Source organism: Burkholderia sp. SRS-25 (assembly GCF_004343765.1).
Taxonomy (GTDB): Bacteria; Pseudomonadota; Gammaproteobacteria; order Burkholderiales; family Burkholderiaceae; genus Burkholderia; species Burkholderia contaminans.
In genome coordinates this window covers 115,343-342,783 of the sequence record NZ_PTXM01000007.1, presented here as the reverse complement: position 1 = coordinate 342,783, position 227,441 = coordinate 115,343, and the positions used below count along the sequence as shown (strand labels likewise).

Here is a 227,441-nt window from a genome sequence, read left to right as displayed (position 1 = left end):
AGGATTCGTAAAAATGACTTGCACCCTTGTCCATTTATTCAGGAATCACTGAAAAATATAATCGCATCCGACTCATCTATATCCGAAAGGGAGAAAATCGTGCAGTCTCCGGCGACAAAAGGGACGCTCGCACTGGCGGTTCTTGCAGTCTCATTAATAATGGCCGGATGCGCGAGCATGGGCGACAACAAGCCGCAGTCGGCCCGCATCGACGCGAACGCGCTCGACGCCGGCGCCGCGATCCGCGGGGCCGACCGTGACGCGGGCTGGCCGACGGCCGACTGGTGGCGCGCCTACCGCGATCCGCAGCTCGACGCCTGGATCGCCGACGCCCAGGCCGGCAACCCGACGCTCGCGGCCGCCGAGGCCCGCGTGCGCGAAGCGCAGGCAATGGCGCGCGTGGCCCGCTCCGCCGAGCTGCCGCAGATCAACGGCAACCTGTCGCTGATGCGCGAGCACTGGCCGGACAACGTGTATTACGGCCCCGGCCCGCTCGCGAACGCCGATACCTGGAACAACACCGGCACGCTCGGCCTCTCGTATCACCTCGACCTGTGGGGCAAGGACAAGAACGCGACCGAGCGCGCGCTCGACACCGCGCATGCGACCGCCGCCGACGCGCGTGCGGCCAAGCTCGAGCTCGAAGTCAACGTCGTGCGTGCGTACGTCGGCATGTCGATGAACTACGCGCTGCTCGACCTCGCGCACGAAACGTTCGAACGCCAGCGCTCGCTCGCCGATCTCGCGCGCAAGCGGCTGCAGGCCGGCCTCGGCACGCAGCTCGAAGTGAGCCAGGCGGAATCGACGCTGCCCGATTACGAGCGCCAGATCGACAGCTATGAGGAAGCGATCCAGCTCGCGCGGCATCAGCTCGCCGCGCTGGCCGGCAAGGGCCCCGGCGCGGGCGATGCGATCAAGCGGCCGCAGCTGTCGCTCGACGCCCCGGCCGGCCTGCCGTCGGCGATGCCGGCCGACCTGCTCGGCCGCCGCCCCGACGTCGTCGCGGCACGCTGGACGGTCGACGCGCAGGCGCGCGGCATCGATGTCGCGAAGGCGTCGTTCTACCCGAACATCGACCTGCTCGCGACGGTCGGCGGCTTCGGCGTGACCGCGCCGTTCACCGACTTCCTGCGCGCGATGAACGGCGGCTGGACAGCCGGCCCCGCGCTGTCGCTGCCGATCTTCGAAGGCGGCCGGCTGCGCGCGCAGCTCGGCGCGGCGAACGCCGGCTACGACCAGGCGGTCGAGCGCTACAACCAGACGATCGTCGGCGCGCTCAAGGACATCGCCGACCAGGTCGTGCGGATCCGTTCGCTCGATACGCAGAAAAAGGACGCCGCACGCTCGGTGGCCGCCAACGACCGCAGCTACCAGCTGTCGCGCGAAGGCTTCCGCCGCGGGCTGACCGACTACGTGAACGTGCTGGTTGCGCAGCAGCAGTTGCTGCGCGCGCAGGAGACGGCCGCCCGCATCGATGCGGAACGCCTCGCCGCGCACGCGCAGTTGATGGCCGCGCTCGGCGGTGGCGTCGAGACGGGTATCGACGTGCCACATGACGAATCCGCCGCCGGCGCAGCCGCGCCTGCCGCCGCGTCGGGCGCGAAGCCCGCGGCAGCCGTCGCCCGGCCCGCGCAAGTGGCCGCCGCCGGTGCGTCCGGCGTGCCGGCCGCACGGTAACGCGGAGCGACGCCATGTCAGCCTCCTCCCCCGCTTCCACACCCGCCGGCGGCCCGTTCGCGGCCTGGGCCGCCGCGTTCGGCGACTGGGCCCGCACCGACGGCGCCGCGTGGCTCTACCTGTTCAAGGCGCTGCTCGCGGCCTTCATCGCGCTCGGCGTGTCGATGCGGCTCGACCTGCCGGCACCGAAGACGGCGATGACGACCGTCTTCATCGTGATGCAGCCGCAAAGCGGCGCCGTGCTCGCGAAGAGCTTCTACCGGGTCGCCGGCACGATCTTCGGGCTCATCGCGACGCTCGCGTTCGTCGGGCTGTTCCCGCAGCAGCCGCAGCTGTTCCTGCTGGCGATCGCCATCTGGATCGCGCTGTGCACCGCGGGCGCCGCGCGCAATCGCAACTTCCGCAGCTACGGCTTCCTGCTCGCCGGCTATACGACCGCGCTGATCGGCCTGCCCGCGTCGCAGCACCCGGACGGGGCATTCATGAGCGCGATGACGCGCGTCTCGGAAGTCATCATCGGGATCGTGTCGGCCGGTGTCGTCAGCGCGCTCGTGTTTCCGCAGTACACGGGCGAGCAGATGCGCACGACGGTGCGCAAGCGCTTCGGCAGCTTCGTGGATTACGTCGCGTCGGCACTGTCGGGCCAGCTCGACCGCGCGCACATCGAGACCATCCACACGCGCTTCGTCGCCGACGTGGTCGGCTTCGAGGCCGCGCGCAGCATGGCCGTGTTCGAGAATCCGGACACGCGCATGCGCAGCGGCCGGCTCGCGCGGCTGAACAGCGAGTTCATGAGCGCGTCGAGCCGCTTTCACGCGCTGCACCAGTTGATGAACCGGCTGCACGCGGCCGGTGCGCAGGCCGCGATCGATGCGATCGAACCGTATTTCCGCGAAATCGCGCCGCTGCTCACGCGCCACGGCGAACCCGTGCGCACGTCGATCGACGCCGCGCACTCGGCCGAGCAACTGCTCGCGTGGCGCGATGCGCTGCCGCGCCGCATTCGCGCGACGCGCGCGGAACTCGAAACGCAGCCCGGCTTCCCGCTGCTCGACTTCGACACGGCCGCCGAGCTGCTGTACCGCTTCATCACCGACCTGCAGGAATACGCGGCGACCTATGCGTCGCTCGCGACCGCGACGCACGAGCGCGAACGCTGGATCGAGCGCTACGAGCCGCGCACCAACCGGACGGCCGCCATGATCGCGGGGATCCGCACCGCGACGGTGATTCTCGCGCTGGGCTGGTTCTGGATCGAGACCGCGTGGCCGAGCGGCGTGATGCTGGTGCTGAACGCCGCGGCGACCTGCGCACTCGCGTCGTCGGCGCCGCGCCCGACCGCGATGGCGGCACAGATGGGGATGGGCACGGCGCTGGCCGTTTGTACCGGCTTCCTGCTGACGTTCGGCATCTACCCGCGGATCGACGGCTTCTGGCTGCTGTGCGCGGCGCTCGCGCCGTTGCTCGCGATCGGCATCTACATGACGCTGAAGCCGAAGCTCGCAGGCTACGGGATGGGCTACCTGATCTTCTTCTGCTTCCTCGCCGGCCCGGACAGCATCACGCACTACGACCCGATGAGCTTCATGAACGACGCGCTCGCGCTGCTGCTGTCGATGCTGGTATCGGCGATCGCGTTCGCGGTGCTGTTCCCGCCGACCGCGCCATGGCTCAAGAAGCGCCTGTTCGCCGACCTGCGCCACCAGGCCGTCGCGGCCTGCCATGCACGGCTCGCCGGATTGCGCACGCGCTTCGAGAGCGGCGCGCGCGACCTGATGTACCAGGCGCACACGCTGTCGGCCGACCAGCCCGACGTGCAGCGCGATGCGCTGCGCTGGATGTTCGCGGTGCTCGAAACCGGCAACGCGGCCATCGACCTGCGCCACGAGCTGGCGTCGCTGCCGCCCGAGCCGCGCTACGCGCCGACGACGCCGTGGCGACGCGCGATCGAGACGATGCGCGCCGCGCTGTCGTCGCTGTTCACGCGGCCGGACGCCGAACGCTTCGACGCCACGCTCGCCGCGGTCAACGATGCGATCGACGCGACCCGGCAGACACTCGACGCGTTCACGCCGACGCGCGAGGAGCGCCACCGGCTGCAGCGGATCCTGAGCCACCTGCATTTCGTGCGCACGGCGCTGCTCGATCCCGAATCGCCGCTCGCCGCGCTCAACCGCAACCGCCCCGTGCGTCCCCAACCAGGAGCCTCGTCATGATGCCGCGTGAAATCGCCATTCTCGATGCCTACATGCCCACGGTGGTGCTGATGTTCGTCCTCGGCGCGCTCGCGACCTGGGCCGTCGACCGCCTGCTCGCCTACACGGGCCTCTACCGTCTCGTCTGGCACCCGTCGCTGTTCCGGGCCTGCCTTCTCGTCTGCATTTGCGGCGGACTGAGTCTCGCCGTTTATCGTTGATTCCGAACCATCATGATTCTCAGAAAACTCTTCGGCTTCGTCGCGACCGCCGTCATTCTTCTCGTCGCGATTCTGATCGGGCGCTCGCTGTGGGTGCACTACATGGACGATCCGTGGACGCGCGACGGGCGCGTGCGCGCCGAGATCGTCAACGTCGCGCCGGACGTATCGGGCGCGATCGTCGAGCTGCCCGTGCATGACAACCAGCTCGTCAAGAAAGGCGACCTGATCATGCAGATCGACCCGTCGCACTACCAGATCGCGGTCGAGCAGGCGCAGGCGGCCGTCGCCGCCCGCCGCGCGGAACTGCAGATGCGCCGCGACGACGCGGCCCGCCGCGCGGATCTCGATGCGCTCGTCGTGTCGAAGGAAAACCGCGAGAACGCCGCGCATAGTGCGTCGAGCGCCGATGCGCAGTACCAGCAGGCGATCGCCGCACTCGATGCCGCGAAGCTCAACCTCGAGCGCACGCGTGTCGTCGCGCCGGTCGACGGCTACATCACGAACCTGCAGACGTTCAAGGGCAACTATGCGGTGGCCGGCCAGGCGAAGCTCGCGATCGTCGACAGCCATTCGTTCTGGGTCTACGGCTACTTCGAGGAAACCAAGCTGCCGCGCGTGAAGATCGGCGCGCCGGCCGAGATGCGGCTGATGAGCGGCGGCGTGATGAAGGGCCACGTCGAAAGCATTTCGCGCGGCATCTACGATCGCGACAACCCGCAAAGCCGCGACCTCGTCGCGGACGTGAACCCGACCTTCAACTGGGTGCGCCTCGCGCAGCGCGTGCCGGTGCGCATCAAGATCGACAACGTGCCGGCCGACGTGGTGCTGTCGGCGGGCACGACCTGCACGGTCATCATCGATCCGGACAAGCAGAAGAAGTCGTAAACGCCGGATGGCCGGGCGCGGTTACGCGGCGATGCGGAAACGCCCGACCAGCGACTTCAGCGCCTGAGCCTGCTCGTCGAGCGCATTCGCGGCCGCGGCCGCCTGTTCGACGAGCGCCGCATTCTGCTGCGTGCCGGCGTCCATCTGCGTGACCGCACGGCCGATTTCGTCGATGCCGGCGCTCTGCTCGTCGGATGCCGCGGAAATCTCGCCGATGATGTCGGTCACGCGCTTCACTGCCCGCACGACGTCGCCCATGGTGCGGCCCGCGTCGTGCGCAAGCGTCGCACCGTTCGCGACGCGCTCGACCGACGCACCGATCAACTCGCGAATCTCCTTCGCCGCGGTCGCCGAGCGCTGCGCGAGCAGCCGCACCTCGCCCGCGACCACCGAGAAGCCACGCCCCTGTTCGCCGGCGCGCGCGGCCTCGACCGCCGCATTCAACGCAAGAATGTTGGTCTGGAACGCGATGCCCTCGATCGTGCCGATGATGTCGCGGATGTTCTTCGCGCTGTCGTCGATCTCGCTCATCGTCGCCACCACACGCCCGACGACCTCCCCGCCCGTCTCCGCGACGGCCGACGCATTGGCCGCGAGCGCACTCGCCTGCCGCGCGTTCTCGGCGTTCTGGCGTACCGTCGACGTGAGCTGCTCCATGCTGGCCGCGGTGCGCTCGAGCGCGACGGCCTGCTGCTCGGTGCGCTTCGACAGGTCGAGATTGCCGGTGGAGATCTCGCCCGACGCCGCCGCGATCGCCTCGGCGCTGACGGCGATCTCGCCGACGGTCGCCGCGAGCCCCGTCTGCATCTCGGCCAGTGCACGCACCATGCTGTCCCGGTCGTGCCGGCCCAGCGTGATCGGTCGCGTCAGGTCGCCGCGCGCGATGTCCGCGGCGATCGCCTTCGCGTGCGCGGGCTCGCCGCCGAGCTGCGACGCGAGACGGCGCACGACGCGCTCGGCGATCACGATCGCGAGCACGATCAGCGCAACCGTCATCGCCGCGATCATCGCGAACGACGACGAGAAAATGGTGGCGGACGCATCGAGCGTCGCCTTCGATTTCGCACCGCGCGTCTTCACGAGTTCGGCGACGAGTTTCTCGAGCTTGCCGGTTTCGACCAGCAGCGACACGTCCTGCGTGCCGACCTGCCAGTTCATCTGCGACAGGTCGAGCGGTTGCGCACGCACGAGTTCGACGAAATCGCGCAGATGCGCGCTCCACGTACCGACCGCCGTCGAGAAGGCGCGCAGCCGCGCCGAATCGTCGGCATCGGCCGGATCCGCGTAGCGCCGCAGCGTGCCGAGCGCCTGGCCGATCGACGCGAGCCCCGCGCCCACGTCGGCGCCCAGTTCGTCGCGCTCCTTCGCGGTGGTCGCAGTCAGCAGCATCTTCTGGGCACGGCTCGCGCGCAGCACTTCGGCCCGGACCTCCTCGGCCGCGCGGCTCGCGACGTGGCCCTGCTCGTAGACCGACGCGATCGACGCGTTCAGCCGGCTGATCTGCCAGAGCGAAAACACGCCGATCGCCAGCGTGCCGGCGAGCAGGATCGCGAATGCGGCGCGCAACGTCGCCTTGACGGTCCACGGCCGGCGCTCGCGACGTGCCGCGCGCGGGCGCCGTGCGGCGCGGCCGGCGGCAACGTCGGGTGCGGCGGCGGCCGCACCGGGCCGTGGATGCAAAGATGCTGCTTTCATCGAACTATCCCCGTATTGATCACGCGGCCGGAAAGGTCGGTCCCGGCATTCCCGCGATGGCTGGCCTTGCCGCGCGTCCTGCGCCCGCACTGGCGGATAGCCGGTGCCGGGCGCGGCGCGCCTGTTGTCTTGTCATTGGGTCGTTCTACGGCCGCCACCGCCGTTTCTTGAGTCCGGGAAACCACGCACCGGCCTCGGGCGCGCCCTCCCGTGACGGGCAGGTGCGCCGCCAGCGTTATACCCGGTCAAAAAAACGCGCACCTGGCGATCCATCAGATGAATGTCCGATTTGCGATAAAAGTTGTCCGGACATTCTCGATACGCCACATTACACTTCTTTGACGCATCAACGATTCAAGACGCGCCGATCCCCAGCAGAGCGCGCCCGCCACCTCAACTCGTTCAGCTCTCACATGGAAACCAGCCTCGACACCGGCTCCGCCGGCGCAGCCGCCGCCAAGCCATCCGCCCCGCCCGTCGCCCGCACCGTGTACCCGGTACTCGGTGCGATCAGCTTCTCGCACATGCTCAACGACATGATCCAGTCGTTGATCCTCGCGATCTATCCGATGCTCAAGAGCCAGTTCGCGCTGTCGTTCGCGCAGATCGGCCTGATCACGCTCACCTACCAGATCACCGCGTCGCTGCTGCAGCCGCTCATCGGCCTCTATACCGACAAGCGTCCGAAACCGTATTCGCTGCCGGTCGGCATGGGCTTCACGCTCGCGGGGCTGCTGCTGATGTCGGTCGCGCCGAATTTCCCGATGCTGCTGGTGGCTGCAGCGCTCGTCGGCTGCGGTTCGTCGGTATTCCACCCCGAATCGTCACGCGTCGCGCGGATGGCGTCGGGCGGCCAGCACGGGCTCGCGCAGTCGGTGTTCCAGGTCGGCGGCAATGCGGGTTCCGCGCTCGGGCCGCTGCTGGCCGCACTCGTGATCATTCCGCACGGCCAGCACAGCATCGCGTGGTTCTCGGCGGCCGCACTCGTCGCGATGATCGTGCTCACGCAGATCGGCCACTGGTACAAAAAGCATCCGTCGATGAAGAAGAAGGCCGCGGCGGCCGGCCACCCGACGCTGTCGCGCGGCCGTGTGATGGGCGCGATCGGCGTGCTGGTGCTGCTCGTGTTCTCGAAGTACTTCTACCTCGCGAGCATCAACAGCTATTTCACGTTCTACCTGATCGACAAGTTCCACCTGTCGGTGCAGGCCGCGCAGATCCACCTGTTCGTGTTCCTCGCGGCGGTGGCGGCCGGCACGCTGATCGGCGGGCCCGTGGGCGACCGGATCGGCCGCAAGTACGTGATCTGGGTGTCGATCCTCGGCGTCGCGCCGTTCACGATGCTGCTGCCGTACGCGAACCTGTTCTGGACCAGCGTGCTGACCGTGATCATCGGCGTCGTGCTGGCATCGGCGTTCGCCGCGATCCTCGTCTATGCGACGGAGCTGATGCCCGGCAAGGTCGGGATGGTCGCGGGCCTGTTCTTCGGCTTCGCGTTCGGCCTGGGCGGCGTCGGCGCGGCCGTGCTCGGCCAGCTCGCGGACGCGACGAGCATCCCGTTCGTCTACAAGGTGTGCTCGTTCCTGCCGCTGATCGGCGTGCTGACGGTGTTCCTGCCGAACCTCGAAAGCAGCCGGCGCAAGCAGGCGTGACGAACCGGCCGCGGCGTGCGCGCCGCGGCCGGTCAAACGGCTCGAATGAAGGAAATGAAGAAAACGACGGCGGCCTCAGGCCGCCGTCGTCGCATGCAGCGCCAGGAAACGCTTGAGGATGCCGGACGAATAGCTGCTCGCGATCGCCGACAGGAAGTGCGAGAACGACTGCGTCGCATGATCGTCGGCCGTATCGGAGATCGTGCGCACGAGCGCGAACGGCACGTCGTGCTCCGCGCACACCTGCGCGATCGCGGCGCCTTCCATCTCGACCGCAAGCGCATCCGGCAGCGCATCGCGCAACGCGACGACCTCGCGCTCGCTCGACACGAAGCGGTCGCCGCTGATGATGAGCCCCGCATGCAGCGTCGCACCGGCCAGGCCGAAACGCGCGGCAAACTGCGCGCCCTCTTCCTCGACGAACTGCGTGCACGCCATCCGCAAGCTCGCGGTAAGCGCCGCGCTGGTCGCGAAACGCGTGATGCCGAGCAGCGGCACCTCGTAGCGCGGAAAGAGCGGCGACGCATCGAGATCGTGCTGCAGCAGCGTATCGGCCACGACGACATCGCCAACCCGCACCGTGCGCGACACGCCGCCCGCCACGCCGGTGAACACGACGCCCGCCACGCCGAACACGTGAATCAGCGCGCTGACCGTCGCGGCGGCCGCAACCTTGCCGACCCGTGCGAGCGTCACGACGCAGGCCGCGCCGTGCACGGTACCGACGTGATAATCGCGACGACCGAGCGTGACCGTCTTCATCGCGCCGTCGGCGCGCATCGCGGCGATCAGGTCGCCGAGTTCCTCGGGCAGCGCGGCCAGAATGCCGAGCGGGCGGGCCGCAAGCGTCACATCCATGTCGATGCCCATCATTCCACCGCCTGCAGTTTCGCGACCGCGAGCGCGAGCCACTTCTCGCCGTGCCGCTTGAATTTCACCTGCGCCTTCGCATCGGTGCCGTTGCCTTCGAGCGCGGTGACCGTGCCTTCGCCGAACTTGGTGTGGAACACCTGCTGGCCGACCCGGAAACCGGCATCGGCCGCGCGCTGCTTGTTCGCGAACGCGGGCAGCGGCGCGGATACGGCCGGGTCGACGATCTGCTCGCGACTTCCGCCGCCCGGCCGCGCGAACCAGTCGCGACCGTAGCCGGCGTTGTCCGACCGGCCGCCCCAGCGCGACCCGGCCTCGACCTTCGGCGTCAGCCACTTCAACACGTGCTCGGGCAGTTCGTCGAAGAAGCGCGAACGCACGTTGTAGCGCGTCTGGCCGTGCAGCATCCGGCTCTGCGCGAACGACAGGTAGAGCCGCTCCTTCGCACGCGTGATCGCGACGTACATCAGCCGGCGCTCTTCCTCCAGGCCGTCCGATTCGAGCACGCTGTTCTCGTGCGGGAACAGCCCTTCCTCGAGGCCCGTGATGAACACGGCCGAGAATTCGAGCCCCTTCGCCGCGTGCACCGTCATCAGTTGCACGGCGTCCTGCCCGGCCTGCGCCTGGTTGTCGCCGGCCTCCAGCGACGCATGCGACAGGAAGCCGGCGAGCGGCGTCATCGTGTCGGGGTTCTGCGCCGGGTCGGCGGGCGATACCGGGTCGAGCACGTCGACCGCCGGATCGTCCGTCGCGGTGCCGAGCTCGGGCGCCGCGATCGCGCCCGCGCGCAGCGGGATCGAACGGGCCGGCGTGTCGAGCCCGTAGCCTTCCTCGGCGATGAACGCGGTGGCCGCGTTCACGAGTTCCTGCAAGTTCTCGAGACGGTCCTGGCCTTCGCGCTCGCCCTGGTAGAAATCGGCGAGGCCGCTGGCGCGCACGATGTGCTCGACGGTGTCGGGCAGATTCATGTGCTGCGTGTCGGCGCGCATCTTCGCGACCAGGTTCGCGAACCCGCCGAGGCTCGTGCCGGCCTTGCCCGTCACGTACGGAATCGCGGCGGCCATCGAGCAGCCGTACAGGCGCGCGGCGTCGGCCAGCTGCTCGATCGAGCGCGCGCCGATGCCGCGGGTCGGGAAGTTCACGACGCGCACGAACGCGGTGTCGTCGTTCGGGTTGTCGATCAGGCGCAGGTACGCGAGCGCATGCTTCACTTCCTGGCGCTCGAAGAATCGCAGGCCGCCGTACACGCGATACGGGATGCCCGACGACATCAGCGTGTGCTCGATCGAACGCGACTGCGCGTTGCTGCGGTACAGAACCGCCACTTCGCTGCGCGCCATCCCGGTGTTGATCAGCGAGCGGATCTCCTCGACGATCCAGCCGGCTTCCTGCGAGTCGGTGCTCGCTTCGTACACGCGCACGGGCTCGCCGTGGCCCGCATCGGTGCGCAGGTTCTTGCCGAGGCGGTGCGCGTTGTTCGAGATCAGCTGGTTCGCCGCGTCGAGGATGTTGCCGTGCGACCGGTAGTTCTGCTCGAGCTTGATCAGGTTGCGCACGCGGAATTCGTCTTCGAAGTCGCGCATGTTGCCGACGTTCGCGCCGCGGAACGCGTAGATCGACTGGTCGTCGTCGCCGACCGCGAAGATCGCGTTCTCGCCGCCCGCGAGCATCTTGAGCCACGCGTACTGCAGCTTGTTGGTGTCCTGGAACTCGTCGACGAGGATGTGCCGGAAGCGCGCCTGGTAGTGCGCGCGCAGCGGCGCGTTGTACGCGAGCAGCTCGTAGCAGCGCAGCAGCAGCTCGGGGAAATCGACGACGCCTTCGCGCTGGCACTGCTGGTCGTACGCCTGGTACAGCTCGACGAACTTGCGGTTGAAGTTGTCGGACGCGTCGACCTTGTCGGGACGCAGCCCCTGCTCCTTCGCGTTGTTGATGAAGTACTGGACGTTCTTCGGCGGGTACTTCTCGTCGTCGACGTTCGCCGCCTTCATCAGCCGCTTGATCGCGGACAGCTGGTCGGCCGTATCGAGGATCTGGAAGGTCTGCGGCAGGCCGGCGTCGCGCCAGTGCGTGCGCAGCATCCGGTTGCACAGGCCGTGGAACGTGCCGATCCACATCCCGCGCGTGTCGATCGGCATCATCGCCGACAGGCGCGCCATCATTTCGCGCGCGGCCTTGTTCGTGAAGGTCACGGCGAGCACGGTGGGCGGCGACGCATAACCCTGCTGGATCAGCCACGCGATGCGGGTGATCAGCACGCGGGTCTTGCCGCTGCCCGCCCCTGCGAGGATCAGCGCCGGTTCGTTCGGCAACGTGACGGCGGCGAGTTGTTCGGGGTTCAGATTGGCGAGCAGGTCGGGCATGGAGCGGCAGCGAACGGGCGAGAAAAATGCGGACCCGACATTATAAGTCGGCCGCGCGATGCCGTTCCCGATCCGTTCGACGGCCCGTCACGGGCGCGCCGCGGCGGCGTCGCGACGGGCCTGCGCCGGCAAGGCGATGGCTGGTGGATGTGCATCCATTTATAATTGTCAGATTCGGCATCCAATTCACGCATTTTTCGGCAGATTTCCAACATGAGCGACAACACGCTTGCGAAGAGCTTCGAGCCCCACACCATCGAGTCCCAATGGGGGCCGGAGTGGGAAAAGCGCGGCTACGCGGCCCCGGCCTTCGACCCGGCCCGTCCCGATTTCTCGATCCAGTTGCCGCCGCCGAACGTGACGGGCACGCTGCACATGGGCCACGCGTTCAACCAGACGATCATGGACGGCCTCACCCGCTACCACCGGATGCTCGGCGAGAACACGCTGTGGGTGCCCGGCACCGACCACGCGGGGATCGCGACCCAGATCGTCGTCGAGCGCCAGCTCGACGCGCAGGGCGTGTCGCGCCACGACCTCGGCCGCGAGAAGTTCGTCGAGCGCGTGTGGGAATGGAAGGAAAAATCGGGTTCGACGATCACCGGCCAGGTGCGCCGCCTCGGCGCATCGCCCGACTGGTCCCGCGAATACTTCACGATGGACGACAAGATGTCGGCCGCCGTGCGCGACGTGTTCGTCACGCTCTTTGAACAGGGCCTGATCTACCGCGGCAAGCGGCTCGTCAACTGGGATCCGGTGCTGCTGACCGCCGTATCGGACCTCGAAGTCGTGAGCGAAGAGGAAAACGGCCACCTGTGGCACATCCGCTACCCGCTCGTCGACGGCTCGGGTTCGCTGACCGTGGCCACGACGCGCCCGGAAACGATGCTCGGCGACGTCGCGCTGATGGTCCATCCGGAAGACGAGCGCTACGCGCACCTGATCGGCAAGCTCGTCACGCTGCCGCTGACGGGCCGCGAGATCCCGGTGATCGCCGACGACTACGTCGACCGCGAGTTCGGCACGGGCGTCGTGAAGGTCACGCCCGCGCACGACTTCAACGACTACCAGGTCGGCCAGCGCCACAAGCTCGCGCCGATCGAGATCCTGACGCTCGACGCGAAGATCAACGACAACGGCCCCGAGCAGTATCGCGGCCTCGACCGCTTCGACGCGCGCAAGGCGATCGTCGCCGACCTCGACGCGGAAGGTTTCCTCGACTCGGTGAAGCCGCACAAGCTGATGGTGCCGCGCGGCGACCGCACGGGCGTCGTGATCGAGCCGATGCTGACCGACCAGTGGTTCGTCGCGATGACGAAGCCGGCGCCGGAAGGCACGTTCAATCCGGGCAAGTCGATCACGGAAACGTCGCTCGACGTCGTGCGCAGCGGCCAGATCAAGTTCGTCCCGGAAAACTGGACGACCACCTACTACCAGTGGCTCGAGAACATCCAGGACTGGTGCATCTCGCGCCAGCTGTGGTGGGGCCACCAGATTCCCGCGTGGTATGGCGAGAACGGCGAGGTATTCGTCGCGCGCAACGAGGAAGAAGCGCGCGCGCAAGCTGCCGCGAAGGGCTACACGGGTGCGCTGAAGCGCGACGAAGACGTGCTCGACACCTGGTTCTCGTCGGCGCTCGTGCCGTTCTCGTCGCTCGGCTGGCCGAACGAAACGCCTGAACTGAAGCACTTCCTGCCGTCGTCGGTGCTCGTCACGGGCTTCGACATCATCTTCTTCTGGGTCGCCCGGATGGTGATGATGACCACGCACTTCACGGGCAAGGTGCCGTTCCACACCGTCTACGTGCACGGCCTCGTGCGCGACGCGGAAGGCCAGAAGATGTCGAAGAGCAAGGGCAACACGCTCGACCCGATCGACATCGTCGACGGCATCGACCTCGACACGCTGGTCGCGAAGCGCACGACGGGCCTGATGAACCCTAAGCAGGCCGCGACGATCGAGAAGAAGACGCGCAAGGAATTCCCGGACGGCATCGCCGCGTTCGGCACCGACGCGCTGCGCTTCACGATGGCGTCGATGGCAACGCTCGGCCGCAACGTGAACTTCGACCTCGCGCGCTGCGAAGGCTATCGCAACTTCTGCAACAAGCTGTGGAACGCCACGCGCTTCGTGCTGATGAACTGCGAAGGCCACGACTGCGGCAGCGACAAGCCGGAAGTCTGCGGCGCGGGCGATTGCGGCCCGGGCGGCTACCTCGACTTCTCGGCGGCCGACCGCTGGATCGTGTCGCTGCTGCAGCGCACCGAGGCCGACATCGCGAAGGGTTTCGCCGATTACCGCTTCGACAACATCGCCAGCAGCATCTACAAGTTCGTGTGGGACGAGTACTGCGACTGGTATCTCGAACTCGCGAAGGTGCAGATCCAGAACGGCACGCCGGAACAGCAGCGCGCGACGCGCCGCACGCTGCTGCGCGTGCTCGAGACGGTGCTGCGCCTCGCGCACCCGATCATCCCGTTCATCACCGAAGCGCTCTGGCAGAAGGTCGCGCCGCTCGCGGGCCGTTATCCGCAAGGCAAGGCCGAGGGCGAAGCGTCGCTGATGACGCAGGCGTACCCGATCGCGAACCTGCAGAAGATCGACGAGGTGTCCGAACAGTGGGCGGCCGACCTGAAGGCGATCGTCGACGCGTGCCGCAACCTGCGTGGCGAGATGAACCTGTCGCCGGCCACCAAGGTGCCGCTGCTCGCAGCCGGCGATGCCGAGCGCCTGCGCTCGTTCGCGCCGTACGTTCAGGCCCTCGCGCGCCTGTCGGAAGTGCAGATCCTCGCCGACGAAGCGACGCTCGACAAGGAAGCGCACGGCGCGCCGATCGCGATCGTCGGGCCGAACAAGCTGGTGCTGAAGGTCGAGATCGACGTCGCGGCCGAACGCGAGCGCCTGTCGAAGGAAATCACGCGCCTGACGAACGAAATCACGAAGTGCAATGCAAAGCTCGGCAACGAGGCTTTCGTCGCGAAAGCGCCGCCGGCCGTGGTCGAACAGGAGCAGAAGCGCGTCGCGGAATTCCAGAGCACGCTCGAAAAACTGCGTGCTCAGCTCGATCGGTTGCCTGCGTAACAAAGGGTAAGGCCATTTGCGTTCACTATAATGCGAACGCGAACATAGACCGTCTGACAAGTCGATTACAGGAATAAAGGTTCGATCATGTTGAAAGTCACCAAGGCGGTATTCCCCGTGGCCGGTCTCGGCACGCGGTTCCTGCCGGCAACGAAGGCGAGCCCGAAGGAAATGCTGCCGGTCGTCGACAAGCCGCTGATCCAGTACGCGGTCGAGGAAGCGATCGCCGCGGGCATCACCGAGATGATCTTCGTGACCGGGCGCAGCAAGCGCGCGATCGAGGACCACTTCGACAAGTCGTACGAAGTCGAGGCCGAACTCGAGGCGCGCGGCAAGGAAAAGCTCCTGGAACTCGTGCGCAGCATCAAGCCGAGCCACGTCGACTGCTTCTACGTGCGCCAGCCGGAAGCGCTCGGCCTCGGCCATGCGGTGCTGTGCGCTGAAAAGCTCGTGGCCGACAATCCGTTCGCGGTGATCCTCGCGGACGACCTGCTCGACGGCAACCCGCCCGTGATGAAGCAGATGGTCGACGTGTTCGACCACTATCACAGCTCGGTGATCGGCGTGGAAGAGATCCCGCCGTCGGAGACGAAGTCGTACGGGATCGTCGACGGGAAGGAGTGGGAAGAGTCGATCGTCAAGATGTCGGCGATCGTCGAGAAGCCGGCGCCGGAAGTCGCGCCGTCGAACCTCGGCGTGGTCGGCCGCTACATCCTGAAGCCGCGGATCTTCGAGCACCTGCGCGCGCTGAAGCCCGGCGCGGGCGGTGAGCTGCAGCTCACCGACGCGATCCAGGCGCTGCTCGCCGATGAGCAAGTGCTGGCCTACAAGTACCAGGGCACGCGCTACGACTGCGGCAGCAAGCTCGGCTACCTGAAGGCGACGGTCGAATTCGCGCTGCGCCATGCGGAAGTCGGCGCGGAATTCGACGCGTACCTGCGCGCGCGCGACGGCGCACATCCCGCTGCCTGAACGCGGCAAGGGCACGAGGGCTCGCTCCGGCGAGCCCGCCCTCACCTCACCGGCCGACGCTCAGCGCACTTCGGCCGGCTTCACAGAGACGACGCCCGGCATCCCGCCCGCGTCGTCTTCTTTCGTCTTGACGAGCCAGCCGCCGCCGTCGCCGAACGGCACCTTCGCGAGCGCGCTCTTCACGAGCGCCGGCGCGGCCTGCCGTGTGCCGGGATCGCGATCGCGCAGCGCGGCCGATACGCGGTAGACGTCCGCGCCCGATTTCGCGTCGACGAAACGCAGCGTCAGCACATGGCGATATACGCGGCCCATGAACGGCAGCGCGAACGGCGCCGGCCCGTCGACCGTCACGCATGCGCTGCTCGCGGCCCCGCACCCGTCGGCGCTCGCCGCGACCGTGGCCGGCTGCGTCGCATACGCGATCGACAGCCGGTAGCGCGCGGCCGCGAGCGGCTTCGCATCGAAGCCGCGGTGCGCGAGTTCGTCGCGCACGAGCGTCTCGATCTGCCGGTATTCGGCATCATCGGCCTGCGCGGCCGTCCGCACGAAATCGTAGCCGTGCGCGTCGGATGCGAATGCGTTCGGCTGCCCGAGCGCACTCACGCCGCTCGTCACGCCGGCGCAACCCGTCAACAGCGACGCCGCCAGTGCGGTCGCTGCCCATTCCTTTCTCATGGCTTTCCCCAAATGCCTGCCGTCGCGCCCGGCCCTGTCAGGCGGACGGCTCGTCGATCGCGGGCAGCGACACCGTCACCGCGGTGCCGACACCCACCTCGCTGTCGACCGACACGCTGCCCCCATGGCGCGTGACGACCGTCTTCACGAATGCCATGCCGAGCCCGGAACCCGAGATTTCGGGCCGCTCGCCGGCATGGAATCGCTTGAAACGCTCGAACAGATGCCGCTGATCTTCCGGCGCAATGCCGTATCCCTGATCACGAATCGTACAGAACATCCGTTTCGACGCGTGCTCGACCGCCAGCGTACACGTGATCACGGTATCGGACGGACTGTATTTGACTGCATTGTTCAGCAGGTTCACGAACGCGCGCGTGATCAGCGAGCGGTCCGCGCGCACCCAGCACATGTCGGCGCCGACGTCGGTGTCGACGCGAATGTGCTTCGCCTGCGCCTGCGGCCACACCTCGTCGCTCGCATCGATCAGCACGTCGACGAGGCTCGTCACCTCGAGCTGGTACACCTGCGACTCCGCGCGCGCCAGCTGCACGAACTCGTCGGCGAGCGACAGCGCACGGTGCGCATAGCGCTCGATCCGCGCAAGCAACCCGCGCATCGCGTCGCTCTCGACGCGGTCGCGCTCGATCTCGACCAGCGCGAGAATCGACGACTGCGGCGAGCGCATGTCGTGCGACAGCAGATGCAGCGCCTCCTCGCGCTGCCGCTCGGCCGCGTGCAGCTCGGTCACGTCGACGAGGCCGGCGATCCAGCCGGTCACGCGCCCTTGTGCGTTCGTACACGCCGCGTAGCGTAGCAGATGGTCGAGCCCGTCGCGATCGCGCACCTCGATGCCGCGCGCCATCGCGTCGTGCTCGGCCTCGAGCGTCGGGTCGAGCGCGGCCGGCCAGTGCTCTCGGATCGTCGCGTCGTGCTCGGCGTTGCCGTCGACGGTCTTCATGAACGTCAGCTCGCCGAGCGCGGTGCGCAGCGGCCGGCCCTCCGGCAGAGGCAGCGACAGTCGCGACCCGTAGCGCTTGGCCGCATGGTTCGCGATCAGCACGGTGCCGGCCAGGTCGGTCACGAAGATCGGCTCGGGCATGCTGTCGAGGCTGTCCCACACGAAGCGCTTCATGTCCTGCACGCGCTGCGCGGCTTGCGCCATCAGCGCCATCTGCCGCTCCAGCACGTCGCCGCCGACGCTGCGCGTGCGCGGCGCCTCGGGCAGCAGATGCGGCTCGTCGGCGAGCCGCTGCAGCTCGCGGCGCAGGTACGACATCGTCATTTCCAGGCGCCGCCAGTTCCAGATCGGGTAGACGGCGATCAGCCCGAAGATCGCAGGCGCCGGCGACAGCCAGATGCGCGCCTCGAACAGCAGCGCCATGCTCGCGACGACGGCAAGCGCGGCCAGGCTCAGCGTCAGCAGCAGCGCGCGCCACGGCGACAGCATCAGGAAGCCGCCCAGCAGCGCGGCGAGCGGCAGCAGCGACGCGACGAACAGCCCGGCGCGCGACGCCGGCGAGATCGCGCTGCCGGTCGTCAGCATGTCGAGCACGTTGGCATGGATATACACGCCGGCGAGCGGCCCGAACTCACCGGACACGGGCGTGGCGAAACGATCGTACAGCCCCGACGCCGTCACGCCGACGACGACGATCTTGCCGCGCAGCGCGTCGGGCTTCACGCGCCCTTCGAGGACGTCGTCGAACGACAGCGTCGGATAGGCAGGCGTGTTGCGGCTGAACGGGATCAGGTAGCGGCCCTCGCCGGTCGCGTCGCCCGACAGGTCGTGCGCATGCGCGCCGGGCGTACCGCCGACCGGATGCAACTGGCCGCCCTGGATCGCGCGATACACGGGCACCATCAGCTGCGGCCAGCGCACGCGGCCGTCGCTTTCGTACAGCGCCACGCTGCGTACGATGCCGTCGGGGTCGACTTCGAGGTTGATGTGACCGAGCCCGACCGCGCGCGCCGCGAGCGCGGCCACCGGCGGATCGACCGCGCGCGTGCCGTCCGCCTGCTCGGGGCTCAGCAGCACGGGCAGGAAGGTCGGCACGTGGGTCATTGCGTCCGCGAACGCGCGATCTTCCGGCGACGGTTCGGTAAACAGCACGTCATAGACGACGGCGGCCGGCTGCGCGCGCGCCAGCGTGTCGAGCAGCCGCGCATGCACGTCGCGCGACCACGGCCAGCGGCCGAGCGCGGACACGCTCTGGTTGTCGATGTCGACGACGACCACGTCGGGTGAAAGCGGCAGGCTGCGCAGCATCAGCAGCCGGTCGTAGATCAGGCCGTCGACGCTGGCCGACAGCCGGCCGAGCGCGCACGCGAGGATCACCGCGACCCCGAGGCAGCCGATCGCGATCCATTCGATCAGGAAGCGTCGGCCGAGGTGCCGCCGCGGAGAAACGGAATCGGGTTTCATGCGCCGCGGATCAGCGCGACAGCGTGAACGCGCTGACCGGACTGGTCTTCTCGTAGAACTTGCCGCCTTCGAACTCCTCGACGGTCACGGCCCAGAAATAGTCGCCCGGCGGCAGGTGCGCGACGGTGATCTGGCGCGCATGCAGGCCGACCTGGTCGACGACCGGCGCGCTCAGGTCCTTCGAGCGCGACAGCACGAACCGGTAGCGCGCACCCTTGCCCGAACCGTTCGGCGCCCAGCGGAACTCGTAGCCGCCCGCACCGGGCGACGCGCTCGCGTCGAGCCCCATGACGCGGCGTTCGAACGCGTACGTCCGCGGCCGGCCCTCGAGACCGTTCGCATCGATCGCGGCGACCCGCACGAAGTAGTTCCCGTTCGGGACGTCGCGGAAAACCGCGCGCGGCGAATCGGTGCGCGTTTCGCGGAACAGGTCGAGCAGCCCGGCGTCGTGCGCGAGTTGCACGCGGTACGCATGCGCGTCGGCGAGCGGCGCGACGTCGAAGGCGACCTCGGGCTCGTCCTGCACCTTGTCGGGATGCGCGAGCGCCGGCGCGGGCAGCAGCTCGACGGGCGCGCCGACTGCGCCGGACGATGTCGCGACGCTGCCGAAATTCGCATGCACGAGCGTCGGATCGGCCGACTTCCGGCCGCCCGCGACGCCGACGGTGCCGTCGAGCACTTCGACGCGCGTCGACGCATTGCCGGCCGCGTCGTAATTCACGCGAAAGCGCGTGCCGCGCACGCCGGCCACGACCGAAGGCGACCGGATCTGGAAGCGGTCGTCGCGTTTTTTCAGATGGGTGACCTCGCTGTCGACCGAGCCGCGCGTGAGTTCGAACTCACGATCGAGCGTGCCGGTCAGCACCGTGCGGCGCAGCGCCTTCAGGTCGAGCTGGCTGTCGGGCGGCAGGCTCATGTGCGTGCCGTCGGCGAGCTCGAGCGTCACGAAGCCGTTCGGGCCCGTGCGCACGCGATCGCCCTCGGCGAGCGTCGCGTCGTTCGCGAGCGGCGCAAAAGCATCGCCGGACGAGCGTTCGGCCGCGCCCTGCACCGCGATGACGCGGGCGGTCAGCTTTTCCTTGCGCAGGCGCGCCACCGGCAGCTTCAGCGCGATGCCGGGCTGCAGGTGCTTCGGCGCGGGCACGCCGTTGATCTGTTGAAGCAGTTGCCAGTCGTCCGCGCCCTGCAGGTAGCGCGCGGCGACGTCGTACAGCGTGTCGCCCGCCTGCGTGCGGTAGACGACCATCTTGCCCGCCGCCGCGGGCGGCTGGGCAGCCGCATGCTGCGCGGCGAACGCGAACGCGACCGCGCAGGCTGCGCGCAGCGCTACCGTGCGCAGGCCCGCCGTGCGCCGCGTGATTCCCGTGGTCACTCCGGTTCTCCCTGGCCGACCCGTTCGAGCCGGTAGCCGTAGCCGTAGATCGGCGCGAGGCGATAACCGTTTTCGGGCCGCAGGCCGAGCTTGGTGCGCAGCATTGAGATGTGCGTATCCATCGTGCGCGACGGGATGTCGGTCGCCTGCTTCCACACGAGATCGAGAATGTGCGCGCGCGACAGCGGCCGGTCGAGGTGCTGGAACAGCAGCAGCGCGAGTTCGAATTCCTTCTGCGTGAGGCTCACGGCCTTGTCGCCGACGTAGGCCTGCTTCAGGTTCACGTCGAAACGGAATTGATCGAATTCGCGAACGGTGGCCTCGGCGTTGACCGGATACGCGCGACGCAGCAGCGAGCCGATGCGCGCGCGCAGGATCGGGCCCGACACGGGCTTGACCACGTAGTCGTCGGCGCCGGCGTTGAGGATCTGCGTGATCCCCGCCTCGTCGTCGCGGCTCGTCATGAAGATGATCGGCAGGCTGTGCTCGGTCTGATTCGCACGCACCCACTTCAGCACTTCCTCGCCGGACATGTCGGGCACGTTCCAGTCGAGCACGAGCAGATCGAACGTCTCGCGCTGCAGGCGCTTCTTCAGGGCCTTGCCTTCCTTGAACGCGTAGCACGTATGGCCAACGGCCGTCAGCGTTTGACTGACGAAATCCGTCTGGGCCGGATCGTCATCCAGTACAGCAATTCTCATAGCACCCCGCAAATCGAAATCGATTCGTCCAGTTCAGCTCCCCGCCCTCATCCGGCCACGCGACACGCGCGCGGCTTCCGGATACCGGCCGGCGAGCCACCGTTCGCCGCTCGCGCCACCTGCGCAAACCAGCGACCCCGGCTAAATATCTCAAAAACGGGGCACGGACGAACCGGCGATTTCATCATAGTAGTATGAAATTCGCCAATAAATTGCGCGGACTACCGTCTTTTCTTCGAATAATCCCTCCTGCCGCGCAATCGAGCGCCTAATCGGCGCCCGCGATGCCCGCTACCGGCTCGGCCACATCGTCGGCCGGCATGCGATGCGACAGCGGCTCCGGACGCGCCGGCTCGGCAAGCATCCGCTGCAGCTGTCCGCGCACGCGCTCCCACGCGGTGGCCGCATAGTCCGGCTGGCTCGCTGCCCACGCCTGCGCCAGATCGAACACACGCTCGATCGTCGCACCGCAGTAGGTCAGGCCCGAGCCGTCGTCCTGCGCGGCATCGCGCAGCCGTTCGTCGAGCCACTCGGCCAGCCACGGCATCTCGGCCGCGGCGGAATCCGCGTAGGCCTCCAGCGCGGCACGCGCGTGGCGATCCTGTTGCGGGTCGAGCTCGATACGGCTCAGTCCCGATACGCTGCGTTCCGCTCCGGACGGACTTCGAATGGTCCCTGGTCTGAAGGACATGTCCTCTCCCCGTTGTACGACGGTAGCGCCAGGCATGGCCCCCGTGCCCGCCGTACGACGTACCGTGGCCGGCGCATCCGCTGGGAGCGGACGACCGGCCGGGTCAGTATACGCAGCCGATCACGAAGCGAGGTTTAAGAATTGTCAGAGAAGCGTGCACGGCGCGGGGCGGCCGCCACGCGCTCCCGGCAACGCGATGCAGGCGGTCAGCGGCGGCGCATCAGGAACACGAAGGTCTTGTCCTGTGTCGTCGATTCGACGATCTCGTTGCCCGTCTGCTTCGCGAACGCGGCGAAATCGCGCTGCGAGCCGGGATCGGTCGCGAGCACCTTGAGGATTTGCCCGCTTTCCATATCGGCGAGCGCTTTCTTGGCACGCAGGATCGGCAACGGGCAATTGAGCCCGCGGGCGTCCACTTCCTTGTGAATCTGCATCGGCTGTCGACCTTCGAATGACGCGCCATCCAAGGCGCGGAAAGAAGCCGCGATTTTACCGCAGCGCCGCCGTGCCTGCCCGGGCTGCCGGCAGGCCGACGCCCGCGGACACCGGGTTCAGGGGCCCGAAAAGCCGCCCTCGAGCCGCTCGCGCAGGTGCCGCACGAGCGCGCGCACCGCGCTCGGCACGACCGGACTGTACGGGCGGATCGCGAAGATGTGGTCGCCGAACGCGCCCGACGGCCGCCAGCCGTCGAGCAGCGCGACCAGCCGGCCGGCGTCGAGATCGCGCTGCGCGCTGAAATCCGGCAGCAGCGCGATGCCGAGCCCGCCGAGCGCGGCCTCGCGCATCGCCTCGCTGTTGTTCGCCGCGAAGCTGCCGCGCACCGGCACGCTCACGCGCTCGCGCCGCCGGCCGTGCGGCTCGAAGCTCCATGCGGCCGGCTCGTTGTCGCGCAGGTAGCACAGGCAGCTGTGCTCGACGAGCTCGCTCGGGTGCCGCGGCGCGCCGCGCGCGTCGAGGTAGTCGCGGCTCGCGACGAGCAGCGAGCGCGTGTCGCACAGCTTCCACGCGACGTGGGTCTGCGGCGCGGTGGTCGTATGGCGGATCGCGAGGTCGAAACCCTCCTGCGTCAGCGAATGCAGCCGGTCCGACAGGTCGAGCTCGATCTGCACGCCCGGGTGCTGGCGCAGGAAATCGGGCAGGTGCGGGACCACCTGCTGGCGCCCGAGCGCGACCGGCACCGTCACGCGCAGCAGGCCGCGCGGCTCGCCGGCCAGGTCCTTCACGCGCGCGAAGTGCTGCCCGATCGATTCGAACGCGTCGCGCGTGCTGTCGACGAGCGTCTGACCCGCGTCGGTGAGCCGCACGCTGCGTGTCGTGCGCCGCACGAGCGGCACGCCGGCCGCCTTTTCGAGATCGGCGATGCGCTGGCTCATCGCGGCCTTGCTGATGCCCAGCCGTTGCGCGGCAGCCGTGAAACTGCCAGCCGCGGCCAGCACCGTCAGCGAATGGATATGCGGCCAGAGCGCCTGGACATTTTGCTGATTCATCCGGTGATTATTCAGAATTATGAACAGTGAATCAAGCTGCGCGGCCTTCTCCCGCCCGGCCGGTTTACCTAGACTGGGCGCTGTCCACCCTCACCCGAGATCCTCCAGGAGACACGATGAATCCGGTTCCCGCGTACACCTCCGACGCCGACGTCGGCCACTACATCGACGGCGCGCCCGTCGCCGGCCGCAGCGGCCGCTTCCAGGACGTCCTCAACCCGGCGCTCGGCCGCGCGGTGCGCCGCGTCGCGCTCGCCGGCAACGACGAAGTCGAGCAGGCCGTCGCGTCCGCCCACGCCGCGTTTCCGGACTGGGCCGCGACGCCGCCGATCCGCCGCGCGCGCGTGCTGCACCGCTTCCTGCAACTGATGAACGAGCACCGCGACGCACTCGCGGCGATCATCACGGCCGAGCACGGCAAGGTGTTCTCGGACGCGCAGGGTGAAGTCGCGCGCGGCATCGACATCATCGAATTCGCATGCGGCGTGCCGCAGCTCCTGAAGGGCGACTTCACCGACCAGGTCAGCACCGGCATCGACAACTGGACGATGCGCCAGCCGCTCGGCGTCGTCGCGGGCATCACGCCGTTCAACTTCCCGTGCATGGTGCCGTGCTGGATGTTCCCGGTCGCGATCGCAACGGGCAACACGTTCGTGCTGAAGCCGAGCGAACGCGACCCGTCGGCCGCCCTGTTCATCGCCGACCTGCTCACGCAGGCCGGGCTGCCGGCCGGCGTGTTCAACGTCGTGCAGGGCGACAAGGGCGCGGTCGACGCATTGCTCGACCACCCGGACGTGCAGGCCGTCAGCTTCGTCGGCTCGACGCCGATCGCGGCCTACGTGCAGCAGCGTGCCGTGCAGTCGGGCAAGCGCGTGCAGGCGCTCGGCGGCGCGAAGAACCATCTCGTCGTGATGCCCGATGCCAACCTCGAGCAGGCCGTCGATGCGCTGATCGGCGCCGCGTACGGCTCGGCCGGCGAGCGCTGCATGGCGATCAGCGTCGCGGTGCTCGTGGGCGACATCGCGGACCAGATCGTGCCGCTGGTGGCCGAGCGCGCACGCAAGCTGGTGATCGGCGACGGCATGTCGCCGGAAGTCGAGATGGGCCCGATCGTCACCGGCGATGCGTTGAAGCGTATCGAAGGCTATATCGAGCAAGGCGTGAAGGAAGGCGCGCAACTGGTGGTCGACGGCCGCGGGCTGCGCGTGCCAGGCCGCGAGGCCGGCTTCTTCACCGGCGGCACGCTGTTCGATCACGTGACGCCCGACATGCGCATCTACAAGGAAGAAATCTTCGGGCCCGTGCTCGGCTGCGTGCGCGTGAAGGATTTCGGCGAGGCGGTCGACCTGATCAACGCGCACGAATTCGGCAACGGCGTGTCGTGCTTCACGAGCGACGGCGGCATCGCACGCGAGTTCGCGCGGCGCATCCAGGTCGGGATGGTCGGCATCAACGTGCCGATCCCGGTGCCGATGGCATGGCACGGCTTCGGCGGCTGGAAGAAGAGCCTGTTCGGCGACATGCACGCGTACGGCGAGGAAGGCGTGCGCTTCTATACGCGCCAGAAGTCGGTGATGCAGCGCTGGTCGTCGAGCATCGGCAAGGGCGCCGAATTCGCGATGCCGACCGCGAAGTAAGAGTAAGCGCCCGACCGCACGCCGCCCGCCGCGCTGTCACGCGGGCGGTGTGCCGGCAGGAGGCGTCAGCCGGCCTTCGCGCCGTGCGCGCCGTCGGCGGTCGGCAGGTACGACAGTTCGAGCCGGTACGCGAGCGCGACGAACAGGCTCTGCGCGAGGCCCATCGTGGCGGTCAGCGCGCGGAAGCCGAACGTCGCGCTGTCCTGCACCATCAGCGTCACCTCGGCCTCCCGCGCGAGCGGGCTCATCCGGCTGTCGGTGATCGCGATCAGCCGTGCGCCGCGCTGCACGGCCTGCTGCGCGACCTGCACGGTTTCCTCCGCATACGGCATGAACGAGATGACGATCATCACGTCGCCCTCGCGCACCGAACGGATCTGCCCGAGATGCATGCTGCCGAGCGCGCTGAACAGCCCGATGCGCTTGTCGGTGTGCTGCAGCGCATAGTCGAGGTACACGGCGATCGGAAACGCGCGCCGCGAGCCCGCGATCCAGATCGCCTGCGTGTCGGCGAGCAGGTCGACGGCCTGCGCGAGGGCCTGCGAATCGAGCGTCTGCCGCAGCTGCTGCATCCCGGCAATGCTGCCCTTGATGAATTCGTCGGCGATCTGCTCGGGCCGCAGGCTCGACGAGCCCGCTTCGATCACGTCGCGCAGCCGCAGGTTGTACGCGCGCCCCGGCGCGATCTGCTGCGCGAGCCCTTCTCGGAACAACTTCTGCATCTCGGAGAAGCCGGAAAAGCCGAAGTGCTTCGCGAAGCGCACGACGGCCGACGGCTGGACGCCGCACGCCTGCGCGAGCGTCTGGATGCCTTCCAGGCCAAGCTGGTCCCGATGCGTTTCCACGTGGCGCGCAATCACCTTCAGGCGATTGCTGAGGCCGTCGTACTCCTGCGTCAGGTGCTGCAGGAACTGCTCGACGGTGGCGGGAGGTTTCTCGGATGAACTCATCGGATAGCGCGAAGTTGACGGCCCCGATGTGCGCGCGGTACTGGCGGGCGCGGCCCGGGACTCGACTGGATACATGCATGAAGGGCGAATTTAATCACGTTTGCGACGCGGCCCGCGCCGCGTGCTCGCTCCCACGCGCTCGATCATCACTTGCCTACGCTCCACGGCGATACTGGAAGCGATTGTCCAACGCTCTCGCGGCGTCGTAAAGATTAGGGTGTGTACCGAGGCCGGCTGCCGCGGCGAAGCGTGGCGCAGCCGGCCCGCCTCCGTTCAACGATAGTCGACCCACACGCTGCCCGCGTCAGCCGAACGCACGCAATTCTCGACCCAGCGCACGCCCTCGACACCCGCGTGCACGTCCGGAATACGGATGGCCTTCACCGCCGCAACGTCGCCGCGATCGGCCGCGTCCATCGCAAGCGCGAAGCGCGCGTACAGGTTCGACCAGGCTTCGAACAGCCCTTCCGGATGCCCGGCGCCGATACGATCCTCGCGCAATGCGTGCGGATGCAGATAACCCATCCCGCGATCGAGCACCTGCGCGGGCTGCCCCTGGATTTCGTAGCGCAGCTGGTTCGGATGCTCATCCCACCATTCGATGCTCGCCTTCGATCCGATCACGCGCACCTTCTGCCCATGCATCGAGCCTGCGTTCACCGCGCTCGACCACACGTAGCCGATCGCGCCCGTGTCGTATTCCATGATCGTGAACGCGTTGTCCTCGAGCGGCGCACGGCTTTTCACGAAGCTCTGCCGCGAACACATCAGCCGCCGGATCTTCAGCTCCGGCGCCATCACCTCGGAGATGTACAGCGGATGCGTGCCGATGTCGCCGAGCACGTAGCTCGGGCCCGCGAACTTCGGATCGACGCGCCAGCGCGCGGCCGCGCTCGCGGCCTCGACGCCTTCGCTGTGGAAGCCGTGCGCGAACTGCATCTGCACGATGCGGATCTCGCCGAGGTCGCCGCGCGCGATCATCTCGCGCGCCTGCTCGATCATCTGGTGTCCAGAGTAACCGTATGCGACGCCGACGATCCGGTTCTTCTCGACCGACAGGCGCTGCAGCGCCTCGGCCTCCTCGGTCGTGAAGCACAGCGGTTTCTCGCAAACCACGTGCAGCCCCGCGTTCAGCGCGGCGCGGCAGATCTCGAAGTGCGTGTTGTTCGGCGTCGCGATCGACACCGCGCGGATGCCGTCCGGGCGCCGCGCCTCGGCGTCGAACATCGTCGCGTAGTCGGGATAGCAGCGCTCGGCCGCGACGCCGAGCTTCACGCCGAACTGGCGGCCGCGTTCGGGATCGATGTCGAATGCGCCGGCGACCAGTTCGAAGCTCCCGTCGCGCAGCGCGGCCGACCGGTGGCTGTAGCCGATCTGGCTGCCGAGGCCGCCGCCGACCATGCCCCAGCGAATCGAATGTCCAAGCAGAATCTGTCCGTCAATCATGATGGTGGTGTTCCTGGTGCGTGTTCAGGGGTCATGCAAAACCGGCCGACGCGAGAAACGCACGGCTCGCGGCGACGTCGCGCAGGCTCGTGCCGGCATCGCGCGGGTCGCGCTCCTGCTCGATCGTGATGGTGCCGGCATAGCCGATGTCGATGAGCGCGCGGCGGATCGCCGGATAGTCGAGCACGCCGGTGCCGATCGGACACATCACGCCCCGCGCGCAGGCCGCGAAAAACGCGATGTGCTCGCCCATCACCGCGTCGTACACGGCCGCGTCGATATCCTTGAAGTGCACGTAGTCGAGCCGCGCCGCATGGCGGCGCAGCCACGATTCCGGGTCCATGCCCGAGTAGTACAGGTGGCCGGTATCGAGACACAGGCCCGCCGTATCGGCCGGAACATCGGCGACGATCCGGTCGATCTCGTCCGCGAATTCGATATAGCCGCCCGCGTGCGGATGGATCACCGCGCGCACGCCGAACGCGTCGCGCGCGATCGTCGCGATCTGCCGGATATGGTCGACCATCCGCGCCCAGCGCTCGTCGGACAAACGCGGCGCGCGATCGCCGTGGCCGGCCGCGTAGTCACGTTCCTCGTGGCCCCAGTCCATCACGACCAGGTACGGCGCCGCGTAGCGCTGGCCCTGCTGCGTCGGCAGCTTCGGCAACTGCGTGATCAGCGCGCAGATGTCGCGCGTCTGGCGCAACAGGTTCGGCAGGTTCTCCGGCGACACGAGATCGTCGAAGATCGTGCCGGCCGTGATGCTCAGGCGCTGGCGGTCGAGCTCGGCGCTCACCACGTCGAGGTCGAGCGGGATGTAGCCGTATGGCCCGAGCTCGATGCCCGAGTAGCCGGCCTGCGCGGCCTCGGCGAGCACGTGCCGCCACGGCGGCAGATGCGGGTTCTTCACGTCGTCGACGCCCCAGCAGCACGGGGCGCAACCTATCTTCATCGTCATGTCGGTCGGTCCGGTAGGTCAGCGACGGGCGGCCGCGGGTCAGCCGCGATAGAACGCGGGACGCTCGGCCATCGCGATCGGCTCGACCGCGCCGCTCTGCTGGGCCCGCACGCACGCGTCGGCCGCGACTGCCGCCGCGTAGCCGTCCCACGCGGACGGCCCCGTCAGCGCGCCCTGCCGCACGCCGTCGATGAACGCCTGCAGCTCGACGTCGTACGACGCGATGAAGCGCTCCTTCCAGTCGGTCATGATTTCGACCGACTGCCGGGCCGCATGCTTGAGCCCGACGGCCGGCGGATCGGGCAGCTTCGCGATGCCCTGCTCGCCGACCACCTCGCACTGGATGTCGTAACCGTACTGGCAGTTCACGAAGATCTCGACGTCGATGCGCACGCCGCTCGCGGTTTCAAGCAGCACGATCTGCGGATCGGCGAGATGCGCGGATGCATGGCGCGTCTTCTTCGGATAGACGACCTGCGCGCTCGCGTAGTCCTCGCCGAGCAGCCAGCGCAGCACGTCGAGTTCGTGGATCAGCGTGTCGGTGATCGCCATGTCGGTCGTGTAGCGCTCGCCGACCGACTGGTTGCGGTGCGCGCAATGCAGCATCAGCGGCGCGCCGATCTCGCCGCTGTCGATCACGCGCTTCAACGCGCGATAGCCTTCGTCGTACGGCCGCATGAAGCCGACCTGCACGAGCCGCTTGCCGTGCGCGACTTCCGCTTCGACGATCCGCATGCAGCCGTCGGCCGTGACCGCCAGCGGCTTCTCGCAGAACACCGGCTTGCCGTGCGCGATCGCGTCGAGCACGAACGCTTCGTGGGTCGGCCCCCACGACGTGACGAGCACGGCCTGCACGTCGGCGGCGGCGACCACTTCGTGGCCGTCGCCGTAGATCTCGGCGTCGAGCCCGTATTTCGTCACCGCGTCGCGCGCCTGCTGCGGATCGATGTCGTTGACGGCCACGACGCGCGCGCCGGACAGCGTGCGGGTCAATCTGCGAATGTGGTCCTGGCCGATCGCGCCGCAGCCGATCACGCCGATTTGCAAGGTCATGCAGTTGTCTCCAGTCGTTCGTTCATCAGCGGCGCGGCCCGTGCCGCGCCGGTCGGCAATCGTCATCAGCCGGTCAGCGCGCGGTTCGATCGAAATGGCAATCGACGTAGCGCTGGATCGCGTCGCGCATGTAGCGCGACGAGGCTTCCGCGCGGTCTTCCCACGCGAACACGCACGACGACATCACGCCGTCGAAGCCGGCGGCGCCGAGCGCGCGAAAAAACACGTCCCAGTCGATCTCGCCCTGCCCGATGTCGAGATGCTGGTGCACGCGGATCTGGTTCGAGCCGGGCGGGTTCACGATGTAGCGCAGCTGGCTGCTCTTGCGGTGGTCGAACGTGTCGGCCACGCGCACGTGCGCGAGGATCGGCGCGGCCTGCGCGATCATCGCGGCCATGTCGTCGCCGTAGTAGAACGTGTGCGGCGCGATGTACGACAGCTTCAGCGACGGCGAGCCGAGGTTCGTGACGATGTCGATCGCCGGCTGCAGCTGCTCGATCCAGTCCTCCGGATGCGGCTCGACCGACAGCACGATGCGCTCGCGCTCGAGGATCGGCAGCAGCTCGTCCATCGAACGGAACCACGCGGCCTCGCACAGCTCCTTCGGGTTCGCGCCCGGCCGCTCGCCGACCGAGCGCTCCGGCGACGCGCCGCGCCCGAACTCGGACACCATCAGCGGGCACTCCATCTCGAGCGCGACCTCGATCGCCTTCTTCCAGCAGCGCACGGCCCATTGCCGCTCGTCGTCGAACGGGCTGGCCCAGCGGTAAATCGGCTGCAGCGACGCGAGACCGACGCCGCTCGCGTGCATCGCCTGGCGGAACGCGGCCATGCGCTCGCGCGTCGCGCGGGGCATCACCCACCAGTCGAGAAAATCGCTGCGCGGCGACAGCTCGATCTGGTCGTAGCCGAGCTCGGCCACCGCGTGCGGCAGCCGGTCGAGCGGCAGGTGGCGAATCATGTAGGGGTCCAATGCGATCTTCATCGGGCTTCCTTCGCGGACAGGGGTTCCGGGCTCATGCGTGCGCTCAACGGCGCTTCTTCTTGTTGCGGTACTGGTCGGCGATCACGGCCGCGACGATGATCGCGCCCTTCACCATCTCCTGGTAGTACGCGTCGATGCGGATGAACGTGAAGCCCGACGTCATCACGCCGAGGATCAGCACGCCGATCACGGTGCCCGTCACGCGGCCGAGGCCGCCCGACAGCGACGTGCCGCCGATCACGACCGCCGCGATCGCATCGAGCTCGTACATCACGCCCATGCCCGACTGGCCGGAGATCGCGCGCGCGGCCGTCACGGTGCCGGCGATGCCGCTCAGGAGGCCCGCGATCGCGTAGACGAAGATCAGGTGGCGCGTGACGTTGATGCCCGACACGACGGCCGCATGACGGTTCGCGCCGATCGCATACGTGTACTTGCCGAAGCGCGTGTAGCGCAGCACGACGTGGAAGATCGCGGCGATCACGAGAAAGATGATCACCGGGTTGGCACCCGCGCCGATGGCCGCGAACTGGTCGGTCAGCATCGACACCGGCATCCCGTTCGTGAACCACTTCGCGAAGCCGCGCGCGGCGACCATCGTGCCGAGCGTCGCGATGAACGGCGGGATACCCGTCATCGCGATCAGCGAGCCGTTCAGCAGGCCGACCAGCAGCCCGACGCACACGCCGGCGAGCACGGGCCAGATGATCGGCAGGTCGGTCAGGTGCGGAAACACCGCGCGCGGGAAGTCGGACACCTGCGCGAGACTCGCCGAGACGACCGCCGCGGCGGCCACGACCGAGCCCGACGACAGGTCGATCCCGCTGGTGATGATCACGAGGTTCACGCCGACGGCGATGATGCCGATCACGGCCATCTGCAGCACGATGATCTCGAGCCGCTCGGCGTTGAACAGGAAGCTCTGGCCGACGACGATCCAGCCCACGATCTCGAAGAACAGGCTGATGCCGACGAGCACGAGGAAAATGCTCAGCTCGGGCGGCCACTTCGTGTGCCGCGCCTTGAGGGTCATGGTCTGCGCATCCGCGACCGGGTTCAGGTTGCCCATTGCTTTGTCTCCAATCTTGTTTCGGCTCAGCGCGACGCGAGATCCATGATGCGGACCTGGTCGGCGTCCTTGCGATCGACGATGCCGGTCATGCGCCCTTCGTGCATCACCATCACGCGATCGCTCATTCCCAGCACTTCCGGCATCTCCGACGAGATCATCAGCACCGCGACGCCCTTGCCGGCGAGCGCGCTGACGAGCCGGTGGATCTCGGCCTTCGCGCCGACGTCGATGCCGCGCGTCGGTTCGTCGAGGATCAGGATGCGCGGCTGCGTGAGGAGCCACCGGCCGATCAGCACCTTCTGCTGGTTGCCGCCCGACAGGTTCTGGATTTCCTCGTGCAGCCCGGGCGACTTCACGCGCAGCATCCGGCTCATTTCCTCGCAGTCGCGCTTCAGTTGCGCCTGCCGCACGAAGTTGAACTTCACATAGCGGTTGCTGAGCACCGCGGCTTCCATGTTCGCGAGCAGGTCGAGATTCAGGAAGCAGCCGGTGTCCTTGCGGTCTTCGGTGAGGAATGCCATTCCGTGCTTCATCGCCTGCGCGGGTGTCGTGATGCGCACCGGCTTGCCGTCGATCCGGATCTCGCCCGACGTGGCCGGCACGACGCCGAACAGCGCCTCCGCGACGTTCGAGCGCCCCGAGCCGACGAGGCCGGCCACGCCGAGGATCTCGCCCGCGCGCAGCTCGAAGCTCACGTCGCGGAACACGCCGTCGACGCCGAGGTTCTTCACCGACAGCACGACCTCGCCGATCGGCACCTCTTCCTTCGGGAACATCTGCGTGATCTCGCGCCCGACCATCATGCGGATGATGTCGTCGCGCGTGACGTCGCTCGACGCATGCGTGCCGATGTACTTGCCGTCGCGGAACACCGAGAACTCGTCGGCGATCTCGAACAGCTCGTTCATCTTGTGCGTGATGTAGACGATGCCCTTGCCCTGCTCGCGCAGCTGGCGAATGATCCGGAACAGGTGCGTGACTTCCTTGTCGGTCAGCGCGGAGGTCGGCTCGTCCATGATCAGCACGTCCGAGTCGAACGACACGGCCTTCGCGATCTCGACCATCTGGCGGCTCGCGACCGTCAGCGTGCGCACGTCGGTTTCCGGATCGATGTCGATCGACAGCCGCTCGAACAGCTCGGCCGTCTGGCGGCGCAGCGCGGCATGATCGATCAGGCCGAAACGGTTCTTCGGTTCGCGGCGGATCCAGATGTTCTCCGCGACCGTCATGTACGGCATCAGGTTGAGTTCCTGGTGGATCATCGCGATGCCGCGGTCGAGCGCATCGAGCGGGCCGTTCAGCACGACCGGCTCGCCGTTGATCAGGATCTCGCCCTGGTCGGGCGTGTAGACGCCCGCGATGATCTTCATCAGCGTCGACTTGCCCGCGCCGTTCTCGCCCATCAACGCATGAACGGTGCCGCGACGCACGCGGAACTGCACGCCGTCGAGCGCGACGACGCCCGGAAAGGACTTGCCGACGCCGCGCACCTCGAGCACGCAGTCGGCCGCGGAAGAAGCCGGCGGGGCCGACACGCCGGTCGAGCCGGACGAAGCGGCCCGCGCATCGTCGCCGGCCATCGGGCGCGCGACTCTGGCTGTAAACATGGACGTTCCTCGACAAGTCGCGCGCGAACCCGGTCGTGCCGGGCTCGCGCAGTTCAACGGATCACCGGTCAGTGCTTCGCGTACTGGTTCATGTTCTCGGGCGTCACGAGCTCGAACGGCACGTTCACGTAGCGGTCGACCGGCTGCTTCTTCGCGAGCTTGAGCGCAGCCGCGACGGCCTGCTGCCCCTGGCCGGATGCGTTCTGGTATACGGACACCTTCAGCTCGCCGGCCTTCATCGCGGCCAGCCCGTCCGGCGTCGCGTCGATGCCGGCCACGACCGTCTTCGGCGTGAGCTTGCGCGCGGCCTTCAGCGCGTTGATCGCGCCGATCGCCATCTCGTCGTTGTTGGAGACGATCGCGTCGAACTTCGTGCCGGAGCTCAGCCAGTTCATCGTGATGTCCTGGCCCTGCGTGCGGCTCCACTTGCCTTCGCGCTTGTCGACGATCTTCATGCCCGAGCAATCCTTCGTCGCGATCACGTCCTCGATGTCCTTGGTGCGGGCGCGCGCCGATTCGTTGGACAGCTCGCCCATCAGCACGAGAAGGTCGCCCTTGCCGCCGAGCAGCTTGCACACCTGGCGCGCCTGCAGCGTGCCCGACTGCTTTTCGTCGGATGCGACGACCGCGACGCCGGCCGGCAGCTTGTCGAAATCGACCGGCTTGCGGTTCACGTAGATGAGCGGAATCTTCGCCGCGGTCACCATCTTCGTGATCTTCGGCGTCGCGTCGGTATCGACCGGATTCACGATGATCGCGTCGACCTTCTGCGCGATCATGTTCTGGACCTGGCTCAACTGCTTGCCGACGTCGTTGCCGCCGTCCTCGATCTGCACCGTCGCGCCGTCCTTCTTCGCCGAATCGGCGATGCTGTTGCGCAGGATGGTCAGGAACGTGTCGTCGAACGACGCCATCGTCACGCCGATCTTCTCGGCATGCGCGAGCGGCGCTGCCAGGATCGCGGCGGCCGCGACGGCCATCAGCTTGGTCTTCATGATCAATCTGTCTCCTCATCTCCGGGGGGCGGAAGACGGCGCGTTGCGCGCCGCCGGGCCGAGTCCGATCTGGTCCGATCGGGACTGAAGCATCCGGATGAAACTGTAGATCACTTCCTCGAAAATTTGGAAATTTATTTCTACGTGATTTCACCTAGGGAACTGGATTTCCAAAAAGTCTAGACTCCGTTCCGTAGCCCGATTCCTTGCGGCAGGCAGCCCCGCGTCGTGCAGCACACGGTGCGGATCGTCGCCAGAGGTTCGGTCCCCTAATCCGCCGGCATCGCCGAACGCCGGCCGCGAGCGTGACACGTGATATGAGCCTGCTGAACTTTCCGAGTGACCGCCCCATCGATCTCGCCTGCCTCGGCCGCGTGGCCGTGGATCTCTATGCGCAGCAGTACGGCAGCCGCCTGGAAGACGCGCGCAGTTTCCAGATGTATCTCGGCGGCTCGTCCGGCAACGTCGCGTTCGGCGTGGCCCGGCTCGGGCTGAAGACCGCGATGATCTCGCGCGTCGGCGACGAGCAGATGGGGCGCTTCCTGCGCGAGACGCTCGAGCGTGAAGGCTGCGACACGAGCCAGCTGCAGACCGACCGCGAGCGCCTCACCGCGCTGGTGCTGCTCGGGCTGAAGGATCGCGACACGTTCCCGCTGCTGTTCGTGCGCGAGAACTGCGCGGACATGGCCGTGCGCGCCGACGAAATCAGCGAGGACTTCATCGCCGGCTGCCGCGCGCTCGCGATCACCGGCACGCATTTGTCGACGCCGGGCACGCGCGAGGCGTCGCTGACCGCGCTCGGTTATGCGCGCCGCCATGGCGTCGTGCGGATCCTCGACATCGACTACCGGCCGGTGCTGTGGGGGCTGACCGCGCGCGGCGCGGGCGAAAACCGCTACGTGCCGGACGCGCAGGTGACGCGGCAATTGCAGCAGGCGCTCGGCGAATTCGACCTGCTGGTCGGCACCGAGGAGGAGTTCCTGATCGCGGGCGGCGTGCCGCACGACGTGATCGGCTCGTTGCAGGCGGTACGCGAGATCACGAAAGCGACGCTGGTCGTCAAGCGCGGCGCGCTCGGCTGCTGCGTGATCGAAGGCGACATTCCCGAGCGCATCGACGATGCGCCGACCTTCCTCGGCGAACGCGTCGAAGTGCTCAACGTGCTCGGCGCGGGCGACGCGTTCCTGTCTGGCCTGCTGTCCGGGCTGCTGCGCGGCCGCGACTGGGCCGAATCGACGCGCATCGCGAACGCGTGCGGCGCGATCGTCGTGTCGCGCCACGCGTGCTCGGCCGCGATGCCGACGCCGGCCGAGCTGGCACACTGGTTCGACGGCAGCCGCAACCCGGTGGTCGACGCCGACCACACGCTCGCGCACCTGCATCGCGTGACGGTGCCGCGCCGCGAATGGGACGACCTGTGCGTGATGGCGTTCGACCATCGCAGCCAGTTCTACGAACTCGCGGTGCAGGCCGGCGCGGACGAAGCACGGATCAAGACGTTGAAGCGCCTGCTCGTTCGCGCGGTCGAACAGGTCGAGCGCGATCGTCATATCGAGGGCCACGTCGGCGTGCTGATCGACGGCGGCGGCTACGGCAGCGACGCGCTTGCGTCGGCGACCGGACGCGGCTGGTGGGTCGGCCGCCCGGTCGAGCTGCCCGGCTCGCGGCCGCTGCGTTTCGACGAAACGCGCTCGGTCGGCTCGTCGCTCACGCACTGGCCGACCGAACAGGTCGTGAAGTGCCTCGTGCACTATCACCCGGACGACCCGGTCGACCTGCGCGTCGAACAGGAGCAGCGGGTGCTGGAACTGTGGGAAGCCACGCGCGCCAGCGGCAACGAACTGCTGCTGGAAATGATTCCGCCGCGCGCGGTCACGCCGGCCGGCACCGAGGACGACGCGGTGCTGCGCACGATCGCGCGCTTCTACAACCTCGGCGTGAAGCCCGAATGGTGGAAGCTCACGCCGCTCACCGCCGACGGCTGGACGCGGCTCGCCGCGCTGATCGCCGAGCGCGACCCGTATTGCCGCGGCGCGGTGATCCTCGGGCTGAACCAGCCGCTGCAATACCTCGTCGACAGCTTCCGCTCGGCGACCAACCCGATCGTCAAGGGCTTCATGGTCGGGCGCACGCTGTGGGCCGATGCGTCGCTGAACTGGTTCGCCGGCCGGATCGACGACCAGGCGCTGATCGACGAAGTCGCCGGCAACTTCGCGCAGCTGGTCGACGCATGGCTCGGCCGCCGTGCCGCGGCTGCCCGCGCCGCCGCGGCCTGACGTGATGCCTGCGATGCCCCCCTCCTCTTCACCGACCGACATGACCTCTACCGTGAGACTGACCGTCAGCCAGGCGCTCGTGCGCTATCTGGCCGCCCTGCGCGCCGAAGTCGTCCAGCCCGACGGCCGCACCGAGATCCTGCCGTACTGCGGCGGCGTGTTCGCGATCTTCGGCCACGGCAACGTAGCCGGGCTCGGCGAGGCGCTGCACGCTGAAAAAGACCGGCTGCCGACCTTTCGCGCCCACAACGAGCAAGGGATGGCCAATGCGGCCGTCGCGTTCGCGAAAGCGAATTTCCGCCAGCGGATGATGGCCGCGACGTCGAGCATCGGCCCCGGCGCGACCAACATGCTGACGTCGGCCGCGCTCGCGCACGTCGGCCGCCTCCCGCTGTTGCTGCTGCCCGGCGACGTGTTCGTGTCGCGCCTGCCCGACCCCGTGCTGCAGCAGGTCGAGGATTTCGAACAGGGCGACGTCAGCGCGAACGACTGCTTCCGGCCGGTGACACGCTACTTCGACCGGATCACGTCGCCCGAGCAGTTGCTCGTCGCGCTGCCGCGCGCGATCCAGGTGATGACCGATCCCGCGCAGTGCGGCCCCGTGTGCCTCGCATTGCCGCAGGACGTACAGACCTTCGCGTACGACTGGCCCGAGGATTTCTTCGCGCCGCCGGTGATCCGGATGCGCCGGCCGCCGGCCGACGCGCTCGAACTCGCCGATGCGCTCGACGCGCTGAAAGCCGCGAAGAAGCCGCTCATCGTCGCGGGCGGCGGCGTGCTGTACAGCCAGGCGTGGGATGCGCTGCGCGCGTTCGCCGATACGCACGGCGTGCCGGTCGCCGAATCGCAGGCCGGCAAGGGCAGCCTCGCGTGGGACCATCCGTTGAATCTCGGGTCGATCGGCGTGACGGGCTCGCCTGCCGCGAACCGCGCGGCCGCGCAGGCCGACGTGGTGTTCGCGGTCGGCACGCGGCTGCAGGACTTCACGACCGGCTCGCATGCGCTCTACGGCAACGCGACGCTGTTGAGCCTGAACGTGCAGCCGTTCGACGCGGGCAAGAAGCGCGGCCGCCAACTGGTGGCCGATGCGCGCACGGGCCTCGGCCAGCTGTCGGCCGCCCTGGCCGGCTGGCAAGCCGATCCGGCATGGACCGCAAGCAACCGCGACCAGGCCGCCGCATGGAACGCGCGCGTGACCGAACTCACGACGCGCGTGCCGAAAGACACGCTCCCGTACGACGCCGAAGTGATCGGCGCGGTGCGCGATTCCGCGGCCGACGCGGGCCGCGACAGCGCGCGCGACGACCTCGTCGTGTGCGCGGCCGGCACGCTGCCGGCCGAACTGCACAAACTGTGGCGCAGCGGCGTGGCGGGCAACTACCACATGGACTACGCGTACTCGTGCATGGGCTACGAGGTCGCGGGCGGCCTCGGCGCGAAACTCGCGCGGCCCGAACGCGAAGTGATCGTGATCGTCGGCGACGGCTCGTACATGATGCTCAACGCGGAACTCGCGACGTCCGTGATGCTCGGCCGCAAGATCATCGTCGTGATCCTCGACAACCGCGGCTACGGCTGCATCGAGCGGCTGCAACTGAATTGCGGCGGTGCGAGCTTCAACAACATGCTCGACGACTGCGTGCCGGAAGGCGGCGAGCGCTCGACGATCGATTTCGCGATGCATGCGCGCGCGATGGGCGCCGAAGCCGTGCACGTGCGCGACATCGGCGAGCTGCGCAGCGAGATGAAGCGCGCCCGCGCGGCGAAGAAGAGCCAGGTGCTCGTGATCGACACCACGCACCGGCGCACGACCGATGACGGCGGCGCATGGTGGGAAGTCGCGGTGCCGCAAGTATCCGAACGCGCCGGCGTCGATGCAGCGCACCGCGCGTATCTCGATGCGAAGACCCGGCAGCGGCGCTGATCCGCCCACCCTTTCCATCGGCCGCGCCGAAACAACAACATTCGAACCCAGGAAACACGTCATGAGCTGGAACGTCCGCATCGGTATCAATCCCCTGTCGTGGATGAACGACGACCTGCCGTCGCTCGGCGGCGAGACGCCGCTCGACACGGCGCTGAAGGAAGGCGCCGAAATCGGCTACGCGGGCTTCGAGCTCGGCAACAAGTTTCCGAAGACGGGCCCCGAGCTGAAGGCGAAGCTCGCCGAGTTCGGCCTTGTGTGCGTGTCCGGCTGGTATTCGGGATTCCTCGCAGAAGTCGAGCCGGGCATGAGCGACGCCGATGCGGTCGCCGCCGAGATCGAGCGCTGCCGCGCGCACATGACGAAGCTGCAGGTCAACGACGTGAAGGTGGTGGTCTACGGCGAATGCGCGGGCACGATCCAGGGCAACATCGACACGCCGGTCGCGAAGCGCCCGCGCTTCGTCGACGCCGAAGCCTGGCGGCGCTACGCGGCGCGCCTCGACGCGTTCGGCGCGCACCTGCTCGACACGTACGGGATCAAGCTTGCCTACCATCACCACATGGGCGCGTACGTCGAGTCTCCCGACGACGTCGACCGGCTCATGGCGCTGACCGACCCGGCGAAGGTGTTCCTGCTGTTCGACACCGGCCACGCGTATTTCGGCGGTGCGGCCGATCCGGTCGCGCTGCTGAAGAAGCATGTGTCGCGCGTGGTGCACGTGCATTGCAAGGACGTGCGGCCGCAGGTCGTCACGCAGGCGCGCAACGACGGCTGGAGCTTCCTGAACGGCGTGATCAACGGCACCTTCACGGTGCCGGGCGACGGCGCGCTCGACTACGAGGCGACGCTGCGCACGCTGAAGGACGCCGGCTACGAAGGCTGGCTCGTCGTCGAGGCCGAGCAGGATCCGGCCGTCGCGCCGAGCTACGCGTATGCGAAGAAGGGTTACGAATCGCTGCGCGCGATCGTCGACCGGTTGAGCGCGTAAGCGCGTGAACGCATGACCGCATGAACGCGTGAGCCCTACCCTGATACGGAGCCCCACCCCATGACGATTTCTCCCCTGCTGGTCAAGGCCTCTGCCGACCGCGAGATCTGCAACGTCACGCCCGAGTCGGCCGGCTGGAAGCACGTCGGTTTCCGCGCGCTGCGCCTGAAGGCCGGCGACACCGAAACGCTCGACACCGGCGCGCGCGAACTGTGCGTCGTCGTGCTCACCGGCACGGTACGCGCGGATGTCGACGGTAAAACCTACGATGCGCTCGGCAAGCGCGCCAGCGTGTTCGAGGACGTTTCGCCGGACGCGCTGTACGTGCCGGGCGGCAAGACGGTCACGCTGGTCGCGACGCGCGATGCGGAAGTCGCGCTGTGCACCGCGCCGTACGTGAGCGGCGACAAGCCCGTGCAACGCCTCGACGGCGAGCGGATGCGCCGCTCGGTACGCGGGCAAGGCACCAACACGCGCTACGTGTGCGACATCCTGATGGGCGACAACCCGGCGGCCGACCGGCTGCTCGTGGTCGAGGTCGTCACGCCGGCCAGCCATTCGAGCAGCTATCCGCCGCACAAGCACGACCGCGACGCGGCGCCTGACGAAACGTCGCTGGAGGAAACCTATTACCACCGGATCGATCCGCCGCAGGGTTTCGCGTTCCAGCGCGTGTACACGGACGACCGCAGCCTCGACGAAGCGTGCGCGGTCGAGGACCACGACGTCGTGATGGTGCCGCGCGGCTACCACCCGGTGGTCGCGCCGCACGGCTACAACCTGTACTACCTGAACGTGATGGCCGGGCCGAGCCGCGCGTGGGCGTTCAAGAACGATCCCGCGCACGAGTGGATGCTCGACGCACCGAAGCAGTGATGGAAAGACGGGCCCGCGCGCGGCCCGTGACGATGCGACGCCCGGCGCGCGCACCCAGCGCCGGCGACGCCACGGAGCCGCCATGGTGACGACCCTCTTTCGCCTCGAACCCTACCCCTTCGACGACGACGCGTCGAACCCGGCGCTGCCGCGCTTCGATGCGGCCGTGGCCCGCCGGATGGGTGAAATCGCCGTCAACCTTGCGTCGCGCCGCGGGCTGCCGATCGCGGTGAGCATCGTCGGCGAGCAGGCGCCGCTGTTCTACTGCGCGCTCGACGGCAGCGTCGCCGGCGACAGCGACGCGATCCGCCGGCGGCAGAACACGGTATTGCGCTTCGGCCTCAGTTCGCTCGCGGTCGGCGAGCGCTTTCGCCGCGCCGGCTGGTCGCTGCAGTCGCAGGGGCTGTCGGACGACGACTATGCGCTCGACGGCGGCGGCGTGCCGTTGCGGATCGCCGGCGCAGGCATCGTCGGTGCGATGACGATCGCGGGGCTCGACTCGGAACGGAATCACGCGCTCGTCGTCGAGAGCCTGCAGTGGCACGTCGGCCGTTATGCGCTCGCGATGCACGCGTAGCGTGACGGGCGGCACCATCGGCGCACGCGCGCCGCTGCACCGCCCTTGCCGGATCAGTTCAACCCGCCGCTCACGACGAGGTGCTCGCCGGTCATCCAGCGCGCATCGTCCGATGCGAGGAACACGGCCACCGACGCGATGTCGTCCGGCTCGCCGAGGCGGCCGAGCGGCGTCTGGCTGCGCACCTGCTTTTCGAGATCGGAGCCGATGATCCCCGCGCTGTGCGCGCCCTCGGTCACGATCATCCCCGGGTTGATCGCGTTCACGCGAATCTTGCGCGGGCCGAGTTCGAGCGCAAGCACGCCGGTGATCGCGTCGACCGCGCCCTTGGTGCCGCTGTACACGGCGCTGGCCGGCGGCGTGATGCTGGTCACCACCGAGCTGATGTTGATGATGCTCGCGCCTTCGCCGAGATGCTTGACCGCTGCCTGCGTGGTCAGCAGCACGCCGAACACGTTCGTGTCGAACTGCCGGCGGTAGTGCTCTTCGGTGATCGCTTCGATCGGTGCGAATTCATACACGCCGGAATTGTTGACGAGCACGTCGAGACGGCCATACGTGTCGATCGCGGTATCGACGATGCGTTGCGCGTCGGCTGCCTTCGACACGTCGCCACCGACCGCGACCGCGCGGCCGCCGGCTTCGACGATCGCGCTCACGACCGCATCGGCGCCCGCCTTGCTGCTCGCGTAGTTCACGACGACCGACGCGCCTTCCGCGGCCAGTGCCTTCGCGATCGCCGCGCCGATGCCCTTCGAGCCGCCCGTGACGATCGCGACCTTGTTTGCCAGCTTGCTCATGATTTCATTCCTCAGTCCAAGACTTTCGATGGAGGGTGCCGGCTGCCGGGTTGTTGCGTCGATGTGCAACCGGTATGACCGGCAATTTACGGTGCGGCATGGCGGCGATAAAGCGGCTCGCCACGAATTGACTGGCAGCGTTTCCCGAACAATCGCTCGCGCGCCGTCAGCCGGCGCTCAGCCATGCGTTCGCGACGTCGCCGCCCAGGCCGTCGAGCGCACCGTCGTAGACGATCCGCCCGCGCCCCATCACCGCGACGCGCCGCGCGAGCCGCGGCGCGAACTGCAGCCGCTGCTCGATCAGCACGATCGCGACACCGTCAGCCTGCAGCGCGGCGAGGCACGCGCCGACTTCGTCGACCGCGAGCGGCGCGAGCCCTTCCGCCGGTTCGTCGACGATCAGCACGCGCGGGCGGCCGGCCAGCGCCCGTACCAGCGCGAGCACCTGCTGCTCGCCGCCCGATAGCCGCCCCGCTTTCACGTCCGCGCGCGCGGCCAGCAACGGAAAACGGTCGAACAGCCGTTCGAGCGCCGTGCGTTCGGCCGCGCCGCTGACGCCGCGCAACCCGAGCCGCAGGTTGTCGCGCACCGTCAGCAGCGGGAACACGTCACGGCTTTCGGCAACGTAAGCGACGCCGCGCCGCGCGATCTCGAACGTGCGCGCCCCCACGCATTCGGCGCCGCCGATGCGCACCGAGCCGGCCGTGCGCACGAGCCCCATCACGGCCTTCGCGAGCGTCGAGCGCCCCGAGCCGTTGCGGCCGAGCAGCGCAAGCGTCTCGCCCGGCGCGAGCGCGAGATCGACGCCGTCGAGCACGGGTTGCAGCCCGTACCACGCGCGCAGCTCGCGAATGTCGAGCAACGCGCTCATGCGCCGCCCTCGCCCAGATACGCGGCCCGCACGACCGGATCGGCGCGGATCGCATCGGGTGCGCCGGTCGCGACCACCGTGCCGCGCACGAGCACCGTGATGCGTTCGGCGAAGCCGAACACCGCATCCATGTCGTGCTCGATCAACAGGACCGTGCGCCCCTGCGTCGTCGCACGAATCAGCGCGATCATCCGCGCCGCCTGCGCGCGGCTCATGCCGGCCGTCGGCTCGTCGAGCAGCAGCGTGCGCGCGCCGCTCGCGAGTGCGATCCCGAGATCGAGCGCGCGCTGTTCCGCATAGCTCAGTTCGCCGGCGAGCGTGTCGCGGTGCGCATCGAGGCCGATGTCGTGCAGCACGCGAGCGGCCGCGAGATCGACCGACGCCGATTCGCGCAGCCGGTTCCACCAGCGCCGCCGCTCGGCCGGCGCATGCAGCGCTGCGCAGCGCAGGTTGTCGAACACGGTCAGCCGCGCGAACGCGCTCGTCTGCTGGAAACTGCGGCCGATGCCGAGCCGGCTCGCGACGACCGGCCCGCGCCCGTGCAGTTCGACGCCGTGCAGCACGACGCGCCCGCGCGTCGGCCGCACCGCGCCGGCGATCACGCCGAACAGCGTCGACTTGCCCGCGCCGTTCGGCCCGATCAGCGCATGACGCTCGCCGGCCGCGATGCTCAGCTCGACGCCGTCGAGCACCGTCTGCGCGCCGAAGCGCTGCACCACGCCGTGCAGCGCGATCGCGTTGCCGTTCATCGCCCGTCCTCCCGCTTGCGGGCCTGCCCGCCCGGCACGAGCCGCGCGCGCCAGCCCCACAGCAGCGTACCGATGCCGAACGCGGAGCACGCGACGGCCCAGCCGGCCGGCGTATCGGCGTCGATGCTCCAGGCGCCGAACGCGAAGCCCGCGCCGTCGTCCTGCGCGAAGCGCCACGCATAGCCGAGCTCGGCCGCGCAGACGAGCGCGACGCCCCAGAACACACACGCACCGGCCGCGCACAGCATGCGCCACCGCTCGGCCGCCGGCGCGCCGCGCCGCAATGCATGCGCGAGCGCTTGCACGATCCCGGCGATTCCGCGCGGCGCGGCCACGACGATCACGACGAACAGCACGCCGAGATACAGCGCCCACGCACGCGACACGCCCGCGACGACGATGCTCAGCACCGTGAGGACGGCGGCCCCGGCCGCCGGCCCGAAGAACGCGCCGGTGCCGCCGATCACCGCGGCGATCAGCACGGTCGCCGAGCGCGCCATCGATACGCTGTCGGGCGTCGCGATTTCGACGTCGATCAGCGTCAGCGTGCCGGCGACGCCGGCGAAGAACGACGCGCAGGTGACCATCGCGAGCCGCACGCGGCGCGGATCGGACCCGAGCGCGGCGACGCGCACCGGGTTGTCGCGCACCGCATTCGCGAGCCGCGCGAGCGGCGTGCGTGTCAGTGCGTGCATCGCACACGCCGATGCGAGGCACCACGCGGCGATCACCGCATACGCCTGGACGGGTGCGCCGAAATGCCAAGCGCCCCACGGCGTGCCGCTCGCGCGGTCGATCGGCACGCCGCCGATCCCGCCGAACCAGGCCGGCACGCTCCACGCGGCGGCCGCGACGCATTCGCCGAGCCCGAGCGTGATCATCGCGAACGCGGTGCCCGAGCGGCGCGTCGCGAGCAGCCCGGCGGCGAAGCCGAAGCCGGCGCCGGCCACGCCGCCGACGAGCGGCAACAGCGGCAGCGGGCCGCCGAAGTGGTTGAACCAGTGAGCGGCCGCGAACGCGCCGAGGCCTGCGAACGCCGCGTGCCCGAACGACAGCAGCCCGGTCGTGCCGAGCTGCAGGTTGTACGACAGCGCGAGCACGACGAGCGCGGCCGTCTGCGCGAGATAGCCGAGCACCGCGCCGTGCGGCCACAGCCATGCGGGCAGCACGACGCATGCCGAGAACAGGGACCAGCGCACGACGCCGGCGAGCGTGCGGCTACGCATCGGCACGCTCGCCGAACAACCCGCGCGGCCGCACGACCAGCACCGCGATGAGCAGCAGATACGGCACCAGCGGCGCCAGCTGCGCGATCGACACCGCGGCCACGCTGTCGGGCAGCGCGATGCCGGCCCATTCCGTGAGGTCGCGCAGCGACGTGTCGCTCGCGGCCGCGAAGGTCTGCGCGAAGCCGACCGCGAGCGACGCCGCGAACGCGCCGCCGAGCGAGCCGAGCCCGCCGATCACGACGACCGCGAACACGACCGACCCGACGGTTTCGGCCAGCGCGGGCTCGATCACCGCGAGCGGCGCGCCGATCACGCCGGCCAGCGCCGCGAGCGCGGTGCCCGCGCCGAACAGCGCCGTCATCACGCGCGGCACGTCGTAGCCGAGCGCCTCGACGGCCGCGCGGTGCGTGAGCGCCGCGCGCACGACGAGCCCGATGCGCGACGCGCGCAGCAGCGCGCCGAGCGCGACCAGCATCGCCGTGGACATCCCCATCATGAACAGCCGGTAGCGCGGCAGCGCGAGGCCGAATATGGTCACGGGCGCGCCGTCGAACAGCGCCGGCACGGGCGCCGGCAGCGGCGCGAGGCCCCACACGAGTTTCGCGCCCTCGCCGATCAGGTACGCGAGGCCGAAGGTCAGCAGCAGTTCGCTCGTATGGCCGCGCGCCTGCACGCGGCGCAGCAGCGTGCGCTCGCAGCCGGCGCCGAGCAGCCCGACCGCGAGCGGCGCGAGCACCAGCGCGGGCCAGAAGCCCGCGCCGGCCGCGATGCTGTAGCCGACGTACGCGCCGAGCATGTAGAAGCTCGCATGCGCGAAATTGAGCACGCCCTGCACGCTGAAGATCAGCGTGAGTCCGGCCGACAGCATGAACAGCAGCAAGCCGTAGCTGAGGCCGTTGAAGGCCTGGAGCGCGAACGCGTGCACTGCGCAGTCAGGCCGCGAGCGGCTCGAGCGCGGCGCGCAGCGCGTCGGGCAGCGGCACCGGCCGGCGCGTGCCGCGATCGACGTACACGTGCACGAAATGCCCCTGTGCGGCGGGCGATGCATCGCCCTGCGCGAACAGCCCGACCTCGTAGCGCACGCTCGACGTGCCGAGCTTCACGACCCGCAACCCGGCGTCGACCGACTGCGGGAACACGAGCGGCGCGAAGTAGTTGCACTGCGTCTCGACGACGAGGCCGATCGTCTGCCCGTGCTCGACGTCGAGCACGCCCGCGCGGATCAGGTATTCGTTCACGACCGTGTCGAAGTAGCTGTAGTAGACGACGTTGTTCACGTGCCCGTAGACGTCGTTGTCCATCCAGCGGGTCGTGATCGTCAGGAAGTGGCGATAGGCGTCGCGCGGACGCGGTTGCGGCTTGTCGGACATGGCGATGGCGGTCAGGACGATGGAAGCGTGGTGGACGACGCGCGGCCGCCGCGGGACACGGCGCACCGGCAGGAAGCGGAACGCCGCGCCGCGATCGCTCGCGGCACGGCGGATGCAACGCGGCTCACGGGCCGGCCCGTCACTGCCCCGGCCGGTCGACGAACTCGAAATCGAGGCCGCGCGCACGCATCCAGTCGGCGAGCGCGACGCCCGTGCCGGCGCGCCACGGGCGCAGCAGCGGCGGATCGACGAGCTTGTATTCGAGCAGTTCCGGCGACAGCGCGACCGTGCCCGATGCGCGCACGTGGTACGCGATGATCAGCTCGTTCTTGCGGATGAATTCGTAGACGCCGACGAGCGACACGTGCTCGGCCTTCAGCGCCGTTTCCTCGAAGACCTCGCGCGCGATGCCGTCCTCGGGCGTCTCGCCGTTCTCGAGGAAGCCGGTGATCAGCGCGAACATGCCTTCGGGCCAGGCCGCGTTGCGCGCGAGCAGGATCTTGCCGTCGAGCTCGACGATCGCGGCGACGACGGGCAGCGGGTTGTTCCAGTGCACATAGCCGCAGGTGTCGTCGGGGCACGCCTGGCGAATGCGGCCGCCTTCATGGTCGGGATCGGCGCGCTCGGTGAGCGGGCTCGCGCAGCGCGGGCAAAAGCGGTAATCGGCGGTGGTCATCGATGGGGATCTGGCAGGCGCCGGACGGCCGCCTGCCGGCTGCCCGCGCACCCGCTCGGCGCGGGAAAGGCTTCATTCTAGCGAGTTTGCCCGTGCCGCAGACGATCCGGCCCCCTCGACATCAGGGTTGCCGGCGCCCTCGCGCGGCGGTCGCCGCGAAGCCGGCGGCGCCCAGCAGCAGCGCGGCTACCGCCACCCACAGCGCGGGGGAAAACGACCCGAAGCGCGCGGCCAGCGGCGCCGCGACGAGCGGACCGAGAATCTGCCCGACCCCGTACGACGCGGTCGCATAGCCCATCAGCCCGGCTGCCCGCTCGCCGTGCAAGCGCCGCGCCTCGCGCATCGCGAACAGCGTGATCGCGGTGAACGGCAAGCCGAGCAGCGCGCTGCCGACCGAGAAACCGGCCGCGTTCGGCCACACGATGCCGGCGGCGATGCCGAGCGCCTGCGTCGCGCAGCCGGCCGCCAGCAGCAGCCGGTTGTCCCAGTGCGCGGGCAGCCGCGCGGCGGTGATCGCGCCGACGATCAGCGCCGCGCCGAACATCGGCCAGAACAGGTCGGGCCATGGCGAGCCGGCCGGCAGCGCGGCGCGCGCGATCACGGGCAGGAACGTCGCGGTGATGATGTAGCCGAAGCCCGGCATGCCGTACAGCACGACGAGCCATGCGGCGTCCGCGCGATGGCGGCGTTCGTGCGCGTGGTTCGACGCGGTGGCGGCGGCCCCATGCGGCGCGGCACCGCCCGGCGGCGGCACGGCTTGCGCCGGGGCGGCCGCAAACGTGCGCCAGATCACGACCGACAGCACCGCAGACAGCGCGGCGAACCCGAGCCAGCCCGACGCCGCGCGCTGACCGGCCAGCGCGCTGCCGATCAGCCCCGTCACCACGATGCCGACGCCGGGCCCTGCGTAGATCACCCCGCTCCACTCCGGCGCATGCAGTTCGGCCAACCGCCGCAGCCCCCATTGCGACACGAACACGAACGTCCATGCGCTGACGATGCCCGCGACGAAGCGCACCGCGAGCCACACCGGCAGCAGGCGGCCCACACCCATCGCGGCGGTGAGCAGCACGGTGGCCACGAGCCCGACACGCACCATGCGCGCGGGCGCCATCCGCAGCGCAGCGCAACTGACCGCGCCGACGAAGTAGCCCGCGTAGTTCGCCGACGCGAGCCAGCCGCCGGCCTTCAGGCCGATCGAGCCGTCCGCGAGCATCAGCGGCAACAAGGGTGTGAACGCAAAGCGGCCGACGCCGAGCACGACCGCGAGGCCGATCATGCAGGCCAGCGCCGCCGTGCGGGCGCGGCGGTCGGCATCATCGACGGGAGGCGCGCCGGCGGCGGCGGTCGGGGCATCGGAGCGGGACATGGCGGCAAGGGCCGGCGTTCAACGCGCGGGCCGGATCGGAAATCGGAATGCTTCCATCCTAGCTTGACCAAACGTTCTCGAAAAATGAATAATTAAGAATCCAATCATCACTCGGAGAGAATCATGGACCTGGCGGCGCTGGCGATTTTCCGGGCCGTGGTGCGCGAGAACGGCGTGACGCGCGCGGCGGCCAAGCTCAATCGCGTGCAGTCGAACGTCACGACGCGCATCAAGCAGCTCGAGGAGGAACTCGGTGCGGCGCTGTTCGTGCGCGACGGCCGCCGCCTCGTGCTGACGCCGGCCGGGCACACGCTGCTGCCCTATGCGGAGCGCCTGCTCGCGCTCGCCGACGAGGCGCGCGATGCCATACGCGAGGACACGCCGCGCGGGCGGCTGCGGCTCGGCACGATGGAGAGCACGGCTGCGAGCCGCCTGCCGACCGTGCTCGCGCGCTATCACCACGCGTGGCCCGACGTGTCGCTCGAGCTGCTGACGGGCACGACGGGCTGGCTGATCGACCGCGTGCGCGATTTCGAAATCGACGCCGCGCTGTTCGCGCGCCCGCCCGCGCCGGAGACGCTCCCCGACACGTTCGAGACGGTGCCGGTCTTCCGCGAGGACCTGGTGCTGCTGACGCCGCGCGGCCACCCGCCGGTGCGCACGCCGCGCGACGTGATCCTGCCGACGCTGATCGCGTTCGAGCGCGGTTGCACGTATCGCAAGTACGTCGAGCAGTGGTACGCAGGGCACGGCGTCAAGCCGGCGCGCGTGCTCGAACTCGGGTCGTATCACGCGATCGTCGCGTGTGTCGCGGCGGGTGCCGGCATCGCGGTCGCGCCGCGTTCGGTGCTCGATTTGCAGCCCGAAACCGGCAACATCGCCGCGCACGTGATCCCCGAACTGGAAGGCATCGATACGCTGCTCGCGTGGCGGCAGGGTTATGCGTCGGCTGCCCTCGCCGCGCTGCGCGATGCACTCACGGAAGCCGGACGGCCGCCCGCCGATGCGACGAAGCCGACGGTGACCGTGACGGCCTGACCCGTGTTCGCGCGTCGCCGCCCGGATCGACGCGCACAAACAAAAAGACCCGACCGGCCCATGCCGATCGGGTCTTTCTTATTTCAAGCGATGCCGCAACGAGGCGGCATCACATCGGTCGGAACGATCAGAGCCGCTCTTCGACCCAGCCCTTCACGCCAGCCAGCGCGCCCGGCAGGTTCGCCGGCTCGGTGCCGCCTGCCTGCGCCATGTCCGGACGGCCGCCACCCTTGCCGCCGACCTGCTGCGCGACGAAGTTCACGAGTTCGCCGGCCTTGACCTTCTTGCTCGCGTCGGGCGTGACACCCGCGATCAGGCTGACCTTGCCGCCTTCGACGGCCGCCAGCACGATCGCCGCGCTCTTCAGCTTGTCCTTCAGCTTGTCGACCGTTTCGCGCAACGTCTTCGCGTCGGCGCCGTCGAGCGTCGCGGCCAGCACGAACACGCCGCCGATTTCGACCGCCTGCTGCGCGAGCTCGTCGCCCTGGCTCGACGCGAGCTTCGACTTCAGCGCGCCCAGTTCCTTCTCGAGCGACTTCACCTGGTCCTGCACCTGCGCGATACGCTGCGTGAGCTCCGACGGCTGCGCCTTCAGCGCGGCCGCGGCTTCGTTCACGCGCGCGTCGAGTTCCTGCACGTAGCGCACCGCGTTGTCGCCGGTGATCGCCTCGACGCGGCGGATGCCGGCCGCGACGCCGCCTTCGACGACGATCTTGAACAAGCCGATGTCGCCGGTGCGGTGCACGTGCGTGCCGCCGCACAGTTCGCGCGAGAAGCCGAGGTCGAGCACGCGCACTTCATCGCCGTACTTCTCGCCGAACAGCGCCATCGCGCCACCCTTCACCGCTTCGTCGTACGGCATCACGCGCACGATGCCCGGCGCGTTGGCCAGGATTTCGTCGTTGACGATCTGCTCGACGCGACGGATTTCGTCGTCGGTCATCGGCGCGTTGTGCGCGAAGTCGAAACGGGTCTTTTCCGCGTCGACCAGCGAACCCTTCTGCTGCACGTGCGCGCCGAGCACTTCGCGCAAGGCCTTGTGCATCAGGTGGGTGGCCGAGTGGTTGCGCTGCGTGCGGGCGCGGCGATGCGCGTCGATTTCCGCGCGCAGCACGTCGCCCACTTTCAGCGTGCCCTGCTCCAGCGTGCCGTGATGGCCGATCACGTCGGCCTGCACCTTCAGCGTATCGGCCACCGCGAAGCGCGTCGCGGCGTTCGCGAGCACGCCCTGGTCGCCGATCTGGCCGCCCGATTCCGCGTAGAACGGCGTGTGGTCGAGCACGACGACCGCGTCCTGGCCGGCCTTCACTTCGTTGACCGACGAACCGTCGACGTACAGCGCGACGACCTTCGCGTCGTCGAACGCGATTTCTTCATAGCCGTGGAACGTGGTCTTCGCGCCCGTGTATTCGAGGCCCTGCGCGGCCTTGAACTTGCCGGCCGCACGGGCCTGCTCGCGCTGGCGCGCCATCGCGTCGTCGAATGCCGGCTCGTCGACCGTCATCCCGCGCTCGCGGCACACGTCGGCCGTGAGGTCGAGCGGGAAGCCGTAGGTGTCGTGCAGCTTGAACGCGAGTTCGCCGTCGAGCACCTTGCCGCCCTTCGCCTCGACGTCGGCCAGCGCGGCTTCGAGGATCGACATGCCGTGCTCGATCGTCTCGAAGAAGCGCTCTTCTTCCTGGCGCAGCACGTCGGTCACGCGCTGTTCGGCTTCCTTCAGCTCCGGGTAGGCCGTGCCCATCTCGGCGACGAGGTCGGCCACCAGCTTGTGGAAGAACGCGCCCTTGCGGCCGAGCTTGTAGCCGTGGCGGATCGCGCGGCGCACGATCCGGCGCAGCACGTAGCCGCGGCCTTCGTTGCCGGGAATCACGCCGTCGACGATCAGGAACGAGCATGCGCGAATGTGATCGGCGATCACCTTCAGCGAGTTGTTCGTGAGGTCGCTGATTTCGGTCACGCGCGCGGCGGCCTTGATCAGGTTCTGGAACAGGTCGATCTCGTAGTTGCTGTGCACGTGCTGCAGCACCGCGGCGAGACGCTCGAGGCCCATGCCGGTGTCGACCGACTGCTTCGGCAGGCGCGTCATGTTGCCCTGCGCGTCGCGGTTGAACTGCATGAACACGAGATTCCAGATCTCGATGTAGCGGTCGCCGTCTTCCTCTGGCGACCCCGGCGGGCCGCCCCACACGTCCGGGCCGTGGTCGTAGAAGATTTCGGTACACGGGCCGCACGGGCCGGTGTCGCCCATCGTCCAGAAGTTGTCCGACGCGTAGCGCGCGCCCTTGTTGTCGCCGATGCGGATGATGCGCTCGGTCGGCACGCCGACTTCCTTCGCCCAGATGTCGTAGGCCTCGTCGTCTTCCTGGTAGACCGTGACCCACAGCTTGTCCTTCGGCAGCTGGTAGACCGTGGTCAGCAGCTCCCACGCGAACTTGATCGCGTCGTGCTTGAAGTAGTCGCCGAACGAGAAGTTGCCGAGCATCTCGAAGAACGTGTGGTGGCGCGCCGTGTAGCCGACGTTCTCGAGGTCGTTGTGCTTGCCGCCCGCGCGCACGCTGCGCTGCGCCGTCGTGGCGCGCGAGTACGGACGCGGATCCGTGCCGAGGAACACGTCCTTGAACTGGACCATGCCCGAGTTCGTGAACATCAGCGTGGGGTCGTTACCGGGCACGAGGCTCGACGAGCGGACGATCGTGTGGCCCTTCGATTCGAAGAATTTGAGGAATTTCTCGCGGATTTCGGCAGCTTTCATGGCGTGCGGGGACAGTCTGGCAAAGACGGCTTCAAACGCCGGCGCCCTTGTCGGGGCGCGCGGCGGCATGGATTCGGAAACGATCGATTATACGGGATCGGGGCCCGCTTCCGGGCAAAGCGCCGGAAAGCGGCTCGGCCATCCGGCCGGCCCCGGGCGGCGCCTGTTTCCGCCGATAACGGGCTCCAGGCCACCCGTGCGGCCGATTCGCCTTAAGATGCTCGGCATGCCAACCGGCCTTGCCCGACAAGGCGAGCCATGAAAGGAGACGATTCGACGATGGGTGCCCTGAGCCATATCCGCGTGCTGGACCTCACCCGCGTGCTCGCGGGCCCGTGGTGCGCGCAGACGCTTGCCGATTTCGGCGCGGACGTGATCAAGGTCGAGCGCCCGGGCGCCGGCGACGACACGCGCCACTGGGGGCCGCCGTACCTGAAGGACGCGGACGGCGCGGATACCGCCGAGGCCGCGTACTACCTCGCGGCGAACCGCAACAAGCGCTCGGTGACGGTCGACATCGCCACGCCCGAGGGCCAGCAGATCGTGCGCGAGCTCGCCGCGCAGAGCGACGTCGTGCTCGAGAACTACAAGGTCGGCCAGTTGAAGAAATACGGGCTCGATTACGACTCGCTGCGCGCGGTGAAGCCCGACCTCGTCTACTGCTCGGTCACCGGCTTCGGCCAGACCGGCCCGTACGCGCACCGCGCGGGCTACGACTTCATCATCCAGGGGATCGGCGGCTTCATGAGCATCACCGGCGAGCGCGACGGCGAGCCGGGCGGCGGCCCACAGAAGGCCGGCGTCGCGATCGCCGACCTCGCGACCGGCCTCTACTCGACGATCGCGGTGCTCGCCGCGCTCGCGCACCGCGACCGGACCGGCGAAGGCCAGTACATCGACATGGCGCTGCTCGACGTGCAGGTCGCGCTGCTCGCGAACATGAACACCAACTTCCTCGCGAGCGGCAAGCCGCCGGTGCGCTGGGGCAACGCGCATCCGAACATCGTGCCGTACCAGACGTTCCAGACGCGCGACGGATGGATCATCGTCGCGGTCGGCAACGACGGGCAGTTCCGCAAGTTCGTCGAGGCCGGCGGCCGGCCCGAACTGGCGGATGACGAGCGTTTCGCGACGAATCCGTCGCGCGTGCGCCACCGCGACACGCTGGTGCCGATCCTCGCGGAGATGGTGAAGGCGCGCGACAAGGCCGACTGGATCGGCGCGCTCGAAGCGGCCGGCGTGCCGTGCGGCCCGATCAACGATCTCGACGAGGTGTTCGACAACGAGCAGGTCGTCGCGCGCGGGATGCAGGTATCGCTGCCGCACCCATGCGGCGCGGACGCGAAGCTCGTGCGCAACCCGATCCGGATGAGCGCGACGCCGCCCGAAGCACGCACGGCCCCGCCGCTGCTCGGCGCGCAGACCGATGACGTGCTGCGCGACATGCTCGGCTACGACGACGCGAAAATCGCCACGCTGCGGGCGAAACAGGCGATCTGAACGCGGCGGGTGGTGCCGGTGCCGGACCGCGTGGCATCGGCCTCGACCGCTGCCCCGCCCCGCGCGGTCGATCGCGCTCTCGATCGAGCCGTCAATCGCGACGGGCGAGCGCGTCGAGCCAGCCGCGCGCATCGGGCCAGTCGCCGAGCCCGCTGTCCGCGTTGATGTGGCCGCGCGGGCCGATATCGTGGAAGGCGCTGCCCCATGCGTTCGCGCAGTTTCGCGCGAACGCGAGCGAGCCATACGGATCGTCGCTGCTGGCGACGACGCAGGTCGGAAACGGCAGCCGTTCGTACGGCACGGGCCCGAAACCGTACGCGTCAGCCGGAAACGCGGGGCCGTCGGGATCGGGCAACGCGACGAGCAGCGCGCCGCGCACTTTGGCGAGCGCCGCCGGGCGCGCGTAGCGCGTCGCCCACCATGCGGTGGTCAGCGTACCGAGGCTGTGGCCGGCAATCAGCACCGGCCCGCGCGCGGCTTCGACCGCGCGATCGAGCGCGAGACACCAGCCGTTGCGGAACGCGCGGTCCCAGTCGGGCATCGCGACGCGCGAGAAGCGTGCGTCGGCACGCTCCCAGCGGCTCTGCCAGTGAAGCGGGCCCGAATTGGCGTAGCCCGGCAGGACGAGAACGGGTAAACGGCTCATGAAAAGTGCGTCGACGAGTGACATCGTTGTGGTGCGTCGGCGCAGTGTCGCACACCCGTTCCTCCCTGATGCTGCCTGTCTGATATCGGAAGGATGTGCGTGGATCGGGACGCGCTGAGCGCAGCGTCGCGACCGGACGTCAAGCCGCCGTTTTGCAGGCGGCTCGCGTCATGTCTGTCGGTCAGCGCACGTTCGCGCCGACGATGCCGCCTGCCGCGGCGCCGGCGACCGTGCCGAGCGGGCCGCCCGTGACCAGGTAGCCGAGCGCGCCGCCCGCGGCCGCGCCGATACCGGCATTGCGCTGCGTATGCGTCATGGCGCATGCGCCGAGTTGCGACAGGGCCGCGACGATCACGGCGGTACGAACGATAAACGTGGTCTTTTTCATCATGGTTTTTAGTTTCCTCCCGCCGCGCGGCATCCCGAACGGCGGCATTGAATCGGTGAAGCCATCATAGGCAACGCCAAACGGGCCGGGCAATCCGATTTACGTCGTGTTACAGCCGACACAATATCGAGATAATCGGTCGAAACCCGCCCCCGGCATGCCGCAAGCCGCGCGGGACGGACCCCGGTCAGGTAGAATCACGGGATTAAACCGGCGCGACGCGCGCGCCGACACAACCTGACGCCATCCGCATGAGCACCGAACGTAACGACGCCCCCGCGGCTTCCAATTTCATCCGCAACATCATCGACGACGACAACCGCACCGGCAAATGGGGCGGACGTGTCGAGACGCGCTTTCCGCCCGAGCCGAACGGCTATCTGCACATCGGCCATGCGAAGAGCATCTGCCTGAACTTCAGCGTCGCGCGCGACTACGGTGGCGTGTGCCACCTGCGCTTCGACGATACGAACCCGGAAAAGGAAAGCGTCGAGTACGTCGATTCGATCGTCGACGCGGTGCGCTGGCTCGGCTTCGACTGGCGCAAGGACGCGGTCGATCACCAGTACTTCGCGAGCGACTACTACGACAAGCTGTACGAGTTCGCCGAGCTGCTGATCCAGCGCGGCAAGGCCTATGTCGACAGCCAGAGCGCCGATGAAATGCGCGCGAACCGCGGCTCGCTGACGGAAGGCGGCAAGCCGTCGCCGTTCCGCGATCGCACGCCGGAAGAAAACCTCGACCTGTTCCGCCGCATGAAGGCCGGCGAGTTCAAGGAAGGCGAGCACGTGCTGCGCGCGAAGATCGACATGGCTTCGCCGAACATGAACATGCGCGACCCGGTGATCTACCGGATCCGCTACGCGCACCACTACCGCACCGGCGACGCATGGTGCGTGTACCCGATGTACGACTACACGCACTGCATCTCGGATGCGCTCGAAGGCATCACGCATTCGCTGTGCACGCTCGAATTCGAGGATCACCGCCCGCTGTACGACTGGGTGCTGAACGAACTCGCGGAAGCCGGCAAGTTCACGCGCCCGCTGCCGCAACAGATCGAATTCTCGCGACTGAACCTCACGTACGCGATCACCAGCAAGCGCAAGCTGCTGCAGCTCGTGACCGAAGGTCACGTCGACGGCTGGGACGACCCGCGGATGCCGACGATCGTCGGCGTGCGCCGCCGCGGCTTCACGCCGGAGAGCATCCACCTGTTCTGCGAGCGGATCGGCGTGACGAAGATCGACTCGTGGATCGACATGAGCATCTTCGAAGGCGCGCTGCGCGACGACCTCGACGACAAGGCGGCACGTACCGTCGCCGTGCTCGATCCGCTGAAGCTCGTGATCGACAACTATCCGGAAGACCTCGAGGAAGCGTGCACGGCGCCCGTGCACCCGCACCACCCGGATCGCGGCGTGCGCACGTTCCCGATCTCGCGCGAGCTGTGGATCGAGCGCGAGGACTTCGTCGAGAATCCGCCGAAGGGCTATTTCCGCCTGTTCCCGGGCAACAAGGTGCGCCTGCGCTACGGCTACGTGATCGAGTGCACGGGCTTCGACAAGGACGCCGACGGCAACGTGACGGCCGTGCACTGCAACTACTTCCCGGACAGCAAGTCGGGCACCGAAGGCGCGAACACGTACAAGGTCAAGGGCAACATCCACTGGGTCAGCGCGAAGCATGCGCAGCCGGCCGAAGTGCGGATCTACGACCGCCTGTTCAAGGAGCCGCATCCGGACGCGGGCGGCGCGAATTTCCTCGAGGCGCTGAATCCCGACTCGAAGAAGATCGTGCAGGCATACATCGAACCGGGCAACGACGACATCGCACCGGAAACGCGCCTGCAGTTCGAGCGTCACGGCTACTTCGTCGCCGATCGGGTCGATTCGAAACCGGGCAAGCCGGTGTTCAACCGGATCGTCGGGCTGCGCGACAGCTGGGGCAAGCCGGCTTGACGGCATGCTTCGCACGCGGCATGCGGCATGCGGCACGCGGCTTCGCAAGCCGCCGTCGCGTGACCATAAAAAAACCGGCCCCTGGGCCGGTTTTTTGTTGCGCGCTTCGAAGCGAAGCCGGGGCATGGTGCAGCGGAAGCCGCCGCCCTCGTTCAACTACCCATCAACCGCCGATGCAACTCCACCAGCGACAGCTTCGTGCGAAACAGCCGCGCGAGGCTGCGGCTCGCATACGCGTCGATGTCGGCGGGCAGGGTCCAGCGATACGCATCCATCTCGGGAATCATCGAGCCGTCGCGACGGCTCGGAAACAGCGACGTGCACGTACAGTGCGCGAGATCGACTTCGTCGTCGGCCACGCGCACCGCGAACAGGTGCAGATCCTTGTCGTGCCGGTATGCGAAGCGGCCAAGATCCAGCAGCCGATCGGCGCCGAACACGATGCCGGTTTCCTCGAGCAGTTCACGCAGCGCCGCGTCGGCCGGCGTCTCGCCCGGCTCGCCCTGCCCTTTCGGGATGTCCCAGTGCGTGGTATCCGTCGCGTGCGCGAGGAACACGCGGCCGGCCGCATCGAGGATCACGACGCCGCACGACACCGTGCGCGGCGCGGCACCCCGCTTCATCACGCGCGTGCTCAGCGTTTCTTCAGTTGCCACTTGCCCGCGTCGGTCTTGCAATAGACGGGCTTGAGCGTCATCGTCTGGCCCTTCGCGGTGATCTCGGTGGCGACTTCACGACAGGTCTTGCCGTCCGTCTCGGTCGTGGTCGGCGTGAGCTTCGCATCGATCTGCGTGCCGCGGCCGCTGCTCTGCCACGTCGTGGTCTCACCGTCCTTGCCTTCGTCGCGCACCTGCACGACCGCCTTGGACAGCGACGCGCGGTCGGTCTTGCTGAAGTAGCTGAGCGGCGTGTCGTTCAGGAAGTTCAGGTTGTTCTGCGCATGGGCAGGCAGCATCGCGGCTGCGCACGCGGCGCCGGCCAGCACGCGCGTGACGACGGAAAGGGATGCACGCATCGACATGTTGTTCTCCTTGGATGTTCGATCGAACGGCGCGTGCATGCCAGCGAACCGGGGGCCGGCCATCCGGCACGCACACTGCGCCTGTCAGCGAGCGAGGATAGCATGCGTGCCGTCGACGCCGCCTGCTAGTGACCGGCCGGCGCGGCCGTTTGCTGATATCCGTCAGTCAGCGTACCGAGGAACGCGATCACGTCCTTGATCTCGGCCGCGTTCAGCGCCGGCTGCTCGCCGCGCTTGCGATCGAACGGCGGCTCGCGGTTGATGTTCGGCCAGTAGCGCTTCGGCAGGTCGTCGTAGATCTGCACCTTGCCGTTCACGACCGGATAGATCTTCTCCGGATGGATGTCGCGCTCGACGTAGAAGCGCATCACGTCCTCCAGCGTGTGATACACGCCGTTGTGGAAGAACGTCTTGCGCAGCGCGACGTTGCGCAGCGACGGTGTGCGGAACAGCCCGCAGAATTCGTCGCGGCCCTTCAGGTCGGTACGCTCGGGGCCGCACGCGCCGAGATCGTGGAAACGCGGGTCGTGATTGACGGGCAGCGCGCGGTTGCGCGGCACCGCGATCGCGATCAGCCCGAAATCGCTGAACTGCGGCGGGCCGCCTTCGAGCGTGCGCTGACTCACGTGGCAGCTCGCGCAGTTGCCCTTCTTCTCGTCGTTGAACAGCTGCAGCCCGTGCAACTCCGCGGGCGTGAGCTGCGCGTGGCCGGCAAGGTACGCGTCGTACTTGCTCGTGTACGGATCGAAGAGCGCCGGCTGTTGCTGGAAGGCGTCGAGCGCGCGCAGCACCGCGTCGAACGTCGCCTGGTCGTCGCCGAGCACCTGGTCGCCGAATGCCTTGCGGAACGCGTCCGCATAAGGTGCGGCGCGAACCGCGTTCGCGACCGTTGCCGGCGAGCTGCTCATCTCGAACGGCGACGTGAGCGGAATGCGCGCCTGCGCGTCGCGCGTGTCGACGCGACCGTCCCAGGTCAGCCCGCCGGTCGGACCCGCGTCGATGCTTTCGTCCCCTTCGTCCGGCGAATCGTGGAAGTGCTCGCTGAACGGAGGAATGCCGCGCAGGTACTTCAACGACGGCACGGCACGAAAGCCGGTGCGGTGCATGTCGTCGCCGCCGAGCTGCACCGACAGCGCGTTCGGCGGCCCGAACGCATGCTCGGCGCTGTGGCACGACGCGCATGCGAGCTTGCCGGAGCCCGACAGCGAAGGATCGAAGAACAGCCGCTTGCCGAGCGCCGTCATCTGCTTGACGCCCTCGAATACCTGCGCGCGCGTCTGCGGCTGGCCGGCCGGCGCGACCGCGGGAGCGGCCGGGGCCGCTTGCGCCGCCGGCACGACGGACGCGGCCGGCGCATTCGCGCCGGAACGTGCATCGCAACCGGCGAGCGCCGCGAGCCCGGCGGCCAGCGCCAGCGCGGCCGCGGCAGGGGTCAACGATCGCGCGAATGCGAGGGGTTTCAGAAGGCTGTGCATCGTCGTTCTTCTTGTAGCGGTGGGCAATCGGCCGGAGCTTATGTCAGTTCCATGACCGTTGCATGACGTTCAACCGACAGTTAATTGAAAGCGCCCCTACACCCGGCTGTCAAATCGGTTCCAGATAATGCGCGCAGCCGGTCGGTGCCTCGCAGTGGCTGCACCGGCCGTACGTCAACCCGGTTCCCACACGCGACAAACGACGAAAGAGAGAACATCGCATGAAGAAGCACGCCTGGATTCGCTATACGCCGATCGCCCTCGCGGCCGCGCTCAGCCTGACCGCCTGCGGCGGCGACGATGTCACGCAGCAAGGCCTGTCGGCCGTCAAGAACGTCGTCGTGATCTACGCGGAAAACCGCAGCTTCGACAACCTGTATGGCAACTTCCCCGGCGCGAACGGCCTGCAGAACGCAACGGCCGCGAACTCGGTGCAAAAGGATCGCGACGGCTCGACGATGGCGACGCTGCCGAAGATCTGGGGTGGCCTGACCGCGACCGGCATCACGCCGGCGGTGACCGAGGCGATGACGGCGAACCTGCCGAACACGCCGTTCGCGATCGACGATCCGAAAGGCTTCAACCAGTCGATGAGCATCGCGACGCGCGACATCGTGCACCGCTTCTACCAGGACCAGATGCAGATCAACGGCGGCAAGAACGACATGTATGCCGCGTGGACCGATGCGGGCGGCCTGACGATGGGCCACTACACCGCCGATCCGTCGAAGCTGCCGCTGTGGAAGATCGCGCAGCAGTACGTGCTGGCCGACAACTTCTTCATGGGTGCGTTCGGCGGCTCGTTCCTGAACCACCAGTACCTGATCTGCGCGTGCGCGCCGTTCTATGCGAACGCGGACAAGAGCCCTGCGGCCGGCAAGATCGCAGTCCTGAACGCCGACGGCAAGTCGCTGAAGGTCGCCGCGAACTCGCCGGCCTCGGCGCTGAGCGGCGCGCCGAAGTTCGTCAACGACGGCGCGCTGACGCCGGACTTCTACGGCGTCAACACGATGCAGCCGGCGTACCAGCCGAGCGGCAACAAGGCGGCCACGGGCGGCGATCCGCTGCTCGCCGACCCGGCCAATCCGTCGACGATGCCGCCGCAGACGGCGACCAACATCGGCGACCTGATGACCAGCGCGGGCGTGTCGTGGGCGTGGTACAGCGGCGCGTGGGGCCAGGCGCTGCAGGCGAGCCAGAACGGCACGTCGAACGTGATCTACGGTGCCGATCTGTCGACGCCGAACTTCCAGCCGCACCACCAGCCGTTCAACTACTTCGCGAACCAGGCGCCGGGCACCGCAAGCCGCGCGCAGCACCTGCTCGACGGCGGCGCGAACGGCGCCGAGTTCATCAAGGCGATCGACGCGGGCACGCTGCCGCAGGTCACGTTCTACAAGCCGCAGGGCAACCTGAACGAGCACCCGGGCTATACGGACGTCACCTCCGGCGACCAGCACATCGCCGACGTGATCGCGCACCTGCAGGCAAGCCCGCAGTGGAAGAACATGGTCGTGGTCGTCACGTACGACGAAAACGGCGGCTTCTGGGATCATGCCGCGCCGCCGACCGCCGACCGCTGGGGCCCCGGCACCCGCATTCCGGCGCTGATCGTGTCGCCGTACGCGAAGAAGGGCTTCGTCGACCACACGCTGTACGACACCGGGTCGATCCTGCGCTTCATCACGCGCCGCTTCTCGCTGCCGCGCCTCGCGGGCCTGCAACAGCGCGACGACGCGCTGAAGGCCAACGGCGCGCAGCCGATGGGCGACCTGACGAACGCACTGCAACTGTCGCCGAACCTGTAACGGCATCGCCATCACCGCGAGCGGGCTGGCCACGCCGCCGGCCCGGACGAACGAAGGGCCGCCCCGCGGGGCTGCCCTTTTTCATGCCGTGTGCGGGTTGCCGCGCGCCGCCGTCACCAGCCGTACTTCAGCTCGACGCCGACATAGTCGGCATTGTGCCCGCCCGCCTGGCGGATCGCATCGCCGACCTGGAAATGCACGGCCTCGATCGCACCGATCAGGTTCGCGGCGATCGTCCAGTCCGCGCGCAACTGCACGTACATCCCGGTCCACAGCCCGCCCTTGCCCGCCGTGCCCGGCACCGGGATGTTCGGCTGCTGATAGACGGCGTCGCCGGTCGTCTCGCGCCACTGGAAGCCGAGCGCACCGAGCAGCGACAGGTTCGCCGACGGCTTCAGCGTCACGGACGGCTTCACGTGAATCAGGTTCGCGTAACTCGTATAGCCGGCCAGCGTGAAGTAATAGCCGTTCGGAAACAGCGGGTTGAAGGTGCTCACGCGGCCGTCGTGCGGATGCCGGTCGCCCGACGCCGCGTCGACCTGCAGCGCGATGCGCGGCGACCACGGCGCATCGAGCTTGTAGCCGGCGATCGAACCGACGGCCCACGCCCCGATCGTCGCGTTGCCGACCGTGCCGGTCTGCAGCATCGTTTCGAGATCCCAGTCGAAGCGCCCCAGTGTGCCCGTGTAGCGCACGTCCCACACGTCGCGATGCTCGGGACCGCTCGCGTCGAGGAACCGCGCGTTGTTGCGGTTGTAGCGCGACCAATAGCCGGACAGGTCGCCCGGCCCGACCGACTGCCGCTCGAAGCGCACGCCGCTGAACGTGAGATCGCGATTCGACACGTCGTCGAAATCGGACGCATTGCGGTTCTGCACCGGCTGCGTCGCATAGCCGATGAAGCGCCACTTCTCGTACTCGTACACGGCCCAGACCGCATCGAACGCCTGCCGCACGTTCGGGCCGTCGCGCGTGGCGATGAAACGCTGCAAGTCGAACGCCATCTCCTGCCGGCCGACGCGGAACTTGAACGTGCCGCCGCCGAGCGCGCCCGTGTAGGTCGCGAACGCCTGCTCGAGATCGAGCGGGTTCTTGTCGACCGGCGACACCGTGTTCTTGCCGAACGCGCGGGCGTCCTGCAACTGCACGAAGAACTGCCAGTGCTGGCCGAGATGCGCATCGGCATGCACTTCGACGCGCTGGATCAGGTACGTATCCGATTGCGCGGAGCCGATCCCGAACAGCGGCGCGTCATTGGTCTCGAGACGCTCGCGCAGGTTCACGCCGAGCGACAGATAGGAGGCCGGATCGTTGCCGAGCGGAATGTACTTCAATCCGTCGAGCGGCGCGCGCGGCACGCACGGATTCGCGAGCACCGACCAGTCCTCCTGCCAGCGGTTGAACAGCACCACGGGGCGCTTGGCCGTGCAGGTCGATGCGGCAGCGGCGGTTGTGGTTGCCGATGTCGTTGGCGTTGCCGATGACGCGGCCGGCGCCGGCTCCTGCACCGGCGTGGAAGCCGGCGTCGATGCCGCCGCCGTTTGCGCGCATGCCGCGTCGGCGCCCGCGAGCAGCAGCCCCGCGACGATCGACATGCGCGCGGCCCGTGCGGCGTGCCGGCCGTGATGTCTCCTCCCGCCCCGCTCGATCATGCGCGCTCCTGTGTGGTGGTACCCGCCGTTGGTGCCGCGCACAGGGCAAGCGTCGCGAGCGCGCCGACCGGCGCGAGCAGCGCGAGGAACCCGACGAAGCGGAACCCGAGCGCGCCGCATGCGGCGCCGAGCGCGAACGCGACGATCGCCGGCAGCATCTTGCCGAAGCGCGCCCGCGCCGCCGCGCGCGCGGCGTCGGCGGTGCCGGCCGACAGCAGGTCGACCGCGTCGAGGATCGCCTGCGTCACGTTGCCGGTCATCACCGTGTTCGGCACGCCGCCGGCGCGCGCAATCACGCGCGGATGTGCGTTCTGCACGCCCATCGCGAACGTGCCGACGATGCCGGCCACGAGCGCCGAAAGGCTGTCGGGCTGCGTGACGGGCGTCGCCCACACGCCGGCCGCGCAGAAACCGAGCAGCAGCACGGCCTGCACCGCATGCAGCGTGCGCGTGCCCTGCCAGGCGGGCCGCCCGGACATCGCCCGCGCGATCAGGCTGCTCGCGATCACGCCGCACACGAACGCGGGAAACACACTGAGCTTCAACACGACACCCTGGCCGAAGCCCGCGATACCCGCGCCGATCAGCACGAAGTTGCCCGTCACGTGCGCCGTGAACAGCCCGAACAGCGCGACGAAGCTCAGCGTGTCGACGAAGCCGGCCACCGCGGCAAGGATCGTGTCCTCGTGCTTCATCGCGCCGCGCTCGCGTGGATTTCGGCGACGTAGCCGCCAGGGAACTGCACGAGCGCCGCGTCGCGGCCGTCCGACGTGAACGGCGGCACGAGCACGGTCACGCCGGCTGCCTTGGCCTTCTCCAGCGTCGCGCCGAGATCATGCACTTCGTAGCCGGTCATCTCGCGGCCGAACGGGTAAGGCAGGTGGCCGTCGGTCACGAGCACGGTCATCTTGCCGAAGCCCGATTCGATGCGGATGCGGCGGTACGTGTCGTTCGGCCGGCCGATCTCGATGCCCGGCGCCTTGAGGGTGTCGGACACCACCTTGCCGTTCGAGAATTTCACGAAATCGTGAACCAGCTTGTGCACGCTTTCCGGCGATACGTACACGCGGTTCTCGGGCACCGTCTCCAGCGCGTCGTAACGCGGCGCTTCGGTATGCCAATAGAGTTGCATGTTCAGGGTGCCGGCCCAGCGGATGATCGCGTCGCGCCCGATCGGATCGGGAAACGTGTCGACGATCACGTCCGCGCCGTGCGCGCGCGCCGTCTTCATCGCGACGTCCATGTCGGTGACGAGATAGCCGGTGCGCTCCGAGCAGAACGGATACGGGATCGGCGTCTTGAAGCCGAACACCGAGATCGTGCCGACCGGTGTGAGCACGAGCTGCGACATCGTCTGGCTCGGCGTGGGCGTGACCTGGAACACGCCCTGCTTCGACTTCCTGCCGCCGAACGTCGCGACGAAGCTGTCGGTGAAGCGGTCGAAGTCTTCCGGTGCCACGCACACGTGCGTCGTGTCGTATTGCGGGCCGACGGCCACCGTCGGCGTGGCCGCCGGCGGCACCGGCGGCTTCGCGAACGCCACCGGCGCGACGGCAAGACCGCCCGCGAGCAACGCGGCGAGCAGCACGGAACGAATGGATTTCATCACGGGATTTCCTGGTTGTTGCATTGTCATCGGATGGAGCGGCCGTCATCGGCCGGTTGCCGTGCATCGTCGAGCACGGTCGCAAGCACGAGGGCCGCGATCAGCCCAAGATGCTCGAAAAAGCTGTTGAGCGCCATGAAATGTTCGGCACCCGAATGGTTCCAGAAATCGTTCGCCACGACCATCGCGACCAGCGTCAGCATGCCGAGCGCGCCGGCGCCGAGCCACGTGAAGCGGCGAAACACCACGCACGACGAGCCGACGATCTCGACCACGATCGCCAGCGCCGCCCACAGCGCGGCCGGCTGCAGGCCGAAATGCGCCTGCTCGGCCACCGCGTCGCCGAAGTGCATCGCCTTGTTGACGCCGCCGATGAGGAACGCGGAAACGAGCGCCAGACGCGCGAGCGGCAGGACCCACGGCTGCGACAGCAGCGCGCGGATCCATGCAGGGTTGCCATGGGCTGTGCGCGCCGTCATGTCAGACCGCCCAGCACGAGCAGCCGAACGCGCCCCAGAAGCCCTTCGCGTCAGACGTCGGCAACGCGCGGCTCCACGCGCCGGCATGCGCATGGCCGTGCATGCCGCACGCGCTCGCGCAGCCGCACATCGCCGCGGCGGCCGCCGCGCGCTGCAGCGGTGCGCCATCGCGCTGCGTCGCGCCCCAGCCACCGTAGCCGCCGTAGGCGCGCACCGGCGACCAGTCCGGCATCGCCGGCGGAATCTGCGCGTCGTGCGACGCGAACGGCCCCGCCCCCCACACGATCCGGCCGCCCACCACCGTCAGCAGCGCCGTCGTATCGACGATATCGTCCTCCGCGCACGTGAAGAAATCGCGATCCGGGACCATCAGGTCGGCCAGTTGCCCGACCGCGATGCGCCCTTTCTTGCCCTCTTCGTTCGAGAACCACGTCACGTACTCGGTCCACATCCGCAGCGCGGTCTCGCGATCGAGCAGGTTGCGCTGCGGATACAGGCGCATCCCGCCGACCGTCTTGCCCGTCACCAGCCATGCGAGCGACACCCACGGGTTGTACGACGCCACGCGCGTCGCGTCGGTGCCGGCCGACACCTTGAGGCCTTTCGACAGCATCTTCGCGACCGGCGGCGTCGCTTCGGCCGCCTGCGCACCGTAGCGCTCGACGAAGTACTCGCCCTGGTACGCCATCCGGTGCTGCACCGCGATGCCGCCGCCCAGCGCCGCGATCCGGTCCATCGACTTCTCGGAGATCGTTTCCGCGTGATCGAAGAACCAGTTCAGCCCTTCGAGCGGGATGTCCTCGTTGACCTTCTCGAACACGTCGAGCGCGCGGCTGATCGTTTCGTCGTAGGTCGCATGCATGCGCCACGGCCAGCGGTTCTGCGCAAGCACACGCACGACGCCTTCGAGATCGTCTTCCATCTGCGCCGGCAGGTCCGGACGCGCGACGCGGAAATCCTCGAAGTCGGCTGCCGAGAACACCAGCATCTCGCCAGCGCCGTTGTGACGGAAGTAATCGGTGCCGTCGTGGTACTTGCTGCTCTTCGTCCAGTTGACGAAGTCTTCCTTCTCCGCGTTCGGCTTCTGCGTGAACAGGTTGTACGCGATGCGGATCGTCATCTCGCCCGCGTCATGCAGCTTGCGGATCACTTCGTAATCGTCGGGGTAATTCTGCGAGCCGCCGCCCGCATCGATCACGCCCGTCACGCCGAGCCGGTTCAGCTCGCGCATGAAGTGACGCGTCGAGTTGTACTGATATTCGAACGGCAGCTTCGGGCCTTTCGCGAGCGTCGCGTAGAGGATCGTCGCGTTCGGGTTCGCAAGCAGCAGGCCCGTCGGATTGCCCGCGGCGTCGCGCAGGATCGTGCCGCCCGGCGGCTCCGGCGTGTCCTTCGTATAACCCACGACACGCAGCGCGGCCGCGTTCAGCAGCGCACGGTCGTACAAATGCAGGATGAACACCGGCGTATCGGGCGCGACCGCGTTGAGCTCGTCGATCGTCGGCAGGCGCTTCTCGGCGAACTGGTGTTCGGTGAAGCCGCCGACCACGCGCACCCACTGCGGCGCCGGCGTGATCGCGACCTGCTGCTTGAGCATCTCCATCGCGACCGCGAGCGAACGTACGCCGTCCCAGCGCAGCTCCATGTTGTAGTTCAGGCCGCCACGGATCACGTGGCAATGGTTGTCGGTCAGGCCCGGCAGCGCCGGGCGGCAGCCGAGGTCGACCACCTTCGTCGCGCGGCCCGCGAGCGGCACGATCTCCGCGTCGCTGCCGACCGCGACGAAGCGGCCATCCTTGATCGCGACCGCGGTGGCGACGGGGTTCGCCCGGTCGAGCGTCGTGATGCGTCCGTTGTGCAGGATCAGATCCGGCTGATTATCAGTTGCACTCATTAAAATGTCCTCGATGCGGTCAGAAGCCGAGCCAGTGGCGGATGGAGCCGATGGCCTGCGAGCCGATCAGCATGCCGGCGAGGCCGATCAGCGCAATGAGCGGCGGCGCCGGCGAGCGCACCTTGATCACGCTGTACACGATGCCGATCAGCACACCGGCCGACAGCGACAATAGATAAGATTCCATAACGATTATTCTCCCCGGCCGGATTAGAATGAGCCGCATCGCGCCGGCCGCATGCTGCGCCGCCGCATCCACTTCGCTTCCCTGCCACTCTGTCCGACCATGCAACACCTTCCTGATCTCGAAGCCTGGGCCATCTTCGCGCGCGTCGCGGAGCTCGGTTCGTTCGCCAAAGCCGCTGAGCTCCTCGGCGTGTCGCAACCGACCGTCTCGAAGGCGATCGCGCGCCTCGAAAAGCGCCTCGGCGCGATGCTGCTGTACCGCACGTCGCGCAAGCTGTCGCTCACGCCGACCGGCGAACTGCTGCGCGACCGTGCGATCCGCCTGCTCGCCGATGCGGAACTGATCGAGAGCGAGGCGTCCGCGCAGGCGCTCGAACCGCACGGCCTCGTGCGCGTGAATGCGCCGATGTCGTTCGGGCTGCACCACCTGTCGCCGGTACTGCCCGCGTTTCTCGAACGCTATCCGCGCGTCGACATCGACCTCGTGCTCACCGACCACATCGTCGACATCGTGTCCGGCGGGTTCGACGTCGCGATCCGGATCGCCGAGCTGAGCGATTCGTCGCTGCGCTCGCGCCGCCTGTGCGCGGTGCGCCGTCCGCTCGTCGCGTCGCCGGCGTATCTGGCCCGGCATGGCCGGCCCACGCATCCGCGCGACATCGAGAAGCACGTGTGCCTCACCTACACCAACCTGCCGACGCCCGAGCACTGGCGCTTTCGCCATCCGGCCTCGGGCGACGAATTCGGCGTGAACGTGCACGGACGCATCCGCACCAACAACGCCGACGTGATCGTCCCCGCACTGATCGCCGGCCACGGCCTCGCGCTTCAGCCCGAGTTCCTGGTGTGGGACGAACTGCAGCGCGGCATACTCGAGGAAGTCATGCATGACTGGAGGATCGCCGACGTCAACGTCAACCTGATGACGCCGCCCGGCATGCTGCGTGCCGCGCGCGTGACGGTGCTGCTCGATTTCCTCGCCGAACATTTCTCGCACGCGCCGTGGGCGCTGCCCGCGGCCTGAGCGGGCGGCGGCCGGCGGATCGCCACGGGCCGCCGCTTGCATCGGACGCATTGCCCGCAGCCGGTCGCCCGCCGCCGGTCGCCCGCAGCCGGTCGCCCGTTACTTCGCCGGCACGGCCGGGATCGACTCGTGCGGCGTCGCGGTACGCTGCGCGGCCTTGTGAACCATCGTGTACGCGTAGTCGACGCCCATCCCGTACGCGCCCGAATGCTCCTTCACGACCGCCATCACCGCGTCGTACGTGTCGCGACGCGCCCAGTCGCGCTGCCACTCGAGAATGACCTGCTGCCAGGTCACGGGCACCGCGCCGGCCTGCACCATTCGCTGCATCGCGAAATCGTGCGCGGCCTGCGACGTGCCGCCCGATGCGTCGGCCACCATGTAGATCTCGTAACCGCCTTCGAGCATCGCGCACAGCGCGAACGTCGTATTGCAGACTTCGGTCCACAGACCCGACACGATCACCTTCTTGCGGCCGTTCGCGGCCAGTGCGTCGCGCACCTTCTGGTCGTCCCACGAGTTCATCGACGTGCGTTCGAGCGTCTTCTGGTTCGGGAAGACGTCGAGCAGTTCGGGATAGGTATGACCGGAGAACGCCTCGGTCTCGACCGTCGTGATCGTGGTCGGGATATTGAACGCCTTCGCGGCCTTCGCGAGGCCGACGACGTTGTTCTTCAGCGTCTGGCGATCGATCGACTGCACACCGAACGCCATCTGCGGCTGTTGGTCGATGAAGATCAGCTGGCTGTTCTGCGGAGTAAGTACTTCGAGCTTCGGGTTGCTCATGGCGTGATCATCCTTGGAGCGGAAAGGGGAATCTTGCCTCGCCGCGAACGCGGGAGGATTCGAGTTGGGTACGACGCTTGATCTGCTTCGTCCGTCTCGATTCATTAAAACCGCAATCCTCTGATACGAACATCCAAAAAATGGAATCACTCGGATTCCAGAATAGGTGGTCGCCCAAGGGCAATCCGCCCTTTTTTTCTGCACGTAAACCCGATACGCTTCGAGAGACCTCGACGATGCACTCGTCGCCACCCGTCGTTCGATCACGAGACCTCGAGACGCCCATCATGAAAGCCTATGTCCTGTCGCTGCTCGCCGGCGTCCTCGCCGGCGCCATCTACGGCGCGATCGGCGTGAATTCGCCGGCCCCGCCGATCATCGCGCTCACCGGCCTGCTCGGCATGCTCGCCGGCGAACAGATCCTGCCGGTCGCGCGACGCATGCTCGCGGGCCACCGGCTGAATACCGCATGGCGCGACGCGAAGTGCAGCCAGCACATGTTCGGCGCGCTGCCCGGCGGCACCACGAACGACCGCAAGCCGTCGTGATGCAATCGCTCATCACCTACCGCGCATGACCAACGTCGAGCTGTTCCATTACCTGCTGCTGTTGATCTGCGGTGCCGGCGCGCTCACGTGGCTCGCCGAACGGATTTCGATTCCGCCGGCCGTCGTGCTGCTGCTCGGCGGCTGCGTGGTCGCAGTGGCCGGCAAGCGCGTACCCGACATGGACCCGGCGCTGCTGCTCGCGGCCGTGCTGCCGCCGCTGCTGATGTCGAGCGGGTTCTACACCGCGTGGAAGGAATTCCGGCAGGAGCTTGCGTCGATCGCATCGCTCGCGCTCGGCGCGGTGGTGTTCACGACTGTCGCGGTCGCGTTCGCCGTGCATGCGGTGAACCCGGCGCTGCCATGGGCCGCCTGCTTCACGCTCGGTGCGATCGTGTCGCCGCCCGATGCAGTCGCCGCGAAGGCGATCCTGCAGCGCCACCCGCTGCCCGCGCGGCTCGTCGCGGTGCTCGAAGGCGAAAGCCTCGTCAACGATGCGTCGGGCCTGCTGCTGTACCAGATGGCCGTGTCGGCCGCGCTCGCCGTGTCGATCACGGCCGCGAGCGCCACCGGCCTGTTCTTCTCGCTCACGCTGATCGGCATCGCGGTCGGCCTCGCGTGCGGCCATGCGATGAGCTGGGTGCTGCCGCGCCTGCGCGATCCGATGCTCGGCATCGTCGTGACCTTCGCGATGGCGTGGGGCAGCTACGGGATCGCGGAAGCCGTCGACGGCTCGGGCGTGCTGTCGGTCGTTACCTGCGGCCTCGTGCTCGGCGTGCGCCAGCATCGCGTATTCGACGCCGACATGCGGATCAAGGCGAAGGCGACCTGGGAAGCGATCGTGTTCGTGCTCGACGCGCTCGTGTTCATCCTGATCGGCCTCGCGCTGCATGCGATCCTCGCGCGCGTGAACCACGAAGGCGCGGTGCTGATGGCCGGCCTGCGCGTCGCACTGCCCGCCACCGCCGCGGCGATCGCCGCGCGCATCGTGTGGGTGTTCGTCGCGATGTGGCTGCCGGGCCGCCTGCGCGCGCCGCGTGCCGGCCGCGCGCCGTGGTCGTGGCGCGAAGCCGTCGTGCTCGGCTGGTCGGGCATGCGCGGTGTCGTGAGCCTCGCGGCCGCGATCGCGCTGCCCGCCAATTTCCCCGGCCGCGACCTGATCCTGTTCAGCACGTTCCTGCTGATCATCGCCACGCTCGTCGTGCAGGGCGGCACGCTCGCGCCGCTGATCCGCGTGCTGAAGCTGCGCCCGGCCGCGCGGCATACGATGTCGGAGCATGCGGTGCGCGCGCATACGTTCGGCGCGGCGCTCGCCGAGCTCGACGCGCGCGAGCAGCGCGGCTCGACCCTCGAACGCGCGTCGCTCGACCGGCTGCTGACCGAATACCGCAGCCGCGTCGCGTTCAACGAACGCGCGCACCGCGACGGCGCGCAGCCTGCGGACGTGCGCGCGCGAATGCTGCGCGTCGAGCTCGAGCTGGTGGGCGTGTCGCGCGACGCGCTGCTCGACCTGCATCGCGACGGCCGGGTCGACGACGCAGTGCTGCACCGCATAGAATCCGAGCTGGATTTCGAGGAACTGCGGCTGCAGCGCCTGCTCGAACCCTGAGCGTGCGGCGATGCATGGCCGCACGCCAGCCGATCCCCCTTCCCCACATGGAATTGCAATGAGCGAACTGTCCGTCGAAGCGAGCATCGGCTCGGTCGATTACCTGGTCCATTTCACCGACGGCGTCCATCAGTGGCGTGCCGACGAACCCGCATCGCTCGGCGGCGGCGATACCGCGCCGACGCCCGTCGCGCTGCTGTTGTCGAGCCTCGGCGCATGCACCGCGATCACGCTGAAGATGTATGCGCAGCGCAAGGGCTGGCCGCTCACCGAAGTGCACGTGAAGCTCGCGCACGAATCGGGCAGCGCGGGCAGCACGATCGTGCGCCGCATCACGCTCGAAGGCGACCTGTCCGGCGAACAGCGCGAGCGCCTGCTGCAGATCGCGAACGCGTGCCCGGTGCACAAGATCCTCACGCATCCGATCACCATCGACACGGCGATCGCCTGACGCGCCTCGCCCCGACTACAAGATCCCCACCATGTCCGCCTCGATCAAGACCCTGCTCACGCCGCGCGAAAGCGACATCGGCAACCTCGTCGTGCGCCGCGTGCTGCCCGCGCGCGCCGCCCGCCTCGTCGGCCCGTTCATCTTCTTCGACGAGATGGGGCCGGCCGTGCTGCCGGCCGGCAGCGGCATCGATGTACTGCCGCATCCGCACATCGGCCTCGCGACCGTCACCTACCTGTTCGACGGTTCGCTGATGCACCACGACAGCCTCGGCTTCCGGCAGAAGATCGTGCCGGGCGACGTGAACTGGATGACCGCCGGCCGCGGCATCGTGCACTCGGAGCGCTCGCCCGACGAAGACCGGCCGCTCGATCAGCCGGTCCACGGGATCCAGACCTGGGTCGCGCTGCCGGTCGAGCATGAAGACACCGCGCCCGCGTTCGTCCATCATGCGGCCGACACGCTGCCGTCGTTCACGCGCGAGGGTGCGAGCGTGCGCGTGATAGCGGGCAGCGCGTTCGGGCTCACGTCGCCGGTCGCCGTGTTCTCGCCCACGCTTTATGCCTATGCGGAACTCGCTGCAGGCGGCACGCTGGCGCTCGATGCGGAACACGACGAACGCGGCGTGTATCTCGTCGACGGCGATCTCTCGATCGACGGTACGCCGCTCGCTGCCGCGACGATGGCCGTGCTGGAGCCGGGCGCGACCGTGGCGCTGGCGAGCATGAACGGCGCACGCGTGATGCTGCTCGGCGGCGCCCATCTGCCGGGCGAGCGGTTCATCGAATGGAATTTCGTGTCGAGCGCGCGCGCGAAGATCGATGCGGCTCGTGCGGCGTGGGCCGATCAGACCTTCGGCAAGGTGCCGGGCGAAGAAAACGAGTGGACGCGCCAGCCGGAACGCAAGGCGCAGTAAGGTAACGAGGCGCAGCAAGCAGGTTCGCCCGCAGGCAAGCAACGCAACGGCCGGCCCACATGCCGGCCGTTGTGCGTTTACCGCTTCAAACCCATCAGCTTCGCAAGCGTCGGCCAGCGGTCGAGCGATTCGATGAACGCGCGGCGCGCCTGCTCGTCGACGTAGCGCTCGGGATCGAGCGCAGGCAGATGCCGCGCGAGGCCGAGCACGTCGTTCGGTTGCGACAGGCGATCATCGTCGCTGTCGGCGGGGAGAATTACTGTTCGTCGATCCATACGCCATCCGGAGTTTTCACCGAGTAGCCCGCGGCCGTCTGCATCGTCACCGTGCCCTCGTTCTCGCCCACCATCCGCGTGCGCGGCAGGTCGGCCGCGTACTGCGCGAGCGTCGTGCCCGGCTTGAACGGGCTGTTCGACACGAGGTTCGACAGCAGTTGCGCGAGCGCGAGGAAGCTGGTCGGCTGATCGATCACGGTCGTCGCGCCGTGGTTGCCGGTAAAGCCGATGAGCCGCACGCCGACCGGCCCGTGCACGATGCGCGGCGTCGGAATCTCGCGCAGCCCCGCGACCTGGTTCTTGTCGCCGCGCAGCGCGGCGCCGTGCTCGGGCACGAACACGATCACCGCGCGGCGGCCCGATTGCGCGATCAGGTCGGCCAGGCGATCGAAGTCGTCCATCAGCTTCGTCACGCGCTGCGGATACGAGTCGATGCTCGTCAGCGCGCTGCCGACGACGCGGTTGCCGTCGTGCAGGCTGATCGTGTTGTAGTACAGCGCGACCGGGCCGGGCACCGACGCGCGCTGCGCGTACCAGTTCGCGAGCGTCGCGTAGTCGCTCTTGATCTCCGAGCCGTCGAACGCGTGCATCGCGACGGGCGCGGCCGCGTTCGACACCGGCGGCGCGTCGGGCACGCCGATGTTGTCGTGAATCACCTGCAGGAAGTTGTCGAAGTGACCGTCGTGGTTCAGCAGCGACTGCACCTTGTAGCCCGCGTTCGCCAGTTGCGAGAACAGGTAGCACTGCTGCGGCGCGGGCTTGTACAGGTCCGCATGCGCCTCCTGCCCGCAGCTCGCGCGCAGCACGCGAATCGCGGCCGGGCCGCTGTAGCTCGCGGCCGTGCTGAAGTTGTTGAACAGGTAGTCGAAGTGACTCAGCATCGGGTGGTTGCGCACCTTCGCGGCGTCGAGGTCGTCCCACGACAGCGAGCAGATGTGCAGCACGATCACGTCGAACTGCGCGGCCGGATCGTTGCCGAGATGGCCGAACGCGACCTGGCGCTGCGATTCCTGCGTGCGGAACGTTGCGAGCGCGGCGTTGTGATCCTCCGGCTGGCCGGCGAGCGTCGTGCCCATCGCGTTCGCCTGCTGCGGAAGCGGCGCGACGACGCGCGCCATCAGCCCGCTGCCGGCCTGCCACAGCGGCATCACGATCAGCACCGCCAGCACGAACGTCGCGACGCGCAGCCAGCGATTGACGATGAAATAGACGATCAGCGCGCCGGCCACCGTCAGCAGCAGCACCGGCGGCAGCAGGCGCGGCAGCAGCTCCATCCAGTACTCGAGGCGGAACGTGCTCACTTCGCGCGCGGCCTCGGCGAGCCGGGCGAGCGGCGGCGCATGCATCTCGCGCGCGAGCAGCGGCACCGCGATCGCGATCGCCACGACCTGCCGGACGATGCGCCACGCGCGCCGCCGGATCGGTGCGCTCGCCGCGAGCGCCACCGCGAACGCGAGGTTCGCGAGCCAGAACGGCTGCAGGTGCCCGGTCGCGAACAGCGCGAACTTCAGGATGAAATACAGATTCCAGAACGTCATCTAACCCACTCCATGATGAGCGCCGCGTCAGTCGCGCGCCCGATCGAGTTTCGGCGCCAGCATGGCCAGCAGGCCGCGCGCCGCACCCTTCCACATCCGTACGTTGCCGTCGAGGCCGATCCGCAACACTTCCTTCAGCCCGCCGAGCGGCGTATCGACCCGCTGGCCTTCGTGCCAGTCGAGCCACGCGTCCGCGCGGCCGAACGTGCATTGCACGAGCTGGCGCTCCTGTTCGAGCGTGAGTTCGTCGAAGCTCACGCCGACATGGGTCGGCGTCACGCGGCTCACGCGCACCGGGAACGGGAACGGCCGGTCGCCGCGCGTCACGCACACCGTCAGCGTGTCGCCGACGGCAAGCGGGAGCCCCGGCACCGCTTCGAGGCCGAGGCCGCCGGTCGAGTAGTCGCTCGTGAAGCACGCGGCCGTCGAGCCGTCTGCGAGCAGCAGCATGGCCGGCACGCGCATCGCGATCCGGTGCGTGACGCGCACCTGCTTGGTTTCGCGCGCCACGGCCAGCGCCGCGCCGAGCATCGCGAGGTTGTACACGGTCCAGCCGAGCGTGATCAGGATGGTCGATGCCTCGTCGCCCTGGTCGACCGCGAGCCGCCACAGGCCGGCGAGGATCGCGAGCACGTTCAGCCCGAACAGCACCAGATACGGCTTCGACGTCGACCAGTCGACGTAGCCTTCGTCGATCTTGCCGCCCTTGTCGGTCACGTTGAACTTGCCGTGCTTCGGGCTGAAGAACGCGACGGTGGTCGGCAACGCGATGTACCACGCGAGCACCGACTCGTAGACCTCGGCCCAGAACGAATGGCGGTAGCGCCCCTGCATCCGCGAGTTCGCGACGTTCGCGAGCACGAGATACGGGATCACGTAGCTCGCGAGCGCGAGCGCCGATGCGTTGATGAAGTACAGGTGGAAGAACAGGTACGCGAGCGGGATCGTCAGGAACACCAGCCGCGGAATCCCGTAGAAGAAGTGCAGCATCGCGTTGCCGTAGCAGATCCGCTGGATGAGGCCGAGCCCGCGCCCGAGGAACGGGTTGTCGATGCGGAAGATCTGCGCCATCCCGCGCGCCCAGCGCGTGCGCTGCTTCACGTGGCCCGCGAGGCTTTCGGTCGCGAGGCCGGCCGCCTGCACGGTCGGCAGGTACGCCGACGTATAGCCGCGCCGGTGCAGCTTGAGCGCCGTGTGCGCATCCTCGGTCACGGTCTCGACCGCGACGCCGCCCACCTCTTCCAGCGCGCTGCGCTTGAGCACCGCGCACGAGCCGCAGAAGAACGTCGCGTTCCACAGGTCGTTGCCCGACTGCACGAGGCCGTAGAACAGGTTGCCCTCGTTCGGGATCTCGCGGAACGTGCCGAGGTTGCGCTCGAACGGATCGGGCGAGAAGAAATGGTGCGGCGTCTGCACGAGCGCGCACTTCGGGTCGCGCAGGAACACGCCCATCGTCGTCTGCAGGAACGAGCGCGTCGGCACGTGATCGCAGTCGAAGATCGCGATGTATTCGCCATGCGTCTTCGGCAACGCGCGGTTGATGTTGCCGGCTTTCGCGTGGCGGTTGTCGTCGCGCGTCACGTAGTCGATGCCGGCCTCGCGCGCGAACGCCTCGAATTCGGGGCGCTTGCCGTCGTCGAGCAGATACACGCGCAGCTTCGCGCTCGGCCAGTCGATGCTCTGCGCGGCAAAGACGGTCGGCTTCACGACCGACAGCGGCTCGTTGTAGGTCGGGATGTAGATGTCGACGGTCGGCCAGGTGTCGGGATCGTCGGGCAGCGGCACGATCGGCCGGTCGAGCGGCCATGCGGTCTGCACGAAGCCGAGCAGCAGGATCATCCACGTATAGGCTTCCGCGCCGTACAGCAGGTAGCCGGCGACGGCCTCGACCGGGCTGCGGAAATCGAGCGTCTGCGTGGTGCGCCACCACACGTAGCGTACCGTCGCGAGCAGTGCGAGCGACGCGAGCGCGAGCGTCGGCAGATGGCCCGGCAGGCGGCGCAGCGCGAGCGCCAGCACCGCGACGATCGCGAAGAACGCGAACTGTGCGCCCGGCATCAGCGGCGACATCCCGGCCGCAGCCCACAGCAGCGCGCCGGCGACCAGCAGCAGCGGCGCGAGCCAGCGGCGCCGGCCGACGCCGTTCGCACGTGCATCGAGCCAGCCGCCCCAGCGCACCCACGGCAGGCGCGCGAGCATCGCGTCGATGCGCCGGCCGACCGCGCGCCCGGCCACGTAGACCGGCACGACATACTTGTCGAACCACGCGAGCGGATCGCGCACGGGCCGGCCGTCCGCCGCACGCGGCGCACGCACGATCGCGCGCCACAGCCATTCGCGCGGGCTGAGCGGCTGCAGCACGCCCCACTCCTGCGCCAGCCGCAGGGACGCGACGCGCACCCAGCGGCGCACGTGATCCGGCCGGCCGGGCGGCGGCGCGTGGAAGAACAGCCGCACGATCCAGTCGACCAGCGTGCGTTGCGCCGGCAACCCGATGCCGCGTGCGAGCCAGTCGGCCGCGCGACGGCCGACCGCACGCAGGCGCAGCGCGAAACCCGCGTTCATCGCGCCGCTCCGCGGCGACCGGCGGCGCCTGCCGCCAGCCACGTATCGACCCAGTTCGCGACGCCGTTCAGGTCGTGCGACGCCTGCGAATACGGCGCGTCGTCGAAGATCCAGCTGCCGCGCGCGAGCGCTTCGGGCACGGCCGCATCGACGTGGATGCGCTGCTCGAGCATCGACGCCGGCCCCGCGACGGCGCGCAGCATGCCGAGCGCGTCGCGCTGCATGTCGCGCGCCGGATTCAGCCGGTTCACGACGATCTGCAGTTCGCCGCCGCCGGCGCGCAACGTACCGAGCCGCGCGACCGTCGTCGCACACGCGGTCGGCTCGGGCGGCACGACGACGAGCGTCAGGTCCGCGCGGCGAATCGCCTGTTCGGCCTGCGTCGACGGATAGCGCGCAGTGTCGATCAGCACGACACCGTCGGCCGGCAGCCCGATCTCGTCGAGCGAGCGCGACAGCCACGCGGGATCGGCCGCGAGCCGCGCATCGCACGCGGCGGCGCCGGCCGCATCGACCTGCCCGTACGGGACGAACAGCACGCCGTCGGCATTGCGCCACGTATGCGCATGCCACGGCTCGCCGCCGCCGAGCACGCTCTGCGCGAGGCCATGCTCGGCCAGCGAGTCGAGGCCGAGCGTCGCGCCCATCAGGTTCTGTGCATCGAATTCGATGGCGACGACCGGCCGGCCGCGGCGCGCGAGCAGCACCGCGAGCGCGGCCGTGAGCGTGGTGCGGCCCGCGCCGCCTGTCGTCGACGTAATGGCGATCGTCTTCATCGGGCCGCCTCGCTGCTGCGCTCGCCGCGCTCCGCATCGGGCAGCAGCCGCCCGCGCAGCGCGACCGGCACGAGTTCGCAGGGCACCGCGTCACGCCGGTCGATGCCGCGCGGCGCATGAAAACCGCGGCCGATGCCGAGGTGCTGCGCGACGATCCACACCGGCACCGCGATCACGATGCCGACGATGAAACCGATGACGATTTCGGCAATCATGCGACTCCCTCCTTGCGCAGCGGCATCTCGCTGCGGACGGCGCTGCGCTTGCGCGCGGCGGGAATGACGGGTTCCTGCGCCGATGCATCGACAGCCGCGGCCGTCGGTGTCGCACCGATCGCCTCGAGTGCAACGATCGTATCGATCGCGTCGATCGCGCTGCTCACTTCGCTCGCGTCGGGCAACGCCACGCCGAGGTCGGTGCGCGCGGGCGGTGTGCGCGTCGCGCCCGCCGGCTGCGTGGCCGCGAACAGGTCACTGTAGTCGGCGATCGGCGCGCGCCGGTTCTCCGCCTTCAGCGCATTGAGCTCGGTGTCGATGCTGCCGTGCCCGAGGCATACGACACGGTCGGACAGCGTGTCGACCGGCACGTCGAAGATGCGCGCGAGCGCGTCCTCGGCATCGACCGGTTCGCACGCGAACAGGAACACGTACAAGTGTGCGGCATCGGCCGTCACGACGTCGCCTGCGCGGCGCGGCTTGCAATGCCGCAGCGCGTCGACGTGCGACACGCCCGGCAGCAGCGCGATCTTCGCGAGCGTGTGCGGCAGCGCGAGCACGGCGCCGCGATCGAGCACCGCGCGAATCCGCAGGCAGAACGCGCCGACCGGCAGGTAGCCGAGCACCGAATCGCCGAGCGCGGCCGCGAGCGCCGCACGATAGTCGGCCGCGACGGGCCGCGCATAGAGCTGGCCGCGCAACGCGTGCACGGCGGCCTGCATGCGCGACACCGGCAAATCGCGCGCGACGACGCGGCTCGCGCCGACGCTCAGCACGAGCACCTCGAACTGCTGGCGCAGCACTTCGCCGCGCTCGACGACCGCGATCTTCAGCGCACCGCCGCACTGCCGGCGCAGCGCGTGAACATCTGCGCACAACGCTTCGAGCTGCGCATGCGAGCGGAACACGAGCACCGCGGTTGCGGCCTGCGCATTCGCGCATGCGGCGACGACGGCCGCGTTGTCTTCGACGATCTCCCAGCCGTCCGGCGCGCGGTTCGTGCCTTCGAGCACCGCGCGGCTGACGACGACGCGATCCTCGTCGCTCGCGATCTTCATCCGGTGCGCGGGCTCGGTCGCACCACCGTCGACGTTCGCCGACAGACGGCCGCCCGGCGCGAAGCGCAGCGGCCGCACTTCACCGGCCGCAAGCGTGTCGCCCGCCCGCCAGAAATCGACGACCCACAGCAGCTCGCCGTGCGTGCGCTGCAACTGCGCGACGCCCGAGCAGATACCGTGGAAACCGCTGCGCGGCGTACGATCCGCATCGCGGACGAGCGGTGCGTCGTCGGAGCGCGCTTCACCGCCCGCACGGGTCGCTTCGGGATCGAGCAGCAGCACCAGCGCGATCCGGCGCGTGCGGCACCAGTCGGCGAGTGCGTGCGCCTCGTCGGCGAGCGCGATCGGGTCGTCCCAGCTGAACCAGCGCTGCGCGCCCTCGACGAAATACAGCGAGCGCGCGCGAAAGCCGTAGCGCTTCAGCGCGCGCAGGCCGCCGGTCAGCCGTGCGAACGGACCCGGCGCCGCGCGGCGCGGTGCGTCGGCACTCACGCCGGCGCCTGCGCCGTCACCGCTGGCCGGCTCGGTCACCGGCGGCATCGCCAGCACGTTCAGGTTGCGCGGCCAGCCGGCCGGCTGCGCGCCGCCCGCAAAGCCGCGCGCCTGCATCTGTTCGGCGACGTGCGCCGCATCGCGTGCGAGCACGACCGTCACGTCGCGCGTGCGCGCCTGTCGCGCGCTCTCCCACACGAGCGCATCGCAGGCCGGCGTGCCGCCGGCCGCGTAGATCGCGTACAGGCCGCCGGCTTCCAGCTGCGTCCACGTATCGGGCAAGCCGTCGATCGCGAGCCGGCTCACCGTGCCGGCGCGGCCGCCGGCCGGCCCCGTGCCCAGCAGCGCACGCAGGCGACCCAGCAGGCCGGCGGCGCCGAGCGCGGGACGGGTGGCATCGAGTTCCGTATTCACGGCGTTCCCCTAGTAATCCGAATAAAGCCGCACCGGCGTCGGCGTGACGAGCCAGCTGCGTTGCGCGCGCGCGTCGAACGCATAGCGCAGGTACACGAGCGCCGAACTCGGCGCGTAGTCGTGCGACCGGTCGACCTTCAGCTGCGCGCCCACGCTCAGGTGCGGGTTCACGCGGTACTCGACGATCCCGTTGATCCCGTACGAGAACGACACGCCGCGCGTCGAGCTGCCCGCGTACACGAACCCGGCCGCCACCTGCGCGGCCCGCTGGTCCGACGACATCGGGTAATACAGCGAATCCTTTTCGTAGCTGTTCGAGATCCCGCCCGTGACGGTGAGGTCCCACGACAGCGCATCGTGCCGCCCCGCCCATTCGATCGGCACGCCGAGCGACAGGTAGCGTTGCGGGCTGTAGTAACCGCCCTGCCCGTACGTGTAGTAGCGCAGGTTCTCCGCGTAGTGCCACGCGTTGCCGACGAGCCCGGTGCTGACCTTCATCGTCGCGCGCTCGTACACGGGCACCGTGAAGCCCGTGCGCAGCGTGACTTCCGCATTGCGTTCGACGTTGCGGCCGGACAGCACACCCGCGCCGAGTTCCGCGAATAGGTTCGTGCGGCCGACGTCGACCGACGCGCGCAGGTTCACGCCGTCGCGGCGCACGCCGCCCCAGACCGCGCCTGTCCATGGGTCGCGCATCCCCGAGTACGACAGCACGCTGCTCGTTTCCGGCCGCCGCGACGCATTCACCGAGAAGCTGGCCGGGCCCGCGTCGAAGCGATAGCGCACGCCGCCGACCAGGTAATGCACGGGGAAACCGAGCGGCGACGTGCCGAGATCGAAGCGCCATGCGTCCGTCAGATAGCCGGCGCCGAGCGCGACGCCGGTGGCCGTCTGGTGCAGCGAGCCCGGCGGATTCGCGATCGATGCGGGGGTCAGCGCGTTCTGCGCCTTGAGCGCCGCGTAGCTGCCGAACGTGCTGAGCGAATACGCGTTCGGGTTGCTCGTGTCGAGCGTGCCCGGGTCGAGATGCACGGTATCGATCTGCGCGAACACGTGCCCGTCGTAGCGGATCGGCATCTGGATGTAGATCGGCACCTGCTGCGCGCGATACGACGAGATGCCTTCGTCGCCCGACTTGTATGCGGGCATCCAGCCGGTTTCGATCTCGGGATTGCGCCGCTGCTGGAGATCCGCGAACGCGGCCTGTGCGGGCGTTAGTCCATCACGGCCCGGGCTCACGCCCGTCGCGCGCTCCTGCGCCTGCGACATCCGGTACAGCGACGCCGCATCGTCATAGCGCCCCTGCGCCTCGGCCACGCGGCCGGCCGCGACCGTCACATCGGGGCGCGACGGATATGCGGCATGCAGCCGGTCGGTCACCTGCCCGGCTTCGTCCGGACGGCGCAGCGCATTCAGGCGACGCACGGCCGACAGTTGCGTGTCGACGTCGTCGTCCGGCGTGCGTGAGAGCACCGCCTGCACGCGTGCAAGCGCCGCGGCCCGGTTACCGTTGTCCTCGTCGATGCGGGCCAGCGCGAGCTGCGTATCGGCATCGTCCGGCGTGCGCGCGACGACCGGCGCAAGCGCCGCGCGCGCCGCATCGTAATGGCCTTGCGCGCGTTCGAGATCGGCCAGTTCGAGCGCATAGCGCTTGTCCGCGTGGCCGGCCGGGCTCGCACGATCGAGCCGTTTGCGCGCCTGCGCGTAATCCTGCTGCGCGATCGCGTCGTCCGTCTGCCGCAGCACGAGCCGCAGCGACTGGTCCTCGATCCTCGCCGTCTGTGCAGGCGTCAGCGACGGCTCCCGGCGCAGCGTGTCGAGCCACGCGGCAAGCGCGTCGTCGCGCCCCGCGCTGCCGAGCAGGTCGCCGTAGCGCAGCCGCACGTCCGCGTCGGCTTCGCGCGGGTGCGCGGCGATCCAGTCGCGCAGCGGTGCGAGGCCGCGCTCGGGTTCGCCCGCGTCGATCCACTGCGCGCCGATCGCGGCGAGCATGTCGGGATCGTCCGGCGCACTCGCCTGCGCCTGCGCGAGCGACGCGGCAAACGCCGTGCGGTCACCGCGCGCGAGCGCGCCACGTGCGTCGGCCAGCGCAGTTTCCGCATCGAGCTTGCGCGCGAGCGCGCGCATCCCGTCCGAACGGTGTGCATCGTCGACCGGCGCGAGCGCGGCCTGCGCACCCGCGACGTCGTCGAGCGAATTGCGGTACAGCGCGGTCGCGTAGCGCATCTCGGGCGTCGCGCCTTGCGCAAGCCCGTCGTCCATCACCGTGCGGCCGAGCTGCGGCAACCCCATGTCGCGATAGAGGCGCGCGAGTGCGAAGCGCGTCCACGGGGCGTCCGGCGCCGCACGCACGGCCGCCTCGTAGCGCTGCGCGGCGGGCCCGCGTTCGCCTTTGTCGGCGAGCGCACGCGCCTGGTTCGCGAGCAGGTCGGCACGCAGGCCGTCGAGCGTGCGCCGATCGTCGCGGCCCGTCACGCGGCCTTGCAGCGCGTCGAGCAGCGGGCCGATCTGGTCCGCGCGGCCGGTGTTCTCGTACAGCGTGGCCGTGCCGCGCACGGCTGCGAGGTCCGGCGAACGCGCGGCCAGCAGTTCGCGCAGCAACGGCTCCGCGCGCGTCCAGTCGCGCCGCGCGAGCAACGCGTCGGCAAGCTGCAGCTTCGCGTCCGGGCTGCCCGGCTGCATCGCGAGTGCCGCGCGTGCGGCGCGCTCTTCGTCCTGCGGACGGCCTGCCGCGGCCGCCGCACGGCCTTGCGCGAGCAGCCCCCAGAACTGCGCGGTGCGCGCGAGGCCCTGCCATTTGCCGCGCTGGTCGGTCGAAAGGGTCGCGGCGCGCGTGAACAACGTGCGCGCTTCGTCGTGCCGCCCTTCGCGCAGGCGCAGCAGGCCGAGCCCGCCGATCGCGTCGGCGTCGTCCGCCCGCGCCCGCGCGGCGCGCGTGAGCAGCGGGTCGGCGCCAGCCAGGTCGCCGCGCGCGAGCGCCTGCAGGCCGCGCTGCTGCGCGATGTAGTCGGGATTGCGTTCGAGCTGGCGCTGCGCGTCGCGCTGGCGATCCAGTTCGGCGACGCGATCGACGAATTCGGTATCGTCCGGCACGAGCACGAGATAGGCATGCAGCGCGTCGAGATACGCGGGATCGCTGCCGGCCGACTGCAGCACGCGCCGCCACAGCGCCATCGCCTCCGTATGATCGGCGTCGGCGCGCTTCGCGAGCGCCCAGGCGATCCGGTTCGCCTCCGGCCGCGTGTCGGCGCGCTGGTTCAAAAGCCGCGCGAGCGCCATCGTCGCGCTCGTGTCCTGCGGATCGGCCGCGACCGCGCGGCGCAGCGCGGCGATCGCCGGCTCGCGTCCGCCCGGCGCATTCGACACGATCTGGTAGTACTCGGCGCCGAGTGCACCCGACGGCGCGCCGTTCGGAAACAGCGCGACGATCCGCCGGGCTGCCTCGTCGGCACGGCCGCTGCGCGCGAGCAGGCGGATCTGCGCCATCTCGCCGCGCCCGCTCGTCGCGACGCGGTACTCGTCAGCCACCCGCCGCGTGGCGGGCGCATTCGGCGACTGCGCCTGCAGGCGCGCGAGCGACGCCTGCGCGCCTTTCGCATCGCCGAGCCGCAACAGCACGCGCACCTGTTCGGCCAGCAGCTCGCGATCGCCCGGCGCGATCAGCAGCCCCTTGCGCAGGGCATCACGTGCGAGGTCGTCACGATGCTTGGCGCCCCACATCCGCGCGGTGTCGAGCTGACGCTGCGCATCGGCGGACGCGGCTGTCGCCGGCGCCGCGGGGTTCGCCATCGGCACGTCCGCGGCGGTGCCCGGCGCTGCCGCGCACACCGACGACGCGAGCCACGCGAATCCCGCGACGTGCGGCGCGGCGCGCTTCAGCGGGCGGCGCACGAGCGGCCTCCCCAGCGGGCGTCGAGCGTGCCGTCCGCGCCGAACCGGTAGCGCCCGTCGCGCCAGCCGAGCCCGAACAGCGTCAGCACGCTCGTGTAGTAACCGGGCGGCGACTGGCGCGCAAGCGCATCGACACGCGCCGCCTGGGCATCCGCGAGCGCGCGCTGGCCGCGTGCGTCGAGGAACGGCACGGCCGCCGCCGAGAACCCGCCGTTGCCGTCGTTCGGCCCGGCGACGCCCGTCGTCGTGTCGACCCTCTCCGGCGGCGCGCCATGCGCGGCAATGTAGTCGGCGAACGGCGCAAAACGCGCGAGCAGCGGCGCGGCGAGCGGATCGGCGCGGTCGAGCATGCCGGCCCACAGATACACGCGGATCGCGTTGTACGCGCTCTCCGCATGCGTGTCGCGATCGGGCCCGAAACCCGTGCCCGCGCGATACAGCGCCCAGTCCGGCGAGAAGCCTTTCGGTGCGGTGTCGAGCAGCACGCGGCCGGTGCTGGCGGCGAGCGCGGCCCAGCGCTTGTCGTCGGGCAGGCGCGCGCCGAGCGCACGGATCACCTGCGGCGGCGAATAGCTCGGATTCACGCGCCACTGGCCGTCGGCGAGCTTGAACCCCGTCGGCCCGGGCAGCAGCGTGAGGCCGAGGCCCGGCACGGTCGCCGTCTCGACGTCGAGCACGCGCTTCGCGAGCAGCGCGCCGCGCGCCGTGTAGCTGCGTTCGTGCCACAGCCGCCCGGCCTCGACGAGCGCATACGCGATCCACAGGTCGGCGTCCGACGCCGCGTTCGCGTCGAGCACGCGCCACGCGCCGTCGGGCGCGCGGCCCCACAGCCACGCGGGCAGGTGCGCGCTCAGGTCGCCCTGCGCGAGATTGTTCTCGGTCCATGCGAGGATCGTGTCGAACATGCGCCGGTCGTTCGCGACCAGCGCGAAGAAAAGTCCATACGCCTGCCCCTCCGATACCGTGCGTGAATCGGCCGAGCCGACGTCGATCACGCGGCCGTCGGCCGAGATGAAATCTCGCTTGAACGCGTCCCAGCGCGGCCACGCCGCGCTGCATCCCGCGTCGGCCGCACCGGCTCCCGCGGCCTGCGCGCGCGTGGCCATCCCGGCCGCCGCGCACGTCATCGCCACCGCCAGCGCGAGTGCCGCGCCGACGCGCCGCGCCGGCCGCATTGCCCGTCGCTTCGCCATTGCCCGCGCCATCCGTTACATCCCCCGTCGACGCGCGGCGATTCTCTGCAGCACGCTGAACACGCCGAGCGCGAGCAGCAGCCCCGCCACGACGCCGACCGCGCCCAGCACGACCGGATGCCGCGCCGCCTGCGTCCACACGCGCGCATACCACGGCACGAACCCGACCACGTAAGGCTCGCCGACGCGCAGGCTGTCGACCTGCCCCGGCCGCACCAGTGCCAGGTCGCCCTGCAGCTGCGACACGAGCCCGGCGTTCTCGAACACGTCGAGCAAATCGCCGAGGCGCGGCTGGTCGGTCGCCGTCAGCGCGACGACGCTGCGCCCCCGGCTGCCCGGCAGCTCGAACCCGGCGAGCGCCGCAAGCGAGCCCGTCTGCTCGATATGCGCGCCGCCTTCGGTGAGGCCGACGCCGTTGCGCCAGCGCTCCTTCACCGAGAACGCGACGCGCGCTGCGCCTTCGCCGCCCGCGCCGCCCTGCTCGCCGATCACGAGCGGCAGCGCCGAGCGCCAGTGCGCGAGCAGCGGCGACGCGGGCGAGCCGTCGATCACGAGCAAGTCCTTGCTGCCCGACAGCGCGGCGACGTCGCCGGGCCGCGCGACCTGCACGCGCAGCGCCGGGAAGCCGGTCCATTCGCCCATGTGGCCAAGCATCGTCAGGTAGGCCTCGAGCTCCTGCGGCGACGGCCGGTCTGGCATCACGACGGCCGTCTGCGACAGGTCGGCGAAGCGCGTGAACGGGAAGCCGCTGTTCGCGAAGAACGCGAGGTTCGGCAATTGCGCGTAATGGACGAAGTGCGAGAAGTCGATCGTCGAATCGGGGTCGATCGCCGCACGCTGCGGCTCGGTCGCCGTGCTCGAGCACAGGCCCGTCTTCTGCGAATCGAGCGTGAAGCGGAACTGCAGCTGGTTGCCGCTACCGACCCGGAACGCCGGAATGTCGACGTCGCTCGTCACGCGCCCTTCGGGCACCGACAGCAACGGCAACTGCATGCGGCCGTGCGCGTCCTCGGCATTGGCCGGCCCGAGCCGGTACGACTTCACGAGCTGGTCGTTGATCTCGACGGCAAGCGTCGAGTTGTCCTGCACCGTCGGCGCCGTGTAGCGGTAGCGCAGCGTGATCGGCACGCCCGCGCCGTTCCACGAATGCAGGTCGGACGGCACGCGCAGGTTCAGGCGAATGGCGTCGGGCGACGTGCCGCGCACTTCCAGATCGCGCGTATCGGATACGAGCTCGCGGAACGTGATCGGCCGGTTCACCGGCAGCCACCGCGGTGCATCGTACGGCTTGCGCGGCGCGCCGAGATCGACGTGCGCGACCGTCGCCGACGGCCCCGACAGCGCCATGCGGCCCAGCACGAGCGTCGCGACCGCATCGTCGACCTCGGCCGCCGTGCGGCCCGTGACGACGAGCAGCTTGCGCCCCGGCGCGGCCGGGTTGTCGGCCACCGCGAGCAGCGGCCCATTGATCGACGGCAGCGCGAGGCCGGCTGGCAGCATCGCGGCCGTGCCGATCACCACCGCCTGGTCGTCGGCCGGCAGCCCGGACGATACCGGGAAGCGCGCGTGCCGGTAGTCGGCCAGCGCGCCGAACCACGACGCGAGCACGCCCGCGCTGCGCAGCGTCGCCGAATCGGGCGACGCCGGCAGCACGAACGGCAGCCGCACGCGGCCGTTGTCGCGCCGGTCGAAGAACGGCGCGGGCAGCAGCGCGAGATCGTTCGGCAGGCGGACCGGCGATTCGTCGAGGATCAACTCGCTCTTCGGGCTCACGTCGGCCCACAGTGCCGAATTGGCCGGATCCTCGCAATGGTCGAGCGTGTAGTGCGCGATCAGGCGCAGGCCGATCTGGTTGAAATCCGAGAAGTAGCGGGGATCGATCGGGATTTCCTGCGTGACCGTGCGGCCCGCCTGCGCGGCGTCGAACGGGACGGTCGCGATGACCTCGCCGTTCACCGACACCTTCAGGTGCGACATCGGGAACACCAGCGACGGGGAATACGCGTAGGTCAGGCGCAGCCGCGCGCCGGTGACCACGCGATCGAGCCGCACGCCCGCGTTGATCGTGCGTGCGTCGTCGGCGCCGCGCAGGCGCAGCGGATCGAACGCGCCGAGTGACGCGAACGGCAGGCGCACCGTCGTCGCCGGCAGGCCGGCTGCGGTCGCGCTGGCCGCCGCAGGCGCGGCCGCGAGCACCGGCGCCGGCGCCGGCGCAGCGCCGGACGCCGCAGCGACCGGCACGGCCGGCATCGGCGCGGCCGACAGCGCGGCGGCATGAAAAGCGCCGACCATCGCGGCCGAAATGACGAGCAGCGACACGGCCGGCTTCATGCGGCACTCCGTTTCGTCTGGATCATCCGGTCGTCCGTCGCATCGAAATCGATGCACGCAAAGCAGCTATGCCCGTGAGTGAACATCCCCACTGCTTCCCCTCATATATCTAACTGGCCTGATTCATTTATCGAAACGATGCGGCGATTTCTTTAATCGCGCGTCATCGTGCTACGCGCGCCTGGCACCGGCACACGCCCATTCGTCACACTATCTCAAAAACAGGACAAAACTTACCCCGATTCGCGACGTTGAAGCGAAAAAAACCTCAATCCGGTCGGAAATGCTGCGCAAGAGGGGTGAATGGCAAGAATTGCACCGTTGTCGCCCGGCGGGCCGAACGGCATACTGCCGGCGCGGATCGGCCGGCCGCCGGCGGTCCGTTGCAGACCGCCCGGCCTGAACTCGCGGCCGCGAGGCGGCGCGTATGCTACCGCAATCCCGCGCCGCCGGACGTGCTTTCTTTCACGGAAAACTGATTTGAATCAAATCGTCGACACTGCCACTCCGTCCCCCGATACGCTGCTGCGCATCATCGCCGCGCAGACCGAGATCGCGAAGCTCGGCCTCGATCTCGGCAGCGTGATGGCCTATGTGGCCGAGCAGGTGCCGCAGCTCACCGGCGCGAGCGCCGCCGCGGTCGAATTCGCCGAGGGCGACGACATGGTGTACCGCGCCGCGTCGGGCACGGCCGCCGGGATGCTCGGCCTGCGGCTGCGGCGCTCGGGCAGCCTGTCGGGCCTGTGCGTGCAGCAAGGCGCGCTGCTGCACTGCATCGATTCGGAATCCGACCCGCGCGTCGATCGTGACGCCTGCCGGCGGGTCGGCCTGCGCTCGATGCTCGTGATGCCGCTCACCCATGCCGACACGACGGTCGGCGTGCTGAAGGTGATGTCGCCGGAAGTCGACGGCTTTTCGCAAGCCGACGCCGGCACGCTGCGGCTGACGGCCGACCTGATCGCCGCCGCGATGTTCCACGCGGCGCGCAACGAGGCGAACGAACTGTACCTGCGCGCCACGCACGACGCGCTCACGGGCCTGCCGAACCGCGCGCTGTTCTACGACCGCCTGCGGCAGTCGATGCACACGGCGCTGCGCGCGAAGGGCCGGCTCGGCATCCTCAACATCGACATGGACGGGCTGAAGCCGATCAACGACGGATTCGGCCACCGCGCGGGCGACGCGGCGCTGCGCGAGATCGCCACGCGGATGCAGGGGGCGGTGCGGCGCTCGGACACGGTCGCGCGCATCGGCGGCGACGAGTTCGCGGTGATCCTGCCGAACATCGGCAGCCGCGACGATGCGCATGCGCAAAGCACGCGGCTCGCGCGCCAGGTCGGCGAACCGTTCGAATTCGAAGGGCGCCCGATGCGGCTCGGCGTCAGCGTCGGGATCGCGCTGCTGCCGGACGACGGCACCGACATGAACGCGCTGATCGAGCATGCGGACCAGGCGATGTATGAAGTGAAGCGCACGCGGTCGCAGCGGACGGCGCACGCGTAACGCGTACGCGACGGCGGCTTTCTTGACGAGCCGGTGGCCGGAACGACACCCCAACCGCCCACGGCTGGCTCGAACGGGCGCTAGCCGATCTGCGGAACGGCGATCGCGAGCCCGACCACGACCCACTGCGCGATCGCGACGAGCACACCGGCCCGGCACAGTCCGACCGCACCGCGCACGCGTGCGTCGAGCGCGCGTCCGGCCTTCGATGCGTCGATCCAGCCGAGATCCGTGAGCGCGCGGTCGAGCGCCGCGAGCCCGTCGTCGGCCGATCCCTCGCCTGCCACCGCACGCGCGAGCGCGGCGAACAGCCGGCGGTCGATCTCGATCCGCACCGCGTACCACAGCGCCGCGATCCCCGACCCGGTACTGACGACGGCCAGCAGCACGCGGGCGATCGTCGCCGGCGCCCAGCCCGACGCGATCCACCAGCCGGCACCGGCCGCGGCCAGCGCGGCCGCGATCGCCCACGCGCCCGCATCGAGCGCGCCGCGCGCGGCGGCAATCCTGAACGGCGCGGACGGGTCGCGCATCACGCGCCTCCCGCGCCGCGACGGCGATCGATCCATTGCTGCAGCACGGCCACGCCGTCGTCCGACCACACCGCATGCGGCCGCACCGCACGCACGGCGGCCAGCGCGTCACGCGCATCGCCGAGCCCGCGTCGCGCCGCGAGCCACGCGGCCGCGCACAGCACGCTGCGCCCGTACCCGAGCGCGCAGCAGACCAGTACGTCGCGCCCTTCCCCGTGCAGGCGTTCGAGCGCCGCGACGGCCTGCGCGAGTTGCGCCGCCGTCGGCGCGACGAGGTCGAGCTGCGGCACGGTCGCATACGCGAGCGACGACGCATCGATCGACGCCCAGCGCGGCATTTCGGCGGTCAGGTCGACCAGTGCGGTGAAACCGTGGCGACGCACGTCGCGCGTGGTCGGCGTGCGGCCGATCGAAACGCGTTCGTCGATCCGCACCGGCGCCGGCTGCCGGAACGTCCACAGCCGCGAGTTGACGAACGCGCCGGCGATCGTCGGCGCGAGCAGCCAGCGGATGACGACCGGGAACCGCCCGTGCGCGCCCTTCTGGAATGCGCCGGGCGCGCCGCGCCGGTAGATCCACGCGACACAGGCGAGCGCCAGCGCGACCCACCCTGCCGCCAGTGCCCAACCGGGTGCGCGCGATACGCACCCGAGCGCCACGAGCGCGACCGCTGCCGCGCCGAGCGCATAGCGGCGCGCGAGCGCACGGCCGGCCGCGCCCGGCGACGCATCGGCGCCCGGCAGCCGGCCCGCGGCATCGCGCAGCGGAAACAGGAACAGCGCGAGACAGCCGACGGCCGCGCCGGTCGGTACGTCGATCGCGTGATGCTGGTAGGTGGTCAGCACCGACACGCCGATCGCCGCGAACCACAGGTGCAGCACGACGCGCGCGAGCGTGCCGCGCAGGTGCTTCGCATAGACGGCCCACAGCACGACCAGCAGCCCGATGTGCAGCGACGGCGCCTGGTTGAACGGCTTGTCGAAGCCCATCAGCAGCGTGAACAGCGCACCGGCCACGCCGCCTGCGTCGGGCCGCTCGAACCCGAAGCGCAGCGGCCACGCGATGAAGCACGCGACCGAAATCAGTTGCACGGTCAACAGCCGCTTCACGTGATCGAGCAGGTCGGCGCGGCGCGTCCAGAAGAAGAACGACAGCGCATACAGCAGGTCGATCGACCAGTACGGCACGATCGTCCACGGCACGAACGGGATCGCATGCTCCCAGCCGAACGCGAAGGTTGGCACCGCCGCGCGGCGCGCGGCGAGCCAGTTCGCGAAGCCGTAGGTCGAGAAGAACACGGCGCCCATCACCGCGAGCCAGCCGAAGCGCAGCGCGAACGACGCATCGCGTGCGCCGGCCGCCGAGGCCGGTTCGGCGAGGCCGCTCGCGCCGCCGCCGAGCGCGCTCATGACGCGTCGACCCGCTGCGCGAGGCTGACCGTGAAGATGCCCATTTCGTCGATCCGCTGGTCGAGCTTGCGGAAGCCCGCGCGCGCGACGAGCTCGTCCATCTCGGCCTGCGAGCGGCGGCGCATCACCCAGGTCGCTTCGCCGCGGTGGTTGTTCAGCGCACGCGCGATGAACTCGAGCTGCGGATGCCACGGCTGCCCCGTATAGACGAGATAGCCGCCCGGCGGCACGGCCTGCGCGAGCCCGCGCAGCGAGCGCTCGATCAGCGCGTTCTCGCCGAACAGCTCGTAGAGGCCCGACACGATCGCGAGCGTCGGACGCGGCTCGAGCGTCGCAAGCGACGCCTCGTCGAACGCGTCGCCACGCTCGAAGCGTGCGATCGGCTCGAGGCCGCGCTGCGCGATCAGCACGCGCCCGGCCTCGACGTTCGGCGGACTGTAGTCGCGCAGCGTGATGTCGTCGGGCGCCGCACCGTCGCGCTCGGCGGCAGACGCGATCGCGTCGAGCACGTAGCGCCCGTGCCCGGCCGCGATATCGACGATCCGCACCGGCGCGCCGTGGCCGCGCAGGCGGCCGATTGCCGCGCCGATCAGTTCCTGCAGATGCACCTTGCGCTGGCGGATGCCGACCCAGCCCGGCGAATCGAGATAGGTGCGATCGATCAGCGCGCCGACGCCGAGGCGCCCCTGCGCGCGGTTGCGATACACGTAGTCGAGTGTCGAGCCCGAATCGAAGCCGAGCCGCAGCCCGAGCGCGATGCCGTCCGACAGCGCACCGCCGGCCTTCAGGCCGGCGCGCGTGAGCGCCCAGTACGCGCGCGAAAACACATTCGCGGGCGGCCGGCCGAGCGCCGCGTATTCGTCGTGGAACGCGCCGCGCCGGTCGGCGTCGGCAAGCGATACGCGCGGGCTCGGCGCATCGAATTCGCGCAGCACGAAGGCGCGCAGCGGTGCGAGCGCCTGCGCGCGGTCGCGTTCGCCGAGCGTGTCGTGATAGAAGCCCGGCAGCACGATGCGCTCCTTGCGCGCGGCGCCGAGGCGTTCGAAGAAGCGGTCCTGCGGGCCGCGATGCACGACCCAGTCGGCGCCCGAGATCAGCAGCTGCGTCGGCACGGTGATCGCGGCTGCGTCGGCGACGATCCGCTGCGCGGTGTCGTGCAGGTCGAGCAGCATGTTGACCGCGATCGGCCGCGTAATCAGCGGATCGGACGCATAGCTCGCGATCCGCTCGGGATCGTGCGTGAGGAATTTCGGCTTCACGTAGCTGTTCACGTAGAACAGCCCGCGCAGCTTGTGCATCAGCCGCAGGCCCGGCCGCGCGAACGGCACGTAGAGCTTGATGTGGAACGCCGGCGACGCGACGACGAGCGCGCGGATCGGCGGCGCATAATCGTGCGCCCAGGTGGCTGCGAGCACCGCGCCGACGCTCTGGCCGACCACCGCCATGTCCTCGATCGCGATGCCGTGCGTGTCGCGAATATGTTCGACGAAGGTCTGCAGGTCGCGCACCGACGCGGCCGCGCCCGGGCTGTAGCCGCGAGCGCCGGGCGAGCGGCCGTGGCCGCGCGCATCCCACGCGAAAAATGCGAAATCGGGCAGGTCGAGCTCGTCGACCAGGTGCGCGACGCGCGCCGAGTGTTCGTGGCCGCGGTGCAGCAACACGATGGCGCCGCGGCAGCGCGGGCCGGTGGCGGGCCAGTGACGATAGAACAGCGTTTCGCCGTCGTGCGTGATGAAGTCGGCCTCGCGGGCCGTGCGTGCGCTCATGCGTTTTTCTCTCGTTTCGTTATTCGAATCTTGGTGCGCCGCCCTCCGGCGCCCGGTACCGCAACTGCCCTGACGACTTTTTCAACCGCCCTTTTCCGCGATGCCGGCCTGCACGCGCCGCACGACGGTCACGATCGACAGCACGATCAGCAGCCGCCACAACCATGCGGCAACGCCGCCGACCGGGAAGCCGAGCCCGATCCACAACGCGAACGCGCCGAGCGCGAGCGCACGGTCGCTCTTGCCGAACGGGCCGTCGTAGCGGCGGCTCACGCCGACCAGCGGGCCGATCAGCCCCGCGCATTCGACGATCACCGCCGTCAGCGCGAACAGCCAGACGTCTGCCGGAGCGAACGCCGGAATCGCGAGAAACGGCAGCACCAGCGCGACATCGGACACGACGTCGCCGAGTTCGTTCAGGTAGGCGCCGAGCGTGCTCTTCTGCCCGTGCTCGCGCGCGAGCATCCCGTCGATCGCGTTGAGCGCCATCCGCGCGAACAGCCACAGCGGGATCAGCAGGAACAGCGCGCGGGCAAACACGCCGAGGCCGGCGAGCGCGCCGACGACGATCGAGCCGCCGGCCGCGAACAGCGTGACCTGGTTGGCCGTCACGCCGCGCTCGGCGAGCGAGTTCGCGAACGGGCGCAGACGGTTCTGGAATTTGGGTTTGAGTGCGTAGAGGCTCATCGTTTTAATTTGCGCGGCACAGTCGGATACATTTTCCGCCGCCATGCCCCGGGCGGCGAAACGTCCTTGGACGGCCTTCCATGGACGGCCCTAATCGTCGCCGAGCGGCCCCGATGCGTCAAGCACGCGCCCGGCCCGCACGCGCGGCGCCAATCTGGCGTTTTTGACGGAAACTCGCGATAATCCGCTGGCCCGAGCGCAGCGAGATCCATTCGAACTGCAAACGGGCACTCGTGCAACAGCCGATTATCACGCCGCCGACCGGCGCATTCGCCGCGACGCAACAGCGGATGACGGCGAATCGTCCGATAATCGCGGACCTGCGACAGGCAGCCACGAATTTGAAAAAATTTAAACAAGGGCCGTCCGGCGCGCATCCTGCCGCGCCGGCATTCCGGGGTCCCGCCCGCCGCTCACGAGCAGCGGGCCATGCAGGCAGGCAGGAGGCGCAGCGCCGATGAACATCCTCAACGTCTGGCAGCGCGATTTCCTGCTGTCCATCGTGCGGCTCGTCGCCGGCGCGTATCCGGTCTGGCATCAGGCGCCGCCGTCCCCGACGCAGAAGATCTACTTCTCGAACCACACGAGCCACATCGATACGCTCGCGATCCTCGCCGCGCTGCCGCGCAACGTGCGCGCGGTCGTGCGGCCGGTCGCCGCGCGCGACTACTGGGACAGCAGCGACATGAAGCGCCACATCGCGCAGAAGCTGCTGAACGTCGTGCTGATCGATCGCCACCGCGAATCCGGCGGCGATCCGCTGGACCCCGTGCGCGATGCGCTCAAGCAGGGCCATTCGATCATCATCTTCCCGGAAGGCACGCGCGGCGCCGAGATCCTGCCGCAGCCGTTCAAGAGCGGGCTGTTCCACCTCGCGACCGAGTTTCCGGACGTCGCGCTCGCGCCCGTCTACCTCGAGAACCTGCAGCGGATCATGCCGAAGGGCGCGATCTGGCCGGTGCCGCTGATCTGCAAGGTGCACTTCGGCGCGAACGAACAGCGCGGACCCGACGAGGACAAGCCGACGTTCCTCGCCCGCATGCGCGACGCGGTCGTCGCGCTCGCGCCGCCGCAGCGGCCGGCCGGCTGAACGCGGCGCCCTCTTCTTCCCTTTCCGGATATCAACCATGCGAACCATTTTCTGGGAACTGGTCGCGGGCGTCACGGGCGTGCTCGTCGTCGCGACCGTGATCGGCGCGATCATCGGCGCACGCAGCGGCGGCACGAGCGCGACCATCGTCAACCTGAACCAGCGCATCCGCGCATGGTGGGCGATGATCGCGATCATGGCCATCGCGATCGGCCTCGGCAACAACATCACGTATCTCGTTTTCGCCGTGCTGTCCTACCTGACGCTGCGCGAATTCATCACGCTCACCCCCACCACGCCGAGCGACCATACGACGCTCTTCATCGCGTTCTTCGTCGCGATTCCCGTGCAATACCTGCTGCTCGGAATCAACTGGTACGGGATGTATTCGATCTTCGTGCCCGTACACCTGTTCTTCGCGATGTCGCTCGTGTCGGCGCTCACGCAGGACACGCGCGAATTCCTGAGCCGCAACGCGAAGATCAACTGGGCGCTGATGGTGTGCGTGTACGGGTTGAGCCATGCGCCGGCCGTGCTGATCCTCGACATTCCGCACTACGCGGGGCAGAACGCGCTGCTGCTGTTCTTCTTCCTGTTCGTCGTGCAGATCAGCGACGTGCTGCAGTACGTGGTCGGCAAGCTGTTCGGCAAGCGCAAGATCGCGCCGCAGCTGTCGCCGTCGAAGACGATCGAGGGTTTCGTCGGCGGCGGTCTGCTCGCCACGCTGTGCGGCGCATCGCTGTATCGCGTGACGCCGTTCAGCTTCGGATCGGCGTTCGGCATCTCGCTCGCGATCGTGATCGCGGGCTTCGTCGGCGGGCTCGTGCTGTCGGCCGTCAAGCGCTCGCTCGGCACCAAGGACTGGGGCTCGATGATCGCGGGCCACGGCGGGATGCTCGATCGCGTCGACTCGATCTGCTTCGCCGCGCCGGTGTTCTTCCACCTCGTGCGGTATCTGTACGTGTGATGCGCGGGCGGCGCAACGCCGCCCGTTCCTGCGCGCGAAGAATCAGTACCCTTCGCGCAATGCCTTCGGCACGACGTAGCGGCCGCGCGCCGCGTCGAACTTCACCGTATGGCGCGCGCGGATCGTCTTGTCGCCGCGCGTGCCCGTTTCCGTGACCATCAATGGATAGACGTCGCCGGCGCCGGTCGTGTCGGGCGCGATCTCGAAGCGACGTTCCTCGCAGCGCGCCCGCGCGTTCGCACATTCGGTCGACTCAGCGTTGTCGAGCGCCTCGTCGATGCGCGCCGCCGCCAGCACCAGCGCATTGCCGACCGGCAGCCAGATCGCGCGGAAGCTTTGAGAATAGCCCTGCCGCGTGTCGCTTTCGCCGATGACGAAACCGAAAAGGTGCGGCCCGAGCCGCTCGATGCGCACGGTGCCCGGCTCGCCGCGCCCGCCCGACGCGATCTCCGTTTTCTTCATGACCGGCTCGAGCATCTTGCCGTCCGCCGCCGGTTTCAGCACGTACAGGTCGATCGTGCCGGTCGTCGCGTCCGAATCCATGCCCGGCATCCCGTTCTGCACCGCCGCCGCGGTCTCGCCGCACATCGCGAGCAGCGTGCGCGGGCCGTCCGCGGTCGCGACGCGCAGCGAACCGCAAGGCGCGTAGACAAAGTCGTCCTCATCCGCCTGCCAGCCCTTGCGGTCCGCGCGCCAGTTGCCGTAAGTGTCGTGGATGAAGGTCTTCAACAGAGGGTCGGGCTGGGCCGGCTCGGCCGCATAAACGGGCGACATCGCGGAAAGCGCAGTAAGCACCGCGAGTGCGCCAAGCGCGGCGAGCGAAGCCGCGAGCGGCTTCAGACGTGTGTTCCGGTGCGGGACTGTCATGGCGAGGATCGTTCTGGTCGAAAAGAGGTGTAGCGAATGGTGGCAGGCCCACCCGATCACGGTTGCCGTGGCGCGATGCCGGTGCCGTCCGGCTTCAGCCGCGCGGTCGATACCCATCCTTCGGCGATGCCGCGCGTGCGCGGATTCAGGTAGACGACCGACGTGAAACGGCCATAGTCGGCACGCGCATCGACGTGATCGTGCTCGACGATGAACAGCCCGTCGATCCGGCACGCGTCGTCCGGCGCGGAATAGAACGGCAGTCGCCCCTTGCCGGTGACGACGCGCCCGGCATCGCTGCCCGTCACGTAATCGCCCTGCGCCTGCGCGCGGCGGTTCAGCGCATCGCAATCGACGACGTTACGCACGGGTGCGGCCGGCGCAACGCACGTCGACACGAATCGCGACAACGCTTGCTGATCGATCTTCAGCACGTCCGGACGGTCGGGATCGCGCGTGACGTCGAGCGCACGCATCGCCTGCGTATCGAGTGTTACCCAGCCAATCGTCGCGTCGCGATTCGGCGTGCCCGAGTGATCCGGCATCGTGAACAGCCTGACGCGGTAGACGTCGCCGTCACGCTCGTCCACGTCGGCATGGATGTCGCGCCGGTTCATCCCGGTCTGCCGCAGTGCCGGTACGATCAATCGCGCCAGCTGATCATTGCACGACGCCGGCGATGCGGCGGCGGCCGTCTGCACGGTCATCGCGCCCTGGCACGCCAGCACGGCGCTCATGGCGACAGCCGCGAACCGGCGGCCGCGTACGGCCTCGCCATTCGTGCCGGCCGGCGTTACGATCTCGTTCTTCACCCCAGGCTCCGTTCGATGCGCGCGGGAATCGGCCCGCGAGCCCGTAGCGTACACGCATGGCACCGCAAGCGCGCATCGCACTGCCCGACATGGACCCACGCATGAACCTCACGTTGCAGGATGTCGCATGGCACCGCTCGGTCGGGCGGCTCATCGAGTCGCTCGACCAGCCGGGCTTCTGGCTGGCGCTGATCCGGCTGATCGAGGAATATGTCGCGGTCGACAGCTGGGTCGCGCTGACGTTCGGCGACGGCCGCCCGCAGGTGTTCGCCGAATGCCCGTACGAAGGCGGCGGCCCCGACCCGCTGTTCCGCGACTACGTGCAGGGGCTGTACCAGCTCGACCCGTTCTACATCGCGAACCGCGACGCGCCGAAGAGCGGCCTGTTCCGGCTGTCCGACGTCGCGCCCGAATGCTTCCGCGATACCGAGTACTACACGCTCTATTTCACGCACAACGTCGTCGAGGACGAGGTGCAGTTCAATGTCGTGCTCGACGATGCGCGCACGCTGTGCCTGTCGCTCGGCAGCAAGCGGCGCTTCAGCCCCGAGCAGGTGGCGCTGCTCGACCTGATCCGGCCGTGGGTGGCCGGGCTGATGCGGCAGCGGCTCGCGTTCGAGCCGGCCTCCATCGAAGCCGCGGCACCGCCGCGGGCCGGCACCCGTGCGCAGGACGGCTTCGAGCGCGCAATGGCGCGGCTCGGCACGCCGCTCACCGCGCGCGAACTCGACGTGATCCGGCTGATCCTGAGCGGACGCTCGAACAAGGAAGTCGCGAACAAGCTGGCGATATCGGCCGAAACGGTCAAGGTCCATCGCCGCAACATCTACGGGAAGCTCGCCATCAACTCGCAATCGGAGCTGTTCTCGCTGTTCCTGAACGCGCAAGCCGGCACCTGACGCCGGTCGCGCGTGTCGCTGCTCGCCGGCACCGGCGCGGCGCCACAGATCAATACCCCTGAAGGGTTAACGCACCGGCGGGATGGGAAATCCGCCGCTTCGGCGCATACTGGGGCCTCCTTACCACCCTTCCGGCGCCACCGGCGACGGGCCCCTGCTACCGACATCGCCATGAAACTGAAGCTCGACATCGTCCAGCTCGCCGGTCGCGACGGCGACACGCACTACAACCTGCAACGCACGCTCGAAGCGATCGCAACCTGCGCACCGGGCACCGACATCGTGATGTTTCCGGAAGCGCAGCTCACCGGCTTCCTCGATCCGTCGAATCTTGCGGAATGCGCCGAGCCGCTCGACGGCCCGAGCGTCGGCGCGGTCATTGCAGCCGCGCGCGCACGCGATGTGGCAGTCGTGGTCGGGCTGATCGAGAACGACGGCGGCCGCTTCTACAACACGACCGTATTCGTCACGCCGGACGGCATCGCGCTGCGCTATCGCAAGACGCATCTGTGGGTGAGCGAGCGCGGCGTCGTGCTGCCCGGCGACCGTTTCGCGACGATCGAATGGCGCGGCGTGCGGATCGGCCTGCTGATCTGCTACGACAACGAATTTCCCGAAACCGGCCGCGCGCTCGCCGCGCTCGACGCCGAGCTGATCCTCATCACCGACGGCAACATGGAGCCGTACCGCCCCGTCCACCGCACGTCGGCCACGGCGCGGGCGATGGAGAACCAGGTGTTCGCGGTGGTCGCCAACCGCGTCGGCGGCAGCACGCACGACGTCGTGTTCGCGGGCGGCAGCCTCGCGGCCGATCCGTTCGGAAACCTGATCTTCGAGGCCGGCAATACCGAATCGCGTCATGCGGTCGAGCTCGATTTCGACCAGCTCGCCGCGTCGCGCGCGGTCTACGACTATCGCCGGGATCAGCGCCTGCACATCGCCGGCGAACGCATCGAGCACGCCAACGGCCTGCGCGAACTGCTGATTCCGTAAGCGCTTGCCCGCCTGCGGCGGCGACATCCGTCACGCCGGGTCGGGCACCTCGATCGCCAGCAGCGCCGAACTGACGGACTTGCCGTGCGCGTCGAGCGCGAGCGAGCGCGTGACACCGCCGCCGAGCGCATCGCGCAGCACGAAATTGAATGCGCCGAGCGCCGGCAATTCATAGCGCACGACGTCGCCGTGCACGATGCCCGCGAGCCACGCCTTCACCGCGTCGGCATCGAGATGCGTGCGCAGGTGATCGTAATGACGCGGATCGTGACAGACGACCGACACGTTCAGCGTATTGCCCTTGTCGCCGGTGCGCGCATGCGCGAGTTCACGCAGTTGCATCAGGCCTCCACGAATGAAAACGACGGCGTCACGGCCGCGCGCGGCAGCAGCACCGACTGCACCGCGATGACCTCGCGCGTCGACTTGAACGCGCCGCCGCCGCCGGCCGGCCCGTTCGTATAGAGCGTCTCGACTTCGTTGCCGATGCGCGCCGCTTCGGCGGCGCTCGCCGCACGGCCGGCCACCCGCACGCGAACCTCGGCCGGCTCCCCGCGCACCGCCGGCGTCGCATCGCCATACAGCGAATCGACACCGATCAGGTCGAAGCGCAACTCGGTCGCGGCGACGCCGGTCATTGCCAGCCGCTCGCGAACGATCTCGCGCGCGAGACGCGCACGTTCGAGCGCACCCGGGCCGCCGTACGAAATCTGGCCTTCGCCGATCCAGCCGTCGACGTAAGCCACCGATACCTTCAGCGTGTCGGGCCGCGCGGCGCCGCGCCCGCCCGTCACGCGCACGCGATCGATCGCCTCCTCGGCCACGGCGACCTGCGTGAAATCCGCGACGACGTCGGGCTGCAGATACCGCGCCGGGTCGTGAATCTCGTAGAGCAGCTGTTCCTTGCAGGTCGCCGCGCTCACGCGGCCGCCCGCGTGCGGCACCTTGGTGATCACGACCGAGCCGTCGGCCGCGACTTCGCCGATCGGAAACCCGAGCCGCGCGAGGTTCGGCACGTCCTTGTAGCCGGGATCGGCGAAATAGCCGCCCGTCACCTGCCCCGCGCATTCGAGCAGGTGGCCGACGACCGTCGCCGCGCCAAGCGTGTCCCAGTCGTCCATCCGCCAGCCGAATGCGTGGATCAGCGGCGCGGCGAACAACGACGGATCGGCGACGCGCCCGGTCAGCACGACGTCCGCGCCGGCCGCGAGCGCATCGACGATCGGCGCGGCGCCGAGATACGCGTTCGCGGACACGATGCGGTCGCGATACGCGGCGACGTCGTCGCCCGATTCCTCGAAGCGGAATGCGCCGCGCAGCACCACGTCGAGCACGTCGTCGCCTTCGACCGCCGCGACCTTCAGCTTCGCGAAGCCGAGCGATTGCGCGATCCGTGCGGTGCGCCGCGCAGCCGCACGCGGATTCGCCGCGCCCATGTTCGACACGATGCGCACGCCCTTGGGTGCCGCGACCGGCAGCACCGCGTGCATCCGCGCATCGAGCAGCGGGTCGTAGCCGAGCGCGGGATCCTTGCGCCGCGCCTGCTGCGCGATCGCGATCGTGCGCTCGGCCAGGCATTCGAAGACGAGATAGTCGAGCTGCCCGTGTTCGGCCAGTTCGACCGCGGGTTCGATCCGGTCGCCCGAGTAGCCGGCGCCCGCGCCGATGCGTACGCGCCGTTCAGGTTGCTTTGCTGTCATGTCCGTACCGTCGTCCGGCGGATGTCACCGCCGGGAAAGATCAAAAGACGCCCAGCACGACGCATGCGATCGTCATCACGATCGAGGCGCCGAACAGCAGCGGGAACGTGAATTTCTGGTGCTCGGCCAGCTCGATGCCGCACAGGCCGACGACGAGGAACGTCGCGGGCGTCAGCGGGCTGACCGGGAATCCGGTCGTCATCTGCCCGAGCAGGGCCGCCTGCCCGACCTGCACGGCCGGCACGCCGAGCTGGCCGGCCACCTCCGCGATCACGGGCAGCACGCCGAAGTAGAACGAATCGGGATCGAACAGCATGCTGAGCGGCATCGACGCGAGGCCGAGCGCCACCGGAATGTGGCCGGCCATCGACGGCGGCACGAAGCCGACCGCCGCCTGCGCCATCGCCTTCAGCATCCCGCTGCCCTGCATGATCCCGGTGAACACGCCGGCCGCGAGCAGGATGCCGGCCATCATCAGCGCGGCACGTGCATGTGCGTCGATGCGCTTGCGCTGCATGTCGACGTCCGGGTAGTTCACCATCAGCGCGACGCACAGCCCGACCATGAACATGATCGCGGGCGGGATCTTCTCGCCCATCACGACCATCGTGCCGAGCACGACGAGCGTCAGCACGAGGTTGAACCAGAACAGGTGCGGCCGGCGCAGCGCCTGCTCGTCGGGCGTCAGCTCGCGCTTCGGCAGCGGGATCGACGCATCGTCGCGCGACAGGCCGAGCCGCTTCTCCTCGCGCCGCCCGAGCCAGTACGCGACGCCGAACACGAACACGAGCCCGATCGCCTGCACCGGGATCAGCGGATTGAACAGCGCGGACACCGGCAGGTGCAGCGACGCCGACGCGCGGATCATCGGCCCCGTCCACGGCAGGAAGTTGATCCCCGCGGCCATCGACACCGCGGCGGCCAGCACGCGCCGGTCCATCTTCAGCCGGTCGTACAGCGGCAGCACGGCCGGAATCGTCACGAGGAAGCAGACGGCGCCCGAACCGTCGAGGTGGATCAGCAGCGCGAGCAGCGTCGTGCCCATCACGATGCGCGTCGGCCGCGTGCCGACCGCGCGCAGGATGCGGTCGATGATCGGATCGAGCGTGCCGGCGTCGGTGATCGTCCCGAAATAGAGGATCGCGAACACGAACATCCCGACGACGGGCGCGAGCCCCTTCAGCCCGTCGATGACGAACTTGCTGGTGTGCAGCCCGAAACCGCCGATCAGCGACGCGGCGATCGGCACGATGATCAGCGCGACGAGCGGCGACATCCGCTTCGACAGAATCGCGGCCAGCAGCACGACGATCGTGCCAAGCCCGAGTAACGGCAGCATCCGTGTCTCCTACCTTGTCTTTTGTTGGAGACGAGCGTAAGGTCGGCGCAGCGATAGCACAATTGAAATGATTTGATCGCAGCAATCACGAACCGTTATGGATCTGAATCTCCGCGACATTCGCGCGTTCGTCACCGTCGCGCAGGCCGGCAACTTCACGCGCGCGGCCGCCCGCCTGCACCTGTCGCAGCCGGCGCTGACCGTGCAGATTCGCCGGCTCGAGGAGATCGTCGGCGCGCGCCTCTTTGACCGCAACAGCCGCAGCGTCGCGCTCACGCAGACCGGGCGCGAGCTGCTGCCGCTGCTCCAGCGCTCGCTCGACGACATGGAGCGCGTGCTGCGCGATGCGCGTGCGCTCGGCGAAGGCACGAGCGGCACGGTGCGGCTCGCGTGCCTGCCGACCTTCGCGTCCAGCGTGCTGCCCGAGCTGATCCAGTCGTTTCGGCGCGAGGTGCCGCGCGCGGGCTTCGAGATCCGCGACGGCGTCGCGAGCCTCGTCACCGCGCTCGTGCGCAACGAGGAAGCCGATCTCGGCTTGACCGGGGGCGACACCTTCGATGCGTCGCTGGAAGTGCTGTATGCGGGCGCCGACCGGCTCGTGGCCGTGTGCCCGAAGGATCATCCGCTCGCGCGCAAGCGCCGCTTGACCACTGCGGACGTCGCAGCCGTGCCGCTCGTGCTCACCGCACAGGGCACGAGCGTGCGCAGCGTCGTCGATGCCGCGCTGGACGCGGCCGGCTGCACGCCCGACATCGCGTGCGAGCCGACCTACATGATGACGGCCGTCGCGATGGTGCGCGGCGGGCTCGGCGTGACGATCCTGCCGGCGACCGCGCGCGAGGTGCGCGCCGAGCCCGACCTGGTCGCGAAGCCGATCGACGACCCGGCGTTCGTGCGGCCGATCGCACTCGTCACGAAGCGCGGCCGCACGCTGCCGCGCGTCGCGCAGGCGTTCGCCGAAGCGATGCTGACGGAATTGAACAAGCGCGCGTGAGCCGCGCGCCCGAATCGGCGGAACCGGTCGCCCGCCCGACGCTTACTTCGCGTCCGGATCGACGTGCAGCGATTCGCCGATCGCATAGAAATTGCCGCCCGCGATGTAGTGCAGGCTGCGCAGCGCCGGATCGGCCGATTCGAAATACCAGTGGCCGTCGCGAAACACACGCGTGTCGGACCACGCCGCGACCACCTCGCCGATGAACAGGTCGTACGCCTGCTGGTTGTGCGGCTCCGGAATCAGCCTGCACGCCAGCCAGCCCGAACAGCCGGCGACGAACGGCAGGTCGTGGCCTTCGACGTCGAACAGCGTGACACCCGCTTCGCGCAGCTTGTCGGGGCGCTCCGCGAGACTGTGGCTGCCAACCGCATGCGTGAGCCGAAGCTGCGCGGCCGTCGGCACCTGGATCACGAACGTGCCGCTGCGCTCGACGAGCTCGCGCGTCTTCGCGGTCTTGTCGAGCACGACCGTCAGCTTCGGCGGCAGGAAGTCCAGCGCGCACGCCCAGGCGGCGGCCATCACGTTGTCGACGCCGTCATGGCGGGCCGACACGAGCACGGTCGGGCCGTGGTTGAGGAGACGGTAGGCCTTCTTCAGCTCCACCGGAGCGATGTGACTGTCCATACGGGTTCCTTGGAGAACGGCTCGCACGGACGGATGCCGTGCGGCGCGGCGCCGTCCGGTGCGCAGCCGCGCAACCGGGCCGGCGGCTGCATTCTCGCACCCAATTTCGATCGGCGCCGACGGCGCCGACGGTCACTTCGCGAACAACTGGCCGATATCGCGGAACGCCTTGAACTCGAGCGCATTGCCGCACGGGTCGAACAGGAACATCGTCGCCTGTTCGCCGACCTGCCCCTGGAACCGCACATACGGCTCGATCACGAAGGTCACGCCGAACGACTTCAGCCGCTCGGCCAGTGCTTCCCAGCTCGGCCAGTCGAGCACGATCCCGAAATGCGGCACCGGCACGTCGTGACCGTCCACCGCGTTCGTATGCGCGCCTTCCTGCGACGCGGTCTTCGGATGTTCGTGAATCACGAGCTGATGCCCGTAGAAGTCGAAGTCGACCCACTGCGCGCTCGAGCGCCCTTCTGCCAGCCCGAACACACGGCCGTAGAAATCGCGCGCGGCCGGCAGGTCGTAGACGGGAATCGCCAGGTGAAACGGGGAAAGACTCATGATGGCCTCGTGATGGAACGCTCGCGTGGCGCGAGGACGGCACCATGGTAGTCAAGGTCGATCAGAAATTAAATCAATATATAGTTGCATCATTCACAAACGAAATTGATGAATGATCCGCGAACTGAAAACCCTCGTCGCCGTCGCCCGGGAAGGCACGTTCGCCGCGGCCGGCAACCGTATCGGGCTCACGCAGGCGGCCGTCAGCGCACAGATGCAGCGGCTCGAAGCCGAGCTCGGCTTCGCGCTGTTCGACCGGCAAGGCCGGTCGGCGCGGCTCAACGAGATGGGGCATCACGTGCTCGACCAGGCGCAGGCGCTGATCGGCCTGTACGAGAACCTGAGCTCGACGTCGCCCGGCTCGCCGGCCGCCGTGCGCGTGACGATCGGCGCGATCGCATCGGTACAGAGTGCGTTGCTGCCGGCCGCGCTCGCCGATTTCCATCGCCGGCATCCCGCGTGCCGCACGCGCGTGATACCGGGGCTGTCGATCGAACTGGTCAACCGTGTCGATGTGGGCGAGATCGACATGGCCGCGATCATCCGGCCGCCCTTTTCGCTGCAGAGCGACCTGCACTGGACGACCCTCGTGCAGGAACCGTTCCGGCTGATCGTGCCGCGCAGCGTGAAGGGCAAGGACTGGGCCGAACTGCTCGCGCGCGAGCCGTTCGTGCGCTACGACCGCGCGTCGTTCGGCGGCCGCCAGGTCGACCGCTTTCTGAGGAAGATGCATATCGCGGTGCGCGACACCTGCGAACTCGACGAGCTCGACGCGATCGTCAAGCTGGTCGGGAACGGCGTCGGCGTCGCGATCGTCCCGCAGACCGCCGTGTATCGCCGCTGGCCGGCCGGCGTACGCGCGATCGACCTCGGGCATCACACGTTCCACCGCGACATCGGGCTCGTGCATCGCGCCCGGCGCACGATGTCGGAGCCGGCGCAAATGCTCGCGCAACTGATCGAGGCGGCGGCGCGGCAGTCGGCGTAGCGCCGACGTTGAAGATCAGCGCCTCCCGGCCGCCCAGTCGACGGCCGCGTCGAAATGAGAATGATTACCACATACAAAACCAGATCGGCGACCGGCGTTCCGGTGCGCCGTGGTGGCTGCCGTGCGCCGGCGGGCAGCGCGGCGCTGACGGTCACGCCGGCGCGGCACACGCACGGTGCGCCATGCAAGCAGCGTCAACGATGAAGAACCGGTCACCCACCGCGAGGCCGTCTCCGGACGCGTGCGCCGCGTAATTAACACATTCATTACACCCGGGCCAATTCGATCCATTAAATAGTTATTTGACGGATCGATAACAATATCCCGGCCGTCTCAATTCCTCCCTGAATTGCGGGAAATTATCGCGAGATATGCAAGCCGATATGGCTGAATCGCGAAATGCCAATCGATTGATACGCAATTTTCAACAATTCAAATCCCCCGATCGCAGCAACCGAAGGACATCCCTGTCTGCGTCAGGCCACAAAAGAGAATTTCATTTTTACCGTTTTAATCGGGCTCGGTAGTCTCCTGCCATTCCGGATCACGAACACACGCCAATGCGCAAGGAGATGACATGAAACGCACGACCCTCTCGCTGATTTCCGTCGCGTCATTCGCGGCGATACCCGCCGCGAATGCGCAGTCGAGCGTCACGCTGTATGGCGTGATCGACACATCGATCACCTACGTGAACCATGCGCAGAGCAAGGACAACGCGTGGATGCTCGGCAACAGCAGTGCGGGCAACCTGGCCGGCAGCCGCTGGGGCGTGAAAGGCACCGAGGATCTCGGCGGCGGGCTGAAGGCGCTGTTCCAGCTCGAGAACGGCTTCGACCCGAGCAACGGCCGGATGGGCCAGGGCGGCCGCATGTTCGGCCGGCAGGCGTTCGTCGGCCTGACGAGCGACCGCTACGGCACGCTCACGTTCGGCCGCCAGTACGATCCGCTCGTCGATCTCGTGCAGGGCATCACCGCCGACAACTATCTCGGCAGCGTGTTCGCGACGGCGGGCGACGTCGACAACTACGACAACAGCTTCCGCGTCGACAACGCGGTGAAGTACACGTCGGCCGTCTATTCGGGCCTGCAGTTCTCGGCGATGTACTCGTTCGGCGGCATCGCCGGCAGCACCGGCGCCGCGAATTCGTATTCGGCCGCCGTGTCGTACGCCAACGGCCCGTTCAGCGTCGCGGGCGGCTACTTCCATACGACCAACAGCCCGGCGTCGAACACCGTGCGCAGCGGCTGGACCAGCTCGTCGGACGGCACGTTCGACGGCCCGGTCAACAGCGGCTATGCGAGCGCGCATTCGATCGGCATCGCACGCATCGCGGGCCAGTACGTCGCCGGGCCGTTCACGGTCGGCCTCGGCTACAGCAACGCGCAGTACCGCCGCGACGGAAGCTCGGTGTTCGGCTCGAACGAGCACTACAACACGGGGCAAGGCTTCGTGAACTACCAGGCGACCAATGCGCTGCTGGTCGGCGTCGGCTACAGCTACACGCGCTCGGGCGGCGACACGTCGGCCACCTATCACCAGGTATCGGCCGGCGCGGACTACAACCTGTCGAAGCGCACCGACGTCTACCTGACCGCCGCGTACCAGCACGCAAGCGGCCAGACCGGCGACGGCAACGGCGGCTCGATGGCCGCGCAGGCGTCGATCGGTTCGTACGGCTATGCGGGCACGAGCTCGCAGACGATGGTCAACCTCGGGCTGCGTCACCGCTTCTGATGCAAGACGGCCGGCTGCGCGCCGCGCGGCCGGTCGAATCCGCACTTGACCCAAACGGCGGTATCGGCCGCCGATGTTTTCGAATCGCCTTTTCTTCACCCATTTCAACCCGGATATCGACTGCCGCCCGATTTCCGTCCGGTTTGACTCAGCACCGATTTCCCAATGCGAATGACGCGGCGCGTCAGTATTCCCGCGCTGCCACTACCGCCGGCATTCGCGCGAAAATCCGGCCATTTTTACCGATAATGCGTCATCGAACCCCGTGATCGGACGCGATAAAAATGCGTGGCGAACGCATGGGCAAATGCAAAGGAAAGTTTGACGTGAGCCATTTGCCTGCCCGCTATGGCACACTTCGCGTCTGCGTAATTTCCTTGCATCGGGCGGACGGATTCCGCCCCATCCTGCCATGCCGCGTCATACAACCCGTTCGATCAGCCGAGCTACGCTGAAAATCGCCGCGACGATTGCGATGTCGTGCGCGCTGTACGGTATCGCACGGGCCGATTGCCTCGACGACGCGGCCGCGTTCCAGCACGTGAGCGTGAGCCTGATGCGCGGCATCGCGCAGGTCGAATCGGGCATGAATCCGCGCGCCGTCAACACCAACACGAACGGCACGGTCGACATCGGCCTGATGCAGATCAACAGCACCTGGCTGCCGACGCTCGCGCGCGAAGGCATCACGCGGGAAAGCCTGTTCGATGCGTGCACGAACGCGTATGTCGGCGCGTGGATCCTGTCGCAGAACATTCGCCAGCTCGGCGCCAACTGGAACGCGATCGGCGCGTACAACTCCGCATCGCCCGACAAGCGCCTCGCGTATGCGCGCAAGGTCTATGATGCAATCCGGACCATGCCGGATTCGCCGGATACTCCCATGCCCATCCTTCCTCCGTCCTTCACGCCGCCGCAACAGGCCCAGGCGTACAACCCGTTCGCCAGCCTGAGCGTCTCCGCTCCCCAGGGGGTCACGCGCCCGCGCACGATTTCGCCGGCCCCACCGCCTCCGCCGCCGCAGGGCGGCCCCGCCGGGCCGGCCGGCTCGTACAACTTCGGATGGACGGTCACGGGCGCGGATCAGGCGAAGCCGACCCAGGTATTCGACGACGGCGCGCGGATCTATGTGCAGTTCAGCGACATGAAACACGTGCCGGCGATCTTCACCGAGACGTCGTCCGGGCGCGTGCTGATGTCGTGGGAGCTGCAGTTTCCGTATGCCGTCCTGACGCGCCCCGCGCAAACGTTAATCTTCCAGCTCGGGCCGTTCGAGGCGCGTGCGCAACGTGGCGCGGGCAATGGCGCCGGCATGACGGCGCAGGGCGGGACGGGGGGCGCAACTCCGACCGCCGGATCGAAAAAGCCGGCGAACACGGCGGCGAATGCGGCGGCCAATCCGGCGGCAACGACCACGACAGCGGCAAAGCGCACGGCGTCGGCCGATGCGCTGTGGTACGTGAATACGCCGTCGACGTCGGGAACCACGGCGGCCTCGCCGTCGACCGCGAACATTCCGGCCACGCTGCCGACCGCGATCACGTCGAACACGCCGCCGCCCGCGCCGGCCCAGGTGCCGGCTGCAGCCGCTCAGCCTTCGCGGGCGAGCGCGGATGCGCTGTGGTACATCTCGAAGTAGCGCACCGCCGATCGCACGCGTCGCGCGGCGATCATTTCGCCACGGTCGGCGGTAGCTTGGGCGCGTTCATGTCGTCCACCCATTGCAGTTCGGCCGTGCCGTTCTTCCTGAAATACACGCGCAGATAGCGCGACGTCGGCGATTCCGGCTGTGGAATCGTCACGTCGATCGTCCTGTGCTCCGCCGCGACGCCGCGCTCGATCTCGTCCAACGGTTGCGCGAACACCCACGCCAGCTTCGCTGCTTGCCCCGGCGTCACCTGGCAGCCGCAGGCGAACCCGCCCCCACCGCCGAAGGCCTCGCCTGCCTCCCGTGCAGAAGGATTGCCGAAGCATCCCGACCGGTGTTCGTTGTCGAGCCAGAACTCGTGAAGCTTGCGGGTGTACTCGTTATAGCCGGTGATGCAAACGGTGCGACGCGCCGACGACGCTGCGTCGTCATGTCGTCCGCATCCGGCCAGCACGCCGAGCACGACCAGCGCCGCCAGTGTCAGCCCGCGGGCGCCTGCCCTGGACGGCGTCGAGCTCTTTGCAGACACGTCAATGCCGGGCGCCGCACACATGCCGACAACTTTCACGCGCGTACCCGCACGCACGCCGCCACCGACCACACCGCTCACCCGCGCCGCACCCAGATCACCTTGCCGTCGCGAATGCCGAGATTGCGGCGTTCCTGCCGGTAATCCATCGTGCCGGGCAGCGACTTGCCGTCGCGTTCGAGCACGCGCCACAGGCAGCCGTCCAGTTGCGCCGCCGCATCGGCCTCGGTCTTGCCGACCAGCGCGTCGTCCGGCCCCGCGTCTGCCTTGCAGACCTGCGACGTGCGTGCCGGCTCGCCACTCATCACCATGCCGCCCGCGGTCGCGTTCTTCGTCTTCATGTCCGTGCATCCCGCAAACGTTGCGCCCGCAACCAGCGCCATCATCATCGCGATCGTCTTCTTCATCGGATTCTCCCTTTCTCGCCCGGTGGATCCCGGTTTCATGGTCATGCACGCATGCCAGCGCCGAACGCGCGTTGCATGCATGATCGGTTCCGCACGCGCCGGCCGTTTCCGGACGAATGCCGGCCGGCGAACCGCGGCTTCGCGCTCGCCGGCCATGCCGCTTCGGCGCGCCGGCGTTGCCGCCTCGGCCTGCCGCCGAAGCCGCCTGCATGTTACCGCACGTGCACGGCGTGACGGCACGCACAAGCGCCTCATCTCGCTCGACGCCATGGTCGTAACCGGCACGCCCCGGGATGTTCGCTTCAAGCCACTCGACTCGCCGGACGGCTGCTCAGAACTTGTAGGTCGCGCCCACGATGCCATAGTAGTTGCTGCGCGACTGGACGATCGGGCTGTCGCCGTAGCGGCCGAGCAGCCGCGTCACGCCGCCGGTCGCGAGCACCGACCAGTGCTGCGACAGCGTCCAGTTCCACGCGACCGCCATCGACGCACTGTCGATCCCGCCGCTCGTCGAATAAGGCCGGAACCGGCTCGTCATCGACTGCGCATCGGTCACGCCGTAGAACGTCTGCGTGTAGCGCCCCGAGCCCGCATGCACGGTGCCCGTCACGATGATCTCGTGCTGCGCGGTCTTGAACACCGGCACCGCGAGATCCATGTGCCCCGACACGCCGCGCGACGTGTGCGTCACGGGTGAGTCGATCGTGACGCTCAGTTCCGCCGCGTTGAACAACGTCACGCCCGCGCGCACGCCCACCAGCACCGAGCCCGGAACCCGGCCCATGCCCTTCAGGTAGTCGGAGCCCGGCATGTCGAAGCGGTTCTCGTCGGCTCGACCCGCGTCGTAGCTCACCGCCGCCGACACGAACGCGCCATGCGGCAGGTCCAGCCGGTAGCCCGCGCCCTGGGTGCTGTCGATGAAGAAGCCCTTGCCGAGCTTCGCAGAGAAACCCGGTGCGACGACGCCGCGATACTGGTTGCTGCCCGGGTAGCGCGGCGCGAAACCACCACCAAGCGACAGCGAATACTGGTTTTCCGCGTGAGCGGCGGCGGCGAGGGTCAGGCCGGCGAGCGGCATGCAGTAGCGGTAGCGGCGGAGTATTGGGCGCACAATATTGAGATAAGAGTGACGGAGCCCGCAGTCTAGGTGCCCCCCTGCGCCGCGACTGTCCTGAATATTCGGGGAATCTGTGCTCAATTGTGTTCGATTGTTCGAGATTGTCGCCCCGCTCCCCCGGCCTTCGGTGCGCCGGATAGAATTCGCGTGCCGCGCCACGCACCGGCTTGCCAGGGCGTGAGTTCGCGCGTGCGCCCCGAGGAGACCATGAACGAAGACCCACTCAAATACCGTGTACTGCTGATCGAAGACGACGACCGCCTGGCCCAGCTCGTCCGCGAATACCTCGACGGCTATGAATTCGCGGTGACGGTCGTGCGACGCGGCGACCTCGCCGTCGCCGCGGTGCGCGAACACCAGCCGGCCCTCGTGATACTCGACCTGATGCTGCCGAACCTCGACGGCATGGAAGTCTGCCGGCGCATCCGCGCGTTCACCAACGTCCCCGTGCTGATCCTGACCGCGCGCCTGGACGTCTACGACCAGGTCGCGGGCCTCGAGACGGGCGCCGACGACTACGTGACGAAGCCGATCGAACCGCGCGTGCTGGTCGCCCGCGCCCGCGCGCTGCTGCGCCGTGCGCAGCCGGCCGCCGCGGAAGCGCCGGTGGCCGCGCCCGAAGCGCTCGTGTTCGGCGAACTGGCGATCTCGCCGCCGAACCGCACCGTCACGTGGCGCGGCGAGCCGGTCGACCTGAAGACCGCCGAATTCAACCTGCTGCTGATCCTCGCCCGCGCGGCCGGCACCGTGCTGAGCCGCGACGACATCCTGAAGCAGCTGCGCGGGATCGAGTTCGACGGACTCGACCGCTCGGTCGATTCCGGCATCTCGAAGCTGCGCCGCCGCTTTGAGGATGCGTCGTCGGAGCCGCACAAGATCAAGACGATCTGGGGCCGCGGCTACCTGTTCAGCCCTTCTGCGTGGGACGAATAAATGCTCCGCCCATTGATTCGGCTGTACCTCGTCGTGATCCTGTTCGTCGCTGCGTCGATCATCTTCATCCAGCTGTCGTTCGACCGGATCTTCTACGATCGCAGCGCGCAGGCGGAACGCGACGCGTTGACGACCTACGCGTTCGTGCTCAACGACTACCTCGAACGCCATCCGGGCGAGCAGCGCAAGCTGGCGCTGCGCGAGCTCGCGAAACACGGCAATGAACGGTTCGACTTCATGCCGATGGCCACCGCCCGCGCGCAGTTGAGCGGCGAGCCGTTGCGCGATCTCGACGCCGGCCTGATCGCGATCAGCTACGACGCCAAGGATTACTACATGCCGCTCGCAGATGGTTCGGTGCTGCATGCGCGGCCGATCGAAGCATTCAGCCTCGACATCAGGATCTATGCGTACATGCTGCTCGCGCTCAGCACGCTGTTCGCGGTGGTGCTGTGGATCCACTATCACTGGCGCGACCTGCGCAGGCTGCAGGAAGCCGCACGCGCATTCGGCGCCGGTACGCTGTCGACGCGCGTGAAGCTGTCCGGCAAGTCGAACATCTACGAGTTGTCGCAGCAGTTCAACGACATGGCCGAGCGCATCGAGGCGTCGATCAAGCAGCAGCGCGAAATGATGCACGGCATCTCGCACGAGCTGAAGACGCCGCTCGCACGGCTCGAATTCGGGCTCGCGCTGCTCGCGGAAGCTGACGAAACGGGACGGATGCGCGAACGCCGCGATGCGCTGCGGCGCGACGTGCGCGAACTCGACGAGCTCGTCACCGAGCTGCTCACGATCGGCCGGCTCGAACAAGGCGCGAGCCAGCTCGCGCCGATGGAAGTCGTCGTCGATGCGCTGCTCGACAGCGTAGCAGGCAACGTCGCGGACGACATCGCCGATCGCGGCATCACGCTCGACGTGTCGACGCTCGGTGCACCCGCGACCCACGTGTGCGACCCGAAGCTGGTCGCGCGCGCATTGCTGAACCTGATCCGCAACGGCGCACGCTACGCCTCGCGCACGGTGCTGCTCGCCGCCGAGCGCAACGCGTCGGGCGCGCTCGTGCTGAGCGTCGACGACGATGGCCCCGGCATTCCGGCCGCCGACCGCGCCCGCGTGTTCGAGCCGTTCCAGCGGCTCGACTCCAGCCGCGACCGGCAGACCGGCGGCTTCGGGCTGGGGCTGGCGATCGTGCGGCGCGTCGCACAGGTGCATGGCGGTGACGTCCGGCTCGAGGATTCACCGCTCGGCGGCGCACGCTTCGTGATCACGCTGCCCGCGCTGTCGCTGCCGGACAACCTGTTCGACTTGCCGGATGCCCTCACGCATGCCGACGCGTTCGGCGGCAGTACCGGCATGGCCATCCCGCGGCAATGAAGCGCGCGGCCGGAGGCGCCCCGGCCGCCCTCGCCTGACCTGCGCGCCGCTCAGCGGCGGCGCAGCAGTGCAACGAAGAACAGGCTGCCGAACATCGCGGTCACGATCCCGATCGGCAGATCCTCCGGCGCCGCGAGCGTGCGGGCGGCCACATCGGCCCAGACGAGCAGGATCGCACCGGTCAACGCGGCCACCGGCAGCAGCCGGCCATGCTCGGCGCCGACGACGCGACGGCACAGATGCGGCGTCACGAGCCCGACGAAGCCGATCGCCCCGCTCACCGCCACCATCGCGCCCGTCGCGAACGATGCGACGACGAACACCTCGCGCCGCATCCGCGCGCTCGGCACACCGAGCGCAGCCGCCGCAACATCGCCCGACATCAGCGCATTCAGTTCGCGCCGGCGCGCGTACAACGCGCCGCCGGCGAGCGCCGCGCATACGGCCGGCACCGGCAGCAGATCCCAGCGCGCGAGCCCGACCCCGCCGAGCATCCAGAACAGCACCGACGACGCGGCGCGCTGGTCGCCCAGATACAGCAGCAGGTTACCGAACGCGGCCATCATGAACGACACCGATACGCCCGCGAGCAGCAGACGGTCCGATTCGAGCCGGCCGCGCCGGTAAGCGAGCGCGACGACGCAGGCGGTCGCCGCAAGCGCGCCGGCGAACGCGGCAGCCGACAGCGTGAACGGGCCGAATGCCGCGCCGGCCATCATCGTGACCGCGACAGCGCCGAGCATCGCGCCCGCGCTCACGCCGAGCAGGTGCGGATCGGCCAGGCGGTTCGCGGTCGCTGCCTGCAGCGCGACGCCGACCGCCGCCAGCGTCGCGCCGACGATCGCGGCCAGCAGCGCGCGCGGCATCCGGATCAGCCAGACGATGCTGTCGTCGCCCGCCCCGGCCGCAAATGCGCCGGCGTCACCGAACGCCGACACGATGTGCATGGCGACGATCCGCACCGCCGCCGGCATCGCGATCGGCGCCGGCCCGAACGCGGCCGACGCGACGATCGACACGATCAACAGCAGCGCCAGCGCCGGCAGCACCACGCGCATGGCGGGCCGCGATGCACGCACGTGCATGCTCATCGCGCCGGCCCGGCGAACGCGGCCGGATACAGCGCGCGGGCGAGCGTCTCGACGGCCGCGACGTTCTCGGGGCCCGGCGTCGCCGCATCGTACGGAATCACGATGAAGCGCCGGTCGCGGATCGCGGCCACGCGCGCGAGCGACGGCTGGCTCAGCAGGAACCGCTGTTTCTGCGCGGCCGTCACGGCCGAATAGTCGACGATCACGATCACCTGCGGATCGCGCGCGACCACGCTTTCCCAGCTCACCTGCGTCCAGCTGCGCGGCAGGTCGGCCATCACGTTGCGCGCCCCGGCCGCCGCCAGCAGTGCGGTCGGCATCGCGAGTCCGCCGGCCGTCATCGGCTTGTCGGTGCCGCTGTCGTAGACGAACACGCGCAGCGGCGCCGGATGCCCGATCGCACGTGACACCGCCGCGAGACGCGTGCGCATCGACGCGACGACCTGCGCGGCGCGCGCGTCGACGCCAAAGATCCGGCCGAGATTGTTCAGGTCGCGGAACAGGTCGTCGAACGATGCGGCCGCCTGCTTCATCACGTGCGAGCACGATTCGGTCAGCTCGTACGACCGGATGCCGAATGGCGCGAGCGTCGCGGGCGTCACCGGGCCGCCGACATGCATCCCGTAGTTCCAGCCCGCGAGATAGAAATCCGCGCGCGCGGCCGCCAGCACCTCGAGCGACGGATACTGGCTCGCCAGTTCGGGCACGCCGCGCAGCGCATCGCGCACGCGCGCGGTGCCCGTTTTCCAGCCGCCGATGCCGGTGTAGCCGACGAGCCGGTCCTTCAGGCCCAGCACGAGCATCATCTCGGTCAGGTTCACGTCGTTGCTCACGGCACGCGTCGGCGCGCGCTCGAACGTCACGTCGCGATCGCAGCTGCGCACGGTGACGGGATAGGCTCCCGCCTGGGCGGCTGCGCAGCCGAGCACGGTCGCGGCAACCAGCCGGCGGAAAACGGGCGATAAAGCAGAAGACAAAGCGGACGACAAGACAGGAATCGGCATGGCGGTCATTCCGGATGAAGCGGCGTAATGCGCGGCCGGCCCGTGACGGGATGGCGATCGACGAGCGCGACGACACCGAACACGTCGCGCAGCAGCGTTTCGGTCAGCACGTCGGCGGGCGTGCCCGACGCGACGACCCTGCCGTGCGCGAGCACGTGGAGCCGGTCGCAATACGCGGCCGCGAGATTGAGGTCGTGAATCGTGGCGAGCGTCGCGATGCCGAGGCGCCGCACGCGCGCGAGCAGTTCGAGCTGATGGCGCAGGTCGAGATGGTTGGTCGGTTCGTCGAGCAGCAGCAGTTCGGGTTGCTGAGCAAGTGCGCGGGCCAGCAGCGCGCGCTGCTTCTCGCCGCCCGACAGCGACGCGAAGCGTTGCGCACGGCGTTCGACGAGCCCGACGTCGTGCAGCGCGGATTCGACGATCCGGCGATCGTCCGCCGTCTCCGCATCGAATGGCCTCTGGTGCGGCGTGCGCCCCATGCCGACCAGTTCGTCGACCGTCAGTCCGAAATCGTCCGGCGTCTCCTGCTGCAGCACCGCGATGCGCTGCGCGACCGCGCGCGGCCGCATGCGCCACACGTCCTGCGCATCGAGCGCGACGCGGCCGGCATCGGGCCGCGCGTAACGGAACACGCAGCGCAGCAGGCTCGTCTTGCCGCTGCCGTTCGGGCCGACCAGCCCGACGAACTCGCCTTCGGCCACGCTCAACGTCACCGAATCGAGCACGATGATCGCCCCGCCGGGAGACCAGCTCACGCGTTCGATGTCGAGCATGTGCTTCACGGGAGGCTCGTCGCGCCGCATCAGAAGCGCATCGTCGCGACGAGCTCCGCCGAGCGCGACGGGCCGAGCAGCCATTGCTCGCCGCCGTTCGACGTCGTCACCGCATACGTGCGGTTCGCGAGGTTGCGCAAGGTCAGCGCCAGCTCGGTGCGCGACGTGGGCTGCCAGTGCAGCGACGCGTCGAACACCGTGTACGACGGCACCTGCACGCGGTTCGCGTCGTCGCCATAGGTCGCGCCGACGTAGCGCACGCCCGCGTTCGCCTGCCAGCGCTCGGCAAACGCCCAGCCGAGCCACAGGTTCGCCGTCTGCTGCGGCACGTTGGCCGGCGCATTGCCGGCGCGCGACACCGTCGCGCTGCCGACCTTCTGGTTGAACACGTCATAGCGCGCGCGCAGCAGCGCGACGTTCGCATCGACTGTCCAGCCGTGCGGCAGCCGCGCGCCGCCCGTCAGCTCGATGCCGCGCGACGATTGCCTGCCGACCTGCTGGCGCAGCGCGGGATTGAACGGGTCGGCGCTCAGCAGGTTGCGCTTCGTGATGTCGTACACGGCGAACGTCCAGTATGCACGGCCGTCGAGCAGCGTCTGCTTGACGCCGGCTTCCCACTGTTCGCCGGTCGCGAGCCGGTAGTTCGCCTGCGAAGCGGACAGCGTCACGAGCGAGCCGAGGCCCTCCGCGCCCGTCGTGTACTGCGCATACGCGCTGAGCGTCGGCGCGACCTCGAACACGAAGCCCGTGCGCCAGCCGACGTTCGCGAAGCGCTTGTCGAAGCCGGCGCCGGTTGCCGCCTGCTCGCGGCTGAACGCGATATGGTCGTAGCGCAGGCCGCTCACCCACGCGAGCCGCGGCAGCACTTCGAGCCGGTTCTCGGCGAACACCGCGGCCTGCCGCGCCCGCGTGCCGAACTGCGGCACCGTCGGGTCGGGGCTCGTGAACACGCCGGGATCGAAGCCGCGCGCGGGCACCGTCGATTCGCCGCCGTACGGCGAATTGTTGGTCCCGCTGAACGTGATCTGGCTGAATTCCGTGCCGACGACGAAGCGGTTCGCGCGGCCGAACAGCGTGCCGTCGAAGCGTGCGCTCAGCCGGTCGCCGATCTGCCGCTGATGGTGGCCGATGTCGAGATAGTCGCTTCGGGTGACGAGGCCCGTCGCGACATCGAGCGCATACGATTCGGCATTGCGCCACTGGCGATTCGACGTCAGGTAGTAGAGCTGATTGTCGATCGTCACGCCGGCCGCCGGCCGGTAGCTGGCCGACAGGCGCGTCCACTGGTCGTAATAGGAAATCGATGCATCGCCGACGTTGTAGTTGACCTTGCGCAGCGACGGATCGAGCACGCCGTTCGGCACCGGCACGCCATGGTAGGTCGCCGGCATCTGGCGGCCATAGTCGAAGTCGAGCGTCAGCGTGAGCTTCGGGCTCGCGTCGAACTTCAGCGCGCCGCCGACGGCCGTCGTGTGCGTATCGGCCCGCTCGGCGAGACCGTTCGCGCGTGCGTCGCTCGCATGGAAGCGATACGACAGCCGCGGGCCAAGCGCGCCCGTCGTATCGAACGCGGCGCGCTTCGCGCCGTCGGGGCCGACACCAACCTGCAGTGTCGTTTCTCTCGTGCGCTGCGGCCGCTTCGGCACCACGTTCACGACGCCACCGATCGCCCCTTCACCGTACAGCACCGACGCCGGGCCGCGCAGCACCTCGATGCGCTCGACCGACCACGTATCGAACGGGAACGTGATCGTGTCGGCGGCCGGCGTCAGCCGCACGCCGTCGAGCAGCGTCATCACCGATTCCTGCCCGCGGAAACCGCGCACGCTCAACGCGGTGCCACCCGTGCCGGGCGCCATCGCACTCGAGAACCCCGCGGTGCGCGTCACCGCGTCGAGCACCGTGCGATCGCCGCGCGCGTCGATCGTGTCGGCCGTGACCGTCTCGACGCTCGCGGGCGTGTCGAGGCTCGCGAGCCCGAGCCGCGAGCCCGTTTCGAGCGGTTGCGTCAGCGGGTCGGCCGGTGCGGATCGCGTGCTGACGTTGATCGCCGGCAGCGCATGCCGCTCGTCCGGTGCGGGTGCGGCCACTTCGGCAGCCAACGCACCGGAGGTCGCCATCGCGCAACCCAGCAAGGTCGTGCAGCCGCGTGCCGCGCGAACGCGCCAGGCGTCGGCGTTCCGGCGCGATGCGGCGCGGTGCCGCTCCCCGCGCGCCGGGGTATGTCTGGTTTTCGTCACGTCGTATCGATCTTCGGGTGGTGGCGTCGCACGGGGCCGTGCCCGGCAGCCCGCCGGCGCCGCAAACGTCAGATGATACAATATATCATCTTGATTCGTCAGGATTTTGTCAGGTTGTTCCGGCCGGTTGTGCACCGCGAACGCGTGCTGGCATTTCACGACCACGATCGACGCCGGCGCACACATGTAGCGCAGTTGCGGGCCGATCGCGACCGCTTGCTCGCGAAAGCAGTCCGACGCGGCCTTGGCGCCGGCCTGCAATCAACGGCCGACTTCCTTCCATTTGCGCGCGAGCCCGAGGCGTTCGAAGCGCTCGATCAGGAACTCGGTGAACACGCGGATCTTCGCCGGCTGGTGACGGCGGCTCTGGTACGCGATGTTGACGGTGAGCGCCGGCAGTTGCCAGTCGGTGAGGATCGGCACCAGCTTCCCCGCGACGATATCGTCGTGAATGATGTAGAGCGGCTGGATCAGAATGCCGAGCCCGGCAAGCGCCGCCGCGCGGATCACCTGCCCTTCGTTCGCATCGAGCACGCTCTTGATCGTGACCGATTGCTTCTTCGCGCCGTGGCGGAAATGCAGCACGTACGGATCGTTCGCGAGGTTGTAGACCAGCAGCCGGTGGTCGCACAGTGCATCGGGCGTCGTCGGCGCGCCGTGCTTCGCCAGATACCCGGGCGACGCGGCCAGCACGCGCCGCGTCTCGGCAAGCTTGCGCACGGTGATGCCCGAATCCGCCTCATGCTCGCGCGTGCGGATCGCCACGTCGATGCCGGCCTCGATGAAATCCGGATAGCGGTTCGCCGCGACGATCTGCACGTTCAGGTTCGGGTAGCGCCGGTGAAACTCCGGCAACGCGGGCGCGATATAGATCGACGCGAACGATACCGACGCGGTCACGCGCAGCGTGCCGGCCGGATTGACGCTCGCTTCGTTGACCGCCGCATCGGCCTCCGACAGTTCCATCAGGATTGCCACACAACGCCGGTGGTATTCATGCCCGGCGTCGGTCAGCCACAGGCGCCGCGTGGTGCGCTCGACAAGCCGCGCACCCAGCCGCTCCTCCAGCGCGTTCAGGCAGCGGCTCGCCGCCGCGCTCGACATTCCGAGCCGCTCGGCGGCCTTCGACAGGCTGCCCAACTCGGCCACCTGCACGAAAAATTCGATCTGCGTCCACTTGTCCATGCGCTCGATTCTTCCACCTGCCGGAGAACAAAACTCCCCCAAACCATCTTTTTTACGATTCAAGGAGGAATTAATGTTACGTCAGCGCGCTATCCAACGACATCAGGAGACACCCCCTATGCGCAATCTCGACGAAGACACCATCACACAGGCCGTGATCGCGTCGCTGGGCGGCTGTCGCGACGAGCGGTTGCGCACGGTGATGACCAGCCTCGTCCAGCACGTGCACGCGTTTGCACGGGAGACGAAGCTCACCGAGGCCGAATGGCAAAGCGCGATCGGCTTCCTGACGGCGGTGGGTCACATCACCGACGACAAGCGCCAGGAGTTCATCCTGCTGTCCGACGTGCTCGGGCTATCGACTCTCGTCACCGCGCAGAATCACGCGAAGCCGGCCGGCTGCACGGAGGCGACCGTATTCGGTCCGTTCTATGTCGAAGGCAGCCGCGACTTCGGGATGTTCGACGACATCGCGAACGGCGCCTGCGGCGAGCCATGCTTCGTGTCGGGCCATGTGCGCGGCATCGACGGCCTGCCGATCGCGCACGCGTCGCTGGAAGTCTGGCAAGCCGACGAGGACGGGCACTACGACGTGCAGCGTCCGGCCGACGACGGCTCGGTCACGCACCGCGCGCGCGGCCGGCTGCGCACTGATGCCGACGGCCGTTACGCATTCCGCTCGATCCTCGCCGAACCGTATCCGATTCCGCACGACGGCCCCGTCGGCGCGATGCTCGACGCGCTCGGCCGTCATCCTTGGCGCCCCGCGCACCTGCACTTCATGATCGAGGCGCGCGGTTACGAAACGCTGATCACGCACGTGTTCCGCGACGGCGACCGCTATCTCGACTCCGATGCGGTGTTCGGCGTACGGTCGACGCTCGTCGCCGACTGGGTCCGGCACGCGCCCGGCATCGCACCGGACGGCTCGCGCATGGACACGCCGTTCTATACGCTCGAATACGACTTCGTGCTCAATCCCGCGGAGTGCGCCGCGTGATCCGCCACGTCGTGACGTGGAATGTTGCGGGCGCAACCGAATCCGAACGCGCGCTGGCACGCACCACCGTCAAGACGGCGATCGAAAGCCTGCGCGGCCGGATTCCCGCAATCGCCCCGCTCAGCCGCCGACCTTGAACGCCGGCAACTGCTGCGCGAGCCGCGCGCCCATTTCGGCACCGAGCGCCTGCAGCGCATTGAACGGCCGGATCATGACCTCGAATTCGACGATCCGCCCTTCGTCGTCGAAGCGGATCATGTCGATCCCCTTCAGCGCCTTGTCGCCGATGGCCGCGCTGAACTCCAGCACCACGCTCTTGCCGTCGTCGGTGACGAACTGCCGGTAGTAGGTGAAATCCTGGAGAATCGTGATTACCGTGCGCAGCGCCAGCAATAGCGCGGGCGCCGGCCCATAGGGCTTGAACGCCATCGGCGAACGGAACACGGCGTCCGGGTGGACGATCGCATCCAGCGCGCCAAAATCCTTGCGCTCGATCATTGCATGCCACTTGTCGAGCGATTCTGCGACAGCGGGTTGAAGATGCAGCGGTGCGTTCGTCATCGAAGGCTCCAGTATCGTCGGGCGGAAAAGAAACGAATCGGTCTCAAAGCGTGGCGGCCAGCGTCGTGCCCTGGTGAATCGCGCGCTTCGCATCGAGCTCGGCCGCTTCGTACGCGCCACCGATCACGTGCACCTTGCGCCCGGCGGCCTCAAGTTGCTCCGCCAGTTCGCGCAGCGGCTCCTGCCCCGCGCAGATCACGACGTTGTCTACCGGCAGCGTCTGCTCGACGCCGTCGATCGTCACGTGGAAGCCATCGTCGTCGATGCGCCGGTAGGTCACCGCCGACGACATCCCGACACCGCGCGCCTTCAGCGCCGTGCGGTGAATCCACCCGGTGGTCTTGCCGAGCCCGTCGCCGACCTTCGACGCCTTGCGCTGCAGCAGATGGATTTGCCGCGCCGCCGGCTCGGGCCGCGCATGGCGCAAGCCGCCTGCGTTCGCATACGACGGGTCGACACCCCACTCGGCGAAGAAACGGTCCGCGTCGACGTGCTCGGCCCCCGCACGATGAACGAGATATTCCGCGACGTCGAAGCCGATCCCGCCGGCGCCGACGATCGCAACATTGCGGCCCACCGCCTTGCCGTCGCGCAGCACGTCGAGGTAGCCGAGCGCCTTGGCGTGCCCGACACCGTCGATCGGTGGCGTGCGCGGCACGATGCCCGTCGCGATCACCACTTCGTCGAATTCGCGTTGCAGCAGCATCTCGGCGGTCGCACGCGTGTTCAGATGGAGCGTCACGCCGCGCAGTTCGATCTGCCGGCGGAAATAGCGCAGCGTCTCGTTGAACTCTTCCTTGCCGGGCACCTTCTTGGCGACATTGAACTGGCCGCCGATCTCCGCGCCGGCTTCATACAGCGTCACCACATGACCGCGCTCGGCCGCGGTGACCGCGAAGCCGAGGCCTGCCGGCCCGGCGCCGACCACGGCGATCCGCTTGCGCTGCCTGGCGGGGCGAATCACGAGCTCGGTTTCATGGCACGCACGCGGATTCACGAGGCACGACGTGATCCTGCCGCTGAACGTATGGTCGAGGCAGGCCTGGTTGCAGCCGATGCACGTGTTGATTTCGTCCGCGCGCCCTTCCCGCGCCTTGCGGACGAACTCGGCATCGGCGAGGAACGGCCGCGCCATCGACACCATGTCGCAGTAGCCGTCGGCCAACAGTTGCTCCGCGACTTCCGGCGTGTTGATCCGGTTGGTCGCGACGAGCGGGATGCCGACCTTGCCCATCAACTGACGCGTGACCCAGGCGTAAGCGGCGCGCGGCACCTTCGTCGCGATGGTCGGAATGCGCGCCTCGTGCCAGCCGATGCCCGTATTGATGATCGTTGCGCCGGCCGCTTCGATCGCCTGCGCGAGCCGGATCACTTCGTCGAGCGTCGAGCCGCCTTCGACGAGATCGAGCATCGACAGCCGGTAGATGACGATGAAGTTCGTGCCGACGCGCTCGCGCACGCGTCGCACGATCTCGACCGGGAAGCGGATGCGGTTCTCGTAGGCGCCACCCCATGCGTCGTCGCGATGGTTCGTACGCGCGGCGACGAATTCGTTGATCAGATAGCCTTCGGACCCCATGATCTCGACGCCGTCGTAGCCCGCGTGCTGCGCGAGCGCCGCACATCGGACGAAATCGCCGATCGTCTCGTCGACTTCATCGCTGCTCAGCGCATGCGGCGTGAACGGGTTGATCGGCGCCTTCAGCGCGCTCGGTGCGGCGAGTGCCGGGTGATACGCGTAGCGCCCGAAATGCAGGATCTGCAGCGCGATCTTGCCGCCGGCCGCATGCACCGCGCGCGTCACGACACGATGACGCTCGGCTTCCGCTTCGGTCGTCAGCATCGCGCCGCCGGCCGCCGGACGGCCCCGCTCGTTCGGCGCGAATCCGCCCGTGACGATCAGGCCGGCCTCGCCGCGCGCACGCTCCGCATAGAACGCCGCCATCCGCTCGAAGCCGTTAGGCGCTTCCTCGAGGCCCACGTGCATCGACCCCATCAGCACTCGGTTCCTGAGCGACGTGAAGCCGAGCTCGAGCGGGGTCGTCAGATGCGGATAACGCGACGTCATGGGGTGTCTCCATTTTTATGCAACAAGTTGCACAGATGTTAGTCGACCACTTTCGTTTATGCAACCCGTTGCATAAACGCGCTCATCTCCTTGTACTGTGGCCCCGATATGGCAAGATGCGGTTCATTCCGCGGCCTCCTCCGATCCGACATGTCCCTGCCCCACGCACTCCTCACCGCTCTCGCCGAACGCCCGGGTTCAGGCTCCGAACTCGCCGACCGCTTCGATCGCTCGATCGGCTATTTCTGGCAGGCGACGCACCAGCAGATCTATCGCGAGCTGGGGCGTCTCGAGGAAACGGGCTGGATCGAATCGCTGCCGGCCGAATCGGGGCGCGGCCGCAAGCGCGCGTACCGGATCCTGCCGGCCGGCAAGAAGGAGTTGCGCCGCTGGATCGCCGAACAGGAAGATCCGACGCCGCTGCGCGAAGCGTTGATGGTGCGCCTGCGTGCGGAAGCGGTGCTCGGCCCGGCCGGCCTCGAGGACGAAATCAGGCGGCGCATCGCGCTGCACCAGGAGAAGCTCGACCTGTATCTGCAGATCGAGGCGCGCGATTTTTCGGAAGACGAGGATTCGCGCATGAAGCGCCTGCAGCACCTGGTCCTGCAGGCCGGCATCGCGAACGAGCGGTTCTGGGTCGAATTCTCACAGCATGCGCTCGACGTGCTGCGCTTGCCGAAAGACTGAACGACTGAACGATTGGCGGAGGAAATGCCGGTGACGGAGAAACCGTGCTCCGCTACGGCGATTCGAACACGCACGGCACACGCCCGATGACGCGTGCCGGCGTACTGGAGCGGTTCGCACGCGAAGGCGTCCACTTCGCGGCCGACCGGCATCGTGCGCTCGGGCAGCGGGTTGTGGCCCTTCCGCAGCAGATCGCGTAACCCACATGAGCGCCTCAGCGCAGCCGCGCAGCGTGTGCCGAAACGCGACACGCCACGCGCGGAAAGCCGGTCACGCGTCCGGCAGGATCACCACCTTGCCCTTCACCTGCCGGTTGGCCATCCGCGCGATCGCATCGGCCGCATCGGCCAGCGACACACGCTCGGTGATTGCGGGTCGCACATTGCCGGCCGCAAACCATTCGGCAAGCAGGCGCATGTTCGCGACGTGCTGCTTCGGATCGCGGCGCACCGCATCGCCCCAGAACACACCCAGAATGTCGCGCTCCTTGAGCAGCGCCAGGTTCAACGCGAGCTTCGGGATCTCGCCGGCCGCGAAGCCGACCACGAGGAACCGGCCGCGCCACGCGGTCGCGCGCAACGCCGCTTCGCTGTAGGCCCCGCCCACCGGATCGTAGACGACGTCCGCACCGCGCCCGCCGGTCAACTCGTCCACGCGGCGGCGCAGGTCTTCGGTCGCATAGTCGATCGTCTCGTCGGCGCCCGCTTCACGGCACAGCGCCAGCTTGTCCGCACTCGACGCCGCCGCGATCACGCGCGCGCCGAGCGCCTTCGCGATCTCGATCGCGGCGAGGCCAACGCCGCCCGCCGCGCCCAGGACGAGCAACGTCTCGCCTTCTTGCAACCGCGCGCGCTGCTGCAAGGCATGCAGCGACGTGCCGTACGCAAGCACGAGCGCCGCGCCCTGCTCGAATGTCATGCCCGTCGGCAGCGCGGCAATCTGATGCACATCGGCTACGCACTGCTGCGCGAACCCGCCGTGCCCGGTGAACGCGACCACCGAATCACCCGGCCGCCACGCGGTCACGCCCTCGCCCACCGCGTCGATCACGCCGGCAAATTCCGCGCCCGGCGAAAACGGCAACGCCGGCTTCACCTGGTACAAGCCCTGGACGATCAGCGCGTCGGGGAAATTGAGCGACGCGGCCTTCACCTGGACCCGGACCTGACCCGCGCCCGGTTCGGGAATCGCCACGTCCTCGATGCGCAAGCTGTCGATCGGGCCGAATGCGGTACACAACAGGGCTTTCATGTTCGTCTCTCTCCTTGTGCGGCGTCGCCGCGCATCGAGTCATCCCGCGGGGCACGCCCGCACGGCCGGTTCACGGCGAATACGCAGCAGCCGACGATATTCGGCATCCGCGACATCGTCTGCATTCCGGAATGTCGGTGAAACAATGATCAGAACCACGCGTCGCGCATGTCGAGCGTCGTCGTGTCGACGCTCGCGAGCAGATCGAGTTGCACATCCACTTTCGGCAATTCCCAGTTGAAGAAATAGCGGGCCGCCGCTCGCTTGCCGTCGTGGAAATCGTCGGCGTGCCCGTGTGCGGCGAGCGTCACGTCGAGCCACAGCCACGCAACGACGAGATGGCCGAATGCTTCCAGATAGACGCTCGCGTTCGCGAGCCGCGCCTGCGGATCGCCGATCGCGCCGAGTTGCCGCGTGACCTCGACGAGCCGCGCCCAGCGCCGCGCCAGCGCGTCGGCCTGTTCGCGCAGGCCGGCATCGAGCGTTCGCGCACGTTCGACCGTCGCGCCGATCCGCGCATCGAGTGCGTGCAGCAACGCGCCATCGTCCTGTGCAACCTTGCGGCCCAGCAGGTCGAGCGCCTGGATCCCATGCGTGCCTTCGTGGATCGGGTTGAGACGATTGTCGCGATAGAGCCGCTCCACCGCGTAATCGCGCGTGTAGCCATAGCCGCCGTGCACCTGGATCGCGAGGTCGTTCGCAGCCAGACACCACTGCGACGGCCAGCTTTTCGCGATCGGCGTCAGGATGTCGAGCAGCCGCATGGCTTGGGCGCGCACGTCCGCATCGTCGTGCGCGCGTGCTTCATCGACCAGCTTCGCGCAATACAGGATCAGCGCGAGACCGCCTTCGACATAGGCCTTCTGCGCGAGCAACATGCGCCGCACGTCCGGATGTTCGACGATCGGCGCCTGCGGCGCGGCGGCATCCTTGCCCGCCGGGCCGAGCGGGCGCCCTTGCGGCCGGTTGCGCGCATAGTCGAGCGCGTGCAGATAACCCGTGTAGCCGAGCGCCACCGCGCCCGCGCCGACACCGATGCGCGCTTCGTTCATCATGTGGAACATGTATGCGAGGCCGTGGTTCGGCTCGCCGACCAGATAGCCGATCGCGCCTGCGCGCCCTTCCGGGCGGTAGCGCGTGCCTTCGCCGAAGTTCAGCAGGCAGTTGGTGGTGCCGCGGTAGCCCATCTTGTGGTTCAGCCCGGCCAGCACCACGTCGTTGTGCTCGCCCTGGGCCGCGCCGTCAGCGCCCGGCAGGTACTTGGGCACGATGAACAGCGAGATGCCGCGCGTGCCGGGCAGCAGCCGGCCATGTTCGTCGGGAATCTTCGCGAGCACGAGGTGGATGATGTTCTCCGTCAACTCGTGTTCGCCGCCCGAGATCCACATCTTGTTGCCGGTCAGCCGGTAGCGCAGGCCGAACGGCGAGTCGCCCTCGAAATCCGCACGCGTCGCGATGTCGGACAGCGACGACCCGGCTTGCGGCTCGGACAGGCACATGGTGCCGAGGTAGCGCCCTTCCAGCTCCGGGCGCGCGAACGCGTCGATCTGCGCGGCGCTGCCGTGCGCGACGAGCAGGTTCGCGTTGGCGGCGGTCAGGAACGGATAGGCGGACGTTGCGATGTTCGCGGCCTGGAAGAACAGGAACGATGCGGCTTCGACCAGCTTCGGCAAGCGCATGCCGCCGAGCGCTTCGTCATGGCCCGCGGCGATCAGCCCGGCGTCCGCAAAGGCGCGCACGGCCGGTGCGACGTCCGGGATCAGCGTCACGCGCTCGCCGTCGAACTGCGGTTCCTCGCGATCGCCACGCGCCGCATGCGGCGCGAACAGGTCTTCGGCAATCCGCTCGCTGGTGTCGAGCACCGCGTCGAACGTCTCGCGACCGTGCTCGGCGTAACGCGGCAGCGCAACGAGCGCTTCCGCGTCGAGCCAGTCATACAGCAGGAACGCGAGATCGCGTCGCGACATCAACAAGCTCATCGTGCTGCCTCCCGGGGCCGGCTTCGTCAGCCGAATGAAGGGTTGCCTGACTGAAAGTGCTGGCAGGAATTTAGCACGGTCGTTCTAAAACGACAACGACGGATCCGCTAGTCCGCGTAACCGGGATTGCGCCGATCGAGGCGGCGCAGCAAGCCGGGCCAGACGAGCGCCCCGGCGCCCATCCCGCGCGTCACCGCGGCGATCTGCTGCTTGATGCCGTCGAGAATCGGTTGCGCGATCGGCAGCAGCGCCGAGCCGCCTGCCTGCGCGCGGACCTGGATCATGCAGGCCGCTTCGAAGAAATACATCGCGACGAACGCGTCTGCCGGCGTCGCACCGACGGTCAACAGGCCGTGATTGCGCAGCATCAGGTTCGTGTTGGCGCCGAGGTCGTGCACAAGGCGCGCCTTCTCGGCCTCGTTGAGCGCAATGCCCTCGTAGTCGTGATAGCCGAGCGACGCCAGCACGCCGAGCGACTGCTGCGACAGCGGCAGCAAGCCGCCCTCCTGCGCCGACACGGCGACGCCGTTGATCGAATGCGTATGCATCACGCACAGTGCGTCGTCGCGAGCCGCGTGCACCGCGCTGTGGATGGTGAAGCCGGCCGGGTTGATCTCGTAAGGTGATTCGGACACCTTGCGTCCGTCGAGATCGACCTTCACCAGCGACGACGCCGTGATCTCGTCGAACATCATGCCGTACGGGTTGATCAGGAAGTGATGCTCCGGGCCGGGCACGCGCGCGGAAATATGGGTGAACACGAGATCGTCCCAGCCGAACAGCGCGGTGAGGCGGTAAGCCGCCGCCAGATTGACTCGCGCGTCCCATTCGGTGGGGGAAACTGCCTGCTTCACGCTGACATCGGATGAGGCCACGTCGACACTCCTTGTTCAAGGATGGTTGCGTATCGGGCCGCACGATGCGGCCCGGCCCGGAGATTGTGTCACCCTGGCCGGGGCTTCGCGAGCTGATCGGCAACCGGCAGGCTGCGGATGCGCGTGCCGGTCGCCGCAAAGATCGCATTGGTCAGTGCCGGCGCAACGGGCGGCAGGCCCGGCTCGCCCACACCGCCGAGCGGCGTCGAAAAATCGTCCGGCGCGACGAGATGCACGCGGATTTCGCGCGGCGCCTCGTTCATGCGCAGCACCTGGAAGCCGTTGAAGTTGCTCTGCTCCGGATGGCCGTCCTTGAACGTGATCTCGCCGTGCAGCGCAATGCCGAGCCCCATCACCACCGCGCCCTCGAGCTGCGAGCGTACACGCTCAGGATTGACCTGCGGCCCGCAGTCGATCGCGATGTCGACTCGCGGCACCGTGATCTTGCCGTCGGCATCGACCTGCACCTCGCACACCGCCGCCGTGTACGACACGAAGCTGCGATGCGCGGCAATCCCGAGCCCGTGGCCCTTCGGCAGCTTGCGCCCCCAGCCTGCTCCGCGCGCGACCGTCTCGACCACGCGCCGCAGCCGGCCGGTATCGATCGGATACAGCGCCGGATCCTCGCCGTAGTTCGCGTTCTTCACCGTGATGTGCGGCTCGAAACGCCGCGCGGGCCCGATCAGTTCGAGCAGGAAATCCTTCGGGTCGCGACCGGCCGCGTGCGCCAGCTCCGACACGAAACTCTGGATACCGAACGCATGCGGGATGTTGTAGACCGAGCGGAACCAGCCGATCCGCGTGTGCGCTTGCGCGGCGGGATTCTCGATCCGCACGTTCGGAATCGCGAACGGGAGGTCCGCGATGCCCTGCGCGAGCTCGCCCGGCTGCTCATGCACGATACCTGCCCTGAACGTCGACTGGATCGACTGCGCGACCGTGCGATGCTGCCACGCGACCACCTTCCCCGATGCATCGATCCCGCCGTCGAACGCCTCGAGCGACACTGCGTGGAAATAGTCATGCGCGATGTCGTCCTCGCGCGTGAACGTCAGCTTGACGGGCGCGCCCGCTGCCTTCGACAGCAGCGCCGCCTCCACCACGTAGTCGGGCTTCGACTTGCGGCCAAAACCGCCGCCGAGCAGCGTCACGTTGACCGTCACGCGTTCCGTCGGCAACCCGAGCGCCTTCGCGACCTCGTCGCGCGTGGTCTGCGGCGCCTGCGTGCAGGTCCACACTTCGCAGCGGCCGTCGGCCACGCGTGCAACGGCCGCGGGCGGCTCCATCGTCGCGTGCGCGAGATGCGGGATGTAATACGTCGCGCGCACGCGCTTTGCGGCACCGGCCAGCGCTGCCGCTGCATCGCCGTCGTTGCGGATCACGTCGCCCGGTTGCGCGGCAGCCGCTTCGAGCGTCTCGCGATACGCGGCGGAATCGTAGTTCGCGTTGGGTCCGTGCTTCCAGTCGATCTTCAGTTGCGCGCGCGCCTGGATCGCCGTCCACGTATCGCGCGCGACGACGGCCACGCCGCCGAGCGGCTGGAAACCGGACGGCAGCGGTGTTGGCGCAAGCTGCACGACCTTGACGACACCCGGCAGCTTCTCCGCCGCCGATGCATCGAACGATGCGATCGTGTCACCGTATGCCGGCGGTCGCGCGACGACCGCATACAGCATCCCGTCGAGCCGCGTGTCGATCCCGTAGTGCGCACGGCCGCCGACGATGTCGCGCCCGTCGATCAGCGCCGTTTCGCCCTTGCCGATATAACGGAATTCGGCCTGCACCTTCAGCGCCACCGTGGCCGGATCCGGCGTCGGCAACGCGGCTGCCTTCGCGGCCAGTTCGCCGAAGCCGAGCTTGCGCCCGCTCTTCGTGTCGACGACCTCGTGCACCGTCGCCTTGACCTGACGCGCATCGACGCCCCACGCCGCGGCAGCCGCCTGTTCGAGCATCGTGCGCGCGGCCGCACCCGCGCGGCGCAGCGCGGCGAAGCTCTGGCGCAGGCTGCGCGATCCGTCGGTGTTCTGGTTGCCGTAGCGCGGCTCGTCGCCCACGGCCTGCGCGACCTTCACGCGCGCCCAGTCGGCGCCCAGTTCATCCGCCACCACGAGTGCGACGCTCGTGCGCACACCCTGCCCCATCTCGGAACGGATGCAGGTCACGGTGACCGTGCCGTCCGGCGCGATCGCGACGAACAGGTGCGGATCGTCGCGCAACCCGTGCGGCATCCCGGCGCCGCCGTATTGAGGATTCGCGCTGACGGGCGGCTGCACCGGCACGGCCGCGTGAACCAGCGACGGCACGCCGAACGCAAGCAGCAGTCCGCCGGATGCGAAGCCGAGCAGCAGCGCGCGACGGCTTTCGTTATGGACGGAGAGTTCGGGCGCGCTCATGCGGCACCTCCGCGGCGTACAGCCAGGCGGATCGCCGCACGAATGCGCGTGTAGGTCCCGCAACGGCAGATGTTGCCGGACATCGCATCGTCGATGTCGGCGTCGGTCGGATGGGGATTCGTCTTCAGCAGCGATGCGGCCTGCATGATCTGCCCGGACTGGCAGTAGCCGCACTGCGCGACGTTCAGTTCCTGCCAGGCCTGCTGCAGCGGATGATCGAGGTTCGTCGACAGTCCCTCGATCGTCGTCACGCGCTTGCCGGAAGCGGCCGCGACCGGAGTGATGCACGACCGGATCGCAACGCCGTCGAGATGCACGGTGCATGCGCCGCACAGCGCCATGCCGCAGCCGAACTTGGTGCCGGTATGGCCGAGGACGTCGCGCAGATACCAGAGCAACGGCATGTCGGGATTGCCGTCGAAGTGCTGCTCGCTACCGTTGACGGTCAGCGTGATCATCGTTCACCTCCTGGTCGAGGCGCCCGCATCGCACCACGGGTGCCGGGTGGGGATTCGAACGGCGGCGGGTGCGCACTGCTGCGCCGGCCCGATGCCGTGTTGTGGACTGCTCCGCCGGCAGGAGCGGCGGTCAATGCGTTGTTATCGGTGCAGCTGGCCAAGGATGGCCGTCGGACACGCGATCCGGATTGATAGCGTGGCCGCACCAGCCCGGATTCTGCCCCATGCAAACCGTCACTCAGGCAACGCGATCATGTCGGGACTGCCAGAAATGGCGACTCGAATCGCAGCGCTTGCGTGCCACGTTCGGCCCCGGCGGCTTCGACATTGCTCAGGGACGCCCCAATCGTATGCGGAATCGCCCGGGCTCCAACTCTAACTGATGTGCGGCAATTTTGCGTCGCCGGTGCATATCGGCACGGGCCGGAGATAAATCGGGGAGATGTAGAAAGGGAATCGATGACGCATGACGTTTGCCATGCGAGTGGGACCGACTGACGCACACGTCGTGCGCCAGTGCTTCAAGCCGATTGCACGCGGTTCAATGAAATGCCGACGCAGGCCGGGAACGATGGCGCGCCGGGTGACCCGGCACGATTCCCGACCTGCGTGGCCTCGATCGGCGCTCAAGTGATCGCCGGGCATCCCGCTCGTACGGCATGCGGGCACCCACCACGCTCACGGCGATCGCAACGCCTGCAAGCCCAGCGTGAGCGCGTTGAACGGCATCTCCGACGTGCCCATCGAAAAGCTCGTCGCCTTCGTGGATGCCCCCGGATTGCGCATCAGCGCGTGAACGATCCGCTCGCTCGCATGACCGTCGCCGTACGGATTGCTCGCATGCGCCATTTCCCCGTACGCGCTGTCGCTGTCGAACAGACGAGACGCCTCCCACACGATCCGCTCCTGATCGGTGCCGACGAGCCGCGCGGTGCCGGCCTGGATGGCCTCGGGCCGCTCCGTCGTCTCGCGCGTGACCAGCACCGGCTTGCCCAGCGCGGGCCCTTCTTCCTGAATACCGCCCGAATCGGTGATGATGAAATGCGCGCGCGACATCAGAAATACGAACGACAGATACTCCTGCGGTTCGATCAGGTAGATGTTCGGCAGGTGGCCGAGCCGTGCGCGCGCCGGCTCCCGCACGTTCGGATTCATGTGCAGCGGATAGACGAACTGCGCGTCGGGATAGCGGTTCGCGAGCGTGCACAGCGCGTCGCAGAAATTCTGGAACGGCTCGCCGAAACTTTCGCGACGATGCCCGGTGATCAACACGACGCGCCGCGACGGTTCGAGAAACGGAAACTGTCCCGCGACCTTCTCCGACAACGCCGTGGAGTGATCGAGCATGCGCTTGACCTCGTGCAGCGCATCGATCACGGTATTGCCGGTCAGCACGACCGCCCCGCCCGGTATGCCCTCGCTGAGCAGGTTGTCGCGTGCTTGCCCGGTCGGTGCGAAATGCCACGACGACACTGCGTCGGTCACGCGGCGGTTCAGCTCCTCCGGCCAAGGCGACCAGATGTCACCACTACGCAAGCCGGCCTCCACGTGCCCGACCGGCAAATAGCGGTAGAACGCCGCGAGACTGACCGCCAGCGTGGTCGTCGTATCGCCGTGTACCAGCACGACGTCCGGACGCAATTCGTCGAAGACGATGCCGATTGCCTGCAGAATCCCGGTCGTGACGTCGGTCAGCGTCTGACTTTGCCGCATCACGTTGAGATCGTAGTCGGGCTTGATGTCGAACAGCGTCAGCACCTGATCGAGCATTTCTCGGTGCTGCGCGGTCACGCATACCCTGGCGTCGACACCGGCTTGTGCCTTCAATGCACGCACCAGCGGTGCCATCTTGATGGCCTCCGGCCGAGTCCCGAACACAAGCAAAATCTTTTTCATCGTTATCCTCGTTGAGCCGTTTCGCGCTGATTGACCCTGCTCGTGGCGCGAAGCATGTATTCAGGCGGCGCCTCCCGTACTCGCACGCGGTCGACACGCTGCGGTGTCGCGGAGCGAGCGCGCCGCCCAGTTCGCGCGGTCTACGCCATGCGAATCGTCGTACTACCAGCGTCCCGTTGCGCTTGATCAGTCACGTCATGAGTCGTTCCTCGCTTGGCCAGGCGTCACGTCTGATCGTCACGTCCTTTCCTCTACAGCAATATTCAAACCAGCCGCCCTGCGGCCGTATCCGGTTCACACTGCATGCACCGCGCACATGCGGTGCGCGACGGAATGTTTCATAACTGCTACGCATATCGCAGCGCCAATCAAGCGCGATACGGGCAAACATCGAGGCAATCGCACGAGCCCTTCGACGGCGTCGCCCGACGAATCCCGAACGCATGTCGAGCGTCCGTTGCGCATCGAATCGCTCGCATCCGTCGAAGCGCGTTGCGCCTCCTTGATCCGCCACTTTTGTCTGTGCAGCCGGCAGCGCGATCGATCGTCTGGCCGTGGTCATGCTCGATGGATCAACCCGACACGCAACGTCATGCACGTCGCACGAATCGACGGGGTGTGAAATGTTGCGAATGTGTAACGCTGGTCCGGAACGGGGTTGATGCATCGAAGTCCGGCCCATGCAACGCACGCGCCCTCATGAAGCGCACGGGCATTCCAGCCTACGCACACTCAACGAACGACGCGATGCCCATCACCGCGCGGCATCGCACTGCCGAGGCGGTTCAGGTTCCGCAGACGATCCGCTCGACGCACGACACGCACATGCGGCGACGCCAATCACGTGCAGGCATTCGGCCGGTGCGCACGCTGATTCTTCGTTGAATCAAAAATCACCGCCATCGTTCGCGCCAAGCGCCCACCCGCCACCCCCGCCCCTTGCCGTGCGTGGCATCGCGGCCGATGGCTCACGCCTTGCTTAATGACAGACGGGTGTGCCCCGAAACACTCGTCCGGCAGCGGACGAACGGAGGCGCCCCGGCAACGAGACAGGCAGGAAACGCAACGGGTCCGCGTGGAGCGAACGACGAGCGCTCCAGCGCGCCGAACGTGCCGACGCGCCCTGTTGAAGTACGTGCGATCTACGAGCAAGGTTCCCGCTCCGAAGTAAGGAACCGGCCCGTGAACGCAAGCATCGGTACCAGCCTCGGGTTCACCCGCATAACGGAGACCCGAGCCACAACGTCGACCCGCCCGCCAGGCGCGACGCGGCCAACGCCGCGCCCGGCGACGATTGCACAGGACTGCCGCGCAGGAGCCCACGACCATGAACCGGCCCGCGCTTTGCCCGACCGTACGCTCGCGCGTAGCGGCCACCGTCGCGCTGTATCGCCTGTGGCACGTCGCCTGCTGGATCGCTGCGTGCGGTTTCGCGCTGCACGCGAGCGCCGCCGAACTCCGCCTCAACGGGCTGTACCAACGCGCCGACGGTGCGATCACCGTGCGCCTGAACGGCGTCGGCATCGACCCGTATTTCGCGGCGAAGGCGCTGCTCGCCGCGTCGGACGCGCAACTCGATGCCCGTCAGGCTGCAGTCGCGTGGATCGCATGGCTGCTGCCTCGCCAGCGCCCGGACGGCAGCTTCGATCGCTACTGCGTGAAGAATGGCCGCTACCGCGCATGCGCCGACGCGGAAACCGACGACGCGATGACGGCAACCTGGATCGAACTGCTCGCGCGCTTCGCGCCGCCCGACGGCTTGCCCGCGGCCTGGGAGCTCAGCCTGAACCGCGCCGGCGTGCATCTGGACACGCTGCTCGACAAGCCCTCCGGCGTCTATCAGATCTCGTCGTCGCTGCATGTCGCATTGCTGATGGACAACGTCGAAGTACACAGCGCGTTCCAGGCCCTCGCGGCGTACTACGTCCGACGCGCCGACTACACGCATGCTGGACCGTGGAGCCAGCGCGCCGACCAGTTGGCATCCGCGATCCTGAAGGTCTTCTGGCGCGGCGCCGGATCCGGCTTTCGTGCGAGCACGCAGCAGGTCAGCGATACGAGTTTTTATCCGGCGAAGATCGCGCAGATTCTCCCGCTCCTTTCCGGTATTCAGGTTCCCGAACAATCTGGCGAGACGGTCTACGCGCAATGGATGAAGAAGTACGGCAGGAGCTGGCCGCAACTCGCCAACACCGATTATCCGTGGAGCTTGATCGCGCTGGTTGCGCTCAAGATGGGCGATTGGGGCAACGTCGCCTGCTGGCAAGCGCGATCGGGCCCGTACCGGCACGGCGCGCACTGGAACGTACTGGAGGAGTCGCTTTATCTGGCATTCGAAAGCCGGATGGCCGCGCCCGTCATCCCCGCTCGATGCGGACTCACGACGGCAGCGGCAACGGCAACCGCATCGCGCTGACGCACCGGCGTGCGCGGTCCATGATGACTAACAGGGAGGAGACGTGTCATGTGTGGCATCGTCGGCGCGGTCGCGCAACGGGACATCGTCCCGATTCTGATTGAAGGGTTGCGTCGCCTCGAGTATCGCGGCTACGATTCATGCGGCGTGGCGACGGTCGTGAACGGCCAGGCGCGTCGCGAACGCAGTGTGTCGCGCGTCGCCGATCTCGACGCGCACGTGCGCACCACCGGCCTGACCGGCAGCACCGGCATCGCGCACACGCGCTGGGCAACGCACGGCGCACCGGCAACCTGCAACGCGCATCCGATCTTCTCGCGCGACGAAATCGCGCTCGTGCATAACGGCATCATCGAAAACCACGAAACGTTGCGCAAGCAACTTTCCGATGCGCATTACGAATTCGATGGCCAGACCGACACCGAGGTCGTCGCGCACCTGATCCACAGCCAGTATCGCGGCGACCTGCTCGCCGCCGTGCGTGCAGCGACTTCCCAGCTTCACGGCGCGTACGCGATCGCCGTGTTCAGCAAGCACGAGCCACAACGGCTGATCGGTGCGAAGGTCGGCTCACCGCTCGTCGTCGGCTTGAAAGACGGCGAATGCTTTCTCGCCTCCGACGCGCTCGCGCTCGCCGGCATCACCGACCGCTTCATCTTTCTGGAGGAAGGCGACATCGTCGAGTTGACGCCGGGCGGCGTGCGCGTACTCGATCGTGGCGGCGCACCGGTCGAACGCGCGGTACAAACCATTTCCTCCGCGCAGGCCGCGGTCGAACTCGGGCCGTACCGGCATTTCATGCAGAAGGAGATTTTCGAGCAACCGGAGGCCGTGGCCGCGACCATCCCGGATGCGGGGCTGTTCGATCCGGCCGTATTCGGCCCCGACGCCGCGCGGGCATTCGAGCAGATCGACAACGTGCTGATTCTCGCGTGCGGCACGAGTCACTATTCCGGCCTGACCGCGCGCCGCTGGCTCGAAACGATCGCGCGCGTGCCCGCGCAGGTCGAGATCGCGAGCGAATACCGTTACAGCGACGCACTCGCGATGCCGAACACGCTGGTGGTGAGCGTGTCGCAATCCGGCGAGACCGCCGACACGCTCGCCGCGCTCAAGTACGCGCAGGCGCTCGGCCATATCGACACGCTGGCGATCTGCAACGTGCCAACCAGCGCGATGATGCGGCAGACCGGCCTGCGCTTCCTGACGCGGGCCGGCCCGGAAATCGGCGTCGCGTCGACCAAGGCGTTCACGACGCAGCTCGTCGCGCTGTTCATTCTCGCCGTCACGCTCGGCCGGCTGCGCGGCTACGTCGACGATGCGCAGCTCGCGCGCTACACGATGCAATTGCGGCGGCTGCCCGGTGCGCTCGAGGATGTGCTCGGGCTCGAACCGCAGATCGAGCGCTGGGCAGAGGAATTCTCGCAACACGAGAATGCGCTGTTTCTCGGGCGCGGGCTGCACTACCCGATCGCACTCGAAGGTGCGCTGAAGCTGAAGGAGATTTCGTATATCCACGCGGAGGCGTATCCCGCGGGTGAGTTGAAGCATGGGCCGCTCGCGCTCGTGACGCACACGATGCCCGTCGCGACGATCGCACCGAACGACGCGTTGCTCGAGAAGCTGAAGTCGAACATGCAGGAAGTGCGCGCGCGCGGCGGCCAGCTTTATGTGTTCGCCGATGCCGATACGCGGATCGACAACAGCGAAGGCGTGTCGGTGCTGCGGATGCCGGATTACTACGGATTGTTGTCGCCGATCCTGCATGTGGTGCCGTTGCAGCTGCTCGCGTATCACGCAGCGTGTTTGCGTGGCGCGGATATCGACAAGCCAAGGAATCTGGCGAAATCGGTGACGGTTGAGTGAGGGGGGGGGTGTAATCCGGGGCGGACTGGTGAAGGTCTTCGAGGGATCAAGCTGGCCCGCCCTACACGATTCGAACGTGTGACCTGACCTGCCCCCCGCGTTTAGTACGGTGACGGTGTAGAGTCCGTTCCAGAGAGGAACGGCAATGAAAAAGCGATTCACCGAAGAGCAAATCATCGGCATCTTGAAGGAAGCCGAGGCTGGCCTGAAGCCGGCGGAGGAGTGCCGCAAGTACGGCATCTCGGAAGCGACCTACTAGAACTGGAAAGCGAAGTTCAGCGGGATGACGGTCTCCGAAGCGCAGCGTTTGAAGGAACTGGCGCAGGAGAACAACAAGCTCAAGCGCCTGTTGGCCGAATCAATGCTCGACAGCGCCGCGCTGAAGGACCTGTTGGCCCGAAAGTAGCAAGCCCGCAGGCCAAGCGCGAAGCGGTCCGAACCTTGATGACCGAACGCGCCATGGGTGTTACCCGGGCCTGCGGGCTGGTAGGGATTTCGCACTCGCTGTTCCGCTACAAATCACGTCGCCGGGTTGACGACGAAACGCTGACTGGCCGGATGATGGCCATCGCGGCGCAGAAGCGCCGATACGGCTATCGCCGGATTCACGTGCTGTTGCAGCGTGAGGGCTGCTTCGCCAACCACAAGCGAATCTGGCGCCTGTACAGTAAGGCGGGACTGAGCGTGCGCAGGCGGCGACGCAAGCGTATTGCAGCTGTCGAGCGCATGCCGCTGCCGTTACCAACAGGCCCGAATCAGAGTTGGTCGATGGACTTCGTTTCTGACGGGCTGGCCTATGGTCGGCGGTCTCGATGCCTGAACGTGGTCGACGACTACACGCGCGAGTGCCTGGCCATCGAGGTCGATACTTCATTGCCGGGCCTACGCGTGCAGCAAGTGCTCGAGCGGCTCAAGGAGATGCGAGGCTTACCCGCATCCATCACGGTCGACAATGGGCCGGAGTTCGCTGGTAAGGTGCTGGATGCATGGGCCTACGAAACCGGTGTCACGCTGTCGTTCATTGTGCCTGGCAAGCCGGTGGAGAATGCCTATATCGAGAGCTTCAACGGGCGATTCCGTGACGAATGTCTGAACGAGCACTGGTTCGTCTCAATGCGCCACGCCAAGCGGCTGATTGAGGAATGGCGTATCGAGTACAACACCGAGCGGCCTCATAGCTCACTCGGCTATCTGACGCCGGTGCAGTTCGCCTTGGCGCACGATGCAAAGCAGCAGTTTTTAACCTTGGACTCTAACTGCAGTCCGGACTAAAATCGGGGGCGGGTCAACGGCTCGTCTCCTACACGCGGTGGAACGCGCATAAACTCTAAAGGGGCCTGCAGCTTCCTGTCTCGGGCGATTTCGTGCTTCTCGACCGGTACGCGGATAGTACGAAGTTCATCATGCAACTCCGTGAAGTCCATGCTGGCCGGCGCTAGCTTGCGCTCGTCCAACAGCCTGACAATCTCGTACGCGGATCCGACCCAGAGCTCGGAAAGCATCACGATACGCGAGGTCGAACCCGCAGAAATATCTGCCCGCGCATCCCAATGTGGTGAAGCTCGTTCATCCTCTAACGCTCGAACGAGAACATCGAGTTCGCCACACCGTTGGACCGAGACAGTCAGCAGTGACGTGGGCAGTAGCCCGCCGATCACGGTCGAAACTTCGATCCACCGCGCGCGCACTTTCTGGAATCGTTGGTACGATAAAGCGAACGCATTGGCTAGCTGAAGTGTCACGTCCATCGAATCCTCCGGCCTCTGATACAACTTTAGCCTGCGACCGTCATCAGGTCGGGACGTTTAGGAAGGGAAACCTACCCAGACTTCAGGGACTATTGTGAGGATTTTCGAATACTTCCCACTGTGCCCCGTCGTATCGGGCGAGCCTTCGAGACGCTAACACCCATAAAACACTATCCTTCGCCTCCACGGTCGAAACACCGTCCAAGGAAAACTTGTCGCTAACCATCAACCTTTGTGGTCCATTTTCATCGAGCTCATAGATGCCGTCGCCGGCACCGATGAAGATCCGATCGTTAAACCACGCCAGCGAATAAAAGTCCGTACTGAGGCTCTTCCGGGCCACCGCACTAAAGCCGGTCTGAAAGTTGCCTTTTAGCAAAGTCCCTTTGCTTCCGGCGACCCAAACGCTATCGGCCGAGACTGGCATGACACAATTGAGATGAGCTGCTGTTGCTTTTGGCAATTTTGTCCAGCTCGTGCCGTCAAAAAATGCCATGTATCCATCATTACCGACGACATAGATAGATTTCTCATCGAGACCGTTGATGTCGATAAGACCGATCGCTTCGTCGGTGGATTTCGTCAATGCCGCAAGTAACTCGCTCGGATCTTCAATGCTACCAATGTCAACTTTCTTCTGGAGAAGCTGGCCATCAACATGTGCCCAGCCCGCTGAGTCGTGCTTATAGACTTGGCCACCATATCCACAAACATAAAGGTGACCATCAATTTCTCGAATACGCGTAACGTATCCATAGTTGGGTGACGCCGGCTCTAGGCCAGCATCCGCGATTTTCTCGATTACCGAACCATCCAGACTGTAACTTTCGACGTCCCCCTGCTCACTCAGTGCATAGATCTTGCGGACACTATTGGGAGCGGGATTTGGGTAGCAGGTTGACACAACACGCCACGCAGGAAGGTCGTGGTAGAACCATTTGTCGGCCGTTTGATGTTGACAAAACACCATCCGCGAAACAGGAGTGTCTTCTGTAGCCACCAACTCGTCCAAAGTACTGGACAGATAGAACATGTCTCGATTAATCGCGCACCCGGTAAGGAATTTCAATCTCGCACACTCCACCCTGCGAATGAACTTCCAATAATCAACGACCGACTCGACGCCTCATTTCCCGTCCCATCGATTTTTCCCTCCCCGTTATCGCCAGTCGATTGCTGGATTTTCGCCGAGATATTTTGCGATCCAGACTTCACGGCGCTCCGACGCACGCCCGAAATCCGAAATATCATCATAAGTCAAATCAACCGAAAATTCGCCATCCTCGGACAACCGGAACGTCGCCCCGGTCCAAGGTTCACGACCGGCTTTTTTAAATAATTCCCGAAGTTCCGCAAATTTTCCCTCAATATCATCCAACCCAACGTTCAGGTACTGAAAACGACCGCTCGATTTCTTATAAAACATCCCACAAGAAGATACGTCATCGATCATCTCAACGCGCACCCATGCAATACTAAATTCTTCCGGAATAGCGTCGAAAATCAGCTGTCCAAGTTGCGGGTAAATGTCATCTGCGCCAGGAATAATTTCTTGATTCATGTGTTCTCGACTCTCAATTAAGTTTCCCGCCAATGTTGTTCCCGAACTTGATAGGGTCCGACGGAATTCCATCTATCCACTGGCGAACGGTAATCGCACTCGGCCGCAAGGACTCACCAGCATACGTGGGCGTGATCTCCACTTCAACTGATTTTCCTTGCTCTATCGACCGTTGCCAAGAGTTTTCAAGGGATTTGTAAGCACCGTTGTTGAAGTTGCCATTTTGCGCAAAGTGATTGAAATCGTCCGTGGGCCCATCAAATCGGCGTCCGATGTAGTGGCCGCCTTGATCATCTGGTAGCCGGTCGACGCCGCCAGCTTCCCGTTGCGCCTTCACGTTACGCCCTTGGGTCTTATTGAGCTTGAGCTTCCCTCCTACCTTCGATACGCGCCCTTGTGCATCGAATTCGTACGAATAGCCGTTGCGCAGTATCTTAGCGCCGTCTCCGGTGGCTTTACCGGCACCTGCCCCCTCGGCCGCTTTTGTCGCCTTAGTAGCGTCCGCTGTTGCATCCGCAGCCTTGGTGCCCTCTGCGATAGTCCCTTCAGTCCGGAGCACTTTCCCGGTGGCTGCGGCAGTCTTACTGAGTTCAGCTCCTTCAGCAGCACCAACCTTACCCAGGGCCGCCATACCTCTGACTCCGCCCTTGGCCAGCCCGGCTCCTCCAGCAAGAAGTGACGCCGCCGTCGCAATCTTGTCGCCGCCGGCCTGGGCCGCATTGCTCATCTGGAACTTGGGTAGCTCGATAGAGCCAGCACTCGCCTTGACTTCCTGCGCCCCCTGCATCAGCGCCTCAGCAGACTGCGTTTGCCCAAACACACTTTGCATAGCCGCAGCCTGCTCCATTTGCCCTGCGGTTTGGAGCGTACTGCCTTTGATCAGCAACTCGCCAATATCGGACGGTATATTGGCAATCCCTTTGACAGCGCCTTTCGTCGCCTCCCATGGATGATCTGCGGCCTCGCTCAGCTCATGCTTCGTATTGCCCCACCATTTGGAGAACCAACCCTCCTCTTCTGGTGTTTCCGCTTTCACCGGCGGATTGGCTGAAGACGCAGGGGCGCTCGACATCGACGCCTGACCGTACAATCTGCCGACAGTATTGCCCTTGTCACCCACAGTACGCTCCCCGACTTATTTTTTGCTCATCTGTTCTCGAACCTTCGCCGGCGGGTCGGGCGGAAACTTCGCCCCCTTCGCAATCATCAGCGCGCGCAGACGCTCGAATTTTTCCAAGCGCTCCTTGCCCTGGGGCGACAACCCTGGTGCGGGAGGCGTCTGTGTCGTTCTGACCGGTTGCCCATCCTTATCCAACGAGATGTCGGTGACCGTGGCCTGCTTGGCCTCCGGTTGCAGTGCGTCGATGTCTTTCTGCACGGAGTAGGCCACGCTCACGCCGTTCGTCGTATGGGCGTTGACATCGGCACCATGCTCAACGAGAAAAATCGCAATGTCCGGCTTGGCGACGTCGAGCGCGGAATCCAGTGCGGTCCCGCCAATGCTGTCGCGATGATTGATGTTTGCGTGATGTTCGACGAGCAGCTTGACTCGCTCCATCGCGCCGTTGCCTTCCATCGCCCGCTGCAACAGACTCGTGCCATCGCTATCGACCGTATCCGGCGACAAGCCCCCATCGAGCATGGCCTTCAGGTAGCGAGTGTCTTCATTGGTGATCGCGAAGTACATCGCGCTGCCCAGCCCCCCCACAATTTGAGCGTCCGGCTTTGAGCCATGCGCGATCAGTTCGCTGATCGCGGGGAAATTCTTGGTCGAGATGGCAAACCAAAGCAACGTCATCTCTTGTCGCCCGGGCTTGTTCACGTCGATCCCGGACAACGCCGATTTCAGTTGAGCAACGTCGCCATCGCTGATCGCCTTGGCAGCAGACAGATAGCTGCCGTCAAAATACTTGCTGGGTGAGTTCGCGCTCATATTGCATCCACTTACGATGATTGTTAGTGCAGAGACAGCGGCTAGAGCCATCCACCGCCACCGCGCCGTGTACCTCACGCTTCGGGCCGGCGAAGTTGTCGTATTGGTCCTCAAGGACGAGTCTCCTGAACGATCGTCGCCTGATCGGCTGTTTTTTGTGCTTCGATGCCATCGATGACCTGGTTCATGCCATGGCGTGCGACCGCACCACCCGTTCCCGGAAGGATGTGCGGCGTGCCTACAGCTGTAGGCATCATGCCGTGACTGCCTTCCTGAACCTTCGTCAGGATCTCGCCTTCCACGCGGTACGCCTGAATATCGGATGCCACCGGCGTCCCGCCATAGCGCGCTACTGTCGCCGGATTGAGGCCAGCTGCGTTGAACGTGGTCGCAGCCAAGCCACTTGCGCGCGATGCGGCAGAACCCATGCCGCCACCGAGCGAATGCCCCACAATGTCCACATCGGTTCCACTCTTCTCAAGCGCTCGCCCGATCTTGACTGCACGATCGTAATAGGCCGAGTTCTTATTGGCTCCTTGAGCGATGTTATTGGCCCAGTCGGACCATTTGTACTTGTCTGTCCCCTGAAAAACCACCTGCGTCTTGAAATCGTTTCCGAAAACTGCAGGATCGGGCTCGTAGACCTGCGCGCGAAAATTTGTCCCCGGTATCGAAAAATCGTTGGGCTTCAACTTGAACTGAGCCAATTTCGCCGGGTCGCCGCTGACGTTCGTCCATCCCTCTGGCGCCGCCTGCCCCGGGTGGTAAACGTTCTCAGCCAAACGCGCCTTTTCGACGGCTGTATTGTTTTGCTCGAAGCGATTTGCCGCCGCTTCGAGTTTGCTCCGCTCCGGTCCCGGCGGCATCGAAGCAGCTTTCTCCCGTGCCTCGGCAATCTGGGCCTTCCGACCACGCCAACGGGCAGCCTTTGCTTCCTTCCCGACGTAATTGCCGTTCATCCAGAACTGATCGCTGTGACGCACGACCATCTTGCTCTCGACCCGGACGGTCTTGCTATGGTCGATAGGCCAGCACTTGGCGCCAACGGTTCCGCTTTCGACTCCATGTGCCACACCGGCCTGATCGCCGATCGTATCCGGCGCGAAACTCGAATCGAACCGCACGATCGGATTCCCGTTCGCAAAGACCGTCTTCGACGTCATCTGACTATCGCCAAGGCTCGCCGTGACAGGATAAGGTACGGGCGGCGTGCTACTCCCCATGGGGGTTTTGCATACGTCCGGCATCATCGACACGATGGTCCACTGCCCATCCTTGCGAGCCATTACGTTGTCTGCCACGCGTCCTCCGGTTCGCTGGTTGTTTTCGGGACAGCCATTCGCAGCAGAGGCGCATGCTGATCCAGTTCGAAACGCGCCTCGCACACGCGCACCGCCGGCTGCAACGGAAAAACCGCCCGCCATGTAGCCGATACGCGCATTTCTTCGGTATCGATCAAAAGTGTGTCGAGCTTCATCTCGAGTGGCACGATTTCCCCGCTCTTGAAGCGAAGCGCCACAAGGGCGCGATGCCCCGGAAGCCTCGCACGCAAAAAGCCTGCATGCGTATGCTCCGGCAGCGCGAGATTGGCAAGCTCGAAGGCGAGTCCCGGCGCAGGCCATTCGATCTGCTGATCTGCCGGCGCACCATTCCAATAGTGGAAGTCATGATCCACCGGATGGTACGGCCATCTTGTCTTATGCCAGGTCTCGTCGTAAGTCCCGGAAAACTGCAAACGGGGTGTCCACGCGCGACCGACAACACCCAATCCGACAGGCGTCGTCGCGTAGCGGGCTACGACCTCTTTCATCTGCTTGGCATCCAGCCCCGAAGCGGAGTGCTCGGCAACGTCGAGACTGGTTATCGGAACGTCCCATGCTTCGATCTGCGGCGCCGGAATTTCGGCAATCTTCGGCAATGGTCCTGGAATCGATGATGCCCACAACGAAGCGACGACCGCCTTATGGGTCGCCCGATCGAGGAAGCGCTTCTCGACCCAACCGCGGCCCAGCGGGTTGGTGAAGCAGACTTCGTTCAGCTCAAGATCCGCGTTCGCCCTCTTTGCGCTCTGCGCAAGGACGACGCGGCTCGTGCCGCCGTATGCCTGCTCCCAGCGCACCGGAACAGCTCGTGTCGGTTCAGGTTCACCGAGCTTCCACCCGCGCCAGCCCTTCGTAAATGAGCGCGGTCCCGTGACGCGCAGTCCTTTGTCGATGACCATCGTCCCGGCATCGAAGACCCGTACGCGAGCGGCCCACGAAGCCGCAGGCGTGCCATGCGGGGCGTGTGCTGTCGCTCGAACCAGGACATCACACTTCGGTTTGAACGGCGCGAGATCGCTTTCCCATTTCACGCTGCTCTTACCCGTTTCGCCTTCGTATTCGTCTGCCATCGCCAACGGGACGGCGTTGTCACCGCTCAGCAACACGCAACGATGTGTATCGCCATCGGGGTCAAACGATGGCGCCGGCTCAAGCCGATACGCCGCCTTGAGCGCCACCACGTGGATTTCGTTGCCCGGCACGTCGACGGCATTGAACGCCATCGCATGCAAGGGCGTGAGGTTACGGAACTCCATCGTCGTAGCACTTAGTTCAGATCGACGGTCTTGCCGTCGACCTTCACCGCGTCGGAACCGAGAATGTCGATGCTCGTCCCGCTAATCGTGATGTGTCCGCTGCTTTCGAGAACGATTGACGCTTTACCGGTTCGCAACTCAATACGATCGCCCGCAGTAACCGTATAGGTCTTGCCCACCATCGTGGTTTTCGACAGCCCCACTTCCTCGGCGCTGGCAAGCCCGGCCGCCGTGTTGATCGCGCCCGCTACCGTCACCGTATACGCGCCGCCAACGGTCAGGGCTTTCGCCAGCCCCACCGTCTCCGTCGACGTCAGTGCAATCAGGAGATTCTCCATCCCCTCGATCGTCTCGTTCCGGTTGCCGCCGACCGTCAGCGTCTCGTTGTTGCCAACGGTCTCGGTACGATCCACCCCAATGTGAATCGTCTCGTTGTTGTCGACGGTTTCCGTGCGATCGTGGCCGACGTGTACCGTCTCATCGTGATCGATGTTCTTCGTGCGATCGTTGCCAACCCAATGCGATTCATTGTGCTCGACCTCGATGCGCTGATCCTTCTCGGCGTGTAGCCAGACCTCTTCCCCGCCTTTCTTATCCTCGAAGCGAATCGCATTGGCCGTGTTGACGTTACCGGTCTTGGTCGAGCGCGTCAGAATCCCGCTCTGTGTCGCGTTGGCTGGCAACGCCCACGGTGGCATGTTCTGCGAGTTGTAAACGCGCGACGTCACGAGGGGACGGTCCGGATTTCCGTCCAGGAAGCTCACGACCACCTCATCCCCGATTCGCGGGATCTGAATCATCCCGAAACCGCTACCCGCCCACGGCTGGCTCACGCGCACCCAGCAGGAACTCCCTTGGTCGCGTTTGCCGAGACGATCCCAGTGGAACTGCACCTTCACCCGGCCGAGACTATCCGTATAAATCTCCTCGCCTTTCGGACCTACGACGATCGCCGTCTGCGGCCCGACGATCGTCGGACGCTCCCCTTCGAATGCCGGACGGTACGGAATTTTCTTGCGAATGCAGGTGAAGCTGCATGAATACGCCGAACTCCCCTCACCGGGCTCATAGTTGTTCGTGCCGGTGTGTGACACAGTCAGCAATAGGAATTGCCGGTCTTCCTGTTTGGTGCTGGCGTGATCGTAGTGGTCGTCTAGCTCGAAGTATCGGCACGGCATCATCCGCCGACCCGTCGTCACCCCGACGAACGTCTTGCTGTGTGCAGCCAGCGCTTCCGTCCGGAAGCGCGTGAGCTCTTCACCCCGATCGCTGTCAGCGAAGCCATGTTCGCCGAGGTAGTCGTAGATCTCGTAGGACGGTACATCGCCTTGATTGACCTCCGTTCCACCCGACACGAATCGCCGGGCATGAGGAATCTTGTAGTCGAAAGTTTTCAGTCCGACCGTGTCCGGTGCAAGCTGACGCTGTGCTTGAAATGACGTGATGACGGCAAGATCGTCCATCGCCTCGCCCTGGTTGTATTGCAGCGATGGACTGCGTCCGTCGATTGGCTTCGCGGTCACCGAGTTATCGGCGATGATCAGCTTGTGCCCATCCTTCGCATGCTCGAAGTAGTAGAACAGACCATCCTCTCGCATCAGCCGTTCGACAAAAGCGAGATCCGTTTCCCGGTACTGCGTGCAATAGCTGCGATTCTGCGTTCCCTTCGAGAGCCGGAACTCGAACGAAGCGAGCTTGCCGTACTCGCGAAACACGCGCGAGAGAATCGCCTCTGTGTTCTCTTCCTGAAAGATCCGAATGTCCTGCCGGCGCGAGAGCATCCAGAGCCACGGCAGGATCGTTGCGCTGTACATCGCAAAGCCGCCATCGGTATCGAGATGCGAAAACGCTGCGACGTATCCGTGGAAGTAACGCTCTTCGGAGCTGGCGAGCGCATCGGTCAACTGCAACGTGATTGTCACAGGTTGGCCGATCAGCTTCTTCAGCTCGATATTCTTGTCCTGCGACGCGAGCCGGACATGCATCTCGAAATTCTGAGATAACCCCTCGGTACAATGGAAATCGACGAGCACGAGATCCGATCGACCTTTCAATGGCGTTTCAATCGTAAACAGGCGATTGCTCTGGAGCTGGAAGAAGCTCGCAATTTCGGACATTTGCATATGTAGCCTCGGAATCTCTCAGCGGAGGGGCAGTTTTTTGTCGGCGCGGCCATTTTAATATGCTTGCGCGCCATTTGGACTAGATGTCGGCTCCGGAAAACGGGGACTGATTATCGTGGATTGTTGAATATTTGCAGCGAATGGACCACTTGCTGTCACATTACGAACGTGAAGTCGGACTGCTTGCACGCAGTCTGGCGGACTTTGCTCGACGCTTTCCGAAGATTGCAGCACGCCTCGGCATGTCTGGCGGCCACGTCGAAGATCCGCACGTCGACCGGATGGTACAGACGTTCGCGCTGCTAGCCGCTCGTGTCGATGCGAAGCTTGATGACGATTATCCGCAATTCACCGAGGCACTTCTCGAAATTGCCTATCCGCAGTATCTGCGCACGGTCCCGTCATGCGCGGTTGCCTCGTTCGACCCATCGGTTCTGTTCGGTCAGCTTACCGAACCGCTGACGATAGCGCGCGGCACGATGCTGGACGCCAATGCCGCACCGTGTCGCTTCCGTACCGTCTACGACGTCACGTTGTCGCCATTACGTATTCACTCGGCTCGCTATTCGCCAGCGACGCTTGCGCCAGCAGCGGCGCGCATCCCGGCAGAAGTGACGGGGATCATTTCAATTACCTTTACAAGCGAATCCGCGTCGCAAGCATTCGACGACGCCATTCCGTCCGCCCCAGTGCGGGTACACCTGTCCGGAGAGCGGCCGCTCGTCGCCGCGCTTTCCGATACGCTGTTGCTTCGTGCATCGGCCGCCTACGTGGAGGTGGACGAAAGCGGACGCTGGACCCGCTTGTCGAAAATCCCCATTGAGCCGGCCGGCTTTGCCGATGGCGAGCGATTGTTGCCGAACGAAGACGATACAAGCGCACAATCGTTCCGGCATCTGATCGAGTATTTTGCCTTCCCCGAGAAGTTTGACTTCGTCGACATCGACCTGGGTCGAATGCGTCGCGCCGCGCGCGCCGAAGCAGCTCGACGACTGACGCTTCACATCGCCGTGCAAGGCACCACCCATGATTCCGGCACCGCTCAGATCCTGGCAACGCTGAACATCAGCACGTTCCGATTGTTTTGCACGCCAGTCGTCAACCTGTTCGAACGGGCGGCAACGCCTATCCACCTAACCAGTCACGACGCCACCTATCCGATCACGCCGACCCCGTTGGCAACCGGCATTCCACTGAGCGTCTACTCGGTTGAAGCCGTGTATCTGGGCGAGCGTACGAAGTCGGGCGAAGACAAGGCCGCCATCGCTTCACACGCAGCACCGCGCACGCAGGTGTGGCCGTATCGTGCATTCAGTCACGCGCGGCCCATGGATTCGTCCGCCATCTATTGGCTAGCCTACCGAGATCCGGAAGCCATGCCGGACGGCGCGCTGGCGGAATCGCAACTGGCGTTGGTCGACTTAAAGGGTCAAACCGCTCATCCGCGACACCCTCAGGTCGATGTCGATGTCCTGGCAACCAACGGAGCAATGCCGTCCCGGTTGCCGATCGGTGCCCCGGATAGCGATCTTCTGTACGAGGGTTCGGCATTGGCGTGCCCGATCATGCTGCTCACCCGCCCCACCTTGCCGGCTGCCTTGCCGCGTGGCGGTGCACTTTGGCGCGTCCTGTCGGCACTGGCGCCGCATCCGCTCGATCTGACGCGGACCGGACTACCCGCGCTGAAGGAGTTTCTCCGTTTCCATGCTCCGCGTTCCAGCGTGGTTGCCCAACGTTGCATCGACGCGATCGTATCCCTCGACTACAAACCAGCGATCAGATGGATGTCTCTCGACAATCAGTTCCCGTCATTTGTTCGCGGTGTGGAAATCCTGCTTTCGTTCTCCGATGCTGCGACACGAGATGTCAGCCTGCATCGGTTCTCGGCTGTTATGGACCGGTTCTTCGGCCCGTACGCTCAGTCAAACAGCTATGTTCAACTCGTCGTGTTATCGGCCGAGAGCGGAAAGGAGCTTTTGCGGTGCGCACCACGCCCTGGGACGCAACCGCTGATATAGATCAGTGAACATATCCGGCAAGAATCCCGCCACTGCCCCCAGCCTGGAAACCCACCGTTTGCCCGCGCATGAACAATACAGCCGGCGCCTCGGAAATGGCTCGCGTGAGCAACCAACTGAAGGCGGGGTTTGCTAGCCCTGCTGCTAACAACGCCGGATTCATGCCGAGCAACATCGCGTCACCCGCCCAACCATAAAGCGCCGACAACGACCCATCGACATAAATCGTGCCGCCTTGAAAATCCGATCGCGACAGCTCAGTACCGCGAAACGCGCTCGTCATGTAGATGCTACCGTAACTCGGGAAGTCCAGCGTGGAGCCCGCCGCCCCGACGCTGCGGCCCCGGATCGGCGGCAACTTGATTTCCGGTATCGAGAACTTCGGCAATTTGATTTTCGGAATCTTCAGGCCCGCGCCGATCCCGATACCGACACCACCGTAGTAGAAGCTCTGGTCGTGCTTCTCGGGGTCAGTCAGCACGATCGTGCCGCCCGTTGCCATCACGATCTCAACGCTCAGGCCACCACCTGCCCCAGTGTGATACGTCCACTTGCTCAGTCTCAGAAATGACATATCTGCGCCCCAGTGATCTCGTTATTGTCGTGACGGAAGGTTGATCAACCCGCAAACGATGAAGCCCAATCCGAAGAGTGCGAAAAAGACCGCATTCCCCCAGATCGCATCAAATCGGTCGATTCTCGCAGTCGGAATCGGATTCTCGGCAAGATAACGCACCTGCGGACGATCACCGACAGCCATTTTTGACACAATCCCGCCTTGCGGATATGACACATGTTCGCCTGCCTTGGTCACGAACTCGATTTCAGGGTGATACCCGCCCGCGTTCAACCTAACCACTTCGCCCGGCACCATGATCGACGTCCGCATGAATTCGCGCGTCATCTGGACGTTTATCGCCGCTGCGATCAATAAGCCAATTCCGACCACGACAAAGGCTACGGCCTTGAACATAACTGTGCTCGCTCGTTTGTCAAATAGCAGTCGAGATGATACACAAGGCGAGTCTCGCACATGGACGGCCCGAGGGCATCCTTCCCACCCAGGGATTACAAACCAAGCTTGTCGGAGCGCACAATCGTCGGCCCAACAAAAATGACTTTGCGCAACGACGATTGCGGACCATGCGGCTGCATCTTGAAAATGCGGGCGACGCCAGTGCGGACTCTTTTCGTGATGCGGTATGCCAGTCTCCTTGCCTTCCGCTCCAATCAGCTTCCCATCCACGACCGCCGGTCCCACGATATGTCGATCGTACAAGTACTCGATCTCCGCGAGCCGTTCCCGGCGTTTCCGCTGCCCTAGTCCCTTGAACTCCCTCGGTGCCCGACTATAGGCAAGATCGGCCTCGACGTGTGCATCCGGAAGTTTCAGATATAACATCAGTTTTACGACGTAGTCGAAAACCTGATGCCAGTAGACAAGAGCCGTCTCGCGCCTCTCTGGAGCACATTGGTTGTTCAGATCTTCGAGTATCTGTTTGACCGTGCGATCGGGCTCATCCAGCGGATAGGAAACCAATTGCGTACGAAAGTCAACGCTGCTGAATTCCTGCCAAGTCACCATCGTCAATTGCTCAGTACTTGTCCTCTCTGATTCGAGCCTACGTCGGAACAGAGCAATCGCTCGGATACCGTCTTCTTTGTATCCTTGCCACGCAGAATTTGGAATGATGCAAAGCGCAGGTGCTGGAAACTCAACCAGACCTATCGGTATGTCGTCCGCGATGTAAGCGCTATCCAGCAATCGATGGAGCGCGGCTGTCGGTTCGTACATTGCGCCGTTGCTAGCATGGTAAATCTGCCAAGTCAAGCTGCGACGAGCGTTTTCCAGATCCTGTGGGTCCAGTCCGGCCACCAATGAACGAACACAGGTGGTCACGAATCTAGGAAATTCGTCGAAGAGCTGATCGATTGGGTAAGACGCCAGCCTCGATTGGAAATCGAACTGCCAAACCTTCTGCGCCTCCAGCCTGACGCGATCCCATGCATCCAAGGCTCCTGCGACACGATAACGAACCGCGGCGGCAACCGAGCATAGTTCACTTCGTCCGCCGCAGACGTATCCCTCAGCGCCGCCTGTACGGACATTGCAAGAAACGCTTCGGGATTGTGAAAGACAAATTGACGGCCTGGGTCCACTTGGGCGCCTCAATGCATGCGTATTCGGCTCGAAACGATGGGAACTAGGATAGCAAATCTCCGGCTGGACGCTTTTGTCACTGTATCGAGCACACCCCAGAAAATGGCTTGGCGGTAGATCACAGCGACCATGTCGTCCCGCATTCCCATCGATCAGTACAAGCGTAAAACCACTTTTTTTTCGCCGGGTTGTACTGCTTAAAACCCAACCCGTGGTCACACTGAGGGCACTGCGGCGGCATATCCTGCGTTCCATTGAACAACACCGTTCCGTCCCGATGCGCGTGCAAGAGCTCCAAAGCATACGGCGATGGAAACTGTTGCTGAGTCAACAACGCAACGCGATGTTTCGCACGAGTCAGCGCAACGTAGAAGAGGCGGCGTTCATCTGCGTCGGCTAGCGCCTCTTTCGGCGGTAGCACAAGTTGCAACAGCGGATCATCCTCACGCTCGCTCGGGAAACAAAAAAAGTCATGCTCGGCTCGATACATGCCGACAATCAGCACATAGTCAGCCTGCAACCCCTTTGACGTATGCATCGTCGTGTAAAGACTCGGCGGCTCGTTATCCTTTGTTTTAAGCAGTTCGATTCGATCAGCCCATTTCTCGTCCAGTTCCGCGAGTTGTTGCGCAGTCAATCCGCCGGCGTGGTACCTCCCATAACGGCCCAATATGAATACTGACGGCTTGCGGCCAGGCGGATGTTGGGAAACCCAGCTCGTCAATATCTCATTGATAAGGGCTTCGGGCTCTCGCTCGGTTTTGTACGTTCGCACGTCGATAACGGCCTCGCGGGTTCGATCGTATGCCTCAACAATCTTTGGCATCTGACTCGCGTTGCGCAACACAAACGTTCGGGCGACGTCGGCAATCCCTTGATTGCTTCGAAAAGTCTGCGTCAAGGCACATTGTTTGTCCGCCGCCGTGCGGCGATTGAACGTCGAGCCAAATTCGCGGAAAAAACGCAGATCGGACCCGGCGAATCGGTTGATGGCCTGCCAGTCATCCCCCACCGCAAAGAACAAACTGTCCTCGCGCGCATGTAGCATCTTGCGAATCATTTCACCACGCCCCGGCGCAGTATCCTGAAACTCGTCAGCCAGAATGAACCGATACGGCAAGAGATCCGGCTTGCCACGCAGATAGCCCAGGGCCCGACGGATCATCTCGTCGTAGTCGATGCACTTGTCCGCCTTGAGCAAGTCGTTCACCGCCACGGCGACGGGCCACGCCGCCTGCAAAAACAATCTCGCGCGAGCGGGTTCGCTTTGCTCGGCAAGTCGCTCAATCAACGTTTGCTGGTCCCAGCCGTTCTGACGAATTTGCGAGACCGCTCGCCCAACAAGATCAAAGTCCTCGAGTACACCGATGTCTTTGAGCTTCGCAAGTACCTCCTCTGAGGAACGAGGACGCAACACGATTCCCGCTGCCTTCAACCGCACCTGAAGCTTGTCAAAAAGCGTTCCATCCGTGAACTCAGCACTCGTTGTCCAGAAATGACGAACGTCGAGTCCACTCAATATCCGCTTCTTTCTATCCGCTTCCTCGGCGTATCCCTTTGGATTCTTGAAGAACTTCGGGGCCTCTCCGTTCTCATTGAGCGCGAAGTGCTCGTGAACAATCAGCGACACTCCGGCTGCATCCCGCACGCTATATGTGAAGTCAGGTGTCCATGTTGCTCCGGGACATAGTTTTTCTGCGCCTTCTGCATATGCGGCTTCGTATTCGAAATCAACCCCATTGAGGAACAGCCAGTTAGAAATGGCAACTTCCTCAAAGGACCTGACGGGTTTCGTACAGCCCATCGTGAGAATGCCGTCAGCGAATTCCTTGTTCCTGTAGCCGAGCTTGCGCTGACGCCACATACCGCGCAAGTATTCCACGTATTCGTCTTCCGAATGGAAACGTGCCTCGGGCGGTTTGGGGAAGCGCGCAACCGATTGCAGGAGCAACCAGTCTGCTGCGAATTTCGGCTCCTTCTTGCATCGCTCAACCGCTCTTTTTAGACGAACGGCGTTCTCGGCAGACTCAGAAACGCGTAGAGGGCGACCTTCGACTTGCTCGACAATCTTGCGACCGAGCGAGTGAAACGTGCGTGACTCAATCCTTACGCCACTATCGACCAACTCTCTGACCCGACTCTTGATCGCTGGATCGATCGGGCACGCATCCGCAATCATCGCGCGAAATCGCGCCGTGGTGCGCGCAGCAATTTCTGAGGCAGCCTTGCCGTTAAATGCCAGACACAGGATCTCCTCCGGCCGCACGATGCCCTTCACCAAGGCATAGGCAACCTTACCCACAACCGTGGATGTCTTGCCCGAGCCCGCAGCAGCAATGAGCAACGTATTTTCTTCGAACGTGATTGCCGCTCTCGCCTGTTCGTCCGTCAACGCCCGTTCTTCGCAATACGCGAAGAATCCGCGCCATCGCTCTAACTCGCGCTCCACGAATTCGTCGTTGCGTTGCCTCAGCAACCGATCGCCATCGTGGTTCAGCGCGCGCAAATACAGAATTGCCCGCTTTAATTCTTCGCTGATCGTGAATCGCTTTGCATGCGGGCTTCGACTACGTGCAAACGCACCATCCAACCTCTTCTTTTCAGCTGCGATTCGATCAAGGAGATTCGCTCGTTCGCGTGCCGTGAGATAGCGATCCGCCGACTGCTCCCGCACTACGTGCTTCCACAAAGGAACCAGCGTCTTCTCGTCTACTCCGAGATCGGCTTCCAACCGCTGCAATGCCACTGCCTTTGCGTGAGTAATTGCCGTAACAAATCGCTCAGCATCTTGATGCGACAGTCCTCGCAGCCGTCGAATCTCCATCCCCTCAATATGAAGAGACGACCAGATCCACCCTCGCTGAGCGCGTAATGACACGTCTAGTGGGGACGCCCAAACGTCATTCTCTGCACGCACACGCACAATGTCCGCGTCTATTTCTGCGCTCCACCGTGCCGTCCAACCGAGCCGGCACGCCCAGGCCCGAGGCGAAAACGATTCCTTAATGTTTCTCAGCATTTTCTTTTCCGGCGTGGCATAGACCATCACGTGCAGCCCGACTGAGTGACATGGAACAGGTTCATCGTCTTCCCGTAACCTTTCTTAAAAATCTGAAGATTAGCGGCACCCGTCCTTCTTACACAAGAGCCTCGCAAAACTGACAGTTCGACTCCGGTTCGCTGAAACGTAAGCTCGAATCGAATCATTCAAAAAACTTTCAGATCTATATCACCTCCATGAGCGCCGCCCGCTACGGCCGCTCCGCCGATGCACTTCCGCATCGACGCACTTCGCTCAGGAGGCTCCGTGAATTCCCCCCTCTATATCGCCGTGCTGATCGGCTTGGCCCTCGCTCTCTTCGCGATGTTCGCGTTCGGCTTCTACTGGCTCGCGACCAAGGATCGTCCGACTTCCCCACAAACCCCGCTCCCATTCTCGCCGTCGCCCACCGTGATCGGCGAACACGATGAATGGGAAGCGCACGCGCCCTATCCCAATCATGCGCTGGACGCGCTACGCACCTCGACTTCAATATCGTCAAGCCAAGCGGCATCAGCTTCATTCGCGCTGCCCGAGTTTGATGAGCCACTTTTCGAACATGCGTCACCCGTGACCTGCTCCCTACAAACAGGGCCAGCCGGAGTCTAGTAAAGTTCGTTTTCGGAGAAGAAGACGAACATGAAGAAGCGCTTTACGGAACAGCAAATCATCGGGTTTCTGAAGGAAGCTGAAGCCGGTATGCCGGTCAAGGAACTGTGCAGGAAGCACGGGTTCAGTGATGCGTCGTTCTACACCTGGCGTGCGAAGTTTGGCGGCATGGAAGTCTCGGAAGCCCGCCGGCTCAAGGACCTCGAGGTGGAGAATGCCCGGCTGAAGAAACTGCTGGCCGAAGCAATGCTCGATATGGAAGCGTTGAAGGTCGTGGTCAAGGGAAAGCCCTGAGCCCGCAAGCCAAACGCGAAGCAGTGTCGGCGATTCGGGAGAAGGTCAACATCTCCGAGCGCCGCGCCTGCCGGCTTGTCGGGCTTTCTCGCAGCGTGCTGCATTACGACGCGAGGCCGGACCACGAGAATGAGGTGCTAGTGGCGCGTCTGGTGGAGTTGGCGCACGAACGTCGTCGATTCGGCTACCGTCGACTGCACGCCCTGGTGGAACGCGAAGGCACGCACGCCAATCACAAGCGTATCAATCGCCTGTACCGTGAGGCAGGGCTGGCTGTGCGGCGCCGTCGCAAGCGCCACGGCGTCATGATTGAGCGTGAGCAACTGGCATTGCCGGGCGCGCCCAACGAGGTGTGGTCAATCGATTTCGTGATGGATGCGCGTTCCAACGGCCGGCGCGTGAAGTGCCTGACCGTCGTCGACGACTTCACGAAAGAGGCTGTCGACATCGTCGTCGACCATGGCATCTCCGGTTTGTATGTCGCTCGGGCATTGGACCGTGCAGCTCGCTTCCGTGGCTATCCCAAGCCGGTGCGAACAGACCAGGGCCCCGAATTTACGAGCCGCGCGCTTGACCAGTGGGCGTATGCGAACGGCGTCACGCTGAAGTTGATTCAGGCGGGCAAGCCAACACAGAATGCGTACATCGAATCGTTCAACGGCAAGTTCCGCGACGAATGCCTTAACGAGCACTGGTTCACGACGCTCGCGCACGCTCGGGCTGTCATCGCGGCATGGCGTCAGGACTACAACGAGCAAAGGCCGCACAGCGCACTGAACTACCTTGCGCCGTCAGAGTTTGCGGCGAAACATCGGGCAACCGCGGATGCTCCTGCCGCGTTCCAGGAGCTGGTTTAAAGGAACTTTGCTAGAAGCCCATTGGCCCTGTTGAAGGGGGCAGGTCACGTCAAGCGCATCAACGCTCCTAGCCTCTGGTATCAACTTACCAGTCGACGTCAGTTTTCAGCAATAATGAAGTCCCCACACGAGACCGACAACGCGATGTTTCTCAGCTCAAAAATAAAGAACACTATGCCCGCAGAGGAGCAAGTTCTGCAGTCGTCAGATGAGAGCGATGAATCGCTGGCACTCAGTGATCGTGAAGCGCAGACCGACCTGCCAGCTCCCCAGAAACACAGCAAGCCAAAACTACTCCTTTTGGACCTTGCGCCGAGCGTAGTGGCAACCATCGAGTCAAAATGGGCCGACGTGGTAGTTGGTACTCTCGGGCGTCCCTACAAAGTTGATCAGACGGCCGGCTACACTCCTGCAATCAACCACGAATTTCTGTCTGGACATCAAGAATGCGACATCATCATTGCCGACTTCACATTCCCTGCGATCGACGACAGCTCCCCCGGCGAAAAGCATGTGCCGCCACAAGAACTCGATGTCTGGGTTAAGAAGAACCTTGGATATATCGATAACCGCGGACTGACAGCGCTACGCAACAGAGACGTGTTCGAGAGGACTTTGAAACAAGGTGGCGTCATCATAGTCTTTGCCGATCTGGTCCAGGAGCATGACGCCAAATTTGCATCAACGGACTACGGGAACCGCTTAACCCCCGGTAGAAAACTCTCGTTTAGCGTATGGAACCTAACAAGCGACTTAGAGTCCTTGACGCTTGACGACGATCACGGTTCCGTAACTACTGCTGTCGACGGATCCAGCTTGGGTAAGCTAGTAACCAAACACCTGCCTGGAAGCGAATTTACATGCGCAATACGACCGCGATACCCGACCGACGAATGGACAGCTCTAGCAGTCAACAAGTTTAACGGCTGGGTCGCCGCGGGTCTCCAAAAGGAAGGACGGCTCGTCACCTTGGTAGTCCCGCAGCTAGCGAATAAGGCAGCTTTCCTTGACGAGTTGCTCACGACGGTACTGCCCGAATACTTGCCAGATCTGTTCCCAGACATAGCAACGGGCGCATGGACACATCGCCCTGAATACGAACTCCCGCGGGTCGCGGAACTGCGGAGTGAACGGATACGCATTGAAGAAGAAACGCGGGCCGCGCTTGCCGCGCTGGACGGTCAGATCGATGCGGAAAAAATCGAGAACGGTTGGATTCACGACCTCCTGACTGCAACCGGCGACGAATTGGTAAATGCCGTGAAGCGAGCCCTAACTGAAATGGGGTTCCGCAAGGTCGTGGACGTGGATGAGATTCGCGACCAAGCCAAACAGAGTCGACGAGAAGACCTGCGTATCGAAGATCGCCACCCCGTGCTCGTGGTTGATATCAAGGGCATCGGCGGTCGCCCAACCGACGAGGACGCTACACAGGCAAACAAGCATGCGCTGATCCACTCCAGGGAATCGAAGAATCCCGAAGTTCAAGGGCTGTCGATTATCAATCACGAGCGCCACATGCCACCGCTCGAGCGCGATAACAACATGCCATTTCGCGAAGAACTACTGACGGTTGCGGATGAGACGAGCCTTGGTCTGATGACATCGTTCGACTTGTATCGAATCCTTGTCAATATGCGTCGATGGAAATGGACTTCAGGTGACGTCACGCCCCTGCTGTACGCCAGCAAACGCGTAAGCGTAGTTCCAACGCATTACGAATTCATCGGCTCGATCGCCGGGGTCTGGTCGAAAGCAAATGCATTCGGCGTCGTGATTGAGAACGGAGCGGTCAACGTCGGTGACACGCTCGCCATCGAGGGACCAATCTATTTTGAAGAACTGACAGTGCGATCTATCCGCGTCAATGACGCTGCGGTTCAAACGGCAACCATAGCCGATCAGGCTGGCTTCCCACTCCCTGAAAGCGGCGCAAAAATCCGGGAAGGGATGCGTGTGTTCGTGATCCATCGAACCGAGCAAGTTGTAGAACAGAAAAACTGACATCCCTGTTCGATGATGGCAATGATTACGCGATTTAGCTAGCTTGTAGTGCGATCATCGCTCAAGCGATGGTCGCATCGAGCGCCCCGCAGCGTTCCACACCATATCAAACAGAGGCCCGTAGATGTCCGCCGTCGACGTGGAAAAAGATTCGACAACCAGCTCTGGCAATAGCAAGTTTTGGTAGTACGCAGGCACGGTTGCAACACTGCCCGCTATCGCTGCAGCACGGGTTCCCTTGGGCTCGAGCGGGACGCCACCTATGTCGACGAATGAGAGCATAACCACCGCTGGCCCGTCCACGCCGAGCTTAATGAGAGCATCTTTCAAGGTCTGGTGATGCTCATCCAACAGCGCTTTCTCCATGCTCCCGACCCATGCCACATCGGATTCGTCCCACTGGATTCGCATCACGGATTCAATGCTTCCATTTCGGAAGAGTTGCGTATAAGAAAACAGCTGCTCTCTCGTGGCCGAAATAGTCAAGGCCCCATCGAGATTTATACGAGCTCCGCGCCCCGCTTCGTGTGTCGGCGGGGGCAGGACTTGCGCAACGGCATACAACTCCGAGGCGTCGAAATTCAGTCCTCCAAGTGCCGAGGCCATCGGGACCACATGCAGCACTCCCGTCGCGTACCGTTCGAGCGGTGACGGCATTGGGCGCTGATACAGATCATCAATCCTCTTCGCACGGAAGTTGCGGATATTCTCGATCGCAGTTTCGCCGCGAAGAAAAGCGCTGCGTATGCTGGAGATATCCATGGGATCAATCCCGGTTGAGGTTCGCGTGTAAAACACTCCGCTCTTACGCACCCGGTGGGGAGTTTGAAAGCTGGGCGGAGTGCGCACGATAACGATATATCCGCCGCCGGGAACGTCGACAGCCTCGAGATGAACGCCGGGAACCTTGGGTTCTATGAGGTCGGTCAGTGCCGATTGCAACGTGCGCAATGCCTCATCTTTGTCCTCAAGCGAAATCGGCTTGAACTGGGTGATAACACCGCCTTGCTCATCGGCGCCCAAGACTAGATCGCCACCACGGGTATTTGCAAATGCCACGACGTCGGCTGCAAGACTCACCCGCGCGTCCCTCTCGGTCGGGAAATCACGCTTGAAATCGAGCGTGTGGGACTCTGGGACCTGGTTGTCCTTGAGCGCCTGAAGATCGGCGAAGGTCACATCTCGCAAGTCAGTCTGATGCAGCATGTGGCAGTTTTTCTAGGTGTGCCGAAAGACAGCGCAATAAAAAAGTCGCCACAATGGGCGACTTCAGATTTAAGCCTCTTCCGGCTCATAAGGGGTGATTGCAGCGAGGGTTCTCTCGATTTCCGCTTTGTGCATGGCCGTCTCATAGTCGAGTTGCAGTCCGGTCCAGAACTCATCGCTCATGCCGAAATAACGCGACAGACGAAGCCCTGTATCGACCGTAATCGCACGGTGACCCGCGATGATCTCGCTGATCCGTTGCTGTTGAACACCGATGTCCTTGGCGAGCCGGTACGCGGTGATGCCCATCGGCTCCAGGAACTCCAGCTGCAGGATCTCTCCTGGGCGGGGGTATAGAATTTCACGTGGCATAGGGCGCCTCCTAGTGATAGTCGACGATCTCAACGTCGAACGCATTGCCCGCGTCGAAGCGGAAGCAGACGCGAAACTGATCGTTAATCCTGATGCTATGCTGCCCGGCACGATCTCGTTGAAGGGCCTCCAACCGGTTATTCGGCGGGATACGCAGATCGCTCAAGGCCGCAGCCCGATGCAGCATGGCCAGCTTGCGCATCGCTACGGCTTCAATGTTGGCAAACCGAGCAATACGCGTCCCGGCAAACAATGCCGCCGTGTCAGCGCATCTGAAGGATAGGATCATGGCTTCATAGTATTGCGCTGCAATACTATCGTCAAGCAAGACTACTATAGGGGTTTGCAGCAGAAAAACTGGCGCGATTGTTGCTGTTTTGGTGCGCCGCACACCGTCTCACGCGAATCACTGATGCAGCAACCTGCGTAGCTCGTGCGTAACCCCGGCGTAACCCCGGAACGTCTGGAAGTACTCGGAATGGCCCGCCCTACACGATTCGAACGTGTGACCTACGGCTTAGAAGGCCGTTGCTCTATCCAACTGAGCTAAGGGCGGTCGGGGAGAAAAGACACGGCTGGGCGCGGGCTGCATTTGACACTGGGCATCGAGCAACGACAAAACCACCATCCTCGAAGCCCCGAAACAAAACGGGCCCGGCATGAAGCCGAGCCCGAAATTATACCCGATCATCGCGTCAACTCACGTGAAGCGAGCCATCGCAACCTCAAACCGGCTGCGGATGCAGCATGAACCAGCCGAGACAGAACACACCGGCGATCACGCAATACACGCCGAACGAAGCCAGCCGGCCACGCCCTTCGAAGTAGCGCATCAGGAACCGCACGCTCAGGTACGCGGCGATCGCCGTCAGCACGCCGCCGAGCAGCGCATCGGCGAGCTGGTCGCGCGCATGGAACAGCTTCGGAAGCTCGAGCACACCCGCCGCGAAAATGATCGGCGTACCGAGCAGGAACGAGAATTCCGCAGCCTTCTCCGCCGTCAGCCCTGCGGCATTGCCGGCGATCATCGTCAGCCCGCTGCGCGAGAAGCCCGGAATCAGCGCGCCGATCTGCGCCAGACCCACGAAGAACGCCTGCTTGAACGTCATCTTCTCCGGTGCCTGATGCGCGCGGCTGCGCTGGATGCGATCGCCGAGCCACAGCAGCACGCCGTTCACGATCAGCGCGACCGCGACGATCCGCAGGTCGTGGAACACACGTTCGATGCGCTTCTCGAGGAGCAGCCCCACGATGCCGGTCGGGATCGTGCCGATGATGAGCGCCCACATCAGGTGCCCGTCGTCGTTCTTGCGGCCGCCGAGCTGCGCGAAGAAGCCGCTGATCAGCGCGACCCAGCGCGCGCGGAAGTACCACAGCAGCGCCAGTGCGGTGCCGAGGTGCAGCGCGACGAGAAACGGCAGCAGTTGCGGTGCGTGCTTGTCGATGTGCATGCCGAACAGCGCCGGCACGAGCAGCGTATGGCCAAGGCTGCTGACGGGGAAGAGTTCGGTGACGCCCTGCAGGACGCTCAGGAATACCAGAAACCAGAGACTCACGCGTCGGTCCTTTTAGTGAGGTTTGAGCAGAAAGAGAAGCGGACGACGCGATGCGCGTCCGAAAAAACGCGCCCCGATTATGCCGAGCCCGGATTACTGCGCCAAGGCATTTGGCTGGATATTGCGGCAATGCACACAAACGCTTGCATCTTGTAAGCAGTCAGAAAGCAAAAAGCCCGCCATTTGCATGGCGGGCCTTTCGATTTCGGCAGGAATTGCCGTCAGCGGCCGAGCTGATAGAAAAATAATACCGTGCTGCCGGTGAACATGCCGAACAGTGCGATACCCATTGCCATTGCCAGATCCATGGCCCCCTCCACGAAGTGTCATGACCCGGCAACATCACCGGTTTAGAGCCATTATCCCGACCGTCGACAGTCTTAAAAACTCGCGATTTCCCGAGAAGGGTTTTCCCCGAGCCTCCATGGCCCGATAATGGAGCGCGCCGTTCCCGTCCACCCGCCCAACCGATTCGCCATGCCGACCTTCCAGCAACACGACATTCACGAACTTCACGCCGGCCCGTCGCTCGTCCGGGTCGCTCCGCAATTCGGCGGCCGCCTGCTGTCATGGGATGTCGACGGTGAACCGGTGATCTTCTGGCCGGACACGGCCGACTGGAGCAATCTCGCGCGCGTGCGCGGCGGCAACCCGCTGCTGTTCCCGTTCCTCGGCCGTCATCGCGTCGACGGTGAACTCGGCCGCTGGCGCGACGCCGCCGGCGTGGTGCGCGACCTGCCGATGCACGGCTTCGCGCGCGACCTGCCGTTCGCCGCGCGGCCGTCGGCCGATGGCGCCGCGCTGTCGATGACGCTCGACGCGACCGACGCGCTGCGCGCAAGTTACCCGTTCGACTTCCGGTTCGAGGCGACCTACCGGCTGGCCGACTCGCACACGCTCGAAGTCGCGCTGACGACGAGCAATCGCGGCGACACGCCGCTGCCCTACTACGCCGGCCACCATTTCTATTTCGCGCTGCCGCACGGCGAACGCGCCGAGACCACGCTTGAGCTGCCGCCCACGCATCGTTGCGCGCAGCAGGCCGACGGCTCGATCAGCACGCCGGAACCGGGCGACACCCGTTATCACCTCGACAACCCGGACATCCTCGACCGCTTCCACTGCCTCGACGGCGTGCCGGCCACGCCGGTGCGCATCGTGATGCCGGGCCGCCGCCGCACGATCGAGATCGCGCTCGACGTGCCGGGTTCGATCCCGTGGTACGCGGTGACGACCTGGACCGAGAAGCCGGATTCGGACTTCTATTGCGTCGAGCCGTGGCTCGGCCTGCCGGATGCGATCCACAACGGCCTCGGGCTGCGCATGCTGGCGCCCGGTGCGACCGAAACGGCCACGCTGCGGATTCGCGTCCTCCCGCTCGCCGGCTGATACGCAGGCTTGTTACGCAGGCCGAGACGCCGTCAGGCAGCGCGCCGCAGCGCCGATAACGGCCCAAACTGCGGCGCGCGGGTCGAACCCGTTAAAATCGGACCTTTTGTGTTGCCTGCCGCGTCACGAGCGGCAGGGTTTTGCGAGGTTCAATGTTCGGAACAACAACGAAGCGACTCTTCGCAGCCGCCTGCGCCGCCCTGCTCGTCGCGTGCGGCTCCGCGCCTGTCGGCCCCGGGTTCTATCGCGTCGAGCGTGGCGATACGCTCTACAAGATCGCGCGCGACAACCGCACGTCGGTATCGAACATCGTGCGCTGGAACCAGATGACGAACCCCGATGCGATCGAAGTCGGCCAGGTGCTGCGCGTCGTGCCGCCACCCGGCACGACCACCGCATCGACGCCGTCGACCACCGGAACCGGCAGTGCCGGCCGGGCCCGCCCCGCGCCTTCCGCCCCGGTCGAATCGGCCGTCAAGCCGGCCTCGAGCATCGCGCTGATCTGGCCGGCAGCCGGCAATGTGGTCCGCACGTTCGACGGCTCGAAATCGAAGGGCATCGACATCGCGAACTCGCCGGGCACGCCGGTGGTCGCGGCCGCACCGGGTGTGGTGGTCTATGCGGGTAACGGGCTGCGCGGCTACGGCAACCTGATCATCCTCAAGCACAACGCCGACTACCTGACCGCCTACGCGCACAACCGCGCGCTGTTGGTGAAGGAAGGCCAGTCGGTCACGCAAGGGCAATCGATCGCCGAGATGGGCAACAGCGACAGCGATCGGGTCGCGCTGCATTTCGAATTGCGCTACGGCGGCCGATCGATCGACCCGTCACGCTACCTGCCGGCGCGCTGAGCACCCGATGGACGACACGCGATGCCGGCACGCATCGCGTGTCGTCGCGGTGAAAACCGGGAAAGGTGATGTCAGCGCTTGCGCAGACGTCCGGTGAACCGGCCGGACAACGGATCGACGTGACGGGCAAACGCTACCAGTACGCCGATTCCTATCAGGCTGAACCCCGCAGCTATCAGAAGCAAATCCATGGTCACACACTGATTTTTTCGTGATCTTATGCGTCATTGTGGAATCGTGCACTGAGCCGAGGCTGTGGACGAGTACGAACATTCCCTACCCTCGGACGCCATTGTGGATTCGTCTGCGTGAAATCCTGATGTAAGCCGCTCGCGCGACGCCACGTTCGCCCCCAGGAGACACCTCGATGCTGCCCGCCGCCGATCGCTACGACGACCTGCTCTCCCGCTTCGCGTGGGACGTCCCGGCGCGCTACAACATCGGCGTGGACGCCTGCGACAAATGGGCCGACGGCAGCGGACGCCTCGCGCTGGTCCACGAAACGGCGCAAGGCGACGTTTTCCGGATCACGTTCGACGACCTGAGGAATGCCTCTAACCGGCTCGCGAACAGCTTCGTGCGCGCCGGCCTTCGACGCGGCGACCGGATCGGCATCTTTCTCGCGCAGGGCCCCGAAACGGCCGTCGCGCACCTCGCCGCGTACAAGCTCGGCGCGATCGCGGTGCCGCTCTTCACGTTGTTCGGCGTCGATGCGCTCGAATACCGGCTCGCGAACAGCGAGGCGGCTGCGCTCGTCACCGACGCAGCCGGCTACGCGAAAATCGCACCGCTGCGCGCCCGGTTGCCGGCACTGCATACCGTCTACTGCATCGGCAACGATGCGCCCGATCAGCCGGGCGTGCTGCGCTACGACGCGGCGCTCGCCGCCGAAACATCCGACTTCGTGCCGGCCGATACGGCCGCCGACGATCCGGCGCTCATCATCTATACGTCCGGCACGACGGGCAAACCAAAAGGCGCGCTACACGCGCATCGCGTGCTGCTGGGCCACCTGCCGGGCGTCGAGATGTCGCAGCAGTGCTTCCCGCGCGACGCGCGCCTGTTCTGGACGCCCGCCGACTGGGCATGGATCGGCGGCCTGCTCGACGTGCTGCTGCCGTCGTGGCATCACGGCGTACCCGTACTCGCCCGCCGTTTCGAAAAATTCGACGGCGACGCGGCGTTCGCGCTGATGGCACGGCACGGCGTCACCCATGCGTTCCTGCCGCCCACCGCGCTGAAGCTGATGCGCACCGTCCCGGCACCGCGCGAACGCTACGCGCTGTCGCTGAAATCCGTCGCGAGCGGCGGGGAATCGCTCGGCACCGAGCTGACGGCCTGGGGACGCGATGCGCTCGGCGTGACGATCAACGAGTTCTACGGGCAAACCGAGTGCAACATGGTGCTGTCGTCGTGCGCGGCGCTGTTCGATGCGCAGCCCGGCGCCATCGGCAAGGCCGTGCCCGGCCATGCGGTCGCGATCGTCGACGCGGACGGCACGCCGCTGCCGCCCGGCGTCGAAGGGCGCATCGCGGTGCGCCGCCCCGACCCGGTGATGTTCCTCGAATACTGGCGCAACGCCGACGCGACGCGCGACAAGTTCGCCGGCGACTACCTGCTGACCGGCGACACGGGCACGATCGACGCCGACGGCTTCGTGCGCTTCGTCGGCCGCGACGACGACGTGATCACGAGCGCCGGCTACCGGATCGGCCCGGGCCCGATCGAGGACTGCCTGCTCACGCATCCGGCGGTGCGGATGGCCGCCGTCGTCGGCGTGCCCGACGCGACGCGCACCGAGATCGTCAAGGCGTTCGTGGTGCTGAATCCCGGCCACACCGGCGACGATGCGCTCGTGCAGGCGCTGCAGGCACATGTGCGCACGCGCCTCGCCGCGCACGAGTATCCGCGCGCGATCGCGTTCGTCGACAGCCTGCCGATGACCGCGACCGGCAAGATCGTGCGCCGCGCGCTGCGCGACGCGTAGGCCGGCCGCCACCCGTGCCGCCGGCCAGGCCGGATGGTTTATAGTGGCGCCACTACGCAGTCTTTCCAAGAAAACGATGTCCTCTGATCACCACTCCGACGCGGGCGCGTCGCACAGCGCGCTCTACGCCAAACTCCTCGGCGAAACCGCCAAGATCGACTGGTGCGATCTCGAACGCTTCTTCGCGCAGGGCAAGCTGCTGTCCGTGGCGCGCGACCTCGATCTCGTCAGCGTCGCGGAAGCCGTTGCCGACGACGATGCCGAGCAGGTCACGCGCTGGCTGTCGGCGGGCCTCGTCGCACGCATGCCGGCCGAAACCGCTGCCGATTACGCGACGCGCAACCCGGAGCTGTGGGCGGTCGTCGTCTCGCCCTGGGTCTGCGTGCAGGAACGCGCCTGACGCGTCCGCCATGTCCGAAGCCGCGTTACCGCACGGGGCCGGCACGGCTGCCGTCACGCACCGGCGTGTCCTCGCGCTCGCGTTCCCGATCGTCCTCGCGAACCTGACCCAACCGATCCTCGGTGCCGTCGACACGGCCGTCGCGGGCCACCTCGACGGCACGCAGTACCTGGGCGGCGTCGCGCTCGGCGGGCTGTTCTTCAATTTCGTGTTCTGGGGGTTCGGTTTCCTGCGGATGGGGACGACCGGCCTCGTCGCGCAGGCGCATGGCGCCGGCGACGCCGCCGGGATCCGCCTGAACCTGCTGCGCGCGTTGATCGTCGCATTCGCACTCGGCGCCGCGGTGCTGGCGCTGCAGGTGCCGCTGCTGTCGTTTGCGCTGTCCGCGCTCGGCGGCAGCGATGCCGTACGCACCACTGCGCTTGCCTACAGCCATGCGCGAATCTGGAGCGCACCGTTCGCGCTCGCGAACTACGTCGTGCTCGGCTACCTGCTCGGCATGCAGCGCGTGCGGCTCGCGCTCGTCGCGCAGGTATTCATCAATGCGGTGAACATCGGCGCCGTGCTGCTCTACGTGTATGGCTTCGGCTGGGGCATCGCCGGCATCGGCGCCGCAACGGCCACCGCGGACACATGCGGTTTCGCGCTCGGCGCATGGATGCTGTGGCGGCTGCGGCCGCGCGGCCTTGCGCCGATCGCGGTACGTGCACTCGCCGACCGCGTCGCGCTCAAGCGGCTGATCGTCCTCAATCGCGACATCTTCCTGCGTACGCTGTGCCTGCTCGGCGCATTCGGCTGGTTCGCGCACCTCGGTGCAAAACAGGGCGATGCGACGCTCGCGGCAAACGCGCTGCTGCTGAATTTCCAGACGTTCATGGCGTACGGCCTCGACGGCTTCGCGCATGCGGCCGAAGCGCTCGTCGGCGCGGCCGCTGGCGCGCGCGACCGCAGCGCGTTCCGGCGGGCCGTGCGGGTCACGCTGTTCTGGTCGGCGCTCGGCGCGCTGCTGTTCGCACTCGTGTACTGGGCCGCCGGCGGCTGGATCGTCGCGCGCCTGACCGACCAGGCAGCGATCCGCGAAATGGCGCTGCGCTACCTGCCGTGGGCCGCGCTTTCGCCGATCGTGTCGGTCTGGGGCTTCCTGCTCGACGGCGTCTTCATCGGCGCCACGCAGACGCAATCGCTGATGCGCGCAATGGTCGCGTCGTTCTCGATCTTCGTCGTGGCCACGCTCGCCGCGGTCGGCACGTTCGGCAATCACGGCCTCTGGTTCGCGCTGCTGCTGTTCATGGCCGCACGCGGCGCGACGCTGGCGCGCTACCTGCCGGCGCTGTTGCGGCACATCGGCGCCGACGCGCCCGCGGCCCGCGCCTGACGGCGGGCCGAACCAGCCGTTATTGCGTGGGTTTCGGCGGCGGTGCGTCGAGCATCGACGGCGGCGTCATGTCGGTCGGCACGCCGTGATAGTCGGCCGGATCTTCCGGCGGATGGCCGCGACGGGCCTGATGCGGATCGCTGGTACAGCCGGCGAGAAAAGATGCGGCCAGCACGGCCAGCATGAAACGGGTCATCGGGTATGGCTCCGGAAATCGGCGCGCCCATCGCACGCCGGGACCGCGCCGAGTCTAGCGGAAATCCTGCCTCGGAGTTGCGCCGCGCATGTCCTACTATGTACGCATGGCGCTGTGCCGTGGAAAGGAGGCTGCCATGTCGTCTGAAGAAATTGCCGGCCTGGTCGGGCTGTTCGTCGGTCTGATGGTGCTCGTCGCCCTGTCGTTCTTCGAGTCGCGCGAATACAAGCGCAGCCATGAAGGCGAAGGGATGATCCACCACTGGATGGCCGAACACCACCTGCTCGACTGGCGGCGCAAGCACTAAGCGCGCCGCTGCCGTCCGGCCCTTCCCTGGGCCGTTCTCGAACGTGCCGTCCCGCGGCACGCTGGTGGTCGCGTATCGCCGAAATTAACGGGGTCCGATTCACACACGTTGACCAGATGACGAACGCCGTCGCGCGGCTCATGCCACGCGACGGCGTTCGCTTGCGCGCACCCGGACGGGCGCGACGCGATTCCGACGGCTCAGCCCAGGAAGTGGCGGGCGTAGCGCGCGTTGATGTCGGACAGGCGGAACAGCGTCAGGAAATCCGCGCAGTTGAAGTCGGGATCCCAGGCCGGGGCGCCGCAGATCTTCGCGCCGAGACGCAGGTAACCCTTGATCAGCGGCGGCGGCGCCACGACGGTGCCCGTCTGCAGTTCGTCGACCGGCAGGGCCGTGTGCGGGAACGCGCGATATTCCGGCGCCGTCAGCGAGCCGGCCGACAGCGACTGGTACAGGTTCGCCGCGTAATGGCCGCCGTCGGCCATCGACACGCTCGCGCAGCCGAGCATCGTCTCGTAGCCGTTCTGCATCATGTACGCGCCAAGACCGCCCCACAGCGCCATGATGACGGCACCGCTGCGGTAGTCGCTGTGCACGCACGAGCGGCCGACCTCGACCATCTTGCCGCGCAGGTGCGTGAGGCGCGACAGGTCGAATTCGCCTTCGGCATACAGGCGGCCGACACGCGCCGCCTGGTGCGGCGGCAGCACGCGATACGTGCCGACGACTTTCAGGGTGTCGAGATCGCGAACCAGCAGGTGGTCGCAGTACGCATCGAACGGATCGACGTCGAGACCGGAGGGGCCGCTGACCTGCGCGCCCATCTCTTCGGCGAACACGCTGTAACGCAGGCGCTGGGCTTCGCGCAATTCGTCTTCCGTACGCGCCCACGCGGCGCGCAGGCGATACTCCGATGTGACGGTTTCACTGGCGCGCGGCAGGTGGCGCCGCGACGTGTCGAGGGGCAGCGAGGCAAAAGGGAGCGTAGGCGTCGGCAGTTCTCGCATTAGGCTTTCCTGATCGTAAGGAATAGGACGACATGCCCGCCAATGTAGTAATCGGCCGTGACCGTTATGTGGCACGACCGTGTCCTTTCAATGACGTGTCGCCGAATTGACTTTAGCAGAAAGCTTGCGAAACCGTACGACGAATCCCTTCAAAGCCCTTCAGACGGGCCTCACAGCAGGTCGGGCGTCAGTACCGCGCGCAGCACGGCCTGCCGGCTGCCGTCACGCGTGCGGCTCGCCAGCCACACGATTCCGCCCTTCTTGACGCTCCAGCTGTCGTCGCCGCCGGCGATCAGTTGCGCGGCAACGCTGCCGAGCGTCGGCTGGTGCCCGACGATCACGACCGTCGGTGCAATGCCTTCCGGCCAGCCGGCCGCCGCCAGCACGCCGTCGACGCTGCCGCCCGGCGCGAGCGCGTCGACCGTCCGGTACTGGTCCGTCAGCGCCTCGACCGTCTGCACGGTGCGTGCCGCCGGGCTCGCGAGGATCACGGCGTTCGTCTCGAGCCGCCCACGCAGCCATTTGGCCATCGCCTGCGCGTCCTTGCGGCCCCGGACGGTCAACTGGCGCGCGAGATCGCTCGTCGCGTAGTCTTCGGCTTCGGCGTGGCGCCACAGGATCAGGTTCATCATGATGTTCTCCTTGCTTCGGCGAGCGGCCCCGCGCCCATGCGTCCGGGCCCGCCGATGACCGGGCGAATTGTCGCAAATGGCGGACGCTTGCCGCCGCGGCATTTACCCGCATATAGGGATTGACCGGATCAGACGTTCAACGATACAATCTTTGGCTCGTCGGAGCGTAGCGCAGCCTGGTAGCGCATCTGATTTGGGATCAGAGGGTCGTAGGTTCGAATCCTATCGCTCCGACCAAAGGAATCAAGGGGTTACGGTTATACCGTAGCCCCTTTTCCGTTTCTGGGCCCTTTAAGCGTCAACCGGGATTCGCGGTTCGCAGCGCCTCGATTCATTGTAGGGACCAATTGCGGCATCGACGCTACAACGATTCCACGCAGCCCTCGGCGGCCCTGTTTCGAAAGTCCGCACAAAGCAATTGGCTCATGGCCATTCGCTTTCAATGCAGGAAAGGCTGACTGGAAAGGATCGAGCGCCCGCCTGGCCGATCCGTCGAATTACCGACGGCATACGGGCCAACGAGCCCCCCCCCGGCCCGCATACGGCACTTGCCGGAACACGCGATAATGCACGTGGACAACCCGCCCTCGCGCATGAAAAACAACATTCTGAAGACCGCCCTCTGCGCATCGCTGCTCGCGTTCGCGACTGCCGGCACCGCGTCGGCCAAGGCGCTCGACGACGCACTCGACTGCCACTCGACCGGCCACAAATTCGTCGCACCGCTACTCGCCGCCGGCGACATCCAGTCGGAGCCGATGCACGTCGAATCGAACTCGGTCAATGCATTCCGCACGAGCCACGCGCTGACGGCGTACGGCTTCGGCGTCTATGTCGTACTCGGATACCAGGCAAACGACCCGATCTTCCGCCCGGGCGACGGCACGCCGATCGGCGACTGGGCCTATGGCGTCGTGGTGCGGGGCACGAAAAGCGCGGTGGAGGAAGCCGTGCGCAAGGCCGGCAGCGACGCGACCGTCAAGCAGGCGTTTCCGTTCCTGACTGCGATCGTCTGCTCGTCGGACTGAGCGGCCGCCAGGACGATCATGCGGCCATCCTGAGGGGTATCGAGCCAACCCCTCTGCCCAGCCCCTCCGCGCCCCGCCATCGACCTCTTACGCGCCGGTATACACCACGCGATACGGGATTCCGACCTTCTCCCACTCGGCTGCCTCCTGGCTGAGGCTGTAGTCGGTCAGCGGGTTCTGCTCGACCCATGCGCTCGGCAGGCGTACTTCATACCCACCCTTCTTCATCTGCGACACGGAAATATCCGGCAGCCCCGCATCGGTCCGGCGCCGGCACAGCAGCGCCGCGAGCCGCAGGCAGAACAGCAGCGGCCACTCGACCTCGCGCGCCTGCGACAGCTTGCCGAGCTTGCCCGCGTGACCGAGCACGAGCGCGGCGAGGCGCGCCTGGTCGGTGCGCGAAAAACCCGGCATGTCCGCGTTGCTCGCGATATAGGCCGAATGCTTGTGATACGCGCTGTGCGAGATCGACAAACCGATCTCGTGCAACGCGGCCGCCCAGCCGAGAAACATCCGGCCTTCCTCGCGCGCCTCTTCGTCGGCTTCCTCGAGTTCGTCGTAGAAACGCCCCGCCAGCGCGCCGATCCGTTCGGCCTGCGCGCGATCGACACCGTAGCGGCGCGTAAAGCCCTCGACGGTCACCGCACGCATGTCCTCGTGCTGCGTCCGGCCGAGCAGGTCGTACAGCACCCCGAGGCGCAGCGCGCCGTCGGTCGTATCGACGTAGTCGACACCGAGTTCCTCGAACACCGCGAGCATGATCGCGAGGCCGCCTGCGAGCACCGGCACGCGATCGGGCTTCAGCGCGATCAGCTTCAGCCGGTTGACGTTCTCCGACTTGATCAGCGCACGCTTCAGCCGCTCGAGGCCGCCGCGCGAAATGCCGTGCGTGATGCCCGGATCATTGAAGCCGTTTGCCTCGACGAGTTCCGCGAGCGCACGCGCGGTGCCCGACGAGCCGATCGCCTGGTCCCAGCCGGCCTTCTTGTACTCGCTCGAAATGATCTGGATCTCGCGCTTGGCCGCGAGCTCGGCCTGCCGCATCGTGTATTCGTCGACGTTGCCGGCCGGGAAGAAGGTGCGGCTGTGGCTCACGCAGCCGATATAGAGACTCTCCATCACGATCGGCGTGTAGTGCGAGCCGATGATGAATTCGGTGGAGCCGCCGCCGATGTCGACGACGAGCCGCTTGCCGGCGCTCGCCGGCACCGAGTGCGCGGCGCCCGCATAGATCAGCCGCGCTTCTTCGCGGCCCGCAATCACTTCGATCGGGAAGCCGAGCGCCGCTTCGGCTTCGCCGAGAAATTCGCCCGCGTTCTTCGCGACGCGCAGCGTGTTGGTCGCCACCGCGCGCACGTGATCGGGATGGAAATCGCGCAGGCGCTCGCCGAACCGCTTGAGCGCCTCCCAGCCACGCTCCTGCGACGCGCGATCGAGCATCTTGTCGCTCGACAGGCCCGCAGCCAGCCGGACGGGCTCGCGCAGCGCGTCGACGGGATAGATCTGGCTGCCCGCCGGCGTTTCCTCGACGCGTCCGACGATCAGCCGAAAGCTGTTCGAGCCGAGATCCACGGCAGCCAGCAAGTGGGGGGTTGTAACCATCAGAAGGGGCTCCGTGCGCGTTCGCCCGCGGCGGCCGGTGCGACAACCGTGGGCGGTCAATCAAAGGCGACATTTTAAGCGTGGAACGCTTGCCATTGCCACGCTTCACGGGCATACAACCTGCTCGATTGCATATAGCCGAAACATTTATGAGACGAAACGGTTACGGCGTAGAATTTCCCGATATAAATACATTATTGTCATAAGCACGTCATCGTACCGTGAGAGTTTCCGAGCGTCCTTTCGAATCATCGCCCGAATTACCCCCTACTCTGCCGATGTCCGTCCGCTACCCGCTTCTCAATCGTGAACTCGGCATCCTCGGTTTCAACGAGCGCGTGCTGGCCCAAGCGGCCGATCCGCAAGTCCCGTTGCTCGAGCGCCTCCGCTTCATCTGCATCACCAGCAGCAACCTCGACGAATTCTTCGAAGTCCGGATGGCGGGCCTGCAGGAACAGATCCGCGACAACCCCGGCGCACTGACGCCCGACGGCATGTCGTTACAACATGCTTACGACCTCGTCGTCGAACGCGCGCAGCGGCTCGTGCATCGACAGTACACGATGCTGCACGAAACCGTGCTGCCGGCGCTCGAACAGGAAGGCATCTACTTCCATGCGAGCGACACGTGGAACGACGAGCAGCTCGAATGGGCGCGAAATTACTTCCTCGACGAGCTGCTGCCGGTGCTTACGCCGATCGGCCTCGATCCCGCCCACCCGTTCCCGCGCGTGCTGAACAAGAGCCTGAACTTCGTCGTCGAGCTCGAAGGCCGCGACGCATTCGGCCGCCAGGCCGTGATGGGCATCGTGCAGGCGCCGCGTGCACTGCCGCGCGTCGTACGCATGCCGCACGCGCTGTCGGGCTTCGAGCACGGCTTCGTGCTGTTGAGCTCGTTCATGCAGCGCTTCGTCGGCGAACTCTTCCCGCAGCTGAGCGTGAAGAGCTGCAACCAGTTCCGCATCACGCGCAACAGCGAGCTGTTCGTCGACGAGGATGAAATCACGAACCTGCGCGTCGCGCTGCAGGGCGAGCTGCCCGCGCGCCACCTCGGCAATGCAGTGCGCCTCGAGGTATCGGCCGACACGCCGCCGCATATCGTGCGCCGCCTGCTCGTGGAAAGCGAACTCAGCGAGAAGGACTGCTATCGCGTGTCTGGATCGGTGAACCTCGTGCGGCTGATGCAGATTCCCGATCTCGTCGACCGTCCCGACCTGAAGTTCACGCCGTTCACCGCGTCGACCCCGTCCGCGATCACGAACGCGCCGACGATGTTCGACGCGATCGACAACGGCGACATCCTGCTGCACCACCCGTACGAGAGCTTCCAGCCGGTGCTCGAACTGCTGCAGCAGGCCGCGAGGGATCCGAGCGTCGTCGCGATCAAGCAGACGATCTACCGCACCGGCACCGATTCGCCGCTGATGGACGCGCTGATGGAAGCCGCGCGCAACGGCAAGGAAGTGACCGTCGTCGTGGAACTGCTCGCGCGCTTCGACGAGGAAACCAACATCAACTGGGCGTCGCAGCTCGAAGCCGTCGGCGCGCATGTCGTGTACGGCGTGGTGGGCCACAAGTGCCACGCGAAGATGATGCTGATCGTGCGGCGCGTCGTGCAGGCCGGCAAGGCGTCGCTGCGCCGCTACGTGCACCTCGGCACCGGCAACTACCACCCGCGCACGGCACGCCTCTACACCGACTTCGGGCTGATGACGGCCGACCAGAAGATCTGCGAGGACGTCCATCACGTGTTCCAGCAACTGACCGGCATCGGCGGTGAACTCACGCTGCACGAGCTGTGGCAGTCGCCGTTCACGCTGCATCCGCGCATCATCGATTCGATCCGCGCAGAGATCGACAATGCGCGCGCCGGCAAGCGCGCACGCGTCGTCGCGAAGATGAACGCGCTGCTGGAGCCGACGGTGATCGCGGCGCTGTACGAAGCGTCGCAGGCCGGCGTCAAGGTCGACCTGATCGTGCGCGGTGTCTGCGCGCTGAAGCCCGGCGTGCCGGGGCTGTCGGAAAACATCACCGTGCGCTCGATCGTCGGCCGCTTCCTCGAGCACCACCGGATCTACTATTTCCACGCGAACGGCGCCGAAGAGGTCTATCTGTCGAGCGCAGACTGGATGGACCGCAACCTGTTCCGCCGCGTCGAAGTCGCATTCCCGATCCGCGATCGCAAGCTGAAGCGGCGCGTGATCGCAGAAGGCCTGTCGGTATGCCTCGGCGACAATCAGTCGGCATGGCAGATGCAAAGCGACGGCCACTACCGCCGGCGCCGCGCCGGCAAGACGATCCGCAATGCGCAACTCGGGTTGCTCGCGAAGTTCTGCTCCTGAACCGGCGGCGCGGCGCAAGTCGCGCGCCGAGTCGCTCCAAATAAAAAACGCAGCCGGCTGGCTGCGTTTTTTTCGAACCCGGCATGCCGTTACGCGATCATGCCTCGTAAGCGGCCGGCCGGATCGCGATGATGCGCGAGCCCGGGAAGCGCGCGGTGAACGTGCTGCCGCGCCCTTCCTCGCTCTGCACGTACAGGTGCGCGTCGTGACGCTGCAGCACGTGCTTGACGATCGCAAGGCCGAGCCCCGTGCCGCCGGTGTCGCGCGAACGGCTGCGGTCGACGCGGTAGAAGCGCTCGGTGAGCCGCGGCAGGTCGGCGGCCGGAATCCCGAAGCCGCTGTCCGTGACGGAAAACACGCCCTGCGCGCCTTCGCGCCGCCACGTCACGACGATCTTGCCGCCTTCCGGCGTATAGCGGATCGCGTTCGTGACGAGATTCGCGAACGCGCTGAACAGCTCCGTCTGCGCGCCGGTGACGCCGAGCGTCTCGTCGATCGAGAACGCGATGTCGTGATGCCCGTTCGACAGCGTCTGCGCGTCCTCCTTCAGATGGTCGAACACGGCACGCATGTCGATCGCGCGATCGAGCGGCGGCTTGCTCTCGCCCTCCAGCTTCGCGAGCACCAGCAGGTCGGTCACGATGTGCCGCATCCGCGAGGCCTGCTGCTCCATCATCTCGAGATAGCGCGCGCGGTCTTCCTCGTTCAGCGGCAGCTCGCGCATCGTCTCGAGGAACCCCGACAGCACGGTGAGCGGCGTCTTCAATTCGTGCGACACGTTCGCGACGAAGTCGCGCCGCATCGCATCGGTTCGCTCGAGCTCGGTGATGTCCTGCGTCAGCAGCAGCTTGCGATTCTCGCCGTACGGAAACACCTGCACTTCCAGCACGTTCTGCCGCGAATCGCCCATGCCGCGCATCACGAGCGTCTCTTCGTAATGCTGCGCATTCAGGTAGCGGACGAACTCGGGATGGCGAACCAGGTTGGTGATGTGCTGGCGCAGGTCGCGCTTCGCGTCGAGGCCGAAATGGACCTCGGCGATTGCGTTACACCACTCGATCTGGTCGTGGTCGTCGAGCATCGCGACACCGTTCGGCGACGCCTGGATCGCCTGGATGAAGCGCGAATGCTGCTGCTCGACCTGACGCACCTGTGCGTGCCACTGCTTTGCGAGCTTGTGCAGGCGATAGTAGATCTCACCCCAGATGCCCGGCGCACTCGGCACCTCGCCATAGACCGGCGCATCGAGCAGACGCCACAGACGCTGCGTATGAAAGGTACTGAAAAAGCCCTGCGCGACCAGCATCACGACCACGAACACGAGGCCCGCGGTCGGGCCGGCGAAGACGCCGACCAATACGCCGATCAGCACGAGCAGCACGAGCGACACCAGGAAGCGCGCCCAGATGATGTTCATGATTCAGCGCCCGAAAGAATGAACGGCATGCCGTGGCACACGGCATGCGTGAATACGTTACGCGTGCTTGGCGAGCCGGTAGCCGCTGCCGCGCACGGTCTCGATCATCGCATCGCAGCCGGCCGGTTTCAAGGCCGCACGCAATCGTTTGATGTGCACGTCGACGGTGCGCTCCTCGACGAATACATGGTCGCCCCATACCTGGTCGAGCAGTTGCGTGCGGCTGTGCACGCGTTCCGGATGCGTCATGAAGAAATGCAGCAGGCGGAACTCGGTCGGGCCGAGGTCGAGCTTGATCTCGCTGCCTTCCGCATGCGCGGCGACGCGATGCGTGGCCGGGTCGAGGCGCAGCCCGTTGATCGACACGACGTCCTCGGTCAGCTGCGGTGCGCGACGGCGCAGCACGGCCTTGATCCGCGCCATCAGCTCCTTCGGCGAGAACGGCTTCGTCACGTAGTCGTCCGCGCCGATTTCGAGGCCGAGCACCTTGTCCTGCTCGTCACCGCGTGCAGTCAGCATGATGATCGGGATGTGCTTGGTCCGTTCGTTGTTGCGCAGGTCGCGCGCGAACGCGATACCGGACTTGCCCGGCAGCATCCAGTCGAGCAGCACGAGATCGGGCAGCACGTCGCTGATCAGGTTCTGCGCCTGTTCGGCGTTGTACGCCCGAATCGGGCAGTGACCGGCGTGCTGGAGATTTACCGAGATCAGTTCGGAAATCGCGGGCTCATCTTCAACGACGAGAATGTTGCTGGGCATCGGCACCTCTGTTCTTCCTTACGGAGTCGATTAACTGTTGGCTTCGCGATCGAGCGTGTCGCGCGGCTGGTGCCGCACGTCGGTGCCCTTCACGATGTAGATGATGAATTCGGCGATGTTCTTCGCGTGGTCGCCGATCCGCTCGATCGCCTTCGCGATGAACAGGTACTCGAGGCCGACCGAGATCGTGCGCGGATCTTCCTGCATGTACGACACGAGCTTGCGCACGAACGCACGGAATTCCTGGTCGATTTCCTTATCGTCCTTGACGATCTGCGCGGCGGCCACCGTATCGAGACGCGCAAACGCGTCGAGCGCGCGGCGCAGGATCGTCACGGCCATCTCGCCCGACACCTTGATCTCGGCGATGTTGACCGTGCGCGCAGCCGGCTCGTCGACCAGGCGGCGTACGCGCTTCGCGATCTTCTCGGCCTCGTCGCCGGCGCGCTCGAGGTTCGTAATCGTTTTCGAAATCGACATCAAAAGACGCAGGTCACGCGCGGCAGGCTGCCTCCGCGCGATGATGTTGCCGCACTCCTGGTCGATGTCGACTTCCATCGCGTTCAGCGTTTCCTCGGCCGCGATGACCTTCTCGGCCGTATCGCGATCGAATTCGTTCAGCGCGTGCATCGCGCCGACGATCTGCGACTCGACGAGCCCGCCCATTTCCAGCACTTTCGACGACACCGCGTTGAGATCGGCGTCGAACTGGCTCGACAGATGTTTATCCGACATGGCTGTTGTTCTCCGTCATCAGCCGAACCGGCCGGTGATGTAGTCTTCCGTTTCCTTGCGCACCGGCTTGATGAAGATCTTTTCGGTCTCGCCGAATTCGATCAGCTCGCCCAGGTACATGTAAGCCGTGAAATCCGAGCAGCGTGCGGCCTGCTGCATGTTGTGCGTGACGATCACGACCGTGTAGTCGCTCTTCAGCTCCGCGATCAGCTCCTCGATGCGGCCCGTCGAGATCGGGTCGAGCGCCGAGCACGGTTCGTCGAGCAGCAGCACTTCCGGACGGATCGCGATGCCGCGTGCGATGCACAGACGCTGCTGCTGGCCGCCCGAGAGACCGTAGCCGCTCTGGTTCAGCTTGTCCTTCACTTCGTTCCACAGCGCAGCCTTCGTGAGCGCCCACTCGACGCGATCGTCCATTTCCGAGCGCGTGAGCTTCTCGAACATCTTCACGCCGAACGCGATGTTGTCGTAGATCGACATCGGGAACGGGGTCGGCTTCTGGAACACCATGCCGATCCGCGCGCGCAGCAGCGAGATGTCGCGCTTCGTCGTCAGCAGGTTCTCGCCATCCATCAGGATTTCGCCTTCGGCGCGCTGCTCCGGGTAGAGCGCGAACATCTTGTTGAACGTGCGCAGCAGCGTCGACTTGCCGCAGCCCGACGGGCCGATGAACGCCGTCACCTTCCCTTCCGGAATGCTCAGGTTGATGTTCTTCAGCGCATGGAACTTGTTGTAGAAGAAGTTGAGGTTGTTGACCTCGATCTTCGCGTTCAGCGGCTCGAGCGGACGGCCGTGCGCCGCTTCTTGCGTGCCGGCCGGCGCTGCAGTGCGCTCGACCGGATTCAGGTGGCTTTCTGCCATATTCATCGGATTGCTCCGCCGTTACTTTTTCGAGAAGATCGAGCGCGCCAGGATGTTGAGTCCGAGCACCCCGAGCGTAATCAGGAACACGCCCGCCCATGCGAGCGACTGCCATTCCGCGAACGGGCTCATCGCGAACTTGTAGATCGTGACGGGCAGGTTCGCCATCGGCTGGCTCATGTCCCACGAGAAGAACTGGTTCGACAGCGCGGTGAACAGCAGCGGCGCCGTTTCGCCGGCGATCCGCGCGACGGCGAGCAGCACGCCCGTGATGATCCCGCCGACCGACGCGCGCAGCGTGATCTTCAGCACCATGCGCCACTTCGGCGTGCCGAGCGCGAAGGCCGCTTCACGCAGTGCGTTCGGCACGAGCTTCAGCATGTTCTCGGTCGTGCGGATCACGATCGGAATCTGCAGCAGCGCGAGCGCGATCACGCCGGCCCAGCCCGAGAAGCGGCCCGACTTCGCAACGACGATCGCGTACACGAACAGGCCGATCACGATCGACGGCGCGGACAGCAGGATGTCGTTGATGAAGCGGATCGTGCTCGCCAGCAGGTTCTTCTGGCCGTATTCGGCAAGATAGACGCCTGCGAGGATGCCGATCGGCGTACCGACCAGCGTGCCGAAACCGCACAGCAGCAGGCTGCCGACGATCGCGTTCGCGAGACCGCCGCCTTCCGTGTTCGGCGCCGGCGTCGATTCGGTGAACAGTTGCAGCGACAGGCCGCCGACGCCGAGATGCACCGTCGTGTAGAGAATCCACACGAGCCACAGCAGGCCGAAGGCCATCGCGCCGAGCGATGCGGCCAGCGCGATCGCGTTGATGGCCTTGCGCTTGCGCTGCAGGCGGTTGCGCATCGCGTCGAGCACGGCGCCGTCCGGACCCGGGAAATTCATGATGGGCTCGCTCATTTCTTGCCCTCTCCCTTCTCGAGACGAAGCAGCAGCAGTTTGGAGATGGACAGCACGACGAACGTGATCACGAACAGGATCAGGCCCAGTTCCATCAGCGCGGACGTATGCAGGCCCGGTTGCGCTTCCGCGAATTCGTTCGCCAGCGCCGACGTGATGCTGTTGCCCGGTGCGAACAGCGACACGCTGTCGAGCAGGTTCGTGTTGCCGATCACGAAGGTCACGGCCATCGTCTCGCCGAGCGCGCGGCCGAGGCCGAGCATCACGCCGCCGATCACACCCGTCTTCGTATAGGGCAGCACGACCTTCCACATCACTTCCCAGGTCGTGCAGCCGATGCCGTACGCCGATTCCTTCAGCAGCACGGGTGTGACTTCGAACACGTCACGCATCACCGATGCGATGTACGGGATGATCATGATCGCGAGGATCACGCCGGCTGCCAGGATGCCGATACCGATCGGCGGGCCGGCGGTCAGCGGGCCGAGAATCCATACGTCCTTGAACAGGCGGCCGATCGGCTTCTGGAAATATTCCGCGAAGATCGGGGCGAATACGAGCAGGCCCCACATGCCGTACACGATCGACGGAATCGCGGCGAGCAGCTCGATCGCGATGCCGAGCGGGCGGCGCAGCCACACAGGCGACAACTCGGTGAGGAACAGCGCGATGCCGAAGCTGACCGGCACGGCGATGACGAGCGCGATGACCGACGTCACGATCGTGCCGTAGATCGGCACGAGCGCGCCGTAGATGTCCGAGTTCGGATCCCACTCGGATTGCCACAGGAAGCCGAGGCCGAACTTCTGGATGGTCGGCATCGACGCGATGATCAGGGAGACGATGATCCCGCCGAGCAGCAGCAGGGTCACGATGGCGGCAAGCCGTGCAAGACCGCCGAATACGACATCCCCGAGGCGGCTCGGCGCGCGTTGCTGCGCAACGTCGGCGGACCGTGAGGACGTATAGGAAATATCAGACATGGGTGCCTGCTTTTGATTGCCGGGCGCCGTAACGCCCGGCTTTACCGCACGCACTGCCCGACCGGCACGGCCGGGCAGCGAACCGCTGCAATGCTTACTCCGCGGCGACCGGCTTGCCCGAAGCGTCCGTCACCTTGATCTTCCACTGCTTGCGGATTTCCGCTTCGACTGCCGGCGGCAGCGAGATGTAGTCGAGGCTGTCGGCAGCCTTCTCGCCGTTCTTGAACGCCCAGCTGAAGAACTTCAGCGTTTCCACGCCCTGCTCCGGCTTGTCCTGCTTCGCGTGCAGCAGCACGAACGTCGCACCGACGACCGGCCATGCTTCCTTGCCCGGCTGGTTCGTCAGGATCTGGTAGAACGACTTCGACCAGTTCGCGCCGGCAGCAGCGGCCTTGAACGTTTCCGTCTTCGGCTCGACCACCGTGCCCGTCGAGTTCTTCAGGGCCGTGTAGACCATGTTGTTCTTCTTCGCGTACGCCCATTCGACGTAGCCGACCGCGCCCGACAGGCGCTGCACGAAGGCTGCGACGCCGTCGTTGCCCTTGCCGCCCGTGCCCGTCGGCCAGTTGACCGTCGTGCCTTCGCCGACCTTCGACTTCCACTCGTCGTTGACCTTCGACAGGTAGTTCGTCCAGATGAAGCTCGTGCCCGAGCCGTCAGCGCGGCGAACCACGGCGATGTCCGTGTCCGGCAGCTTGACCTTCGGGTTCAGTGCGGCGATCGCCGGGTCGTTCCACTTCTTGATCTTGCCGAGGTAGATGTCGCCGAGCACCGGGCCCGACAGCGTCAGTTCACCCGGCTTCACGCCCGGAACGTTGACGACCGGCACCACGCCGCCGACCACCGTCGGGAACTGGAACAGGCCTTCCTTCGCGAGTTCCTCATCCTTCAGCGGAGCGTCCGAACCGGCAAAATCGACCGTCTTCGCGTTGATTTGCTTCAGGCCGCCCGACGAGCCGATACCTTGGTAGTTGACCTTCGCGCCGCCGGTCTGCTGGTAGTCAGCAGCCCATTTCGTATAGATCGGCATCGCGAACGTGCTGCCTGCGCCCGTGATGTCGGCAGCGTGAGCGGCGACGGCGAAAAGCGCGCCAGCCAGGCCGGCAATCGCGGTTTGCATCAATTTCATGAGACCTCCAGTGTGTGAGCGGATGACTACGGCACCGCGAAGGTTAGGGGCTCCTCATGACGGTAATGTGACAATCGATGAAACTGGCGTGACAGTAACATGACTGGTTGAAAGGGAGTATCGGGTGCGGCGCGCGCGGCGCCCGGACGGCGCCGGAACCGCGGTGGCGGCAAGAATTGCCTGCCTGGAAGGGACGGGAGACTTCCCGTTTTACATCGGTGCGAGCGGATCGTAGCGCAGCGTCTGCGACACGGAAAGCCCCCGCTTGTGGCTGGCCCGCTATCAGGGTCCGACGATTTTCCGAACCGGGATCGCGGTGGCGACGCGCCCTTCTTAATAGGTATCGCAAACCTTTGCGTCTGACGAAATCACGGCGCCCCGAAGGCGCCGTGTGCGAGTTCACCGGAACACCGGCGCGCAGGTGTTTGACCTGACGCGCAGGGCCGCCGCGTCAGGTCGTCGCCGCGCGCACAGCGTCGGCGATCGTCTCCGCATGGCGGACCGCGTCGGCGGCCTGCTGTGCTTCGACCATCACGCGCAGCACGGGCTCCGTGCCCGATGCGCGGATCAACACGCGGCCGCTGCCGGCGAGCGCGGCCTCGGCTGCGTCGATCGCGGCGCGAATCGACGTACTGCCCTTCCAGTCGGCGCCCGGCTTCATCCGCACGTTGATCAGTTTCTGCGGGAACAGCGTGACGCCGTCGAGCATCTGCGCGAGGGTCTTGCCACTGCGCTTCAGCGCGGCCAGCACGAGCAGCGCCGACACGATGCCGTCGCCGGTCGAGTGGCGGTCGAGCGACAGGATGTGCCCCGAGCCTTCCGCGCCGAGCTGCCAGCCGTGCTCGCGCAGCTGCTCGAGCACGTAGCGATCGCCGACCGCCGCGCGGACGAACTTCACGCCCTCGCGCTGCAGCGCGACTTCGACCGCGAGGTTCGTCATCAGCGTGCCGACCGCGCCTTCGACGTTGCCGTCGGTCGCGATCCGGTCCTTCACGAGCACGTAGAGCAGTTCGTCGCCGTTGTACAGGCGACCGGTCGCGTCGACCACTTGCAGGCGGTCCGCATCGCCGTCGAGCGCAATGCCGAGATCGGCGTGGTTCGCACGCACCGCGCGCACCAGCGCGTCCGGTGCGGTCGCGCCGACACCGTCGTTGATGTTGAAGCCGTTCGGCGCGACACCGATCGGGATCACGTCCGCGCCGAGTTCGTGGAACACGTGCGGCGCGATCTGGTACGCGGCGCCGTGCGCGCAGTCGATCACGAGCTTCAGCCCGCGCAGGTTGAACGCGGCCGGGAACGTGCTCTTGCAGAACTCGATGTAGCGGCCGGCTGCGTCGTCAAGGCGGCGCGCCTTGCCGAGGCCGTCGGACGACGCGCACTCGAGCGGCTTGTCGAGCCACGCTTCGATCGCGGCTTCGGTGTCGTCCGGCAGCTTGTTGCCGTCGGCGGAGAAAAACTTGATCCCGTTGTCGTGATACGGGTTGTGCGATGCACTGATCACGACGCCCGCCGACAGGCGCAGCGCGCGCGTCAGGTACGCGACGCCCGGCGTCGGCATCGGGCCGGCCAGCATCACGTCGACGCCCGCCGCCGAGAATCCGGCCTCGAGCGCGGCTTCGAGCATGTAGCCCGACACGCGCGTGTCCTTGCCGATCAGCACGGTCGGACGCGAACCTGCCGCGACATCGGCCGAGCCTGCCAGTACCTTGCCGGCCGCATAGCCGAGACGCAACACGAAATCCGGCGTGATGGGTGCCTCGCCCACCGTGCCGCGAATGCCGTCCGTGCCGAAATATCGACGTCCCATGGTGATTCTTCCTCCTTCGTCTTCTGACTTATCGTTGCCGCGCGGCTTCGCGCACGGCATTCCAGATTTTCAGCGCGTCGACCGTCGCCGCGACGTCATGCACGCGCACGATCGCCGCCCCGCGCTCGGCCGCGCACACTGCGGCCGCCACGCTCGCCGCGACGCGCTCCATCGGGGGCTTGCCGCCGATCACCGCGCCGAGCATCGACTTGCGCGACATGCCCGCGAGTATCGGATACGCGCGGCCGTCGGGCCGCACGGGTGCCGTGTCCGGCAACGCGGCCAGCAGCGCATAGTTGTCGTCGACAACCGCCTTGCCGAATCCGAAACCGGGATCGACGCAGATCCGCTCCGGCGCAATCCCCGCATCGCGCAGCGCCTGCGCGCGCTCGGCGAGAAAATCGCGCACGTCGGTCACGACGTCGCCGTAATCGGGTTCGCCGACCTGCATCGTCTGTGGCTCACCAAGCATGTGCATCGCACACAGTCCGCAGTTGCCATCGCGCACCGCGTCGATCGCGCCCGGTTGGCGGAACCCCCAGATGTCATTGATCAGGTCGGCGCCTGCGGCCAGCGCCGCACGCATCACGGCCGGTTTGTAGGTATCGATCGACAGCGGCACGTTCAGCGGCCGCAGCGCTTCGACGAGCGGAATCACGCGCGCGAGTTCCTCGTCGAGCGGCACGGGCGGCGCGCCGGGGCGCGTCGATTCGCCGCCGATATCGAGAAGGTCGACGCCTTCGGCAATCATCCGCTCGGCCTGGCGCAGCGCATCGTCGCGCGCGAGGAAGCGGCCGCCGTCGGAGAACGAATCAGGCGTGGCGTTGAGAATGCCCATCACGAGCGGGCGTTCGAACGTCAGTTCGAAGCGGCCGCACTGGAGTGGCGCGGGAATGAATGGGGAAACAGCGGAATCGGACACGAGCAACTGGCGTGAATGAATGCAAAACGGGCCGGTGTGAAGCCACACCAGCCCGTGAACGGCGCTAAAGCGCTAGAGCGGAGATTATGCCGCCGGCGAAGCAGGTGCCGGCGCGTTGGCGGGCTTCACCTCGGCGCTGCTGCCGCCACCCGACGAATCGCCGCCGACAGCCGGCGAGCTCTTCGGGGAGCGCGGCGGACGCCCTTCCATGATGTCGTTGATCTGATCGGCATCGATCGTCTCCCACTCCATCAGCGCGGCGGTCATCGCTTCGACCTTGTCGCGGTTCTCTTCGAGCAGACGGCGCGCAAGGCCGTACTGTTCGTCGAGCACGCGGCGGATTTCCGAATCGACCTTCTGCTGCGTCGCTTCCGAGATCGTGCGCGTGAAGCCGCGGCCGAACGGCGATGCATCGTTCTCGTCGTCGACGTAGACCATCGGCCCGAGCGCGTCGGTCATGCCGAAACGGGCCACCATCGCACGCGCCGTCTGCGTTGCCTTGTTGAAGTCGTCCGATGCGCCGGTGCTGACGAGGTTCATGAACAGCTCTTCCGCCACCCGGCCACCGAACAGGATCGCAAGGCGGTCCATCAGGTAGTCCTTCGAGTACGTTTCGTTGTCATGCTCCGGCAGCTGCCACGTGACACCCAGCGCGCGACCGCGCGGGATGATCGTGACCTTGTGCACGGGGTCGGCCTTCGGCAGCAGCTTCGCGATCACCGCGTGGCCCGACTCGTGATAAGCGGTCGCACGCTTCGCTTCTTCTCGAATCACGGCCGACTTGCGCTCCGGACCCATGAAGATCTTGTCCTTCGCGTCTTCGAAATCCTGCATCTCGACGATGCGCTTGCCGCGACGCGCGGCGAACAGCGCTGCCTCGTTCACGAGGTTCGCGAGATCGGCGCCCGAGAAGCCCGGCGTGCCGCGTGCGATGACTGCCGCATCGACGTCGTTCGCGATCGGTACCTTGCGCAGGTGCACGCGCATGATCTGTTCGCGGCCGCGGATGTCCGGCAGACCGACGTAGACCTGACGGTCAAAACGGCCCGGACGCAGCAGCGCCTTGTCGAGTACGTCGGAGCGGTTGGTTGCGGCGATCACGATCACGCCCGAGTTCGCCTCGAAGCCGTCCATTTCGACGAGCATCTGGTTCAGCGTCTGTTCGCGTTCGTCGTTGCCGCCGCCCATGCCGGCGCCGCGATGACGGCCGACCGCGTCGATTTCGTCGATGAACACGATACACGGTGCATGCTTCTTCGCCTGCTCGAACATGTCGCGCACACGAGCTGCACCGACACCAACGAACATCTCGACGAAGTCCGAACCGGAGATGCTGAAGAACGGCACCTTCGCTTCACCCGCGATCGCGCGGGCCAGCAGCGTCTTGCCGGTACCCGGGGGGCCGACGAGCAGCACGCCGCGCGGAATGCGGCCGCCCAGCTTCTGGAATTTCTGCGGATCGCGCAGGAAGTCGACGAGCTCGGACACTTCTTCCTTCGCTTCGTCGCAGCCCGCGACGTCGGAGAAGTTCACCGCGTTGTTGTTCTCGTCGATCAGCCGCGCGCGCGATTTCCCGAACGAGAATGCGCCGCCTTTGCCGCCCCCCTGCATCTGCCTCATCATGTAGAACCAGAACACGATGATCAGGATCGTCGGCCCGAGGTAGTACAGCGCGGACATCAGCGCATTCGGCTCATCGTCGGCCTTGCCGCTGACCTGCACGCCGTACTTCATCAGATCGCCAACCATCCAGATGTCGCCGGGCGACACGATCTGGTATTTCTGGCCATCAGCCGGAGTGACGGTGAGGTTGCGCCCCTGAACGATGACGTTCTTGACCTTGCCGTTCTTGGCGTCGTCCATGAACTGCGAATAGGACACGCCTTCCTGGACGCGGGGCTTGTCGAACTGCTTGAACACCGTAAACAGCACCAGTGCGATCACCAGCCACACCGCTGCCTTCGAAAACATATTGTTGTTCAAAGCACCACTCCTTCACTCGTAGACGAGCGCCTACATTTTCCTTGCGGCGCCCCTCGGTCATTCTAATCCAGTCCGACCACCCTCGCCATAAGCATTGACAACCGCCGCGATAGCGCTTCGCTTGTCTGGCAAGGGCCGGAGCCCGTTTGCGGCACCTCGTTGCGCATCAGCGCGGACGTTTCAGATGCCGACCCAAAATGAACGTTTCGGACGATTTGTCGCGGGACGCCTTCGGCTTGCGCGGCGCGACGGTCTTAAACTGCTGTTTGAATTTCTCGACGATCTGGCTGTAGCCGCTGCCGTGAAAGCATTTCACGAGCAGCGCACCATCCGGCTTCAGATGATTCTGCGCGAATTCGAGCGCCAGATCGCACAGATGCTCGATGCGCGCCGCGTCTGCCGAGGCCACGCCAGAGAGGTTGGGGGCCATGTCGGAAATAACAAGGTCGACCGCGCGCCCTTCGAGCACTTCTTCGAGCTGGTGAAGGACTTCGTCCTCGCGGAAGTCGCCCTGCAGGAAGTGGACGTCGGCGATCGGCTCCATCGGCAGGATGTCGAGCGCCACGATCGTGCCGTCGATGCCGCCTTCGCGCTCCGCGTCGCGCTTCTTGCCCTGCGCGAGCTTGTTGCGGGCATACTGGCTCCAGCTGCCCGGCGTCGCGCCGAGGTCGACGATCACCTGGCCCGGACGGATCAGCTTGTCCTGCTCGTCGATTTCCTTCAGCTTGTACGCGGCGCGCGCGCGATAGCCCTCCCGCTGCGCCATTTTGACGTAGGGGTCGTTGATGTGGTCGTGCAGCCAGTGCTGGTTGAAGCGGTTTTTTGCCATTCGAGAGAGAGATTGCTGCCAATTGCTTCGTGAAGCCGCGCTTTTAGCGGATAATACGCGTCTTCTTCGCGCGGCTGCGGCCCCTTTTCAGGCCCAAGCCGCGATTTTACGTGGTTTCGGCGCACGGCTGACGCGGTAACTTCCCGCGATCGCTATTCAGTCAGCGCGCCCTTATTTAGATTTCGACATTTCCATGCCCGCCCTTTCGCTTTCTCCCGCCGAGCGCTCCGCGCTGCGCTCCCAGGCCCATGCGCTCAAGCCCGTCGTGCTGATCGGGGCCGAAGGGCTGACCGACGCCGTGCTGAAGGAAATCAAGGTGCACCTCGACGCGCACCAGCTGATCAAGATCCGCGTGTTCGGCGACGAGCGCGACGAGCGCATCGCGATCTACGACGAGATCTGCGACCGCCTGAGCGCGGCGCCGATCCAGCACATCGGCAAGCTGCTGGTGATCTGGAAGCCCGAAGCCGCCGCAGCGGCTCCGTCCCGCGGCCGTCGTGCCGGCACCGTGCCCAGCGCGGCCGAAGCCGTCGACGACAAGAAGGGCCGTGCTCCGCGCACCGTCAAGGTCGTCAAGGTGTCGCCGAACGCGAGCCCCGTGCGTCGCCCGCGGCCGGTCAAGGTCACGGTGCGCGGCAACGAGCGCGTGACGGCAGGCGGTAACGTGAAGCGCGCCAAGAAGCGCCAGGCCAGCACGAAGCGACCGTTCCAGGACAAGTAAGCATCGTGGCGGCACGGCTACGCCGTACCGCCGCCCTGCCCGCGGGCCCGGCATCGACCGGGCCCGCGCGGCATTCGCGTCAGGCGTCGCGCGCCGGCAGACGCCAGATCAGCATCAGCCCCAGCACGCTCTCGACGAGGTAGAACACGCTCGAGACGCCGTGCAGCATCCCGAAGCGGCTCGCATACGGCGAGTTCGCGATATCGGTGCCCGCGTCCATCGCAGCCACTCGCAGCGCGTTCATGAACGGCTGCAGTGCGAAATACCCGACCAGCACGCACACGACCATCGCGGCGACGATCCAGCGCACGCGGCGATAATCGCTGCTGCCGCGCCGCACCTGCTGGTTCGACAACGCGAGCAGCAGCACGCCACACACGACACCCAGGATCGCCTCGATACGGAACAGCTGGGCGGCGACCGAACCGGCCGTCATCCGCTCCAGCGTCTTGAACAGTACGGGCGCGACCGCATACCCGATCGTCAGCAGGCTGCCGACCCACACGGCCGACAGCAGACGGAACACGCGATGCGGCATCACGTCGCCCCGCTTCAGATGTAGCTGACCGAGATGATTTCGTACTCGCGCACGCCGCTCGGTGCCTGCACGGCCGCGACGTCGCCTTCGGACTTGCCGATCAGCGCGCGTGCGATCGGCGAGCTGACCGAGATCAGGCCGTGATCGATATCGGCTTCGTCGTCGCCGACGATCTGGTACCTGACGGTATCACCCGACTCGAGATCCTCGAGTTCGACGGTCGATGCGAAAACCACACGGCCTTCGGCATCGAGCACGGTGGGATCGATGACTTGCGCGGCCGACAGCTTCGATTCGAGTTCCGCGATACGACCCTCGATGAAGCCCTGCTTTTCCTTCGCGGCATCGTATTCGGCGTTTTCGGACAGGTCGCCCTGTGCGCGGGCCTCCGCGATCGCGTTGATCACGGCCGGCCGCTCGACGGACTTGAGGCGCTGCAATTCATCGCGCAGGAGTTCCGCGCCACGCTTTGTCAACGGAATGGTGCTCATAAACGGCTCAATCGCTAAAAACGGCTATAAAAAAAATCACCGCGATTAAGCGCGTTTCCGATGCACTGGAAACACCGCCTAATCGCGGCACGTGTTGCTTCGACAGGTAACTGACTGCTTAGTTTAGGCGAGCGTGAAGACCTTGTAAATCATAGACTTCCAGATCCTTCAGGTAGCGCAAGCCTTCAACCGCCGCGCGCGCGCCCGACATCGTCGTGTAGTACGTGACCTTGTGCGCCTGCGCGCTCATGCGGATCGAACGGGAATCGGCGATCGCCTGGCGCGTCTCGTCGACCGTCGTGAACACGAGCGCGATCTCGCCGTTCTTGATCATGTCGACGATGTGCGGACGGCCGTCCTTCACCTTGTTCACGACCTTCACCGGCACGCCGGCCGCTTCGATCGCGGCAGCGGTACCCTTCGTCGCGACGATCGGGTAGCCGAGGTCGTGCAGCATGCGCGCGACTTCGACCGCCTTGGGTTTATCCGCGTCCATCACGGTCAGCAGCACCGTGCCCGACTCCGGCAGGCGCGAACCGGCCGCGAGCTGCGACTTGAACAGCGCTTCGCCGAACGTCTGGCCGACACCCATCACTTCGCCGGTCGAACGCATTTCAGGCCCGAGGACCGGATCGACGGTCGGGAACTTGACGAACGGGAACACCGCTTCCTTCACGCTGAAATACGGCGGCTCGACTTCCTTCGTCACGCCCTGCTGCGCGAGCTTCTGGCCGACCATCGCACGCGCCGCGATCTTCGCGAGCGGCAGGCTGGTCGCCTTCGACACGTACGGCACCGTGCGCGATGCGCGCGGGTTCACTTCCAGCACGTAGATGATGTCCTGCTTCGAACCGTCCGCCTGCGGCACCTGCTGGATCGCGAACTGCACGTTCATCAGGCCGACCACGTTCAGCGCCTTCGCCATCGCGCCCGTCTGGCGCTTCAGCTCGGCCACGGTTTCCTTCGACAGCGAGTACGGCGGCAGCGAGCATGCCGAGTCGCCCGAGTGGACGCCCGCCTGTTCGATGTGCTCCATCACGCCGCCGATGAACACGGCTTCGCCGTCGCAGATGCAGTCGACGTCGCACTCGATCGCGTCGTTCAGGAAGCGGTCGAGCAGCACCGGCGAATCGTTCGACACCTTCACGGCCTCGCGCATGTAGCGCTCGAGGTCGCGCGGCTCGTGGACGATTTCCATCGCGCGGCCACCCAGCACGTACGACGGGCGCACGACCAGCGGGTAGCCGATTTCAGCAGCCAGCGCGAGCGCTTCGTCTTCGGCGCGCGCGGTGCGGTTCGGCGGCTGGCGCAGGCCGAGGTCCTGCAGCAGCTTCTGGAAGCGTTCGCGGTCTTCGGCCGCGTCGATCATGTCCGGCGACGTGCCGACGATCGGCACACCGTGCGCCTCGAGGTCGAGCGCGAGCTTCAGCGGCGTCTGGCCGCCGTACTGGACGATCACGCCGACCGGCTTCTCCTTGTCGACGATCTCGAGCACGTCTTCCAGCGTCAGCGGCTCGAAGTACAGGCGGTCGGACGTGTCATAGTCGGTCGACACCGTTTCCGGGTTGCAGTTGACCATGATCGTTTCGTAACCGTCCTCGCGCATCGCGAGGGCCGCGTGCACGCAGCAGTAGTCGAACTCGATGCCCTGGCCGATCCGGTTCGGGCCGCCGCCCAGCACCATGATCTTCTTGTTGGTGGTCGGCTGCGCTTCGCACTCTTCCTCATAGGTCGAGTACATGTACGCGGTTTTCGTCGCGAACTCGGCCGCGCAGGTGTCGACGCGCTTGTAGACCGGGCGCACGTTGAGTTCGACGCGGCGCTTGCGGACGTCTTCCGGGCTCGCGCCGAGCAACTTCGCGAGGCGGCGGTCGGAGAAGCCGCTCTGCTTCAGGTAGCGCAGCTCGTCGAACGTGAGCGACGCGAGCGTGCGGCCGCCGAGCGCCTTTTCCTTCAGGATGATCTGCTCGATCTGCTCGAGGAACCACGGGTCGATCGCGGTTTCCGCGTAGATTTCCTGGGCCGTCATGCCGATACGGAACGCATCGCCGACGTACCAGATGCGGTCCGGGCCCGGCTCGTGGATCTCGATCGCGATCTCGTCGCGGTCGGTCGACTTCTCGTCGAGACCGTCGACGCCCACTTCGAGGCCGCGCAGCGCCTTCTGGAACGATTCCTGGAACGTACGGCCGATCGCCATCACTTCACCGACCGACTTCATCTGCGTCGTGAGGCGCGAATCGGCTTCGCGGAATTTCTCGAATGCGAAGCGCGGGATCTTCGTGACGACGTAGTCGATCGTCGGCTCGAACGACGCCGGGGTCTGGCCGCCGGTGATTTCGTTCTTCAGCTCGTCGAGCGTGTAGCCGACCGCCAGCTTCGCCGCGACCTTCGCGATCGGGAAGCCCGTTGCCTTCGATGCGAGCGCAGACGAACGCGACACGCGCGGGTTCATTTCGATGACGACCATGCGGCCGTCCTTCGGGTTGATCGAGAACTGCACGTTCGAGCCGCCCGTGTCGACGCCGATCTCGCGCAGCACCGCGAGCGACGCGTTACGCAGGATCTGGTATTCCTTGTCGGTGAGGGTCTGCGCCGGTGCGACCGTGATCGAGTCGCCGGTGTGCACGCCCATCGGGTCGAGGTTCTCGATCGAACAAACGATGATGCAGTTGTCGGCGCGGTCGCGCACGACTTCCATCTCGTATTCCTTCCAGCCGAGCAGCGATTCTTCGATCAGCAGCTCGCGCGTGGGCGAGAGATCCAGGCCGCGCTTGCAGATCTCTTCGAACTCTTCGCGGTTGTAGGCGATGCCGCCGCCCGAGCCGCCGAGCGTGAACGACGGACGGATCACGACCGGGTAGCCGCTGCCGCCGGTGAGCGCCATGATCTCGGCGTGCACCTGGGTTGCTTCTTCCATCGAGTGCGCGATGCCCGACTTCGCGGAACCGAGACCGATCTTGGTCATCGCTTCCTTGAACTTCTGGCGGTCTTCGGCCTTGTCGATCGCTTCCGGCGACGCGCCGATCAGCTCGACGCCGAACTTCTCGAGCACGCCGTGGTGATGCAGGTCGAGCGCGCAGTTCAGCGCGGTCTGGCCGCCCATCGTCGGCAGGATCGCGTCCGGGCGCTCCTTCTCGATGATGCGCGCGACGACTTCCCACGTGATCGGCTCGATGTAGGTCACGTCGGCCGTGTTCGGGTCGGTCATGATCGTCGCCGGGTTGCTGTTGACGAGAACGACCTTGTAGCCCTCCTCACGCAACGCCTTGCAAGCCTGCGCGCCCGAATAGTCGAACTCGCACGCCTGGCCGATGATGATCGGGCCGGCGCCGATGATGAGGATGCTTTTGATGTCTGTGCGTTTTGGCATGGCTTGTGAATTCAATAAGTAATCGTTGTCGTGGGTCGGCCGGCTGCGCTCAGCTCATCGTGGCGAGCGCGAGCTTCACCGAGAATCCGATGAACAGGCCGCCCACGCTGCTCGCCGCGCCTGCTGCAAGCTTGCGGCGGCGGCGGAAGTGCTCGGCAAGCCGCGCACCCGCGAAGATCAGCGTGCTCAGGTACAGGAAGCTCGCGCATTGCGCGATCGCCCCGAGCACGACGAACGACAGCGCGGGATGCGGGAATGCCGGGTCGACGAACTGGATGAAGAACGAGATGAAGAACAGGATCGCCTTCGGATTCAGCAGGCTCACGATCAGCGCCTTGCGGAACGGCCGTTCGCCGTCCACCGCGGGCGCTGCCTCGACCGGCGCATTCGCCGGCGCGCGCAGCTTCTGCCACGCGCTGCGCAGCATGCCGGTGCCGATGTAGAGCAGATACGCGGCGCCGCCGTACTTGACGACGGAGAACAGCAGCGGGTTCGCCTTCAGCAGTGACGCGACGCCGGCGGCGGACAGCACCATCAGCACCGTGTCGCCGACGAACACGCCGCACGCCGCGCGATAGCCGGCCTTCACGCCGCGCTGCGCCGCGAGCGACAGCACGTACATCGAGTTCGGCCCCGGCAGCAGGATGATGAAGATCACGCCGAACACGTAGGTCCAGATATCCGTGATGCCGAGTGCGTGGCCGAACATGATGCGAATCTCCCGTTCTTCGGTTGCGTCGTTGACGTCAGGCGTTGCGCTGCTTCGCCGCGTCCATCAGCGCGGTGAAACGGTCGAACAGGTAGCCGATGTCGTGCGGGCCGGGCGACGCTTCCGGGTGGCCCTGGAAGCAGAATGCCGGCTTGTCGGTCAGCTCGAAGCCCTGCAGCGTGCCGTCGAACAGCGACACGTGCGTCACGCGCGCGTTGGCCGGCAGCGAATCCGCATCGACCGCGAAGCCGTGGTTCTGCGACGTGATCACCACGCGACCGTCGCCGAGATCCTTCACCGGGTGATTCGCGCCGTGGTGGCCCGTCTTCATCTTCAGCGTCTTCGCGCCGACCGCGAGGCCCATGATCTGGTGACCCAGGCAGATGCCGAAGGTCGGCACGCCGCGCTCGATGAACTGCTTCGTGGCCGCGATCGCGTAGTCGCACGGCTCCGGATCGCCGGGGCCGTTCGACAGGAACACGCCGTCCGGATTCAGCGCGAGCGCATCTTCCGCGCTCGCCTGCGCCGGCAGCACCGTCACGTGGCAGCCGCGCTCCGCGAGCATGCGCAGGATGTTGTACTTGACGCCGAAATCGTACGCGACGACGCGGTACTTCGGCGCTTCCTGCATGCCGTAGCCGCCTTCGAGGCGCCATTCGGTCTGCTTCCACTCGAACGGCTTCGTGGTCGACACGACCTTGGCGAGATCCATGCCGGCGAGACCCGGGAACGAGCGCGCAAGCTCGATTGCCTTCGCTTCGTCGTCCGAGCCCGTCAGGATGCAGCCGTTCTGCGCGCCCTTGTCGCGCAGGATGCGGGTCAGCTTGCGGGTGTCGATGCCGGCGATCGCGACGACGCCTTCGTCGCGCAGGTAGTCGCCGAGCGTGCGGTCCATGCGGAAGTTCGATGCGAGCGAGGGCAGATCACGGATGATCAGGCCGGCGGCATGGACTTTCGTGGCTTCGACGTCTTCGGCGTTGACGCCGACGTTGCCGATATGCGGATAGGTGAGCGTGACGATCTGGCGCGAGTAGCTCGGGTCAGTCAGGATTTCCTGATAGCCGGTGATCGCGGTATTGAACACGACTTCGCCGATCGTGTGGCCTTCGGCCCCGATCGAATAACCACGAAAGACCGTGCCGTCGGCGAGTGCAAGCAAGGCGGGAGTAAAAGACGGCAACACGGGAGGCTCCTTGGGGAACACCCTGCTGCCGACCTGCTTACCCTGCCGCGCGAGCGCCGCGCTGCGTGGGCGCGCGCGGTCGCTTGCTGGACGCGGCCTGCGTTGTCGAGACGCGAACCCGGCGCGTGGCGCACGAGGCTTCGCGGCATCGCCCGGCAGGCGGCGTGCGGCGGATGAACGGGATGAGTGAGGTAGGCGCTAGGGTGCGAGGTTGATCAGCACAAACTTTCAAATTATAGCCTGAAAATGGCCCTATCTTCAATTGATATGGCCGTCCGATCGTGCGCGCGCCGCGTCCGGCAACGCGCTGCGGCCCCGTTTACGCGGCCGCCCTACCCGCCAGCGTACCGCCGGATCAGTGCGCTTGACCAGTGCCTCGCGCGGGCCACACGTACCAGACCGCGCTCGCGAGCTGCAGCGCGAGCAGTACACCCCAGGCGGTGAAGTGCGCGGCGGCCGGATAGCGGCCGTCGGCAGCAGGCCAATGCGACAGCACCCCGCCGACACCGATCTGGAACGCAAAGATCAGCAGGAAGATCACGAGCGTCAGCGTCGTGTTCGCGCGGCCGATCAGGTGAGCGGGAAAATGCCCGGCCATCACCGCGTAGGTCAGGATGCCGACGCCGCCGAACATCCCGTAGGCCGCCCACAGCACGGCCGGCGGCACCGGCACGCGCGCGATGATCGCGGCCTGTGTCGCGACGAACAGCGCCATGCCGACGCCGCAGAATGCGTACACCGATACACCGCGCCGCTCGAGCACGCGGGCCGCGGCGCCGAAGCCGACGCAGCCGGCCATCATCGCGAAACCGAGCACCGATACGAGGCGCGCGGCATGCGGCGCATCGAACCCCGCGACATCGCGCAGGTACGGCCCGACCCACAGCGACTGCATCGCATAGAACACACCCTGCGTGACGACGGAGAACGACGAGATCTTCCAGAATGCACGGCTGCTCAGGATGTGCCACGTCCCTTTGAACTGGCTGACGAGCCCGCCCTGGTGGCGCACCTGCTTCGCTTCCGGTGCGCCCAGCCCGATCGACGCGGCGACGATCACCGTCAGCACCGCGAGGCCGAAACAGATCGCGCGCCAGTTCGTCCAGCCGAGCAGCCAGGTCAACGGCGAACCGACCATCACGCCGCCGAGGCCGCCCACGGCCATCACGAGGCCGTTGACGAGCGGCAGCCGTCCGACCGGGAAATGCTGCGCGAGCGCCTTGAACGCCGCACCGAGACACACCGAGACGCCAACGCCGATCAGCAGCCGGCCGACCATCATCGTGCCGAGGGTATGCGCGGTGCCGAACACGGCCGCCCCGGCGGCCGCGAACAGCAGCATGCCGGCCGTCACGCGGCGCGGGCCGAAGTGGTCGAGCATCACGCCGGCCGGGATCTGCGCGCCCGCGAAGCCGAGGAAATAGAGACTGGTGAGCAGGCCGAGATCGGCGGCCGACAACCCGAGCTCGTGCGTGACGAACGGCGCGAAGCCGAGGTTGACGCCGCGAAACACATACGACACGAAATACCCGACCGAAAACAGCGCGAGCACCCTCACCTGCACCGACGACATCACTTCCCCTTGTTATATGAAGACATTCGAAGCAGCGCCCCCGCGCCGCGCACAAACAAAAACGCCGTCACCTCGGTGACGGCGTTTCATTGCATTTCGTCGGATGATAGCGCAATCGCGCGAACCGGGCCGGCCGCACGATGCGATCGCGACTGCGTTACTTCTTCTTGCTCTTGTGCGCTGCGGCCTTGGCCGGTGCCGCTTTCGCTGGAGCCGCCTTCGCCGATTTGGCCGCCGGCTTCGCCGCGCCGCGCTTCGCGCCGTGCGACTTGCCGCCCACCGCCAGGCTCGCGCGCTCGATGTGCGCACCGCCGGCCGACGTCGCGATCCGCTCCGGACCGGGTTCCGCCGGTACCGAACGACCGACCGGCACGTGCAGCACGAGTGCCTGGCCCGGCATCACGAGATCGCGGTGCGTGCGGTTCCACGCCTTGAGCTGGCCGACCGACACGCCGTAGCGGCCGGCGATCGCCGCCATCGACTGCTTGCGGCGCACGCGGATCAGCATCTTGCGCGTGTCGGGTACGTCGGGCTCCATCGCGAGCGCGCCGTTTTCGGCCACGTCGGCGCTGATGTCCTCGTCGTCGTCATCGCCGCGCGGCACGACGATCGTCGAGCCCGGCTTCAGGCGCATGCCGGCCGGAATCTTGTTGATCGACATCAGCGTATCGGCGTCCACGCCGATCTTCTCGGCGATCGCGGCCGGCCGCGCCCGTTCGCTGACCGTATAGGTGGTCCACGACGAAAGCTGGCCGTTGTAAGCCTTCAGGTTCTTCTCGAACGCCGACGCGTTGTCGAACGGCAGCAGGATCTGCGGCTCGGTCGCGCCGAGGATCACCGGCTTCGAGAACGACGGGTTCAGCGAGCGGAATTCGTCGAGCGACAGATTCGCGAGCTTCGCGGCCACCGCCACGTCGATGTCGCGCGACGTCGTGACCGTCACGAAATACGGGTGGTTCGGGATGTCCGGCAGCGCCAGGCCGTACTGCTGCGGATTCGCGATGATGTTCTTCACCGCCTGCAGCTTCGGCACGTAGTTGCGCGTCTCGTTCGGCATCCGCAGGCTCAGGTAGTCGGTCGGCAGGCCGGCCGCCTGGTTGCGCGCGATCGCGCGCTGCACGTTGCCCTCGCCCCAGTTGTACGCGGCCAGCGCGAGATACCAGTCGCCGAACATGTCATGCAGGCGCGACAGGTAGTCGAGCGCGGCGCTCGTCGACGCGAGCACGTCGCGGCGCTCGTCCTGCCACATGTTGCGCTTCAGGTTGTACGTGCGGCCCGTGCCGGGCATGAACTGCCACATGCCGGCCGCCTTCGCGACCGACAGCGCCTGCGGGTTGTACGCGGACTCGATGAACGGCAGCAGCGCGAGCTCGGTCGGCATGTGACGCGCCTCGAGCTCCTCGACGATGTGGTACAGGTACTTCTGCGAGCGCTCGGTCATGCGCTGCACGTAGTCCGGGCGCTGCGTGTACCACGTGGTCTGCATGTCGACGAGGTCGGTCTGCAGGTCGGGCATCTGGAAACCGCGGCGGATGCGACCCCAGAGATCGGAGTCCGCACTGGTCAGGTCGCCGACGGATTGCTTGTCGACGTCGACGGTTTCTTTGGCGGTGGCTGATTTACGGAGGTAGGTGGACGTCGCCTGCGAATCGGCGGCGTTGTTGGCGACAGGGGCCTGGCTCGCACAAGCGGCGAGCAGCAGAACCACCATCGCACTCAATATAAGTCGCATGAAAATCTCTGCTTCCGACGGCTGGAAATTGCAGGCGATACTACGGAAGTGCGTGCTTCACGTCAATAAAAACACCGAAAACTCAGCGAAATCCTACATTTGGAGCAATTTTTACAGACACCGCTTGAGCTTTGGAGTCCTCCGGAAATCATCATCGGAACCGGTTTTTCCACTCGCGCATCAGCGTGAACGCCGTCAGGCGATCCGGCACCGTTTCGTGCAGTTCGGCCTCGAGCGTCGCGCGGATCGCATCGCTGTCCGCACGCATGAACGGGTTAACGGCACGCTCATGCGCGATCGTAGTGGGCAGGGTCGGCACGCCGCGCGCGCGCAGCGCCTGCGCGTCGTCGCGCCATGTGGCGAGCGCCGCATTGCCGGGCTCGCACGCGAGCGCGAAGCGGATGTTGGACAGCGTGTATTCGTGTGCGCAATGCACGTGGGTGTCGCCCGGCAACGCCGCGAGCGCGTCGAGCGACGCGAGCATCTGCGCGGGCGTGCCCTCGAACAGGCGCCCGCAACCGCACGAGAACAGCGTATCGCCGCAGAACACGTGCGGCACCGCGTTGCCCTGCCCGGCCGCCTGGAAATAGGCGATGTGGCCGCGCGTATGGCCGGGCACGTCGAGCACGTCGAACGTGGCGGCGGGCGCCTCGAGCGTCACGCGCGCGCCGCCCGAAAGCGGCTGCGTAACCACGCCGATCGCCTCGGCCGCAGGGCCGTAAACAACGAGCGGAGCATCGTCCGGTTGGCTATCGCGCAGTGCCGCGACACCGCCGACGTGGTCGGCGTGATGGTGCGTGAGTAAAATAGCGGTCAACCGCCAGCCTCGTTCGGCTAGAACCCGGCGTACCGGCGCGGCTTCACCCGGATCGACGGCGATCGCATCGCGGCCGTCCGAGACGAGCCAGATATAGTTGTCATCGAATGCCGGAACCGGCACGTATTCCAGCTCGTTCATGGGCGCGCAATCATCGTTATGTCTGACCGTCAAATTATAGACTGGCCCGCCTGGACCGACTCACCGCCCGGCCGCTACGTGCTGGGCTGGGAACAGGCGCAGCTCGACCGGATCGTGTCCGACGTCTTCGGGTTCCACGCGCTGCAGCTCGGCCTGCCCCAGCTCGACGCACTGCGCGAGAACCGCATGCCGTATCGCGGCCTCGTGCTCGATCCGGCGAGCGGCGCGAGCGCGCCGTACCAGTATCCGTGGGCGCGTGAAGCGCATGCGCCCGAGCACGCGCCCGACGGCCGCAGCACGACCTGGTGCGACCTGCTCGACCTGCCGTTCGAGTCGCAGAGCGTCGACCTGATCGTGATGCCGCACACGCTCGAATTCACGTCCGACCCGCACCGCCTGCTGCGCGAGGCCGAGCGCGTGCTGATGCCGGAAGGCCAGCTCGTGATCACCGGCTTCAATTCGCTCAGCCTGTGGGGCATGCGGCAATCGTTCGGGCGCATGGCGAACCATCCGTTCGTGCCGGCCACGCGCGATCAGATCGCGTTCATCCGGCTCAAGGACTGGATCAAGCTGCTCGGCTTCGACCTCGAACGCGGCCGCTTCGGCTGCTACCGGCCGCCGCTCGTCACCGACAAGTGGCTGGCCCGCTACGGCTTCATGGAAGCCGCCGGCGACCGCTGGTGGCCGATCTTCGGCGCCGTCTACATGGTGACGGCCGTCAAGCGCGTGCGCGGCATGCGCCTCGTCGGCCAGATCCGGATGAAGAAGCCCGTGCTCGCACCGGGCCTGACGCCGGCGGCCTCCCCGACCACTCATCAAGAACATTCATGACTACCGATACGATCGACATTTATACCGACGGCGCCTGCAAGGGCAACCCCGGCCCCGGCGGCTGGGGCGCACTGATGCGCTACGGCGACAAGGAGAAGGAGCTGTTCGGCGGCGAGCCCAACACGACCAACAACCGCATGGAGCTGATGGGCGTGATCGCCGCGCTCGAAGCGCTGAAGCGGCCGTGCCAGGTGATCGTGCATACCGACTCGCAATACGTGCAGAAAGGCATCAGCGAGTGGATCCACGGCTGGAAGAAGAAAGGCTGGGTCACCGCGGCGAAGACGCCCGTGAAGAACGCCGACCTGTGGAAGCGCCTCGACGCGCTCGTCGCGCAGCATGAGGTCGAGTGGCGCTGGGTCAAGGGTCACGCGGGCCATCCCGAAAACGAGCGCGCGGACGCACTCGCCAATCGCGGCGTCGAATCGCTCACGGCCTGAACGCGGGCCGCTTCTCTGTTTCCTACGTATTTCCCGACATGCGCCAGATCATTCTCGATACCGAAACCACCGGCCTGAACGCCCGCACAGGCGACCGCCTCATCGAAATCGGCTGCGTCGAGCTGCTGAACCGGCGGCTCACCGGCAACAACCTGCACTTCTACGTGAACCCCGAGCGCGACAGCGATCCGGGCGCACTGGCGGTGCACGGGCTCACGACCGAATTCCTCAGCGACAAGCCGAAATTCGCGGAAGTCGTCGACCAGATCCGCGATTTCGTGAAGGACGCCGAGCTGATCATCCACAATGCGCCGTTCGACCTTGGCTTCCTCGACGCGGAATTCGCGCGGCTCGGCCTGCCGCCGTTCACCGAGCATTGCGGCGGCGTGATCGACACGCTGGTGCAGGCCAAGCAGATGTTCCCGGGCAAGCGCAACTCGCTCGACGCGCTGTGCGACCGATTCGGCATCAGCAACGCGCACCGTACGCTCCACGGCGCACTGCTCGACTCGGAGCTGCTCGCCGAGGTGTATCTCGCGATGACGCGCGGCCAGGACAGCCTCGTGATCGACATGCTCGACGACGCGGGCGCCGACGGCGGTGCGGGCAACGGCCAGCGCGTGTCGCTCGCCGCGCTCGACCTGCCCGTGGTGGCCGCGAGCGACGACGAACTCGCCGCCCACCAGGCGCAGCTCGACGAGCTCGACAAGTCGGTCAAGGGCACCTGCGTGTGGCGCACGTCCGCCGACGCAGGCGCCGCCGAAGCGGCTTGAAGCCGGCGGCCGGCGGCACGCGCCGCCGCCGCGCTCACGCGCGCGGCTGCAACGCGATGATCGCCATTCCGCCGAGCGCGAGCACCGCCCCGGCCACGTCCCAGCGGGTCAGCGCAACACCGTCGACCACCCGCAGCCAGACCAGCGCCACCGCGATATACACGCCGCCGTACGCCGCATAGGTGCGCCCCGCCGCACTCGGGTGCAGCGTCAGCAGCCACGCGAACAGCGCGAGCGACAGCGCGGCCGGCACCAGCAACCACACCGGCCGCCCATCCTTCAGCACGAGCCACGGCAGATAGCAGCCGACGATTTCGGCCAGCGCGGTGGCGGCGAACAGCGCCGCGATCCTCATCAGTTCGGTCATCCGGTTCCTCGTGAATTCGGCCACCGTCACCCGGGGCCGCACGGCCCCGCCGTGCGCCGCCGATCATAACCGAGCCGCTCCCGCCGGATGCCCCGCCAGCCGGGCGTTTCCCGGCAATTTGCACGATCATCCGTCATCGTGCTATCATGTCGCCTGTTTCAACATTCAATCTCTGTCTATTCGATTTCGAGAGAAGTCCGTCCGCGCGTTGCGGGCCGGCGCTTCGACCGAAATTGCACACACAGGAAAGCCCGCCCGACAGGCCCGCTTTTCTCGTTTCGTTGCCCCTCCGGGGCGCTTGCCGGAACGCTGGACACCGTCCGCACCGGCATCTGCCGCCTGCATCACGCGGCCCATTCTTCATGAGCGCACTGTCGCGACGGCCCATCGGGCCCGCGTCGAAGCAGCCCCTTACGGCCCTTTACCGCCTGTCATGCAGTAAGTGCTTAAAGGTCTGCCCCGACGCGTCGCACCCGACACCGCGCTCGCCGGCAAACCGTGTCGGACGGCCCGCCCGTTCGGCGCAGTCAAAGGAGTGCATGACCTTGACCGCAACACACGTCAGCCCGACCGCTGCTTCTTCCACCGCTTCGTCGTCCGGCGAAGCCCCGCTCGTCGCGGACGACATCACCGTCGTCGACCAGAGCCTCCTCAAGCGCGCCGTCAGCGCCATGGCCATCGGCAACGCGATGGAATGGTTCGACTTCGGCGTCTACAGCTACATCGCCGTCACGCTCGGCAAGGTGTTCTTCCCGTCCAGCAGCCCGTCCGCGCAGTTGCTCGCGACCTTCGGCACGTTCGCGGCCGCGTTCCTCGTGCGCCCGCTCGGCGGCATGGTGTTCGGCCCGCTCGGCGACCGCATCGGCCGCCAGCGCGTGCTCGCCGCCACGATGATCATGATGGCCGTCGGCACCTTCGCGATCGGCCTGATCCCCAGCTACGCGTCGATCGGCATCATGGCGCCCGTGCTGCTGCTCGTCGCCCGCCTCGTGCAGGGCTTCTCGACCGGCGGCGAATACGGCGGCGCCGCCACCTTCATCGCTGAATTCTCGACCGACAAGCGCCGCGGCTTCATGGGCAGCTTCCTCGAGTTCGGCACGCTGATCGGTTACGTGATGGGCGCGGGCGTCGTCGCACTGCTCACCGCATCGCTGTCGCAGGAAGCGCTGCTGTCGTGGGGCTGGCGCGTGCCGTTCCTGATCGCCGGCCCGCTCGGCCTGATCGGTCTCTACATCCGGATGAAGCTCGAGGAAACGCCCGCGTTCAAGCGCCAGGCCGAAGAGCGCGAAGCGCAGGACAAGGCCGTGCCGAAGGCGCGCTTCCGCGAAACGCTGATGCGCAACTGGCGTGCCCTGCTGCTGTGCGTCGGGCTCGTGCTGATCTTCAACGTGACCGACTACATGGTGCTGTCGTACCTGCCGAGCTTCATGTCGTCGACACTGCACTTCGACGAATCGCACAGCCTCGTGCTCGTGCTGATCGTGATGGTGCTGATGATGCCGCTGACGCTCGCCGCCGGCCGCCTGTCCGACAAGGTCGGCCGCAAGCCCGTGATGCTCGCCGGCTGCGTCGGCCTGCTCGTGCTGTCGATCCCGTCGATGATGCTGATTCACGCGGGCACCACGGCGTCGGTGTTCGGCGGCCTGCTGATCCTCGGCGTGCTGCTGTCGTGCTTTACCGGCGTGATGCCGTCGGCGCTGCCGGCACTGTTCCCGACCGAGATCCGCTACGGCGCGCTGGCGATCGGCTTCAACGTGTCGGTGTCGCTGTTCGGCGGCACGACGCCGCTCGTGACCGCTTGGCTGGTCGATGTCACGCACAACCTGATGATGCCCGCGTACTACATGATGGGCGCCGCCGTGATCGGCATCGTGTCGGTCGTCGCGCTCGCCGAAACCGCGCGCCAGCCGCTCAAGGGCTCGCCGCCGGCCGTCGCGTCGCGCCGCGAAGCTCATCAGCTCGTGCGCCAGATGCGCGAGGACGACGAATCGGAGATGTACAGTGTCGCGTCGCCGGCACGCGCCTGAGCGTCAACCATGAAAAAGCCCCGGCCGAAGCCGGGGCTGATCGAACCCGATCCGCCCGACCGGCTTGCGCCGGCCGGGCTTTTTTCATCCATTCGACGCCAGCGCGCTCATGCCTGCGCCTCGCATTGACGGCAGAAAATCAGCGCTCGCGAGCGCGACACGGCGGCCTGCGCACCGCGCGCCGCGACGATCAGCCCGACCTGACCGAGATTGAAATCGCGCTCGACCATCAACTGCGTCAGCGCGGCCAGCGGCAACACGAGGGACGGGTGGTACAGGCTCGATTCGATCAGGGCTTTCATCTGCGGCTCCATCAGGCAAGGCGTCATTCGATGGAGTGGATTCTAGGGACCGGCCGCGTCCCGATAAACCGCGCGAATGCGAAGTCACTTGTCAGCCGCCGAGAACAATCGACAGTGGCTTGCCCGACAAGGCCGAGCGGGCGGACGGACAGCGGCACGGGGCCCCGCCGCACGTCGCCGCGCGACGCCTGGGGCCTGTTCACGCTAATAACGGGCCCTAGACGAGCGGTGTTTCGACGAACGCCGGCAGCATTTCCGCCCGCGCCGAATGCGCGGCCAGTGCCGGATAACGGGCCGGATCGATCCGCGCGAGCACCGGGTAGTCGGCCGCCATGAATTGCGTGAAGCGCCATGCGACCGCGACCGTCACGTCGGACTGCAACAGACGCGCGCCGCCGAACCAGCCGTTCGCGGCCGCGACGAGCGGCTCCAGTGCGCCGTAGGCGCCCTCGATCTGGCTCAGCACGCGCTCCAGCCACGGCGCATGCTGCTTGTCTGACGGACGCAGCGCCTGCTCGTAGACGACCTGCACGGTCTTCTCGGCGGCCGCCAGCGCGAAACCGACCGGCACGAGCGCGCGCAGCCGTGCATCGGCGGTATCGGGCAGCAAGCGCCGCTCGGGCGCAACCAGGTGATCGAGATAGTCGACGATCAATGACGAATCGAGCAGCGTCGCGCCGTCGCCGGTCACTAGCGTCGGCGCCTTGACGACCGGGTTGGTCACCCTGAACTGCTCGAAATGACGGAACACCGAGAGCGACTCGTGTTCGAACGGGAGGTCGAGCAGCTTCGCCGAAATGGCGACCCGACGCACGAACGGGGAATCCAGCATGCCGATCAGCTTCATCGCGAACGCTCCGCTTGAGGGGAATGGGAGCGACGACTGTAGCAGCGTCGCTCGGCGTCGCCTAGGGCCCGTTCCCGCCAGCAACGGGCTGGTGCCGGCTCCGCGAACGCGTTTGCCGCAATGACGGAATGTGCTCGGCCGGCCTTCGCGCCCGTGCGCCCGTGCGCCCGTGCGCCTGATGCACATCAACCGGCCTCGCGCGGGACTCACGATGTCCGGCCACAGTGACCATAATGCAAGTTCACCCCCTTCCGCCCCAAGGTTCGTCATGTGGTACGCCCTCGTCGAGCAGCAGCGGGAATGGATGCGTGCCTGGCGCGCGGCGACGCGGCACGCGTTCGACGCATGGCCCGCGGCCACGCTGCCGCACGCAGCGTCGTCGTGCTACGACGACCTGTTCGAGCCGCTGCTCGGGCCGCCGGACGGGCCCCCGCATTTCGACATCGGATGGCCGGCGCTCGGCGAGCGCGTCGTCGCGCGCACGCCGTTCTGCGACCTGCGGCGCTTCACGCGCGCCGATGCGCAGCGCACGGTGCTGCTGTGCGCGCCGCTTGCCGGGCACGCGGCGGTGATGATGCGGGAAACCGTCGAGACGCTGCTCGCGGACGGCGATGTCTGCGTGACCGACTGGCGCAATGCGCGCGACGTGCCGCTCGCGGCGGGCCGTTTCGGGCTCGACGAGTACGTCGCGACGCTCGACGGCTTCGTCGACGGGCTCGCGCACGACGACCGGCCGCTGCATGTCGTCGCCGTGTGCCAGGCGACCGTGCCGGTGCTCGGCGCGCTCGCGCTAAGGGCGACGCGCGGTCTCCCGTCGCCCGCGAGCGTCACGCTGATCGGCGGCCCGCTCGACGCGCGCCGGAATCCGAGCGCGCTCGGCACCGCCGCTGCCGCCCATTCGCTCGGCTGGTGCCGCCGCCACCTGATCGACGTCGTACCCCCCGGCTTCGCGGGGCACGGCCGCCACGTGTTTCCCACCTATCTTCAGCAGGGCGAGATCGCGCTCGTCTACCCGCAGCGCTTCCTGTCGCTGATCGAAGGGTACGCGCTGGCCGCGTCGCGCTTCGACATGACCGGACTCGCCTGCGCGCGGCGCGCGCTGCTCGAATACACGGCGCTGCTCGATATGCCGGCCGAGTATTTCCTCGATACGGTCGACATCGTGTTCCAGCGCATGAGCCTTGCGCTCGGCACGTGGGACGTGGGCGGCCAGCGCGTCGAACCGGCGGCTTTGCGCGGCATCGTCCTGCTGACCGTCGAAGGCGCATGCGACAAGGTCACGGGCGCCGGCCAGACGCACGCGGCGCTCGACCTGTGCAGCGGCCTCGCCGACGACGAGCGCTTTCGCATCGACATCGACGATTGCGATCACTACGGGCTGTTTACAGGGGCGCGCTGGCACGGGGATGTCCATCCGATGCTGCAGCGCGTGTTCGCGTGGGCCGAGGCCCGCCGCCCTCGCCCGCGCCGCATCCGGCGGACGTGATGCCGAATCAGCGCCGCGCCGCGTCGAGCAACGCGCGCACCTCGTCGTCACTCGTCTGCTCGAAGCGCGCGTAGAACTGGCTGATCCCGAAGAACGGCTGCGGCAGCGTCACCGTGACGAACGCGTCGGCCAGATCGTCGAACACATGCCGTGCGCCCGCCGGCGCGACCGGTGCAGCCGCGATGATCCGCGCCGGGTGACGCTCGCGCAACGCCTGCAGCGCGACACGCATCGACGCGCCGGTCGCGACGCCGTCGTCGACGACGATCGCAATGCGCCCTTCGACCGGCAGCGGCGGTACGGCACCGCGATACAGCGCTTCACGCCGATGCAGTTCGGCCGTCTCGCGCGCGATCACGTCGGCGAGCTGCGCGTCGGACACCTTCATCGAACGCAGCACCGAACGCTGCAGATGAATCGCTCCGCCCGTCGCGATCGCGCCCATCGCGAGCTCGGGATCGTACGGCACGCCGAGCTTGCGCACGACCAGCACGTCGAGCGGTGCATGCAGCGCGCAAGCGACCGGATAGGCGACGGGCACACCGCCGCGCGGCAATGCGAGCACGACGACATCGTCCCGCCCCGCGTATTCGCGCAATGCACCGGCCAGCTGGCGGCCGGCATCGGCGCGATCGGCAAAACACTCGAACACGATCGGCTCCCTGCCATTGCGCCGGATGCGCGAACCCCGCGTCGGCGCCTGTCAACGAGCATGGTTCATCGGCCGCGCCGATGCAAGCAGGGTCATACCGGCGCGTGTGGCGCCGCGGGAAAGGGTCAGAGGCCGGCGGCCTGCCGGTACAGCCGCCAGAACGACTGTGCATAGGATTGCGCGAGCTCGGGCGCACGCTGGAACACGTTCACCGTTTCCGCATGTGCGGCCGCCCCTTCGGACAGCGTGGTCAGCGCGACGCTGTCGTCGACGATCACGAAGCGCGGCGCAGGATCGCCGTGCCGCGAATCGATCGCCACGTCGATACCGGAAGATTTCAGATAGCCCGCGCCGCTGTATCTGCCCGCGCGCGGCGAACGCAAGAGCACGACACGCACCTCGACCCCGCGCGCGCGGGCCGCGCGCAGCGCGCTCGCGACCGTCGGCGGCACGTGCGTGTAGCCGGCCAGCAGCACACGGCGCTGTGCCTGCCCGATCAGGTCGACGGTCGCGTCGGCCGCCGCATTGTCATACGAAAAGTATGTGCCGACCGATGCGGCATCGGACGGAATCTGGCTGGCGTGGGCGCTCGCCGCGCAACAAAGCGCAGCGAGAAGGAAGGCGGCTGGTCTCATGGCGGGCGCCATTGTAGCGACGCCAATTCGCGTGGCAAGCACCGGCTGCGGTGCTGCTGCGCCGGCGCAACACACAGCGCAAAACCGGGGCCCGGCGAACGGGTTACAGCGCGTTTTTCAAGCGGTCGATCAGCCCGCCGCGACGCGCGCGAGCCAGCTCTCGATGCCGTCGACGGAACGGAAATCCGCGAGACTGCGCGCCGGCAGCGCCGGATAGGCGCCGCCCGCCATCTCGGCCAGCGCGCGGCCGGGACCGAGCTCGAGGAACGCGGTCGCACCGGCCTCCACGCAGGCGGCAAGACAGGCCGCCCACTCGACCGGCTCCGCGATCTGCCGCGCAAGCTTGTCGAGACTGGCGTCGACGTCCAGCACCGATGCGCCATCGATCCCCGAAAAGAGCCGCGTGCCGGGCAGTGGCCGCCGCACGTCGGTCACGGCGAGCGACGCGCGAAACACCGGCACGGCCGCGGCGAGCCGGCGCGTGTGCGACGCGATCCGCACGCAGACGGGCGCGACACGCAGCGCGCCGGCGCGCGACGCGTCGTCGGCCACCGCGTCGACATCGGCCTGCCGCCCCGCGACCACGAACGCGTCACCGGGGTTCGCGATCGCGATCGCCGCGTCGCGGCCTTCGCACAACCGCGCGAGTCGGGCGCGCGTCAGGCCGCGGACGAACACCATGCGCTCGTCGCCGCCGCTCGCGGCATCCATCGCGCGCGCACGTGCATCGGCCAGATCGAGCGCGGTGTCCGGCTGGATCATCCCGGCGACGCTCCACGACGCGACTTCGCCGACGCTATAGCCGGCGACGCAGCGCCGGCGCGGCCACACCGCGTCGAGCAGCGCGGCGGCGGCGAGCGCCTGGACCGTGCAGAGAATCTGCGCGGCACGGTTCTCGTGCAGCGCGTCCGGCCCGGCCTGCCGGACCCACGCGCGCGGATCGTCGCCGAGGAGCCGGCCGGCGTGCGCGAACAGTGCGTCGGCCTGCGGCGCGGCGCCGGTCAGGTCGAACATGTCGGCGCGCTGCGCGCCCTGCCCCGAACAGAGGATGGCCAGCGTCATCGCACGCCCTCGTCAACGTCGAGCGCATCGACGAAGACGCTCATCGCGAGCAGGTCGGCCGCGCCGCCCGGGCTCAGCCGCCGCGCCACGAACGCACGATGCGCGGCGGCCGCGCGCAGCCGCCAGTCGCGCGCACGCACGCCGCCACGTGCCACGAACGCGCGCGCGGTCGCCCGCGCGAAGTCGAGGCCGGCCTGCCCGCCCCGGTGCAGCAGGTTCGTATCGTCGAGCGCGGCGATCAGCGCGAAGCACGCATCGACGCGCGCGGCTTCGCGGTCGCCAGGCAGGTCGCGCTGCGCGCGGCGCAGCGCGGGCAGTCCGACCGCATAGACGGTCGTGAACCCGTCGGCCGCCTCGCGACGCGCGCCGCCGACGCCGTAGCGGCGGCTCGCGCGTTCGCCGTGACTGTCGAGCAAGCGCGGGCCGCCGAGGATATCGGCACCCCAGCGGCGGGAGACGAACGCACCGAGCGTCACTCCCGCCGGCATGGTTCCCGGTATCGCGCGCCGACCGGCAGCCGCACACAGCAGCCCGAGCCCGAAGATCGCGCCGCGATGCGTATTGACGCCGCCGGTCGCGGCGAGCATCGCGTGCTCGGCGCGCAGGCCGATCTTGCGCAGCACGGCCATGTCCGCATCGCGCGCGCCTGCATCGGCCAACTCGGCGAAGTAGGGCCGCAGCACGGCAGCGCTGCGGGCGAACGTCGCGGCATCCATGTCGGTATGACTGCCGGTGTCGACATGACTGACGAGCCCCGGCTTCGGATAGGTCTCGATTTCGAGCACGAGACTGCGCTCGGCCAGTTCGGCGATGCGCTCGGCGTCGGACAGCGCCGGTACGCGGCAGGCAGTCCATGCGCTCATCGCGCACCTCCGATGAACGCGTCGGCCGGCATCAGTTCGACGGTGATCGCGGTCTTGACCGCGACTTCAGGCTGCCGCGCGTGCAGTTCGCGCCAGTTGACGCCCGCGCCGTCGTCGCGCAGCAGTTCGCCATCGATGCGCATCGGCGCGCGCGCGTCGATCGCCGCGAGGCCGTCGAGCAGCGGCACGAGCGATGCGGGGTCCGGCAGCGGGAACACGATGTCGAGATCGGACGAGGCCCCCATGTACGGCTCGCCCGTCAGCGCCTGCCATGCGAGGCTGCCGAACACGCGACCCTGCACGCCGTGACGCGCGCCGAGCGCATCGAGTTCGCGCAACGCCGTGCGCCATGCGTCGGGCGCGGCGGCGAGCACGTCGGACAACGCCGGCAGCGGGCCGACCGTCGCGAGCGCGTCAGCAGCCGCGTTCAGCGCGATGCGCCGCTTGCCCGCGGAAGGCGGCAGCGGCAAGCCGAGCGGCACGCGGCCGGCGTCGGCCTCGTCGGGCGACGCGCGGCGCACGATCAGCGGCCAGCCGCGTTCGGCCCACGCGCGCACGAGCGGATCGGCCGCGAGCGCGGCGTCGCGCGCGAATGCCGCGCCCCACCCCGCCGCCGTCAGCGTGACGAGCGTGTGGCGGCGCAGCGGCAGCTCAGCGTGCGGCACGCGCGAGTGCCTCGACGCGCCGGGCGACATCGGCGGCAACCGGCCGGCCGCGTGACGCACGCCGGTCGACGCGGTCGGCCGGCTTGCCGAGCCATTCACCGACCTGCGCGTCGAGCGCACGGGCCGGATCGAGCACGGCGTCGACGGCGCCCATCTTCACGAGATTGTCGAGCCCCGGCGCGAACACCGGCGTCGAGCGCGACATCTCCTTCAGTACGTCGATCGGCAACTTGGTCACGCGCGACATCGACGGCAGGTCCATCACCTCCGGCTCCGCGCCCGGCACCGCGAGCAGCGTGCGGGTCGCGAGCGCGGTCGCGATGAACGCGCCCGCGGCCGTGTGGCCGTACAGCACGCCGATCGTCCGGTGCCCGGCGAGATCCGCGTGCATCAGGCACTTCGCGAGATGCGACAGCCCTTCGTTCAGGCCAAGCAGTTCATCGCGCTTGCTCATCCGCTGGCTGTCGCTGTCGACCAGCACGAGGATCGGCGTGTCGCCGCCGCGCTCGATCGTGTCGAGCACGCGCGCCGCGAGCGAAAGTGCCTCGTCGATGCCGAACGGCAACCGGTCGGCGACGCCGATCACGTCGACACGCGTGCCGGCCAGTTCGGCATGGCCGGTCAGCAGGCCGCCGTGACGGGCGATCGAATGGCCTTGCGGGAACAGTGAATTCAGCACTTCATCGAGCGTCATGCGAGCTCTCCTGCAATTGGTCGGCGAGCGTGGCGAACGCATCGTCGGGCATCCCCGGGATCGCTTCCGGTGCGCTTGCACCGAGCGTGCGCCACACGTCGAGCGCATCCTTGCACGCGCCGAACCGTTCGACACGCGCTTCGAGGCGGGCCTGCTCCGCGCGCAACATCGTCGCATCGAACGTCGGCGCACGGCCGATCAGCTCGAGCGCCGCCGCACGGAATGCATCGGGCGTGTCGGCCACGTAGCGATCCGCGCCGCCGATCAACCGCCGGTGCTTGCCGCCCATCGTGCGCCAGATCAGCGCGCGGTCCTTCGCATCGAATTCCTCGACGCCGCGATTGGTCTCGATCACTTCGGGGCCCGACACGCTGATACGGCCCTGCTCCGACACCGCGAGCGCCGAGCAGCACGCGGCGAGCAGCCCGCCGCCGCCGTAGCAGCCCGCGCGCCCGCCGATCAGCCCGATCACCGGCACGCCGGCCGTGCGCGCTTCGACGAGCGCGCGCATGATCTCGGCGATCGCGAGTTCGCCCGCGTTCGCTTCCTGCAGCCGCACGCCCCCCGTATCGAACAGGATCAGCACCGGCTTGCCGGTTTCGCGCGCGGCACGCAGCAGCCCGGTGAGCTTCGCGCCGTGCACTTCGCCGAACGCGCCGCCCATGAAGCGGCCTTCCTGCGCGGCGACGAACACCGGCTGGCCGTCGAGCCGGCCGTGACCGACCACCATCCCGTCGTCGAACTGCTGAGGCAGGTCGAACAGCGGCAGGTGCGGGCTCGTCACGCGCTCGGCCGGGCCGAGGAATTCGCTGAAACTGCCCGCGTCCAGCAGCCCGTCGATGCGCTGCCGTGCAGATGCTTCGTACCAGCTCGCGGCATTCGCGACGAACGCGGGGGCGTCGTGATCGTGCTTCACGTCGTTCATGCTGCCCCTCCCTCGATCGCCCGCACCGCCTGCGCGAGCCGCAGCGACACCATGTCGGGCCGCGCGCCGCCGTCGTTGATCGACAGCTTCAGGCCGCCCGGCGTGCGCCGCTCGACGAAATCCGCGACGACGGCCTGCCACACCGCGCCGAACCCGACCGCCGCCGTGCGGATGTCGATCTCGCATTCGTTGCCCGGCAGCACGCGCTCGACGAGCACTTCGAGATTGCCGGATGCCACCACGCCGACGAGCGCCGCGGCCTGCTCGCCCTTCGCGCGCTCGCGCGCGGTGAAGCGATAGTTCAACTGTTCCATGCCGTTGTCCTTACCAGTTGCGGAACCGGGCCGGCGGCGCATACAGGCCGCCCGACCAGTGCACGAGATCCTTGATCGAACGCGCGGCGAGCCAGCGGCGATCGGCGTCGAGCGGATTGATGCCGAGATCCTCCGGGCGACGGATCACGCCGCGCTCGCGCAGCCGTTCGACCATCTTCCGGTCGCGGCCGCGGCCGATCTCCGTATAGCCGGCGACGCCGCGGATCGCGTGCTCGCGTTCGTCCTTGTCGCGGCACATCAGCAGGTTCGCGATCCCTTCCTCGGTGACGATGTGCGTGACGTCGTCGCCGTAGACCATGATCGGCGCGAGGTCGAGCTGCAGCTTGTCGGCGAGCTTCAGCGCGTCGAGCTTCTCGACGAACATCGGCACGTTCTTGTCGCCGAACGTCTCGCCGATCTGCACGACGAGCTTGCGGCCGCGCCTGAGCGCCGCCGGCGTGTCGGGGTCGGCTTCCGCGCCGGCCTTCAGCCACGGCTCGCTCGGATGGCGCCGGCCGCGCGCGTCGCTGCCCATGTTCGGCGCGCCGCCGAAACCGGCGATGCGCTCGGCCGTGACCGTCGACGAATGGCCGGACAAGTCGATCTGCAGCGTCGAGCCGATGAACATGTCGCACGCATAGAGGCCGGCCGTCTGGCAAAACGCGCGGTTGGAGCGCAGCGACCCGTCGGGGCCCGTGAACCAGATGTCGGAACGCGCGCGGATGTAGTCGTCCATCCCGACTTCCGAGCCGAAGCAGTGGATCTGCTCGACCCAGCCCGACTCGATCGCGGGAATCAGCGTCGGGTGCGGATTGAGCGCCCAGTGCGAGCAGACCTTGCCCTTCAGCCCGAGCTTCTCGCCGTAGGTCGGCAGCAGCAGCTCGATCGCGGCCGTGTTGAAGCCGATCCCGTGGTTCAGGCGCTTGATGCCGTACGGCTCGTAGATGCCCTTGATCGCGAGCATCGCGGTGAGGATCTGCGTTTCGGTGATCGCGGCCGGATCGCGCGTGAACAGCGGCTCGACGTAGAACGGCCGGCCGGCCTCGACGACGAAATGCACGCGGTCGCCCGGGATGTCGACGCGCGGCACCTTGTCGACGATCCGGTCGACCTGCGCGATCACGATGCCGTCCTTGAACGCGGTGGCCTCGACGACGGTCGGCGTGTCTTCGGTGTTCGGGCCTGTGTACAGGTTGCCGTCGCGATCGGCGCTGACCGCGGCGATCAGCGCGACCTGCGGCGTGAGGTCGATGAAGTAGCGTGCGAACAGCTCGAGATAGGTGTGCACCGCGCCGAGCGCAATCTTGCCGCCGAACAGCAGCTTCGCGATGCGCTGCGACTGCGGGCCCGAATACGCGAAGTCGAGACGCTTCGCGATGCCGCGCTCGAACACGTCGAGATGCTCGGGCAGCACGACGCCCGACTGCACCATGTGCAGGTCGTGGATCTTCGCGCTGTCGACGTCGGCGAGCGCGGTGGCGAGCAGGTCGGCCTGCTTCTGGTTGTCGCCTTCGAGGCACACGCGATCGCCGGGCCGCAGCACCGCTTCGAGCAACGCGACGGTGTCGCGCGCATCGACCCGCTTGCCCTGCGCGAAACGCGCACCGGCCGCGAGGCGTGCATCGCGCGCCTGCCGCGCGTGATTCCATCCGGTCATGAAAAGTTCTCCGCTTCGATGGTTCAGCGGCATTCTAAGCCTGGCGCCGCCGCCGATTGATGATGTTGACGAATGCGACTCAGAGGACGCCGCGATGGATGCGGCCCGCATGCGGGCCGCGTCGCATCGCCCTACGCACCGACCAGCGCGCGCGTCGTGAAGAACAGCAGCGAGGGCCCGAGCAGGCAACCGACGCCAGTATGGAACGTCGCGACCAGCGCGCCGTACGGCACGAGCCGGCGGTCGGTCGCCGCGAGGCCCGCGCTCACGCCGCTGACCGTGCCGGCCAGGCCGCCGAAGATCATCGCGGAGCGCGGTGTCTTCAAGCCCATGAAGTTGGCCGCGACCGGCGTGCCGATCATCACGATGATCGCCTTGACGAGCCCCGTCGCGATGCTGAGCGCGATCACGTCGGAGCTTGCGCCGATCGCCGCGCCCGTCACGGGGCCGACGATGTAGGTGACGGCGCCCGCACCGATCGTCGTCATGCTGACCGCGTCGGTATAGCCGAATGCGCGCGCGATGCACGCGCCGACGATGAACGGCAGCACGGTGCCGAGCAGCAGCGACACGACGCCGATCAGCCCGGCCTTGCGCGCCTCGGTCGGCTGCACTTCGAACGCGGTCGCGACGATCGCGAAATCGCGCAGCATCGCGCCGCCCATCAGGCCGATGCCGGCGAACAGCTTGACGTCGGCCAGCCCCTTCTCGCCGCCGGTGAATGCGCCGCCGACATAGGCCAGCACGAGACCGATCACGATCGCGATCGCCGAGCCGTGCACGCGGCCGAACGTGAGCTTGCGCGACGCGATCGACGACAGCCACATGATCAGGCCGACCAGCGCGAACGACGCGACGAGCCCGTTGTGGGCGACGGTTTTTTCGAGCATCTGCAGCATGGCGGCCTCCGTTACTGTTCTTCGAATTGCGGCACGCCCGCGAAGGCCGTGTCGTCGCGCCCGGTGCGCACCAGTACCGCGATGCAGCATGCGCAGATCGCGACCGCGCCGACGGCGGCCAGCAGCGCAACCGGGCCGCCCTTCAGCGCGGCGACGACGTTCTGGTTCGCGGCCATCGCGACCACGACGGGGATGTACATCGCGCCCCAGAAACCGACGCCCGCCTCTGTCTCCTTCGGCAGCCAGCCGCGGCGGTGCAGCCACAGGCGCAGGCAGATCAGCAGCAGCATCGCGATGCCGACGCCGCCGACGTTGGTCTTCACGCCGATCGCACTGCCGAGCAGGTCGCCGAGAAACAGTCCGGCCAGGTGGCAGAACGCCAACAGCGCGGTTCCGTAGATGATCATGAGTCGTCTCCAGTCTCTTCGTGACGGGCGCATTGCCGCCAGCAGGAGCCGAATCTTGCCCGCCGATCCCGCTCCGGGCGTGTCTCCTGCGGCGGTGCGCCGCGGCCCGGCGGCCCGTCATGCGGGCACGTTCTCGGGCGGTCGATGGGATGATGCGGTTACGGGCCGGACGCCGGATGCCGTAGACTGAATGAAGCAGCCGCCGGCACGACGCGGGCTACGCGTCCGGTGCGCCCCGTTGCGGGCCGCACCGGGGCGTGATCCGATACTAGCGCCGCAATATCCGGCCATTTATGAAGTTGTCGAAACCGATTCAGTGGATTTAGCAATGCGTCCGTTACCGCCCGAGCTGCTGCGCAGCTTCGTCGCCGTCGCCCAGTCCGGCAGCTTCACCGCCGCGTCCGAGCGCGTGAGCCTGTCGCAGTCGACCGTCAGCCAGCACATCCGCCGCCTCGAGGAGCTGCTCGACCGGCCGCTGTTCGAGCGCGACACGCGCAACGTGCACCTGTCGCAGCACGGCGACGCGCTGTTCCGCTACGCGGTGCGCATTCTCGAACTGATGGACGAGGCCGTCACGTCGGTATGCGGGCCGCCGCTGTCGGGCAAGGTGCGGCTCGCGATGTCGGAGGATTTCGCGTCGGCGCACCTGACGGCCGCGCTCGCGAGCTTCGTGCAGCGCAATCCGGAAGTCGAGCTCGCGATCTCGACCGGGCTGTCGGGCGACCTGTTCGACGCGCTCGACGAGGGGCGGCACGATCTCGTGTTCGCGAAGCGCGTCGCCGGCAGCCGGCGCGGCCGCGTGATCCGCAGCGAACCGTTGTACTGGTGCACCGGCCCCGATTCGCGGATCACCGGCCACGAGGCCGTGCTGCCGCTCGCGATGCATCCGGAGCCGAGCGTGTCGCGCCGCCGCGTGCTCGAATCGCTCGAGGCGGTCGGCCGCCCTTACCGGATCGCCGTCGTGAGCAGCAGCATCGCGGTGCTGCGCGCGGCCGCGAGCGCGGGGCTCGGCGTCAGCGCATTCGCCGGCTACGTGATTCCAGCCGGGCTCGCGCGGCTCGACGCCGGGTTGCCCGAACTCGGCGAACTCGAATACGTGATCGACCGGCCGGCGGCTGCGTCGCGTTCGACGCTCGCACTCGAAGCCACGCTGATCACGGCGGCGTCGGAGTTGTAACCGTACCGGGCGCGCCGCACGCATGCGCAAGCGTGCCCGCCCCCGCACCTGACAGCTTTGCCCGGAACGCGTCATCGTCCGCGCAGCACCTGCTCGCGACAATGGGACCCATCGGAACGCACGGCCAGCCGCCGCGCGCATCCGGTGTCCCGTCCCCTTGATCGGAGCACGCCATGAAAGTCTTGCGATTCGCCGTCGCGACCGCCGCCGCCGCGCTGCTGTCCCCCACCTTTGCCCAGACGCCCGATACCGCGGCGCCCGCGCAGGGGCTGACCCGCGCGGAGGTCATTGCACAACTCAAGCAGGCCTATCTCGACGGCGAACTGCCGACGAACGACGGCAACTACCCGCCGAACGCCGCGACCCGCGCGCGCAACCGCGAACTGGTGCAGGCCGCGAGCCCGGCATGGCTCGCGCAGACGCCGCAGGCACCGCAAACCGCCGCGCAGCAGTAGCCGGCCGCAGCCCGTACGCGACGCCGCTGCGCAATCACGGCAGGAAGCTGCGCCGCCGCGCGTCGATCAGCTCGACGAGCAGGCGGTCACGTTCGGCCGCCAGTTCCTGCATCGAGCGCTCGCCCTGGATCGCGCGCAACGCGTCATTCAGCTTGCGGTCGACTTCCGGATCGAATGAAGGCGTGCCGAGATCGTCCCACCAGCTCGTGATCGGCCCCGACAGGTGTTCGAGAAAGTGCGCGATCCCGCCCGCGCCGCCGCCGAGGTGATAGGTCAGGCACTGCCCCATCAACCCCCAGCGCAGGCCGGGCCCCCATGCGACGGCCTTGTCTGCATCGGCGACGCTCACGACACCTTCGCCGACGAGGTGATACACCTCGCGGAACAGCGCGGCCGCGAGCCGGTTCGCGACATGGCCGGTCATCTCCTTGTTGAGGACGATCGTCTGCTTGCCGAGCGCATCGTAGAAGGCCTTCACGCGCGCGATCACTTCCTGGCTGGTGGCATCGCCGCCGACCAGCTCGACGAGCGGAATCAGGTGCGGCGGATTGAACGGATGCGCGATCAGGCAACGCTCCGGGTGCTTGTCGCACGCGGTCTGGATATCCGACATCTTCAGGCCCGACGAACTCGATGCGATCGGCACGTGCGCGGGCAGCACATCGTCCATCTGCCGGTACAACTCGCGCTTCAGGTCGAGCCGCTCCGGTCCGTTCTCCTGCACGAAGTCGACGCCGTCGAGCGCACGCACGAGATCGGCGTCGAACGACAGCCGCGCGGAAAGCTCGGCGGCCCGGTCGCCGAGAACCGCTGCGAGTGCGTCGCGCAGCCGCGTGTCGGCTTGCGGCGCCGGATCGGTCGCGACGACGTCAAAACCTTGCGTCAGATAGAAGGCGGCCCAGCTCGCGCCGATCACGCCGGCGCCGACGATCGCGATGCGTCGAATGTCCATGATTGTCCCGTGTCGTTGGTCTGCAAAAACATCGCGGCGATTGTCGCATCGAATCACGCGGGCCTGCATTGACGCAGATTGCAGACTCCCTCTTGAAATGCGCTTCGGCTGCCACTAATTATGCGTCGTCGGGCAGTGCAGCATGCAACGCACTGCCCCCGTTTCGACCCAGTGGAGCTTCCACGACGCGCCCGCCGCAGGCGTCGCGCCGTCACGTCTCCCGCGTTCCCTGTTCAGGAGGACCAACATGAGCGGTATCCATTTCGGCAGCGAGCTGTTCGACGAATTCACCCGCGTGCAGCGGCAGATGGCCAACCTGCTCGGCGATCGTCCGGCCGGCATTCGCGCGGTACGGCCCGGCGCCTTTCCCGCGCTCAACGTCGGCGCCACCGACGGCGCCATCGAGATCGTCGCGTTCGCCCCCGGCATGGCCGCGGCCGACTTCGACGTCTCGATCGACAAGGACCTGCTGACGATCAGCGGCGAGCGCAAGCCTGCGCCGCGCGGCGAAGGCGACGATCTGCGCACCTATGCGCAGGAACGCTTCCACGGCGCATTCCGCCGTGTCGTCGAGCTGCCCCGGGACGCGGATCCCGACCAGGTCAGCGCCCGCTACGAAAACGGCTGCCTGCTGATTCGCGTCGGCCGGCGCGAGGCATCGAAGCCGCGCGCGATCACCGTTCAATAATATTCAGGATACCGACATGAATACGAACCCGACCCTGGCCGAGCGTCAGACGAACACCGTCCACCCCGCTGCCGCCGAAGCGGCCCGCCGTCCCGCGATCACGCCCGCCGTCGACATCGTCGAGAATCATCTGGGTGTCACGCTGCGGGCCGACCTGCCCGGCGTGCCGCGCGAGAATCTCGACGTGAAGGTGCACGACAACACGCTGACGATCGAAGCCGACACGCATCTCGACACGCCGGCCGACCTGCGCGTGCGCCATGCCGAAATTCGCGCGACGCGCTATGCGCGCAGCTTCGTGCTGAGCCCGGATCTCGACACGTCGAGGATCGACGCGAACCTGCGCGACGGTGTGCTGACGCTGACGATTCCGCGCCGCGAGGAAACGCGTCCGCGCCGTATCGACGTGACGGCCGGCAACGCGTAAGTTCCCGGGCGGGCGATCATCCCGCACGCATGAAAAAGCCCCGCCGGGTATGCGCCCGGCGGGGCTTTTCTACGACATGCGGCGCAATCAGTCGAAGTCGAACAGGTCGAACACGGATTTCTTGCGACGCTGGCCGTCGTGCTTGTAGCGATCGTCGTACGAGCGGCCATCGTATCGGTCACGGCCGTCATGCGAGCGAGCGTCGCGCCCCCACCCGCCGTCGTGGCCGCGCGGCGCTTGCGCATCGTGCCGCACGGGCGGCTCGTCGCGACGCGCTGGCGCATCGCCGATTTCGCGCGCGATCAGCTTGTCGAGCTCACCACGATCGAGCCACACGCCGCGGCAGGTCGGACAGTAGTCGATCTCGATCGACTGGCGCTCGGCCATCAACAGGTCGGGCGTCTTGCAGACAGGGCATTTCATCGCGCTTCTCCTTTCCGTGCGAATTTCGTCTGGATTCCGGATGAGTCCGGATGACGCGCGTGACGCCGGCCGCCGCAGCGGCAGCCGTGCCACGCGCGGTGGCTCAGTGGCCTTCCGTCGGTGCCGAGCGCTTCGCCTTCGCGCGCCGCGCCAGCATGTTCATGCCTTCGACGAAAGCCGAGAACGCCATTGCCGCGTAGATGTAACCCTTCGGCACGTGCGAACCGAAACCTTCGGCAATCAGCGTCATGCCGATCACGACCAGGAACGACAGCGCGAGCATCACGATGGTCGGGTTGCGGTCGATGAAACGTGCGAGCGGCTGCGCGGCGAACAGCATCACGGCGACGGCGACGATCACCGCGACGAACATGATCGGCACGTGCTCGGTCATGCCGATCGCGGTCACGATGCTGTCGATCGAGAACACGATGTCGAGCATCACGATCTGGCCGATCGCGGCCCACATCGTCAGGCCGACCGCACCGCCGGCACCGCCCGCACCTTCACCGTCGCGCGACACGTGGTGATGGATCTCGGTGGTCGCCTTCCACACGAGGAACAGGCCGCCCGACAGCAGAATCAGGTCGCGCCACGAGAACGCATGGTCGAACAGTGTGAACACCGGTTCGGTGAGGCTGGCGATCCACGCGACGCTGCCGAGCAGCGCGAGGCGCATCACCAGCGCGAGCGCGATGCCGAGGCGCTGCGTGCGGGCGCGCTGCGCTTCGGGCAGCTTGTTGCTGAGGATCGAGATGAAGATCAGGTTGTCGATGCCGAGCACGACTTCCATCACGACGAGCGTCAGGAGCGCCGCCCACACGGCGGGGTCAACGGCAAGCGTCAGCAGGTAGTCCATGAAATGGGCCGATACGAAAGTGGAAAGCCAGATCATAGGCCGCCCCAGGCTTCGAAAAAATCAGAGAGAATCTGATTTTTGGTTCGGTTTTTCCGAAATTACGATCCGATGCTCAATTTTCGCCATCTGTACTACTTCTGGGTCGTCGTGAAGGAAGGCGGCTTCGCGCGTGCGGCCGCGCGGCTCGACATGGCCGTGCAGACCATCAGCGCGCAGGTGCGCGAGCTCGAAAAAGCGCTCGGGCACCAGTTGCTGCGCCCGGCCGGGCGCGGCGTCACGATGACCGACGCCGGCCAGGCCGCGTTTGCGCGCGCGGAGGCGATCTTCGAGATGGGGCGGCTGATTCCCGACGAAGTGCGCGCGGCAGCCAGCCAGCCGACCGTGCGGCTCGCGGTCGGCCTCGCGGACGGCATCTCCAAGCTCGCCGCGCACGCGATCCTTGCACCCGTGCTGGATACCCCCACGTTGCGGCTGCTGTGCCACGAAGGCGAGCACGATGCACTGCTCGCGGAGCTGGCGCTGCATCATCTCGATCTGGTGCTGGCCGGCCAGGGCGCGCCGTCCGGTTCGAACCTGCGCGTGACGAGCGAGCGGCTCGTCGCGTCGCCGGTCGACTGGTATGGCCCCGCCGCGCTCGTCACGCCGGCCGCGCGGCAGCACTTTCCGCTGTGCCTCGCCGACCTGCCCGTGCTGTTGCCGACCGCGCATTCGGCGCTGCGCGCGCGCCTCGACCGGTGGCTGGAGGGTGAACGGATCGTGCCGCGCGTGGCGGGGGAATTCGAGGACAGCGCGCTGATGGCCGTGTTCGCGGCGCGCGGCCTCGGCGTGTTCCCGCTGAGCGAACTCGGCGCGAACGACGCGTCGCTGCTGCGCGGGTTGCGGCGGCTCGGGCGCGCGGGCGACGTGACCGAGGAGATCCACGCGATCCGCTCGCGACGCGGCGAACACCATCCGCTGACGTCGCAATTGCTGGCCGCCGCACGCAGCGCACCGGCCGACTGAAGCGAGCGCGACATCAAACGAAACTATAATGGCGCCCCGGCCTTACGAGATTGCCGCGCGCTTCATCCAGGCACCGCCGTTGCGCGAGCTCTCGCCAAGCCTTCTGAAAGACGCCATGCACAACCGATTTCGCCTGTTTTCCGTTTCGTGCGCGCTCGCGGCCGCGACCGTGCTGGCGGCGTGCTCGTCGCCGCCCAAGCCGATCTACCAGCAGGAGCAGTTCGACGCGACCAGCAGCCCGTACGCGCATACATTCCACTCGAAATCCGACGCGGCCTGCGAGGCCGCGCGGCGCGCGCTGCTGAGCCAGGGCTATGTGGTGTCGTCGTCGCGCAACGATGCGGTCGACGGCAGCAAGAATTTCCAGCCGAACAACGACATGCACGTCGTGATCGAGTTTCACGTCGTGTGCGCGGACGCGAACGCGGACGGCTCGTCGAGCATCGCGTACGTGAACGCGGTGCAGGATCGCTACACGCTGAAGAAGTCGAATACGTCGGCCAGCGTGGGCTTGAGCGTGTTCGGCTCGCTGTCGCTGCCGATCGGGTCGAGCGATGACGCGCTCGTCAAGACCGCCAGCGAGACGATTCCCGCCGGCGTGTTCTATGAGCGCTTCTTCAATCTCGTCGAGCATTTCCTGAAGATCGACCCGGCCCGCCGCGACCGTGCGACCGTCAAGGCCGCCGAGAAGGAGCCCGTCACGCCGCTGCCCGAACCGGCGCCGACGCCGCAAGGCGAGCCGATGAAGATGACGACCCCGGTCGTGCCGACGCCGCCCGCGGCGCCGGTGCCGCTTTCGTTGCCGGCGGTCGCGCCCGAGTCGGGGGCAAACGCCGTGCCGGCCGCCGCGTCGGCCGTGGTCGCGCCGGCGGCGATGCGGGCTGCCGCGCCGGTAGCGGCGTCGGGATCGAGGCCGGTATCGGCTTCGGGCGCGGCGCCTGCAGCGGCCGCGTCGTCGACGCCCGCACCGGCGTCCGGGCCGGCATCCACGCCGGCCTCTGCTCCCGTGCCGGCCTCCGCTTCCGGCCCGGCATCGTCACCTGCCGCGGCGGCATCAGCGGCTGCAACACCGGCACCGGTCGCGCCTGCGCCTGCGCCCGCACCCACCGCTTCGGCCCCCGCATCGGCATCGGCTCCGGCAAGCGCATCGCCTGCGCCCGCCGCCGCCAATCCCGTCGCATCGTCGGCACCGTCCGGCGCGAGCGCACCGGCCGCACACTGACTGGCCGTCCGTATCGTCACGCGCGGCCACATCCGGCGCCGCGCGACGATACGCATCCTTCCCGTTCATTCATCACCGAAATGCTGCTTCGGCAGCGGCCTACCCGTCGTGTCGCTGACATTGCTCCGATGCTTCGCGACGGACACACACTGCCGATGCCGACGTTCGCCAGGATCGACGGCCCTCCGGCCGTCATCCGACAGGCCGGCCAGCGTCCGCCACCCCGCCTACCGCACCGTCGCGCGCAGCGTCTGCATCTGCTCGACGGTCGCCGTCACGCCGCCGCAGACGATCACGGCGATATCCTTCGCCGATGCAAGCACGGGCACCGGCCGCTCGAGCGCGGCCAGCGCGGCACCGCATGCGGGCTCGACGACGATCCGGTGCTCGTCGAGGAATCGCAGTGACGCGGCCACCGCATCGGCATCGGACACGACAACCGGGTGAATCTCGTGTCGTGCGGCCCATTCGACCGCCGCGTCGCACGGACGCTTCGCGCCGAGCGACGTCGCGATGCTCGTGATCGCCGGTAATTCGACCACCCGCCCCTGCGCGAGCGAGCGCGCATAGCAGTCGGCGCCTTCCGTTTCGGCCGTGACCACCGGCACGTCGTGCCAGCCGTTGCGCGCCAGCCCTTCGAGCACGCCGCACAGCAATCCGCCGCCGCCCACCGCAAGCACGATCGCGTCGGGCTTCGGGCCGGCCGCCGCCATCTCGTCGATCATCGTCGCGTGGCCCTGCCACAGCACGCGATCGTCGAACGGATGCACGAACGCATCATGCTCGCCGAGCGCCGACTGCGCGAACGCGTTCGCCTCGGCCCAGCTCGCACCGTGCACGACGAGCTCGGCGCTCTCGACGCGGATCAGCTCGCGCGCACGGGCCGACGCGCTTTCCGGTACGACGACGAGCACCGGCACGCCGAGTTCGCGGCCGCAATACGCGACCGCGATGCCCGCGTTGCCGCCCGACGACGACACGAAGCGCCGCGCGCCGGCCGCATGCCGCGCTTCGCAGACTGCGCCGATGCCGCGCAGCTTGAACGAGCCCGACGGCTGCAGCGCATCGAGCTTCAGCCGGACGGTCCTGCCGAGCCGGCGGGATGCGATTTGCGAGCGGATGTAAGGGGTCGGGATATGAAGCGGCATGGGGCAGGACCAATGGGAACGGAGAGAACGCACGCGACGTGCAACGGCGAGCGGCAACGACGACCATCGTACGGCACGCCACCCATGCTTTCCAATACCATCGAATGGCGTTTGTTATGCTCCACGGGTATATCGATGACCCTGAATGGATGCCGCATGCGCCAGATCGAATTCCGTCACCTGCGCTACTTCGTGGCCGTCGCGCAAGCCGGCAGCGTGATGGCCGGCGCCCGCGCGGCCGGCATCGTCCAGCCCGCGCTGTCGCGACAGATCCGCGAACTCGAGGACGCGATCGGCACGCCGCTGCTGGTGCGCCGCGCAACGGGCGTCACGCTCACGGCGGCCGGCGCCAGCTTCCTGCAGGACGCGACCGGCCTGCTCGCGACGCTGCAGGACAGCCGTGAGCGCGCGCTGCGCAGCGCGGCCGGCCAGCTGGGCGAGCTGCGGCTCGGTGCGCTGCCGAACTGCCTGCCGCTGCCCGTCGTCGGAACCGTCCTCAAGGCGTTTCGCGACGCATGCCCGGACGTGAAGCTGTCGATCGCGCCGATGCTGTCGGCCGAGCAGGCAAGCGCGCTGATGCGCGGCCAGCTCGACGGCGGGATCATGGCGTGGCGTCAGGACGAGGCGCCGCACCTGTCAGGCGTACGGCTGCTCAGCGACCGCTTCGTGCTCGCGATGCCTGCGCCGCCGGGCGGCCGCTTCACCGCACCGCACACGCTGGCCGACATCGCGAACGAGCCGTTCGTCTGGTTCGACGCGCAGCGCTCCGCCGCGCACCACCGGTTCCTGATGGCGCAGTGTCAGCAGGCCGGCTTCACGCCGCGCATCGCGCAGGTCGGCAGCGACATTCCAACGTTGATCGGCCTCGTCGCGGCCGGGATGGGCTGTGCATTCGTGCCGGAAAGTGCGTCGCCGACCTGCCCGCACACGGTCCGGCTCATCGCGCTCGACGAACTTGCGAGCCGCTTCGACATCGAGTTCGTGTTCGACGGTGCGGCCGTGCCACCGTCGCCCGTCGTCGCGCGGTTTCTCGAGGCCGTGCGCGATGCGACCGGCGAAGCGGGCCGAGCGGGCTGACCATGCAGCAGATGCGGCAGATGCGGCGACCTCGCCCGGCACTCGAGCGACCCGATTCGCGGTGCCGAATGACGGGCGGAATCCCCGTTCACCCACCGTCGCTTCGGCTGTCGAAACACGCTAAACAGCCGCATCTTTTTTGCGCAAATTCTTTCAAAATGATGACGCCGGATGCCGTAGCACCGGTGTTTTTAAATTGGCACCAAAAACGGCCGTTTAACGTCGATTCGAATTGTCATGGCTCGAAATATACTGCGCGCGCATCCAACCCTCGTGCCAAAGAGAGGATGCGTTTCCGCCCCGGTCACGGTCCCCCTGTGATCGGGGCTTTTTTTGCCTGCAGGCCTTGTGGACAAGGGGTTCCCGGTGATGATGCGAGATTCGCCCGGCGTGATGCCGGCCGCCTGAACGGCCCGTCCAATCCGCACGGCCTCCATTGCCGGGCAGTCGATGGACGGCTTCCGGCTCATCCGGCGGGTGCGACCGTCAGTCCGCGCCGGAGCGCCGACGGAGCGCGATCTCCCTGCCTGAAGCCGCCTGCCGAGCTTTACAAAAATCTTTCACACAAACATCCCTTTCACCCGCTCCACCACCAGCTTCAAGCGCCCGCGGCATTGTTGACATGAAATCAAGATAATTTCGTCCGCACACGGCTTTTTCCGCAAAAGTCATACAGGCACACTTCGTCCCGTCCTCAACGGCCCGTGCCGGTCGTTGTTCCTCGACTACAGGAGCCCATCGCGTGAACCCCACGACTTCCCCTCCTTCCCGCGCCGGCGGCAGCGCCGCACTGCCGCTGCTGGCACTCGCCGCCGGTGCGTTCGGCATCGGCACGACCGAGTTCTCGCCGATGGGCCTGCTGCCCGTGATCGCCGACGGCGTGCACGTGTCGATTCCGCAGGCCGGCATGCTGATCAGCGCGTATGCGATCGGCGTGATGGTCGGCGCGCCGCTGATGACGCTGCTGCTCGCGCGCTGGTCGCGCCGTTCGGCACTGATCGCACTGATGTCGATTTTCACGATCGGCAACCTGCTGTCGGCTTTCGCGCCGGACTACACGACGCTGCTGCTCGCCCGCCTCGTGACGAGCCTCAACCACGGTGCCTTCTTCGGGCTCGGCTCGGTGGTCGCGGCCAGCCTCGTGCCGCGCGAAAAGCAGGCCAGCGCGGTCGCGACGATGTTCATGGGTCTCACGATCGCGAACGTCGGCGGCGTGCCGGCCGCGACCTGGCTCGGCCAGATCATCGGCTGGCGCATGTCGTTCGCGGCGACCGCGGGCCTCGGCCTGGTTGCGATCGCCGGGCTGTTCGCCGCGTTGCCGAAGGGCGACGCCGGCAAGATGCCCGACCTGCGTGCGGAACTCTCGGTGCTGACGCGCCCCGTCGTGCTCGGCGCGCTCGGGACGACCGTGCTCGGCGCCGGCGCGATGTTTACGCTCTATACGTATGTCGCGCCGACGCTCGAACACGTGACCGGCGCGACACCCGGCTTCGTGACCGCGATGCTGGTACTGATCGGCGTCGGCTTCTCGATCGGCAACATCGCGGGCGGGCGCCTCGCCGACCGCTCGCTCGACGGCACGCTGATCGGTTTCCTGCTGTTGCTGATCGCCACGATGGCCGCGTTCCCGGTGCTCGCCCGCACGCATGCCGGCGCCGCCGTCACGCTGCTCGTGTGGGGTATCGCAACGTTCGCGGTCGTGCCGCCGCTGCAGATGCGCGTGATGCGGGCGGCCCATGAAGCGCCGGGCCTCGCATCCGCCGTCAACATCGGCGCGTTCAACCTCGGCAACGCGCTCGGCGCGGCCGCCGGCGGCGCGGCGCTGTCGGCAGGCTTCGGTTATGCGGCCGTGCCGCTCGTCGGCGGGCTGATTGCCGCGGCCGGGCTCGCACTCGTGTTCCTGCAGATCGCGCAGCAGCGCCGCGCACCGGCCGCCGCGAATTCGTAATCGCGACACGTCGCGCACCGGCGATGCATGCCGGATCGCCGATCCGTACCGACGCACGCTCACGGCCGCGAAATGCGGCCGTTTTCGTTTTCGACGGTCCATTCGGATTCGACAATCCCTCGATGGAACAATCCGGAATATCGATCAATTTCACAACGAGCCGGATTCCATTCACTTTCAAAATACTGAAATCGACTCAATCGATTCGAACGATTCATTCCCTGCCTCTTCCATTTCATCCAGCGCGTTAATACCCGTGCCCCACCGGCCGGCCCCACTCGCCAAGTCGACATAAAAATCGTATCGACCCCGCATGAATGCCCCGTCATTGCTGCATCGCGGGATAACACTCCACTCAAATTCCTCGGGAGAAATCGGAAAATGCAACTCTCCCCGGCTTTATTCACTCAACACCCGGATCAAATGTAACAGAATGAAACAGCATAAATTTAGGGATTGAAAGACTTGCCGATTCGTATCAGCATCTGCGATATCGTGGCATGCGAAGCGCGGCATAAATCCAATGAAAAAAACAATCGATGAGGGATCAGTGTGAAAGTCACCATTGCTTCCATGACATTGTCGCTCGCGCTGTCAATCGGTCTTTCGATTCCCGCCGCCGACGCAGCCACCTATTCGAACGGCACCGCGACCGCCACCTTCAACGTTACGCTGACGCTGCAGCCGAACTGCACGATCGCCGCGAACCCGCTCGCCTTCGGCACCAGCGGGGTACTGGCCACCGCGATCAACCAGCAGACGACCGTGAGCGTCACTTGCACCAACACGACGCCCTACAACGTCGGTCTCGACGCGGGCACGGTCACGGGATCGAGCGTCGCGAGCCGGCTGATGGCCGGCACGGCGACCGGCAACACGTCGACGACCGTCGGCTTCCAGCTCTACCAGGATGCCGGTCGCACGACGGTCTGGGGCAACACGCAAGGCACGGACACCGTGGCCGGCACCGGCACGGGCGCAGCACAGACGATTACCGTCTACGGCCAGGTGCCGGTGCAGGCGACGCCGAAGCCGGACACCTATCAGACGACCGTCACCGCAACCGTCTACTTCTGAACGGCACGGCTTCCCATGTCCGCATTACGTCGAATGCTCGCCGCGCTGCTGTGTGCGGCCGGCGCCGCGCACGCCGCGTCGCTGCAGATCTCCCCGGTCACGATCGAATTCAGCACCGACGACACGGCCACCGGCATCACGCTGCGCAATCCGGGCAGCCGCCCCGTGTACGGGCAGGTGCGCGTGTTCCGCTGGGACCAGGCCGACGGCCAGGACACGCTGACGCCCACCCAGGATCTGCTGGCCAGCCCGCCGCTCATCGAAGTCGGCACGCAGTCCGAACAACTGATCCGCGTCGTGCGCGCGTCGCGCACGCCTGCCGGCGCCGAGCAGACCTACCGGCTGCTGATCGACGAGTTGCCGCAGCCCGGCGAAGCGCCGGCCAACGGCGTGTCGATCCGGCTGCGCTATTCGATTCCGGTGTTCGTCGAGCCGGCAACCGACGGCGCGCCGCAGCTCGACTGGACGCTCCTGCGCGGCACCGGCGGCTGGGTGCTGCGGGTGCGCAACGGCGGCACGCGGCGCGCGCAACTGGCATCGGTCGAACTCGTGACCGGCGACGGCCACACGTATCCGCTCACGCACGGCCTGCTCGGCTATGCGCTCGCGGGGCGCACGGGCCAGTGGAGCGTGCCGCTGCCGGCGGGCGTCGCGCTCGGCGGCACGGTCACGGTGCGGGCGGCCGTCAATTCGCAGCCGGCCAGTGCGGTCGTCAAGGTGGAGCCGCCGGGCTAGACCGCCGGTGCGCCGTCCGGCCTCTCCCCCTTCGCCACACACCGGCTCGGTCCCGGCCAACGGACGCGGTGCGCCGCGACGCTCCCCGCGCACCGCGGTCGCGGCCCTCGTGGCCGGCGGCCTGCTCGCGCTCGGCTGTGCACGCGCGGATGAACCCATCGCCCTCGTGATGACCGACAGCACGCACGACGTGATCCTCGAAGTCAGCATCAACGGTGAAAACACGACGCTGCTCGCGCACTTCCGCGAACGCGAGGGCCGCCTGTCGGCGAGCGGCGCAGACCTGCACACGATCGGCGTCGCGACCGACCGGCTCGGCATCACCGACGCGGCGACGGTCGACCTCGACACGATTCCCGGCCTGCGCTACCGCTACGACGCGGCACACCAGAGCGTCGAACTGCAGATGCCCGATACGCTGCGCCGCCCCTACGCGATCGACAGCCGCGCATTGCTGCCCACTCAGGCGGCCAGCGCGTCGCGCGGTGTCGCGATCAACTACGAGGCGTACGCGCAGACGCTCGGCGACCGGCAGTACTCGCTCTACACCGACGTGCGCTACTTCGATCCAGGCGGCGTGTTCGACACCACGGGCGTCGCGACCTTCTATGACGGCCGCCGGCGCTACACGCGCTTCGATACGTCATGGAGCCGCTCGGACCCGGCACGCCCGAGCACGACACAAATCGGCGACACGATCTCGGGATCACTCGCGTGGACGCGCTCGGTGCGCCTCGGCGGCTTCCAGTGGCGCAGCAATTTCGCACTGCGCCCCGATCTCGTGACGTTCCCGATCCCGTCGCTCGCCGGCTCCGCGGCCGTGCCGTCGGCCGTCGACCTGTACATCAACAACGTGCGCCAGTACACCGGCAACGTGCCGAGCGGCCCGTTCATCATTCACGACGTGCCGGGCATCACGGGCGCCGGCCAGGCGACCGTCATCACGCGCGACGCGCTCGGGCGCACCGTCGCGACGTCGGTGCCGCTCTATGTCGATACGCGGATGCTGTCCGCCGGGCTGTCGAGCTATTCGTTCGAGGCCGGCTTCCTGCGGCGCAACTATGGGCTGCAGTCGTTCGACTACGACGCGCGGCCGGCCGTCAGCGGCTCGCTGCGGCGCGGGATCACCGATGCGCTGACCGTCGAGGGGCACGCGGAAGCGACCGGCGGCGTGCTCAACACCGGCATCGGCGCGCTGCTGCGGCTCGGCGATGCGGGCGTCGTGAGCGGCGCGGTCGCAGGCAGCACCGGCCGCTATCCGGGTACGCAGGTGAGCGTCGGCTACCAATTGATCGAACCGCGCTTCTCGATCAACGCGCAGACGATCCGCGCGTTCGGCCGCTACGGCGATCTCGCCTCGCGCGACGGCGCGACGGCGCCCGCGGCGACCGACCAGGCGACGCTCGCGCTGCCTTTCATGCACCGCCAGACGCTGTCGCTCAGCTATATCGGCTTCCGCCTGCCTCAAGGCCCGAGCACGCGGATCGGCACGGTGTCGTACACGCTGAGCTTCGGCGATCTCGCGTCGCTGAGCGTGAGCGCGTACCGCGACTTCGCGCAGCAGGGTGCGAACGGTGCGTTCGTGTCGCTGAACATCGGGCTTGGGCGCAACACGTCGATCAATACGACCGTCGGGCGCCAGCGCGGCCAGTCGAACTACACCGTCGACGCGAGCCGTCCGCCCGACTACGGCGGCGGCTGGGGCTGGGGCGTGCAGACGGGCGGCACGGGCGCGGTGCCCTACCGGCAGGCACAAGTCCGCTATCTCGGTCATGCGGGCGAAGTCATCGCGGCCGCGCAGAACATCGACCGCCAGACCGGCGCATCGCTCGACGTCAGCGGTGCGCTGGTGTTCATGGACAGCAGCCTGCAACTGTCGCGCCGCATCTACGACGGCTTCGCGCTGGTATCGACCGATGGCGTCGCGGGCATTCCGGTGCTGCACGAAAACCGCGTGATCGGCACGACCGATCGCACGGGGCACCTGCTCGTACCCGACCTGAACGCGTACCAGAACAACCAGATCGCGATCGACTCGATGAAGCTGCCCGCCGATGCGCGGATCGCCCGCACGTCGATGATGGTCGTGCCGCAGGCGCAATCGGGCGTCGTTGCGCAGTTCGGCGTATCGCGCTATCGCGCGGCGTCGGTGATCCTCCGCGATACCGACGGCCGGCCGCTGCCGGCCGGTGCGCGCGTGCATCACACCGAAAGCGGCACGGATACGATCGTCGGCTACGACGGGCTCACGTTCATCGACGGACTGAAGGAGGACAACCACCTCGTGATCGACTACGGCACGCAACGCTGCGTCGCGGACTTCGCGTTCACCTCGCCCGGCAACGGCACACTGCCGACCATCGGCCCCGTCACCTGCCGGGCCGCGCGATGAGGATCGCGCTGCTGGTCCTCGTCGCCTTCATCGCGTGGTGCGGCTCGCCCCGTCACGCACTGGCCGAAAGCTGCACGGCCACCGCGTCGGACGTGAGCTTCGGCTCGGTCAGCCCGATCTCAAACGCGCCG

Annotated in this window: 202 protein-coding genes, 2 tRNA genes and 1 pseudogene (1 of these 205 cut by a window edge); 73 read left to right on the top strand and 132 right to left on the bottom strand. The window is 66.9% G+C overall.

The annotated features are described in order from the left end of the window. Nucleotides 1-99: 99 nt before the first annotated feature. From C5O79_RS11815 to C5O79_RS11800, 4 genes are read left to right on the top strand one after another with little or no spacing between them, the layout of a single operon-like run. Nucleotides 100-1,677, top strand: a complete 1,578-nt coding sequence (locus C5O79_RS11815; RefSeq protein WP_081421071.1) for an efflux transporter outer membrane subunit — start codon at nt 100-102, stop codon at nt 1,675-1,677. Between the two features lie 14 nt (nt 1,678-1,691). After that, nucleotides 1,692-3,893 carry an FUSC family protein gene (locus tag C5O79_RS11810; RefSeq protein ID WP_122473833.1) on the top strand — a complete coding sequence of 734 codons (2,202 nt, stop codon included), beginning with the start codon at nt 1,692-1,694 and terminating at the stop codon, nt 3,891-3,893. Further along, nucleotides 3,890-4,093: a DUF1656 domain-containing protein gene (locus C5O79_RS11805; RefSeq protein ID WP_011351756.1), complete on the top strand. Its 204-nt coding sequence runs from the start codon at nt 3,890-3,892 to the stop codon at nt 4,091-4,093. The genes C5O79_RS11810 and C5O79_RS11805 overlap by 4 nt, the downstream gene beginning before the upstream one ends. Nucleotides 4,094-4,105: 12 nt before the next feature. Beyond that, entirely contained in the window at nt 4,106-4,981 is an 876-nt protein-coding gene (locus tag C5O79_RS11800) for an HlyD family secretion protein (RefSeq protein WP_122473832.1), read from the top strand. A gap of 21 nt (nt 4,982-5,002) precedes the next feature. On the opposite strand, the gene C5O79_RS11795 is transcribed toward C5O79_RS11800, so the two are convergent. Beyond that, a complete protein-coding gene (locus tag C5O79_RS11795; RefSeq protein WP_131931379.1) occupies nt 5,003-6,676 on the bottom strand; it encodes a methyl-accepting chemotaxis protein in 1,674 nt (557 codons plus the stop codon). Between the two features lie 413 nt (nt 6,677-7,089). Here C5O79_RS11795 and C5O79_RS11790 point away from each other — a divergent pair, with 413 nt between their 5' ends. Then, on the top strand, nt 7,090-8,328 hold the full coding sequence (locus tag C5O79_RS11790) for an MFS transporter (RefSeq protein WP_046545464.1): 1,239 nt from the start codon (nt 7,090-7,092) through the stop codon (nt 8,326-8,328). Between the two features lie 75 nt (nt 8,329-8,403). Here the strand turns inward: C5O79_RS11790 and C5O79_RS11785 are convergent, their stop codons facing one another. After that, nucleotides 8,404-9,201 (bottom strand): 5'-methylthioadenosine/adenosylhomocysteine nucleosidase, encoded by a 798-nt coding sequence (locus C5O79_RS11785; RefSeq protein WP_122473831.1) that lies wholly within the window; start codon nt 9,199-9,201, stop codon nt 8,404-8,406. Continuing rightward, complete coding sequence (locus C5O79_RS11780; protein WP_039347348.1) at nt 9,198-11,561, bottom strand: UvrD-helicase domain-containing protein; 2,364 nt, start codon at nt 11,559-11,561, stop codon at nt 9,198-9,200. The genes C5O79_RS11785 and C5O79_RS11780 overlap by 4 nt, the downstream gene beginning before the upstream one ends. Before the next feature lie 213 nt (nt 11,562-11,774). On the opposite strand from C5O79_RS11780, the gene C5O79_RS11770 reads away from it, so the two are divergent. Further along, entirely contained in the window at nt 11,775-14,642 is a 2,868-nt protein-coding gene (locus C5O79_RS11770; RefSeq protein ID WP_039347350.1) for a valine--tRNA ligase, read from the top strand. Between the two features lie 87 nt (nt 14,643-14,729). After that, nucleotides 14,730-15,614: a UTP--glucose-1-phosphate uridylyltransferase GalU gene (gene galU, locus C5O79_RS11765; RefSeq protein ID WP_046545462.1), complete on the top strand. Its 885-nt coding sequence runs from the start codon at nt 14,730-14,732 to the stop codon at nt 15,612-15,614. A gap of 60 nt (nt 15,615-15,674) precedes the next feature. Here the strand turns inward: galU and C5O79_RS11760 are convergent, their stop codons facing one another. The 7 genes from C5O79_RS11760 to C5O79_RS11730 form a co-directional block, all read right to left on the bottom strand. Continuing rightward, the gene (locus C5O79_RS11760; RefSeq protein ID WP_122473830.1) at nt 15,675-16,289 is read right to left on the bottom strand and encodes a DUF4136 domain-containing protein; all 615 of its coding nucleotides are present in this window, start codon (nt 16,287-16,289) and stop codon (nt 15,675-15,677) included. A 37-nt stretch (nt 16,290-16,326) separates the two neighbouring features. Continuing rightward, the gene (locus C5O79_RS11755) at nt 16,327-18,714 is read right to left on the bottom strand and encodes a CHASE2 domain-containing protein (protein WP_122473829.1); all 2,388 of its coding nucleotides are present in this window, start codon (nt 18,712-18,714) and stop codon (nt 16,327-16,329) included. Nucleotides 18,715-18,724: 10 nt separating this feature from the next. Further along, nucleotides 18,725-20,086: a FecR domain-containing protein gene (locus C5O79_RS11750; protein ID WP_122473828.1), complete on the bottom strand. Its 1,362-nt coding sequence runs from the start codon at nt 20,084-20,086 to the stop codon at nt 18,725-18,727. After that, on the bottom strand, nt 20,083-20,787 hold the full coding sequence (locus C5O79_RS11745) for a response regulator transcription factor (RefSeq protein WP_006490421.1): 705 nt from the start codon (nt 20,785-20,787) through the stop codon (nt 20,083-20,085). The genes C5O79_RS11750 and C5O79_RS11745 overlap by 4 nt, the downstream gene beginning before the upstream one ends. Before the next feature lie 268 nt (nt 20,788-21,055). Next, a complete protein-coding gene (locus C5O79_RS11740) occupies nt 21,056-21,478 on the bottom strand; it encodes a peptidase (protein ID WP_122473827.1) in 423 nt (140 codons plus the stop codon). Nucleotides 21,479-21,684: 206 nt separating this feature from the next. Beyond that, entirely contained in the window at nt 21,685-21,912 is a 228-nt protein-coding gene (locus C5O79_RS11735) for a sulfurtransferase TusA family protein (protein ID WP_006402122.1), read from the bottom strand. Nucleotides 21,913-22,029: 117 nt separating this feature from the next. Then, nucleotides 22,030-22,965 (bottom strand): LysR family transcriptional regulator, encoded by a 936-nt coding sequence (locus tag C5O79_RS11730; protein WP_122473826.1) that lies wholly within the window; start codon nt 22,963-22,965, stop codon nt 22,030-22,032. Nucleotides 22,966-23,081: 116 nt separating this feature from the next. Here C5O79_RS11730 and C5O79_RS11725 point away from each other — a divergent pair, with 116 nt between their 5' ends. Continuing rightward, complete coding sequence (locus tag C5O79_RS11725; protein ID WP_046545456.1) at nt 23,082-24,602, top strand: CoA-acylating methylmalonate-semialdehyde dehydrogenase; 1,521 nt, start codon at nt 23,082-23,084, stop codon at nt 24,600-24,602. A gap of 65 nt (nt 24,603-24,667) precedes the next feature. Here C5O79_RS11725 and C5O79_RS11720 read toward each other — a convergent pair whose 3' ends face one another. The 8 genes from C5O79_RS11720 to C5O79_RS11685 form a co-directional block, all read right to left on the bottom strand. Further along, nucleotides 24,668-25,552, bottom strand: coding sequence for a MurR/RpiR family transcriptional regulator (locus C5O79_RS11720; RefSeq protein ID WP_046545455.1), 885 nt, complete (start codon nt 25,550-25,552; stop codon nt 24,668-24,670). A 273-nt stretch (nt 25,553-25,825) separates the two neighbouring features. After that, nucleotides 25,826-26,998, bottom strand: a complete 1,173-nt coding sequence (locus tag C5O79_RS11715) for a Gfo/Idh/MocA family oxidoreductase (protein ID WP_046545454.1) — start codon at nt 26,996-26,998, stop codon at nt 25,826-25,828. 31 nt (nt 26,999-27,029) lie between these two features. Further along, nucleotides 27,030-27,956 carry a TIM barrel protein gene (locus C5O79_RS11710; RefSeq protein WP_046545453.1) on the bottom strand — a complete coding sequence of 309 codons (927 nt, stop codon included), beginning with the start codon at nt 27,954-27,956 and terminating at the stop codon, nt 27,030-27,032. 39 nt (nt 27,957-27,995) lie between these two features. Then, the gene (locus tag C5O79_RS11705) at nt 27,996-29,009 is read right to left on the bottom strand and encodes a Gfo/Idh/MocA family oxidoreductase (protein ID WP_046545452.1); all 1,014 of its coding nucleotides are present in this window, start codon (nt 29,007-29,009) and stop codon (nt 27,996-27,998) included. 73 nt (nt 29,010-29,082) lie between these two features. Beyond that, nucleotides 29,083-29,994, bottom strand: coding sequence for a sugar phosphate isomerase/epimerase (locus tag C5O79_RS11700; RefSeq protein WP_122473825.1), 912 nt, complete (start codon nt 29,992-29,994; stop codon nt 29,083-29,085). 43 nt (nt 29,995-30,037) lie between these two features. Further along, the gene (locus tag C5O79_RS11695; RefSeq protein ID WP_043182493.1) at nt 30,038-31,063 is read right to left on the bottom strand and encodes an ABC transporter permease; all 1,026 of its coding nucleotides are present in this window, start codon (nt 31,061-31,063) and stop codon (nt 30,038-30,040) included. A gap of 26 nt (nt 31,064-31,089) precedes the next feature. Next, nucleotides 31,090-32,673: a sugar ABC transporter ATP-binding protein gene (locus C5O79_RS11690; protein WP_047850368.1), complete on the bottom strand. Its 1,584-nt coding sequence runs from the start codon at nt 32,671-32,673 to the stop codon at nt 31,090-31,092. A gap of 68 nt (nt 32,674-32,741) precedes the next feature. After that, nucleotides 32,742-33,668, bottom strand: a complete 927-nt coding sequence (locus tag C5O79_RS11685; protein WP_047850369.1) for a sugar ABC transporter substrate-binding protein — start codon at nt 33,666-33,668, stop codon at nt 32,742-32,744. Nucleotides 33,669-33,985: 317 nt separating this feature from the next. On the opposite strand from C5O79_RS11685, the gene iolC reads away from it, so the two are divergent. The 5 genes from iolC (at nt 33,986) to C5O79_RS11660 (ending at nt 40,312) form a co-directional block, all read left to right on the top strand. After that, nucleotides 33,986-35,944 carry a 5-dehydro-2-deoxygluconokinase gene (gene iolC / locus C5O79_RS11680; protein ID WP_047850370.1) on the top strand — a complete coding sequence of 653 codons (1,959 nt, stop codon included), beginning with the start codon at nt 33,986-33,988 and terminating at the stop codon, nt 35,942-35,944. Nucleotides 35,945-35,984: 40 nt separating this feature from the next. Next, entirely contained in the window at nt 35,985-37,868 is a 1,884-nt protein-coding gene (gene iolD, locus C5O79_RS11675; RefSeq protein ID WP_047850371.1) for a 3D-(3,5/4)-trihydroxycyclohexane-1,2-dione acylhydrolase (decyclizing), read from the top strand. Nucleotides 37,869-37,929: 61 nt separating this feature from the next. Continuing rightward, complete coding sequence (gene iolE, locus C5O79_RS11670) at nt 37,930-38,859, top strand: myo-inosose-2 dehydratase (protein WP_122473823.1); 930 nt, start codon at nt 37,930-37,932, stop codon at nt 38,857-38,859. Nucleotides 38,860-38,919: 60 nt separating this feature from the next. Continuing rightward, nucleotides 38,920-39,735, top strand: a complete 816-nt coding sequence (iolB, locus tag C5O79_RS11665) for a 5-deoxy-glucuronate isomerase (protein WP_122473822.1) — start codon at nt 38,920-38,922, stop codon at nt 39,733-39,735. 82 nt (nt 39,736-39,817) lie between these two features. Further along, a complete protein-coding gene (locus C5O79_RS11660) occupies nt 39,818-40,312 on the top strand; it encodes a heme-degrading domain-containing protein (RefSeq protein ID WP_122473821.1) in 495 nt (164 codons plus the stop codon). A gap of 53 nt (nt 40,313-40,365) precedes the next feature. On the opposite strand, the gene C5O79_RS11655 is transcribed toward C5O79_RS11660, so the two are convergent. From C5O79_RS11655 to C5O79_RS11620, 8 genes are all read right to left on the bottom strand, one after another. Continuing rightward, complete coding sequence (locus tag C5O79_RS11655) at nt 40,366-41,112, bottom strand: glucose 1-dehydrogenase (protein ID WP_039347419.1); 747 nt, start codon at nt 41,110-41,112, stop codon at nt 40,366-40,368. 166 nt (nt 41,113-41,278) lie between these two features. Beyond that, on the bottom strand, nt 41,279-41,983 hold the full coding sequence (locus tag C5O79_RS11650; protein ID WP_122473820.1) for an ABC transporter ATP-binding protein: 705 nt from the start codon (nt 41,981-41,983) through the stop codon (nt 41,279-41,281). Next, entirely contained in the window at nt 41,980-42,732 is a 753-nt protein-coding gene (locus tag C5O79_RS11645; RefSeq protein ID WP_122473819.1) for an ABC transporter ATP-binding protein, read from the bottom strand. The genes C5O79_RS11650 and C5O79_RS11645 overlap by 4 nt, the downstream gene beginning before the upstream one ends. Continuing rightward, on the bottom strand, nt 42,729-43,958 hold the full coding sequence (locus C5O79_RS11640) for a branched-chain amino acid ABC transporter permease (RefSeq protein WP_122473818.1): 1,230 nt from the start codon (nt 43,956-43,958) through the stop codon (nt 42,729-42,731). Before C5O79_RS11640 ends, C5O79_RS11645 begins: the two co-directional genes overlap by 4 nt. Continuing rightward, entirely contained in the window at nt 43,951-44,886 is a 936-nt protein-coding gene (locus C5O79_RS11635) for a branched-chain amino acid ABC transporter permease (RefSeq protein ID WP_122473817.1), read from the bottom strand. The genes C5O79_RS11640 and C5O79_RS11635 overlap by 8 nt, the downstream gene beginning before the upstream one ends. 7 nt (nt 44,887-44,893) lie before the next feature. Next, entirely contained in the window at nt 44,894-45,331 is a 438-nt protein-coding gene (locus C5O79_RS11630; protein ID WP_047851088.1) for a thioesterase family protein, read from the bottom strand. Nucleotides 45,332-45,470: 139 nt separating this feature from the next. Further along, nucleotides 45,471-46,007 (bottom strand): NUDIX domain-containing protein, encoded by a 537-nt coding sequence (locus tag C5O79_RS11625; protein ID WP_039347430.1) that lies wholly within the window; start codon nt 46,005-46,007, stop codon nt 45,471-45,473. Between the two features lie 121 nt (nt 46,008-46,128). After that, nucleotides 46,129-47,376 (bottom strand): YbfB/YjiJ family MFS transporter, encoded by a 1,248-nt coding sequence (locus C5O79_RS11620; RefSeq protein WP_122473816.1) that lies wholly within the window; start codon nt 47,374-47,376, stop codon nt 46,129-46,131. A 123-nt stretch (nt 47,377-47,499) separates the two neighbouring features. On the opposite strand from C5O79_RS11620, the gene C5O79_RS11615 reads away from it, so the two are divergent. Further along, on the top strand, nt 47,500-48,414 hold the full coding sequence (locus tag C5O79_RS11615) for a LysR family transcriptional regulator (RefSeq protein ID WP_122473815.1): 915 nt from the start codon (nt 47,500-47,502) through the stop codon (nt 48,412-48,414). A 127-nt stretch (nt 48,415-48,541) separates the two neighbouring features. Here C5O79_RS11615 and alaS read toward each other — a convergent pair whose 3' ends face one another. Continuing rightward, on the bottom strand, nt 48,542-51,166 hold the full coding sequence (gene alaS / locus C5O79_RS11610) for an alanine--tRNA ligase (protein WP_046545438.1): 2,625 nt from the start codon (nt 51,164-51,166) through the stop codon (nt 48,542-48,544). Between the two features lie 279 nt (nt 51,167-51,445). Here alaS and C5O79_RS11605 point away from each other — a divergent pair, with 279 nt between their 5' ends. Further along, the gene (locus C5O79_RS11605) at nt 51,446-52,666 is read left to right on the top strand and encodes a CaiB/BaiF CoA-transferase family protein (RefSeq protein ID WP_039347854.1); all 1,221 of its coding nucleotides are present in this window, start codon (nt 51,446-51,448) and stop codon (nt 52,664-52,666) included. 91 nt (nt 52,667-52,757) lie between these two features. On the opposite strand, the gene C5O79_RS11600 is transcribed toward C5O79_RS11605, so the two are convergent. Continuing rightward, nucleotides 52,758-53,312 (bottom strand): alpha/beta hydrolase, encoded by a 555-nt coding sequence (locus tag C5O79_RS11600; RefSeq protein WP_046546320.1) that lies wholly within the window; start codon nt 53,310-53,312, stop codon nt 52,758-52,760. Nucleotides 53,313-53,493: 181 nt separating this feature from the next. Next, nucleotides 53,494-53,703 carry an ornithine acetyltransferase gene (locus C5O79_RS11595; protein WP_011351716.1) on the bottom strand — a complete coding sequence of 70 codons (210 nt, stop codon included), beginning with the start codon at nt 53,701-53,703 and terminating at the stop codon, nt 53,494-53,496. A gap of 248 nt (nt 53,704-53,951) precedes the next feature. On the opposite strand from C5O79_RS11595, the gene C5O79_RS11590 reads away from it, so the two are divergent. After that, entirely contained in the window at nt 53,952-55,661 is a 1,710-nt protein-coding gene (locus C5O79_RS11590) for a glutamine--tRNA ligase/YqeY domain fusion protein (protein ID WP_039347445.1), read from the top strand. Nucleotides 55,662-55,813: 152 nt separating this feature from the next. Here C5O79_RS11590 and C5O79_RS11585 read toward each other — a convergent pair whose 3' ends face one another. The 3 genes from C5O79_RS11585 to C5O79_RS11575 form a co-directional block, all read right to left on the bottom strand. Beyond that, nucleotides 55,814-56,284 carry an NUDIX hydrolase gene (locus C5O79_RS11585; protein ID WP_046545436.1) on the bottom strand — a complete coding sequence of 157 codons (471 nt, stop codon included), beginning with the start codon at nt 56,282-56,284 and terminating at the stop codon, nt 55,814-55,816. A gap of 11 nt (nt 56,285-56,295) precedes the next feature. Then, nucleotides 56,296-56,682, bottom strand: a complete 387-nt coding sequence (locus C5O79_RS11580; RefSeq protein ID WP_122474529.1) for a hypothetical protein — start codon at nt 56,680-56,682, stop codon at nt 56,296-56,298. A 125-nt stretch (nt 56,683-56,807) separates the two neighbouring features. Beyond that, nucleotides 56,808-58,157 (bottom strand): cytochrome c peroxidase, encoded by a 1,350-nt coding sequence (locus tag C5O79_RS11575; RefSeq protein WP_122473814.1) that lies wholly within the window; start codon nt 58,155-58,157, stop codon nt 56,808-56,810. A 221-nt stretch (nt 58,158-58,378) separates the two neighbouring features. Here C5O79_RS11575 and C5O79_RS11570 point away from each other — a divergent pair, with 221 nt between their 5' ends. Continuing rightward, nucleotides 58,379-59,965 carry an acid phosphatase gene (locus C5O79_RS11570; RefSeq protein ID WP_046545433.1) on the top strand — a complete coding sequence of 529 codons (1,587 nt, stop codon included), beginning with the start codon at nt 58,379-58,381 and terminating at the stop codon, nt 59,963-59,965. A 113-nt stretch (nt 59,966-60,078) separates the two neighbouring features. Here the strand turns inward: C5O79_RS11570 and C5O79_RS11565 are convergent, their stop codons facing one another. From C5O79_RS11565 to C5O79_RS11540, 6 genes are read right to left on the bottom strand one after another with little or no spacing between them, the layout of a single operon-like run. Continuing rightward, nucleotides 60,079-61,617, bottom strand: coding sequence for an alginate export family protein (locus tag C5O79_RS11565; protein ID WP_046545432.1), 1,539 nt, complete (start codon nt 61,615-61,617; stop codon nt 60,079-60,081). After that, the gene (locus C5O79_RS11560; RefSeq protein ID WP_047850383.1) at nt 61,614-62,312 is read right to left on the bottom strand and encodes a YoaK family protein; all 699 of its coding nucleotides are present in this window, start codon (nt 62,310-62,312) and stop codon (nt 61,614-61,616) included. Before C5O79_RS11560 ends, C5O79_RS11565 begins: the two co-directional genes overlap by 4 nt. Then, nucleotides 62,309-63,223, bottom strand: coding sequence for a glyoxalase (locus C5O79_RS11555; protein WP_122473812.1), 915 nt, complete (start codon nt 63,221-63,223; stop codon nt 62,309-62,311). Before C5O79_RS11555 ends, C5O79_RS11560 begins: the two co-directional genes overlap by 4 nt. A 26-nt stretch (nt 63,224-63,249) precedes the next feature. After that, nucleotides 63,250-63,702, bottom strand: coding sequence for a DoxX family protein (locus tag C5O79_RS11550; protein WP_122473811.1), 453 nt, complete (start codon nt 63,700-63,702; stop codon nt 63,250-63,252). Between the two features lies 1 nt (nt 63,703). Next, complete coding sequence (locus C5O79_RS11545) at nt 63,704-65,596, bottom strand: amidohydrolase (RefSeq protein WP_131931377.1); 1,893 nt, start codon at nt 65,594-65,596, stop codon at nt 63,704-63,706. Nucleotides 65,597-65,615: 19 nt separating this feature from the next. Continuing rightward, complete coding sequence (locus C5O79_RS11540) at nt 65,616-65,783, bottom strand: DUF1427 family protein (protein ID WP_046545427.1); 168 nt, start codon at nt 65,781-65,783, stop codon at nt 65,616-65,618. A gap of 99 nt (nt 65,784-65,882) precedes the next feature. On the opposite strand from C5O79_RS11540, the gene C5O79_RS11535 reads away from it, so the two are divergent. Beyond that, nucleotides 65,883-66,806, top strand: a complete 924-nt coding sequence (locus C5O79_RS11535; protein WP_046546319.1) for a LysR family transcriptional regulator — start codon at nt 65,883-65,885, stop codon at nt 66,804-66,806. 99 nt (nt 66,807-66,905) lie between these two features. On the opposite strand, the gene C5O79_RS11530 is transcribed toward C5O79_RS11535, so the two are convergent. After that, a complete protein-coding gene (locus C5O79_RS11530) occupies nt 66,906-67,592 on the bottom strand; it encodes a hydrolase (RefSeq protein WP_046545426.1) in 687 nt (228 codons plus the stop codon). 287 nt (nt 67,593-67,879) lie between these two features. On the opposite strand from C5O79_RS11530, the gene C5O79_RS11525 reads away from it, so the two are divergent. Genes C5O79_RS11525 through C5O79_RS11510 form a run of 4 tightly spaced genes read left to right on the top strand, consistent with a single transcriptional unit; the run spans nt 67,880 to nt 71,113 of the window. Then, the gene (locus tag C5O79_RS11525) at nt 67,880-68,140 is read left to right on the top strand and encodes a XapX domain-containing protein (RefSeq protein ID WP_046545425.1); all 261 of its coding nucleotides are present in this window, start codon (nt 67,880-67,882) and stop codon (nt 68,138-68,140) included. Between the two features lie 25 nt (nt 68,141-68,165). After that, nucleotides 68,166-69,746 carry a Na+/H+ antiporter gene (locus C5O79_RS11520; RefSeq protein ID WP_039347480.1) on the top strand — a complete coding sequence of 527 codons (1,581 nt, stop codon included), beginning with the start codon at nt 68,166-68,168 and terminating at the stop codon, nt 69,744-69,746. 58 nt (nt 69,747-69,804) lie between these two features. Then, nucleotides 69,805-70,197: an OsmC family protein gene (locus C5O79_RS11515; protein ID WP_046545423.1), complete on the top strand. Its 393-nt coding sequence runs from the start codon at nt 69,805-69,807 to the stop codon at nt 70,195-70,197. Nucleotides 70,198-70,228: 31 nt separating this feature from the next. Then, the gene (locus tag C5O79_RS11510) at nt 70,229-71,113 is read left to right on the top strand and encodes a pirin family protein (protein ID WP_122473809.1); all 885 of its coding nucleotides are present in this window, start codon (nt 70,229-70,231) and stop codon (nt 71,111-71,113) included. 77 nt (nt 71,114-71,190) lie between these two features. Here the strand turns inward: C5O79_RS11510 and C5O79_RS11505 are convergent, their stop codons facing one another. Genes C5O79_RS11505 through bcsB form a run of 9 tightly spaced genes read right to left on the bottom strand, consistent with a single transcriptional unit; the run spans nt 71,191 to nt 85,861 of the window. Next, a complete protein-coding gene (locus C5O79_RS11505; RefSeq protein ID WP_046545421.1) occupies nt 71,191-71,388 on the bottom strand; it encodes a hypothetical protein in 198 nt (65 codons plus the stop codon). Continuing rightward, on the bottom strand, nt 71,370-72,926 hold the full coding sequence (gene bcsG / locus C5O79_RS11500) for a cellulose biosynthesis protein BcsG (protein WP_122473808.1): 1,557 nt from the start codon (nt 72,924-72,926) through the stop codon (nt 71,370-71,372). The genes C5O79_RS11505 and bcsG overlap by 19 nt, the downstream gene beginning before the upstream one ends. Before the next feature lie 27 nt (nt 72,927-72,953). Further along, nucleotides 72,954-75,491, bottom strand: coding sequence for a UDP-forming cellulose synthase catalytic subunit (bcsA, locus tag C5O79_RS11495; RefSeq protein WP_047850390.1), 2,538 nt, complete (start codon nt 75,489-75,491; stop codon nt 72,954-72,956). Further along, nucleotides 75,488-76,267, bottom strand: coding sequence for a cellulose biosynthesis protein BcsQ (gene bcsQ, locus C5O79_RS11490; RefSeq protein ID WP_122473807.1), 780 nt, complete (start codon nt 76,265-76,267; stop codon nt 75,488-75,490). The genes bcsA and bcsQ overlap by 4 nt, the downstream gene beginning before the upstream one ends. Then, nucleotides 76,264-76,482: a hypothetical protein gene (locus C5O79_RS11485; protein WP_046545418.1), complete on the bottom strand. Its 219-nt coding sequence runs from the start codon at nt 76,480-76,482 to the stop codon at nt 76,264-76,266. Before C5O79_RS11485 ends, bcsQ begins: the two co-directional genes overlap by 4 nt. Then, nucleotides 76,479-78,446: a cellulose biosynthesis protein BcsE gene (gene bcsE / locus C5O79_RS11480; RefSeq protein ID WP_122473806.1), complete on the bottom strand. Its 1,968-nt coding sequence runs from the start codon at nt 78,444-78,446 to the stop codon at nt 76,479-76,481. Before bcsE ends, C5O79_RS11485 begins: the two co-directional genes overlap by 4 nt. A 9-nt stretch (nt 78,447-78,455) precedes the next feature. Then, entirely contained in the window at nt 78,456-82,337 is a 3,882-nt protein-coding gene (locus tag C5O79_RS11475) for a cellulose synthase subunit BcsC-related outer membrane protein (RefSeq protein ID WP_131931375.1), read from the bottom strand. Next, complete coding sequence (gene bcsZ, locus C5O79_RS11470; RefSeq protein ID WP_047850393.1) at nt 82,322-83,542, bottom strand: cellulose synthase complex periplasmic endoglucanase BcsZ; 1,221 nt, start codon at nt 83,540-83,542, stop codon at nt 82,322-82,324. The genes C5O79_RS11475 and bcsZ overlap by 16 nt, the downstream gene beginning before the upstream one ends. A gap of 3 nt (nt 83,543-83,545) precedes the next feature. Then, the gene (gene bcsB, locus C5O79_RS11465; RefSeq protein WP_122473804.1) at nt 83,546-85,861 is read right to left on the bottom strand and encodes a cellulose biosynthesis cyclic di-GMP-binding regulatory protein BcsB; all 2,316 of its coding nucleotides are present in this window, start codon (nt 85,859-85,861) and stop codon (nt 83,546-83,548) included. 303 nt (nt 85,862-86,164) lie between these two features. Here bcsB and C5O79_RS11460 point away from each other — a divergent pair, with 303 nt between their 5' ends. Then, nucleotides 86,165-87,364 (top strand): sensor domain-containing diguanylate cyclase, encoded by a 1,200-nt coding sequence (locus C5O79_RS11460; protein ID WP_122473803.1) that lies wholly within the window; start codon nt 86,165-86,167, stop codon nt 87,362-87,364. An 80-nt stretch (nt 87,365-87,444) separates the two neighbouring features. Here the strand turns inward: C5O79_RS11460 and C5O79_RS11455 are convergent, their stop codons facing one another. From C5O79_RS11455 to C5O79_RS11440, 4 genes are all read right to left on the bottom strand, one after another. After that, the gene (locus tag C5O79_RS11455; protein ID WP_122473802.1) at nt 87,445-87,897 is read right to left on the bottom strand and encodes a hypothetical protein; all 453 of its coding nucleotides are present in this window, start codon (nt 87,895-87,897) and stop codon (nt 87,445-87,447) included. Beyond that, nucleotides 87,897-89,306 (bottom strand): phosphatase PAP2/dual specificity phosphatase family protein, encoded by a 1,410-nt coding sequence (locus tag C5O79_RS11450; protein ID WP_047850394.1) that lies wholly within the window; start codon nt 89,304-89,306, stop codon nt 87,897-87,899. Before C5O79_RS11450 ends, C5O79_RS11455 begins: the two co-directional genes overlap by 1 nt. Further along, nucleotides 89,303-91,072, bottom strand: coding sequence for a bifunctional alpha/beta hydrolase/class I SAM-dependent methyltransferase (locus tag C5O79_RS11445; RefSeq protein ID WP_122473801.1), 1,770 nt, complete (start codon nt 91,070-91,072; stop codon nt 89,303-89,305). The genes C5O79_RS11450 and C5O79_RS11445 overlap by 4 nt, the downstream gene beginning before the upstream one ends. Before the next feature lie 81 nt (nt 91,073-91,153). Beyond that, nucleotides 91,154-91,759 carry a CDP-alcohol phosphatidyltransferase family protein gene (locus C5O79_RS11440; RefSeq protein ID WP_046546317.1) on the bottom strand — a complete coding sequence of 202 codons (606 nt, stop codon included), beginning with the start codon at nt 91,757-91,759 and terminating at the stop codon, nt 91,154-91,156. 457 nt (nt 91,760-92,216) lie between these two features. Between C5O79_RS11440 and C5O79_RS11430 the strand changes: the two genes are divergently transcribed. Continuing rightward, nucleotides 92,217-92,849, top strand: a complete 633-nt coding sequence (locus C5O79_RS11430) for a lysophospholipid acyltransferase family protein (RefSeq protein WP_047850396.1) — start codon at nt 92,217-92,219, stop codon at nt 92,847-92,849. Nucleotides 92,850-92,886: 37 nt separating this feature from the next. After that, nucleotides 92,887-93,816 (top strand): phosphatidate cytidylyltransferase, encoded by a 930-nt coding sequence (locus C5O79_RS11425; protein ID WP_122473800.1) that lies wholly within the window; start codon nt 92,887-92,889, stop codon nt 93,814-93,816. Between the two features lie 42 nt (nt 93,817-93,858). On the opposite strand, the gene C5O79_RS11420 is transcribed toward C5O79_RS11425, so the two are convergent. Together C5O79_RS11420 and C5O79_RS11415 are read right to left on the bottom strand one after the other, a co-directional pair. Continuing rightward, nucleotides 93,859-94,683: a topoisomerase IV gene (locus C5O79_RS11420; RefSeq protein ID WP_122473799.1), complete on the bottom strand. Its 825-nt coding sequence runs from the start codon at nt 94,681-94,683 to the stop codon at nt 93,859-93,861. A gap of 56 nt (nt 94,684-94,739) precedes the next feature. Continuing rightward, nucleotides 94,740-95,495 carry a hypothetical protein gene (locus C5O79_RS11415; RefSeq protein WP_163008968.1) on the bottom strand — a complete coding sequence of 252 codons (756 nt, stop codon included), beginning with the start codon at nt 95,493-95,495 and terminating at the stop codon, nt 94,740-94,742. Between the two features lie 101 nt (nt 95,496-95,596). On the opposite strand from C5O79_RS11415, the gene C5O79_RS11410 reads away from it, so the two are divergent. Together C5O79_RS11410 and C5O79_RS11405 are read left to right on the top strand one after the other, a co-directional pair. Then, complete coding sequence (locus C5O79_RS11410) at nt 95,597-96,394, top strand: LuxR C-terminal-related transcriptional regulator (RefSeq protein WP_122474528.1); 798 nt, start codon at nt 95,597-95,599, stop codon at nt 96,392-96,394. A gap of 171 nt (nt 96,395-96,565) precedes the next feature. Further along, nucleotides 96,566-97,387 (top strand): carbon-nitrogen hydrolase family protein, encoded by an 822-nt coding sequence (locus C5O79_RS11405; RefSeq protein WP_122473798.1) that lies wholly within the window; start codon nt 96,566-96,568, stop codon nt 97,385-97,387. Between the two features lie 30 nt (nt 97,388-97,417). Here C5O79_RS11405 and C5O79_RS11400 read toward each other — a convergent pair whose 3' ends face one another. The 3 genes from C5O79_RS11400 to C5O79_RS11390 are packed head-to-tail and all read right to left on the bottom strand — an operon-like array spanning nt 97,418 to nt 100,426. Continuing rightward, nucleotides 97,418-97,729 (bottom strand): hypothetical protein, encoded by a 312-nt coding sequence (locus C5O79_RS11400; protein ID WP_122473797.1) that lies wholly within the window; start codon nt 97,727-97,729, stop codon nt 97,418-97,420. Next, nucleotides 97,729-99,087, bottom strand: coding sequence for an acyclic terpene utilization AtuA family protein (locus C5O79_RS11395; RefSeq protein WP_122473796.1), 1,359 nt, complete (start codon nt 99,085-99,087; stop codon nt 97,729-97,731). The genes C5O79_RS11400 and C5O79_RS11395 overlap by 1 nt, the downstream gene beginning before the upstream one ends. A gap of 40 nt (nt 99,088-99,127) precedes the next feature. After that, complete coding sequence (locus C5O79_RS11390) at nt 99,128-100,426, bottom strand: citrate:proton symporter (RefSeq protein WP_122473795.1); 1,299 nt, start codon at nt 100,424-100,426, stop codon at nt 99,128-99,130. A 97-nt stretch (nt 100,427-100,523) separates the two neighbouring features. On the opposite strand from C5O79_RS11390, the gene C5O79_RS11385 reads away from it, so the two are divergent. Beyond that, nucleotides 100,524-101,420: a LysR family transcriptional regulator gene (locus C5O79_RS11385; protein WP_122473794.1), complete on the top strand. Its 897-nt coding sequence runs from the start codon at nt 100,524-100,526 to the stop codon at nt 101,418-101,420. Nucleotides 101,421-101,462: 42 nt separating this feature from the next. Here the strand turns inward: C5O79_RS11385 and C5O79_RS11380 are convergent, their stop codons facing one another. Both C5O79_RS11380 and C5O79_RS11375 read right to left on the bottom strand, forming a co-directional pair. After that, complete coding sequence (locus tag C5O79_RS11380) at nt 101,463-102,047, bottom strand: flavin reductase family protein (RefSeq protein WP_122473793.1); 585 nt, start codon at nt 102,045-102,047, stop codon at nt 101,463-101,465. A gap of 132 nt (nt 102,048-102,179) precedes the next feature. Next, nucleotides 102,180-102,605 carry a VOC family protein gene (locus C5O79_RS11375; protein WP_011351673.1) on the bottom strand — a complete coding sequence of 142 codons (426 nt, stop codon included), beginning with the start codon at nt 102,603-102,605 and terminating at the stop codon, nt 102,180-102,182. A gap of 112 nt (nt 102,606-102,717) precedes the next feature. Here C5O79_RS11375 and C5O79_RS11370 point away from each other — a divergent pair, with 112 nt between their 5' ends. The 3 genes from C5O79_RS11370 (at nt 102,718) to C5O79_RS11360 (ending at nt 106,970) form a co-directional block, all read left to right on the top strand. Then, entirely contained in the window at nt 102,718-103,593 is an 876-nt protein-coding gene (locus tag C5O79_RS11370; protein ID WP_122473792.1) for a LysR family transcriptional regulator, read from the top strand. Between the two features lie 577 nt (nt 103,594-104,170). Next, nucleotides 104,171-105,331: a porin gene (locus tag C5O79_RS11365; RefSeq protein WP_122473791.1), complete on the top strand. Its 1,161-nt coding sequence runs from the start codon at nt 104,171-104,173 to the stop codon at nt 105,329-105,331. 412 nt (nt 105,332-105,743) lie between these two features. Continuing rightward, on the top strand, nt 105,744-106,970 hold the full coding sequence (locus tag C5O79_RS11360; RefSeq protein ID WP_122473790.1) for a transglycosylase SLT domain-containing protein: 1,227 nt from the start codon (nt 105,744-105,746) through the stop codon (nt 106,968-106,970). A 31-nt stretch (nt 106,971-107,001) separates the two neighbouring features. Here the strand turns inward: C5O79_RS11360 and C5O79_RS11355 are convergent, their stop codons facing one another. The 3 genes from C5O79_RS11355 to C5O79_RS11345 form a co-directional block, all read right to left on the bottom strand. After that, complete coding sequence (locus C5O79_RS11355) at nt 107,002-107,547, bottom strand: hypothetical protein (protein WP_235441923.1); 546 nt, start codon at nt 107,545-107,547, stop codon at nt 107,002-107,004. Between the two features lie 38 nt (nt 107,548-107,585). Next, complete coding sequence (locus tag C5O79_RS11350; RefSeq protein ID WP_122473789.1) at nt 107,586-107,915, bottom strand: hypothetical protein; 330 nt, start codon at nt 107,913-107,915, stop codon at nt 107,586-107,588. A 331-nt stretch (nt 107,916-108,246) separates the two neighbouring features. After that, the gene (locus C5O79_RS11345) at nt 108,247-108,993 is read right to left on the bottom strand and encodes a MipA/OmpV family protein (protein WP_122473787.1); all 747 of its coding nucleotides are present in this window, start codon (nt 108,991-108,993) and stop codon (nt 108,247-108,249) included. 246 nt (nt 108,994-109,239) lie between these two features. On the opposite strand from C5O79_RS11345, the gene C5O79_RS11340 reads away from it, so the two are divergent. Both C5O79_RS11340 and C5O79_RS11335 read left to right on the top strand, forming a co-directional pair. Further along, nucleotides 109,240-109,965, top strand: coding sequence for a response regulator (locus tag C5O79_RS11340; protein ID WP_046545396.1), 726 nt, complete (start codon nt 109,240-109,242; stop codon nt 109,963-109,965). Then, nucleotides 109,966-111,342 carry an ATP-binding protein gene (locus C5O79_RS11335; protein ID WP_122473786.1) on the top strand — a complete coding sequence of 459 codons (1,377 nt, stop codon included), beginning with the start codon at nt 109,966-109,968 and terminating at the stop codon, nt 111,340-111,342. Nucleotides 111,343-111,392: 50 nt separating this feature from the next. Here C5O79_RS11335 and C5O79_RS11330 read toward each other — a convergent pair whose 3' ends face one another. The 5 genes from C5O79_RS11330 to C5O79_RS11310 all read right to left on the bottom strand — a co-directional run bounded on the left by C5O79_RS11330 (nt 111,393) and on the right by C5O79_RS11310 (nt 117,635). Next, nucleotides 111,393-112,433 carry an iron ABC transporter permease gene (locus C5O79_RS11330; protein ID WP_163008967.1) on the bottom strand — a complete coding sequence of 347 codons (1,041 nt, stop codon included), beginning with the start codon at nt 112,431-112,433 and terminating at the stop codon, nt 111,393-111,395. Then, nucleotides 112,430-113,446, bottom strand: coding sequence for an ABC transporter substrate-binding protein (locus C5O79_RS11325; protein ID WP_122473785.1), 1,017 nt, complete (start codon nt 113,444-113,446; stop codon nt 112,430-112,432). The genes C5O79_RS11330 and C5O79_RS11325 overlap by 4 nt, the downstream gene beginning before the upstream one ends. Beyond that, complete coding sequence (locus C5O79_RS11320) at nt 113,443-114,240, bottom strand: ABC transporter ATP-binding protein (RefSeq protein WP_124619462.1); 798 nt, start codon at nt 114,238-114,240, stop codon at nt 113,443-113,445. The genes C5O79_RS11325 and C5O79_RS11320 overlap by 4 nt, the downstream gene beginning before the upstream one ends. Continuing rightward, nucleotides 114,240-116,330: a TonB-dependent receptor gene (locus C5O79_RS11315; protein WP_122474525.1), complete on the bottom strand. Its 2,091-nt coding sequence runs from the start codon at nt 116,328-116,330 to the stop codon at nt 114,240-114,242. Before C5O79_RS11315 ends, C5O79_RS11320 begins: the two co-directional genes overlap by 1 nt. 381 nt (nt 116,331-116,711) lie before the next feature. Beyond that, nucleotides 116,712-117,635 carry a LysR family transcriptional regulator gene (locus C5O79_RS11310; protein WP_046545392.1) on the bottom strand — a complete coding sequence of 308 codons (924 nt, stop codon included), beginning with the start codon at nt 117,633-117,635 and terminating at the stop codon, nt 116,712-116,714. Between the two features lie 118 nt (nt 117,636-117,753). On the opposite strand from C5O79_RS11310, the gene C5O79_RS11305 reads away from it, so the two are divergent. Together C5O79_RS11305 and C5O79_RS11300 are read left to right on the top strand one after the other, a co-directional pair. Further along, entirely contained in the window at nt 117,754-118,635 is an 882-nt protein-coding gene (locus C5O79_RS11305) for an intradiol ring-cleavage dioxygenase (protein ID WP_046545391.1), read from the top strand. Next, a complete protein-coding gene (locus C5O79_RS11300) occupies nt 118,632-118,772 on the top strand; it encodes a hypothetical protein (RefSeq protein WP_226237889.1) in 141 nt (46 codons plus the stop codon). Before C5O79_RS11305 ends, C5O79_RS11300 begins: the two co-directional genes overlap by 4 nt. Here C5O79_RS11300 and C5O79_RS11295 read toward each other — a convergent pair. Together C5O79_RS11295 and C5O79_RS11290 are read right to left on the bottom strand one after the other, a co-directional pair. Next, nucleotides 118,756-119,196, bottom strand: a complete 441-nt coding sequence (locus C5O79_RS11295; RefSeq protein ID WP_046545390.1) for a nuclear transport factor 2 family protein — start codon at nt 119,194-119,196, stop codon at nt 118,756-118,758. The two genes, C5O79_RS11300 and C5O79_RS11295, sit on opposite strands and share 17 nt — an antisense overlap. A gap of 43 nt (nt 119,197-119,239) precedes the next feature. Continuing rightward, on the bottom strand, nt 119,240-121,264 hold the full coding sequence (locus C5O79_RS11290) for an NADPH-dependent 2,4-dienoyl-CoA reductase (RefSeq protein ID WP_122473784.1): 2,025 nt from the start codon (nt 121,262-121,264) through the stop codon (nt 119,240-119,242). A gap of 150 nt (nt 121,265-121,414) precedes the next feature. Here C5O79_RS11290 and C5O79_RS11285 point away from each other — a divergent pair, with 150 nt between their 5' ends. After that, nucleotides 121,415-121,951, top strand: a complete 537-nt coding sequence (locus C5O79_RS11285; RefSeq protein WP_174242091.1) for a PadR family transcriptional regulator — start codon at nt 121,415-121,417, stop codon at nt 121,949-121,951. A gap of 44 nt (nt 121,952-121,995) precedes the next feature. After that, nucleotides 121,996-122,151 (top strand): hypothetical protein, encoded by a 156-nt coding sequence (locus tag C5O79_RS11280; RefSeq protein ID WP_174924513.1) that lies wholly within the window; start codon nt 121,996-121,998, stop codon nt 122,149-122,151. A gap of 70 nt (nt 122,152-122,221) precedes the next feature. On the opposite strand, the gene C5O79_RS11275 is transcribed toward C5O79_RS11280, so the two are convergent. The 6 genes from C5O79_RS11275 to wecB form a co-directional block, all read right to left on the bottom strand. After that, nucleotides 122,222-123,202 (bottom strand): NADPH:quinone oxidoreductase family protein, encoded by a 981-nt coding sequence (locus tag C5O79_RS11275; protein WP_122473782.1) that lies wholly within the window; start codon nt 123,200-123,202, stop codon nt 122,222-122,224. A 149-nt stretch (nt 123,203-123,351) separates the two neighbouring features. Next, on the bottom strand, nt 123,352-125,181 hold the full coding sequence (locus C5O79_RS11270; RefSeq protein ID WP_122473781.1) for an acyl-CoA dehydrogenase: 1,830 nt from the start codon (nt 125,179-125,181) through the stop codon (nt 123,352-123,354). 107 nt (nt 125,182-125,288) lie between these two features. After that, nucleotides 125,289-126,056, bottom strand: a complete 768-nt coding sequence (locus C5O79_RS11265; RefSeq protein ID WP_046545385.1) for a class II aldolase/adducin family protein — start codon at nt 126,054-126,056, stop codon at nt 125,289-125,291. Nucleotides 126,057-126,124: 68 nt separating this feature from the next. After that, the gene (locus C5O79_RS11260; protein WP_122473780.1) at nt 126,125-128,449 is read right to left on the bottom strand and encodes a xanthine dehydrogenase family protein molybdopterin-binding subunit; all 2,325 of its coding nucleotides are present in this window, start codon (nt 128,447-128,449) and stop codon (nt 126,125-126,127) included. Then, entirely contained in the window at nt 128,446-128,907 is a 462-nt protein-coding gene (locus tag C5O79_RS11255) for a (2Fe-2S)-binding protein (protein WP_046545383.1), read from the bottom strand. Before C5O79_RS11255 ends, C5O79_RS11260 begins: the two co-directional genes overlap by 4 nt. Before the next feature lie 678 nt (nt 128,908-129,585). After that, the gene (wecB, locus tag C5O79_RS11250) at nt 129,586-130,803 is read right to left on the bottom strand and encodes a UDP-N-acetylglucosamine 2-epimerase (non-hydrolyzing) (protein ID WP_122473779.1); all 1,218 of its coding nucleotides are present in this window, start codon (nt 130,801-130,803) and stop codon (nt 129,586-129,588) included. 699 nt (nt 130,804-131,502) lie between these two features. On the opposite strand from wecB, the gene C5O79_RS11245 reads away from it, so the two are divergent. The 4 genes and pseudogenes from C5O79_RS11245 (at nt 131,503) to C5O79_RS11230 (ending at nt 136,357) form a co-directional block, all read left to right on the top strand. Beyond that, the gene (locus C5O79_RS11245) at nt 131,503-131,688 is read left to right on the top strand and encodes a hypothetical protein (protein WP_047850420.1); all 186 of its coding nucleotides are present in this window, start codon (nt 131,503-131,505) and stop codon (nt 131,686-131,688) included. Nucleotides 131,689-132,130: 442 nt separating this feature from the next. Beyond that, complete coding sequence (locus C5O79_RS11240; protein ID WP_047850421.1) at nt 132,131-133,219, top strand: hypothetical protein; 1,089 nt, start codon at nt 132,131-132,133, stop codon at nt 133,217-133,219. A 48-nt stretch (nt 133,220-133,267) separates the two neighbouring features. Further along, a complete protein-coding gene (gene glmS, locus C5O79_RS11235; protein WP_046545380.1) occupies nt 133,268-135,085 on the top strand; it encodes a glutamine--fructose-6-phosphate transaminase (isomerizing) in 1,818 nt (605 codons plus the stop codon). Nucleotides 135,086-135,230: 145 nt separating this feature from the next. Beyond that, a pseudogene (locus C5O79_RS11230) lies at nt 135,231-136,357 on the top strand (IS3 family transposase). On the opposite strand, the gene C5O79_RS11225 reads toward C5O79_RS11230, so the two are convergent. From C5O79_RS11225 to tssI, 8 genes are all read right to left on the bottom strand, one after another. Beyond that, a complete protein-coding gene (locus C5O79_RS11225) occupies nt 136,354-136,833 on the bottom strand; it encodes a hypothetical protein (protein WP_131931373.1) in 480 nt (159 codons plus the stop codon). The pseudogene C5O79_RS11230 and the gene C5O79_RS11225 sit on opposite strands and share 4 nt — an antisense overlap. 82 nt (nt 136,834-136,915) lie before the next feature. Then, nucleotides 136,916-137,866, bottom strand: coding sequence for a hypothetical protein (locus C5O79_RS11220; protein ID WP_131931371.1), 951 nt, complete (start codon nt 137,864-137,866; stop codon nt 136,916-136,918). 126 nt (nt 137,867-137,992) lie between these two features. After that, nucleotides 137,993-138,394, bottom strand: coding sequence for an immunity protein YezG family protein (locus C5O79_RS11215; RefSeq protein ID WP_163008966.1), 402 nt, complete (start codon nt 138,392-138,394; stop codon nt 137,993-137,995). Between the two features lie 13 nt (nt 138,395-138,407). Next, nucleotides 138,408-139,514: a DNA/RNA non-specific endonuclease gene (locus tag C5O79_RS38375; protein ID WP_205746228.1), complete on the bottom strand. Its 1,107-nt coding sequence runs from the start codon at nt 139,512-139,514 to the stop codon at nt 138,408-138,410. A gap of 15 nt (nt 139,515-139,529) precedes the next feature. After that, nucleotides 139,530-140,327: an ankyrin repeat domain-containing protein gene (locus C5O79_RS11205; RefSeq protein WP_122473775.1), complete on the bottom strand. Its 798-nt coding sequence runs from the start codon at nt 140,325-140,327 to the stop codon at nt 139,530-139,532. 110 nt (nt 140,328-140,437) lie between these two features. Further along, a complete protein-coding gene (locus C5O79_RS11200) occupies nt 140,438-141,628 on the bottom strand; it encodes a PAAR-like domain-containing protein (RefSeq protein ID WP_085509601.1) in 1,191 nt (396 codons plus the stop codon). Further along, nucleotides 141,613-142,905 carry a DUF2169 domain-containing protein gene (locus C5O79_RS11195; RefSeq protein WP_122473774.1) on the bottom strand — a complete coding sequence of 431 codons (1,293 nt, stop codon included), beginning with the start codon at nt 142,903-142,905 and terminating at the stop codon, nt 141,613-141,615. The genes C5O79_RS11200 and C5O79_RS11195 overlap by 16 nt, the downstream gene beginning before the upstream one ends. Before the next feature lie 11 nt (nt 142,906-142,916). After that, nucleotides 142,917-145,028 (bottom strand): type VI secretion system tip protein VgrG, encoded by a 2,112-nt coding sequence (gene tssI, locus C5O79_RS11190; RefSeq protein ID WP_122473773.1) that lies wholly within the window; start codon nt 145,026-145,028, stop codon nt 142,917-142,919. Nucleotides 145,029-145,168: 140 nt separating this feature from the next. Here tssI and tssF point away from each other — a divergent pair, with 140 nt between their 5' ends. Beyond that, nucleotides 145,169-147,046, top strand: coding sequence for a type VI secretion system baseplate subunit TssF (gene tssF, locus C5O79_RS11185; protein WP_122473772.1), 1,878 nt, complete (start codon nt 145,169-145,171; stop codon nt 147,044-147,046). Nucleotide 147,047: 1 nt separating this feature from the next. Here the strand turns inward: tssF and C5O79_RS11180 are convergent, their stop codons facing one another. The 3 genes from C5O79_RS11180 to C5O79_RS11165 form a co-directional block, all read right to left on the bottom strand. Continuing rightward, entirely contained in the window at nt 147,048-147,620 is a 573-nt protein-coding gene (locus C5O79_RS11180; protein ID WP_085539531.1) for a hypothetical protein, read from the bottom strand. Nucleotides 147,621-147,641: 21 nt separating this feature from the next. After that, nucleotides 147,642-149,060 carry a DUF3592 domain-containing protein gene (locus tag C5O79_RS38535; protein ID WP_226237876.1) on the bottom strand — a complete coding sequence of 473 codons (1,419 nt, stop codon included), beginning with the start codon at nt 149,058-149,060 and terminating at the stop codon, nt 147,642-147,644. 265 nt (nt 149,061-149,325) lie between these two features. Next, entirely contained in the window at nt 149,326-152,253 is a 2,928-nt protein-coding gene (locus tag C5O79_RS11165; RefSeq protein ID WP_240687907.1) for a UvrD-helicase domain-containing protein, read from the bottom strand. 261 nt (nt 152,254-152,514) lie between these two features. On the opposite strand from C5O79_RS11165, the gene C5O79_RS11160 reads away from it, so the two are divergent. From C5O79_RS11160 to C5O79_RS11150, 3 genes are all read left to right on the top strand, one after another. Then, nucleotides 152,515-152,856, top strand: a complete 342-nt coding sequence (locus C5O79_RS11160; RefSeq protein ID WP_131931369.1) for a hypothetical protein — start codon at nt 152,515-152,517, stop codon at nt 152,854-152,856. A 30-nt stretch (nt 152,857-152,886) separates the two neighbouring features. Continuing rightward, nucleotides 152,887-154,007, top strand: a protein-coding gene (locus C5O79_RS11155) for an IS3-like element IS407 family transposase (RefSeq protein WP_124472653.1) whose coding sequence is annotated in 2 segments (ribosomal slippage) — nt 152,887-153,145 and nt 153,145-154,007 — 1,122 coding nt in all. Because the reading frame shifts where the segments join, the coding sequence is not laid out codon by codon here. Between the two features lie 144 nt (nt 154,008-154,151). Next, on the top strand, nt 154,152-156,011 hold the full coding sequence (locus C5O79_RS11150) for a hypothetical protein (protein ID WP_131931367.1): 1,860 nt from the start codon (nt 154,152-154,154) through the stop codon (nt 156,009-156,011). 54 nt (nt 156,012-156,065) lie between these two features. On the opposite strand, the gene C5O79_RS11145 is transcribed toward C5O79_RS11150, so the two are convergent. From C5O79_RS11145 to C5O79_RS11125, 5 genes are all read right to left on the bottom strand, one after another. After that, entirely contained in the window at nt 156,066-157,217 is a 1,152-nt protein-coding gene (locus C5O79_RS11145) for an ATP-binding protein (RefSeq protein ID WP_122473769.1), read from the bottom strand. 69 nt (nt 157,218-157,286) lie between these two features. Beyond that, nucleotides 157,287-157,589, bottom strand: a complete 303-nt coding sequence (locus C5O79_RS11140; RefSeq protein ID WP_122473768.1) for a HigA family addiction module antitoxin — start codon at nt 157,587-157,589, stop codon at nt 157,287-157,289. 10 nt (nt 157,590-157,599) lie between these two features. Then, entirely contained in the window at nt 157,600-157,878 is a 279-nt protein-coding gene (locus C5O79_RS11135; protein ID WP_122473767.1) for a type II toxin-antitoxin system RelE/ParE family toxin, read from the bottom strand. 190 nt (nt 157,879-158,068) lie between these two features. After that, a tRNA-Arg gene (locus C5O79_RS11130) sits at nt 158,069-158,145 on the bottom strand. A 169-nt stretch (nt 158,146-158,314) separates the two neighbouring features. Beyond that, nucleotides 158,315-159,145 (bottom strand): undecaprenyl-diphosphate phosphatase, encoded by an 831-nt coding sequence (locus tag C5O79_RS11125; protein ID WP_122473766.1) that lies wholly within the window; start codon nt 159,143-159,145, stop codon nt 158,315-158,317. Between the two features lie 477 nt (nt 159,146-159,622). Here C5O79_RS11125 and C5O79_RS11120 point away from each other — a divergent pair, with 477 nt between their 5' ends. The 6 genes from C5O79_RS11120 (at nt 159,623) to C5O79_RS11100 (ending at nt 165,150) form a co-directional block, all read left to right on the top strand. Continuing rightward, complete coding sequence (locus C5O79_RS11120) at nt 159,623-160,534, top strand: aldose epimerase (protein WP_122473765.1); 912 nt, start codon at nt 159,623-159,625, stop codon at nt 160,532-160,534. A 152-nt stretch (nt 160,535-160,686) separates the two neighbouring features. Next, the gene (locus C5O79_RS11115; RefSeq protein WP_047850428.1) at nt 160,687-161,388 is read left to right on the top strand and encodes a peptidoglycan DD-metalloendopeptidase family protein; all 702 of its coding nucleotides are present in this window, start codon (nt 160,687-160,689) and stop codon (nt 161,386-161,388) included. A gap of 68 nt (nt 161,389-161,456) precedes the next feature. Continuing rightward, complete coding sequence (locus C5O79_RS38085) at nt 161,457-161,603, top strand: hypothetical protein (protein ID WP_162489645.1); 147 nt, start codon at nt 161,457-161,459, stop codon at nt 161,601-161,603. A gap of 152 nt (nt 161,604-161,755) precedes the next feature. Then, nucleotides 161,756-163,375, top strand: coding sequence for an acyl-CoA synthetase (locus C5O79_RS11110; protein WP_131931365.1), 1,620 nt, complete (start codon nt 161,756-161,758; stop codon nt 163,373-163,375). 76 nt (nt 163,376-163,451) lie between these two features. Then, complete coding sequence (locus C5O79_RS11105; RefSeq protein WP_122473763.1) at nt 163,452-163,775, top strand: DUF2288 domain-containing protein; 324 nt, start codon at nt 163,452-163,454, stop codon at nt 163,773-163,775. Between the two features lie 10 nt (nt 163,776-163,785). Then, nucleotides 163,786-165,150, top strand: coding sequence for an MATE family efflux transporter (locus C5O79_RS11100; RefSeq protein WP_122473762.1), 1,365 nt, complete (start codon nt 163,786-163,788; stop codon nt 165,148-165,150). Between the two features lie 19 nt (nt 165,151-165,169). On the opposite strand, the gene C5O79_RS38080 is transcribed toward C5O79_RS11100, so the two are convergent. Further along, nucleotides 165,170-165,346, bottom strand: a complete 177-nt coding sequence (locus tag C5O79_RS38080) for a hypothetical protein (RefSeq protein ID WP_089445358.1) — start codon at nt 165,344-165,346, stop codon at nt 165,170-165,172. Between the two features lie 136 nt (nt 165,347-165,482). On the opposite strand from C5O79_RS38080, the gene C5O79_RS38075 reads away from it, so the two are divergent. Next, complete coding sequence (locus C5O79_RS38075) at nt 165,483-165,653, top strand: hypothetical protein (RefSeq protein ID WP_163008965.1); 171 nt, start codon at nt 165,483-165,485, stop codon at nt 165,651-165,653. A 200-nt stretch (nt 165,654-165,853) separates the two neighbouring features. Here C5O79_RS38075 and C5O79_RS11095 read toward each other — a convergent pair whose 3' ends face one another. Then, nucleotides 165,854-166,660, bottom strand: coding sequence for a GNAT family N-acyltransferase (locus C5O79_RS11095; protein WP_034206968.1), 807 nt, complete (start codon nt 166,658-166,660; stop codon nt 165,854-165,856). A gap of 170 nt (nt 166,661-166,830) precedes the next feature. Beyond that, entirely contained in the window at nt 166,831-167,292 is a 462-nt protein-coding gene (gene sixA, locus C5O79_RS11090) for a phosphohistidine phosphatase SixA (RefSeq protein WP_046545375.1), read from the bottom strand. 160 nt (nt 167,293-167,452) lie between these two features. Between sixA and C5O79_RS11085 the strand changes: the two genes are divergently transcribed. Further along, nucleotides 167,453-167,529 (top strand) — tRNA-Pro (locus tag C5O79_RS11085). 356 nt (nt 167,530-167,885) lie between these two features. Then, nucleotides 167,886-168,320 (top strand): hypothetical protein, encoded by a 435-nt coding sequence (locus C5O79_RS11080; protein WP_039347888.1) that lies wholly within the window; start codon nt 167,886-167,888, stop codon nt 168,318-168,320. An 87-nt stretch (nt 168,321-168,407) separates the two neighbouring features. Here C5O79_RS11080 and ppx read toward each other — a convergent pair whose 3' ends face one another. Then, nucleotides 168,408-169,922 (bottom strand): exopolyphosphatase, encoded by a 1,515-nt coding sequence (gene ppx, locus C5O79_RS11075; RefSeq protein WP_046545374.1) that lies wholly within the window; start codon nt 169,920-169,922, stop codon nt 168,408-168,410. Between the two features lie 278 nt (nt 169,923-170,200). Between ppx and ppk1 the strand changes: the two genes are divergently transcribed. Further along, nucleotides 170,201-172,264, top strand: a complete 2,064-nt coding sequence (gene ppk1, locus C5O79_RS11070; protein WP_046545373.1) for a polyphosphate kinase 1 — start codon at nt 170,201-170,203, stop codon at nt 172,262-172,264. A gap of 97 nt (nt 172,265-172,361) precedes the next feature. Here the strand turns inward: ppk1 and phoR are convergent, their stop codons facing one another. The 11 genes from phoR to C5O79_RS11015 form a co-directional block, all read right to left on the bottom strand. Next, on the bottom strand, nt 172,362-173,681 hold the full coding sequence (gene phoR / locus C5O79_RS11065) for a phosphate regulon sensor histidine kinase PhoR (protein ID WP_039347647.1): 1,320 nt from the start codon (nt 173,679-173,681) through the stop codon (nt 172,362-172,364). Between the two features lie 57 nt (nt 173,682-173,738). After that, nucleotides 173,739-174,440 carry a phosphate regulon transcriptional regulator PhoB gene (phoB, locus tag C5O79_RS11060; protein WP_027787869.1) on the bottom strand — a complete coding sequence of 234 codons (702 nt, stop codon included), beginning with the start codon at nt 174,438-174,440 and terminating at the stop codon, nt 173,739-173,741. 30 nt (nt 174,441-174,470) lie between these two features. Continuing rightward, nucleotides 174,471-175,175, bottom strand: a complete 705-nt coding sequence (gene phoU, locus C5O79_RS11055) for a phosphate signaling complex protein PhoU (RefSeq protein WP_046545372.1) — start codon at nt 175,173-175,175, stop codon at nt 174,471-174,473. Between the two features lie 18 nt (nt 175,176-175,193). After that, entirely contained in the window at nt 175,194-176,042 is an 849-nt protein-coding gene (gene pstB / locus C5O79_RS11050; protein ID WP_039347653.1) for a phosphate ABC transporter ATP-binding protein PstB, read from the bottom strand. Nucleotides 176,043-176,057: 15 nt separating this feature from the next. Then, nucleotides 176,058-176,951 carry a phosphate ABC transporter permease PstA gene (gene pstA, locus C5O79_RS11045; protein WP_046545371.1) on the bottom strand — a complete coding sequence of 298 codons (894 nt, stop codon included), beginning with the start codon at nt 176,949-176,951 and terminating at the stop codon, nt 176,058-176,060. Continuing rightward, complete coding sequence (gene pstC, locus C5O79_RS11040; RefSeq protein ID WP_046545370.1) at nt 176,948-177,934, bottom strand: phosphate ABC transporter permease PstC; 987 nt, start codon at nt 177,932-177,934, stop codon at nt 176,948-176,950. Before pstC ends, pstA begins: the two co-directional genes overlap by 4 nt. Before the next feature lie 94 nt (nt 177,935-178,028). Then, nucleotides 178,029-179,063 carry a phosphate ABC transporter substrate-binding protein PstS gene (pstS, locus tag C5O79_RS11035; RefSeq protein WP_131931363.1) on the bottom strand — a complete coding sequence of 345 codons (1,035 nt, stop codon included), beginning with the start codon at nt 179,061-179,063 and terminating at the stop codon, nt 178,029-178,031. Nucleotides 179,064-179,514: 451 nt separating this feature from the next. Then, complete coding sequence (glmM, locus tag C5O79_RS11030; protein WP_046545368.1) at nt 179,515-180,870, bottom strand: phosphoglucosamine mutase; 1,356 nt, start codon at nt 180,868-180,870, stop codon at nt 179,515-179,517. Between the two features lie 28 nt (nt 180,871-180,898). Continuing rightward, nucleotides 180,899-181,840 carry a dihydropteroate synthase gene (gene folP, locus C5O79_RS11025; RefSeq protein WP_122473760.1) on the bottom strand — a complete coding sequence of 314 codons (942 nt, stop codon included), beginning with the start codon at nt 181,838-181,840 and terminating at the stop codon, nt 180,899-180,901. A gap of 36 nt (nt 181,841-181,876) precedes the next feature. Further along, the gene (ftsH, locus tag C5O79_RS11020; RefSeq protein WP_039347669.1) at nt 181,877-183,775 is read right to left on the bottom strand and encodes an ATP-dependent zinc metalloprotease FtsH; all 1,899 of its coding nucleotides are present in this window, start codon (nt 183,773-183,775) and stop codon (nt 181,877-181,879) included. Nucleotides 183,776-183,941: 166 nt separating this feature from the next. Further along, nucleotides 183,942-184,604 carry an RlmE family RNA methyltransferase gene (locus tag C5O79_RS11015; protein WP_046545366.1) on the bottom strand — a complete coding sequence of 221 codons (663 nt, stop codon included), beginning with the start codon at nt 184,602-184,604 and terminating at the stop codon, nt 183,942-183,944. Nucleotides 184,605-184,797: 193 nt separating this feature from the next. On the opposite strand from C5O79_RS11015, the gene C5O79_RS11010 reads away from it, so the two are divergent. Then, nucleotides 184,798-185,325, top strand: a complete 528-nt coding sequence (locus C5O79_RS11010; protein ID WP_039347674.1) for a YhbY family RNA-binding protein — start codon at nt 184,798-184,800, stop codon at nt 185,323-185,325. Nucleotides 185,326-185,404: 79 nt separating this feature from the next. On the opposite strand, the gene C5O79_RS11005 is transcribed toward C5O79_RS11010, so the two are convergent. The 8 genes from C5O79_RS11005 to gloB form a co-directional block, all read right to left on the bottom strand. Next, nucleotides 185,405-185,863, bottom strand: a complete 459-nt coding sequence (locus C5O79_RS11005; RefSeq protein ID WP_046545365.1) for a DUF4149 domain-containing protein — start codon at nt 185,861-185,863, stop codon at nt 185,405-185,407. 14 nt (nt 185,864-185,877) lie between these two features. Next, on the bottom strand, nt 185,878-186,354 hold the full coding sequence (greA, locus tag C5O79_RS11000) for a transcription elongation factor GreA (protein WP_039347681.1): 477 nt from the start codon (nt 186,352-186,354) through the stop codon (nt 185,878-185,880). 118 nt (nt 186,355-186,472) lie between these two features. Beyond that, nucleotides 186,473-189,727, bottom strand: coding sequence for a carbamoyl-phosphate synthase large subunit (carB, locus tag C5O79_RS10995; protein WP_039347683.1), 3,255 nt, complete (start codon nt 189,725-189,727; stop codon nt 186,473-186,475). Nucleotides 189,728-189,776: 49 nt separating this feature from the next. Further along, a complete protein-coding gene (gene leuE, locus C5O79_RS10990) occupies nt 189,777-190,436 on the bottom strand; it encodes a leucine efflux protein LeuE (RefSeq protein WP_046545364.1) in 660 nt (219 codons plus the stop codon). Between the two features lie 37 nt (nt 190,437-190,473). After that, nucleotides 190,474-191,619, bottom strand: a complete 1,146-nt coding sequence (gene carA, locus C5O79_RS10985) for a glutamine-hydrolyzing carbamoyl-phosphate synthase small subunit (protein WP_041492797.1) — start codon at nt 191,617-191,619, stop codon at nt 190,474-190,476. A gap of 355 nt (nt 191,620-191,974) precedes the next feature. Further along, a complete protein-coding gene (locus tag C5O79_RS10975; RefSeq protein ID WP_122473759.1) occupies nt 191,975-193,192 on the bottom strand; it encodes an MFS transporter in 1,218 nt (405 codons plus the stop codon). A gap of 157 nt (nt 193,193-193,349) precedes the next feature. Continuing rightward, nucleotides 193,350-194,924 carry a transglycosylase SLT domain-containing protein gene (locus C5O79_RS10970; protein WP_046545363.1) on the bottom strand — a complete coding sequence of 525 codons (1,575 nt, stop codon included), beginning with the start codon at nt 194,922-194,924 and terminating at the stop codon, nt 193,350-193,352. Nucleotides 194,925-195,075: 151 nt separating this feature from the next. Then, entirely contained in the window at nt 195,076-195,882 is an 807-nt protein-coding gene (gloB, locus tag C5O79_RS10965; RefSeq protein WP_122473758.1) for a hydroxyacylglutathione hydrolase, read from the bottom strand. A gap of 18 nt (nt 195,883-195,900) precedes the next feature. Between gloB and C5O79_RS10960 the strand changes: the two genes are divergently transcribed. Genes C5O79_RS10960 through dnaQ form a run of 3 tightly spaced genes read left to right on the top strand, consistent with a single transcriptional unit; the run spans nt 195,901 to nt 197,926 of the window. Beyond that, entirely contained in the window at nt 195,901-196,713 is an 813-nt protein-coding gene (locus C5O79_RS10960) for a class I SAM-dependent methyltransferase (protein ID WP_039347700.1), read from the top strand. Then, complete coding sequence (rnhA, locus tag C5O79_RS10955) at nt 196,710-197,153, top strand: ribonuclease HI (protein ID WP_039347704.1); 444 nt, start codon at nt 196,710-196,712, stop codon at nt 197,151-197,153. The genes C5O79_RS10960 and rnhA overlap by 4 nt, the downstream gene beginning before the upstream one ends. A 38-nt stretch (nt 197,154-197,191) precedes the next feature. Next, entirely contained in the window at nt 197,192-197,926 is a 735-nt protein-coding gene (dnaQ, locus tag C5O79_RS10950; RefSeq protein ID WP_046545361.1) for a DNA polymerase III subunit epsilon, read from the top strand. A 34-nt stretch (nt 197,927-197,960) separates the two neighbouring features. Here dnaQ and C5O79_RS10945 read toward each other — a convergent pair whose 3' ends face one another. After that, a complete protein-coding gene (locus C5O79_RS10945) occupies nt 197,961-198,293 on the bottom strand; it encodes a YnfA family protein (protein ID WP_122473757.1) in 333 nt (110 codons plus the stop codon). A 539-nt stretch (nt 198,294-198,832) separates the two neighbouring features. Between C5O79_RS10945 and proP the strand changes: the two genes are divergently transcribed. After that, nucleotides 198,833-200,320, top strand: a complete 1,488-nt coding sequence (proP, locus tag C5O79_RS10935; RefSeq protein WP_046545359.1) for a glycine betaine/L-proline transporter ProP — start codon at nt 198,833-198,835, stop codon at nt 200,318-200,320. Between the two features lie 107 nt (nt 200,321-200,427). Here the strand turns inward: proP and C5O79_RS10930 are convergent, their stop codons facing one another. Both C5O79_RS10930 and C5O79_RS10925 read right to left on the bottom strand, forming a co-directional pair. Continuing rightward, the gene (locus C5O79_RS10930; protein WP_039352510.1) at nt 200,428-200,622 is read right to left on the bottom strand and encodes a hypothetical protein; all 195 of its coding nucleotides are present in this window, start codon (nt 200,620-200,622) and stop codon (nt 200,428-200,430) included. Between the two features lie 217 nt (nt 200,623-200,839). After that, on the bottom strand, nt 200,840-201,469 hold the full coding sequence (locus C5O79_RS10925; RefSeq protein WP_046545358.1) for a glutathione S-transferase: 630 nt from the start codon (nt 201,467-201,469) through the stop codon (nt 200,840-200,842). Between the two features lie 268 nt (nt 201,470-201,737). On the opposite strand from C5O79_RS10925, the gene C5O79_RS10920 reads away from it, so the two are divergent. Continuing rightward, on the top strand, nt 201,738-202,955 hold the full coding sequence (locus C5O79_RS10920; RefSeq protein ID WP_122473756.1) for a polyhydroxyalkanoate depolymerase: 1,218 nt from the start codon (nt 201,738-201,740) through the stop codon (nt 202,953-202,955). A 7-nt stretch (nt 202,956-202,962) separates the two neighbouring features. Here the strand turns inward: C5O79_RS10920 and C5O79_RS10915 are convergent, their stop codons facing one another. The 11 genes from C5O79_RS10915 to madL form a co-directional block, all read right to left on the bottom strand. Then, a complete protein-coding gene (locus tag C5O79_RS10915) occupies nt 202,963-203,607 on the bottom strand; it encodes a phosphoribosyltransferase family protein (RefSeq protein ID WP_047850436.1) in 645 nt (214 codons plus the stop codon). Nucleotides 203,608-203,732: 125 nt separating this feature from the next. Then, nucleotides 203,733-204,254, bottom strand: a complete 522-nt coding sequence (locus tag C5O79_RS10910) for a phospholipase D-like domain-containing protein (protein WP_122473755.1) — start codon at nt 204,252-204,254, stop codon at nt 203,733-203,735. A gap of 117 nt (nt 204,255-204,371) precedes the next feature. Beyond that, nucleotides 204,372-205,304, bottom strand: coding sequence for an acyltransferase domain-containing protein (locus tag C5O79_RS10905; protein ID WP_122473754.1), 933 nt, complete (start codon nt 205,302-205,304; stop codon nt 204,372-204,374). Further along, complete coding sequence (mdcB, locus tag C5O79_RS10900) at nt 205,301-206,167, bottom strand: triphosphoribosyl-dephospho-CoA synthase MdcB (protein WP_122473753.1); 867 nt, start codon at nt 206,165-206,167, stop codon at nt 205,301-205,303. Before mdcB ends, C5O79_RS10905 begins: the two co-directional genes overlap by 4 nt. Then, entirely contained in the window at nt 206,164-206,832 is a 669-nt protein-coding gene (mdcG, locus tag C5O79_RS10895; protein WP_122474522.1) for a malonate decarboxylase holo-[acyl-carrier-protein] synthase, read from the bottom strand. The genes mdcB and mdcG overlap by 4 nt, the downstream gene beginning before the upstream one ends. Beyond that, nucleotides 206,819-207,526: a biotin-independent malonate decarboxylase subunit gamma gene (gene mdcE / locus C5O79_RS10890; RefSeq protein WP_047850439.1), complete on the bottom strand. Its 708-nt coding sequence runs from the start codon at nt 207,524-207,526 to the stop codon at nt 206,819-206,821. Before mdcE ends, mdcG begins: the two co-directional genes overlap by 14 nt. Further along, nucleotides 207,513-208,451, bottom strand: coding sequence for a biotin-independent malonate decarboxylase subunit beta (locus C5O79_RS10885; protein WP_046545351.1), 939 nt, complete (start codon nt 208,449-208,451; stop codon nt 207,513-207,515). Before C5O79_RS10885 ends, mdcE begins: the two co-directional genes overlap by 14 nt. Then, on the bottom strand, nt 208,448-208,765 hold the full coding sequence (gene mdcC / locus C5O79_RS10880) for a malonate decarboxylase acyl carrier protein (RefSeq protein WP_105815734.1): 318 nt from the start codon (nt 208,763-208,765) through the stop codon (nt 208,448-208,450). Before mdcC ends, C5O79_RS10885 begins: the two co-directional genes overlap by 4 nt. A 10-nt stretch (nt 208,766-208,775) precedes the next feature. Next, nucleotides 208,776-210,422: a malonate decarboxylase subunit alpha gene (gene mdcA / locus C5O79_RS10875; RefSeq protein WP_122473752.1), complete on the bottom strand. Its 1,647-nt coding sequence runs from the start codon at nt 210,420-210,422 to the stop codon at nt 208,776-208,778. Nucleotides 210,423-210,553: 131 nt separating this feature from the next. Then, entirely contained in the window at nt 210,554-211,321 is a 768-nt protein-coding gene (gene madM / locus C5O79_RS10870) for a malonate transporter subunit MadM (RefSeq protein WP_122473751.1), read from the bottom strand. 11 nt (nt 211,322-211,332) lie between these two features. Further along, a complete protein-coding gene (gene madL, locus C5O79_RS10865; protein ID WP_034186756.1) occupies nt 211,333-211,728 on the bottom strand; it encodes a malonate transporter subunit MadL in 396 nt (131 codons plus the stop codon). A gap of 328 nt (nt 211,729-212,056) precedes the next feature. On the opposite strand from madL, the gene C5O79_RS10860 reads away from it, so the two are divergent. Beyond that, a complete protein-coding gene (locus tag C5O79_RS10860) occupies nt 212,057-212,905 on the top strand; it encodes a LysR substrate-binding domain-containing protein (RefSeq protein ID WP_046545347.1) in 849 nt (282 codons plus the stop codon). Between the two features lie 173 nt (nt 212,906-213,078). Next, on the top strand, nt 213,079-213,360 hold the full coding sequence (locus tag C5O79_RS10855; RefSeq protein ID WP_122473750.1) for a DUF4148 domain-containing protein: 282 nt from the start codon (nt 213,079-213,081) through the stop codon (nt 213,358-213,360). Nucleotides 213,361-213,394: 34 nt separating this feature from the next. On the opposite strand, the gene C5O79_RS10850 is transcribed toward C5O79_RS10855, so the two are convergent. After that, nucleotides 213,395-214,312 carry a 3-hydroxyacyl-CoA dehydrogenase NAD-binding domain-containing protein gene (locus tag C5O79_RS10850; protein WP_122473749.1) on the bottom strand — a complete coding sequence of 306 codons (918 nt, stop codon included), beginning with the start codon at nt 214,310-214,312 and terminating at the stop codon, nt 213,395-213,397. A gap of 247 nt (nt 214,313-214,559) precedes the next feature. On the opposite strand from C5O79_RS10850, the gene C5O79_RS10845 reads away from it, so the two are divergent. Continuing rightward, nucleotides 214,560-215,000 carry an Hsp20/alpha crystallin family protein gene (locus C5O79_RS10845; RefSeq protein WP_046545344.1) on the top strand — a complete coding sequence of 147 codons (441 nt, stop codon included), beginning with the start codon at nt 214,560-214,562 and terminating at the stop codon, nt 214,998-215,000. A gap of 16 nt (nt 215,001-215,016) precedes the next feature. Then, on the top strand, nt 215,017-215,427 hold the full coding sequence (locus tag C5O79_RS10840) for an Hsp20/alpha crystallin family protein (RefSeq protein WP_122473748.1): 411 nt from the start codon (nt 215,017-215,019) through the stop codon (nt 215,425-215,427). An 87-nt stretch (nt 215,428-215,514) separates the two neighbouring features. On the opposite strand, the gene C5O79_RS10835 is transcribed toward C5O79_RS10840, so the two are convergent. Both C5O79_RS10835 and C5O79_RS10830 read right to left on the bottom strand, forming a co-directional pair. Continuing rightward, nucleotides 215,515-215,850: a zf-TFIIB domain-containing protein gene (locus C5O79_RS10835; RefSeq protein WP_046545343.1), complete on the bottom strand. Its 336-nt coding sequence runs from the start codon at nt 215,848-215,850 to the stop codon at nt 215,515-215,517. Nucleotides 215,851-215,953: 103 nt separating this feature from the next. Then, nucleotides 215,954-216,709 carry a TerC family protein gene (locus C5O79_RS10830; RefSeq protein WP_122474521.1) on the bottom strand — a complete coding sequence of 252 codons (756 nt, stop codon included), beginning with the start codon at nt 216,707-216,709 and terminating at the stop codon, nt 215,954-215,956. A 108-nt stretch (nt 216,710-216,817) separates the two neighbouring features. Here C5O79_RS10830 and C5O79_RS10825 point away from each other — a divergent pair, with 108 nt between their 5' ends. Next, a complete protein-coding gene (locus C5O79_RS10825) occupies nt 216,818-217,711 on the top strand; it encodes a LysR family transcriptional regulator (RefSeq protein ID WP_046545342.1) in 894 nt (297 codons plus the stop codon). Nucleotides 217,712-217,826: 115 nt separating this feature from the next. Then, a complete protein-coding gene (locus C5O79_RS10820) occupies nt 217,827-218,933 on the top strand; it encodes a DUF2242 domain-containing protein (protein WP_122474520.1) in 1,107 nt (368 codons plus the stop codon). Nucleotides 218,934-219,160: 227 nt separating this feature from the next. Here C5O79_RS10820 and C5O79_RS10815 read toward each other — a convergent pair whose 3' ends face one another. Continuing rightward, nucleotides 219,161-220,081: a pyridoxal-phosphate dependent enzyme gene (locus tag C5O79_RS10815; protein WP_122473747.1), complete on the bottom strand. Its 921-nt coding sequence runs from the start codon at nt 220,079-220,081 to the stop codon at nt 219,161-219,163. A gap of 156 nt (nt 220,082-220,237) precedes the next feature. Between C5O79_RS10815 and C5O79_RS10810 the strand changes: the two genes are divergently transcribed. From C5O79_RS10810 to C5O79_RS10785, 6 genes are all read left to right on the top strand, one after another. Further along, nucleotides 220,238-221,158 carry a LysR family transcriptional regulator gene (locus C5O79_RS10810; protein WP_122473746.1) on the top strand — a complete coding sequence of 307 codons (921 nt, stop codon included), beginning with the start codon at nt 220,238-220,240 and terminating at the stop codon, nt 221,156-221,158. Nucleotides 221,159-221,900: 742 nt separating this feature from the next. Then, complete coding sequence (locus C5O79_RS10805; RefSeq protein ID WP_122473745.1) at nt 221,901-223,106, top strand: MFS transporter; 1,206 nt, start codon at nt 221,901-221,903, stop codon at nt 223,104-223,106. Between the two features lie 573 nt (nt 223,107-223,679). Beyond that, nucleotides 223,680-224,183 (top strand): spore coat U domain-containing protein, encoded by a 504-nt coding sequence (locus tag C5O79_RS10800; RefSeq protein ID WP_122473744.1) that lies wholly within the window; start codon nt 223,680-223,682, stop codon nt 224,181-224,183. Nucleotides 224,184-224,198: 15 nt separating this feature from the next. Beyond that, nucleotides 224,199-224,918 (top strand): molecular chaperone, encoded by a 720-nt coding sequence (locus C5O79_RS10795; protein ID WP_046545337.1) that lies wholly within the window; start codon nt 224,199-224,201, stop codon nt 224,916-224,918. Nucleotides 224,919-224,925: 7 nt separating this feature from the next. Further along, nucleotides 224,926-227,310: a fimbria/pilus outer membrane usher protein gene (locus C5O79_RS10790; RefSeq protein WP_122473743.1), complete on the top strand. Its 2,385-nt coding sequence runs from the start codon at nt 224,926-224,928 to the stop codon at nt 227,308-227,310. Then, nucleotides 227,307-227,441, top strand: the 5' end (the start) of a protein-coding gene (locus tag C5O79_RS10785; protein ID WP_047850450.1) for a spore coat U domain-containing protein. The gene runs 828 nt beyond the window's last position; only the first 135 of its 963 coding nucleotides appear in the window; the start codon lies at nt 227,307-227,309; its stop codon lies off the right edge, out of view. The genes C5O79_RS10790 and C5O79_RS10785 overlap by 4 nt, the downstream gene beginning before the upstream one ends.

What these genes read in the sequence shown, in the direction of transcription:
- C5O79_RS11810 (WP_122473833.1), top strand. Translation starts at nt 1,692, where the DNA reads ATGTCAGCCTCCTCCCCCGCTTCCACACCCGCCGGCGGCCCGTTCGCG.
- C5O79_RS11805 (WP_011351756.1), top strand. Translation starts at nt 3,890, where the DNA reads ATGATGCCGCGTGAAATCGCCATTCTCGATGCCTACATGCCCACGGTG.
- C5O79_RS11800 (WP_122473832.1), top strand. Translation starts at nt 4,106, where the DNA reads ATGATTCTCAGAAAACTCTTCGGCTTCGTCGCGACCGCCGTCATTCTT.
- C5O79_RS11795 (WP_131931379.1), bottom strand. Translation starts at nt 6,676, where the DNA reads ATGAAAGCAGCATCTTTGCATCCACGGCCCGGTGCGGCCGCCGCCGCA.
- C5O79_RS11790 (WP_046545464.1), top strand. Translation starts at nt 7,090, where the DNA reads ATGGAAACCAGCCTCGACACCGGCTCCGCCGGCGCAGCCGCCGCCAAG.
- C5O79_RS11785 (WP_122473831.1), bottom strand. Translation starts at nt 9,201, where the DNA reads ATGATGGGCATCGACATGGATGTGACGCTTGCGGCCCGCCCGCTCGGC.
- C5O79_RS11780 (WP_039347348.1), bottom strand. Translation starts at nt 11,561, where the DNA reads ATGCCCGACCTGCTCGCCAATCTGAACCCCGAACAACTCGCCGCCGTC.
- C5O79_RS11770 (WP_039347350.1), top strand. Translation starts at nt 11,775, where the DNA reads ATGAGCGACAACACGCTTGCGAAGAGCTTCGAGCCCCACACCATCGAG.
- galU (WP_046545462.1), top strand. Translation starts at nt 14,730, where the DNA reads ATGTTGAAAGTCACCAAGGCGGTATTCCCCGTGGCCGGTCTCGGCACG.
- C5O79_RS11760 (WP_122473830.1), bottom strand. Translation starts at nt 16,289, where the DNA reads ATGAGAAAGGAATGGGCAGCGACCGCACTGGCGGCGTCGCTGTTGACG.
- C5O79_RS11755 (WP_122473829.1), bottom strand. Translation starts at nt 18,714, where the DNA reads ATGAAACCCGATTCCGTTTCTCCGCGGCGGCACCTCGGCCGACGCTTC.
- C5O79_RS11745 (WP_006490421.1), bottom strand. Translation starts at nt 20,787, where the DNA reads ATGAGAATTGCTGTACTGGATGACGATCCGGCCCAGACGGATTTCGTC.
- C5O79_RS11740 (WP_122473827.1), bottom strand. Translation starts at nt 21,478, where the DNA reads ATGTCCTTCAGACCAGGGACCATTCGAAGTCCGTCCGGAGCGGAACGC.
- C5O79_RS11735 (WP_006402122.1), bottom strand. Translation starts at nt 21,912, where the DNA reads ATGCAGATTCACAAGGAAGTGGACGCCCGCGGGCTCAATTGCCCGTTG.
- C5O79_RS11730 (WP_122473826.1), bottom strand. Translation starts at nt 22,965, where the DNA reads ATGAATCAGCAAAATGTCCAGGCGCTCTGGCCGCATATCCATTCGCTG.
- C5O79_RS11725 (WP_046545456.1), top strand. Translation starts at nt 23,082, where the DNA reads ATGAATCCGGTTCCCGCGTACACCTCCGACGCCGACGTCGGCCACTAC.
- C5O79_RS11720 (WP_046545455.1), bottom strand. Translation starts at nt 25,552, where the DNA reads ATGAGTTCATCCGAGAAACCTCCCGCCACCGTCGAGCAGTTCCTGCAG.
- C5O79_RS11715 (WP_046545454.1), bottom strand. Translation starts at nt 26,998, where the DNA reads ATGATTGACGGACAGATTCTGCTTGGACATTCGATTCGCTGGGGCATG.
- C5O79_RS11710 (WP_046545453.1), bottom strand. Translation starts at nt 27,956, where the DNA reads ATGACGATGAAGATAGGTTGCGCCCCGTGCTGCTGGGGCGTCGACGAC.
- C5O79_RS11705 (WP_046545452.1), bottom strand. Translation starts at nt 29,009, where the DNA reads ATGACCTTGCAAATCGGCGTGATCGGCTGCGGCGCGATCGGCCAGGAC.
- C5O79_RS11700 (WP_122473825.1), bottom strand. Translation starts at nt 29,994, where the DNA reads ATGAAGATCGCATTGGACCCCTACATGATTCGCCACCTGCCGCTCGAC.
- C5O79_RS11695 (WP_043182493.1), bottom strand. Translation starts at nt 31,063, where the DNA reads ATGGGCAACCTGAACCCGGTCGCGGATGCGCAGACCATGACCCTCAAG.
- C5O79_RS11690 (WP_047850368.1), bottom strand. Translation starts at nt 32,673, where the DNA reads ATGTTTACAGCCAGAGTCGCGCGCCCGATGGCCGGCGACGATGCGCGG.
- C5O79_RS11685 (WP_047850369.1), bottom strand. Translation starts at nt 33,668, where the DNA reads ATGAAGACCAAGCTGATGGCCGTCGCGGCCGCCGCGATCCTGGCAGCG.
- iolC (WP_047850370.1), top strand. Translation starts at nt 33,986, where the DNA reads ATGAGCCTGCTGAACTTTCCGAGTGACCGCCCCATCGATCTCGCCTGC.
- iolD (WP_047850371.1), top strand. Translation starts at nt 35,985, where the DNA reads ATGACCTCTACCGTGAGACTGACCGTCAGCCAGGCGCTCGTGCGCTAT.
- iolE (WP_122473823.1), top strand. Translation starts at nt 37,930, where the DNA reads ATGAGCTGGAACGTCCGCATCGGTATCAATCCCCTGTCGTGGATGAAC.
- iolB (WP_122473822.1), top strand. Translation starts at nt 38,920, where the DNA reads ATGACGATTTCTCCCCTGCTGGTCAAGGCCTCTGCCGACCGCGAGATC.
- C5O79_RS11660 (WP_122473821.1), top strand. Translation starts at nt 39,818, where the DNA reads ATGGTGACGACCCTCTTTCGCCTCGAACCCTACCCCTTCGACGACGAC.
- C5O79_RS11655 (WP_039347419.1), bottom strand. Translation starts at nt 41,112, where the DNA reads ATGAGCAAGCTGGCAAACAAGGTCGCGATCGTCACGGGCGGCTCGAAG.
- C5O79_RS11650 (WP_122473820.1), bottom strand. Translation starts at nt 41,983, where the DNA reads ATGAGCGCGTTGCTCGACATTCGCGAGCTGCGCGCGTGGTACGGGCTG.
- C5O79_RS11645 (WP_122473819.1), bottom strand. Translation starts at nt 42,732, where the DNA reads ATGAACGGCAACGCGATCGCGCTGCACGGCGTGGTGCAGCGCTTCGGC.
- C5O79_RS11640 (WP_122473818.1), bottom strand. Translation starts at nt 43,958, where the DNA reads ATGCGTAGCCGCACGCTCGCCGGCGTCGTGCGCTGGTCCCTGTTCTCG.
- C5O79_RS11630 (WP_047851088.1), bottom strand. Translation starts at nt 45,331, where the DNA reads ATGTCCGACAAGCCGCAACCGCGTCCGCGCGACGCCTATCGCCACTTC.
- C5O79_RS11625 (WP_039347430.1), bottom strand. Translation starts at nt 46,007, where the DNA reads ATGACCACCGCCGATTACCGCTTTTGCCCGCGCTGCGCGAGCCCGCTC.
- C5O79_RS11620 (WP_122473816.1), bottom strand. Translation starts at nt 47,376, where the DNA reads ATGTCCCGCTCCGATGCCCCGACCGCCGCCGCCGGCGCGCCTCCCGTC.
- C5O79_RS11615 (WP_122473815.1), top strand. Translation starts at nt 47,500, where the DNA reads ATGGACCTGGCGGCGCTGGCGATTTTCCGGGCCGTGGTGCGCGAGAAC.
- alaS (WP_046545438.1), bottom strand. Translation starts at nt 51,166, where the DNA reads ATGAAAGCTGCCGAAATCCGCGAGAAATTCCTCAAATTCTTCGAATCG.
- C5O79_RS11605 (WP_039347854.1), top strand. Translation starts at nt 51,446, where the DNA reads ATGGGTGCCCTGAGCCATATCCGCGTGCTGGACCTCACCCGCGTGCTC.
- C5O79_RS11600 (WP_046546320.1), bottom strand. Translation starts at nt 53,312, where the DNA reads ATGAGCCGTTTACCCGTTCTCGTCCTGCCGGGCTACGCCAATTCGGGC.
- C5O79_RS11595 (WP_011351716.1), bottom strand. Translation starts at nt 53,703, where the DNA reads ATGATGAAAAAGACCACGTTTATCGTTCGTACCGCCGTGATCGTCGCG.
- C5O79_RS11590 (WP_039347445.1), top strand. Translation starts at nt 53,952, where the DNA reads ATGAGCACCGAACGTAACGACGCCCCCGCGGCTTCCAATTTCATCCGC.
- C5O79_RS11585 (WP_046545436.1), bottom strand. Translation starts at nt 56,284, where the DNA reads ATGAAGCGGGGTGCCGCGCCGCGCACGGTGTCGTGCGGCGTCGTGATC.
- C5O79_RS11580 (WP_122474529.1), bottom strand. Translation starts at nt 56,682, where the DNA reads ATGTCGATGCGTGCATCCCTTTCCGTCGTCACGCGCGTGCTGGCCGGC.
- C5O79_RS11575 (WP_122473814.1), bottom strand. Translation starts at nt 58,157, where the DNA reads ATGCACAGCCTTCTGAAACCCCTCGCATTCGCGCGATCGTTGACCCCT.
- C5O79_RS11570 (WP_046545433.1), top strand. Translation starts at nt 58,379, where the DNA reads ATGAAGAAGCACGCCTGGATTCGCTATACGCCGATCGCCCTCGCGGCC.
- C5O79_RS11565 (WP_046545432.1), bottom strand. Translation starts at nt 61,617, where the DNA reads ATGATCGAGCGGGGCGGGAGGAGACATCACGGCCGGCACGCCGCACGG.
- C5O79_RS11560 (WP_047850383.1), bottom strand. Translation starts at nt 62,312, where the DNA reads ATGAAGCACGAGGACACGATCCTTGCCGCGGTGGCCGGCTTCGTCGAC.
- C5O79_RS11555 (WP_122473812.1), bottom strand. Translation starts at nt 63,223, where the DNA reads ATGAAATCCATTCGTTCCGTGCTGCTCGCCGCGTTGCTCGCGGGCGGT.
- C5O79_RS11550 (WP_122473811.1), bottom strand. Translation starts at nt 63,702, where the DNA reads ATGACGGCGCGCACAGCCCATGGCAACCCTGCATGGATCCGCGCGCTG.
- C5O79_RS11545 (WP_131931377.1), bottom strand. Translation starts at nt 65,596, where the DNA reads ATGAGTGCAACTGATAATCAGCCGGATCTGATCCTGCACAACGGACGC.
- C5O79_RS11540 (WP_046545427.1), bottom strand. Translation starts at nt 65,783, where the DNA reads ATGGAATCTTATCTATTGTCGCTGTCGGCCGGTGTGCTGATCGGCATC.
- C5O79_RS11535 (WP_046546319.1), top strand. Translation starts at nt 65,883, where the DNA reads ATGCAACACCTTCCTGATCTCGAAGCCTGGGCCATCTTCGCGCGCGTC.
- C5O79_RS11530 (WP_046545426.1), bottom strand. Translation starts at nt 67,592, where the DNA reads ATGAGCAACCCGAAGCTCGAAGTACTTACTCCGCAGAACAGCCAGCTG.
- C5O79_RS11525 (WP_046545425.1), top strand. Translation starts at nt 67,880, where the DNA reads ATGAAAGCCTATGTCCTGTCGCTGCTCGCCGGCGTCCTCGCCGGCGCC.
- C5O79_RS11520 (WP_039347480.1), top strand. Translation starts at nt 68,166, where the DNA reads ATGACCAACGTCGAGCTGTTCCATTACCTGCTGCTGTTGATCTGCGGT.
- C5O79_RS11515 (WP_046545423.1), top strand. Translation starts at nt 69,805, where the DNA reads ATGAGCGAACTGTCCGTCGAAGCGAGCATCGGCTCGGTCGATTACCTG.
- C5O79_RS11510 (WP_122473809.1), top strand. Translation starts at nt 70,229, where the DNA reads ATGTCCGCCTCGATCAAGACCCTGCTCACGCCGCGCGAAAGCGACATC.
- C5O79_RS11505 (WP_046545421.1), bottom strand. Translation starts at nt 71,388, where the DNA reads ATGGATCGACGAACAGTAATTCTCCCCGCCGACAGCGACGATGATCGC.
- bcsG (WP_122473808.1), bottom strand. Translation starts at nt 72,926, where the DNA reads ATGACGTTCTGGAATCTGTATTTCATCCTGAAGTTCGCGCTGTTCGCG.
- bcsA (WP_047850390.1), bottom strand. Translation starts at nt 75,491, where the DNA reads ATGAACGCGGGTTTCGCGCTGCGCCTGCGTGCGGTCGGCCGTCGCGCG.
- bcsQ (WP_122473807.1), bottom strand. Translation starts at nt 76,267, where the DNA reads ATGAAGACGATCGCCATTACGTCGACGACAGGCGGCGCGGGCCGCACC.
- C5O79_RS11485 (WP_046545418.1), bottom strand. Translation starts at nt 76,482, where the DNA reads ATGATTGCCGAAATCGTCATCGGTTTCATCGTCGGCATCGTGATCGCG.
- bcsZ (WP_047850393.1), bottom strand. Translation starts at nt 83,542, where the DNA reads ATGGCGCGGGCAATGGCGAAGCGACGGGCAATGCGGCCGGCGCGGCGC.
- bcsB (WP_122473804.1), bottom strand. Translation starts at nt 85,861, where the DNA reads ATGAAGCCGGCCGTGTCGCTGCTCGTCATTTCGGCCGCGATGGTCGGC.
- C5O79_RS11460 (WP_122473803.1), top strand. Translation starts at nt 86,165, where the DNA reads ATGGCAAGAATTGCACCGTTGTCGCCCGGCGGGCCGAACGGCATACTG.
- C5O79_RS11455 (WP_122473802.1), bottom strand. Translation starts at nt 87,897, where the DNA reads ATGCGCGACCCGTCCGCGCCGTTCAGGATTGCCGCCGCGCGCGGCGCG.
- C5O79_RS11450 (WP_047850394.1), bottom strand. Translation starts at nt 89,306, where the DNA reads ATGAGCGCGCTCGGCGGCGGCGCGAGCGGCCTCGCCGAACCGGCCTCG.
- C5O79_RS11445 (WP_122473801.1), bottom strand. Translation starts at nt 91,072, where the DNA reads ATGAGCGCACGCACGGCCCGCGAGGCCGACTTCATCACGCACGACGGC.
- C5O79_RS11440 (WP_046546317.1), bottom strand. Translation starts at nt 91,759, where the DNA reads ATGAGCCTCTACGCACTCAAACCCAAATTCCAGAACCGTCTGCGCCCG.
- C5O79_RS11430 (WP_047850396.1), top strand. Translation starts at nt 92,217, where the DNA reads ATGAACATCCTCAACGTCTGGCAGCGCGATTTCCTGCTGTCCATCGTG.
- C5O79_RS11425 (WP_122473800.1), top strand. Translation starts at nt 92,887, where the DNA reads ATGCGAACCATTTTCTGGGAACTGGTCGCGGGCGTCACGGGCGTGCTC.
- C5O79_RS11420 (WP_122473799.1), bottom strand. Translation starts at nt 94,683, where the DNA reads ATGACAGTCCCGCACCGGAACACACGTCTGAAGCCGCTCGCGGCTTCG.
- C5O79_RS11410 (WP_122474528.1), top strand. Translation starts at nt 95,597, where the DNA reads ATGAACCTCACGTTGCAGGATGTCGCATGGCACCGCTCGGTCGGGCGG.
- C5O79_RS11405 (WP_122473798.1), top strand. Translation starts at nt 96,566, where the DNA reads ATGAAACTGAAGCTCGACATCGTCCAGCTCGCCGGTCGCGACGGCGAC.
- C5O79_RS11400 (WP_122473797.1), bottom strand. Translation starts at nt 97,729, where the DNA reads ATGCAACTGCGTGAACTCGCGCATGCGCGCACCGGCGACAAGGGCAAT.
- C5O79_RS11395 (WP_122473796.1), bottom strand. Translation starts at nt 99,087, where the DNA reads ATGACAGCAAAGCAACCTGAACGGCGCGTACGCATCGGCGCGGGCGCC.
- C5O79_RS11390 (WP_122473795.1), bottom strand. Translation starts at nt 100,426, where the DNA reads ATGCTGCCGTTACTCGGGCTTGGCACGATCGTCGTGCTGCTGGCCGCG.
- C5O79_RS11385 (WP_122473794.1), top strand. Translation starts at nt 100,524, where the DNA reads ATGGATCTGAATCTCCGCGACATTCGCGCGTTCGTCACCGTCGCGCAG.
- C5O79_RS11380 (WP_122473793.1), bottom strand. Translation starts at nt 102,047, where the DNA reads ATGGACAGTCACATCGCTCCGGTGGAGCTGAAGAAGGCCTACCGTCTC.
- C5O79_RS11375 (WP_011351673.1), bottom strand. Translation starts at nt 102,605, where the DNA reads ATGAGTCTTTCCCCGTTTCACCTGGCGATTCCCGTCTACGACCTGCCG.
- C5O79_RS11370 (WP_122473792.1), top strand. Translation starts at nt 102,718, where the DNA reads ATGATCCGCGAACTGAAAACCCTCGTCGCCGTCGCCCGGGAAGGCACG.
- C5O79_RS11365 (WP_122473791.1), top strand. Translation starts at nt 104,171, where the DNA reads ATGAAACGCACGACCCTCTCGCTGATTTCCGTCGCGTCATTCGCGGCG.
- C5O79_RS11360 (WP_122473790.1), top strand. Translation starts at nt 105,744, where the DNA reads ATGCCGCGTCATACAACCCGTTCGATCAGCCGAGCTACGCTGAAAATC.
- C5O79_RS11350 (WP_122473789.1), bottom strand. Translation starts at nt 107,915, where the DNA reads ATGAAGAAGACGATCGCGATGATGATGGCGCTGGTTGCGGGCGCAACG.
- C5O79_RS11345 (WP_122473787.1), bottom strand. Translation starts at nt 108,993, where the DNA reads ATGCCGCTCGCCGGCCTGACCCTCGCCGCCGCCGCTCACGCGGAAAAC.
- C5O79_RS11340 (WP_046545396.1), top strand. Translation starts at nt 109,240, where the DNA reads ATGAACGAAGACCCACTCAAATACCGTGTACTGCTGATCGAAGACGAC.
- C5O79_RS11335 (WP_122473786.1), top strand. Translation starts at nt 109,966, where the DNA reads ATGCTCCGCCCATTGATTCGGCTGTACCTCGTCGTGATCCTGTTCGTC.
- C5O79_RS11330 (WP_163008967.1), bottom strand. Translation starts at nt 112,433, where the DNA reads ATGAGCATGCACGTGCGTGCATCGCGGCCCGCCATGCGCGTGGTGCTG.
- C5O79_RS11325 (WP_122473785.1), bottom strand. Translation starts at nt 113,446, where the DNA reads ATGACCGCCATGCCGATTCCTGTCTTGTCGTCCGCTTTGTCTTCTGCT.
- C5O79_RS11320 (WP_124619462.1), bottom strand. Translation starts at nt 114,240, where the DNA reads ATGCGGCGCGACGAGCCTCCCGTGAAGCACATGCTCGACATCGAACGC.
- C5O79_RS11315 (WP_122474525.1), bottom strand. Translation starts at nt 116,330, where the DNA reads ATGGCGACCTCCGGTGCGTTGGCTGCCGAAGTGGCCGCACCCGCACCG.
- C5O79_RS11310 (WP_046545392.1), bottom strand. Translation starts at nt 117,635, where the DNA reads ATGGACAAGTGGACGCAGATCGAATTTTTCGTGCAGGTGGCCGAGTTG.
- C5O79_RS11305 (WP_046545391.1), top strand. Translation starts at nt 117,754, where the DNA reads ATGCGCAATCTCGACGAAGACACCATCACACAGGCCGTGATCGCGTCG.
- C5O79_RS11295 (WP_046545390.1), bottom strand. Translation starts at nt 119,196, where the DNA reads ATGACGAACGCACCGCTGCATCTTCAACCCGCTGTCGCAGAATCGCTC.
- C5O79_RS11290 (WP_122473784.1), bottom strand. Translation starts at nt 121,264, where the DNA reads ATGACGTCGCGTTATCCGCATCTGACGACCCCGCTCGAGCTCGGCTTC.
- C5O79_RS11285 (WP_174242091.1), top strand. Translation starts at nt 121,415, where the DNA reads ATGTCCCTGCCCCACGCACTCCTCACCGCTCTCGCCGAACGCCCGGGT.
- C5O79_RS11275 (WP_122473782.1), bottom strand. Translation starts at nt 123,202, where the DNA reads ATGAAAGCCCTGTTGTGTACCGCATTCGGCCCGATCGACAGCTTGCGC.
- C5O79_RS11270 (WP_122473781.1), bottom strand. Translation starts at nt 125,181, where the DNA reads ATGAGCTTGTTGATGTCGCGACGCGATCTCGCGTTCCTGCTGTATGAC.
- C5O79_RS11260 (WP_122473780.1), bottom strand. Translation starts at nt 128,449, where the DNA reads ATGAGCGCGCCCGAACTCTCCGTCCATAACGAAAGCCGTCGCGCGCTG.
- C5O79_RS11255 (WP_046545383.1), bottom strand. Translation starts at nt 128,907, where the DNA reads ATGATCACGCTGACCGTCAACGGTAGCGAGCAGCACTTCGACGGCAAT.
- wecB (WP_122473779.1), bottom strand. Translation starts at nt 130,803, where the DNA reads ATGAAAAAGATTTTGCTTGTGTTCGGGACTCGGCCGGAGGCCATCAAG.
- C5O79_RS11245 (WP_047850420.1), top strand. Translation starts at nt 131,503, where the DNA reads ATGAAGCGCACGGGCATTCCAGCCTACGCACACTCAACGAACGACGCG.
- C5O79_RS11240 (WP_047850421.1), top strand. Translation starts at nt 132,131, where the DNA reads ATGAACCGGCCCGCGCTTTGCCCGACCGTACGCTCGCGCGTAGCGGCC.
- glmS (WP_046545380.1), top strand. Translation starts at nt 133,268, where the DNA reads ATGTGTGGCATCGTCGGCGCGGTCGCGCAACGGGACATCGTCCCGATT.
- C5O79_RS11225 (WP_131931373.1), bottom strand. Translation starts at nt 136,833, where the DNA reads ATGGACGTGACACTTCAGCTAGCCAATGCGTTCGCTTTATCGTACCAA.
- C5O79_RS11220 (WP_131931371.1), bottom strand. Translation starts at nt 137,866, where the DNA reads ATGTTCTATCTGTCCAGTACTTTGGACGAGTTGGTGGCTACAGAAGAC.
- C5O79_RS11215 (WP_163008966.1), bottom strand. Translation starts at nt 138,394, where the DNA reads ATGAATCAAGAAATTATTCCTGGCGCAGATGACATTTACCCGCAACTT.
- C5O79_RS11205 (WP_122473775.1), bottom strand. Translation starts at nt 140,327, where the DNA reads ATGAGCGCGAACTCACCCAGCAAGTATTTTGACGGCAGCTATCTGTCT.
- C5O79_RS11195 (WP_122473774.1), bottom strand. Translation starts at nt 142,905, where the DNA reads ATGGAGTTCCGTAACCTCACGCCCTTGCATGCGATGGCGTTCAATGCC.
- tssI (WP_122473773.1), bottom strand. Translation starts at nt 145,028, where the DNA reads ATGCAAATGTCCGAAATTGCGAGCTTCTTCCAGCTCCAGAGCAATCGC.
- tssF (WP_122473772.1), top strand. Translation starts at nt 145,169, where the DNA reads ATGGACCACTTGCTGTCACATTACGAACGTGAAGTCGGACTGCTTGCA.
- C5O79_RS11180 (WP_085539531.1), bottom strand. Translation starts at nt 147,620, where the DNA reads ATGTCATTTCTGAGACTGAGCAAGTGGACGTATCACACTGGGGCAGGT.
- C5O79_RS11165 (WP_240687907.1), bottom strand. Translation starts at nt 152,253, where the DNA reads ATGGTCTATGCCACGCCGGAAAAGAAAATGCTGAGAAACATTAAGGAA.
- C5O79_RS11150 (WP_131931367.1), top strand. Translation starts at nt 154,152, where the DNA reads ATGTTTCTCAGCTCAAAAATAAAGAACACTATGCCCGCAGAGGAGCAA.
- C5O79_RS11145 (WP_122473769.1), bottom strand. Translation starts at nt 157,217, where the DNA reads ATGCTGCATCAGACTGACTTGCGAGATGTGACCTTCGCCGATCTTCAG.
- C5O79_RS11140 (WP_122473768.1), bottom strand. Translation starts at nt 157,589, where the DNA reads ATGCCACGTGAAATTCTATACCCCCGCCCAGGAGAGATCCTGCAGCTG.
- C5O79_RS11135 (WP_122473767.1), bottom strand. Translation starts at nt 157,878, where the DNA reads ATGATCCTATCCTTCAGATGCGCTGACACGGCGGCATTGTTTGCCGGG.
- C5O79_RS11120 (WP_122473765.1), top strand. Translation starts at nt 159,623, where the DNA reads ATGCCGACCTTCCAGCAACACGACATTCACGAACTTCACGCCGGCCCG.
- C5O79_RS11115 (WP_047850428.1), top strand. Translation starts at nt 160,687, where the DNA reads ATGTTCGGAACAACAACGAAGCGACTCTTCGCAGCCGCCTGCGCCGCC.
- C5O79_RS38085 (WP_162489645.1), top strand. Translation starts at nt 161,457, where the DNA reads ATGTCAGCGCTTGCGCAGACGTCCGGTGAACCGGCCGGACAACGGATC.
- C5O79_RS11110 (WP_131931365.1), top strand. Translation starts at nt 161,756, where the DNA reads ATGCTGCCCGCCGCCGATCGCTACGACGACCTGCTCTCCCGCTTCGCG.
- C5O79_RS11105 (WP_122473763.1), top strand. Translation starts at nt 163,452, where the DNA reads ATGTCCTCTGATCACCACTCCGACGCGGGCGCGTCGCACAGCGCGCTC.
- C5O79_RS11100 (WP_122473762.1), top strand. Translation starts at nt 163,786, where the DNA reads ATGTCCGAAGCCGCGTTACCGCACGGGGCCGGCACGGCTGCCGTCACG.
- C5O79_RS38080 (WP_089445358.1), bottom strand. Translation starts at nt 165,346, where the DNA reads ATGACCCGTTTCATGCTGGCCGTGCTGGCCGCATCTTTTCTCGCCGGC.
- C5O79_RS38075 (WP_163008965.1), top strand. Translation starts at nt 165,483, where the DNA reads ATGTCGTCTGAAGAAATTGCCGGCCTGGTCGGGCTGTTCGTCGGTCTG.
- C5O79_RS11095 (WP_034206968.1), bottom strand. Translation starts at nt 166,660, where the DNA reads ATGCGAGAACTGCCGACGCCTACGCTCCCTTTTGCCTCGCTGCCCCTC.
- sixA (WP_046545375.1), bottom strand. Translation starts at nt 167,292, where the DNA reads ATGATGAACCTGATCCTGTGGCGCCACGCCGAAGCCGAAGACTACGCG.
- C5O79_RS11080 (WP_039347888.1), top strand. Translation starts at nt 167,886, where the DNA reads ATGAAAAACAACATTCTGAAGACCGCCCTCTGCGCATCGCTGCTCGCG.
- ppx (WP_046545374.1), bottom strand. Translation starts at nt 169,922, where the DNA reads ATGGTTACAACCCCCCACTTGCTGGCTGCCGTGGATCTCGGCTCGAAC.
- ppk1 (WP_046545373.1), top strand. Translation starts at nt 170,201, where the DNA reads ATGTCCGTCCGCTACCCGCTTCTCAATCGTGAACTCGGCATCCTCGGT.
- phoR (WP_039347647.1), bottom strand. Translation starts at nt 173,681, where the DNA reads ATGAACATCATCTGGGCGCGCTTCCTGGTGTCGCTCGTGCTGCTCGTG.
- phoB (WP_027787869.1), bottom strand. Translation starts at nt 174,440, where the DNA reads ATGCCCAGCAACATTCTCGTCGTTGAAGATGAGCCCGCGATTTCCGAA.
- phoU (WP_046545372.1), bottom strand. Translation starts at nt 175,175, where the DNA reads ATGTCGGATAAACATCTGTCGAGCCAGTTCGACGCCGATCTCAACGCG.
- pstB (WP_039347653.1), bottom strand. Translation starts at nt 176,042, where the DNA reads ATGAATATGGCAGAAAGCCACCTGAATCCGGTCGAGCGCACTGCAGCG.
- pstA (WP_046545371.1), bottom strand. Translation starts at nt 176,951, where the DNA reads ATGAGCGAGCCCATCATGAATTTCCCGGGTCCGGACGGCGCCGTGCTC.
- pstC (WP_046545370.1), bottom strand. Translation starts at nt 177,934, where the DNA reads ATGTCTGATATTTCCTATACGTCCTCACGGTCCGCCGACGTTGCGCAG.
- pstS (WP_131931363.1), bottom strand. Translation starts at nt 179,063, where the DNA reads ATGAAATTGATGCAAACCGCGATTGCCGGCCTGGCTGGCGCGCTTTTC.
- glmM (WP_046545368.1), bottom strand. Translation starts at nt 180,870, where the DNA reads ATGGGACGTCGATATTTCGGCACGGACGGCATTCGCGGCACGGTGGGC.
- C5O79_RS11015 (WP_046545366.1), bottom strand. Translation starts at nt 184,604, where the DNA reads ATGGCAAAAAACCGCTTCAACCAGCACTGGCTGCACGACCACATCAAC.
- C5O79_RS11010 (WP_039347674.1), top strand. Translation starts at nt 184,798, where the DNA reads ATGCCCGCCCTTTCGCTTTCTCCCGCCGAGCGCTCCGCGCTGCGCTCC.
- C5O79_RS11005 (WP_046545365.1), bottom strand. Translation starts at nt 185,863, where the DNA reads ATGCCGCATCGCGTGTTCCGTCTGCTGTCGGCCGTGTGGGTCGGCAGC.
- greA (WP_039347681.1), bottom strand. Translation starts at nt 186,354, where the DNA reads ATGAGCACCATTCCGTTGACAAAGCGTGGCGCGGAACTCCTGCGCGAT.
- carB (WP_039347683.1), bottom strand. Translation starts at nt 189,727, where the DNA reads ATGCCAAAACGCACAGACATCAAAAGCATCCTCATCATCGGCGCCGGC.
- leuE (WP_046545364.1), bottom strand. Translation starts at nt 190,436, where the DNA reads ATGTTCGGCCACGCACTCGGCATCACGGATATCTGGACCTACGTGTTC.
- C5O79_RS10975 (WP_122473759.1), bottom strand. Translation starts at nt 193,192, where the DNA reads ATGTCGTCGGTGCAGGTGAGGGTGCTCGCGCTGTTTTCGGTCGGGTAT.
- C5O79_RS10970 (WP_046545363.1), bottom strand. Translation starts at nt 194,924, where the DNA reads ATGCGACTTATATTGAGTGCGATGGTGGTTCTGCTGCTCGCCGCTTGT.
- gloB (WP_122473758.1), bottom strand. Translation starts at nt 195,882, where the DNA reads ATGAACGAGCTGGAATACGTGCCGGTTCCGGCATTCGATGACAACTAT.
- C5O79_RS10960 (WP_039347700.1), top strand. Translation starts at nt 195,901, where the DNA reads ATGTCTGACCGTCAAATTATAGACTGGCCCGCCTGGACCGACTCACCG.
- rnhA (WP_039347704.1), top strand. Translation starts at nt 196,710, where the DNA reads ATGACTACCGATACGATCGACATTTATACCGACGGCGCCTGCAAGGGC.
- dnaQ (WP_046545361.1), top strand. Translation starts at nt 197,192, where the DNA reads ATGCGCCAGATCATTCTCGATACCGAAACCACCGGCCTGAACGCCCGC.
- C5O79_RS10945 (WP_122473757.1), bottom strand. Translation starts at nt 198,293, where the DNA reads ATGACCGAACTGATGAGGATCGCGGCGCTGTTCGCCGCCACCGCGCTG.
- proP (WP_046545359.1), top strand. Translation starts at nt 198,833, where the DNA reads ATGACCTTGACCGCAACACACGTCAGCCCGACCGCTGCTTCTTCCACC.
- C5O79_RS10930 (WP_039352510.1), bottom strand. Translation starts at nt 200,622, where the DNA reads ATGAAAGCCCTGATCGAATCGAGCCTGTACCACCCGTCCCTCGTGTTG.
- C5O79_RS10925 (WP_046545358.1), bottom strand. Translation starts at nt 201,469, where the DNA reads ATGAAGCTGATCGGCATGCTGGATTCCCCGTTCGTGCGTCGGGTCGCC.
- C5O79_RS10920 (WP_122473756.1), top strand. Translation starts at nt 201,738, where the DNA reads ATGTGGTACGCCCTCGTCGAGCAGCAGCGGGAATGGATGCGTGCCTGG.
- C5O79_RS10910 (WP_122473755.1), bottom strand. Translation starts at nt 204,254, where the DNA reads ATGGCGCCCGCCATGAGACCAGCCGCCTTCCTTCTCGCTGCGCTTTGT.
- C5O79_RS10905 (WP_122473754.1), bottom strand. Translation starts at nt 205,304, where the DNA reads ATGACGCTGGCCATCCTCTGTTCGGGGCAGGGCGCGCAGCGCGCCGAC.
- mdcB (WP_122473753.1), bottom strand. Translation starts at nt 206,167, where the DNA reads ATGAGCGCATGGACTGCCTGCCGCGTACCGGCGCTGTCCGACGCCGAG.
- mdcE (WP_047850439.1), bottom strand. Translation starts at nt 207,526, where the DNA reads ATGACGCTCGATGAAGTGCTGAATTCACTGTTCCCGCAAGGCCATTCG.
- C5O79_RS10885 (WP_046545351.1), bottom strand. Translation starts at nt 208,451, where the DNA reads ATGAACGACGTGAAGCACGATCACGACGCCCCCGCGTTCGTCGCGAAT.
- mdcC (WP_105815734.1), bottom strand. Translation starts at nt 208,765, where the DNA reads ATGGAACAGTTGAACTATCGCTTCACCGCGCGCGAGCGCGCGAAGGGC.
- mdcA (WP_122473752.1), bottom strand. Translation starts at nt 210,422, where the DNA reads ATGACCGGATGGAATCACGCGCGGCAGGCGCGCGATGCACGCCTCGCG.
- madM (WP_122473751.1), bottom strand. Translation starts at nt 211,321, where the DNA reads ATGCTGCAGATGCTCGAAAAAACCGTCGCCCACAACGGGCTCGTCGCG.
- madL (WP_034186756.1), bottom strand. Translation starts at nt 211,728, where the DNA reads ATGATCATCTACGGAACCGCGCTGTTGGCGTTCTGCCACCTGGCCGGA.
- C5O79_RS10860 (WP_046545347.1), top strand. Translation starts at nt 212,057, where the DNA reads ATGCGTCCGTTACCGCCCGAGCTGCTGCGCAGCTTCGTCGCCGTCGCC.
- C5O79_RS10855 (WP_122473750.1), top strand. Translation starts at nt 213,079, where the DNA reads ATGAAAGTCTTGCGATTCGCCGTCGCGACCGCCGCCGCCGCGCTGCTG.
- C5O79_RS10850 (WP_122473749.1), bottom strand. Translation starts at nt 214,312, where the DNA reads ATGGACATTCGACGCATCGCGATCGTCGGCGCCGGCGTGATCGGCGCG.
- C5O79_RS10845 (WP_046545344.1), top strand. Translation starts at nt 214,560, where the DNA reads ATGAGCGGTATCCATTTCGGCAGCGAGCTGTTCGACGAATTCACCCGC.
- C5O79_RS10840 (WP_122473748.1), top strand. Translation starts at nt 215,017, where the DNA reads ATGAATACGAACCCGACCCTGGCCGAGCGTCAGACGAACACCGTCCAC.
- C5O79_RS10835 (WP_046545343.1), bottom strand. Translation starts at nt 215,850, where the DNA reads ATGAAATGCCCTGTCTGCAAGACGCCCGACCTGTTGATGGCCGAGCGC.
- C5O79_RS10830 (WP_122474521.1), bottom strand. Translation starts at nt 216,709, where the DNA reads ATGGACTACCTGCTGACGCTTGCCGTTGACCCCGCCGTGTGGGCGGCG.
- C5O79_RS10825 (WP_046545342.1), top strand. Translation starts at nt 216,818, where the DNA reads ATGCTCAATTTTCGCCATCTGTACTACTTCTGGGTCGTCGTGAAGGAA.
- C5O79_RS10820 (WP_122474520.1), top strand. Translation starts at nt 217,827, where the DNA reads ATGCACAACCGATTTCGCCTGTTTTCCGTTTCGTGCGCGCTCGCGGCC.
- C5O79_RS10815 (WP_122473747.1), bottom strand. Translation starts at nt 220,081, where the DNA reads ATGCCGCTTCATATCCCGACCCCTTACATCCGCTCGCAAATCGCATCC.
- C5O79_RS10810 (WP_122473746.1), top strand. Translation starts at nt 220,238, where the DNA reads ATGCGCCAGATCGAATTCCGTCACCTGCGCTACTTCGTGGCCGTCGCG.
- C5O79_RS10800 (WP_122473744.1), top strand. Translation starts at nt 223,680, where the DNA reads ATGACATTGTCGCTCGCGCTGTCAATCGGTCTTTCGATTCCCGCCGCC.
- C5O79_RS10795 (WP_046545337.1), top strand. Translation starts at nt 224,199, where the DNA reads ATGTCCGCATTACGTCGAATGCTCGCCGCGCTGCTGTGTGCGGCCGGC.